Annotated in this window: 216 protein-coding genes, 2 tRNA genes, 2 pseudogenes and 1 riboswitch (1 of these 221 cut by a window edge); of the genes and pseudogenes, 102 read left to right on the forward strand and 118 right to left on the reverse strand. The window is 59.4% G+C overall.

Annotated elements, in window-relative coordinates; all coding sequences use genetic code 11:
* Positions 1-306: the 3' end of an MFS transporter gene (locus ACDZ94_RS17160; protein WP_432750498.1), read on the forward strand. It extends 921 nt beyond the left edge of the window; 306 of the gene's 1,227 nt are visible here — the last part of the coding sequence; its start codon lies off the left edge, out of view; the stop codon is at positions 304-306.
* A gap of 78 nt (positions 307-384) precedes the next feature.
* Here the strand turns inward: ACDZ94_RS17160 and ACDZ94_RS17165 are convergent, their stop codons facing one another.
* Positions 385-1,851, reverse strand: a complete 1,467-nt coding sequence (locus ACDZ94_RS17165) for a carbohydrate-binding protein (RefSeq protein ID WP_432750499.1) — start codon at positions 1,849-1,851, stop codon at positions 385-387.
* Positions 1,852-2,297: 446 nt separating this feature from the next.
* Between ACDZ94_RS17165 and ACDZ94_RS17170 the strand changes: the two genes are divergently transcribed.
* Positions 2,298-3,986 carry an FAD-binding protein gene (locus ACDZ94_RS17170; protein WP_432750500.1) on the forward strand — a complete coding sequence of 563 codons (1,689 nt, stop codon included), beginning with the start codon at positions 2,298-2,300 and terminating at the stop codon, positions 3,984-3,986.
* Between the two features lie 196 nt (positions 3,987-4,182).
* Here ACDZ94_RS17170 and ACDZ94_RS17175 read toward each other — a convergent pair.
* The 5 genes from ACDZ94_RS17175 to dapA all read right to left on the reverse strand — a co-directional run bounded on the left by ACDZ94_RS17175 (position 4,183) and on the right by dapA (position 7,871).
* Positions 4,183-4,272 (reverse strand) — tRNA-Ser (locus ACDZ94_RS17175).
* A gap of 83 nt (positions 4,273-4,355) precedes the next feature.
* Positions 4,356-5,069: a phosphoribosylaminoimidazolesuccinocarboxamide synthase gene (gene purC, locus ACDZ94_RS17180; RefSeq protein WP_027604309.1), complete on the reverse strand. Its 714-nt coding sequence runs from the start codon at positions 5,067-5,069 to the stop codon at positions 4,356-4,358.
* Between the two features lie 27 nt (positions 5,070-5,096).
* Positions 5,097-5,855, reverse strand: a complete 759-nt coding sequence (locus ACDZ94_RS17185; protein WP_064451320.1) for an MBL fold metallo-hydrolase — start codon at positions 5,853-5,855, stop codon at positions 5,097-5,099.
* Positions 5,856-5,859: 4 nt separating this feature from the next.
* Positions 5,860-6,975, reverse strand: coding sequence for an outer membrane protein assembly factor BamC (bamC, locus tag ACDZ94_RS17190; protein WP_432750501.1), 1,116 nt, complete (start codon positions 6,973-6,975; stop codon positions 5,860-5,862).
* A 17-nt stretch (positions 6,976-6,992) separates the two neighbouring features.
* On the reverse strand, positions 6,993-7,871 hold the full coding sequence (dapA, locus tag ACDZ94_RS17195; protein ID WP_064451318.1) for a 4-hydroxy-tetrahydrodipicolinate synthase: 879 nt from the start codon (positions 7,869-7,871) through the stop codon (positions 6,993-6,995).
* A 273-nt stretch (positions 7,872-8,144) separates the two neighbouring features.
* Between dapA and ACDZ94_RS17200 the strand changes: the two genes are divergently transcribed.
* Complete coding sequence (locus tag ACDZ94_RS17200) at positions 8,145-8,705, forward strand: glycine cleavage system protein R (RefSeq protein ID WP_003172487.1); 561 nt, start codon at positions 8,145-8,147, stop codon at positions 8,703-8,705.
* Positions 8,706-8,715: 10 nt separating this feature from the next.
* On the forward strand, positions 8,716-9,189 hold the full coding sequence (locus ACDZ94_RS17205; RefSeq protein WP_432750502.1) for a peroxiredoxin: 474 nt from the start codon (positions 8,716-8,718) through the stop codon (positions 9,187-9,189).
* Positions 9,190-9,226: 37 nt separating this feature from the next.
* Here ACDZ94_RS17205 and ACDZ94_RS17210 read toward each other — a convergent pair whose 3' ends face one another.
* Positions 9,227-10,297: an AI-2E family transporter gene (locus tag ACDZ94_RS17210; protein ID WP_432750503.1), complete on the reverse strand. Its 1,071-nt coding sequence runs from the start codon at positions 10,295-10,297 to the stop codon at positions 9,227-9,229.
* A gap of 30 nt (positions 10,298-10,327) precedes the next feature.
* Positions 10,328-10,567, reverse strand: coding sequence for a sulfurtransferase TusA family protein (locus tag ACDZ94_RS17215; protein WP_064451315.1), 240 nt, complete (start codon positions 10,565-10,567; stop codon positions 10,328-10,330).
* A 94-nt stretch (positions 10,568-10,661) separates the two neighbouring features.
* Here ACDZ94_RS17215 and ACDZ94_RS17220 point away from each other — a divergent pair, with 94 nt between their 5' ends.
* On the forward strand, positions 10,662-12,095 hold the full coding sequence (locus tag ACDZ94_RS17220) for a M48 family metalloprotease (protein ID WP_064451314.1): 1,434 nt from the start codon (positions 10,662-10,664) through the stop codon (positions 12,093-12,095).
* Between the two features lie 74 nt (positions 12,096-12,169).
* Here ACDZ94_RS17220 and ACDZ94_RS17225 read toward each other — a convergent pair whose 3' ends face one another.
* The 4 genes from ACDZ94_RS17225 to rpoE form a co-directional block, all read right to left on the reverse strand.
* Complete coding sequence (locus ACDZ94_RS17225; RefSeq protein WP_064451313.1) at positions 12,170-13,612, reverse strand: DegQ family serine endoprotease; 1,443 nt, start codon at positions 13,610-13,612, stop codon at positions 12,170-12,172.
* A 234-nt stretch (positions 13,613-13,846) separates the two neighbouring features.
* Positions 13,847-14,806, reverse strand: coding sequence for a MucB/RseB C-terminal domain-containing protein (locus ACDZ94_RS17230; RefSeq protein WP_221294190.1), 960 nt, complete (start codon positions 14,804-14,806; stop codon positions 13,847-13,849).
* Positions 14,807-14,822: 16 nt separating this feature from the next.
* Positions 14,823-15,410, reverse strand: coding sequence for a sigma-E factor negative regulatory protein (locus ACDZ94_RS17235; protein WP_003172479.1), 588 nt, complete (start codon positions 15,408-15,410; stop codon positions 14,823-14,825).
* A 32-nt stretch (positions 15,411-15,442) separates the two neighbouring features.
* Positions 15,443-16,024 carry an RNA polymerase sigma factor RpoE gene (gene rpoE, locus ACDZ94_RS17240; protein ID WP_003172477.1) on the reverse strand — a complete coding sequence of 194 codons (582 nt, stop codon included), beginning with the start codon at positions 16,022-16,024 and terminating at the stop codon, positions 15,443-15,445.
* 464 nt (positions 16,025-16,488) lie between these two features.
* Here rpoE and nadB point away from each other — a divergent pair, with 464 nt between their 5' ends.
* A complete protein-coding gene (gene nadB / locus ACDZ94_RS17245) occupies positions 16,489-18,105 on the forward strand; it encodes an L-aspartate oxidase (protein ID WP_064451311.1) in 1,617 nt (538 codons plus the stop codon).
* Here the strand turns inward: nadB and ACDZ94_RS17250 are convergent.
* Both ACDZ94_RS17250 and ACDZ94_RS17255 read right to left on the reverse strand, forming a co-directional pair.
* Positions 18,074-18,520 (reverse strand): protein YgfX, encoded by a 447-nt coding sequence (locus ACDZ94_RS17250; RefSeq protein ID WP_064451310.1) that lies wholly within the window; start codon positions 18,518-18,520, stop codon positions 18,074-18,076. The genes nadB and ACDZ94_RS17250 overlap by 32 nt on opposite strands.
* Positions 18,504-18,758, reverse strand: coding sequence for a succinate dehydrogenase assembly factor 2 (locus ACDZ94_RS17255; protein ID WP_053254893.1), 255 nt, complete (start codon positions 18,756-18,758; stop codon positions 18,504-18,506). Before ACDZ94_RS17255 ends, ACDZ94_RS17250 begins: the two co-directional genes overlap by 17 nt.
* Positions 18,759-18,898: 140 nt before the next feature.
* Between ACDZ94_RS17255 and ACDZ94_RS17260 the strand changes: the two genes are divergently transcribed.
* Both ACDZ94_RS17260 and ACDZ94_RS17265 read left to right on the forward strand, forming a co-directional pair.
* On the forward strand, positions 18,899-19,840 hold the full coding sequence (locus ACDZ94_RS17260) for a YgfZ/GcvT domain-containing protein (protein WP_128586727.1): 942 nt from the start codon (positions 18,899-18,901) through the stop codon (positions 19,838-19,840).
* A 37-nt stretch (positions 19,841-19,877) separates the two neighbouring features.
* Entirely contained in the window at positions 19,878-20,699 is an 822-nt protein-coding gene (locus tag ACDZ94_RS17265) for an HDOD domain-containing protein (protein WP_064451308.1), read from the forward strand.
* On the opposite strand, the gene ACDZ94_RS17270 is transcribed toward ACDZ94_RS17265, so the two are convergent.
* Both ACDZ94_RS17270 and ACDZ94_RS17275 read right to left on the reverse strand, forming a co-directional pair.
* A complete protein-coding gene (locus tag ACDZ94_RS17270) occupies positions 20,700-22,085 on the reverse strand; it encodes a sensor histidine kinase (RefSeq protein WP_064451307.1) in 1,386 nt (461 codons plus the stop codon).
* Positions 22,078-22,749 carry a response regulator gene (locus ACDZ94_RS17275; RefSeq protein ID WP_064451306.1) on the reverse strand — a complete coding sequence of 224 codons (672 nt, stop codon included), beginning with the start codon at positions 22,747-22,749 and terminating at the stop codon, positions 22,078-22,080. Before ACDZ94_RS17275 ends, ACDZ94_RS17270 begins: the two co-directional genes overlap by 8 nt.
* 235 nt (positions 22,750-22,984) lie before the next feature.
* Between ACDZ94_RS17275 and ACDZ94_RS17280 the strand changes: the two genes are divergently transcribed.
* The 5 genes from ACDZ94_RS17280 to ACDZ94_RS17300 all read left to right on the forward strand — a co-directional run bounded on the left by ACDZ94_RS17280 (position 22,985) and on the right by ACDZ94_RS17300 (position 28,421).
* On the forward strand, positions 22,985-24,274 hold the full coding sequence (locus ACDZ94_RS17280) for an OprD family porin (RefSeq protein ID WP_407016484.1): 1,290 nt from the start codon (positions 22,985-22,987) through the stop codon (positions 24,272-24,274).
* 34 nt (positions 24,275-24,308) lie between these two features.
* Entirely contained in the window at positions 24,309-25,292 is a 984-nt protein-coding gene (locus ACDZ94_RS17285; protein ID WP_064451304.1) for a Bug family tripartite tricarboxylate transporter substrate binding protein, read from the forward strand.
* 130 nt (positions 25,293-25,422) lie between these two features.
* Complete coding sequence (locus ACDZ94_RS17290) at positions 25,423-25,881, forward strand: tripartite tricarboxylate transporter TctB family protein (RefSeq protein WP_064451303.1); 459 nt, start codon at positions 25,423-25,425, stop codon at positions 25,879-25,881.
* A gap of 1 nt (position 25,882) precedes the next feature.
* Positions 25,883-27,397, forward strand: a complete 1,515-nt coding sequence (locus tag ACDZ94_RS17295) for a tripartite tricarboxylate transporter permease (protein ID WP_064451302.1) — start codon at positions 25,883-25,885, stop codon at positions 27,395-27,397.
* Complete coding sequence (locus ACDZ94_RS17300; RefSeq protein ID WP_064451301.1) at positions 27,390-28,421, forward strand: AbrB family transcriptional regulator; 1,032 nt, start codon at positions 27,390-27,392, stop codon at positions 28,419-28,421. The genes ACDZ94_RS17295 and ACDZ94_RS17300 overlap by 8 nt, the downstream gene beginning before the upstream one ends.
* A 129-nt stretch (positions 28,422-28,550) precedes the next feature.
* Here the strand turns inward: ACDZ94_RS17300 and ung are convergent, their stop codons facing one another.
* Positions 28,551-29,243, reverse strand: coding sequence for a uracil-DNA glycosylase (gene ung, locus ACDZ94_RS17305; protein ID WP_064451300.1), 693 nt, complete (start codon positions 29,241-29,243; stop codon positions 28,551-28,553).
* Positions 29,244-29,378: 135 nt separating this feature from the next.
* On the opposite strand from ung, the gene ACDZ94_RS17310 reads away from it, so the two are divergent.
* On the forward strand, positions 29,379-30,491 hold the full coding sequence (locus ACDZ94_RS17310; protein WP_064451299.1) for an enoyl-CoA hydratase/isomerase family protein: 1,113 nt from the start codon (positions 29,379-29,381) through the stop codon (positions 30,489-30,491).
* Between the two features lie 7 nt (positions 30,492-30,498).
* On the opposite strand, the gene ACDZ94_RS17315 is transcribed toward ACDZ94_RS17310, so the two are convergent.
* On the reverse strand, positions 30,499-30,930 hold the full coding sequence (locus tag ACDZ94_RS17315) for a DUF3757 domain-containing protein (RefSeq protein WP_262667280.1): 432 nt from the start codon (positions 30,928-30,930) through the stop codon (positions 30,499-30,501).
* A gap of 164 nt (positions 30,931-31,094) precedes the next feature.
* Positions 31,095-31,412, reverse strand: coding sequence for a hypothetical protein (locus tag ACDZ94_RS17320; RefSeq protein ID WP_432750504.1), 318 nt, complete (start codon positions 31,410-31,412; stop codon positions 31,095-31,097).
* Between the two features lie 421 nt (positions 31,413-31,833).
* A riboswitch (guanidine-I (ykkC/yxkD leader) is annotated at positions 31,834-31,935 on the forward strand.
* Between the two features lie 60 nt (positions 31,936-31,995).
* Between ACDZ94_RS17320 and ACDZ94_RS17325 the strand changes: the two genes are divergently transcribed.
* The 13 genes and pseudogenes from ACDZ94_RS17325 to ACDZ94_RS17385 all read left to right on the forward strand — a co-directional run bounded on the left by ACDZ94_RS17325 (position 31,996) and on the right by ACDZ94_RS17385 (position 46,206).
* Positions 31,996-33,063, forward strand: a complete 1,068-nt coding sequence (locus tag ACDZ94_RS17325) for a putative urea ABC transporter substrate-binding protein (protein WP_432750505.1) — start codon at positions 31,996-31,998, stop codon at positions 33,061-33,063.
* A gap of 12 nt (positions 33,064-33,075) precedes the next feature.
* Positions 33,076-33,891: an ABC transporter permease gene (locus tag ACDZ94_RS17330; RefSeq protein WP_064451296.1), complete on the forward strand. Its 816-nt coding sequence runs from the start codon at positions 33,076-33,078 to the stop codon at positions 33,889-33,891.
* Positions 33,888-34,652 carry an ABC transporter ATP-binding protein gene (locus tag ACDZ94_RS17335; RefSeq protein ID WP_064451295.1) on the forward strand — a complete coding sequence of 255 codons (765 nt, stop codon included), beginning with the start codon at positions 33,888-33,890 and terminating at the stop codon, positions 34,650-34,652. Before ACDZ94_RS17330 ends, ACDZ94_RS17335 begins: the two co-directional genes overlap by 4 nt.
* Positions 34,649-35,374, forward strand: coding sequence for an urea amidolyase associated protein UAAP1 (locus ACDZ94_RS17340; RefSeq protein WP_432750506.1), 726 nt, complete (start codon positions 34,649-34,651; stop codon positions 35,372-35,374). The genes ACDZ94_RS17335 and ACDZ94_RS17340 overlap by 4 nt, the downstream gene beginning before the upstream one ends.
* Positions 35,375-35,383: 9 nt before the next feature.
* Positions 35,384-36,013, forward strand: a complete 630-nt coding sequence (locus ACDZ94_RS17345; RefSeq protein WP_064451293.1) for an urea amidolyase associated protein UAAP2 — start codon at positions 35,384-35,386, stop codon at positions 36,011-36,013.
* A gap of 258 nt (positions 36,014-36,271) precedes the next feature.
* Entirely contained in the window at positions 36,272-39,910 is a 3,639-nt protein-coding gene (gene uca, locus ACDZ94_RS17350; RefSeq protein ID WP_432751515.1) for an urea carboxylase, read from the forward strand.
* 28 nt (positions 39,911-39,938) lie between these two features.
* Positions 39,939-41,711: an allophanate hydrolase gene (gene atzF, locus ACDZ94_RS17355; protein ID WP_432750507.1), complete on the forward strand. Its 1,773-nt coding sequence runs from the start codon at positions 39,939-39,941 to the stop codon at positions 41,709-41,711.
* A gap of 63 nt (positions 41,712-41,774) precedes the next feature.
* Positions 41,775-41,987, forward strand: a complete 213-nt coding sequence (locus ACDZ94_RS17360) for a cysteine-rich CWC family protein (protein ID WP_064451291.1) — start codon at positions 41,775-41,777, stop codon at positions 41,985-41,987.
* Positions 41,987-42,679, forward strand: coding sequence for a pseudouridine synthase (locus ACDZ94_RS17365; protein WP_432750508.1), 693 nt, complete (start codon positions 41,987-41,989; stop codon positions 42,677-42,679). Before ACDZ94_RS17360 ends, ACDZ94_RS17365 begins: the two co-directional genes overlap by 1 nt.
* Before the next feature lie 304 nt (positions 42,680-42,983).
* On the forward strand, positions 42,984-43,868 hold the full coding sequence (locus ACDZ94_RS17370; protein WP_432750509.1) for an alpha/beta fold hydrolase: 885 nt from the start codon (positions 42,984-42,986) through the stop codon (positions 43,866-43,868).
* Between the two features lie 214 nt (positions 43,869-44,082).
* Positions 44,083-44,156: transfer RNA gene (locus ACDZ94_RS17375), tRNA-Gly, on the forward strand.
* An 88-nt stretch (positions 44,157-44,244) separates the two neighbouring features.
* Positions 44,245-44,376, forward strand: a pseudogene (locus tag ACDZ94_RS17380) (DUF6538 domain-containing protein); the annotation flags it as partial.
* A 66-nt stretch (positions 44,377-44,442) separates the two neighbouring features.
* Positions 44,443-46,206: a site-specific integrase gene (locus ACDZ94_RS17385; RefSeq protein WP_432751532.1), complete on the forward strand. Its 1,764-nt coding sequence runs from the start codon at positions 44,443-44,445 to the stop codon at positions 46,204-46,206.
* Positions 46,207-46,494: 288 nt separating this feature from the next.
* Here ACDZ94_RS17385 and ACDZ94_RS17390 read toward each other — a convergent pair whose 3' ends face one another.
* Entirely contained in the window at positions 46,495-46,887 is a 393-nt protein-coding gene (locus ACDZ94_RS17390) for a hypothetical protein (protein WP_432750510.1), read from the reverse strand.
* A gap of 80 nt (positions 46,888-46,967) precedes the next feature.
* Here ACDZ94_RS17390 and ACDZ94_RS17395 point away from each other — a divergent pair, with 80 nt between their 5' ends.
* Entirely contained in the window at positions 46,968-47,453 is a 486-nt protein-coding gene (locus ACDZ94_RS17395; protein WP_432750511.1) for a helix-turn-helix domain-containing protein, read from the forward strand.
* A gap of 474 nt (positions 47,454-47,927) precedes the next feature.
* On the opposite strand, the gene ACDZ94_RS17400 is transcribed toward ACDZ94_RS17395, so the two are convergent.
* From ACDZ94_RS17400 to ACDZ94_RS17410, 3 genes are read right to left on the reverse strand one after another with little or no spacing between them, the layout of a single operon-like run.
* The gene (locus ACDZ94_RS17400) at positions 47,928-48,848 is read right to left on the reverse strand and encodes a hypothetical protein (RefSeq protein ID WP_432750512.1); all 921 of its coding nucleotides are present in this window, start codon (positions 48,846-48,848) and stop codon (positions 47,928-47,930) included.
* Positions 48,845-49,165 (reverse strand): hypothetical protein, encoded by a 321-nt coding sequence (locus tag ACDZ94_RS17405; protein WP_432750513.1) that lies wholly within the window; start codon positions 49,163-49,165, stop codon positions 48,845-48,847. The genes ACDZ94_RS17400 and ACDZ94_RS17405 overlap by 4 nt, the downstream gene beginning before the upstream one ends.
* A 15-nt stretch (positions 49,166-49,180) precedes the next feature.
* Positions 49,181-49,675: a hypothetical protein gene (locus ACDZ94_RS17410; protein WP_432750514.1), complete on the reverse strand. Its 495-nt coding sequence runs from the start codon at positions 49,673-49,675 to the stop codon at positions 49,181-49,183.
* A 147-nt stretch (positions 49,676-49,822) separates the two neighbouring features.
* Between ACDZ94_RS17410 and ACDZ94_RS17415 the strand changes: the two genes are divergently transcribed.
* Positions 49,823-50,509: a recombinase family protein gene (locus ACDZ94_RS17415; RefSeq protein ID WP_432750515.1), complete on the forward strand. Its 687-nt coding sequence runs from the start codon at positions 49,823-49,825 to the stop codon at positions 50,507-50,509.
* A 97-nt stretch (positions 50,510-50,606) separates the two neighbouring features.
* On the opposite strand, the gene ACDZ94_RS17420 is transcribed toward ACDZ94_RS17415, so the two are convergent.
* The 3 genes from ACDZ94_RS17420 to ACDZ94_RS17430 form a co-directional block, all read right to left on the reverse strand.
* Entirely contained in the window at positions 50,607-52,862 is a 2,256-nt protein-coding gene (locus tag ACDZ94_RS17420) for an AAA family ATPase (protein WP_432750516.1), read from the reverse strand.
* A 196-nt stretch (positions 52,863-53,058) separates the two neighbouring features.
* Positions 53,059-54,162, reverse strand: a complete 1,104-nt coding sequence (locus ACDZ94_RS17425; RefSeq protein WP_432750517.1) for a hypothetical protein — start codon at positions 54,160-54,162, stop codon at positions 53,059-53,061.
* Positions 54,163-55,443 (reverse strand): hypothetical protein, encoded by a 1,281-nt coding sequence (locus ACDZ94_RS17430; RefSeq protein WP_432750518.1) that lies wholly within the window; start codon positions 55,441-55,443, stop codon positions 54,163-54,165.
* A 615-nt stretch (positions 55,444-56,058) separates the two neighbouring features.
* Between ACDZ94_RS17430 and ACDZ94_RS17435 the strand changes: the two genes are divergently transcribed.
* Together ACDZ94_RS17435 and ACDZ94_RS17440 are read left to right on the forward strand one after the other, a co-directional pair.
* A complete protein-coding gene (locus ACDZ94_RS17435) occupies positions 56,059-56,583 on the forward strand; it encodes a DUF3833 domain-containing protein (protein ID WP_064451288.1) in 525 nt (174 codons plus the stop codon).
* 23 nt (positions 56,584-56,606) lie between these two features.
* Positions 56,607-56,912: a DUF6482 family protein gene (locus tag ACDZ94_RS17440; protein ID WP_221294183.1), complete on the forward strand. Its 306-nt coding sequence runs from the start codon at positions 56,607-56,609 to the stop codon at positions 56,910-56,912.
* 81 nt (positions 56,913-56,993) lie between these two features.
* Here the strand turns inward: ACDZ94_RS17440 and ACDZ94_RS17445 are convergent, their stop codons facing one another.
* Complete coding sequence (locus tag ACDZ94_RS17445) at positions 56,994-57,233, reverse strand: DUF6124 family protein (protein WP_064451286.1); 240 nt, start codon at positions 57,231-57,233, stop codon at positions 56,994-56,996.
* Between the two features lie 432 nt (positions 57,234-57,665).
* Here ACDZ94_RS17445 and ACDZ94_RS17450 point away from each other — a divergent pair, with 432 nt between their 5' ends.
* Positions 57,666-57,869, forward strand: a complete 204-nt coding sequence (locus tag ACDZ94_RS17450) for a hypothetical protein (RefSeq protein WP_432750519.1) — start codon at positions 57,666-57,668, stop codon at positions 57,867-57,869.
* A gap of 19 nt (positions 57,870-57,888) precedes the next feature.
* Here ACDZ94_RS17450 and ACDZ94_RS17455 read toward each other — a convergent pair whose 3' ends face one another.
* From ACDZ94_RS17455 to ACDZ94_RS17470, 4 genes are all read right to left on the reverse strand, one after another.
* Complete coding sequence (locus ACDZ94_RS17455; RefSeq protein ID WP_064451284.1) at positions 57,889-58,182, reverse strand: helix-turn-helix domain-containing protein; 294 nt, start codon at positions 58,180-58,182, stop codon at positions 57,889-57,891.
* Positions 58,183-58,220: 38 nt separating this feature from the next.
* Positions 58,221-58,496, reverse strand: a complete 276-nt coding sequence (locus tag ACDZ94_RS17460) for a hypothetical protein (protein ID WP_262667977.1) — start codon at positions 58,494-58,496, stop codon at positions 58,221-58,223.
* A 189-nt stretch (positions 58,497-58,685) separates the two neighbouring features.
* Complete coding sequence (locus tag ACDZ94_RS17465; RefSeq protein WP_432750520.1) at positions 58,686-59,879, reverse strand: MFS transporter; 1,194 nt, start codon at positions 59,877-59,879, stop codon at positions 58,686-58,688.
* Entirely contained in the window at positions 59,876-61,039 is a 1,164-nt protein-coding gene (locus ACDZ94_RS17470; RefSeq protein ID WP_432750521.1) for an MFS transporter, read from the reverse strand. Before ACDZ94_RS17470 ends, ACDZ94_RS17465 begins: the two co-directional genes overlap by 4 nt.
* Before the next feature lie 95 nt (positions 61,040-61,134).
* Here ACDZ94_RS17470 and ACDZ94_RS17475 point away from each other — a divergent pair, with 95 nt between their 5' ends.
* From ACDZ94_RS17475 to ACDZ94_RS17500, 6 genes are all read left to right on the forward strand, one after another.
* A complete protein-coding gene (locus tag ACDZ94_RS17475) occupies positions 61,135-62,028 on the forward strand; it encodes a LysR family transcriptional regulator (protein ID WP_432750522.1) in 894 nt (297 codons plus the stop codon).
* Between the two features lie 167 nt (positions 62,029-62,195).
* Positions 62,196-62,378: a type II toxin-antitoxin system HicA family toxin gene (locus ACDZ94_RS17480; RefSeq protein ID WP_432750523.1), complete on the forward strand. Its 183-nt coding sequence runs from the start codon at positions 62,196-62,198 to the stop codon at positions 62,376-62,378.
* 22 nt (positions 62,379-62,400) lie between these two features.
* Positions 62,401-62,811, forward strand: a complete 411-nt coding sequence (locus ACDZ94_RS17485; protein WP_064451279.1) for a type II toxin-antitoxin system HicB family antitoxin — start codon at positions 62,401-62,403, stop codon at positions 62,809-62,811.
* An 85-nt stretch (positions 62,812-62,896) separates the two neighbouring features.
* Positions 62,897-63,229, forward strand: coding sequence for a hypothetical protein (locus ACDZ94_RS17490; protein WP_064451278.1), 333 nt, complete (start codon positions 62,897-62,899; stop codon positions 63,227-63,229).
* Between the two features lie 101 nt (positions 63,230-63,330).
* Entirely contained in the window at positions 63,331-63,831 is a 501-nt protein-coding gene (locus ACDZ94_RS17495) for a methylated-DNA--[protein]-cysteine S-methyltransferase (protein ID WP_407016496.1), read from the forward strand.
* A gap of 110 nt (positions 63,832-63,941) precedes the next feature.
* The gene (locus tag ACDZ94_RS17500) at positions 63,942-64,367 is read left to right on the forward strand and encodes a low affinity iron permease family protein (protein ID WP_064451276.1); all 426 of its coding nucleotides are present in this window, start codon (positions 63,942-63,944) and stop codon (positions 64,365-64,367) included.
* Positions 64,368-64,421: 54 nt separating this feature from the next.
* Here ACDZ94_RS17500 and ACDZ94_RS17505 read toward each other — a convergent pair whose 3' ends face one another.
* The 4 genes from ACDZ94_RS17505 to ACDZ94_RS17520 all read right to left on the reverse strand — a co-directional run bounded on the left by ACDZ94_RS17505 (position 64,422) and on the right by ACDZ94_RS17520 (position 67,106).
* Positions 64,422-64,949: a DUF4142 domain-containing protein gene (locus tag ACDZ94_RS17505; RefSeq protein WP_064451275.1), complete on the reverse strand. Its 528-nt coding sequence runs from the start codon at positions 64,947-64,949 to the stop codon at positions 64,422-64,424.
* A 119-nt stretch (positions 64,950-65,068) separates the two neighbouring features.
* Positions 65,069-65,710, reverse strand: a complete 642-nt coding sequence (locus tag ACDZ94_RS17510; RefSeq protein WP_221294175.1) for a LysE family translocator — start codon at positions 65,708-65,710, stop codon at positions 65,069-65,071.
* A gap of 54 nt (positions 65,711-65,764) precedes the next feature.
* The gene (fos, locus tag ACDZ94_RS17515) at positions 65,765-66,175 is read right to left on the reverse strand and encodes a fosfomycin resistance glutathione transferase (protein WP_064451273.1); all 411 of its coding nucleotides are present in this window, start codon (positions 66,173-66,175) and stop codon (positions 65,765-65,767) included.
* A 13-nt stretch (positions 66,176-66,188) separates the two neighbouring features.
* Positions 66,189-67,106: a LysR family transcriptional regulator gene (locus tag ACDZ94_RS17520; RefSeq protein ID WP_432751516.1), complete on the reverse strand. Its 918-nt coding sequence runs from the start codon at positions 67,104-67,106 to the stop codon at positions 66,189-66,191.
* A gap of 77 nt (positions 67,107-67,183) precedes the next feature.
* On the opposite strand from ACDZ94_RS17520, the gene ACDZ94_RS17525 reads away from it, so the two are divergent.
* A complete protein-coding gene (locus ACDZ94_RS17525) occupies positions 67,184-67,672 on the forward strand; it encodes a DMT family transporter (protein ID WP_064451271.1) in 489 nt (162 codons plus the stop codon).
* Here the strand turns inward: ACDZ94_RS17525 and ACDZ94_RS17530 are convergent, their stop codons facing one another.
* The 6 genes from ACDZ94_RS17530 to yiaY form a co-directional block, all read right to left on the reverse strand.
* Positions 67,673-69,004: an MFS transporter gene (locus tag ACDZ94_RS17530; protein ID WP_432750524.1), complete on the reverse strand. Its 1,332-nt coding sequence runs from the start codon at positions 69,002-69,004 to the stop codon at positions 67,673-67,675.
* 59 nt (positions 69,005-69,063) lie between these two features.
* Positions 69,064-70,005, reverse strand: a complete 942-nt coding sequence (locus tag ACDZ94_RS17535; protein ID WP_432750525.1) for a hydroxymethylglutaryl-CoA lyase — start codon at positions 70,003-70,005, stop codon at positions 69,064-69,066.
* Positions 70,002-71,195, reverse strand: coding sequence for a CaiB/BaiF CoA transferase family protein (locus ACDZ94_RS17540; protein ID WP_064451268.1), 1,194 nt, complete (start codon positions 71,193-71,195; stop codon positions 70,002-70,004). The genes ACDZ94_RS17535 and ACDZ94_RS17540 overlap by 4 nt, the downstream gene beginning before the upstream one ends.
* A gap of 68 nt (positions 71,196-71,263) precedes the next feature.
* Positions 71,264-72,193: a LysR family transcriptional regulator gene (locus ACDZ94_RS17545; RefSeq protein ID WP_432750526.1), complete on the reverse strand. Its 930-nt coding sequence runs from the start codon at positions 72,191-72,193 to the stop codon at positions 71,264-71,266.
* A complete protein-coding gene (locus ACDZ94_RS17550; protein ID WP_432750527.1) occupies positions 72,193-72,867 on the reverse strand; it encodes an NAD(P)H-binding protein in 675 nt (224 codons plus the stop codon). The genes ACDZ94_RS17545 and ACDZ94_RS17550 overlap by 1 nt, the downstream gene beginning before the upstream one ends.
* 92 nt (positions 72,868-72,959) lie before the next feature.
* Positions 72,960-74,108, reverse strand: coding sequence for an L-threonine dehydrogenase (gene yiaY / locus ACDZ94_RS17555; RefSeq protein WP_064451265.1), 1,149 nt, complete (start codon positions 74,106-74,108; stop codon positions 72,960-72,962).
* 123 nt (positions 74,109-74,231) lie between these two features.
* On the opposite strand from yiaY, the gene ACDZ94_RS17560 reads away from it, so the two are divergent.
* Positions 74,232-75,248 (forward strand): DUF4917 family protein, encoded by a 1,017-nt coding sequence (locus ACDZ94_RS17560; RefSeq protein ID WP_432750528.1) that lies wholly within the window; start codon positions 74,232-74,234, stop codon positions 75,246-75,248.
* Between the two features lie 141 nt (positions 75,249-75,389).
* Here ACDZ94_RS17560 and ACDZ94_RS17565 read toward each other — a convergent pair whose 3' ends face one another.
* On the reverse strand, positions 75,390-75,917 hold the full coding sequence (locus ACDZ94_RS17565) for a helix-turn-helix domain-containing protein (protein ID WP_262667263.1): 528 nt from the start codon (positions 75,915-75,917) through the stop codon (positions 75,390-75,392).
* 159 nt (positions 75,918-76,076) lie between these two features.
* On the opposite strand from ACDZ94_RS17565, the gene ACDZ94_RS17570 reads away from it, so the two are divergent.
* The 6 genes from ACDZ94_RS17570 (at position 76,077) to ACDZ94_RS17595 (ending at position 83,316) form a co-directional block, all read left to right on the forward strand.
* The gene (locus ACDZ94_RS17570; protein WP_262667262.1) at positions 76,077-76,859 is read left to right on the forward strand and encodes an aldolase; all 783 of its coding nucleotides are present in this window, start codon (positions 76,077-76,079) and stop codon (positions 76,857-76,859) included.
* Positions 76,860-76,886: 27 nt separating this feature from the next.
* Complete coding sequence (locus ACDZ94_RS17575) at positions 76,887-77,759, forward strand: dihydrodipicolinate synthase family protein (protein WP_221294170.1); 873 nt, start codon at positions 76,887-76,889, stop codon at positions 77,757-77,759.
* A 197-nt stretch (positions 77,760-77,956) separates the two neighbouring features.
* Positions 77,957-78,496 carry an RNA polymerase sigma factor gene (locus ACDZ94_RS17580; RefSeq protein ID WP_221294169.1) on the forward strand — a complete coding sequence of 180 codons (540 nt, stop codon included), beginning with the start codon at positions 77,957-77,959 and terminating at the stop codon, positions 78,494-78,496.
* Complete coding sequence (locus ACDZ94_RS17585) at positions 78,493-79,461, forward strand: FecR family protein (RefSeq protein WP_064451259.1); 969 nt, start codon at positions 78,493-78,495, stop codon at positions 79,459-79,461. Before ACDZ94_RS17580 ends, ACDZ94_RS17585 begins: the two co-directional genes overlap by 4 nt.
* A 125-nt stretch (positions 79,462-79,586) precedes the next feature.
* A complete protein-coding gene (locus tag ACDZ94_RS17590; RefSeq protein WP_064451258.1) occupies positions 79,587-82,145 on the forward strand; it encodes a TonB-dependent receptor in 2,559 nt (852 codons plus the stop codon).
* A gap of 271 nt (positions 82,146-82,416) precedes the next feature.
* A complete protein-coding gene (locus ACDZ94_RS17595) occupies positions 82,417-83,316 on the forward strand; it encodes a DMT family transporter (protein ID WP_221294167.1) in 900 nt (299 codons plus the stop codon).
* A gap of 154 nt (positions 83,317-83,470) precedes the next feature.
* Here ACDZ94_RS17595 and ACDZ94_RS17600 read toward each other — a convergent pair whose 3' ends face one another.
* The 4 genes from ACDZ94_RS17600 to ACDZ94_RS17615 form a co-directional block, all read right to left on the reverse strand.
* On the reverse strand, positions 83,471-84,688 hold the full coding sequence (locus ACDZ94_RS17600; RefSeq protein ID WP_432750529.1) for a class I SAM-dependent methyltransferase: 1,218 nt from the start codon (positions 84,686-84,688) through the stop codon (positions 83,471-83,473).
* Between the two features lie 229 nt (positions 84,689-84,917).
* Positions 84,918-85,535, reverse strand: a complete 618-nt coding sequence (locus ACDZ94_RS17605; RefSeq protein ID WP_064451255.1) for a TPM domain-containing protein — start codon at positions 85,533-85,535, stop codon at positions 84,918-84,920.
* 49 nt (positions 85,536-85,584) lie between these two features.
* Complete coding sequence (locus ACDZ94_RS17610) at positions 85,585-86,313, reverse strand: TPM domain-containing protein (RefSeq protein WP_064451254.1); 729 nt, start codon at positions 86,311-86,313, stop codon at positions 85,585-85,587.
* An 18-nt stretch (positions 86,314-86,331) separates the two neighbouring features.
* A complete protein-coding gene (locus ACDZ94_RS17615; RefSeq protein ID WP_064451253.1) occupies positions 86,332-86,943 on the reverse strand; it encodes a LemA family protein in 612 nt (203 codons plus the stop codon).
* A 241-nt stretch (positions 86,944-87,184) separates the two neighbouring features.
* Here ACDZ94_RS17615 and bglX point away from each other — a divergent pair, with 241 nt between their 5' ends.
* Positions 87,185-89,476, forward strand: a complete 2,292-nt coding sequence (bglX, locus tag ACDZ94_RS17620; RefSeq protein WP_432750530.1) for a beta-glucosidase BglX — start codon at positions 87,185-87,187, stop codon at positions 89,474-89,476.
* A 114-nt stretch (positions 89,477-89,590) separates the two neighbouring features.
* Here the strand turns inward: bglX and ACDZ94_RS17625 are convergent, their stop codons facing one another.
* The 4 genes from ACDZ94_RS17625 to ACDZ94_RS17640 form a co-directional block, all read right to left on the reverse strand.
* Positions 89,591-90,748, reverse strand: coding sequence for a phospholipase D-like domain-containing protein (locus ACDZ94_RS17625; RefSeq protein WP_432750531.1), 1,158 nt, complete (start codon positions 90,746-90,748; stop codon positions 89,591-89,593).
* Between the two features lies 1 nt (position 90,749).
* Positions 90,750-91,331 carry a YceI family protein gene (locus tag ACDZ94_RS17630; protein ID WP_064451250.1) on the reverse strand — a complete coding sequence of 194 codons (582 nt, stop codon included), beginning with the start codon at positions 91,329-91,331 and terminating at the stop codon, positions 90,750-90,752.
* A 171-nt stretch (positions 91,332-91,502) separates the two neighbouring features.
* The gene (locus ACDZ94_RS17635) at positions 91,503-91,817 is read right to left on the reverse strand and encodes a hypothetical protein (RefSeq protein WP_064451249.1); all 315 of its coding nucleotides are present in this window, start codon (positions 91,815-91,817) and stop codon (positions 91,503-91,505) included.
* A complete protein-coding gene (locus tag ACDZ94_RS17640) occupies positions 91,814-92,896 on the reverse strand; it encodes a serine hydrolase domain-containing protein (RefSeq protein WP_262667976.1) in 1,083 nt (360 codons plus the stop codon). The genes ACDZ94_RS17635 and ACDZ94_RS17640 overlap by 4 nt, the downstream gene beginning before the upstream one ends.
* Positions 92,897-93,231: 335 nt before the next feature.
* Between ACDZ94_RS17640 and olsB the strand changes: the two genes are divergently transcribed.
* Together olsB and ACDZ94_RS17650 are read left to right on the forward strand one after the other, a co-directional pair.
* Positions 93,232-93,987, forward strand: a complete 756-nt coding sequence (olsB, locus tag ACDZ94_RS17645) for an L-ornithine N(alpha)-acyltransferase (RefSeq protein WP_064451247.1) — start codon at positions 93,232-93,234, stop codon at positions 93,985-93,987.
* Positions 93,987-94,778, forward strand: coding sequence for a lysophospholipid acyltransferase family protein (locus tag ACDZ94_RS17650; RefSeq protein WP_432750532.1), 792 nt, complete (start codon positions 93,987-93,989; stop codon positions 94,776-94,778). The genes olsB and ACDZ94_RS17650 overlap by 1 nt, the downstream gene beginning before the upstream one ends.
* 115 nt (positions 94,779-94,893) lie before the next feature.
* Here the strand turns inward: ACDZ94_RS17650 and ACDZ94_RS17655 are convergent, their stop codons facing one another.
* Positions 94,894-95,478 carry an ACP phosphodiesterase gene (locus tag ACDZ94_RS17655; protein ID WP_064451245.1) on the reverse strand — a complete coding sequence of 195 codons (585 nt, stop codon included), beginning with the start codon at positions 95,476-95,478 and terminating at the stop codon, positions 94,894-94,896.
* 154 nt (positions 95,479-95,632) lie between these two features.
* Between ACDZ94_RS17655 and ACDZ94_RS17660 the strand changes: the two genes are divergently transcribed.
* Genes ACDZ94_RS17660 through ACDZ94_RS17670 form a run of 3 tightly spaced genes read left to right on the forward strand, consistent with a single transcriptional unit; the run spans position 95,633 to position 98,227 of the window.
* Entirely contained in the window at positions 95,633-95,959 is a 327-nt protein-coding gene (locus ACDZ94_RS17660) for an ArsR/SmtB family transcription factor (protein ID WP_053254831.1), read from the forward strand.
* A gap of 14 nt (positions 95,960-95,973) precedes the next feature.
* A complete protein-coding gene (locus ACDZ94_RS17665) occupies positions 95,974-97,140 on the forward strand; it encodes an MFS transporter (RefSeq protein ID WP_407016511.1) in 1,167 nt (388 codons plus the stop codon).
* A gap of 31 nt (positions 97,141-97,171) precedes the next feature.
* The gene (locus ACDZ94_RS17670; RefSeq protein WP_432750533.1) at positions 97,172-98,227 is read left to right on the forward strand and encodes an alkene reductase; all 1,056 of its coding nucleotides are present in this window, start codon (positions 97,172-97,174) and stop codon (positions 98,225-98,227) included.
* Positions 98,228-98,603: 376 nt separating this feature from the next.
* Here the strand turns inward: ACDZ94_RS17670 and ACDZ94_RS17675 are convergent, their stop codons facing one another.
* Positions 98,604-99,236 (reverse strand): TetR family transcriptional regulator, encoded by a 633-nt coding sequence (locus ACDZ94_RS17675; protein WP_064451242.1) that lies wholly within the window; start codon positions 99,234-99,236, stop codon positions 98,604-98,606.
* Between the two features lie 286 nt (positions 99,237-99,522).
* On the opposite strand from ACDZ94_RS17675, the gene ACDZ94_RS17680 reads away from it, so the two are divergent.
* From ACDZ94_RS17680 to adeC, 3 genes are read left to right on the forward strand one after another with little or no spacing between them, the layout of a single operon-like run.
* Positions 99,523-100,677, forward strand: coding sequence for an efflux RND transporter periplasmic adaptor subunit (locus tag ACDZ94_RS17680; RefSeq protein ID WP_064451241.1), 1,155 nt, complete (start codon positions 99,523-99,525; stop codon positions 100,675-100,677).
* A 3-nt stretch (positions 100,678-100,680) separates the two neighbouring features.
* Complete coding sequence (locus ACDZ94_RS17685; RefSeq protein WP_064451240.1) at positions 100,681-103,842, forward strand: efflux RND transporter permease subunit; 3,162 nt, start codon at positions 100,681-100,683, stop codon at positions 103,840-103,842.
* Positions 103,839-105,296: an AdeC/AdeK/OprM family multidrug efflux complex outer membrane factor gene (adeC, locus tag ACDZ94_RS17690; protein WP_064451239.1), complete on the forward strand. Its 1,458-nt coding sequence runs from the start codon at positions 103,839-103,841 to the stop codon at positions 105,294-105,296. Before ACDZ94_RS17685 ends, adeC begins: the two co-directional genes overlap by 4 nt.
* A gap of 83 nt (positions 105,297-105,379) precedes the next feature.
* On the opposite strand, the gene ACDZ94_RS17695 is transcribed toward adeC, so the two are convergent.
* Entirely contained in the window at positions 105,380-105,832 is a 453-nt protein-coding gene (locus tag ACDZ94_RS17695; RefSeq protein ID WP_432750534.1) for a hypothetical protein, read from the reverse strand.
* Between the two features lie 250 nt (positions 105,833-106,082).
* Between ACDZ94_RS17695 and ACDZ94_RS17700 the strand changes: the two genes are divergently transcribed.
* Together ACDZ94_RS17700 and ACDZ94_RS17705 are read left to right on the forward strand one after the other, a co-directional pair.
* Complete coding sequence (locus tag ACDZ94_RS17700) at positions 106,083-107,333, forward strand: OprD family porin (protein WP_432750535.1); 1,251 nt, start codon at positions 106,083-106,085, stop codon at positions 107,331-107,333.
* A gap of 83 nt (positions 107,334-107,416) precedes the next feature.
* Positions 107,417-108,307 (forward strand): polysaccharide deacetylase family protein, encoded by an 891-nt coding sequence (locus ACDZ94_RS17705; protein WP_432750536.1) that lies wholly within the window; start codon positions 107,417-107,419, stop codon positions 108,305-108,307.
* 60 nt (positions 108,308-108,367) lie between these two features.
* Here ACDZ94_RS17705 and pcaC read toward each other — a convergent pair whose 3' ends face one another.
* From pcaC to pcaR, 11 genes are all read right to left on the reverse strand, one after another.
* Positions 108,368-108,766, reverse strand: coding sequence for a 4-carboxymuconolactone decarboxylase (gene pcaC, locus ACDZ94_RS17710; RefSeq protein ID WP_064451235.1), 399 nt, complete (start codon positions 108,764-108,766; stop codon positions 108,368-108,370).
* 10 nt (positions 108,767-108,776) lie between these two features.
* Positions 108,777-109,568, reverse strand: a complete 792-nt coding sequence (pcaD, locus tag ACDZ94_RS17715) for a 3-oxoadipate enol-lactonase (protein ID WP_064451234.1) — start codon at positions 109,566-109,568, stop codon at positions 108,777-108,779.
* Positions 109,569-109,578: 10 nt separating this feature from the next.
* Positions 109,579-110,943, reverse strand: coding sequence for a 3-carboxy-cis,cis-muconate cycloisomerase (locus ACDZ94_RS17720; RefSeq protein WP_432750537.1), 1,365 nt, complete (start codon positions 110,941-110,943; stop codon positions 109,579-109,581).
* A 10-nt stretch (positions 110,944-110,953) separates the two neighbouring features.
* A complete protein-coding gene (locus ACDZ94_RS17725; RefSeq protein ID WP_064451232.1) occupies positions 110,954-112,249 on the reverse strand; it encodes an MFS family transporter in 1,296 nt (431 codons plus the stop codon).
* A gap of 168 nt (positions 112,250-112,417) precedes the next feature.
* Complete coding sequence (gene pcaG, locus ACDZ94_RS17730) at positions 112,418-112,984, reverse strand: protocatechuate 3,4-dioxygenase subunit alpha (RefSeq protein WP_064451231.1); 567 nt, start codon at positions 112,982-112,984, stop codon at positions 112,418-112,420.
* A gap of 1 nt (position 112,985) precedes the next feature.
* Entirely contained in the window at positions 112,986-113,690 is a 705-nt protein-coding gene (pcaH, locus tag ACDZ94_RS17735; RefSeq protein WP_064451230.1) for a protocatechuate 3,4-dioxygenase subunit beta, read from the reverse strand.
* Between the two features lie 17 nt (positions 113,691-113,707).
* Positions 113,708-114,913, reverse strand: a complete 1,206-nt coding sequence (gene pcaF, locus ACDZ94_RS17740) for a 3-oxoadipyl-CoA thiolase (RefSeq protein WP_432751517.1) — start codon at positions 114,911-114,913, stop codon at positions 113,708-113,710.
* A complete protein-coding gene (locus ACDZ94_RS17745; protein WP_064451228.1) occupies positions 114,910-115,689 on the reverse strand; it encodes a CoA-transferase subunit beta in 780 nt (259 codons plus the stop codon). Before ACDZ94_RS17745 ends, pcaF begins: the two co-directional genes overlap by 4 nt.
* Positions 115,689-116,546, reverse strand: a complete 858-nt coding sequence (locus ACDZ94_RS17750; RefSeq protein WP_432750538.1) for a CoA transferase subunit A — start codon at positions 116,544-116,546, stop codon at positions 115,689-115,691. The genes ACDZ94_RS17745 and ACDZ94_RS17750 overlap by 1 nt, the downstream gene beginning before the upstream one ends.
* Positions 116,547-116,828: 282 nt before the next feature.
* On the reverse strand, positions 116,829-118,169 hold the full coding sequence (locus ACDZ94_RS17755) for an MFS transporter (RefSeq protein WP_064451226.1): 1,341 nt from the start codon (positions 118,167-118,169) through the stop codon (positions 116,829-116,831).
* Between the two features lie 146 nt (positions 118,170-118,315).
* Positions 118,316-119,158, reverse strand: a complete 843-nt coding sequence (pcaR, locus tag ACDZ94_RS17760) for a pca regulon transcriptional regulator PcaR (protein WP_128586809.1) — start codon at positions 119,156-119,158, stop codon at positions 118,316-118,318.
* A 570-nt stretch (positions 119,159-119,728) separates the two neighbouring features.
* Here pcaR and ACDZ94_RS17765 point away from each other — a divergent pair.
* The gene (locus tag ACDZ94_RS17765) at positions 119,729-119,929 is read left to right on the forward strand and encodes a hypothetical protein (RefSeq protein ID WP_003172389.1); all 201 of its coding nucleotides are present in this window, start codon (positions 119,729-119,731) and stop codon (positions 119,927-119,929) included.
* 334 nt (positions 119,930-120,263) lie between these two features.
* Positions 120,264-121,739 (forward strand): inorganic phosphate transporter, encoded by a 1,476-nt coding sequence (locus ACDZ94_RS17770; RefSeq protein ID WP_064451224.1) that lies wholly within the window; start codon positions 120,264-120,266, stop codon positions 121,737-121,739.
* 151 nt (positions 121,740-121,890) lie between these two features.
* Here the strand turns inward: ACDZ94_RS17770 and ccoM are convergent, their stop codons facing one another.
* The 3 genes from ccoM to ACDZ94_RS17785 form a co-directional block, all read right to left on the reverse strand.
* The gene (ccoM, locus tag ACDZ94_RS17775; RefSeq protein ID WP_301280094.1) at positions 121,891-122,007 is read right to left on the reverse strand and encodes a cytochrome c oxidase subunit CcoM; all 117 of its coding nucleotides are present in this window, start codon (positions 122,005-122,007) and stop codon (positions 121,891-121,893) included.
* 143 nt (positions 122,008-122,150) lie between these two features.
* Positions 122,151-122,345: a hypothetical protein gene (locus ACDZ94_RS17780; RefSeq protein WP_167353670.1), complete on the reverse strand. Its 195-nt coding sequence runs from the start codon at positions 122,343-122,345 to the stop codon at positions 122,151-122,153.
* 69 nt (positions 122,346-122,414) lie between these two features.
* Positions 122,415-122,900 carry a lipocalin-like domain-containing protein gene (locus tag ACDZ94_RS17785; protein WP_064451223.1) on the reverse strand — a complete coding sequence of 162 codons (486 nt, stop codon included), beginning with the start codon at positions 122,898-122,900 and terminating at the stop codon, positions 122,415-122,417.
* Between the two features lie 159 nt (positions 122,901-123,059).
* Here ACDZ94_RS17785 and ACDZ94_RS17790 point away from each other — a divergent pair, with 159 nt between their 5' ends.
* The 3 genes from ACDZ94_RS17790 (at position 123,060) to ACDZ94_RS17800 (ending at position 125,671) form a co-directional block, all read left to right on the forward strand.
* Complete coding sequence (locus ACDZ94_RS17790; RefSeq protein ID WP_432750539.1) at positions 123,060-123,932, forward strand: LysR substrate-binding domain-containing protein; 873 nt, start codon at positions 123,060-123,062, stop codon at positions 123,930-123,932.
* A gap of 90 nt (positions 123,933-124,022) precedes the next feature.
* The gene (locus ACDZ94_RS17795) at positions 124,023-124,493 is read left to right on the forward strand and encodes a RidA family protein (RefSeq protein ID WP_128586818.1); all 471 of its coding nucleotides are present in this window, start codon (positions 124,023-124,025) and stop codon (positions 124,491-124,493) included.
* Positions 124,490-125,671 carry an aminotransferase class V-fold PLP-dependent enzyme gene (locus ACDZ94_RS17800; RefSeq protein ID WP_432750540.1) on the forward strand — a complete coding sequence of 394 codons (1,182 nt, stop codon included), beginning with the start codon at positions 124,490-124,492 and terminating at the stop codon, positions 125,669-125,671. The genes ACDZ94_RS17795 and ACDZ94_RS17800 overlap by 4 nt, the downstream gene beginning before the upstream one ends.
* Here ACDZ94_RS17800 and ACDZ94_RS17805 read toward each other — a convergent pair.
* A complete protein-coding gene (locus ACDZ94_RS17805) occupies positions 125,668-126,009 on the reverse strand; it encodes a hypothetical protein (protein WP_064451219.1) in 342 nt (113 codons plus the stop codon). The two genes, ACDZ94_RS17800 and ACDZ94_RS17805, sit on opposite strands and share 4 nt — an antisense overlap.
* Positions 126,010-126,226: 217 nt before the next feature.
* On the opposite strand from ACDZ94_RS17805, the gene rapA reads away from it, so the two are divergent.
* A complete protein-coding gene (rapA, locus tag ACDZ94_RS17810; protein WP_432750541.1) occupies positions 126,227-129,073 on the forward strand; it encodes an RNA polymerase-associated protein RapA in 2,847 nt (948 codons plus the stop codon).
* 182 nt (positions 129,074-129,255) lie between these two features.
* On the opposite strand, the gene ACDZ94_RS17815 is transcribed toward rapA, so the two are convergent.
* Complete coding sequence (locus ACDZ94_RS17815) at positions 129,256-130,602, reverse strand: spinster family MFS transporter (protein ID WP_064451217.1); 1,347 nt, start codon at positions 130,600-130,602, stop codon at positions 129,256-129,258.
* 264 nt (positions 130,603-130,866) lie between these two features.
* Here ACDZ94_RS17815 and ACDZ94_RS17820 point away from each other — a divergent pair, with 264 nt between their 5' ends.
* From ACDZ94_RS17820 to ACDZ94_RS17830, 3 genes are all read left to right on the forward strand, one after another.
* A complete protein-coding gene (locus tag ACDZ94_RS17820; RefSeq protein ID WP_064451216.1) occupies positions 130,867-131,232 on the forward strand; it encodes a YkgJ family cysteine cluster protein in 366 nt (121 codons plus the stop codon).
* A gap of 139 nt (positions 131,233-131,371) precedes the next feature.
* A complete protein-coding gene (locus ACDZ94_RS17825; protein ID WP_432750542.1) occupies positions 131,372-133,639 on the forward strand; it encodes a putative bifunctional diguanylate cyclase/phosphodiesterase in 2,268 nt (755 codons plus the stop codon).
* Between the two features lie 203 nt (positions 133,640-133,842).
* Complete coding sequence (locus tag ACDZ94_RS17830; RefSeq protein ID WP_432750543.1) at positions 133,843-136,020, forward strand: hypothetical protein; 2,178 nt, start codon at positions 133,843-133,845, stop codon at positions 136,018-136,020.
* A 311-nt stretch (positions 136,021-136,331) separates the two neighbouring features.
* Here ACDZ94_RS17830 and ACDZ94_RS17835 read toward each other — a convergent pair whose 3' ends face one another.
* Positions 136,332-136,634, reverse strand: coding sequence for a DUF2288 domain-containing protein (locus ACDZ94_RS17835; RefSeq protein WP_432750544.1), 303 nt, complete (start codon positions 136,632-136,634; stop codon positions 136,332-136,334).
* 340 nt (positions 136,635-136,974) lie between these two features.
* On the opposite strand from ACDZ94_RS17835, the gene ACDZ94_RS17840 reads away from it, so the two are divergent.
* The 5 genes from ACDZ94_RS17840 to ACDZ94_RS17860 all read left to right on the forward strand — a co-directional run bounded on the left by ACDZ94_RS17840 (position 136,975) and on the right by ACDZ94_RS17860 (position 141,969).
* Positions 136,975-138,102 (forward strand): branched-chain amino acid ABC transporter substrate-binding protein, encoded by a 1,128-nt coding sequence (locus ACDZ94_RS17840; RefSeq protein WP_064451212.1) that lies wholly within the window; start codon positions 136,975-136,977, stop codon positions 138,100-138,102.
* A gap of 226 nt (positions 138,103-138,328) precedes the next feature.
* A complete protein-coding gene (livH, locus tag ACDZ94_RS17845) occupies positions 138,329-139,252 on the forward strand; it encodes a high-affinity branched-chain amino acid ABC transporter permease LivH (protein ID WP_064451211.1) in 924 nt (307 codons plus the stop codon).
* Positions 139,249-140,502 (forward strand): high-affinity branched-chain amino acid ABC transporter permease LivM, encoded by a 1,254-nt coding sequence (locus ACDZ94_RS17850; protein WP_064451210.1) that lies wholly within the window; start codon positions 139,249-139,251, stop codon positions 140,500-140,502. Before livH ends, ACDZ94_RS17850 begins: the two co-directional genes overlap by 4 nt.
* A complete protein-coding gene (livG, locus tag ACDZ94_RS17855; RefSeq protein WP_010212365.1) occupies positions 140,499-141,266 on the forward strand; it encodes a high-affinity branched-chain amino acid ABC transporter ATP-binding protein LivG in 768 nt (255 codons plus the stop codon). The genes ACDZ94_RS17850 and livG overlap by 4 nt, the downstream gene beginning before the upstream one ends.
* Before the next feature lies 1 nt (position 141,267).
* On the forward strand, positions 141,268-141,969 hold the full coding sequence (locus tag ACDZ94_RS17860; protein WP_017137209.1) for an ABC transporter ATP-binding protein: 702 nt from the start codon (positions 141,268-141,270) through the stop codon (positions 141,967-141,969).
* Between the two features lie 51 nt (positions 141,970-142,020).
* On the opposite strand, the gene ACDZ94_RS17865 is transcribed toward ACDZ94_RS17860, so the two are convergent.
* From ACDZ94_RS17865 to ACDZ94_RS17875, 3 genes are read right to left on the reverse strand one after another with little or no spacing between them, the layout of a single operon-like run.
* The gene (locus ACDZ94_RS17865; protein WP_432750545.1) at positions 142,021-143,319 is read right to left on the reverse strand and encodes an MFS transporter; all 1,299 of its coding nucleotides are present in this window, start codon (positions 143,317-143,319) and stop codon (positions 142,021-142,023) included.
* Positions 143,320-143,325: 6 nt separating this feature from the next.
* Entirely contained in the window at positions 143,326-144,303 is a 978-nt protein-coding gene (locus tag ACDZ94_RS17870) for a hypothetical protein (RefSeq protein WP_432750546.1), read from the reverse strand.
* A gap of 23 nt (positions 144,304-144,326) precedes the next feature.
* Entirely contained in the window at positions 144,327-144,701 is a 375-nt protein-coding gene (locus ACDZ94_RS17875; protein WP_064451206.1) for a hypothetical protein, read from the reverse strand.
* A gap of 43 nt (positions 144,702-144,744) precedes the next feature.
* On the opposite strand from ACDZ94_RS17875, the gene ACDZ94_RS17880 reads away from it, so the two are divergent.
* From ACDZ94_RS17880 to ACDZ94_RS17895, 4 genes are read left to right on the forward strand one after another with little or no spacing between them, the layout of a single operon-like run.
* The gene (locus tag ACDZ94_RS17880) at positions 144,745-145,050 is read left to right on the forward strand and encodes a BufA1 family periplasmic bufferin-type metallophore (protein WP_407016524.1); all 306 of its coding nucleotides are present in this window, start codon (positions 144,745-144,747) and stop codon (positions 145,048-145,050) included.
* Positions 145,051-145,073: 23 nt separating this feature from the next.
* Positions 145,074-145,955, forward strand: a complete 882-nt coding sequence (gene bufB / locus ACDZ94_RS17885) for an MNIO family bufferin maturase (protein WP_407016525.1) — start codon at positions 145,074-145,076, stop codon at positions 145,953-145,955.
* A complete protein-coding gene (locus ACDZ94_RS17890) occupies positions 145,952-146,728 on the forward strand; it encodes an HvfC/BufC N-terminal domain-containing protein (RefSeq protein WP_407016526.1) in 777 nt (258 codons plus the stop codon). Before bufB ends, ACDZ94_RS17890 begins: the two co-directional genes overlap by 4 nt.
* Positions 146,725-147,210, forward strand: a complete 486-nt coding sequence (locus tag ACDZ94_RS17895) for a DoxX family protein (protein WP_407016527.1) — start codon at positions 146,725-146,727, stop codon at positions 147,208-147,210. The genes ACDZ94_RS17890 and ACDZ94_RS17895 overlap by 4 nt, the downstream gene beginning before the upstream one ends.
* Here the strand turns inward: ACDZ94_RS17895 and ACDZ94_RS17900 are convergent.
* Positions 147,207-148,115 carry a LysR family transcriptional regulator gene (locus tag ACDZ94_RS17900; RefSeq protein ID WP_432750547.1) on the reverse strand — a complete coding sequence of 303 codons (909 nt, stop codon included), beginning with the start codon at positions 148,113-148,115 and terminating at the stop codon, positions 147,207-147,209. The genes ACDZ94_RS17895 and ACDZ94_RS17900 overlap by 4 nt on opposite strands.
* Before the next feature lie 103 nt (positions 148,116-148,218).
* On the opposite strand from ACDZ94_RS17900, the gene ACDZ94_RS17905 reads away from it, so the two are divergent.
* From ACDZ94_RS17905 to ACDZ94_RS17915, 3 genes are all read left to right on the forward strand, one after another.
* The gene (locus ACDZ94_RS17905) at positions 148,219-148,818 is read left to right on the forward strand and encodes a short chain dehydrogenase (protein WP_064451200.1); all 600 of its coding nucleotides are present in this window, start codon (positions 148,219-148,221) and stop codon (positions 148,816-148,818) included.
* Positions 148,819-148,915: 97 nt separating this feature from the next.
* Positions 148,916-149,587, forward strand: coding sequence for a COG3650 family protein (locus tag ACDZ94_RS17910; protein ID WP_064451199.1), 672 nt, complete (start codon positions 148,916-148,918; stop codon positions 149,585-149,587).
* Positions 149,588-149,693: 106 nt separating this feature from the next.
* Positions 149,694-151,307: an NAD(P)/FAD-dependent oxidoreductase gene (locus tag ACDZ94_RS17915; RefSeq protein WP_407016530.1), complete on the forward strand. Its 1,614-nt coding sequence runs from the start codon at positions 149,694-149,696 to the stop codon at positions 151,305-151,307.
* 136 nt (positions 151,308-151,443) lie between these two features.
* Here the strand turns inward: ACDZ94_RS17915 and ACDZ94_RS17920 are convergent, their stop codons facing one another.
* Positions 151,444-152,538 carry a PLP-dependent cysteine synthase family protein gene (locus ACDZ94_RS17920; RefSeq protein WP_064451197.1) on the reverse strand — a complete coding sequence of 365 codons (1,095 nt, stop codon included), beginning with the start codon at positions 152,536-152,538 and terminating at the stop codon, positions 151,444-151,446.
* Positions 152,539-152,754: 216 nt separating this feature from the next.
* On the opposite strand from ACDZ94_RS17920, the gene nhaA reads away from it, so the two are divergent.
* The 3 genes from nhaA (at position 152,755) to ACDZ94_RS17935 (ending at position 156,242) form a co-directional block, all read left to right on the forward strand.
* Entirely contained in the window at positions 152,755-153,930 is a 1,176-nt protein-coding gene (nhaA, locus tag ACDZ94_RS17925) for a Na+/H+ antiporter NhaA (RefSeq protein ID WP_064451196.1), read from the forward strand.
* Positions 153,931-154,138: 208 nt separating this feature from the next.
* Positions 154,139-155,761, forward strand: coding sequence for a methyl-accepting chemotaxis protein (locus ACDZ94_RS17930; protein WP_064451195.1), 1,623 nt, complete (start codon positions 154,139-154,141; stop codon positions 155,759-155,761).
* Positions 155,762-155,822: 61 nt separating this feature from the next.
* Positions 155,823-156,242, forward strand: a complete 420-nt coding sequence (locus ACDZ94_RS17935; RefSeq protein ID WP_432751518.1) for a DUF6124 family protein — start codon at positions 155,823-155,825, stop codon at positions 156,240-156,242.
* 104 nt (positions 156,243-156,346) lie between these two features.
* Here ACDZ94_RS17935 and ACDZ94_RS17940 read toward each other — a convergent pair whose 3' ends face one another.
* The 6 genes from ACDZ94_RS17940 to dinG form a co-directional block, all read right to left on the reverse strand.
* Complete coding sequence (locus tag ACDZ94_RS17940; protein ID WP_010176704.1) at positions 156,347-156,811, reverse strand: glycine zipper 2TM domain-containing protein; 465 nt, start codon at positions 156,809-156,811, stop codon at positions 156,347-156,349.
* 264 nt (positions 156,812-157,075) lie between these two features.
* Entirely contained in the window at positions 157,076-157,723 is a 648-nt protein-coding gene (gene pdxH / locus ACDZ94_RS17945) for a pyridoxamine 5'-phosphate oxidase (RefSeq protein ID WP_432750548.1), read from the reverse strand.
* A gap of 27 nt (positions 157,724-157,750) precedes the next feature.
* Positions 157,751-158,929, reverse strand: a complete 1,179-nt coding sequence (locus tag ACDZ94_RS17950; protein WP_064451193.1) for an OmpA family protein — start codon at positions 158,927-158,929, stop codon at positions 157,751-157,753.
* A gap of 143 nt (positions 158,930-159,072) precedes the next feature.
* A complete protein-coding gene (locus tag ACDZ94_RS17955; protein WP_432750549.1) occupies positions 159,073-160,218 on the reverse strand; it encodes a serine hydrolase domain-containing protein in 1,146 nt (381 codons plus the stop codon).
* Between the two features lie 82 nt (positions 160,219-160,300).
* Positions 160,301-162,598 carry a beta-galactosidase gene (locus ACDZ94_RS17960; RefSeq protein WP_064451191.1) on the reverse strand — a complete coding sequence of 766 codons (2,298 nt, stop codon included), beginning with the start codon at positions 162,596-162,598 and terminating at the stop codon, positions 160,301-160,303.
* Positions 162,599-162,696: 98 nt separating this feature from the next.
* Positions 162,697-164,841 (reverse strand): ATP-dependent DNA helicase DinG, encoded by a 2,145-nt coding sequence (dinG, locus tag ACDZ94_RS17965; RefSeq protein WP_064451190.1) that lies wholly within the window; start codon positions 164,839-164,841, stop codon positions 162,697-162,699.
* Positions 164,842-164,940: 99 nt separating this feature from the next.
* Here dinG and ACDZ94_RS17970 point away from each other — a divergent pair, with 99 nt between their 5' ends.
* Positions 164,941-165,405, forward strand: a complete 465-nt coding sequence (locus ACDZ94_RS17970) for a CopD family protein (protein WP_128586855.1) — start codon at positions 164,941-164,943, stop codon at positions 165,403-165,405.
* A gap of 102 nt (positions 165,406-165,507) precedes the next feature.
* Here the strand turns inward: ACDZ94_RS17970 and ACDZ94_RS17975 are convergent, their stop codons facing one another.
* The 3 genes from ACDZ94_RS17975 to ACDZ94_RS17985 form a co-directional block, all read right to left on the reverse strand.
* Positions 165,508-166,266 carry a collagen-like protein gene (locus ACDZ94_RS17975; protein WP_221294139.1) on the reverse strand — a complete coding sequence of 253 codons (759 nt, stop codon included), beginning with the start codon at positions 166,264-166,266 and terminating at the stop codon, positions 165,508-165,510.
* Positions 166,259-166,552 carry a DUF1145 domain-containing protein gene (locus tag ACDZ94_RS17980; RefSeq protein ID WP_064451187.1) on the reverse strand — a complete coding sequence of 98 codons (294 nt, stop codon included), beginning with the start codon at positions 166,550-166,552 and terminating at the stop codon, positions 166,259-166,261. The genes ACDZ94_RS17975 and ACDZ94_RS17980 overlap by 8 nt, the downstream gene beginning before the upstream one ends.
* A gap of 132 nt (positions 166,553-166,684) precedes the next feature.
* Positions 166,685-167,383, reverse strand: a complete 699-nt coding sequence (locus ACDZ94_RS17985; protein WP_432750550.1) for an OmpA family protein — start codon at positions 167,381-167,383, stop codon at positions 166,685-166,687.
* Positions 167,384-167,573: 190 nt separating this feature from the next.
* Here ACDZ94_RS17985 and ACDZ94_RS17990 point away from each other — a divergent pair, with 190 nt between their 5' ends.
* From ACDZ94_RS17990 to ACDZ94_RS18005, 4 genes are read left to right on the forward strand one after another with little or no spacing between them, the layout of a single operon-like run.
* Positions 167,574-168,071: a DUF6231 family protein gene (locus tag ACDZ94_RS17990; RefSeq protein WP_064451185.1), complete on the forward strand. Its 498-nt coding sequence runs from the start codon at positions 167,574-167,576 to the stop codon at positions 168,069-168,071.
* A 2-nt stretch (positions 168,072-168,073) separates the two neighbouring features.
* Positions 168,074-168,544: a YchJ family protein gene (locus tag ACDZ94_RS17995; RefSeq protein WP_064451184.1), complete on the forward strand. Its 471-nt coding sequence runs from the start codon at positions 168,074-168,076 to the stop codon at positions 168,542-168,544.
* A 19-nt stretch (positions 168,545-168,563) separates the two neighbouring features.
* Positions 168,564-169,046 carry an LEA type 2 family protein gene (locus tag ACDZ94_RS18000; protein WP_064451183.1) on the forward strand — a complete coding sequence of 161 codons (483 nt, stop codon included), beginning with the start codon at positions 168,564-168,566 and terminating at the stop codon, positions 169,044-169,046.
* Positions 169,043-169,249 (forward strand): SEC-C metal-binding domain-containing protein, encoded by a 207-nt coding sequence (locus tag ACDZ94_RS18005; RefSeq protein WP_034137262.1) that lies wholly within the window; start codon positions 169,043-169,045, stop codon positions 169,247-169,249. Before ACDZ94_RS18000 ends, ACDZ94_RS18005 begins: the two co-directional genes overlap by 4 nt.
* A gap of 126 nt (positions 169,250-169,375) precedes the next feature.
* Here the strand turns inward: ACDZ94_RS18005 and ACDZ94_RS18010 are convergent.
* Positions 169,376-169,531, reverse strand: a pseudogene (locus tag ACDZ94_RS18010) (ATP-binding protein); the annotation flags it as partial.
* 170 nt (positions 169,532-169,701) lie between these two features.
* Between ACDZ94_RS18010 and ACDZ94_RS18015 the strand changes: the two are divergent.
* The 11 genes from ACDZ94_RS18015 (at position 169,702) to pdeM (ending at position 183,543) form a co-directional block, all read left to right on the forward strand.
* Positions 169,702-170,346, forward strand: coding sequence for a glutathione binding-like protein (locus tag ACDZ94_RS18015; protein WP_064451182.1), 645 nt, complete (start codon positions 169,702-169,704; stop codon positions 170,344-170,346).
* A 209-nt stretch (positions 170,347-170,555) separates the two neighbouring features.
* On the forward strand, positions 170,556-172,997 hold the full coding sequence (locus ACDZ94_RS18020; protein ID WP_064451181.1) for a penicillin acylase family protein: 2,442 nt from the start codon (positions 170,556-170,558) through the stop codon (positions 172,995-172,997).
* 201 nt (positions 172,998-173,198) lie between these two features.
* Positions 173,199-174,203: a ligase-associated DNA damage response exonuclease gene (locus ACDZ94_RS18025; RefSeq protein ID WP_064451180.1), complete on the forward strand. Its 1,005-nt coding sequence runs from the start codon at positions 173,199-173,201 to the stop codon at positions 174,201-174,203.
* The gene (locus ACDZ94_RS18030) at positions 174,200-175,834 is read left to right on the forward strand and encodes an ATP-dependent DNA ligase (RefSeq protein ID WP_432750551.1); all 1,635 of its coding nucleotides are present in this window, start codon (positions 174,200-174,202) and stop codon (positions 175,832-175,834) included. The genes ACDZ94_RS18025 and ACDZ94_RS18030 overlap by 4 nt, the downstream gene beginning before the upstream one ends.
* A 340-nt stretch (positions 175,835-176,174) precedes the next feature.
* The gene (locus tag ACDZ94_RS18035; RefSeq protein WP_017254762.1) at positions 176,175-176,954 is read left to right on the forward strand and encodes a transporter substrate-binding domain-containing protein; all 780 of its coding nucleotides are present in this window, start codon (positions 176,175-176,177) and stop codon (positions 176,952-176,954) included.
* A gap of 59 nt (positions 176,955-177,013) precedes the next feature.
* Positions 177,014-177,742 (forward strand): ABC transporter permease, encoded by a 729-nt coding sequence (locus tag ACDZ94_RS18040; protein WP_221294137.1) that lies wholly within the window; start codon positions 177,014-177,016, stop codon positions 177,740-177,742.
* Positions 177,739-178,449: an ABC transporter permease gene (locus tag ACDZ94_RS18045; protein ID WP_221294136.1), complete on the forward strand. Its 711-nt coding sequence runs from the start codon at positions 177,739-177,741 to the stop codon at positions 178,447-178,449. Before ACDZ94_RS18040 ends, ACDZ94_RS18045 begins: the two co-directional genes overlap by 4 nt.
* A gap of 9 nt (positions 178,450-178,458) precedes the next feature.
* Positions 178,459-179,577, forward strand: coding sequence for a succinylglutamate desuccinylase/aspartoacylase family protein (locus ACDZ94_RS18050; RefSeq protein ID WP_432750552.1), 1,119 nt, complete (start codon positions 178,459-178,461; stop codon positions 179,575-179,577).
* Positions 179,578-179,590: 13 nt separating this feature from the next.
* A complete protein-coding gene (locus ACDZ94_RS18055) occupies positions 179,591-180,355 on the forward strand; it encodes an ABC transporter ATP-binding protein (protein ID WP_064451175.1) in 765 nt (254 codons plus the stop codon).
* A gap of 57 nt (positions 180,356-180,412) precedes the next feature.
* Entirely contained in the window at positions 180,413-182,893 is a 2,481-nt protein-coding gene (locus ACDZ94_RS18060) for a ligase-associated DNA damage response DEXH box helicase (RefSeq protein WP_432751519.1), read from the forward strand.
* A 14-nt stretch (positions 182,894-182,907) separates the two neighbouring features.
* Positions 182,908-183,543: a ligase-associated DNA damage response endonuclease PdeM gene (gene pdeM, locus ACDZ94_RS18065; RefSeq protein ID WP_432750553.1), complete on the forward strand. Its 636-nt coding sequence runs from the start codon at positions 182,908-182,910 to the stop codon at positions 183,541-183,543.
* A gap of 30 nt (positions 183,544-183,573) precedes the next feature.
* Here the strand turns inward: pdeM and ACDZ94_RS18070 are convergent, their stop codons facing one another.
* The gene (locus tag ACDZ94_RS18070) at positions 183,574-183,774 is read right to left on the reverse strand and encodes a hypothetical protein (RefSeq protein ID WP_027604457.1); all 201 of its coding nucleotides are present in this window, start codon (positions 183,772-183,774) and stop codon (positions 183,574-183,576) included.
* A 107-nt stretch (positions 183,775-183,881) separates the two neighbouring features.
* A complete protein-coding gene (gene dcd, locus ACDZ94_RS18075) occupies positions 183,882-184,448 on the reverse strand; it encodes a dCTP deaminase (protein WP_017137166.1) in 567 nt (188 codons plus the stop codon).
* Positions 184,449-184,837: 389 nt separating this feature from the next.
* Between dcd and ACDZ94_RS18080 the strand changes: the two genes are divergently transcribed.
* Positions 184,838-185,047 carry a cold-shock protein gene (locus tag ACDZ94_RS18080; RefSeq protein WP_002554837.1) on the forward strand — a complete coding sequence of 70 codons (210 nt, stop codon included), beginning with the start codon at positions 184,838-184,840 and terminating at the stop codon, positions 185,045-185,047.
* 234 nt (positions 185,048-185,281) lie between these two features.
* Here the strand turns inward: ACDZ94_RS18080 and rpoS are convergent, their stop codons facing one another.
* The 8 genes from rpoS to ACDZ94_RS18120 form a co-directional block, all read right to left on the reverse strand.
* Positions 185,282-186,292, reverse strand: coding sequence for an RNA polymerase sigma factor RpoS (rpoS, locus tag ACDZ94_RS18085; protein ID WP_064451173.1), 1,011 nt, complete (start codon positions 186,290-186,292; stop codon positions 185,282-185,284).
* A 106-nt stretch (positions 186,293-186,398) separates the two neighbouring features.
* The gene (locus tag ACDZ94_RS18090; RefSeq protein WP_082895841.1) at positions 186,399-187,235 is read right to left on the reverse strand and encodes a peptidoglycan DD-metalloendopeptidase family protein; all 837 of its coding nucleotides are present in this window, start codon (positions 187,233-187,235) and stop codon (positions 186,399-186,401) included.
* 209 nt (positions 187,236-187,444) lie between these two features.
* Entirely contained in the window at positions 187,445-188,080 is a 636-nt protein-coding gene (locus ACDZ94_RS18095; protein WP_010176736.1) for a protein-L-isoaspartate(D-aspartate) O-methyltransferase, read from the reverse strand.
* Positions 188,081-188,121: 41 nt separating this feature from the next.
* A complete protein-coding gene (surE, locus tag ACDZ94_RS18100) occupies positions 188,122-188,871 on the reverse strand; it encodes a 5'/3'-nucleotidase SurE (protein WP_069552039.1) in 750 nt (249 codons plus the stop codon).
* Positions 188,859-189,917, reverse strand: a complete 1,059-nt coding sequence (gene truD, locus ACDZ94_RS18105; protein WP_432750554.1) for a tRNA pseudouridine(13) synthase TruD — start codon at positions 189,915-189,917, stop codon at positions 188,859-188,861. Before truD ends, surE begins: the two co-directional genes overlap by 13 nt.
* A complete protein-coding gene (gene ispF, locus ACDZ94_RS18110) occupies positions 189,914-190,387 on the reverse strand; it encodes a 2-C-methyl-D-erythritol 2,4-cyclodiphosphate synthase (RefSeq protein WP_064451170.1) in 474 nt (157 codons plus the stop codon). The genes truD and ispF overlap by 4 nt, the downstream gene beginning before the upstream one ends.
* Before the next feature lie 54 nt (positions 190,388-190,441).
* Positions 190,442-191,287, reverse strand: a complete 846-nt coding sequence (gene fghA / locus ACDZ94_RS18115; RefSeq protein ID WP_064454870.1) for an S-formylglutathione hydrolase — start codon at positions 191,285-191,287, stop codon at positions 190,442-190,444.
* An 89-nt stretch (positions 191,288-191,376) separates the two neighbouring features.
* Positions 191,377-192,489, reverse strand: coding sequence for an S-(hydroxymethyl)glutathione dehydrogenase/class III alcohol dehydrogenase (locus tag ACDZ94_RS18120; protein ID WP_025855143.1), 1,113 nt, complete (start codon positions 192,487-192,489; stop codon positions 191,377-191,379).
* A gap of 109 nt (positions 192,490-192,598) precedes the next feature.
* Here ACDZ94_RS18120 and ACDZ94_RS18125 point away from each other — a divergent pair, with 109 nt between their 5' ends.
* Positions 192,599-193,495, forward strand: a complete 897-nt coding sequence (locus ACDZ94_RS18125) for a LysR substrate-binding domain-containing protein (protein WP_221294133.1) — start codon at positions 192,599-192,601, stop codon at positions 193,493-193,495.
* Positions 193,496-193,606: 111 nt separating this feature from the next.
* Here the strand turns inward: ACDZ94_RS18125 and ispD are convergent, their stop codons facing one another.
* The 23 genes from ispD to rpsB form a co-directional block, all read right to left on the reverse strand.
* Positions 193,607-194,314, reverse strand: coding sequence for a 2-C-methyl-D-erythritol 4-phosphate cytidylyltransferase (gene ispD / locus ACDZ94_RS18130; RefSeq protein WP_064451167.1), 708 nt, complete (start codon positions 194,312-194,314; stop codon positions 193,607-193,609).
* Positions 194,311-194,589, reverse strand: a complete 279-nt coding sequence (ftsB, locus tag ACDZ94_RS18135; RefSeq protein WP_058412406.1) for a cell division protein FtsB — start codon at positions 194,587-194,589, stop codon at positions 194,311-194,313. The genes ispD and ftsB overlap by 4 nt, the downstream gene beginning before the upstream one ends.
* Positions 194,590-194,760: 171 nt before the next feature.
* Positions 194,761-196,050 carry a phosphopyruvate hydratase gene (eno, locus tag ACDZ94_RS18140; protein ID WP_064451166.1) on the reverse strand — a complete coding sequence of 430 codons (1,290 nt, stop codon included), beginning with the start codon at positions 196,048-196,050 and terminating at the stop codon, positions 194,761-194,763.
* A gap of 157 nt (positions 196,051-196,207) precedes the next feature.
* Positions 196,208-197,053, reverse strand: a complete 846-nt coding sequence (gene kdsA, locus ACDZ94_RS18145) for a 3-deoxy-8-phosphooctulonate synthase (protein WP_064451165.1) — start codon at positions 197,051-197,053, stop codon at positions 196,208-196,210.
* A 5-nt stretch (positions 197,054-197,058) separates the two neighbouring features.
* Positions 197,059-198,690, reverse strand: a complete 1,632-nt coding sequence (locus ACDZ94_RS18150) for a CTP synthase (RefSeq protein WP_064451164.1) — start codon at positions 198,688-198,690, stop codon at positions 197,059-197,061.
* Positions 198,691-198,963: 273 nt separating this feature from the next.
* A complete protein-coding gene (tilS, locus tag ACDZ94_RS18155; RefSeq protein ID WP_432750555.1) occupies positions 198,964-200,283 on the reverse strand; it encodes a tRNA lysidine(34) synthetase TilS in 1,320 nt (439 codons plus the stop codon).
* A gap of 207 nt (positions 200,284-200,490) precedes the next feature.
* Positions 200,491-201,438, reverse strand: a complete 948-nt coding sequence (locus ACDZ94_RS18160; protein ID WP_064451162.1) for an acetyl-CoA carboxylase carboxyltransferase subunit alpha — start codon at positions 201,436-201,438, stop codon at positions 200,491-200,493.
* Positions 201,439-201,567: 129 nt separating this feature from the next.
* Positions 201,568-205,089: a DNA polymerase III subunit alpha gene (gene dnaE / locus ACDZ94_RS18165; RefSeq protein ID WP_064451161.1), complete on the reverse strand. Its 3,522-nt coding sequence runs from the start codon at positions 205,087-205,089 to the stop codon at positions 201,568-201,570.
* A gap of 113 nt (positions 205,090-205,202) precedes the next feature.
* A complete protein-coding gene (rnhB, locus tag ACDZ94_RS18170) occupies positions 205,203-205,835 on the reverse strand; it encodes a ribonuclease HII (RefSeq protein ID WP_064451160.1) in 633 nt (210 codons plus the stop codon).
* The gene (gene lpxB, locus ACDZ94_RS18175; protein ID WP_064451159.1) at positions 205,832-206,971 is read right to left on the reverse strand and encodes a lipid-A-disaccharide synthase; all 1,140 of its coding nucleotides are present in this window, start codon (positions 206,969-206,971) and stop codon (positions 205,832-205,834) included. The genes rnhB and lpxB overlap by 4 nt, the downstream gene beginning before the upstream one ends.
* 2 nt (positions 206,972-206,973) lie before the next feature.
* Positions 206,974-207,750, reverse strand: coding sequence for an acyl-ACP--UDP-N-acetylglucosamine O-acyltransferase (lpxA, locus tag ACDZ94_RS18180; protein WP_053254744.1), 777 nt, complete (start codon positions 207,748-207,750; stop codon positions 206,974-206,976).
* The gene (gene fabZ, locus ACDZ94_RS18185) at positions 207,747-208,187 is read right to left on the reverse strand and encodes a 3-hydroxyacyl-ACP dehydratase FabZ (protein WP_003172281.1); all 441 of its coding nucleotides are present in this window, start codon (positions 208,185-208,187) and stop codon (positions 207,747-207,749) included. The genes lpxA and fabZ overlap by 4 nt, the downstream gene beginning before the upstream one ends.
* 111 nt (positions 208,188-208,298) lie before the next feature.
* Entirely contained in the window at positions 208,299-209,354 is a 1,056-nt protein-coding gene (gene lpxD, locus ACDZ94_RS18190; RefSeq protein ID WP_064451158.1) for a UDP-3-O-(3-hydroxymyristoyl)glucosamine N-acyltransferase, read from the reverse strand.
* A 3-nt stretch (positions 209,355-209,357) separates the two neighbouring features.
* Complete coding sequence (locus tag ACDZ94_RS18195) at positions 209,358-209,861, reverse strand: OmpH family outer membrane protein (protein WP_003189173.1); 504 nt, start codon at positions 209,859-209,861, stop codon at positions 209,358-209,360.
* Between the two features lie 45 nt (positions 209,862-209,906).
* Positions 209,907-212,294 carry an outer membrane protein assembly factor BamA gene (gene bamA, locus ACDZ94_RS18200; RefSeq protein ID WP_432750556.1) on the reverse strand — a complete coding sequence of 796 codons (2,388 nt, stop codon included), beginning with the start codon at positions 212,292-212,294 and terminating at the stop codon, positions 209,907-209,909.
* A gap of 74 nt (positions 212,295-212,368) precedes the next feature.
* The gene (rseP, locus tag ACDZ94_RS18205; RefSeq protein ID WP_262667227.1) at positions 212,369-213,721 is read right to left on the reverse strand and encodes a sigma E protease regulator RseP; all 1,353 of its coding nucleotides are present in this window, start codon (positions 213,719-213,721) and stop codon (positions 212,369-212,371) included.
* A gap of 53 nt (positions 213,722-213,774) precedes the next feature.
* Entirely contained in the window at positions 213,775-214,965 is a 1,191-nt protein-coding gene (ispC, locus tag ACDZ94_RS18210) for a 1-deoxy-D-xylulose-5-phosphate reductoisomerase (RefSeq protein WP_064451155.1), read from the reverse strand.
* Positions 214,962-215,771: a phosphatidate cytidylyltransferase gene (locus tag ACDZ94_RS18215; protein WP_407016543.1), complete on the reverse strand. Its 810-nt coding sequence runs from the start codon at positions 215,769-215,771 to the stop codon at positions 214,962-214,964. The genes ispC and ACDZ94_RS18215 overlap by 4 nt, the downstream gene beginning before the upstream one ends.
* On the reverse strand, positions 215,772-216,527 hold the full coding sequence (gene uppS, locus ACDZ94_RS18220) for a polyprenyl diphosphate synthase (protein ID WP_064451153.1): 756 nt from the start codon (positions 216,525-216,527) through the stop codon (positions 215,772-215,774). It abuts the gene before it with no gap.
* Between the two features lie 17 nt (positions 216,528-216,544).
* Entirely contained in the window at positions 216,545-217,102 is a 558-nt protein-coding gene (gene frr / locus ACDZ94_RS18225; RefSeq protein WP_064451152.1) for a ribosome recycling factor, read from the reverse strand.
* Positions 217,099-217,842, reverse strand: coding sequence for a UMP kinase (gene pyrH, locus ACDZ94_RS18230; RefSeq protein WP_003172271.1), 744 nt, complete (start codon positions 217,840-217,842; stop codon positions 217,099-217,101). Before pyrH ends, frr begins: the two co-directional genes overlap by 4 nt.
* A 211-nt stretch (positions 217,843-218,053) precedes the next feature.
* Positions 218,054-218,917, reverse strand: a complete 864-nt coding sequence (gene tsf, locus ACDZ94_RS18235) for a translation elongation factor Ts (protein WP_058412423.1) — start codon at positions 218,915-218,917, stop codon at positions 218,054-218,056.
* 202 nt (positions 218,918-219,119) lie between these two features.
* The gene (gene rpsB, locus ACDZ94_RS18240) at positions 219,120-219,857 is read right to left on the reverse strand and encodes a 30S ribosomal protein S2 (protein WP_003219330.1); all 738 of its coding nucleotides are present in this window, start codon (positions 219,855-219,857) and stop codon (positions 219,120-219,122) included.
* 385 nt (positions 219,858-220,242) lie between these two features.
* Here rpsB and map point away from each other — a divergent pair, with 385 nt between their 5' ends.
* The 3 genes from map (at position 220,243) to dapC (ending at position 225,171) form a co-directional block, all read left to right on the forward strand.
* Positions 220,243-221,025, forward strand: a complete 783-nt coding sequence (gene map / locus ACDZ94_RS18245; protein WP_053254735.1) for a type I methionyl aminopeptidase — start codon at positions 220,243-220,245, stop codon at positions 221,023-221,025.
* A 65-nt stretch (positions 221,026-221,090) separates the two neighbouring features.
* On the forward strand, positions 221,091-223,793 hold the full coding sequence (locus tag ACDZ94_RS18250) for a [protein-PII] uridylyltransferase (protein WP_432750557.1): 2,703 nt from the start codon (positions 221,091-221,093) through the stop codon (positions 223,791-223,793).
* Between the two features lie 178 nt (positions 223,794-223,971).
* Entirely contained in the window at positions 223,972-225,171 is a 1,200-nt protein-coding gene (gene dapC, locus ACDZ94_RS18255) for a succinyldiaminopimelate transaminase (protein ID WP_064451150.1), read from the forward strand.
* Positions 225,172-225,287: the final 116 nt, after the last annotated feature.

The following is a 225,287-nucleotide window of genomic DNA, read 5'->3' on the forward strand; positions in this document are numbered from 1 at the left end:
ACCGGCATGACCGGCGCCGCAATGCTGATCGCACTCTGGGGCTTCGCCTTCGGCGCCTTCCCGGCTTGCGCCAGTATTTGGATGTTTGTCGTCGCCCCCAAGGACGTCGAACGCGGCATGCCACTGTTCGTTGCCTTGTTCCAGGTGATCATCGCTTTGGGGTCGTTCTTCGGCGGCCAAATTGTTGATCAAATGGGTAGCGCGGTGTTGTTGAGCCTGGCGACAGCGTTGGTGGGCTGTGGCTTTGTAACGGTGCTGGTGCTGGGGCGTAATGTGAGCAATAGCTTGGCGGCCCAGCCTGGCTAACCGGACGACAGAAACGAAATAGCCCTATTCAAAGGCAAAGAAAAGCCCGGCACTTCTGCCGGGCTTTTTCCTACCGCTCTAAGCTCGTCGTTTGATTGCGACCTTCGACCACAGGGTAAAGGCGACGGGTGGTGTCCAGCCTGAGTTTGATGCGTGCTCTTGCAGGCACAAGTACCTGTTGCCCTCGTAAGTCACGCCATCCCCCTTGCGATACCGATGGTCCAATTGCCATTCAGGATACTCGGGGTCGGTTACGTCTCCGGCGGTTCTAACGCTCAGGCTCATGCTGGGAAGCGACTCTTTTCCCAAAGAGTCGGTTGCCGTAACAAAGTAACTGTACTGCGTGTTCGGGGTTAGACCCGAGTCTTCCCGCGTCAAGTTCGCCGTCTGACCTATGGGGGTCCCGTTGCGGTACAGCGTGTATGTTTGAATTGGACGAGGGCCCGCTGCGGCCCCCCAACTCAAGGTCACGCGGGTTTCAGTCACGTCCTTATAGGACAAATTGGCGGGAGCCGTTGGCCGGTCGCCGATACCTGTATCACCGTGAATCAACGGGGCATAGCGATTGTAGAACTCCCAATCGTAGGGAACATTGTCCCTGCTGACGCCATTGTCCCAGTTGATCGACCAGGTCATCAGTCCTTTGATGGAATGGCCCGCAGCATCGAGACGTTTAAACGCATTAACCACCGCAGCAGGCTCAATGACATAGCCTGTCGCCGCAGCGTCAATGTTGGTCGGTAAGCCAATGACGAACTTGTCCGCGGGGATGGCGATGTAGTCCCGAGTGCCGGTTACCAGGCTCTCGGTCAGGTAGTAAAGAAAGTCCTCCTTCATCGCATCATTGTTCTGCGCAATCCAGACGCCCTGACTGTTATTGAATTCTTGAACCCAGATCCCATCGCCACCTTGGTTGTAGTATTGAGGCGCAATGAAATCGTAGTAGCCCTCGAGCGCCTGAATGTAATCAACGTACTTGCCGCCCGCCCGGAGATAGGGAAACTCAGGCGCCATACTGATAATAAAATGCTTGCCCTCACCCTTGTAGTGATCCTTGACCAGTTTCAAGGCTGTCGGCAGCACCGTCTTGTTGTCAGCGAAATCAATGGCACTTTGCTCAAGGTCGATATCCAACCCATCGAAGCCGTATGTTTCAACCAAGCGGATGATCTCATTGGCCAGAGGTTGTTCATCCCCTTTGTGCAACTCGATATGAGCGTCGGCACCGCCCAACGAGATCAAGACAGCCCTGCCCTGACTGTTCAGCACGCCCACCTGGCGGCGAAACTCGTCGTCGGAGAGGTTATAGGGTTTGAACGTAGGAATGCCCTGGCCTTTCATAAAAGCCACGGCAACAACGTTGTAGTCCCTGGGTATATCCACCAGTTCTAGATTAGCGAAATGCCCACCTTGATAACCGTCACTGTGGCCCGCTGGCCAATTATGCCAAAAGCCCATCAGGATTTTTTTATTGGCGATGTCAGGCATCAAAGAAGCTGAATCATTTATGGTTGACTTCAGCAATGAAAAATCAATCTTAGACATTGTTCTATTCCTTCAGAACGATACTAGGAGCCGTACATGGCCCGAGATTATTGACACCTCATCTCTTTGATGAATTGGCGCCTCACTCTAGAGTGAGCCCCTAAGGCTAGCGCAAGCTTTTAGATTGTCCATCATAAAAAATAAATTCGACGACAAAAGAAGAAAACACAAGGCGGCGAACGCCGACCGACACACACCTCACCCTTCTCTACCGCCAAGCACACGGGCGAAACAGTAGTGTATGACGATTAGCAACCGATAACCTTTCGGATACCCACCTAAAAATATCAGGCTAAGCGCTTTAGCAAGAAGCATGGACAGCGTGAAAATATAGACTAAGGTGAGATACGCCTAGTGAAACACGCACTTACATTCTGATTGAGCACTAACAGTCAGGACACTTGCGCAGCGCAGGGCACATATTTTTTGCAAGGAGGCGCACAAGTATGAGTACCCCAACAGGCAACTCGAGTTTTATTACAATAACGGAAGACAACAAGACATTTTCAACCTTACAGAAAGGCTTCAATCTCCGTTGGCCGCCAAGTCCCGGAACGGGAGCGAAACGAATCTACGTGTGCAAAACACCAGAAGAAGTACTGGACGCTGCGAATGAAGCCCTCTCACAAGGCTTTCGGATCACCGTAAGGAGCGGAGCACATTGCTATGAAGGCTTCGTGTCGAACCAATTAAACAACGAAAATCTAGCCATTATTGACGTGGGCGAACTTAAAGGTTTTTCTCATGATACGGATGGCAATATTCAACCGCTCTATAAACATGACAGTCATACCCCCACCCATTACCAATACGCTGCTTTCACAGGTAGCCAGAACTGGGATGGTTATGTGGCAATGTACAAACAGAGTGGCAAGACGATACCTGGCGGTTCGTGTTACTCCGTGGGGCTCGGAGGCCACATCAGCGGCGGTGGCTACGGTTTACTGTCGCGCCTTCAGGGGTTGACGGTCGACTGGGTAACCGGCGTGGACATCCTGATTCCGGACCCCGCCAATAGCGGCAGATCGTTAGTCCCCATCCATGTCACCCCCCATTCAAATCTCAAGCTGCATCGAGAACTTTTCAAGGCTTGCTGCGGAGCCGGTGGCGGAAATTTCGGCATCATTATTCGTTACTACTTCAACGACCTGCCCGAGGCGCCACAAAAAGCTTATTGGACAACGCTCTCCTGGGACTGGTCTGACTTTGACAACATTAGTTTTAGAACATTTTTGCGTGGCTATCACGACTGGTTCGCCAAAAACGATTCAGATGCAACCTCGCCTATTTTATCAAAAGCCAACGGTGGTCTATTCAGCCTGCTGAAACTGAATCACATCGACGCCAACCCCAAAATCATTCTTGCCATCCAATACACGGGATGCGATGGCCTGGTGGGCGATCACGAGCGAGATGCTCCCTTTAACGATTTCCTCTCGGCTATAAACAGTGCCGCACCGGGGCACGGCAAGTTCTACGACGGTTTCGTATTACCCAACATCGCGCCAAGACCGCATAGCATGGCTGGCAGAGCTATCAGCCAAGCGTCGCCTGGATTGCTCATGGATTGGTTCTATATCACCCAGATGATTAATGGGTCAGGAAACAATCAAAGAGGAAAATATAAGTCCGCCTACCAAGTGGATAACTTTACCGACGAAGAATGCGATGCTTTTTATAATAATCTGAGCACCCCTTCCCAACATGGGACATTCAGCCAATCCCTTGTCCAAATTGACTCTTATGGTGGGAGAATCAATAGCCTGGGCCAAGGAAACACGGCTGTTCCACAGCGTAAGTCAATATTAAAGTCTCAATATCAAACCTACTGGACTGACCCCGCTCAAGACAATATTCAACTCGCATGGATCAATAAAATCTACGAAGACGTCCACGCCAGTCAACCCAATCAGCGACCGGGCGTCGAGGGGCGATATGAAGGCTGCTATATCAACTATCCGGATGTCGACATGCTAGTGGTAAACGGCAGGCCTGATGACAGTTGGCTGGAACTTTACTATGGAGACTCGGGATTGGTAGATGAGTTGATTTCCCTGAAAAACCAGGTAGACCCTAACAACCTTTTCAGGCACCAGATGTCGATACCGCTAACAAGAGACAGTCAAAGGCGATGAAGGCTGCCGACAGGCATAAGCGCCAGATAAGCAGCCCCTTCTGCAGGCCCACTCCAACAGGGCTGCGCTCCCAGAGAACGACTGAAATGCGGCTTACGCAAGAAAACAGGGAGGCAGGAGTGGTAGAAACAAGTACGAACATCTGAAAACAAAAAAGCCCCGTCGCTTATTCAGCGACGGGGCTTTTTCTATGTAATGGCGGAGAGATAGGGATTCGAACCCTAGGTACCGGTGAAGGTACAACGGATTTCGAATCCGTCCCATTCGGCCACTCTGGCATCTCTCCAACGGCGCGCATCATAACAGTGTGTTTCGCGGAAGCAAACCCCAAAAGCGATTTTTTTCCGTTCTATCAGATGCTTGCGTCGATTAAAGCGGTACGCCGAGGCGCTTGGCGACTTCTTCGTAGGCTTCGATAACGTCACCGAGGCCCTGGCGGAAGCGGTCTTTGTCCATCTTCTTCTTGGTGTCTTTGTCCCACAGACGGCAGCCGTCCGGGCTGAATTCGTCGCCCAGGACGATGGAGCCGTCGTGGAACACGCCGAATTCCAGTTTGAAGTCGACCAGCAGCAGGCCTGCGTCGTCGAACAGCTTGCTCAGCACGTCGTTGACCTTGAGGGACAACTCCTTCATGCGTGCCAGCTGCTCGGCGGTGCCCCAGCCAAACGCCACGACGTGGGATTCGTTGATGAACGGGTCGCCCTTGGCGTCGTCCTTCAGGAACAGCTCGAAGGTGTAAGGGTTGAGCTTGAGGCCCTCTTCCACGCCCAGGCGCTTGACCAGGCTGCCGGCGGCGTAGTTACGCACGACGCATTCGACCGGGATCATGTCCAGCTTCTTCACCAGGCACTCGTTGTCGCCCAGCAGTTTGTCGAATTGGGTCGGAATGCCGGCCGCTTCGAGTTTCTGCATGATGAAGGCGTTGAACTTGTTGTTCACCATGCCTTTGCGATCAAGTTGTTCGATGCGCTTGCCGTCGAACGCCGAGGTGTCGTTACGAAACAGCAGGATCAGGCGGTTGGCGTCGTCGGTCTTGTACACCGACTTGGCTTTGCCGCGGTAGAGTTCTTCACGTTTTTCCATGATGGGCTCCGCTTGCTAAATGGTGGGCTAGGCGATGTGTCGCCAGTCGAGCCCTGAATCTTGATCGGCCAGTTGCAGCCAGTCCGGGTCGCACCCGAGGGTGTCGACAAAACATTGCCGGGCCAGCTGCGGCAGGTTGTTCTTGCTGCTCAGGTGGGCCAGGACCAGGTGTTGCAAGTCTTGCCAGCCCAACTCATACACCAGGTACGCCGCCTGGTGGTTGTTCAAATGTCCCAGCTCGCCGCCCACCCGTTGCTTGAGAAAGTACGGGTAATGACCACGTGCCAGCAGGTCTCGGCAGTGGTTGGACTCGATCATCAATGCATCCAAGTCACGGTAACCGTCCAGTACCTTTGAGCAGTAGGAACCCAGGTCGGTGAGCACGCCGAAACGCCGCTCACCGTCACTGAATACGTATTGCGTCGGCTCCTGGGCGTCGTGCGCTACGGCAACCACATTGATGCTCAACGCACCAATCTGCAGCGTCTCGCCACCGGCCAGGAAACCTGCGGGTTCTATGGGTTTGCGCATCCCGCGCAAGGTGCCGCGACTCAGGTACACCGGAAGATTGTAGCGCCGAGACAGCAAACCCACGCCATGCACGTGGTCGGCATGTTCGTGGGTCACCAGAATCGCGCTCAGCTGCGCAGGGTTTACCCCCAGGCGCAGCAGGCGCCGCTCGGTTTCCCGCAGGGAGAAACCACAATCCACCAGCACGTACGTGTCGTCATGAGCGACCAGCGTGCCGTTCCCTTGGCTACCGCTGCCGAGAACGGCAAAGCGCATCGGATCAGCCCAGGTTGTCCTGAATCACGCCCAACACTTTGCGTGCTGTTTCAGCAGGCGCAACGGTGTTGATGTTCTTCTCGACAGTGACTTGCACGCTCTCGCCAACCTTGCTCAGACGAACCTGGTAACGCTCGGCGCGGGTTTCGATCTCTTCCTTGGTCGGCTTGCTGCCGAACAACTTGCCGAAGAAGCCTGGCTCGTCGTCTTTCTTCTCGGCCTTTTCAGCCACGTTGATGTAGTACAGGCCCAGGCTGCGGTTGATGTCTTCAACGCGCCAAGGACCTTGCTCCAACGCACGGCCAACACTGGCCCAGGCGCGGTCGAGGTCTTCACCCAGGGTCAGCACCACGTTGCCGCTGCCGTCTTCGGTGAGGCTGACGCGGTTAGGCGTGTCGAAGTTACCGGCGGCGAGCAGGGAGACTGAACCACCCTTCTCGGAGATACGGCTCATGCTGGCCAGCATCTCGTCGACCAGCGCGGCGTCAACGCCCATGTTGACCGAACGCGGGGTGAAATCGACGTTGGCAGTGCTGCCGGCAGGACGCTCGGCGCTGACCACGTAGACTTCACTGGTATTGCGTTGCACGCCTGGCTCGATACGCACACGCACACGGGCTTCGCTGTCGGCGGCTACACCACCGGCCTGCAGGCGCTTGGCCATGTTGGCGGACAGTTCGCTGCCGTGCTGCCACGCCGTGGTGAACTCACCGGTCTGCGGACGCTGCTGATCAATGCGGAAACCGTTGTCCTGGAAAAACTGCACCGCCACCGGCCAGACTTCGGCAGGTGGGCGCTGAGCGATGATCCAGCGGTTGTCGCCGCTCTTCTGCAGGCTGTAGTCACTGGCGTCAGCCACGGCCGAGATCGGCTGTGGACGCGGCACCACGTACTCACCCTTGGCGGTGTCGTCGGCGACGTTGCGCGGGATCGGCAGCAACGGGTCAAGGCGCTTGGCGACATTGACGTCGGGCGGCAGTTGCATCGGTTTGGTTGCTTGTGCTTCCAGGTAATCGCTACCGCGGTCACGGAAGTAGCCATCCGGGCCCCAAATCCAACCGCAGCCGCTGGTGCTGGAGATAATCAAGGCAAGTGCGGAAAGTCCGGCCAATCGCTTCATGCGTAGTGCTTCCTCAATTAAACCAGGACGCCGGACTGGCGCAGGGCCTGTCGCAGCGGTTCGTGACAGGCTTCGCTGAGCCGGGTGAGCGGCAGACGGATACCGTCCGGCATCAAGCCCATCTCAAACAGCGCCCATTTCACGGGAATAGGGTTGGATTCGATAAAGAGTGTCTTGTTGAGCGGCATCAGTTGCTCGTGGATCGCACGCGCTTTCACGGCGTCACCGGCGATGGCAGCGGCGCACATGTCGCTCATGGCACGCGGGGCAACGTTGGCGGTCACCGAGATGTTGCCTTTGCCACCCAGCAGGATCAGTTCGACCGCCGTGGCGTCGTCACCGGAATACACCAGGAAGTCGCTGCTCACGCCGGCCAGGATGTCCTTGGCGCGTTGCAGGTCGCCGGTGGCTTCCTTGATACCGATGATGTTCGGTACGGTGGACAGGCGAATCACGGTCTCGGCCTTCATGTCGCAGGCAGTGCGGCCGGGCACGTTGTAAAGGATCTGCGGGATATCAACGGCTTCGGCAATGGTGCGGAAGTGCTGGTACAGGCCTTCCTGGGTCGGCTTGTTGTAGTACGGGGTCACCAGCAGGCAAGCATCGGCGCCGGCTTTCTTGGCGTTTTTGGTCAGCTCGATCGCTTCACGCGTCGAGTTGGCGCCCGTACCGGCGATCACGGCGATACGACCCGCGACGCGCTTGACCACGAATTCGATCACCTGAATGTGTTCTTCCACATCAAGGGTGGCCGATTCACCTGTGGTGCCGACCGCCACAATGGCGTTGGTGCCCTCTTGCAGGTGGAAGTCCACCAGTTTGCCCAGGCTATCCCAGTCGAGATGACCTTGTGCATCCATGGGTGTGACCAGTGCCACCATACTGCCCGCAATCATGCAACCGCTCCTGCCGGAAAAAGAGAGCCGTAATGGTACTGGCGCCAAGATGCTTGTACAAGCGAAGTACCGCCTGAGGATGCGTTCTGGATCAACTAAACGACGGGCAATGCCATCATTGAGCCGAAGCGTTGCTTGAAGCACGCTGAAATCAGACCGATCACGCAATGAAAACGCCACCTCCTATCCCTTGGCGACGCTTTTCGCTACCCTTCATGCTTTGATCGATACAGCCCTCACCGTATCGACCGCTCATCGTTTTAGGAAGGCTGCATGTCCACCCCCACAGTTCGCGAACAATTCCTTGTTATCAGTGCCCTCGGCGCCAACCCCATGGAGCTGACCAACGTCCTGTGCCGCGCCAGCCATGAAAACCGCTGCGCCGTTGTGACCTCCCGCCTGACCCGCCATGGCGAGTGCAGTGCGTTGGTGCTGCAGATTTCCGGCACCTGGGATGCCCTGGCGCGTCTGGAAACCGGCCTGCCGGGCTTGGCGAAGAAGCACGACTTCACGGTCAACGTGGTGCGCAGTGCGGCGTTGGAAAACCGCCCACAAGCCCTGCCTTATGTAGCGTACGTCAGCTCGGCCTACCGCTCGGACATCGTCAACGAGCTGTGCCAGTTCTTCATCGACCATAACGTCGAGCTGGAAAACCTGACCTGCGACACTTACCAGGCGCCACAAACCGGCGGCACCATGCTCAACGCAACGTTCACCGTGACCTTGCCGGCCGGCGTGCAGATCAGCTGGCTGCGCGACCAGTTCCTGGATTTCGCCGATGCCCTGAACCTCGATGCGCTGATCGAGCCGTGGCGCCCACAAAACCCAATGTAAGGAAGAACTCATGCCGGTAGCCATCGACAAACCCGTGGCCGATTTCGAAGCCCAGGCCACCAGCGGCCAGACCTTCAGCCTCGCTGCACTCAAGGGCAAGCAGGTGGTGATCTACTTCTATCCGAAGGACAGCACCCCGGGCTGCACCACTGAAGGCCAGGGTTTCCGTGACCAGTACGCGGCGTTCAAGGCCGCCAACACCGAAGTGTTTGGCGTGTCGCGTGACAGCGTGAAATCCCACGAGAACTTCAAGAGCAAGCAGGCGTTTCCCTTTGAGCTGATCAGTGACAAGGACGAAGCGGTTTGCCAGTTGTTTGATGTGGTCAAGCTGAAGAAGCTGTATGGCAAGGAATACCTGGGGGTTGATCGCAGCACTTTCCTGATCGACAAGGAGGGCGTGCTGCGTCAGGAATGGCGCGGCGTGAAAGTGCCGGGCCATGTGGACGCCGTTTTGGCGGCGGCACAGGCCCTGGACAAGGCCTGACGCGTGAGGGGCGAACACTGGGTGTTCGCCCCAACCGTTACAACAAAGGCGCAACCACCGGTTCTTTTCGTGGCCAGGCATCCAGCACGGCTTTGAACAACGTCGCCAGGGGAATCGCGAAGAATACGCCCCAGAATCCCCACAACCCACCAAACAACAACACTGCACAGATGATCGCCACCGGGTGCAGGTTGACGGCCTCGGAAAACAGCAGCGGTACCAGTACGTTGCAATCCAGGGTCTGGATAATGCCGTACACCGCCATCAGGTAGATGAACTGGTCACTCCAGCCCCACTGAAACAATGCGATCAACATCACCGGCACCGTCACCACCACCGCGCCGACATACGGCACCACCACCGACACGCCCACCAGCAACGCCAGCAGCGCCGCATAGTTCAGCCCGAGCGCGACAAATGCGATGTAGGTGACGCCTCCACAGATAACAATCTCAATCACTTTGCCGCGAATGTAGTTGGCGATCTGCCGGTTCATCTCTTCGGCCACGCGGGTAATGAGCGCGCGTTCACGCGGCAGGTAACCGCTGACCCAGCGGCCGATCATTGCGCGGTCCTTGAGGAAGAAAAACACCAGGATCGGTACCAGCACCAGGTAGATCATGATGTTGACCAGCAGCGGCAGGCTGGACAGGGAAAACGTCAGCGCCCACTGCCCGAATTTTCCGATCTCGCCACGCGCCACTTCGATGGCTTGCAGCACTTGCTCATCCGACACCAGGTGCGGGTAGCGTTCCGGCAACAACAGCAAGAGTGACTGCCACTTGGCGAGCATCCCCGGCAACTCGTTGAACAGGGTGATCAACTGATGCCACAGCAATGGCAAGACCACCACGATAAACACCACCAGCAACCCCATGAACAAGGCGAACACCAGGCCCACCGCAACGCCGCCCGGCAAGCGCAACCGCTCCAGGGTAGTGACCAGGCCCTGCATCAGGTAAGCCAGCACCATCCCTGCCAGCACTGGCGCGAGCATGCCGCCCAAGGTGAGCACGGCCGTGAAGGCCAGGAACAGCAGGACCGCCAGCACGACAGCTTCTTCGTCGGAGAAGTAGCGCTGAATCCAGTCTCGTAACACTTTGAACATCAATCAACCTCGGGTGAAGGGGCAAACGGCTCAGGCCTTGCGCAACCAGTAACGGTACACACCGGCGGCGTCTTCTTCGTGCAATAGAGTATGCCCGGCCAACCTCGCGAAGGTCCGGAAATCGCGCTGGGAGCCAGCGTCTGTGGCGATGACCTTAAGCACTGCACCGCTGGCCAACCGATTGAGTTCCAACTTGGCTTTGAGCAAAGGCAACGGGCAATTGAGGCCACTGGCATCGAGTTCGGCATCAAAGGCTACAGCGTCGGTCATGGTTTACTCCGGACAGGCGATTGGGGTGCTTAGAATATCTGGTCCGAAGCTCAGTGTCCGGCTACAGTAAGCTCTTTGTCGAAAGGCTCTGTGCATGACTTTTTTGCGCCCTACCCTGCTGACGCTGGCCTGCCTGCTGGCCTCTCCGGGCTTCGCTGACGACCTGCCGTCACTTGGCGACGCCAGTTCTGCCATTGTCTCTCCGCAACAGGAATTCCAACTGGGCCGTGCCTGGCTTGCCTACCTGCGGGGCCAGGTCTCGCAGCTCAATGATCCACAACTCAAGGATTACGTTGAAACCAGCGTGTACAAGCTGGTGGAAACCAGCCAGGTCAATGACCGACGCCTGGAATTCATCCTGATCAACAGCCCGCAACTCAACGCCTTTGCTGCGCCAGGCGGGATTGTCGGGGTCAACGGCGGCCTGTTCCTCAATGCCCAGACCGAAGGTGAATATGCCTCGGTGCTCGCCCACGAATTGGCTCACTTGTCCCAACGCCACTTTGCCCGTGGCGTGGAAGCTCAGTCGCGCATGCAGCTACCGATGATGGCGGCTTTGCTCGGCGGGATTATCGCTGCCGCAGCGGGTGCGGGCGATGCGGGGATTGCCGCGATTGCCGGCAGCCAGGCGGCGGCCATCCAGGAGCAGCGCCGGTTCTCCCGCCAGAACGAGCAGGAAGCTGACCGTATCGGCATTCTCAACCTGGAAAAAGCCGGTTACGACCCGCGCTCCATGCCCACCATGTTTGAACGCCTGATGCGCCAATACCGTTTCGACGCCAAGCCGCCGGAATTCCTGCTGACGCACCCGGTGACCGAATCGCGGATCGCCGACACCCGCAACCGCGCCGAGCAAGCCAAACCCGGCGGCACGGAAGACAGTTTGCGCTATCAGCTGATTCGCGCACGGGTGCAGTTGCAATACGAAGACACCCCGGGCCTCGCCGCCAAGCGCTTCCAGGCGCAGCTGGACGAGAACCCGAAAAACGACGTGGCGCGTTATGGCCTGGCAATAGCCCAGATCAAAGGCACTCAGTACAAAGAGGCACGGGAAAGCTTGCAGCCATTGCTGGCCAAGGCGCCCAACGACATCACCTACAACCTGGCGCAGATCGAGTTGGATATGGCCAATAACCGCTTGCCCGATGCCCAGCAACGCACTGATCGGATGCTCACCCAGTACCCCGGCAACTATCCGCTGAATCAGGTGCGGGTGGACTTGCTGATCAAGCAGAACCGTATCGCCGATGCGGAAAAGGCCTTGGACGGGCTACTCAAATCACGTCCGGATGATCCGGATGTGTGGTACCAGGTTGCCGAGACACGTGGCCTGTCCGGCAACATCATCGGCCTGCATCAGGCCCGCGCCGAGTACTTTGCATTGGTGGGTGACTTCAAGCAGGCCATTCAACAACTGGACTTCGCCAAGCGCCGCGCCGGCAGCAACTTCCCACTGTCCTCACGAATAGATGCCCGCCAGCGTGAGTTGATCGAGCAAGAACGCTTGGTAAAAGGGATGATGAGCTAAACTCATCGCCCACAAAAAAGCCCCGCCTTCGTTAACCGAAGACGGGGCTTTTTGTTGGGATGCAGGCTGGCGAGTTACTCGGTCAGCTTGAAGGTGATGAAGCTTGCACGCCCCTGACGCAGTACGCGCATCGACACCGAGCGATTCTTCGGCAACGCCTTGGCAATGTCGGCGAACTCCTTGGTGGAGTTGATCGCCTGGTTATTCAAGTGGGTAATCACGTCGCCCGGTTGCAGGCCGATCAAGGCGGCTGGGCCGTCCTGAACTTCCTTGATCACAACACCGCTCTTGAGGTCGAAGCTCTTCTTCTGCTCCTCGCTCAGCTCAACCACGGCAATGCCAAGGCGATTGCTGCTGCGCTCGGCGCCCGGTTTGGCGTTGCCCAGAGCATCCAGGGTTGCGCCCTCTTCCGGGATCGCGCCAACGGTCAGTTCAACGGTCTGGCGCTTGCCATCACGAATCACTTCCAGCTTGGCTTTGCTGCCCGCTTTCAGGGCACCGACCAGATGCGGCAAGTCGGCCGACATGATGATCGGCTGACCATTCATGCTCAGGATCACGTCGCCCACTTGCAGACCGCCTTTGGCAGCCGGGCCGTCGTCCTGGATTTGCGCGACCAGCGCACCGGCCGGTTTGTCGAGGCCGAACGATTCAGCCAAGTCTTTGTTCACTTCCTGGATCACTACGCCCAACCAGCCACGGCTGACCTTGCCACCGGCTTTGAGCTGGTTGGAAACGTCCATGGCCACATCGATCGGAATGGCAAAGGACACGCCCATGAAGCCACCGGAGCGGGTGTAAATCTGCGAGTTGATCCCGACCACTTCGCCCGCCAGGTTGAACAGCGGACCACCGGAGTTACCCGGGTTGATCGGCACGTCGGTCTGGATGAACGGCACGTAGTTTTCGTTAGGCAGGCTACGACCGATTGCACTGACAATGCCCTGGGTAACGGTATGGTCGAAACCAAACGGAGAGCCGATAGCGACCACCCACTGCCCGGCTTTCAGATCCTGGGATTTGCCCAGTTTCAGCACCGGCAGGTCTTTACCATCGATTTTCAGCAAGGCTACGTCAGAACGCGGGTCAGTACCGACCAGCTTGGCTTTCAGCTCACTGCGATCAGCCAGGCGAACGAGGATCTCGTCAGCGTCGGCAATGACATGGTTGTTGGTGAGGATATAGCCATCAGGCGAAATGATAAAACCCGAGCCCAGGGACTGAGCTTCACGCTGGCCACCGCCACCGCCACCACGCGGGGAACGCTGTTGCGGCATGCCACGCTCGAAGAACTCGCGCAGCATTGGCGGCAAGCCTTCAAGGTCCGGCATCTGCTGGTTCGAGACTTTGCGCTCCGGCAGTTTCTGCGTGGTGCTGATGTTCACCACGGCAGGCGAAGCCTGCTCCACCAGTTGGGTGAAATCAGGCAGCTCGGCCGCTTGCGCGGACACGGCCTGACCCAGCACCAGCACCGTGGCGACTATGGATAGGTAAGACTTCAAACGTGGTATCGACATACAGCTCCCGTTACGACGAGCAGGGTTGAGCGACAGGGTTCAAGAAACGCCGAAAACTGCGACCGGCTTCCTTGTTCCGCGAACAAAATAAGGTCAGGACCTACAGGCCCTGACCTATAAAAAACATGTGGATTTTTTGCAAGTGAAAATACTGATCCAGAGATTTCATGCTCACAGCTCCCAACCAAGCATCGGCTCACATTGAAAGATCAGGATGAACATAAGATTAACGATTCACGGCTTGGCGGCGGTCTTTTCGCCGCGCACCGACAGCGCGATACGCTCAGCGGTGCCGATAGGGATTTCTCCGACAACCGTCACCATGACTTCGCCATCTACGGTGTTCAGGCGGCGAGACACGGCAACAGTCGGACCGAGCTGGGTGCGTGTTTCGCTCACACTCGCACCATCGGTCGATTCAAGAAACACTGAAAAGCGCGCCAGCCCGTCGCCATACATCAGGCTGTCGACGGTGGTTTTGGTCTGGGTATCTTTTCGCGAGATGCTGTTGGTGAGCTGGAAGCCAGGGGGCAACCAGTCCAAGTGCCATGCCTGGGTGGCGGGTACTTCGGGCGCTTTACCGTTCGAAACCGCTACAGCCGTGCACTCGCCACTGGGCTGCAAGTCGCGATCCGTTAGTGCTGGCGACGTGTTCAGCCGCGTGAACTGAAAGCGCTCCAACAACTGGCCCTGATCATTGAGCAACAAAGATTTAAGCGGCAGCCCGGTGTCACGATCCAGGTGCAACTCGAAGCCATAACGGTATTGATCGCGTGGAGTGATCGACACAATCACCGCATTACGACCAGCCACACGAGATTTGCCAATGACGGCCAGTTCGTAGAATTGGGTGAGTTTTAGCGGGTCGAGTGCGCGCGAAGGCGCGTCAGGCGAATTGCCAAGGCCGGCAACCAATGTGCCACTGACACATTGAGTTCTTCCATTTACCCGCACCAGTTCCTGGGCAGAACCATCGAGCTGCAACAGCCGCTCACGGACTTGACCGTCCTGGACACGATGCCAGATGTCATGGGTAGAAAAACTGCCGTTACGCTCGTAGACGAACGTACCTGCAAAGCTTTGCTGCTGCTCTGCACGCCCAAGTCGAGTCAGCCAGTCTTGGGCTTCGTCGGCATGGGCGGATAGTGCAAAACAACCACTGAGCAAAAGCGTAAGGAGCGGTATGGCGCGCATAGGGCCCCTTAGCGGTTTAGCGGTTTTCCAGGCTTGCTGCACGAGCGTATGGCAGAGCGCTTTCAGTGCCTTTCAGTGCCGATTCCTGTGCGTGTTGGCGCAGGTAGCCTGGAAGACGCTGGTCCTGCCAGCCGGATTGCCCTTGAAGTACACCATTGGCCATGGGACCAGTGGTATCAGAGCTTTCCTTGTAGCCGGCCAGTACCGCTGGGCCTTTGACTTGCGGACCGGCCATGACCGGTTGCTGAGTCTGCTGGGCCAGTTCGGCACCGGCGATTTCGTCCTGGTTGTACAGGCGAACACCGGCCAACACGGCAACAGTCACCGAGGCAGCAACTGCCAGGCGACCCAGGCTACGCCAAGGGCCACGAGCAGCTTTTGCCGGAACGGCTTCATCAGCCAGCGCGGCAGAAACGGCCGCAGCAATATCCAGACGAGGGATTAGAAGATCCTTGTGCATCACCGCCCGAGCGACTTGGTAACGAGACCAGGTATCACGGGTTTCGGCATCATCAAATGCATTGAGCACTCGACGAAGTTCCAGTTCATCCGCTTCGTTATCCATCACTGCGGACAGCGATTCCTGCAGGGCATCACGACTCATGGCGGTTCCTCTCTTGGCTGTCGCCGCTGTCTTTAGTTTTCCTGCAACAACGGTTGCAAGGCTTTATCGATGGCTTCCCGGGCCCGGAAAATCCGTGACCTTACAGTCCCCACCGGACACTGCATGACGCTCGCAATGTCTTCGTAACTCAGACCATCGAATTCGCGTAAAGTTAACGCCGTACGCAAATCTTCTGGCAGTTGCTGAATTGTGCGATGAACGGTGCCTTCGATCTCGTCGCGCAGCAACGCACGCTCCGGCGACTCGAGATCTTTGAGGCCGTGATCACCATCGTAAAATTCTGCATCTTCTGAACTTACATCGCTATCAGGTGGGCGGCGCCCGCGAGACACCAGATAGTTCTTCGCCGTGTTAATGGCGATACGGTATAGCCACGTGTAAAACGCACTATCACCGCGGAAATTGCCAAGTGCACGGTACGCCTTGATAAAGGCTTCCTGTGCAACGTCCTGCGCTTCATGGGTGTCGTGCACAAACCGCACGATCAACCCGAGAATTTTGTGCTGGTATTTCAGCACTAGCAGATCAAATGCGCGCTTGTCGCCGCGTTGAACGCGCTCGACCAGCTGCTGATCCTCTTCCTGGGTTAGCATGAACACTCCTCGTTGTACTTGAAGGAGGCTTGCATAACTAAACGATCAGGCTTGCAAACATAGACTAGGACTTTTCGCAAAAGTTCTCCCCCTCCAAGCAAGTTTCCGGCATGCACTGATTTGGCACACACGAAAAACGCAGCGCGGGCTAGGCCGGCTGCGCGAATAATCTTGTCGCCGGTCTTCTGACGCGTCCAATGCTCCCGACGGGCCAATAAACTCAACGTTTTCCCAGCTTTCGGGCAACCTGCTATTGAGTCGGGGCTTATGCAAAAAGTTCCCACCTCAATAACCAGTCAGTCAGCCCCTCGCCGTGCACCGTAATTTCACATTGCCACGAATGCCCGGCTATTGTGCCGCTCCCCCCCTCTATATACTAGTGGCCCGTGTGACCCTTTGATTCGCCGATCCAGGCGTCCTATTTGCGCCAACCCCTGTGGATCGCTTTTTGCGGAATCCTTCAAATGAGCCAACAGTTTCAACACGATGTTCTGGTGATTGGCAGCGGCGCGGCCGGCTTGAGCCTGGCACTGACCCTGCCCGGCCACCTGCGCATTGCCGTCCTGAGCAAGGGTGATCTGGCCAACGGCTCGACATTTTGGGCCCAAGGCGGTGTAGCGGCGGTACTGGACGACACCGATACAGTGCAATCCCACGTCGAGGACACCCTCAACGCCGGCGGCGGCCTGTGCAACGAAGACGCCGTGCGCTTCACCGTCGAGCACAGCCGCGAAGCCATCCAATGGCTGATCGATCAGGGCGTGCCGTTCACCCGCGACGAACACGCTGGCAGTGACGACGGCGGCTTCGAGTTTCACCTGACCCGTGAAGGCGGCCACAGCCATCGCCGCATCATCCACGCCGCCGACGCCACCGGCGCGGCGATCTTCAAGACCCTGCTCGACCAAGCCCGCCAACGCCCCAACATCGAATTGCTGGAGCAGCGTGTCGCCGTCGACCTGATCACGGAAAAACGCCTGGGCCTGGACGGCGAACGCTGCCTCGGCGCCTACGTACTCAATCGTGCCAGCGGTGAAGTCGACACCTACGGCGCACGCTTCACCATTCTCGCCTCGGGCGGCGCGGCCAAGGTCTACCTCTATACCAGCAACCCCGATGGCGCCTGCGGTGATGGCATCGCCATGGCCTGGCGTTCGGGCTGCCGGGTGGCCAATCTGGAATTCAATCAGTTCCACCCCACCTGCCTGTATCACCCGCAAGCCAAGAGTTTCCTGATCACCGAAGCCCTGCGCGGTGAAGGCGCACATCTGAAACTGCCGAATGGTGAGCGCTTCATGCAGCGCTTCGACCCACGCGCAGAATTAGCACCACGGGATATCGTCGCCCGCGCCATCGACCACGAAATGAAGCGCCTGGGCATCGACTGCGTCTACCTCGATATCAGCCACAAGCCCGAAGCCTTCATCAAGACTCACTTCCCCACCGTCTACGAGCGCTGCCTGGCGTTCAACATCGATATCACCAAAGGCCCGATCCCCGTGGTGCCAGCCGCGCACTACACCTGCGGCGGCGTGATGGTCGACCAGCATGGCCGCACCGACGTACCCGGCCTGTATGCGATTGGCGAAACCAGCTTTACCGGCCTGCATGGCGCCAACCGCATGGCGAGCAACTCACTGCTCGAATGTTTTGTCTACGCCCGCTCTGCGGCAGCCGATATCCTCGAGCAACTGCCACGCATCCCCGTGCCCGCTGCCTTGCCGCGCTGGGACGCCAGCCAGGTGACCGACTCGGACGAAGACGTGATCATCGCCCACAACTGGGACGAACTGCGCCGTTTCATGTGGGACTACGTCGGCATTGTACGTACCAACAAGCGCCTGCAACGCGCTCAACACCGCGTGCGGTTGCTGCTGGATGAGATTGACGAGTTCTACAGCAACTATAAGGTCAGCCGCGACTTGATTGAGTTGCGCAACCTGGCCCAAGTCGCCGAACTGATGATCCGCTCAGCCATGGAGCGCAAGGAAAGTCGCGGCCTGCATTACACCCTCGACTACCCGCAGATGCTGCCTGAGGCCCGCGACACTATTCTGGTGCCAACCACCTACGGCGGCTGAACTTCAAGCGTACCCGCAGGCGCCGATGCACATCGGCGGCCTGCGAATCCATCGGCACACAGATCGAGCGCACCCGCCATTCGCCCTGCACCCGGTAGCGCAGCACCACGATCAGCGGCAATGCCAGGCTATCTGGGCGTAGCTGAACACTGTGCCAGCCTCGCTCATGGCTGAACAACTGCCAGCCATCTTCGTCGCGGCGCAGGCCACGAATCGACGAACGGTGGGTCAGCAGGATATGACGCGGTAGGACCCACGCAGCGTGAGCCAGGCACAACAAAATGCCAACGCTGGAGAAAGGTAAGTCAACAACAAGCAAGGCACCCAGCGCGAACACCTGGGCAAGCAGATACGCCGCCAGCAACAGCCGAGAGGCCTGCCAGCGGCATTCGAAGCGATTACTTGGGCTGGACACGGTCCAGAATCTTACGAACCATGCGCTGCAGCTCCGGATCTTCAGATTCGGCGCGTTCCATGAACCAGCCGAACATGTCCTGGTCTTCGCAAGTCAGCAGCCGCTCGTAGAGTTCGCGATCCACCTGATTGAGCGTCTTGTACACCTCTCTGGTGAAAGGCACCAACAACACATCCAACTCCAGCATGCCGCGACGGCTGTGCCAGTAGAGGCGATTGATTTCTACTTCTTCGACCATGGAGCGCTCCTCAAATAGGGCCCAAGTATACAGCCCCGACGGCAGCGGACCAGTCGGCTTTGGTCGCCTCATACGGAAACTATCCATTTACCGAACGCCCCTCTATGATGCACACATGACTTTTTGACCTGCGATGACCCATGGCCGACTCTGCTTTTTTCTGCGCCCTGCACCACGAAGGCGTTCTCGCCGTCCGCGGCTCCGACGCTGCCAAGTTCCTGCAAGGGCAACTGACCTGCAACCTCAACTACCTGAGCGACACCCAGGCCAGCCTGGGCGCGCGCTGCACGCAAAAAGGCCGCATGCAGTCGAGTTTTCGCATCCTCCTGCAAGGTGATGGCGTGCTCATGGCCATGGCCACCGAACTGCTCGAACCGCAACTGGCCGATCTGAAAAAATACGCAGTGTTCTCCAAATCCAAGCTCACCGACGAAAGCGCCGCCTGGGTACGTTTCGGCCTGTCGAATGCGGACCAGGCCCTGGCCAGTCTCGGCCTTGAGCTGCCAGCCGAAACCGACAGCGTCGCCCGCACAGACACACTGATCGCCATTCGCGTCTCACCCGCCCGCGCTGAACTCTGGGTGCCGGCCGAGCAAGCGGAAACCGTACGCAATCAATTGGCCAGCCAACTGCAACACGCTGACTTGAATGAATGGCTGCTGGGCCAGATCCGCGCAGGCATCGGCCAGGTCATGCCGCAAACCCGCGAACTGTTCATCCCGCAGATGCTCAACCTGCAGGCCGTCGGCGGCGTCAGCTTCAAGAAAGGCTGCTACACCGGTCAGGAAATCGTCGCGCGCATGCAGTATTTGGGCAAGCTCAAGCGTCGCCTCTACCGCTTGAGCCTCAATGCGGCCGAACTGCCCGAGCCAGGCACTGCGCTGTTCTCGCCCAACCACAACAGCGCGATCGGGGAAGTCGTGATCGCGGCAAAAGCTGATCAATCGATTGAACTTCTGGCCGTGCTGCAAGCCGAAGCAGCCGAGAGCGGCGATGTGCACTTAGGCACCCTGGAAGGACCCGGTTTGCACCTGCTCGACGTGCCTTACCAACTGGATCGCGATAAAGAGATCCAGCGTTAATCGCCGTACCTTTTTTGCAACACCCTAGAGAGCATGAATGAACAAGCTGGCGGAAAAAGTCCAACAGGCTTTGGTGATGGCCATCGACAACGATGACCTGGTTCTGCCGACATTACCGGAAGTGGCCCTGAAAATTCGTCAGGCCGCCGAAGACCCGGAGATCAGCATCAGCCACTTGAGCAAAGTGATCGGTCGCGATACCGCCCTGTCGGCGCGCCTGATCAAAGTGGTCAACAGCCCGCTGCTGCGCGCGACCCAGGAAGTCACCGACCTGCACACCGCCATCACCCGGCTGGGCACCAACTACAGCAGCAACCTGGCCATCGGCCTGGTGATGGAACAAATCTTCCACGCCCGCTCCGAAGTCGTTGAGCTGAAAATGCGCGAAGTGTGGCGCCGTAGCCTGGAAGTGGCCGGTGTGAGTTATGTCTTGTGCCGCAGCCACAGCCATCTCAAACCGGACCAGGCGGCCCTCGGCGGGCTGGTGCATCAGATTGGCGTGCTGCCCATTCTCACGTACGCCGAAGATCATTACGAACTGCTCGCCGACCCTGTCAGCCTCAACCACGTCATCGAGAGCATCCACCCGTTGCTTGGGGACAAACTGCTCGGTGGCTGGGACTTCCCGGAGATGCTGGCGAAGCTGCCCGGGCAATACCTGGACCTGGAGCGCGACTCCGCGAGCCTGGACTACATCGATCTGGTGCAGGTCGCCGTGCTGTATTGCCACCGAGGCACCGATCATCCGCTGGCGAATGTGCCCGTTTCCAGCCTGCCGGCGATCAAAAAGTTGCGGCTCGACCCCTACAGCGAGGCCCTGCGTGCCGAGTTGGATGAAGCGCGCTCGATGTTTTACTGATCAACCCGCGATAAAACTCACCCGCACCTTCAATCCCGCCAACTCACCATCATGCAGGCTGATCTGCGCCAGGTGCGCGCGGCAGATCTCCCCGACAATCGCCAACCCCAAACCAGAACCCATGCCCTGCTGGCTGCGGCGATAAAAACGCTCAAATACCCGGTCCCGCTCATCCAGCGGGATACCTGGGCCATCATCTTCGACTTCCAGAATGGCTGGCGCCGAAACCCGCAGGATCACATTGCCGCCCGAGGGTGTGTGGGCCAGCGCGTTGTCGACCAGGTTGCTCAGTAACTCATTCAACAAGGTCGGCTCACCGCGCAACCACACGGGCTCATCCGCCTCCAACGCCAGGGCGACGCCGCGCGCATGGGCCAACGGTGCCATGGCCATACCCAGCTCCCGCGCCAGCTGGCTGAGGTCGAGCAATTGCGCGCCACCTTCGGCAATCGCCCGCGCGCCATTTTCGATGCGCGCCAGCGATAACAATTGGTTGGCCAGGTGAGTCAAACGGTCGGTGCCTTGGGCGGCGGTTTCCAGCGTACTGCGCCATGTCGCCGGAGCGTCGCTGCGCAGGCCCAGCTCCAGCCGGGCCTTGAGCGCCGCCAGCGGGGTGCGCAGTTCGTGGGCGGCGTCGGCGATAAACTGCGCCTGCCGCTCAAACTGGCCGCGCAAACGCTCGGTGAAGTGGTTGAGGGAACGCACCAGAGGGCCGAACTCGTGTTGCACCTCCACCAGCGGCAACGGCCGCAAGTCGTCAGGCTGACGCTCTTCCACTGCCGTACGCAGACGCTCCAACGGCCGCAGCGCCGCACTCACGGCATACCACACCAGCAGCAACGCGCCGACGGCCAACATCCCCAAACGCAATAACGTGTCGGCCAACAGGCTGCGGGCCATGCTCTCGCGCGCCTCATCGGTTTCCGCGACACGAATTTCCGCCATGCCATTCATGTTCGGCTCGGAGACCGCTTTGAGCAGGCTGACCACGCGTACATGCTGGCCCTGGTACATGGCGTTATAGAAACGCGCCAACGCCGGGTAGTCGTCGGTGCGCGGCGTGCCGGGCGGCGGGCCCGGGAGGTTTTCGTAGCCCGAAATCAGCTTCTGATTGATGTCATTGACCTGATAATAAATGCGCCCGGCGCTGTCGTAGGCGAAGGTGTCCAGCGCCACATAAGGCACATTCGCGCTCAGGGTGCCGTCCACTTGGGTCAACCCGGCGGCGATGGTACGCGCCGAGGCCAGCAAGGTGCGGTCATAGGCGGTGTCGGCGGCTTCGCGCCCATTCCAGTAGGCACTCATGCCGCTGGCCAGCATCAACACCACCAGCAACAGCGCCAGGTTCCACAGCAGGCGCCAGCGCAGGCTGCTGGGCTTATGCATCGCGCGCTTCCAGCAAATAGCCGAGGCCGCGGAACGTCACAATGGCGATGGGCTGGCCATCGAGCTTCTTGCGCAGGCGGTGCACATAGATTTCGATGGCGTCGGGGCTGGCTTCTTCATCCAGGCCGAAGACCTGAGAGGCCAGTTGCTCTTTGCTCATCACGCGGCCGGGCCGGGCGATCAGCGCTTCAAGCACCGCCTGCTCGCGGGAAGTAAATGTCATCAGTTCGCCGCCAACCGTGAAGCGTCGGGTATCCAGGTCGTAGACCAGCACGCCGCACGCCTGTTGGCGCTCCCCGCCCAACACACTGCGGCGCAACAGTGCCTTGACCCGTGCTTCCAGCTCGGTCAGTTCAAAGGGCTTGGCGAGATAATCATCGGCACCCAGGTTCAGGCCATGCACGCGGTCTTTCACATCACTGCGCGCCGTGAGCATCAGCACGGGCAGATTTTTCCCACGCGCCCGCAAACGCGCCAACACCTCAAAACCATCCATGCGCGGCAGCCCTACATCGAGAATCACCACCGCGTATTCCTCGCTGCTCAAGGCCAGGTCCGCGGCCACCCCATCGTGCAACACGTCGACGGTCAAACCCGTGCTCTTGAGCGCCTGGGCAACACTTTCGGCGAGTTGCAAATGGTCTTCAACCAAGAGGACACGCATGGTTTTTCACCTCATTCGGGCATGGTCGACGCCACGCTTTGGCGGGCAGTTTACAGGCGCCGCCTGCCCTGTGAAGCCCGAAAACATTGAAAGACAGCTGAAAGGTTAGTGAAAGCTTCGCCCTTTAGCATCCAGCCACGGTGGGTAATGCCCGCCGAGCTACCTGATCCGTAGCGCCAGAAAAACGCCTCGAAGCGTTTTCGCCAAAATAAGAACAATAACGGAGTGCACAACGATGCTGTCGACACAGCCCCAGGCTTGCCCGCCTGTTCGTTTTTCTCGCCTTGCCCACACCGCCCTTGCCAGTGCCACTGCCCTTGCCGGCTTCTCGCCGCTGAGCCAGGCTGCCTTCTTCGAAGACAGCAGCGGCACCCTGGAAACCCGCAACATGTACTTCAACCGCGACTTTCGCGACGGTACGAGTGCGCAGCAATCCAAGCGCGATGAATGGGCCCAGGGCTTCATGCTTAACCTGCAATCGGGCTACACCGACGGCACCGTCGGCTTCGGCGTGGATGCATTGGGCATGCTCGGCGTCAAGCTCGACTCCAGCCCCGACCGCACCGGCTCTGGCTTGCTGCCCACCGACAATGGTCGGGCTGTCGACGAATACTCCAAACTCGGCCTGACCGGCAAAGTGAAAATCTCCGCCACCGAGCTCAAAATCGGCGCGCTGATCCCCGAACTGCCGATCCTCAAGCCCAATGACGGGCGCATTCTGCCGCAGACCTTCAACGGCGGATTGCTCACGTCCAAAGAATTCAAGAACCTGGTGTTTACCGGTGGCCGCCTGGACAAAGCCAAGGACCGCGACTCCACCGACTACGAAGACATCGCCCTCAACAACAAGAACAGCCGCTTCGTCAGCGGCGCCACCGGCAAGCACTTCAACTTCGGTGGCGTGGACTACAAATTCGCCGACAAGATCACCGGCAGCTACCACTTCGCCCAACTCGACGACGTCTACCGCCAGCACTTCCTCGGCCTGGTGGCCTCACGCCCGATGGGCCCTGGCACCTTCGGCGCCGACCTGCGCCTGGCCATCAGCGATGACACCGGCAGCGCCCGTGGCGGCAAGATCGACAACAAATCCGTCAACGGCCTGTTCAGCTATGCCCTCAACGGCCACAAGCTCAGCGCCGGCTACCAGCACATGTCTGGCGATAGCGCCTTTCCCTACGTGGATGGGAGCGATCCGTACCTTGTCAACTTCGTGCAGATCAACGACTTTGCCGGCGCCGAAGAACGCTCCTGGCAAGCGCGCTACGACTACGATTTCGCCAAGCTCGGGATTCCCGGCCTGAGTTTCATGAGCCGTTACCTGTCGGGTGACAACATCAAGCTCAGGAACGGTGAGACCGGCAAAGAGTGGGAACGCAACAGCGAGATCCGCTACATCGTGCAAAGCGGCACATTCAAGGATGTCGCCCTGCGCCTGCGTAACGCCACGTACCGTTCCAACTATTCGGCCCGTGATGCGGATGAAGTACGCGTGCTGGTGAGTTATAGCCTCGCACTTTGGTAAGTAGCCTCTAATAACAACAAAGACGGAGATAAAAATGACCTATTCACTGCGTAAATTGGCCCTCGCCGCCGGCTGCATGCTGTTCGCCGGCCAACTGCTGGCCACCGACGAACCCAAACGCCCGGAGTGCATCGCCCCGGCCTCGCCCGGCGGTGGTTTTGACCTGACCTGCAAACTGGCGCAAAGCGCGCTGGTCAACGAGAAGTTGCTGAGCAAGCCGATGCGCGTCACCTACATGCCCGGCGGCGTGGGCGCGGTGGCCTATAACGCGGTGGTAGCACAGCGCCCGGCGGATGCGGGCACGCTGGTGGCCTGGTCCAGCGGTTCACTGTTGAACCTGGCCCAAGGCAAATTCGGTCGTTTCGATGAAAGCGCCGTGCGTTGGTTGGCGGCGGTGGGCACCAGTTACGGTGCCATTGCCGTCAAAAGCGATTCGCCCTACAAGACCCTCGACGATCTCGTAAAAGCCTTGAAGAAAGATCCAGGCAGCGTAGTGATCGGTTCCGGTGGCACCGTCGGCAGCCAGGACTGGATGCAAACCGCACTGATTGCCAAGGCCGCCGGGATCAACCCGCGTGAACTGCGCTATGTGGCCCTCGAAGGCGGCGGCGAAATCGCCACCGCCCTGCTCGGTGGCCATATCCAGGTGGGCAGTACCGACATTTCCGACTCCATGCCGCACATCCTCAGCGGCGACATGCGCCTGCTCGCCGTGTTCGCCGAAGAGCGCCTGGACGAGCCGGAAATGAAGAATATTCCTACCGCCAAAGAGCAAGGCTACGACATCGTCTGGCCGGTAGTTCGCGGCTTCTACCTCGGGCCAAAAGTCAGCGACGCCGACTACGCCTGGTGGAAAGACGCGTTCGACAAACTGCTGGCCTCCGAAGACTTCGCCAAGCTGCGTGACCAGCGCGAGCTGTTCCCGTTCGCCCTGACCGGCCCGGAGCTGGACACCTACGTGAAGAAACAGGTGGCTGACTACAAAGTGCTGGCCAAAGAGTTCGGCCTGATCCAGTAAACGCCCCTCCGTGGGAGCGGGCTTGCCCGCGAAAGACTTCAACGATGACGCGTGCTGCCTGGATACACGCGGCGTCCTTGCGTTCTTCGTGAGCAAGCTTGCGCCTACAAGAGTCTCCAAGGAGTTTCCTATGCTCTTACAACGCATTTTCGCCTCGGTGATGCTGCTGGCCTGCGCCGGTCTCGCGCTGATGGCCTGGCCGTATCAGGCGGCATTTTCCTACGAGCCGGTCGGGCCTCGTGCCTACCCACTGCTGATGCTCGGGCTGATGAGCCTGGGCCTGATCTACATGCTGTTTCGCCCACAACCGACCAAGCACACCGAGGAAGAACCTGCCCTGGACCGCGACACGCTGGTCAAGATCGGTATCTGCGTCACGTTGTTGATCGTGTTTGCCGCGACCTTCGAGTCCCTGGGTTTCATCCTCAGCAGCATGCTCATCGGCATCCCGATGGCGCGCCTGTATGGCGGCCGCTGGTTGCCGAGCGTGGTGATCGTCACCTTGATGGCTATCGGCCTTTACCTGCTGTTCGATAAAGCCATGGATGTACCGCTGCCCCTCGGCCTGCTTGAAGTTCTGGAGAACTGATATGGATACGTTCAGCTATTTGGGCCAGGGCTTTGGCGTTGCACTGACCCCTTATAACCTGGTGACCGCCCTGTGCGGCACCTTGATCGGCACCGTGGTCGGCCTGCTGCCGGGCCTGGGCCCGATCAACGGCGTGGCCTTGTTGATCCCCATCGCGTTCGCCCTGGGCCTGCCGCCGGAATCGGCGTTGATCCTGCTGGCAGCGGTGTACCTGGGCTGCGAGTACGGCGGCCGTATCAGTTCGATCCTGTTGAACATCCCTGGCGAAGCCTCCACCGTGATGACCACCCTCGACGGCTACCCGATGGCCCGCAAAGGCCTGGCCGGTGTAGCGCTGTCGTTGTCGGCATGGAGTTCATTCATCGGCGCGTTCATCGCCACCTGCGGCATGGTGCTATTTGCGCCTTTGTTGGCCAAATGGGCGATTGCCTTCGGCCCGGCGGAATATTTCGTACTGATGGTCTTCGCGATTGTCTGCCTCGGCGGCATGGCCGGTGACAAACCGCTGAAGACATTTGTTGCAGCGCTGATCGGCCTGTTCCTCTCGGCCGTCGGTATCGACGCCAACAGCGGCGTGTACCGCTTTACCGGCGACAACATCCACCTCACCGACGGCATTCAATTTGTGGTGTTGGTGCTGGGCCTGTTCTCCATCAGCGAGATTCTTTTGCTGCTGGAAAAAACCCACCGTGGCCAGGAAGCGGTGAAGGCCACCGGGCGGATGATGTTCAACCTGAAGGAAGCTTCCTCGGTGTTCGTGGTTAACATCCGCTGCGGCCTGCTGGGCTTCATCATGGGCGTATTGCCAGGTGCCGGTGCAACACTGGCGTCAGCAGTTGCCTACATGACCGAGAAACGCCTGGCCGGTGCCAGCGGCAAATTCGGCCAGGGTGACATGCGCGGCCTCGCTGCGCCGGAAACCGCGATCGGCGCTTCCGCGTGCGGCGCGCTGGTGCCGATGCTGACCCTGGGCGTGCCAGGTTCGGGCACCACGGCGGTGATGATCGGCGCCCTGTCGCTGTACAACATCACCCCCGGCCCACTGCTGTTCCAACAACAGCCGGACATCGTCTGGGGCCTGATCGCGTCGTTGTTTGTCGCCAACATCATGCTGGTGATCCTCAACATCCCGATGATCCGCATCTTCACGCGCATCCTCGCCGTGCCGAACTGGGCGCTGGTGCCAGTGATCGCCATCATCACTGCAATCGGTGTGTACGCGGTTCACGCCACCACCTTCGACCTGTTCCTGATGGTCGGCATCGGCATCTTCGGCTACCTCCTGCGCAAGCTGGACTTCCCGCTGTCGCCGGTGCTGCTGGGCTTTATCCTCGGTGGCCTGATGGAGCAGAACCTGCGCCGCGCACTGTCGATCTCCAACGGTGCGCTGGACATCCTCTGGTCAAGCCCGATCACCTTCGGGGTGTGGGTGCTGACCGTGCTGATGCTGGCCTTCCCGCTGGTGCGTATCTACCGTAAACGTGCCCTGCAGCGTCGTGCCCTGGCCGATGTCTGAGGTCACCTTTAAACAATGGTGGGCAACACCGCTGGTCGGCCTGGCCGGCGGTTACCTGGCCAGCCTCGTCGGCTGGCCTTTGCCGTATATGGTCGGCTCGTTGCTGGCGATCATTCTGGTGCGCTGCCTGACGCCGTGGCAGTTGGCGGAGATTCCCGGCGGGCGCAAATGCGGCCAATGGGTGGTGGGCATCGGCATCGGCCTGCACTTCACCCCGGTGGTGATCGAGCAGGTGATGAGCCACTTCGGCCTGATTTTCTTCGGCGCGCTGATCACCAGCGTGTCGAGCATCGTCGGCGTGTGGTTGATGCGCCGCAGCGGTGAAGACCGCGCCACTGCGTTTTTCTCCAGCATGCCGGGCGGCTCCGGGGAGATGGTCAACCTCGGCGCACGCAACGGCGCGGTGCTCAGCCGTGTCGCGGCCGGGCAGAGTTTGCGCGTGCTGGTGGTGGTGCTGTGTGTGCCGGCGATTTTCAAGTATTTGCTGGAAGGCGGTGCGCCGCAGTTTCATCCGGCGCCCGTGAGCTGGACGTGGCTGGCGCTGCTGTTTCCGCTTGGCGCATTGGTGGCCTGGGGCTGGCAGCGTTTGCGCCAGCCCAACCCGTGGTTGTTCGGGCCGCTGCTGGTCAGCGCGACTGCCAGTGTTGTCTGGGACTTGCATATCGGCTTGCCCGACGGCGGCAGCCAGATCGGTCAATGGCTGATCGGCAGCGGTTTGGGCTGCCACTTCAACCGTCAATTCTTTCGTCGGGCACCGTCGTTCATGGCCCGTACGCTGGTAGGTACGGCGTTGACCATGGCGCTGGCGACATTGGCGGCAGTGGGCTTGAGCGCCCTGACGCAGTTGGACTTGCGCTCACTGACGCTGGGCATGATGCCGGGCGGCATTGCCGAAATGAGCCTCACCGCCGAGACCTTGCAACTGTCGGTGCCTTTGGTAACGGCAATGCAGGTCATGCGCTTGTTGTTTGTGCTGTTTCTGGCGGAGCCGCTGTTCCGGCACTGGAACCGCCAGCCGGAATAAGTTTAAAGCCTTCACTGAATTCCAAGGTGGGAGCTGGCTTGCCTGCGATGCAGGCACCTCGATGTTTCAGTCAGACCGAGGGGATGCCATCGCAGGCAAGCCAGCTCCCACATTGGACGGTGTTGAACCTTAGAGTGGCGGCAACCGCCACTCAATCGGCGCCTCACCATTCTGCTCAAGAAACTTGTTGGTCCGGCTGAAATGCCCGCACCCCAGAAACCCGCGATACGCCGAAAGCGGCGACGGATGCACCGACGTCAGCACCAGGTGTTTGGTCGCATCCACCAGCTTTTGTTTGCCCTGCGCGTGGGCGCCCCACAACAGGAACACCAGGTGCGGCTGATGCTCACTGACCACTTCGATAACTCGGTCGGTAAAGAACTGCCAGCCTTTACCCGCATGCGCGTTGGCAGTGGCGCGCTCCACGGTCATGGTGGTGTTGAGCATCAGCACGCCCTGATCGGCCCAGCTTTGCAGGCAACCGTGGTTGGGAATGTCGATGTTCAGGTCGCGCTTGAGCTCTTTGTAAATATTCACCAGGGACGGCGGCGTCGGCACACCCGGTTGCACCGAAAAACACAGACCATGGGCCTGGCCAGGACCGTGGTACGGGTCTTGGCCGAGGATCACCACCTTGACCTTGTCCAGCGGCGTGGAGTTAAGCGCATTGAAAATCAGCGGGCCCGGCGGGTAAATTTCTTTGCCGGCGGCATGCTCCTGGCGCAGGAATTCGCGCAGTTCGGCCATGTAGGGCTTGTCGAACTCATCCCGCAGGGCGTGTTTCCAGCTGGGTTCGAGTTTGATACGGTCGCCTTCGGTCATGGTGTGTTCATCGTGTAAAAAAGAATGGGCGAACCCTAGGAAAGCCGACCCCGCTTGTCAATTGATCTGATACACAACCGGCACTTTCCGTTGAAGCGATCATACTGAATCTTCACTTTCTCGATTGAGGTCACGATGAACCTGCACTTCGAAGAGCTGACCGGCAGCGACGGTGCCCGCCTCGGCATCGCCAGCCTGGACGCTGAAAAGTCCCTCAATGCGCTCTCCTTGCCCATGATCCTGGCCTTGAGCGATCGCCTGGATGCCTGGGCCAAAGACCCGAATATCGTCTGCGTGCTGCTACGCGGCAATGGGCCAAAAGCCTTTTGCGCCGGCGGTGAAGTCCGCAGCCTGGCCGAGGCCTGCCGTGAACTCCCCGGCGAAGTGCCTGCCCTGGCCGCGCAGTTCTTCGCTGCCGAATACCGCCTCGACTATCGCCTGCATACCTACCCAAAACCACTGATTTGCTGGGGCCACGGCTATGTGTTGGGCGGTGGCATGGGCCTGCTGCAAAGCGCGTCGGTGCGTATCGTCACACCGAGCAGCCGCCTGGCCATGCCCGAGATCAGCATCGGCCTGTACCCGGATGTCGGGGCCAGTTGGTTCCTGTCGCGGCTGCCGGGCAAACTCGGTTTATTCCTTGGCCTCACCGGTGCGCACATCAATGGTCGTGATGCGCTGGACCTGGGCCTGGCTGACCGTTTCCTGCGCGATGACCAGCAAGAAGAATTGATCGAAGGCCTGCTGCAACTGAACTGGCAGGAACAAACCGCCATGCAGCTCAACAGCCTGCTCAAGGCGCTGGCCCAGGAAGCCGTCAGCCAGCAACCCGAGGCGCAATGGTTACCACGCCGTGCGCAAATCGATGAATGGCTCGATGTGGGTGATGTGCAGAGTGCCTGGCGAGCCTTGAGCCCGTTGCGCGAACATGCCGACCCACTCTTCAGCCGCGCCGGCAAGACACTCAGTGAAGGTTGCCCGCTGACTGCGCACCTGGTGTGGGAACAGATCCAGCGGGCTCGGCACCTGTCTTTGGCCCAAGTGTTCCAGATGGAATACACCCTGAGTCTCAATTGCTGCCGTTACCCGGAGTTCAGCGAAGGCGTGCGGGCGCGTTTGATCGACAAGGACCAGCAGCCCCATTGGCATTGGCCCGATATCAACACAGTCCCGGACGCCGTAGTCCAGGCGCACTTTACCAAGGCGTGGGAGGGCAGAAACCCACTGGCCGACTTATCAGACTACTGACAGGTGATCAGTGCAGCCGCCTGACCGTGAATGAACAATTGTCCGGCTGGCTGTCCTGGCAGATGTAGACGTCCTGATTCAACGGATCAGTGGTGAGTTGCCAATGCAAAGTGGCCGTGAGTGACATGGTGTCGAGCTTCCCCGGCGTGTCATACCGCAAAGCCATCATCTGGCCGTTGCCCATGCGGTATAGGCACTTGTCCAGGTGGCCGTTTTCCCGCTCCTGCCCTTTGCCCGGCGTGAAGAGTGCGCCAATGAAACGATCGGCAAAATCATCCACGTCGACCTTGGGGCTTTGCCAGAGTGACTGTCCGCTGGAGGCTTGGAAATAACCGTCCGCATATTTGACCGATGAGGGATACGGACAGCCCTGCTCTGCCTTGAGCGGTGTAATCCCGGCTGCCGTAAAAAAGACTGCACACACTAATTGTTTGATCATGAGGCGCTGGTTCCATTAGCCCACTGGTTCCCTGGACACGCACAACGGCGCTCCCACAGTGAACTGCATCTGAAACACTGACGATAGCTGTTAAAACTGACAGTACCGATAAACCGCAGCGCAAAAAAAGCGGCGCTTGATGCGCCGCCTCACGTCCAGACCTGCTACCGGTGGCCGCCGCGCCCCCCTCCATGATCAGATCCACGACCTCGGCCACCATTGCCCCAGTGACCGCCTCCCCAGCCCTGGTTCGGGTACGGCCGGTAAGCAGGCCTTGGGTAATAACGCGGCGCTGGCTGGTAGTAACGTGGCGGCGCGTAGTAACTGCGTCCATACGAGTAGGTGGGGCCACCGTAGTAATAGGCCGGCGCCGGTGCGGTATAGACCTCCGAGCGATAGTAAGTGGCGCCGCCATCGTAATAAGGCACACACGCAGAAAGGGTCAGGCCGAATAAAGCGCTAAGCAGCAGTCGTCGATACATGGCGGCCTCCTGGACCGCGGGAGAGCACCTCCAGCGACGCTGGAGGGCGGCATTCATCTTTCACTGAATGACGAAACATCTGACATCAAAAACCGAATCTGGTGCGTTTCTGTAACAACTTGGTACATCTGCGCTGCAGCCAGGTGTCGTCCGGCTCGCCAACCCCCTGGGACTGACCTTTTCCAGAAACCGGGTTTCTGTCAGCACTGCCGCATCCACGCTGAATGGCCTGGCGAGCAAGTTCCAGCGGTAATCGCCTCATTACTGTGCGCCGGCGCACCGACCTGACGCACAACCCTTCGCGCGCAAGCCCCACGGTGCCCATGCCCGGCTGAAAAGCCGGGCGCTTGCCTCACTTGGCACGACTCTCGCTTTACCTCCCTCGTGCAGGATTTATTACAGGTTCGCGGCACCACAATTTGCAATGGCTGACTAGGGTTCCGGCTCGCTGATCGCGAGTGGCTGGTCCGAGAGTTGGCGACCTCCAGTTGAGGTTACACGGCGGGATAAAAGCCCGGGAGACAAGCCACCGTTCACGGTGCCGCGTTGCTCCTGCTCGCCCTTGATCAACTGGAGAAGCCCCATGCCCTCAATCCGTTTACCCGCCCTGCTCGCCGCCGCCTTTGCCGCCTTGATGAGCGTTCACACCCAAGCCGCCCCCAAAGACCACTTCAGTGTGTGCTGGACCATCTACGCCGGTTGGATGCCGTGGGAGTACGCCGGCAGCCAAGGCATCCTCGACAAGTGGGCCAAGAAGTACGGCATCAAGATCGACATGGTGCAGCTCAATGACTATGTCGAATCCATCAACCAGTACACCGCCGGCCAGTTCGACGGCTGCACCATGACCAACATGGACGCCCTGACCATTCCTGCCGCCGGAGGCGTGGACAGCACCGCGCTGGTGGTCAGCGACTTCTCCAACGGCAACGATGGCGTGGTGATCAAGGGCACCGGCAAGACCGTGGCGGACCTCAAGGGCATGAACGTCAACCTGGTGGAACTCTCGGTGTCCCACTACCTGCTGGCCCGCGCCCTGGAGTCGGCCGATCTCACCGAAAAAGACTTGAAAGTAGTCAACACCTCCGACGCCGATATCGCCGCGGCCTTCAACACCGACCAGGTGCAAGCCGTCACCACCTGGAACCCGATGCTCTCTGAGATCAAGGCCAAACCGGGCGTCACCGAAGTGTTCGACTCCAGCAAAGTGCCCGGCGAAATCATGGACATGATGGTGGTCAACACCCAGACCCTCAAAGACAACCCCAAGCTGGGCAAAGCGTTGACCGGCGCCTGGTTCGAAGTGGTTGCGCTGATGAACGCCAAAAACGCTGCCAGCACCGACGCGCTGGAGCACATGGCCAAAGCCTCGGGTACCGACCTCAAGGGTTTCCAGTCGCAACTGGACACCACCAAGCTGTTCGCCACGCCCAAGGAAGCCCTGGCCTTCGCCACCAGCGCGCAGTTGCCCGCCACCATGCGCAAGGTCGCCGAGTTCTCGTTTGAACACGGCCTGCTCGGCGAAGGTGCCAAGGACACCAGCGTCGTGGGCATGAGCTTCGCCAACGGCGTGACCAGCGGCGACAAAACCAACCTCAAGCTGCAGTTCGACCCCCGCTACGTGCAGATGGCCGCCGACGGCACGCTGTAAGAGGACCCGGCCATGCGCCTGATCAACCGTCACCCGGAACGCTCCAGCCGCCTGTTGTTGGTGATGCTGCCGTTCGCCCTGCTGCTGTTCGCCTACTTTTTGGGCTCGGCCGAGCGCCTGGCGGACAACCCCAACGACAAGCTGCTGCCCAGCGCCGTACAAATGGGCGACGCCATAAAGCGCCTGGCGTTCAGCGCCGACACCCGCACCGGTGAATACGTGCTGTGGCAAGACAGCGCGTCGAGCCTGCGCCGCCTGGCCATCGGCCTGGGTATCAGTGCCCTCGCCGGCCTGTGCCTGGGCATCGCCGCCGGAACGCTGCCGCTGTTTGGCGCGCCGTTGTCGCCGTTGCTCACGGTGCTGTCGATGGTGCCGCCGCTGGCGATCCTGCCGATTCTGTTCATCGTGTTCGGGTTGGGGGAATTGTCCAAGGTGATGCTGATCGTCATCGGCATCACACCGGCCCTGGCGCGCGATCTGGAACAGCGCGCCCGGGAAATTCCCGTCGAGTTGCTGGTCAAGGCGCAGACCCTCGGCGCCTCCACCTGGACTTTGATGCTGCGCGTAGTGCTCCCGCAATTGCTACCGCGCCTGCTGATCTCACTGCGGTTGATGCTCGGCTCGGCGTGGTTGTTCCTGATCGCCGCCGAAGCCATCGCTTCCACCGACGGTTTGGGCTACCGGATTTTCCTGGTGCGCCGCTACCTGGCGATGGACGTGATTTTGCCTTACGTAGTGTGGATCACCCTGCTCGCCTGGCTGATGGACTGGGGCCTCAAAACCCTGACCCGGCGTGCGTTCCCCTGGTACGAAGGAGCGCGGGCATGAGCTTTATCAGCGTCAACAATGTGTGGCAGCGCTATGGCGACCAGGTCGTACTTGAAGGGCTCAACCTGCAGGTCGATGAGGGTGAGTTCTGCACGCTGGTCGGCACCTCGGGCTGCGGTAAATCCACCTTCCTGCGCCTGCTGCTGGGCCAGGAAACTGCGAGCAAGGGCCAGATTCTGCTGGATGGCCAGGCGCTCGCCGCCGAGCCGGATGCGAGCCGTGGCGTGGTGTTCCAGCGCTACTCTGTGTTCCCGCATTTGACCGTACTGGATAACGTCGCCCTCGGCCTTGAGCTACCCCGCTCGCCGTTGCTGGGGCGGCTGTTCGGCAGCGCCAAACACCACGCACGGGAACAGGCTGCGGCACTGCTGCTCAAGGTCGGCCTGGGCCACGCGCTGGACAAATACCCGGCGCAGCTCTCCGGCGGCATGCAACAACGCCTGGCCATCGCCCAGGCGCTGATCATGAAACCTCGCGTATTGCTGCTGGACGAACCCTTCGGCGCCCTCGACCCGGGCATTCGTAAAGACATGCACCAGTTGCTGCTGGCGCTGTGGCGCGAAACCCGGCTGACGGTGTTCATGGTCACCCACGACCTGAGTGAAGGCTTCAGCCTCGGCACGCGCTTGCTGGTGTTCGACAAGGTTCGCCTCGACCCCCACGCCCCCGGCGCCTATGGCGCCCGCATCACCTACGACATCCCTTTGAACAGCGAGCGCCGCAAAGCGCTCGCCGCCGAACTTGGAGCCACTTCCAAATGACCGATTCCACTCAACTGTTCCCCCCGTTCGCGCAAGAGATGCTGCCCGGCGGCGGCCACCGCTCCTTCGTGCTCAAGCGCGGCCAACTGCTGCGCCTCACCGACATTCGTGGCGGTGCCAACGTCAGCCTGACCCTGCTCAACGCCAACGAAAAAACTGAGCGCCTGAACCTGCCCGACAGCCTCAAGTGCCAACACACCGCCAAGCTCACCAGCGGCCACTGCCTGTACTCGGACATGGGCCGCGTGCTGGCCGCCATTACCGCCGACACCTGCGGCTGGAGTGACAGCATCGGCGGTGTGTTGTGTGCGTCCGAAGTGGCCGAGAAATACGGCCAGGGCCGCTATCAGGAGCTGCGCAACGGCTTCTTTCGCAACGGCACCGATAACCTGCTGGTGGAATTGGGCAAGTGGGGGCTGGGGCTGTCCGACCTGCTGATGACCCTCAACCTGTTCAGCCGCGTCAGCGTAGAGAGCGACGGTGGCTTGCACTTCGTGCCGGGCAATTCCAAGGCTGGCGACTACATCGAGCTCTACGCGCCGATGGACACGCTGGTGGTGCTGACCGCCTTGCAACACCCGATGGACCCCAACCCGAACTACGCCCCACAGCCGCTGAAACTCAGCTGGATGAACGCCGACCCCAGTGTCGCCGAACACTGCCGCACCTCGCGCCCGGAAAACGAGCGCGGCTTTATCAACACCGACCGCCTGTTCGCCTGAGGAGCTGCCATGTCTATCGCACTGAAACACCCGGACGCGGCCGTGTACCGCGCCACTATTCCCGCCGGCGAGCCCTGGCTGATGGAGGTCAAGGCCGGCCAGACCTTGCGCATCCTCGACCTTGAAGGCAACCAGGCTGTCGACACGTTGTTCTACAGCCTTAAAAACCCGCGCGAGCGCTACGACGTGCAGCGCACGTTACGTCGGCAAAACAGCGTGTACCTGGGCACCGGCAGCGTGCTGTATTCCAACCTTGGCCAGCCGATGCTGACCCTCGTCGACGACACCTGCGGGCGCCACGACACCCTCGGTGGCGCCTGTGCCCAAGAGAGCAATACCGTGCGCTATGCCCTGGAAAAACGCTACATGCACAGCTGCCGCGATAACTACCTGCGCGCCTGCGCCCACGACGGTCGGCTGGGTAAAAGCGACATCGGGCCGAACATCAATTTCTTCATGAATGTGCCGGTCACGGCCGACGGCGGGTTGACCTTTGAAGACGGTATTTCCGCCCCCGGCAAGTACGTCGACCTGCGCGCGGAAATGGATGTGATCGTGCTTATTTCCAACTGCCCGCAACTGAACAATCCGTGCAACGCCTACAACCCGACCCCTGCGGAGTTACTGGTATGGAACTGAAACTCAAGCGCCTGCGTAAATGGTTGTTCACGCTGTGCCAATCCCGCGCCGGGCAGTGCCTGCAAAAACGCTGAAGGTTCCCTGTGGGAGCTGGCTTGCCTGCGATGGCGGTGAATCATCCAATAAATAAGGGGACAGACACACCGCCATCGCGGGCAAGCCCGCTCCCACAGTTGACCGCTTTCACCACCCGAGATTTGCGCCATGGACGACCCTGGCGCGTACCCCAATTGGCGGGACGGCCCGCAGGGTTTTGCCATGTTCGAAAAACTCTTGATCGCCAACCGTGGCGCCATCGCCTGCCGCATCCTGCGCACCTTGCGTGAGCTGCACGTCAAAGGCGTCGCCGTGTACGCCGAAGCCGATGCGGCCAGCCTGCATATCCAGCAGGCCGACGAAGCCTATAGCCTCGGTGAAGGCGCGGCGGCCAGTACCTACCTGGCGGTGGAAAAAATCCTCGCCACCGCCAAGGCCTGTGGGGCCAGGGCGATTCATCCCGGCTACGGCTTCCTCTCGGAAAACGCCGCCTTCGCCGAAGCCTGCGAAAACGCGGGTATCGCGTTTGTCGGGCCGACGTCTGAACAACTGCGCGTATTCGGTCTCAAGCACACCGCGCGGGCCTTGGCCAAGCAACACCAGATCCCGTTGCTGGAAGGCACCGAGCTGCTGGACAGCCTTGATGCAGCGCTGTCAGCGGCCGACACGGTGGGCTATCCAGTCATGCTCAAAAGCACCGCCGGCGGTGGTGGCATTGGCATGCGCGTGTGTCGCAGCGCAGCCGAGTTGAGCGACGCCTTCGAGGCAGTCAAACGCCTGGGGCAGAACAATTTCAGCGACGCCGGTGTGTTCATCGAGAAGTACATCGAGCACGCTCGCCATCTGGAAGTGCAGGTGTTCGGCGACGGCACTGGAGAGGTGATCGCCCTCGGCGTGCGCGACTGCTCCGTGCAACGGCGCAACCAGAAAGTCCTCGAAGAAACCCCCGCACCGAACCTGCCCGAAGGCATGGCTGAGGCCTTGTGCTCGGCCGCTATCACCCTGGCCAAAGCCGTGAACTACCGCAGCGCTGGCACCGTGGAATTTATCTTTGACAGCGCCGATGGCCACTTCTATTTCCTAGAAGTGAACACGCGCCTGCAGGTGGAACACGGCGTCACCGAGCAAGTGTGGGGCGTAGACCTGGTGCGCTGGATGGTGCAACTGGCGGCGGGTGAATTACCGCCATTGAGTGGGCTTGCGCTGCACCCCCGTGGCCATGCCATTCAAGCGCGACTGTATGCGGAAGACCCGGGCAAGGATTTCCAGCCGAGCCCTGGCCTGTTGACCCGCGTGGACTTCCCGGCTACCGAGGGGTTGCGGATCGATACCTGGGTAGAAGCCGGTTGCGAGATTCCAGCGTACTTCGATCCGATGATCGCCAAGCTCATTACATGGGCGCCGACCCGCGAACAGGCGCGCCTGGATTTGCATCAGGCCTTGAGCGACAGCCAGCTCTACGGCGTGGAAACCAACCGCGACTACCTGCGCCAGATTTTGCTGGCCACGCCCTTCGCCAGCGGTCGGCCATGGACGCGCTGCCTGGAAGGCCTGGTCTACAGCGCCGACACCTTTGAGGTGCTCAGCGCCGGCACGCAAACCAGTGTGCAGGACTACCCGGGGCGCCTCGGGTACTGGGCCGTCGGCGTGCCGCCGTCCGGGCCGATGGACAGCCGTGCGCTGCGCTTGGGTAATCGCCTGTTGGGCAATAGCGACGGCGCCGCCGCGTTGGAAATCACCATGAGCGGGCCGACGGTGCGCTTCAATTGTGCTGCCGTTGTGGCAGTGACGGGCGCCGATATTCCACTGTTGCTGAACGAGCAAGCGGTGCCGATGAATACCGCGCTGTTGATTGAGCCCGGTGCGGTCTTAAGCCTTGGCAGCCTCGCAGGACCAGGCGCGCGCAGTTACCTGTGCGTGCGTGGCGGGCTGCAAGTGCCGGACTACCTGGGCAGCAAAAGCACCTTCACCCTTGGCCAGTTCGGCGGGCATGGCGGGCGGGCTTTGCGCGCGGGTGATGTGCTGCACGTGTTGCCATTGCAGGACACAAGCGCGGGGCAACGCCTGGTCGCCGAACCCTTGGCGCAAACACGCACGCTGCGAGTGATTTATGGCCCGCACGGTGCGCCGGAATACTTCAAGCCCGAGTACATCGACACCTTCTTCGCCACCCAATGGGAAGTGCATTTCAACTCCAGCCGCACCGGCGTGCGGCTGATCGGGCCGAAGCCTGTTTGGGCGCGCACGGACGGCGGCGAAGCGGGGCTGCACCCGTCGAACATCCATGACAATCCCTACGCGATAGGGGCAGTGGATTTTACTGGCGACATGCCGGTGATCCTCGGACCGGATGGGCCAAGCCTGGGCGGGTTTGTGTGCCCGGTGACGGTGATCGAGGCGGACCTCTGGCAGCTGGGGCAGCTCAAGGCTGGTGACAAGCTGCGCTTCGAGCCGGTGAACATTCAGACCGCCCGTGATCTCGCCTTGAAATGGGATCAAAGTGGGAGCGGGCTTGCCTGCGATAGCAGCCACTCGGTACTTCAAGCAGACCCCAGTGATGCCATCGCGGGCAAGCCCGGCGCCCACACTGGCCACCCTCCACTTAACCTCGAGTCGCCTGTGGTGCTGGACATCGGCCAAGCCGACACCCGCCTCGTCGCGCGCCTCGCCGGCGACACCCACCTGCTGCTGGAAATTGGCGCCGCCGAACTCGACCTGGTACTGCGCTTTCGCGCCCACGCCCTGATGCAGGCGCTTGCAGCCCGCGCCCTGCACGGCGTGATCGACCTGACGCCGGGCATCCGCTCCCTGCAAATCCACTACCAGCCCGAACAACTGCCACTGGCCGACCTGCTGCCGCTGATCACCACGCACTGGGCCGCCGTGTGCGCCACGCCGAACCTGCAAGTGCCCTCGCGCATCGTGCATTTGCCACTGTCGTGGGACGACCCGGCGTGCCAGCTGGCGATCGAAAAATACATGACCACCGTGCGCAAGGACGCGCCGTGGTGCCCGAGCAACCTGGAGTTCATCCGGCGCATCAACGACCTGGCCAACCTAGATGAAGTACGCCACACCGTGTTCGACGCCAGCTACCTGGTGATGGGGCTGGGCGACGTCTACCTCGGCGCGCCGGTGGCGACCCCGCTGGACCCGCGCCACCGCCTGGTGACCACCAAATACAACCCGGCCCGCACCTGGACCGCCGAAAACTCGGTGGGCATCGGCGGCGCTTACCTGTGCGTGTATGGCATGGAGGGCCCGGGCGGCTATCAGTTTGTCGGGCGCACGTTGCAGATGTGGAACCGCTACCGGGAAGTTGCAGCGTTTGACGGCAAGCCGTGGTTGTTGCGGTTCTTTGACCAGATACGGTTCTACCCGGTGAGCAGCGATGAGTTAGTGCAAATTCGTCGCGATTTCCCTCTGGGGCGCTTTGAGCTGGGCATCGAGCACAGCCAGTTGAACCTGGCGGATTACCAGGATTTTCTCGCGCGGGAGGCCTCAAGTATCGACGCATTTCGCGCGCACCAGCAGCACGCTTTTAATGCCGAGCGCGAACGCTGGATCGCCAGCGGCCAGGCGCATTACGACAGTGAAGAACTGGCCGCGCCAATCGGCGCAGACGCGCCTCTACAGGCCAACGAAGTCAGCGTCGACAGCCCTCTCGCCGGCAACCTCTGGCAAGTCCAGGTGGCGACGGGTGATCAAGTGTCGGCCGGCGATGTGCTGGTGGTTCTTGAGTCCATGAAGATGGAAATCCCGGTAGTGGCACCCTTCGCCGGTACCGTGCGCGAGATTCCGGTGCAACCCGGCAGCGGCATCAGCGCCGGGCAACGGGTGGTGGTGCTGGAACGTGACTGACTTTTCTTTTTCGACAGGCGGACAAGCCATGAATCTGCAACTGGACAACCTGCGCAATGCCTACCTCAGCGGCGACACCACACCCCGCGATCTGGTGCTGCAATTGCGCGAAAAAGCTGCGCAGTTGAACCCCGACTATCACCTGTTTATCCACCTGCTCAGCGTGGCGGAACTGGAGCCGTACCTGGCGGCACTGGACGCTCGCGAACCGTCCGAACTGCCGCTGTTCGGCGTGCCGTTTGCGATCAAGGACAACATCGACCTGGCGGGCATTCCCACCACAGCGGCGTGCCCGGCCTTTGCCTATGTGCCGACGCGCAGCGCGACGATTGTCGAGCAACTGATCGCCCTGGGCGCGGTGCCGCTGGGCAAGACCAACCTGGATCAATTCGCCACCGGGCTCAATGGCACCCGCTCGCCCTATGGCGCCTGCCCCAACAGTGTGTTGCCGGAGTATCCATCGGGCGGCTCCAGCGCGGGGTCGTCGCTGGCCGTCGCCCTGGGCGTGGCGAGTTTTGCCCTGGGCACCGACACCGCCGGTTCCGGGCGGGTGCCTGCGGCGCTGAATAACCTGGTGGGGCTCAAGGCGAGTAAAGGGCTGATTTCCACGGCGGGCGTGGTACCGGCGTGCCGTACGCTGGATTGCGTCACCACCTTTACCCGCACCGCGCGTGAAGCCAGCCAGTTGCTGGCGTTGACCGCCAGGCTGGACCCGCTGGACGCTTACAGCCGCCAGAACCCGGCCTGGAATGATGCCTCGGCGTTCGGAACGCCGAAGCCGTTTCGCTTTGGCGTACCCCGCGAGCAGGACCTGGAATTCTTCGGCTGCGAGCAAGGCCCACAGCTGTTCCAGCAGGCCATTGCGCGCTTGATTGCCCTCGGCGGCGAGCCCGTCACGCTGGACCTGTCGCCCTTCCTCGAAGCCGCACGCCTGCTCTACGAAGGGCCGTGGGTGGCCGAGCGCTACAGCGTCGCGGGTGAATTAATGGCGCGTGTTCCAGAAGCGGTGCTGCCGGTGATTCGTGCCGTGTTGGCCAAGGCGCCAGCGGTGAGCGGCGTCGACACCTTCCGCGCTCAGTACCGTCTGCAAAGCTTGAAAGCGCAATGTGACCTCTTGCTGAAAGCACTCGATTGCGTGCTGACGCCGACCATCGGTCGCCCGGTCACGCTGGAAGAACTGCGTGCCGAACCCGTGCTGCGCAATGCCGAACTGGGCTACTACACCAACTTTATGAACTTGCTCGACTACGCGGCCGTCGCCGTGCCCAGCGGCTTGATGGAAAACGGTTTGCCCTGGGGCGTGACGCTGTTTGGTCGGGCGTTTACCGATCAATACCTGCTGGGTGTAGCCGATGCGTTGCAACGCCAGCAGGATGCGTCGCTGGACGCACCGGCAAGCAGCGCCAGCCACGACGTCACGCGGCTGGTGGTGTGCGGCGCGCACCTGCAAGGGCTGGCGCTTAACCCGCAATTATTACGCCGGGGCGCCCGCTTGCTGGAGCGCACCCACAGCTCAGCGGACTATCAATTGTTCGCCCTGGCCGGCGGGCCACCTTATCGCCCCGGCATGCTGCGGGTGAGCGAGGGCGGCGTGGCCATCGAGGTGGAAGTGTGGGAGCTGCCGAGCGGCGAACTCGGGTCTTTCCTGACCGGCATCCCCGCGCCCTTGGGCATCGGCAAGGTGCAACTGGCGGACGGGCGCTGGGAAAGTGGGTTCATCTGCGAGCCCTACGGTTTGACGGGTGCCCTGGATATCAGCCACTTCGGCGGCTGGCGTGGCTACCTGCACAGCTTGCAATAGCGCGGCGGCGCTGTATCGTGCGGGGAACTGCATAGCCCTGCCCGATACAGCCTGAACCGACCGATGACCACGCCAAACCTCTGCCCCGCCTGTGGTGCCCGCAACGACTGCGCCCTGGCCGACCCGCGCACCGCCGACCAGGCCTGCTGGTGCTACAGCGTCGCCATTGACCCGGCGGTACTCGAAGCCCTGCCCGATGAACTGCGCAACACCGCTTGCCTGTGCCCGCGTTGCGCGCAGGTGGAGGCGCAACTGCGTGAGGCGGGTTCAGCGTAATGCGCGTTGATCGTTTCCTCAGCAATTTGCCGCGTTTCAATCGCCAGCAAGTGCGCTTGCTGCTGGTTGAGCGACGGGTGACGGTCGATGGTGTGGCCGTCAGCGATCCGCACCATGACGTGCGCGAATTCAGCCGCGTGTGCGTTGACGATGAGGTTGTGCAGGCCGGCAAACCGGCACGTTATTTCATGCTGCACAAACCTCAAGGCTGCGTCAGCGCCACCTCGGACCCGCAACACGCCACGGTCCTCGACTTGCTGGATGAACCCGACAAGGGCGAACTGCATATTGCCGGCCGCCTGGATTTCAACACCACCGGGCTGATGCTGATCACCAACGACGGCCAGTGGTCACGGCGCCTGACCCAGCCGCAGACCAAATTGCCCAAGGTTTACCTCGTACAAACCGAGCAGGCCATCGGCCCGGAGTACGCGGTGACGTTTGCTGCGGGTCTGTATTTCGCGTTTGAAGACCTCACCACCCAACCCGCCGAGCTGGAACTGCTAGGGCCAAGGACAGCGCGGCTGAGCATCATCGAAGGCCGCTATCATCAGGTGAAGCGTATGTTCGGGCATTTTGATAACAAGGTGATCGGCTTGCACCGTGAGCGAATGGGGCCTTTGGAGCTGGATACATCCCTTGCAGCGGGTGAATATCGGGCGCTGAGTGACGACGAAATCGCCCAAGTCTGACGACCGTTCGGCCGGTGATGGCAAAAAACCAGCCTATTGCCTTGCGAGGCGGCGGCTGTGCTGCTTGAATCAAGACGTCAGCCAAATTATGACTGGCGAGTCGCCTATAACCTCCAAGAAACACCTTGCCCCGCCCGCGCTTGATCTACGGGCTTCCCAGGCAAACAGCCCGCCATAACAACACCTCTCGGCCAGCCGCCATCGGACCGACATGGGCCCTCCTCTTCCAGGCGTATGCCTACCTGTCACAAAGCTCGTGCAGAGTGATCTGCGCGCACTACCCGCTTGCCAGGAGTCTTACGACATGAGGCCAGAAATCGCTGTGCTGGATATACAGGGTCAGTATCGGGTTTACACGGAGTTCTATCGCGCGGACGCAGCTGCCAAGACCATTATCCTGGTCAACGGCTCCATGGCCACCACGGCGTCCTTCGCCCAAACCGTGAAAAGCCTGTACCCGCAATTCAACGTGGTTTTGTACGACCAGCCCTACGCCGGCCGCTCCAAAATCCATAATCGCCATGAGAAGATGCTGACGAAGGAAATCGAAGGCCAGCTGCTGCTGGAACTCATCGACCACTTCGCCGCTGAACACGTGCTGTCGTTTTCCTGGGGCGGCGCGGCCACCCTGGTTGCCCTCGCCCACCGGCCGCGGCGCGTGGAAAAGGCGGTGATCAGCTCGTTCTCCCCAGTGATCAACGCGCCCATGCGCGACTACCTTGAACGCGGCGTCGACTACCTCGGCAACCTCGACCGCGACCGCGTCGGCCACCTGGTCAACAGCACCATAGGCAAACACCTGCCGTCGCTGTTCAAACGCTTTAACTACAAACACGTCAGTAGCCTGGCCGAGCACGAATATGGGCAGATGCACTTCCACATCAGCCACGTACTCAACAGCGATCGGCTGTGCTACCTCAAGGCGGCCCGGCAGATCGACATTCCAGTGCTGTTTTTGAATGGCGAATGGGACGAATACACCAGCGCACAGGACGCCAAGTTGTTTGGCCTGCATGTGGCCAACAGCAGCTTCAGCACCATCCAGGCGACCGGGCATTTTCTGGACATGGAACACAAAGCGGCATGCCGGGATAGCCGAGAGGCCGTGGTGGGCTTTTTGAAACCGGAGCGGCAGGTTAGCCGATTGCGCTATCACCCAGGGCAGACGCAGCATGCCTTTGCGATCTGAACCGCTTATGTGGGAGCCGGGCTTGCCCGCGATGCAAGCGCCTCGGTGTATCGGTTGCACTCAGGTGACGCCATCGCAGGCAAGCCCGCTCCCACGCAAGCTTGCGCGAGCATGAGGTCCGTTCGTCGACTGGCTGGATGAACGCAACCCACACATTTTTCGAAGAAAAACTTCAAATCCCGGCGAACATCTGGTACAAAGTCAGCCGCTCTGAGCGGGTATAGTTTAGTGGCAAAACGAAAGCTTCCCAAGCTTTAGTTGAGGGTTCGATTCCCTCTACCCGCTCCACTTCTCTTCTAACTCATTGATTTCCTAGAAATCTAGTGTGTAGAAAACGAGATAGTCACGTAGTCCTCCTACAAAGGGCTCCTACAACGTGACGCAACGAAACAATCTTTACCGCCGTTCGAGCGGAATCTACGTCCTTCGGATTACCGTCCCGGATCGCTATCGCGTTCAATTGGGTCAGAGAGAAATTCACGCATCTACCCGAACCACTGATCTCAGCGCGGCGAAGGCTGTAGCATTGCACCTAATGGCGCGATGGCATTCATGCATAAGTGAGCTGAATCAAGTGAACGAGACGAAAGTATTAGAAGGTAGTCCGCTACTGGCGGGAGTCGGGTTCATCAGCATTCAAGATTTCTGTGAGACCTTCGAGGTTGCAGCCGAGCTGGTGCTTCAAGAGATTCTAAACAACAATATTTTTGTCGCATGCAGGCTGAACGCCCAACCAATCTACTGGGTTGACGATTACACCACTCTAGATCGTGAAATAGACACCGACGGATTCGTCTTGAATAGCGCCTTTCAGGAAGGAACCCTACGAACGTTCACGGGTTATCTCAAACCATTCCATCGCTCCCACACAGTTTCAAATATCATCGAATACGGTTATTCCGACGAAACCGCATTTCGCTTCAAAACAAATACTCTAGCAGCGGCATTCTGCGCCTTACCTGGCATCCGGCTTACTACGAGCTCTGTCTTCATTACGAAGGTTCAAGCCGAAAGAATCAGGGCTCCTTGGGTAAAAGCCTTGGAAGGCAAACCTGTATTGCTAGCTGCCACGTCAGCACCCACGGCATTTATTTCAGCCCCAACGGCCTCCCCAGCGCTGCCTTGCGAGTGCTGTAGACCGGATCGCGCAAAACAGCTCGTTTCTTCATTGGTGGAACAGTTCCTGACAAAAAAACAGACGACCTGGAAGTCCGATCAGCGAAAGAGAATGGCAACGCAATGCCGCGCATTTGTCGAGTTGATGAACGACCCTCCACTGGGCGCCTTAGATCGGCAACTAATCTGGGACTACGAAGCCAAGCTACGGAAAATGCCTGCGAACAAGTATGACGCCGCACGCCGACACGGAACTGATGACTTGAATCGACTGCTCGCCCTAGCCGATGAGAATGGAGAGATGCGTCTTTCATCTGCGAGTGTTGAACGCTACGGGGACACACTTTCAAGCATGTTCGCATGGGCGGTCGACAACATGATTCTCACCCACAATCCTGCAAAGGGAGCTATCGAGAAACAGAAAAAGATCACCCGAGCTCAGGACGACCGCTCCCAGTTTGACAAGACGGATCTTCATAAAATCTTTTCCGCTCATTGGTTCTCAACCGGCACAGGTGAACGCAACAAACAGGGACGCTTCCATAGTTTCCGGCCACACTTTTACTGGTTGCCGTTGCTGGGAATCTACACCGGCGCAAGGCTGAACGAGCTCTCACAGCTCTACATCGCCGACCTCAAGGTGACGGCGACCGGGGTGTATTACCTGGACTTCAACCTCGATGGTCCAGACAAGCTGGATGCGGATGAACCAGACAAATCATTAAAGACTGTCAACTCGCAGCGTATCGTCGCGATGCACCCTCATCTCATCGAGCTGGGTCTTCCGATCTATATTAAAGCTCTCTCAAAAGCAGGTTATTCTCGACTCTTCCCCGAGCTCAAGCGTGATGAAGTAAAGGGTTACGGTAAACCAGCTGGGAGCTGGTTCAATGAGCGTTTTCTAGGCAAGCAGCTCGCTATTCCGAGAGACGGCAAACGCACTTTTCACTCGTTCAGGCACACGTTCATCACTGCATTGAATGAACTAGAGGTTCCACCCGACATTCAAGCCCAGTTAGCGGGTCATAGCAGAGGCGATTCAGTTGCAGCCGTTCGGTATCGAAAAGATACTGATGCTGAAAGACTACTGGATTACGTGAAGCAACTGGACTTCAAGCTTCCTCCGATCACACCATTTGTCGTTACCGATGGACTCGCTGCGGTTAAGGACGGACTGAGGAGAAAAGCGAAGCCGACACCTTCGCTAACGAAGAAGCCATAGATATCGTTAAAACAGAAGCGTCTGCGGACTCAATGCAGCCGCTTAGTGAGCCCGGACAGGAGCGCTGTTAGCGCATGATGATGTAGGCGAAATGCCTCAACATCATGTGCCTACAGCAGCTCAACCTCTTCCAATGTGACTGGGGGGCCTGGTTCGGGCGAAAGCAGAGAGGACAGCTGGGCGTCGCCCAGGATCGAGCTTGAGCAATGTTCCCCAGCAACAGGGAGCCAGCGTTAGCTCTGGAGCAAACCTATGAGCTTTCAGAGCGGCGACAGGGGCCCTGCGCGACTAAGGGTGTAAGTCGCAAATGAAACCAAATGACGAATTCATCCAATCCTCGGTTGCCCATAAGACCGCAGGGCTATTGGGATCGGTCTGATAAAAACGGGTAAAGCCAATGTATCCCCCGTAGCTATTCTTCGCGTTAACTTCCCCGCACACAGGGTCCTTGGGGCTCGGCTTACCGGTCCAACTCTTCGTGTATAGATTGCGAAACTGAGCGCTTTCAGGATCTTTCAAAATGGCTTTGACGGCGCGCTTCGTCTGCTCAGCTCTCGATTCAGGGACCGGAATTCTCTCTGCTCCAGCCCCTGCATTTGCAACCGATGCAATTCCAAAAAACACTACCGCACAGACCTTTTGAACTCCTTTCAATCGATGAAGCTGATTTGATCTAGCCATGCGTGGACCTCCTTGACGGGTTTGAAATGTCACGAATAGAGCGTGGCCTCTGAGTGTCCAATACTAGCCAAATACTGGGTATGGAAAACTCATTACGTCAACGATTCGGCCAGAGATTCAGACAGCTTCGGCTCGCGAGCGGATTCAGCCAGGAAGCGTTCGCAGACCATGCAGCAGTCGCTCGCAGTTATGTCAGCCGGATAGAAAGAGGCATGGCAAATCCATCGCTGGACGCGATTGAGGGGCTTGCAGATGCTCTGGGTATAGATCCGGCTGCGTTTTTCGAGATCGTTGCGCTAGTGGCTCCATACGAAGCCGCAGAGGAGGTGCCCTTTGCTTTTGACGGTTCCTGCTTTCATCGAGGACTTGCGAGCCCAAGGGATGGGTCATACCGGGTGGGCGACAAATACTCCGAACTTCGCTTCAGCTCGTTCGAAGAAGCATTGAAGTATCTCCGGACCATGAAAACTGCACGATGGCGGAGGCCCAACGACGCTGGGAATTGGAGTCGAGTTTCAGCCGTGCGCTGGGGAAAGGCTGAAAACCCTAAGAGCACATCAAGGTAACCGTCGATCCAGGGCCTGACTCAACCGACCGGGCGCATTAGGGTTCAAATGCACCGTTTTTTTGGTGCGTTACGAATGCGTTACGTTGCACGAAAATCGCTACAACCCAGATTCTGCGCTGGATACAGCTAACCTCCGTTTTAAGTCGACCCATAGGTAAACTGCCGCATAGGCTTTCGGCATGTCACATTCACTATGATAACCCTCACCTTCAGACCTCAGGTGACTTCAGGCAGGCCCCTTCGGGGCCAAGTATAAGCTTTCGTCAATTTCTTCCGCCGACAACACAAGCAACCCCTTAGAGGGGGGCTGATATTTCTAAGGGTTCACTTTTTTGAGAGTCACTGTGGGTGCATCACGTAGATGCTTTGGTAATTACACAGTTATTAGGACGGCAGGATCAATGTCCTGTGCTGGTGCGGATTTCGGGCGGATTGCGGGCCGACTTTTGTCCCTTTTTTTTGCGCAAGCATTCTACAGGGTGAGTCGGCGGAGCGCGCCCTTCACCGCCCCCTGAAGCTCACTGTCAGCTTCAAGGTGCCGACTCTCCGCGCGCGTCTTGCGCCACTTATCACGCCGCCCGACTTTATCGAAGCTGTGTATGCCCCGTTCTGGGGTTGCATCATGCAGTTTGCGATTTATCTTGATTGCCGCCAGCTTGAAGAGGTCGCCGCCAGCTTGCTTCTCTGGCACTACTGGTCGTCGAAAACGAAACAGACCGGCAAGCTTATCGAAGCTAAAACTCTGAAGATCAGACAGCAGGTTCAGCTCATATTCATGCAGAGCCAAACCTTGAAGCGTTACCTCTACTCGTGCCCGCCATTGGGCTTCCGGAATTGATTGTTTGTTGTTGTCGGTGCTCTTCAAGTAAATCTGCCAGGAGACCGGGTCTTCTTTGTTGCCAATGCGAAAATTCAGGTTCGGATCGAGTCGATCCCCATAATGGTCGAGATAACGGTTCTGGGCAGTGATGGGGTCAAACTGGCGGTGCTTAGTCCCATCGGCGAAAAGGCTTGATTGCAACCTGTAGGTCATTGCCAGAGTTTCGGGTATCGAGCCGGTCTTGTGCCGGAAGTCGCAAGCCACTTCAACCGCTGTGATACTTGGAGCCGACACAAAGGGGTAGTCAGCTGAAAGCTCCTCAAGCGTTTGCTGTAGTTTTTGGTGATCATTCGCCAACACATCGTGAAAGCGCAGGCGAAACGCTGTCCCTACGTTACCTGCCTGCTTATTGATTGTTTCAACCCAAAGCTTGCCCCCTGTGATCTCTCTAAGCACTTCTTGGACGTGTTGATGTTGTGATGGCCTCGACGTTTCAATCACAACGTCGAGCCAATCAATGCACGCGGCAACCTTGAAGGATTGGCGGCTTGCCCCGGTCGCCGTCCTGTTCACACCAGCGCACGCCCTTTCCAAAGTCTCTTGTCAGTTGGACCGACTTCAAATTCGTGCACTTGGACAGGTATCAGCGCGGTCGATGATGGCGAGACCGATAGGGCCGCACGGGTAAAGTCAGCGATGTCCGTAAGGCTGTAATAGGGACGTGATGCTTTTCCATCGTGACTGGAAAGAAAAGGAGTCAGAACCAACCCAAAGTAAGTGCTTTTTCCTCGTCTCATATCGGCCAACAGGTCGTCCCAAGCTCGGACCGCGCCGAGATCACGGCGAAGTATGTATGCGACTTCGCTAGCCGTTACGGTTTTCACTTTCATGGTTTTTTCCGCCTTTTATGACTCAACAGTCGGGGCAATCATCAGGTGCAAGTGGCCCTTCAGCATATTTTCAACAATCACAAACGACGCCCCGCCGTATGAGGTCGAGCGGCGGCCAATGTGCAACACGAAAGAACCAAAGCTGTCGTCTTTGGTGTCGATGCTGGCATCCGCCAGTTCACTGGCTAATTGATCGTCGTCCAAGCGGTAGTAGCCTGTCCCGGCTATCTCATGCACTTCCTTGAGTTCGGCAGTCCCAGAGGCAGAATCTTCAGCCAGCGCAGAAAATTGCTCGGCTAACAGCTCGTCAGCGAGAGCAGCCCGGATCGCCGCAGACTTGTTTGGCGCTCCCGGCTTTTGTGCAATCACGTCACGAGCCCAGTCTTGCCAGCGGATACCTCGATTGACCGCAAGGGCATCAATTGCTGCCCAGGTGGTTTCCTCGAAGCGGAGAGAAGTTCGTCCGGTGCCAGTCAGCTCTGTCGTGCGGACCTTAAATACGTTTGCCATGTTTTACGCCCATCTCGCTATTTAGAAATTGAGCGTAGCAAGAAAACACAAAACAGCACAACTTATTTGTGCTTTTGCATGCCAAAGGCTAAGCTGACCACATATTAAACGAACGTCTTGTTGTGTGGTCACGAGTGAGGCTTACCAATGTCAGGGCTAAATTTTGTCAGCTATCTCCGTGTCTCGACTCAGAAGCAAGGTGCTTCCGGGTTGGGGCTAGATGCACAACGCAATGCCGTCGAGCGTTTCGTAGGAGGAGCAGGTGGAACACTGATCGCTGAATATCAGGAGGTAGAAACCGGGAAGGGGTCGGACGCTTTGGTCAAGCGCCCTACTTTGAAAGCTGCACTTGAGTTCTGCCGTAGACGATGTGCGATTCTGGTGATTGCAAAACTTGACCGCCTAGCAAGGAACGTCCATTTCGTATCAGGACTCATGGAGTCTCGGGCAAAGTTCTTAGCTTGTGACATGCCCGAGGCAAATGAGCTGACCATTCACATCATGGCCGCGTTTGCCGAACACGAAGCGAAGCGCATCAGTCAGAGGACAAAAGAAGCATTGGTGGCGGCCAAAGCTCGTGGAGTGGTGCTCGGGGCAGCGGGCGCCGCCAACTTGAAACCCAACATGGAATTGCGCCAGCAGACCGCCACCGCGTTCGTGGAGCGGTTACGCCCACTCTTCGATGGGATGGCTGTAAGAGGTTTATCTCAGCGGGCAATGGTGGCAGAGCTAAACATGATTGGCATCCCAACGCCTAAAGGCGGCCAATGGGGGCTGACCCAGATCCAACGGACCATTACGCGACTGCGCTCTGAAGTTGGACGTTTAGGATAGGACCAGCTTTAAAGCATTCTCAGCCGGCTAGATCAAAGTATCTACCGGCACTCTCTTGCGGTTGGCATCGGTCAACATGGCAGAAGCTCTCTTAGCATTACTGCACAGCGTCCATCAGAGCTTTCCAGTGTTGGGGGTCTTTTTGCTCAATTTCAGCCAACAGGTCATTGACTGCGTGCTCAACGTCAAAGATCAATTCGTTATTTCCTAGAAATTTCTCCATGTTATTGCCATGACTGAAATAGTGGAGCACCTTCAAAATCCGTTTTGAGGCTTCCGGACCGAAAAGTATTTCTGCACGCCTATCGACCGATAGACCGTCAATATCTACAGGGATTCTGGAATAGGTGTAAAGCTCCGCAAAACGTCGGACCGCATTGGGCAAAAGCATCAAAGCTTCATAAGCGCCTTTGTCTTGAGCGGATCGAAACTTGAATATCGTTTCAAAAAGAAAGTGATATTCCGAAGAGTATTTGCAAAGCGATTTAGGCATATCACCAAAAATCGACTGAGTGGAACTTACCTTTCTCAAAAAATAGAGCTGAGCTCTAGGTTGGCTTTTCGGTTCTAATTCTCGAACCAAATCAAAAAACTGGAAATTATGCGTAGAAAGAAAAAATTGTTTGCAGCGTGTGGTCCATTTGTTTTCCGCATTCTTCCAAAAAAAGTTCTCCTTAATTGCTGCATTGATTTGAAAGAGGTGATTAGCATCAAGACTGGAAATAGGATCATCAATATAAACAATAGTCTGCTCAAACTGCTCAGGCTTTAACTCTTGAAGCTTGGTCAAAAAATAAGAGAACGCTATCGCTGTTCGCTCACCATCACTCAAGTTCCTAGCAATTTTACCGCCCTTTCGAATAAGCTGGAAACGCTCCTGGCCCACCGCGTCTTTAACAACACTCATCTGCACAGCTTCGCTACCAAGCATTGAAGCAAGGCGCTCATTAACTTTTTCTCGACCAAGTTGGGCGTTACTGATTAAGGCTTGAAGCTTATCAATTTCTCTTTGCAGAGTTGTCACGAATTTCGTTATTCGCTCCTGCCACCTCTTCAAACGAGTAGTTTTCTTTCCACCCCCCGACCGCTCAAGGGTATCAACAAGCTCTTGAACATAGTGATATTTTACCCGCCTGATGGCGGAAGCTTTGGATTTGGAGAAGTCTGCTGCCAGCTCATTATTTTCATCAATAAGAGCATTAACCTTACTAATTGCTTCAGTGACGGCCGTTGAAACGCCATCGATTAGCAAAGTAGGTTCTACTGACTTCAATGGAGTATCTACCTTACGCTGAATATCCTCAGTAAGCGTTACAACAGACTGATTGAAATCATTCAACGTCTGGGCCAACGTAACTAGCAACTCTTTGTATTTCTCCCGAAACTGCGGGTTAAATTCTATTTCTTTTGGGAGAGTAAGCTTAATCTGAGCAGCCTGAACCCTTAAAAGAAGATTGGCAACCTTTTGCTTATGGTCCCCCAGGTCCTTAGAAAAATGTGCTCGTAGTGCGGCGATACGATCCTCAGCAATCTTGCTCCCGCAAAACTCGCAGTTTTCCTTTTCATCGTGGAGGGGAAGACCGGATTCAACCCAACGTTCAACACTTGGATTATCCTCTAGATGCTTGATCGTATTTGAAAACGTTGGAGTGGCAGTTAGCACCAAACTTGCTTCTTTGTGTAATCCTTCAATTAACAGTGAAGCGGAGAGTCGTTCAACGGTGCTAGGCTTTTTATTATCAGGCGTAAGCGCCAACTCCAGACTATCACTAAAATCTTTATCAGATAGAAGCTGTGAGTCCAGCACGCCTACGCCCAGCATGTCGCCACTCAACTGTGTTGCGGTGTAAGGGTCAATCTTGAGCGTTTGACGAATCTGTTTTGCTGATTCAGTCTTAGCCAGCGAAATAGTATTTTCAATACTACGAATACTGACTCCAACATTCCGCGTGAATTCTTGAGAATCTTTAATTCTCTGCTCCATACCATCAATTTTCTTCTGAGCAACATCTGAATCTTTACCCAGTAACAAAACCGGCTTGAAATCCTCACCACCGAAGTGGAGATTATCTCGAATAAAATCTGAATTAAAGACGCGAACCAGTAGTCCTGAAGCATGATAATTTGCTTCCGTGATTGGCTCCCCATCAGTCTCAAAGCTGAACGAACAGCCATTTAAATCAGGGTTGGCGGTCTTACTTTCGAGTAAAGAAAAAAGCCTTGAGAGAGTCGTCTTACCGGAGTAATTCCACCCATATATGAGATTCTTTACTCCAAAATCTTTGGTGTCATTAGGTTTGGTATAATCTTCATAGACACCAAGCCCTTTGATCTTTGCGATTCCTTTAATCAAGAGGCCTTCTCCCTAGTTTTATTTTGACGATTCTCAACCGGATCTAATTTAGCTCTCAGACTAGCTCGGTATCAACCCTGCCAAGCGCGCCAGCAGACCTCCTAACCGCCCACATAACTAAACGCACCATCAATCTCAACAGGGCCAGCAATGGGTCATTGCTGGCCATGACCTCATTACTGAAGCACTACTGAAGTTATTTTATTTTGCTCGAAAGCAGACTCATCGCCGCCTCTGAATATATAGCCCCAAACTCAGGAGGCAATTTTAACGATCTCTGAAGATACTCAGCTGCCAACAACAAAAACTTTGGCGCATAAGGAGACTCCTCCGAGATACAAAGCTGCAACTGTGTTACTGGTTGACTTTTAAGTGAACCAAATGACATTTCTCTTGCCAATAGAGCCGCTGGCAATGCTTGCTGAGGTGCCTGAATCACTTCTCTCACCAACTGTTCAAATCGCTCAGTGTCCGGAAAAATACTCACCATATCCTCTGCTCCAGCACCAGTTGCGAGTTTCCGAATTTTCAATGCGGCTTGTAAATTTTCATATCCACCATATAAGAATGCCAACAATAGAGAAGAAAATTCTTCCCTTGAAGCGGGTCTCATAAGTATCAAAAACAACCTATTAGCCAAACTGGAAATTGAAAGCATGAATAGAGAAACACAGTCACCAAAAATCGCAAGATGCTCCGGTTTAGACGGATCTAATTCAGACCTAATCGATCTAAGCTTGGCAACAGTTTTTCTACATTGCTCACCAGAGTCTTTTATAACCCAATAACTCGAACGTGAAAAAGAGAAATAGTCGGCAAACACTGGGTATTTTCCGGGAATACTAAGAAATTCTTCCCATACGGAAATATCTGAGCAGATAGCCTCATTCTCAGATACATGAGTAGTTCCACCCATGCCAACTGCCAGGTCGTCGAACTCACTCTCCTGCAGAAGTGAAACCCCTATATCTGAGGCACTAAGCCGATGATCACGACTTAACTTTATTTTTGAATTAATTACAACAAACCCATGATCAGCATTTACTTTCGCCATAACCCCGTGAAGCCAAAACGCCCGACCTATTGCAGACTCTCTCAACCCACTCTTACAATCAAATACAAGTTTTATATGCTGACCTGTGGGTGAACCTGTGACTGCAAGAACATCGAGATCAGTAAGTAGATATTTTGATTTTTCAACTCGATTAGTTGACTCAATTTCCACTTCTAACTGTGGCAACCAGCGCTTAGACACACACAGCTTTAGCGCAGTAGCCTTTTGAGCACGATCTTTAAGCATTCAAAAACCCTCAAGAAGAAGTTGTGTGATTTCATGACCACTTTCTTCAGATAAGGTAATTTGTCCCTTGTCACGCATAATTCTTGAGCTCACAAGTGACTCGACATACTCCTGAGTTCCGCCCATAGCCATGATGGCTTCTTGATCTACAAGAAGCTCAGGAATCTTCTCTCCTTGCACCAACTGATATGCAATATTGAGCGACTCACGATTCTCCGGCGTATCCACGATCTTGAGTTGCCTGTATCCGTTATCCAGCTTTTCAAGACGAGCTATCCTTAGATGCTCAAGATTCTGGTATTGCTCAGCATAGTCACTAGTCGGTTTAAGCTGCAACTCACTCTTTAGCGTATACAGCACAGCTCCTGGGCTTCTTATCCGATATTTATTTGGCAGCAACTCGCCTTGCCTGACAGCAGAAACAATAGCTAGAGCGCGTTCATACTGCTCTCTTTTCAGCGGACTAATATTCACATGACCTGGGGTGGGAGTAAACATGAACAACGACTGGCCTGCATGTGTAGTTTTAATCGAAGGTGGCTTAACGATTCCATCTTGAGCTAAACGGCTGAGCAAGGCGATTTCATCAGCTGAAACTGCATTCCCTGCAATCTCCCCACTTTTAATTATGAGGGACAACGGCCAGCCCTGTGCGGCCTTTAATAACTCCAAAGTTCTTTGAACCGTTTTGGCACCACATTTAGCTACATGATCAGCGAAAACATCTCCATTTTCAGAAAAATAAGTTGGATTCATAAGGACATCTTTTGAACGATGTCGCCTACTGATTAAAAAGCTACCTTTCGTGCCAAGTTCAATACTGCTATCGAAATCCTTCCGGTCCGCGCCTAGCTTGCCTGCTAAAGCGTCTGCGTTATATGGAGAAGCCGCAAGTTTATCGACAATTTCCAAAGTAAGACTTTCGAACTCGTCTATTTTGCTTTCAGTTTCAAGATATTCACCCAACCCTTCATACAGCTCCTCAAAATAAGGAACTGTGGGAAGGACCGCTTTTATCCTTTTCCCATCTTTAATAAGCCTTACAAACTCCACCTCATCCAGAAGGGTTACGATTCTGTCAACGGCCAACCTTGGGATACCAATTAACGTCGTAGCCACTAGCTTTAAAAGCTCATACTCAATCACAGGGAGACCGCGTATGTGCAGAGCCAACTGGACTGCCATGCCGATCTCAGGAATAGTTTCAAATCGAGCTACTTCCTTGTCCTTCATAGCAAGCTGAATCTCGTGACATCTAGCTACCGCTATTTTTCTATCCATCGAATGCCCTTCCCCTGATTTTTTAACCTGCAATGGACTCGCTTTCCGACAGACATCACAAATTCTTTCAGATGCTCCTACCAGCAGATGCTACGCCAACCCCACGGTGTCCGTTACCGTGCTTCTGAGTGCGTAATTCCGTTGAATTTGGCGCCAGAACAGCGGGTTAGCATACACTTTCGGACGAACGATTTGAGTCGGTCAAAATTCGCCCCCCCCATGTATAAGGCCAGGTGAAGAAAGGTGCTAGAGAATTCAACCACGCCCTGCCACCACGCCCCCGGCTTTAGGACTTTCAAACTTTATAATGAGACCTTCTCTATCCTACAAACGTGTCCTACAATGACCTCATCAAGGCGATATTTTTCAATGACTTACGTGACAGATAGGGATGGGTTCGATTCCCTCTACCCGCTCCACTCAAATAGTGCACTCACGTCAGGATAGTTCTGACGAGGGATGCGTAAAAAACCGGTCCCTGGTGACCGGTTTTTTTATGGGCGCGATTTGAGGCATCGGTCATTCGTCCGGTCAAACCTGTACAAATCAATATTTTTGTACAAGTATCAAGTCTGAGCGTTGGCACTTCGCCACGTACGATCCCGGAGCCGGGCAATGACACGTCTACTGGTTTCATTGTTACTGGTGTTGAGTCTAACCAGTTGCGGCAGCGTAGGGGTCGACCACTACGCCGACCAGCAGCCGCAGTTGGATCTGCAACGCTTCTTCAGCAAACCCGTCAAGGCGTGGGGGATTTTCCAGAAGCGCTCGGGGGAAGTGGCCAAGCGCTTTGAAGTGAATATCACCAGCCGGCGCGAGGGCAACGCTCTAATTCTTGACGAGCGGTTCCTGTACAGCGATGGCACGCGCCAGCAGCGAGTGTGGACGTTGACACCCGATGGCCCTGGCCGCTGGCGCGGGCGCGCCGGTGATGTAGTCGGCGAGGCGATCGGCGAAGTGGCGGGTAACGCACTGCGTTGGCGCTACCGGCTCAACCTGCCGGTGGACGGTTCGGTGTACGAAGTCAGCTTGGATGACTGGATGTACTTGATGGACGAGGACACTTTGATCAACCGTTCCAGCATGACCAAATTCGGCGTCGAATGGGGCCAGATCACGTTGTTCTTCCGTCGCCAATGAACGACCGAGAGTGAGGGTGAATCATGAATATGAAAATGCTGACCGAACTGGCGGTAAAAGGCGAAGTGCGTGAGCTGGAACTGCTGTCGCTTGAGGGTGGTTTCTACATCGCGCGCGTCAGGTTGGATCATGTCGAGATGACGTTGCTGGACGATGATGCCAAGCCGATGCGTATCGGTTCCACCACGCATTTGCGCGACCTGTTGCAACGGGTTCCGCCGTTTCCCTGCGTGCTGGTGCAGCAGTGCGTGCACGATGAAATGTGCGGGGCACGGGAAGGGCCGATCGGCGCGTTGCGCATTCCGTTTACGTTGACCTCGTCCCTTTAAGGTGACTTGCGTTTTTTGGCTCCCCTCCCCCTTGGTATGGGCGGCCTGGGAAGGCAAGCCTGTTGCGGTGCGCGTAAGAACCTACGCGGCGCGGTCCACGCGGTCCTGCGCCGCTTCCACCAGCATCAGCCCCAATTCAATCATTTGCTGAATGGCCAGGGCCAGGTAGCGATGGTGGGCGGGCAGGCTGTCGGCGAACTCGTTAGTCATGGCGCCAGCACCGGCAATGGTTTCGTAGGCGTTGGCGAGCAACGCTTCGGTGTTGGCTTCGGGGCGGACGCTGAACAGGGTTGCGGTGGGGTTACAGGAATCGGTACACATCGGTTGATCCTCGGTAAGGACCACCCCTCAAAGAGTAAGGGTGGCAGCTGTACGCAGGTTAGTAGACCGGGGAAATTCATCCGAAAACCGGCGCGCCCGAAGACGCCCTGCGTACAGTTACCAATAAGCACAGGCATGAAAGTGCCTGACGGTAAGGACAGCCGTACGCCGGATAAATTTTCATCGGGCTACTAAACCCGACCGCTGATGGGCAGCGGCAGACGAACCTTAAAGAGCTCGCCCAAGACGCACAACTGAGACGATTCTGAGCGTTGTGTAGGCAATGCCGCAAGATACGAAACGACTCCCGACTCACCCAACGAGTTGCAACCTCCGGCAACAGAACACCCTGCAGATACGTTTGAACTCAACGTCTCGCGCACATCATTATTCTTAGCCATACCGGCCGACTGGCTAAACAAGGTGGCTAACATGAAGCGAAAACTGACACCGTTTGACATGGCTGGCGTGCTAGACAGTAAAGAAGCCATTAACGAATATTTAGCTCAAGTCCAGACTGACGCTGATATTGCTGAGCATCTCAGAGCAATCGCATTTATCGCACAAGCTCGCGAAACGCTGACTCAGGCCAAACGAACACAAAACCCCGCAAATAGACGGTTTCCATCGAACTGAAATTATTCTTTTCAGAGACTTATCGATGCCCCAGAGCGGCCAATACGTGATCCGGATCATTGTATAAGGCACGCAATAATGCCTTTGCCGGCCCCTCTGGTTCACGTCGCCCCTGCTCCCAGTTTTGAAGCGTTCCCACCGGCACATCAATTGCCTTCGCAAAGCGTGCTTGTGAAAGTCCTGTGGCTTGTCGAATCTCTTTTACCTTCAACGCATCAACAAAAAACTCGCGGGATGGGGCGCGCTCACCCCGTGCGATTTCGTCCATCTGGGTCATGCTTTCGACCAGACGATTGAACAGTTTTTTCTCCATCACTCCCACCTTCGGTTAATTTCGCTCAGCACGCTCTTTTACACCGCAGAGAGATCATCTTTGATGCCCTTTCGATAGATCAGGATCAATCGAATTTGATAGGCCATGCAGAGGTGGTAATAGATCACTCTGACACCACCCCTCTTGCCCCTCCCCTGTACAGCCCAGCGGATCTTTCTCAGACCATTGGTCCCTTGGATGACATCACCAGCAGTCGGGTTTTCGGCAAGAAATTCCTGGAACTCACCGTAGCTTTCCTCACTCAGTAGCGCTGGCAGGTCCTCGGTAAATACGGGTGATTCGACAAATATCACACCTACGCCCATACGTCATTGGCGTATAGCAAGCTTATTCGGATCGTTTCCTATCACGCAACAGCCACTCGTCACTGATTGATAGGCATTCGAAAAGTGCGCCGGGATTTTTGAAGCGCGAACTTTACAACCATGCAGCCCATGCAATTACGTAGGACGGAACTGAGTTTTCCATCCGAAACGAGCCAGTCAACGGTCCACGGCTATCCCCCGCTGCACCACCCACGCCAACGGCAACGTCACCCACAACATCCCCGCCAGCACCATCACCGCCAGCGGCACACCCAACGCATCGCCTAACCCGCCAAACACCACCGGCGCCAGCGCCCCGCCGCCTATTGTGCCGGTGTAGAACACCGCAAAAGCCTGCTCGCGCTTGCCGGCGCCGGCCAGGTCCGGTACGGCGCCGTAGAGCACCGAAGACGTGCCGTTCAGCACCAGGCCCAACACTGGCAACATCACCATCAAGCCACTCAGCGGCAGGTACACGGCGGCAACGATCAGCAGTGCAGTGCTGGTTTCCGTCAGCCATACGGTTTTCATCATGCCGATGCGGGCACCGAGGTAGCCGCAGAACAATTTGCCGAACGCACCGCCGATGAACAGCAGGGTCAAGGCCAGGCCAATACCCGCCGTACCCGCACCTTTGGCTTGCAGCAGGAACGGCAGGAACGTGAGGAAGCCCATGCGCACGGCACTGTCGAGGGTGCCGGTGAGGATCAGCGCACGCAGGCCAATGACCGAGCCGGTTCCGTTGAGCGGCCTGGCGTTTTTTGTGGCGGCGGATTCGCCAACCTGAGTAGGCACCCACCACCACAGCAACCCCGCCGCCGCCAACCCGAGCAGCCCCAGCAGGGTGGCGCTGGCGCGCCAGCTGATGACAGTGAGCAGCAAGCCAACCAACCCCGGGATCAGGGTTTTGCCGATGTCGCCGGAAAAGTTGTACTGCGATAACGCTTGCTTGACCCCGCCACCGTCCTCATAAGCATCGGTAATCATCGAAGAGGCCAGCGGGTGTTGGGTACTCGCTCCCAGCCCACCCAATAGCAACGCCAGCAACAACATGCCAAGCCCGGTGGCTTGCCCCACCAATAAGTAAGCGATACCTGCCAACGCGGTGCCACCCACCAGCAGCGGGACACGGCCCCAACGTTTGGCGGCGCGGCTGGCCATGAATTGGAACACGGCCATCATCCCGGAGTAGGCGCCGCGCAACAGGCCGATTTGGGTGTAGGACAAGGCGAACTGCGCCTGCCAGATCGGCAGCAGCACATAGATGACGTCGGTGAGGCCATCGTGTACGGCGTGGGCGCTGCAACCGGTAATCAGCGCGCGGCGGCGCATGGATGTTTCGCGGGCAGGCACGGCGACGGCGTCGTTCATGGGGTTTGAATCAACTCAGGTTGATGAGGCTTCCAGCCGGTCAGGGCGATCAGCAGGGTCAGCAGTTGAAAACCGATAATCAGTGCCACGCAGCCGGCCCAGCCCCACTGTTCCCAGATCAATGCCGGTGCGATGGCACCGCAACTGCCGCCCAGGTAGTAACACGTGAGGTAAACCCCCACGGCGCCAGCCTTGTTGTCACCGGCGGTGGCGGTGATGAACGCATTGGCAGCGGCCTGGGCGAGGAACACGCCCGTGGAACTGAGCGCCAGGCCCACTACGATGCAGCCCAGCGAAGGCACCAGGGTCAGCGCCGAGCCACTGACGCCAAGCACGGCAGCGAGACCCAGCAGCTCGGCGTGGGGCCGGGCTTTGCTGAGGCGGCCCGCGATGGGAATCACGATCAAGGCCAGCAAAAACACCATGTATAGCGTGCCCAACGCTGCAGGCCCGAGGTTGAACGGCGGCAAGCCAAGGTACAAACCCGCGTAAGTAAAGGCCGCGACTTGGGAGAACAACACGCAAAAACCTACGGCGTAGGCGGCCAACAAAGGTTTGCGGAAAACGCCCGAGGATGAGGTTTTAAATCGCTCGGTTCGCGACCGGGCAGCGGGTAACAGGAACTGGATAAACCCGCCCACCATCAGGCTCAGTACCGCCAACAATTCGAAGGCTTCCCGCCAGCCTACGTACTCAGTCATCACACCGGTGACGAAGCGCCCGGCGAACCCGCCCAACACGGTACCCGCCACATAAAGGCTGGTGACTTCGGTGACCGTGCCGCCACGCCAACGGTCACCGATGTAGGCCACACTGGTCGCGAACACAACCGGAATCAACAGACCTTGCACGCACCGCCATACCAGTACTTCGGCAAAGCTGTCGGCATACGCGGTCATCAGTGCGGGCACCGCCAACAACAGCGCGGCCACGCTGATTACGGTACGTTGCTCGAAGCGCCCGGTCAGCCGGCTGACAAAGGGTGCAGTGACTGCAACGGCCAGGGTGGTGACCGTGATGCTCCAACCCGCGGCCTTGGCGCTGATATGAAACTGCGCGGCAAAGGTCTGCAGGATGCTCTGGGTGGCATAGAGGTTAAGAAACGCCGCGCAGCCACACAGGAACAGGGCAAGACGGGCACAATGCAGGCGCGGTTTCATGAAACCTCTCGTTTTATTTTGTGAGGTCTTTATAGAATGGCTGGCGGGTCTTAAACCAATACCGATTTCGAACCGATCAATACCCAGGGATCAGGATGCTCGACCTACGCAAGCTGCGTTACTTTCTGACGGTCGCCGAAGAATCGCACTTCGGCCGCGCAGCACTTCGCCTGCACCTGGCGCAGCCGCCGCTGACCCGGCAGATTTCAGCGCTGGAGGCGGAGTTGGGGTTCAAGCTGTTTGATCGCACCAGCCGCACGGTGACCCTCACCGCTCAGGGCCGTTCGTTCCTGCCCTATGCACGCGGGGTGTTGGAGCAGGTGGCGTTGGCGCAGGTCATCGCCGGCAAACTGGCGGCGGGCACTGCGGGGCAATTGTCGCTGGGTTACGTCAGCTCAATCGCCTTGTCGGATCTGTTCAGCCAGGCGATCCAGGCCTTTGCACAACGCTTTCCCGAGGTGCAGTTGACCTTGGTGGAATGCGCGTCCGGCAGCCTCGGCGCGCAAGTGGCTGACGGGCGGCTGGATATCGGCCTAAGTCGCCTATTGCCGCAGAATCAAGAGGTACAAGCACGATCGCTCGGTGAGGAACGCTTGGTGGCGGCCGTATCCAGCGACAGCCCTTTGGCCGGCCAGCCTGATGTCAGTTTGGCGCAGCTCAGTGCGTACCCGTTGATTCTGTTTCCGTCGGATTATGGGTCGGGATTGAACCAGTCCATCGAGCAACTTTATCGACACCACGGTGTGCCCCTGCGTGCCGGGCCGACCGGACGGCAGATCACCTCGATCATTGCGCTGGTGGCCGCCGGGCAAGGCGTGGCATTGGTGCCGGAATGCACGCAGGGCTTGATGAATAAGGGCGTTACGTATAAGCCGATGGCTGAGGTAGATGCCTGTGCTCAGTTGCTGGTGCTGACCCCTACGGCAAGAAAAAGCGTATTGGCTGATGCGTTTCTCGCGGTTCTTGCGCAGTCTTCACACACCCGGTAACCCTTCGAAAAACCTCGCAATACCTCTCTCCAACGCCATTCCTGCGCGCTCATACACTGCCTACAACGCTTACCGAAACAACAGTCATCGACCGTTGGTAGGTAGAGTGTTGATAATTTATATTCAGTGGTTATAGTCACCACCAACACACACCACAAGGAGGTGATGTGGATAGTCGATATTTGATAGGTCACATTGTTGCGGACAGCGGGTACCTGGTGCGCACCCGAGGCAGTCATCATCACTTCAAACACCCGACAAAACCGGGGCTGGTGACAATTCCTCATCCAAAGAAGGACCTGTTGGACAAAACCGCCAAGAGCATTTTGAAACAGGCTCTGTTGAGCTAACCGTCCCTGGAGGGCAATAGACATGCTTTACCCCATCGCAATTTCAACCGGCGACGAGGATCACGCCTGGGGTGTGGAAGTCCCGGATATTCCTGGCTGCTACTCAGCCGGGGAAGACCTCGACGACGCCATGGCCATGGCCCGGGAAGCGATCGAAGGGCACTTCGAAATCCTCGCGGAGGATGGCGCGCCGATCCCCACCGCGCAAAAAGTTACCCTGCACGCGGCAAACCCACAGTACGCCGGCTGCACGTGGGCCGTGGTGGACATTGATGTCACCAAGTACCTGGGCAAGGCTCAGAAACTCAACATTACCCTGCCGGGTTATCTGTTGAATCGTATTGATGAATACGTGCTGAATCACCCGGAAGAAAAAAGCCGTTCGGGGTTTCTGGCATCCGCGGCGCTCAAGGTATTGCAACAGGACGGGTAGTTGCCCTTCAGCATCATCTGACTGCGGCGGCGACCGAGAAGCGCAAAGATGCCTGCTCGTCAGCCCTCGGATCTGGATTACCGCAATGTTTGAACCTGTACAACACACACCGAAAACCGTACTGCGCCAAGTGGTGGGCTGGGTACTGGTTTTGCCGCTGTTGGTCACATTTGTAAGGCTGCCATTTCCCCTTGGATTGATCCTGGGGTTGGGCGCCATTGCAGCGTCGGCCTATGGCGTGCGGTATGCCAGGCGACACGCCAGCCGACGCGTTAGCGTGTTCGCTGGGATCGTCACACTGCTCAATGTGATGTCGTGGGTTGCAATGGGTGAGGTCTCTATACTCATGGGGCTTTATAGGATCTCCTGGCTCTACGGGTACCCGTATTACTCTCATTGGGTGTATTGGAACGTCTGAGTGCGGGAGAATTTGATCGCAAGAAACGTAGTTTCCACTCCAGCCGCTGAAACTACAGTAGTGCTGTAGCTCAAAACGCACCCCCTTCGAGGAGCCCGCTCATGCCCTACGAATACAAGCTCATGCCCTCCCCCGTCGGTCAGCTCACCCTGGTGGCGCGCGATGGCAAACTCAATGCCATCCTCTGGGAAAAAGAGCGCGCCAACCGCGTGCGCCTGGGTGAGTTGCGCGAGGCTAACGACAGCTCTGTGCTCTTGGCAGCCGAGCAACAATTGAAGGAGTATTTCGCCGGCACCCGCCACCAATTCGAACTGGAACTGGACTTCACCGGCACTGAGTTCCAGAAGCAAGTCTGGCAGGCGCTGCTGACCATCCCCTTTGGCGAAACCCGCAGCTACAGCCAGATCGCCCAGCAGATTGGTAACCCGAAAGCCGTGCGTGCAGTGGGCGCTGCCAACGGGCGCAATCCCATCTCGATCATTGCGCCCTGCCATCGGGTGATAGGCGCCTCAGGCGGGCTGACCGGGTTTGCCGGTGGGCTGGAGGCCAAACAGTATTTGCTCGCGCTGGAAGGTGCAGGCCAGGCAGAACTGGCGTTCTAGTGACGGGCGACAAAAACGTACAACGTTGCTCACCCTTTAATTGTAAAAAGAAATTTCAAAGCGCGGCTGCGGTCCATAATTTCATCACCCACCCTTTGAGGAAAACGGTCATGAAATTCTCCGCAGTCTCGCAGTCTCTGTCCCGCTGGGCAGGCAGTGCCCGGACGTTCTACGCCGCCGTCGCACTGATTTTCCTGTGGAGCCTGAGCGGGCCTTATTTCCATTACAACGACACCTGGCAGCTGATCATCAACACCTCGACCACCATCATTACCTTCCTGATGGTGTTTCTGATCCAGAACACGCAAAACCGCGACAATGACATCCTGCATATCAAGATTGATGAGCTGCTGCGCGTGTCCAAGGATGCACAAAACGCCGTGCTGAGCCTGGATGGCCTGGACCGCAAAGAACTGGAAAAACTGCGCAACGAATACCGCAGCATCGGGGCGACGGGCAGTGTCAGCCTGAACAGCAGTTGCGGTGAAGCAGTAGACGATGCAGTACCGAGTAAAACCGATCTGAACCAGGCATAAAAAAACGGCGGTTGGAGATGCTCCAACCGCCGTTTTTCATTTCAAGTGACGGCTTCAACCGTCGCCCTGATGACCTTTACCGTAGGTCGATGCCAAGGCACGGGCCTTCTGCAGACGCTCTTCCAATCTAGGCAGCGTCTCATCTACCAGGGCCTTTATCTCCGGTACATCCGATGCCGCGCCTTCCCGTTTGAACAAGGCGATGGCGTCTTCGTTTTCCTTGACCTGCTGCGCCGTGTAGGCAGCGTCAAAGGAGTCGCCGTCCTTGAGTTCAGGCATCAGGGTTTCAGCTTTGTCGACGATCTTCTCGCGCGGTGCCACCGGCAAGTCGAGCTTCTTGGCAATCGCAGCCAGATGCTGGTTGGCCAGGGTGCGCTCATTGATCACCTCGATGGTGTAGTCCTTGATTTCCTGGGACGAGGTTTTGGCGTGGGCCATGCGACTGGTTTCGATATCGGCCATACCTTTGGCCGAAGCCTGCTCGATGAATTCAGCAGGCGACTGGGCGAAAGCATTGCTGGCGCCGAGGCCCAGCAGCATCGCGAAACTGGCGGTGCGTAACCGGATAGCCATGCGGCTCATGATGGGTTCCTCCAGGGCAAAAATAGGTGCGAGAACACACACCTCGCCCTGAATTCGAATTTTCAGGGCGGCAAAGGTTTAGAAAAAACTTGCCAGTGCGACGAACGGTCGTCGTTGCCTCACGCCGGTTTGCTGCCAAACAGGCCCGGTAATGCGTGCGCTAGCGCGTTAATGGCGAAGCCGATAAACATCACGCCGCAGAGCTTGGTGATCAGGATTTCATGGCGCTGATACACCGTACGTACGCGCTGAGCCCCGACCACAGCGATCAGAATCGCGTAAGCCAGCAGACCACCGACAAAGCTCAGGAAGATCAAGGACGGCAGCATTGCCCAGGTCAGCAGCTCGGCGCGGCTGGACAGCAATGCAGTGAAAGTCGCCACCGCCACCGGGTAGGCCTTCGGGTTGGTCAAGCCAAACAAAATGCCGTGCCAAAACGGATGCCGCGCAGCGCCCTGAGGGGCATCACTGCTACGCCGTTGAGTGCGAATGGCGCGCCAGCCGAGCCAGAACAGATACAACCCACTGAGCACACCCAACACATCAAATGCACTGCTACCGACTTCCCGTGCGCCAACAATGGCGATCAGCGCCGTACTGCACCACACCACATCCCCGAGCAAATGCCCGCACAGGAAACCCGCCCCGGCGCGACGGCCGCGCGCAGCACCGATACCGAACACGGCCAGTACCCCCGGGCCAGGCGTAATGCCGTAGATAAAACCCGAAGCGAGGACGGCGAGCAGCAAGGATGGGGTCATGGGCGCGACTCTGACAGACGGTTTAGAGGTGCAGGGATTCTGCACGTTCTGGTGCTACGGGTAAAACTTCATACCTGCGTAAGGCTTGACACGACAGGCTTGCAGACGCGACGCCAAGTCACCGACATGGGCCTCAAGCTTGTGCCCATCGGGGTCGAGAAAATAGAACGAGGCACCTTCACTGCGGTTGTCGCGCCACTCCTGCACACCGCCGGCTCGCAGGCGCGCCACCAGTGCGCTGAAATCACCGGCATCCGCCGTGAACGCGTAGTGAGTGTATTCAGCCGCGGGTGCCGACAGGCGCGATGGATCAAGCGACAAACACAGCCACAGACCGGGCAACGAGAGGTAGGCGCCGTTGTCCCAGGTGGCGTCGAGCTGAAGCTGCAACAGCTCATGGTAGAAGCTGACGCTGCGGTTCAAATCGGTCACGGCAAGGGTCAGGTGGTTGAGGCCTGAGAGCATGGTGTTGTTCCTGTTATTGGAGGCCTTCGGACAATACACCCTGCACCTGCCCAATCAACCACTGCAAACCCGAATCCCCACCCCGGCGCGCATGCCACGCCAGTTCAAAGGCAAACGAGGGAATATGAAACGGCGGCGGCACGGCCAACAGCTGCTGCTGATCAATGTTGAGCAAGCCCCTGGATGAGACGGTCAGAATCAGGTCCGTGCCCTGGATCAACTGCGGCGCCACGCCCCAGTGCGGCAGGCTGATCGCCACATGCCGCCGCTCACGAATGGCCGTCAACGCGCGCTCGATTTCCGGGGTACCACTGCCACGCATTTCCAGCAGCACATGCGGGCGCGACAGGTAGGTGGGCAGGTCGAGCGTGCCACTTTGCGCCAGGCTGTGGCGGTCCACCAGGCAGGTGTAATGCTCCTCGAACAAAGGCGTGGTGCGCAGTTCGGCGGGCATATCGGGGAAGACGCCGGCAGCCAGGTCGATATCGCCATTGAGCACGCCGTCCACCATCCCTTCACGGCTGGCCTGGATAATTTGCAGGTCGATGCCGGGGGCTTCACGGCGCAACGTGCGCACCAGATCAGGCAGAAAAATGGCCGCGCTGTAGTCCGACATCGCCACGCGAAACCTGCGTTTGGCTGACGCCGGGTCAAAGCGATTCGGCGCCAACAGTACCTGCACCTGGGCCAAGGCTTCGGCCAACGGCGTCGCCAATTCCAGGGCACGCGCCGTCGGCACCAGCGTGCCGCCCTGGCGTACCAGCAATGGGTCACTCAACACGTCTCGCAGTCGGGCCAACGCGTGGCTGACCGCCGGCTGGCTCAGGTGCAAACGCTCGGCAGCGCGGGTGACGTGTTGCTCGCTGAGCAAGGCATCCAGAATCACCAACAGGTTAAGGTCGATGCGGCGAAGATCATTCATCAGATGCATGCTCGGCATAAGAACTTTGAATTTAAATTTGCGCGACGAATAGCCTAGAGTCCAGAAAAACCTCTGGGAGATTCGAAATGACGACGTTGCATTGGGTAGGTTTGTTGGCGCTGGCGGTGATTGCGGGAGCGGTGGTGCCGTTTCAAAGTGCGATCAATGCCAACCTCGGGCGCGGCCTCGGTCACCCGTTGTGGGCCACGTTGGCGTCCCTGCTGGTGAGCATAATCGTGTTGCTGCCGGTGATGCTGGCCCTGCGTTTACCGCTGCCGAGCCTGAGCTTTATCAGCAAGGCACCGCTGTGGATGTGGGCCGGTGGCGCATTTGGCGTGTGCTTTATTTCCCTGGCGTTGATGTTGCTGCCCAAGTTGGGCGCGTCGGGGTTTATTGCACTGGCCATGGCCGGTCAGATTCTCGCCTCGCTGCTGCTCGATCACTTTGGCCTGTTCGGCCTGGTCGAGCGCCAACTCACAACGCCCCGTGTGCTGGGGGCGTTGTTGTTGATGGGCGGGGTGGCGTTGATTCAATTCAGCAGCACGCCCGCCCGGGCATTGGCAACGGCGGGCTGATCAACCCCGATCCAACGTGCGCAGCTTTTGCGGCAAGCCCCACAGCAGCAGCGCCGCCGCCAACAGTGCGCACACGCCGATCATATACAGCGCCGGGGTGGTGCTGCCGGTGAGGTCCTTGATCCGCCCCACCATCACCGGGCTGACGATGCCGCCGAACTGGCCCAGGGTGTTGATCACCGCAATGCCTCCGGCCGCACCGGCACCGGCGCCGGCCAGTAGCTTGGGGGGCAGGGTCCAGAACGTCGGGATCGAGGCGATAATGCCGGCGCCCAACATGCCCAGGGCGATGATCAGGAAGGTGGTGTGGTCGGCAAAGATCCCGGCACTGAAAAAGCCAATCGCACCGAGCACCACCAAGCCGCAGACAAACTTGCGGCGCTCGCCCGTGGCGTCCGACAACCGCCCGACCACCACCATGCTGATTGCCCCGCACACATACGGAATCGCCGTGAGCAGGCCAATCATCACCGGGCTCTGGGTGCCCGCGCTGCGGATCAGTTGCGGTGCCCAGAAGTTGAGGCCATAGGACGCCACCTGGATCAGGAAGTAGATAAACCCGAGCATCAGGAACCCAGGAATGCGGATCGCCGACAGCAGTGAACCACCGTGCGGGTTCGGCTCATGCTGGGCGATACGGCTGGACAGCAACGTCTTCTCTGCCGAGCTCAGCCAGTGGGCGTCTTCAATCCGGTCCTTGAGCAACGTCAGCACCAGAAAACCCAGGCCGATGCAGGGCAAGCCGCCGAGCAGGAACAACCAGTGCCAGCCGCGCATCTGTAGCACGCCGTCGAGATGTTCCAAGACCAGCCCCGAGAAAGGCGCGCCGACCAATCCTGCGAACGCCGAAGCCAGGAACAGCAACGAGGTGATGCGCCCGCGAAAGTGCTGCGGGAACCACAACGTCAGGTAATACAGCACGCCCGGCGCAAACCCCGCTTCCATCGCACCGATGATGAAGCGCAGGCCGTAGAACTGCCATTCGGCAGTGACAAACACCATGGCCGCCGTGGCCAGGCCCCACGACATCATGATCCGCGCGATCCAGCGGCGGGCGCCGACCTTGTACAGCATCATGTTGCTCGGCACTTCGAAAATCACATAGCCCACCACAAACAACCCGGCGCCCAGGCCGTAAGCGGTGTCACTCAGGCTCAGGTCGGTTTGCAACTGGAACTTGGCGAAGCTGATGTTGATGCGGTCAAAAAACGCGAACAGGTAACACACCATGATCAGCGGCATCAGGCGCCAGGCGACCTTGCTGACCAGGGCTTTTTCGGCATCGATTTCCGCGGCCGGGCGCACGCCTGCCTCTAACGTATTAGTGCTCATGCTTTCTCTCCAGCGGGCTGCTCAAAGGCGCCCGATTGTTTTTGTTGTCTGGTGCGGCGTTACAGCGTGGCGATGTAAGCGAGTGGTGAATGCAGGTCGCAATTGCGCCCCGCCTTGGCCACCTGGCCGGGCAGCTCATGGCCGAGCAGGGCCGGCAAGCGGCGGGACATATGCAACAAGTGCGGCAGGTCGATGCCGGTGTGAATCCCCACCTCCTCGCACAGGTTGACCAGGTCTTCGGTGCAGATATTGCCTGACGCACCCGGCGCAAACGGGCAGCCGCCGAGGCCGCCCAGGGCCGCATCAAAACGGCGGGCGCCGGCTTCGTAAGCCGCCAGCACATTGCACAAACCCAAGCCGCGGGTGTTGTGAAAATGCAGGGTCAAGTCGCTGGCGGGGACGCGCTGCAACACGCGCTTGACCAGGCGTTCTACCTGTCGCGGATTGGCCATGCCCGTGGTGTCGGCCAGGGTGATGCCCTGGATGCCCAACGCAAGGTAGGCATCGACGATTTGCAGCACACGGTCTTCATCAATCCTGCCTTCGAACGGGCAACCGAAGGTGGTGGCGATGCTGCCATTGAGATGCACCGGGTAGTCGGCAGCAAAGCTGACAATGTCTTCAAATGCCGCCAACGAGGCCTCGCAGCGCATGCGCATATTCGCCAGGTTGTGGGTCTGGCTGGCGGACATCACCAGGTTCAGCTCATCGGCCCGCGACTCAATGGCGCGCTGCGCGCCTTTGAGGTTGGGGATCAGCGCGACATAGATAACGCTGGGGCGCCGGTGGATGCCCTGGAACACTTGCTCACCATCGCGCAAGGCGGGAATGGCCTTGGGCGAGACAAACGAACCGGCTTCGATCCGCGAAAAACCGGCCAGGGACAGCTGGTCGATCAACGCAATCTTGTCGGCCGTCTCGACCCAGGTGGGCTCGATTTGCAAGCCATCGCGCGGGGACACTTCCTGCACGATCAGCGGGTCGCAATAGTCCGTGATCATTGCACCACTCCCGAGGTTTTCAGGCGTTGGATATCAGCGTCTGTCAGGCCGAGGCCAGCGAGGATGTCGTCAGTGTGCTGGCCAAGCGTCGGGCCCTGCCAGTTCACGGCGCCAGGGGTTTCGGAAAGCTTGGGCACAATGCCGGGCATCTTCACTGAAACGCCACCGGGCAGTTCGGCATTGAGCAGCATGTCGCGCGCCTGGTAGTGCGGGTCGCTGACGATATCAGCCACTGAATAGATACGCCCGGCCGGCACTTCAGCGGCTTGCAAGGCACTGAGCACCTGGTCGATGGGCTGGCTGCTGGTCCAGTGGGTGATTGCCGCATCGAGCAAGCCACTTTTGGCTGCGCGACCATCGTTGTGGGCGAATTCGGGCGCTTCGGCCAGGTCGGCGCGGCCAATGGTATGCATCAGGCGCTTGTAGATCGGGTCGCTGTTACCGGCGATTACCACATATGCGCCGTCGGCGGTCAGGTAGGTATTGGACGGCGCAATGCCGGGCAAGGCGCCGCCGCTGCGCTCACGCACATGGCCGAGCATGTCGTATTCGGGCACCAGGCTTTCCATCAGGTTGAACACACTTTCGGCCAGCGACACATCGACAATCTGCCCGTCGCCCTGCCCGGTCTTGACCCGCAGCAGCGACATCAACGCGCCAATCACACCGTGCAGTGACGCGAGGGAATCGCCCAGGCTCACACCCACCCGCGCCGGAGGCGAATCCGGGTTGCCGGTGGTGTAGCGGATGCCGCCCATCGCCTCGCCGATGGCACCAAAGCCCGGGCGGTCGCGATAAGGGCCCGTCTGGCCGTAGCCGGAGATACGCACCAGGGTCAGCTTGGGGTTGAGGGCGTGCAACACGTCCCAGCCCAGGCCGAGCTTTTCCAGGCCGCCGGGGCGCAGGTTTTCGATCAGCACGTCGGCGTCACCGAGCAGTTGCTTGATCAAGCCCAGGCCTTCAGGGGACTTGAGGTCCAGCGCCAGGGACTTCTTGTTGCGCGATTGCAGGTACCACCACAGCGACGTGCCTTCGTGCAGCTTTCGCCATTTGCGAAGCGGGTCGCCCTGGCCCATGGCTTCGATCTTGATCACTTCGGCGCCAAACTCGGCCATCAGCCGGGCGGCGAACGGCGCGGCAATCAGGGTGCCGATCTCGATCACCTTGATACCGCTCAACGGAGCCGTCATGGGGTGTGCCTCTTATTCTTGGAATGTGCGACCAAGGCTAGAGGACAAGGGGACGATAAATCCAACCGTCAGTTGGCAAGGAGCGTTCGCGAAACACGAACACTCAGATAATCGAACAGTAACCGACTGACCGGCGACAACTGCGCCTCATCGCGCACCACCACGATCAAGCGGCGATCCGACCAGGTATCCGTCAGCGGCACGGCGTGCAACCCCAACGCACGACCAAACAGTTCATAGGCCTTTTGCGGGAGGATGCCGATGCCCATATTCGCCTGGACCATCCGGCACATCGCATCAAACCCCGGCACATGGATGCGCAGGCGCAGCATCTTGCCCGCCTCGCGTGCGGCGGCGTGGGTGCGCATATTGATGGAGCTGGCGGCATGCAGGCCGACGTAATCGCTGTCGAGGGTTTCAGCGAATGCCAAGGTCTGGCGTGTGGCCAACGGATGATCCGCCGGCATCAGCACCACCAGTTTGTCGTGGCGATAAATCACGCTGGGCAGGCCTTTGGTGTCGGTGTCACTGGAGCAAATCCCCAGGTCCGCGACCCCATCCAGCACGCCTTGCACCACGCCATTGCTGGGGCGCTCTTCCAGGTCGGTTTTCACTTCGGAGTGCCGTGCGGAAAAATCGCGCAGGTCCTCCGGAAGGAACTGAATGATCGCCGACAGATTCGCCAGCATCCGCACATAACCGCGCACACCGTGGCTATGTTCACCCAGTTCCAGGCCCATTTTTTCGACGTTGAACAGCATCTGCCGCGCATGGTGCAACAGGGTTTCGCCCGCAGCGGTCAGGTCCATCCCCTTGGCGCGACGCACAAACAAACTCACGCCCAGTACCTGTTCCAACTCCATCAGGCGCTTGCTCGCCGCCGAGACCGCAATGGCTTCACGGGCAGCCGCGCGGGTCAGCGTGCCTTCTTCGAACACCGCAACGAACAGTTGCAAGGTGATCAGGTCCAGGCGACGCACCAGGCTCTTGTGCAACATCAGCGACGCTCGGAGGCCAAGCGATTGATCTGCGCCTGTTCCACCACTGCATGCGGCGCACCGTGGCGCACCGCCGCCAACATGGCCTGGCCGACGGTCTCGGTGCTTACCACCCAGCCTGGCTTGGCGCGACGCACAAACGAGAGCAACGGCCCGAGCACGGTATAGAAGGCTTGGTACAACGGCGTCTTCGAGCGCACGCCATGCAAGGGCTGGATAACCCCCGGCCGAAACAGGTACACCGCCTTGAACGGCAGGCGCAGCAAGGCGTTTTCTGTCTTGCCTTTGATACGCGCCCACATCAACTTGCCTGCCTCGGAGCTGTCGGTGCCGGCACCGGACACGTAGATAAACGTCATTTGCGGGTTGAGCCGCGCCAGGGTACTGGCGGCGACCAGCGTCAGGTCATAAGTGAGGTGGGTGTACCGGGTTTCATTCATGCCTGCCGACGAAACGCCGAGGCAAAAAAAGCACGCGTCAAACCCTTGCAGCAAGTTTTCCAGGGGCTGGAAATCCAGCATATCGCTGTGCAACACCTGGTGCAGCTTGCCGTGCTCCTGGGTCAACGGGGTGCGGCCGACGGCGACGACTTCCTGGACGTCAGCCGCCAGCAGGCACTCGCGCAGCACGCCTTGGCCGACCATGCCGGTGGCGCCGAATAGGAGAACTCTCATTGGGGGACCTCAGCGGCAAGCCGCAAGCTTCATGCTCAAGTTGAATGCAGTTCAGCTCGTAGCTTAACGCTTGCAGCATGCGACTGCTCCTTTTAGAACGCGCTGCGAAAGATCTCCTCAATCTGACGCTGATCGGCCCGCCGTGGGTTGGTCAGGCCACAGGCATCCTTCAACGCATTGGTCGCCAGCAGCGGAATGTCCTGCAGCTTGGCGCCCAGCTCGCGCAGCCCGGCCGGAATCTCGACATCCTGGGCCAACGTGCGAATGGCGGCGATAGCCGCCTGGGCGCCCTCTTCCGGAGTAATGCCCTTGATATCGGCGCCCAATGCACGCGCCACGTCGCTCAAGCGTTCGGCGCTGACACTGGCGTTGAAGCTTTGTACATGCGGCAGCAGCACCGCGTTGCACACGCCGTGGGGCAAGTCGTACAGGCCGCCGAGTTGGTGGGCCATGGCGTGCACAAAACCCAGGGAGGCATTGTTGAACGCCATCCCGGCAAGAAATTGCGCATAGGCCATGTTTTCCCGTGCAGCCTTGTCGGTGCCATCGTGCACCGCCAGGCGCAGGTTGGCGCTGATCAGTTCGATGGCCTTGATCGCGCAGGCGTCGGTGATCGGCGTGGCAGCGGTGGACACGTAGGCTTCGATGGCATGGGTCAAGGCGTCCATGCCGGTGGCGGCGGTGAGGCCCTTGGGCATGCCGACCATCAGCGCCGGGTCGTTGACCGACAGCAGTGGCGTGACGTTGCGGTCGACGATGGCCATTTTCACGTGGCGGGTTTCGTCGGTGATGATGCAGAAGCGGGTCATCTCGCTGGCGGTGCCGGCGGTGGTGTTGATGGCCACCAGTGGCAGTTGCGGCTTACTGGACTGATCGACACCTTCGTAGTCGCCGATATGCCCGCCATTGGTGGCGCACAGCGCGATCCCCTTGGCGCAGTCATGGGGCGAACCGCCGCCCAGCGACACGACGAAATCACAGGCATTTGCTTCCAGCAACACCAGGCCTTTCTCGACGTTCTCCACATTGGGGTTAGCTTTGGCGCCGTCGTAAATCACCGAGTCGATATCCTGCATCGCCAGCTTCTCGGCGATCATGCTGGCCACGCCGGCCTTGGCGAGACCCGCGTCGGTGACGATCAGCGCCTTGCGAAAGCCGTAGTTGCGGATGGCGGTCATGGCTTCGTCGAGGCAGTCGGTGCCCATGATGTTGACGGCGGGTATGAAAAAGGTGCTGCTCATGGCGAATCCTCAGAGGCGTTATGCCAACAGGATCAACCTGACTCGCCTGCGGCATCTTGACCAAGATCAACTCCGGCTCGTGATAAAGTCACCACCCAGCCGATTTCGAGTAGACCCGCCGCAATGATGGATTTCCAGGATATTGACGCCCACCTTGAAGACTGGAGCGCGCTGCGCAGCAGCGTGGACTTCAATGGGATTCTGATCGGCAACGGCGCCAGCCGGGCGATTTGGGAAGACTTTGCCTACGACTCGCTGTTCGAAAACGCGCGCACCGTCGAAGAAAAACCCCTGAGCCAATCCGAGCTGAGTGTGTTTGACGCCCTGCAAACCCGCAGTTTCGAACAAGCACTGGGCGCACTGAAAACCACCAGCCGGGTCAACAAAGCACTGGCGGTCAGCTCAGCCGCGCCGCGCAATCGCTACTATGCGATCAAGGAAGCGTTGATCAACACCATCCACGCCGTGCACATTCCATGGCGCCTGGTGCAGCCCTCGACCCTGGCGACGATCAACGCGGAACTGGCCAACTACGCCACCGTGTTCACCAGTAACTACGACCTGCTCAACTACTGGGCGATCCTGCACACCCCGGGCATTGATGACCTGTTCCGCAGCGCCGACGCCAGCTTCGACCTGCGCAACACTCACACCGAGGCCACGCGCATCCTCTACCTGCACGGCGGCCTGCACCTGGTGCGCAACCTCGACGGTACGGCGCGCAAATTGCCCTCCACCGACAGCACCTTGCTCAGCAGTTTTGCGATCAACAATACGATCAAGACCCTGGACGATGTGCCGCTGTTTGTCAGCGAAGGCAAGGTGGAAGAGAAGCTCAAGACCATCCGCAGCTCGGACTATCTGTCGTTCTGTTATGAGCAGTTGCTCAACCATGAGGGCGCACTGTGCATCTTCGGCCATGATTTGGGGCCGCAGGATAAACACCTGGTGGATGCGCTTCGCCAGGCCAGGCTGACCACGCTGGCGATTTCGGTATCGGGGCGCAGCGACGGGTTTATTCGTCAGCAGAAGCGCCGGTATTCGGCGTTGTTCGAGGGCAGCGGTGTGGCGCTGAAGTTTTTTGCGGCACGGACACATCCGTTGGGTAATTCGGCGCTCTCGGTGCCGGTCGAGCGCTGATCACCTGCAACAAAGAAGGTCAACTGTGGGAGCTGGCTTGCCTGCGATAGCGGTGGGTCAGCAAACCGTGTGTCAACTGGCAGACCGCTATCGCAGGCAAGCCAGCTCCCACATTGACTGCATTTCAACTAGTGATCGCAGTCATTCTTCAGCACTGTGCACCACGACCAACAACTGCGCCTGCACCTCCCCTACCGAGCGAAGCCGGTGGGGCTTTTGCGCGTTGAAGTGCAGCGCGTCACCCCGCTCCAGAATCACCCGCTCGTTCATGAAATCCACTTCCACCTGGCCTTCATGCACAAATAAAAATTCCTCCCCCAGATGCTCCTTGAAGGTCTTGTCGGTGAACTCAGCCGGCGGGTAGATGATGAACGGCAGCAGGCTGCGCTCACTGACCTGATGCGCGAGCACCGCATAACCCGGCGCAGTGTCCGGCCGCTCATGGCTACGCACCAGGCTGTAGCTGTCGAGGCTGACGCTGTCTTCGCTGAACAGTTCTTCGACCTTCACGTTCAAGGCCTTGGCCAGTTTCAGCGCGGCGGCAATCGACGGCGTATTGAGCCCGCGCTCGACTTTCGACAGGTAGCTCTTGGTCATCCCGGACTTTTCAGCCAAGGACTCCAAAGTTACGCCAAGTTTTTTTCTCAATAATTTCAAACGGATAGACATTTGATGCGGTTAATCCATGCAGAAAAGCGAGAGCTGCGCTTGCCAATGACACAAAGTGTCATATAGCATCTTTAGTGTCATTTGCGTTCACCCAACAGCCTTGCTCGCGCTGGAGACCCGCAAATCCGACGTCCATTGAACCACCCAAAGGACAACGATATGGCCAAGACATTAGCACTCTCAAAAGACCAACTGGTCAAGCAAGCGCTGATCCAGATGCAAAATTCCCTGGCGGATAATACGTGGACCGACCGGCAAAAGCTGGCGCTCACGTGCCGCATTCTGTTCGAACACGGCCACGACTCCGGCCTGGCCGGGCAGATCACCGCACGTGGCCCCACGCCCGGCACTTATTACACCCAGCAACTGGGCCTGGGTTTTGACGAAATCACCGCCAGCAACCTATTGCTGGTCAATGAGGACCTGGAAGTTTTGGAAGGCCACGGCATTCCCAACCCGGCCAACCGCTTTCACACCTGGGTGTACCGTGGGCGGCCGGATGTGAACTGCATCATCCATACGCACCCCACTCATATTGCCGCGCTGTCGATGTTGGAAGTACCGCTGCAGGTGTCGCACATGGACCTCTGCCCGCTGTACGAAGACTGCGCTTTTTTGGAAGCCTGGCCGGGGGTGCCGGTGGGTAATGAAGAAGGGGAAATCATCACCACGGCGCTCGGCGACAAACGCGCGATTTTGCTCTCGCATCACGGCCAACTGTCCACCGGGGCGAGCATCGAAGAAGCCTGTGTGATCGCGCAGTTGATCGAGCGCGCGGCCAAGTTGCAGTTGCTGGCGATGGCGGCGGGCACGATCAAGCCGATCCTGCCGGCGCTGGGGCGCGAGGCCCATGACTGGATCTCCAAGCCCAAGCGCCACGGCGCCGCGTTCAATTACTACGCCCGGCAGAGCCTGCGCCAACACGCCGACTGCTTGAACTGATTGCCCTTTTTCGACTGGAGACTTCCCATGTCCACACCCACTATTCACGGCATCATCGGCTACACCATCACGCCGTTCAGCGCCGACGGTCAACGCATTGACCTCGACGCCCTGGGCCGCTCCATCGACCGTTTGATCGACAGTGGCGTGCACGCCATCGCGCCCTTGGGCAGTACCGGCGAGGGCGCCTACCTGAGCGACGCCGAGTGGGATGAAGTCAGTGCCTACAGCCTCGCGAAAATCGCCAGGCGCGTACCGACTATCGTCAGTGTGTCCGACCTGACCACCGCCAAGGCCGTGCGTCGGGCCCGTTATGCCGAGGCCAATGGCGCCGACGTGGTGATGGTACTGCCGGCCTCGTACTGGAAACTCAGCGAAGCAGAAATCCTCGCCCACTATGCCGCGATTGGCGACAGCGTCGGCGTGCCGATCATGCTCTACAACAACCCGGCTACCAGCGGCACAGACATGTCGGTGGAGTTGATTCTGCGCATCATCAAGCAGGTCGAAAACGTGACCATGGTCAAGGAGAGCACCGGGGATATTCAGCGCATGCACCAGTTGCATCGCCACAGCGACGTACCGTTTTACAACGGCTGCAACCCGCTGGCGCTGGAAGCTTTCGCGGCAGGTGCCAAGGGTTGGTGCACGGCGGCGCCGAACCTGATCGCGCAGCTCAACCTGGCGTTGTACGAGGCGGTGTTGGCCAATGATCTGACCAAGGCGCGGGCCCTGTTCTATCGCCAGTTACCGCTGCTGGAATTCATCCTCAAGGGAGGTTTGCCGGCGACGATCAAGGCTGGGTTGCGTTTGACCGGGTTGGAAGCGGGTGATCCAAGGTTGCCGGTGTTCCCATTGGGTGAAGCGGGGGTCGAGCAGCTAAGGACATTACTGCGATAGAGCCGTGGCCTCCTGTGGGAGCTGGCTTGCCTGCGATAGCATCTCCTCGGTTTAGCTGACAAATCGAGGTGCCTGCATCGCAGGCAAGCCAGCTCCCACATTTTGACCGAGTTCATTCATTACACAGCGACAAATGACAATAGTTCTCGATATCATTCATGGCTTTTCTACGTCGTGCTTCGTCAAGAAGGATAGCCATGTCTCGTCCCAAGCCCGACCCGTTGTCGGCCGATGCCTTTCGCGGGTTTTATGCAGATATTCTGTATTTCCTGCGCAAGCGCACGGACAACGCCAGCGACGCGGCGGACATGACCCAGGATGTCTTTACCCAGTGGCTGGACTACCGCGACCGCGCGAAGGTCGAGCAGCCACGGGCGTTTCTGTTCCAGATGGCGCGCAACCTGCTGCGCGATCACTGGCGTAAACAGAAGGTACGGCAGACCGCCCACGCTGAGCCGGCCGACAGGGACGCCGAGCCGGTCACCGACGAGCAAAATGACCCGATGGCCGCCGCGCAGCGCCTGCAACGCCTGGAACAGTTGAAAGAAGTCCTCGCCGAACTCTCGCCCCGCAGGCGAGAAGCCCTTATGCTGCACCGCTTCGAAGGCCTGAGCCAGGCGCAGATCGCCGAGCGCATGGGCATTTCGACCAGCATGGTGGAAAAGCACATCGCTTTTGCCCTGCTGCATTGCAAGCGACGTCTTCACATTGACCCCGGCACGGAGCAGCCAGAATGAACCGCTTGAGCGACATCGACGCCCTGGACATCGAAGCGAGCGACTCCATTGACGCCCAAGCCGCCAGCTGGTTCGCGCGCAACCGCAATGACGCGGGGCGTGCCGACCGCAAAGCCTTTGCCGCCTGGCAGGCTGAGCCCGCCCATGCACGCGCCTATGCCGAATTCGAGCAACTGTGGGCCGACCTCGCCCAGTTGCAGCAACTGAACCAACCCGTGCCACTGCCCACGCGTAAACCCTCGTTCTGGCGCCCCGCCCTGGCCGTGGCGGCCGCGCTGGTCTGCACAGTGCTGACCACGCACATCGGCGCGCCTCGCGAGCTCTACCACAGCCAAATCGCCGGGCATGCCAAAGGCATGCGCACGCTCAACCTGCCCGATGGCAGCACGCTGTATGTGAATGCCAACACCCATCTGCGGGTAGATTTCAGCGCCCATCAACGCATCCTTCATCTGGACAAGGGCCAGCTGTACATCGAGGTCGCTGCCGACAAGGAGCGGCCGCTGTACGTGCAGGCCGGCGAGGCGAACGTGCGGGTGGTCGGCACCGGGTTTGATGTGCGGCGCAGCCAGCAACAACTGGTGGTCAGCGTCGCCCATGGCCAGGTCGCCTTCGCGGCGGACGCCAAAAGCCCCGTCACCTTGCTCGGCGCGCAGCAACGCGCAACTTACAGCTACGCCAAAGGCACTGTTCAACAGCAAACCCTCACGGGCGAAGACGTCGCCGATTGGCGCAGCGGGCACCTGTCCTTTCGCAATCGCGACCTGGCCAGCCTCATTGATGAGCTGAGCCTCTACCGGCCCCAGGCACCGTTGCAGGTCAGCAAAGCCGTGGCGCAACTGAAGCTCTCGGGCAATCTGGATGTGAATGACCCGGACGCCCTGCTCAATGCCCTGCCTGCCCTGCTCCCGGTAAAAACCGTGGCGTCGGCCGATGGCATCGTGAGAATCGAACCGATCAAGTAAGGCTCGCCCTCCATTTGAGAATATTTTGCATTCGCAGGTGTGGAATTTTTTGCCTGCGCCGTCTTCCTCCCGACTGTGTTTGATACGCACACCTTTTTGGCTATTTAGCCACCCCGGGGGATTCCATGTTTCGCGCGCCTTGCCACGCTTCGCACCTGTTTCTTCGACCGTCCCTGATTGCTACCTGCATGGCGTTCAGCCTCAGTGCCCAGGCCGAGACGTTCAAGCTGCAACTGCCCGCCCAGTCTCTGGCCACCTCGTTGAGCCAAGTGGCGCAGCAGGCGAAAATCCAGCTGCTGTTCGATGAAACATTGCTCAAGAACGTGCAGGCGCCGGCGCTCAATGGTGAGTTCACCCCGGAAGTGGCGATTCGCACCTTGCTGAAAAACGGCGAATTCACCCTGATCAGGGTCGGAACCACTTACGTCGTGCGCCCCGACGTAGGCAAGACCACCCACAGCGGCGCGATCCAGCTCGACGCCCTCAGCGTGATAGGCACGGGTAACGAAGTCGACGCCAGCACCGTCAACCGCTCCACCCTGACCCAGGCCGACATCGACCGCTACCAGTCCAACAACATCCCCAGCCTGTTGCAGACCTTGCCCGGCGTGAGCCAGGGCGGCTCGCTGAAACCCGGCGGCCAGACCATCAACATCCGCGGTTTAGGCGATGCCGAAGACGTGCCGCTGACCGTCGACGGCGCCACCAAGAGCGGCTTCGAGCGCTACCAGCAAGGCACCGTGTTTATCGAGCCGGAGTTGATCAAAAGCATCGAGGTCGAGAAAGGCCCCAACTCGCCGTTCACCGGCAACGGCGGTTTTGGCGGCACGGTCAACATGACCACCAAGGACGCCCCGGACCTGCTCCAGGACGGTCGCAACAGCGGCGCAATGCTCAAATACGGTTACTCCAGCAACGACCACGAACAGGTCTACAGCAGTGCCGTGTATGGCCGCACCGACGACGGCCGTTTTGACGCGCTGGCCTACCTGACCCAGCGCGACGGGGGTGATATGAAGGTGGCCGCCAAGTTGCCCAACGACAACAACGAGTACCCGGTCAACCCGCAGCGCTTGCCCAACAGTGCCCAGGATGTGGACGGCAAGCTGTTCAAGGTCAACGCGCACTTCACCGATGAGCACAGCGTTGGCCTGTCCTACTCGCGTTCCCACAGCAATCGCTGGACGCCCTTCTCCGCCGCCAGCTACCCGACGCCGCCGACCCAGGCCAACATCGACCGCTACGGCTACGAAGGTGCGTTGAAGCGTTTTTTAGCCCACCGCGACACTGTCGACACCACCTGGTCGGGCAAGTATGAATACACGCCGCTGGATAATCCGCTGGTGGACCTGACCGTCAAATATTCGCAGTCCAACACCGACCAGACCGACGAGCGCGACGCCAGCGCGTTTTTCCAACTGGCCACCGGCGGGCGCAAGATGGACACCGCCTACACCGACAAGCACCTCGACATCCGCAACGTCAGCCTGTTCGACACCGGGCCGTTGCAGCATGCGGTGACCGTCGGCGGGCAGATTCGCAGGCACATCCGCGAAACCGAGATGTGGATGCCTGGTGCCACGTACAACACCGCGCGCTATAACTATGGGCATTTCCAGCCGGGTTTCATGCCCCACGGCAAGGTCGATACCCACAGCTTCTTTGTCCAGGATGCGGTGACCGTCGGCGATGTGACCATCACCCCGTCCCTGCGCTACGACCACGTGCGCAACCGCGGCGAAGGCAACGATGCGCCGTACTACAACAACCCCGATCCGTCCTTCGGCCACGATTACAGCGACCGCACCTACACCGGCTGGTCACCGCGCCTGGCGCTGTTCTGGAACGTCACCCCGCACTTTGGGCTGTTCGCCAACTGGAGCAAAACCTGGCGCGCACCGGTCATCGACGAACAGTACGAAGTGCAAGGCCTGGGCAGCCGCACGGCCACCAGCGTTGACCTCGACCCCGAGCGCATCACGTCGATCACCGTGGGCAGTGTCGTCAGCTACGATAACGTGCTTGCCCAGGACGACAACCTGCAAGTGCGCACCACCGTGTTCCACAACAAAGTCGAAGACGAAATCTTCAAGGCCACCGGCGTCGGCTGCCAGAACCAGGCCATCAATGGCGGCACCATTTCCAGCGCCTGCCCATCGGGGGCGATGCCCAACTACCGCAACATCGGCGGCCTGACCATCAAGGGCTTTGAGCTCGAATCGTTCTACAACTCCACCTACCTGTTCGGTTCGGTGTCGTTCGCCTACGCCAAAGGTGAACATGAAGGCGCCTACACCAACCCATGGGGCCCGGACGTGCCGGCACGTGATATTCCACCGACCAAATGGGTGCTGGTACTGGGCACTCACATTCCAGCCTGGGATGCCCAAGTGGGCTGGATGGGCCAGTTCATCGGCGCGACCGATCGCTTGCCGAGTAACAAATATTCCGGCGGCCCCGGCAGCAGTTTGGGCGACCTGTTCTACGACCAATACGGCAACAAGGCCTACAACACCCAAGGCCTGTTCGCCAAATGGAAACCGCAACAGGCTTACCTCAAAGGTACCGAGGTCAACTTCACCGTGGACAACCTGTTCAACAACAACTTCCGCCCGGCCCTGAGCGGCGACCGCGCCTACATCAAAGGCCGAGATGCGAAGATCAGCGTCACGCGGTTCTTCTGAGGTTAGGGGTGCATTTCTCGGTCGGTCAGCACAACCGAGGCGATCCCTTCGCAGACTCGCTGAAGCTCGACAGCTCCCACATTGGATCTCCATTCGCTGGCGATCTACTGTGGGAACTGTCGAGCCCCAGCGAGGCTGCTAAGGCGGCGGCACTGCCAACAGAGCGATTGAAACTGTACGGATAAATCCGCACCCAGCTGTAGGCCCGCTACCGGCAGGTGTTGTGGCTAGATGGGCTTCCCTTGAAGCCCTGCAGATTTCGGTCCCCATCATGAGCTCGCGCGAAAACACCGGCATGGCCCTCGGCCTGCTGGGCGTCATCATCTTCAGCCTGACCCTGCCCTTCACCCGCATCGTGGTGCAGGAAATCCACCCGTTGCTCAACGGCCTGGGTCGCGCGTTGTTCGCGGCGGTTCCGGCAGCGGCGCTGTTGCTGTGGCGCCGTGAGCGCTGGCCGACCTGGGCCCAGGTACGCGGGTTGTGCCTGGTCATCGCCGGCGTGATTCTCGGTTTCCCGGTGCTGTCGGCCTGGGCCATGCAAACCTTGCCGGCGTCCCATGGCGCGCTGGTCAACGGCCTGCAACCCCTGTGCGTGGCGCTGTACGCGGCGTGGCTGTCCCACGAGCGGCCGTCGAAAGCCTTCTGGGCCTGTGCGGCGTTGGGCAGTGCGTTGGTATTGAGTTACGCGTTGATCACCGGCGCCGGCAGTATCCAGGCGGGTGATTTGTTGATGCTCGGCGCCATTGCCGTGGGCGGCCTGGGTTATGCCGAAGGTGGCCGGCTGGCCAAAGAGATGGGCGGCTGGCAGGTGATCTGCTGGGCGCTGGTGCTATCGACGCCGGTGTTGATCGGCCCGGTGTGGTACCTGGCGGCGCAGCATCAAGGGCCGATTTCCATGCGCACCTGGTGGGCGTTTGGCTATGTGTCGCTGTTCTCGCAGTTCCTGGGATTTTTTGCCTGGTACGCCGGGCTGGCCATGGGCGGCATTGCACGGGTCAGTCAAATTCAGCTGTTGCAGATTTTCTTCACCATCGCGTTTTCGGCGTTGTTCTTTGGTGAACACATCGAGCCGATTACCTGGCTGTTTGCCTGTGGTGTGATCGTGACAGTGATGCTGGGACGCAAGACGGCGGTGCAGGCTGCGCCCCTTCCCAAGCCGAACGCTATTTAATGTGAAAGCAGGCCTGTGTGGGAGCTGGCTTGTGTGGGAGCTGGCTTGCCTGCGATGCAGGCAACTCGGTCCGTCAGAAAACCGAGGCGATGCTATCGCGGGCAAGCCCGGCTCCCACACAAGCCCACCCTCCCACATTTGATTTGCAGCGCTCTCAGCTCAAATAACCATCCGCGCGCAGCAAGGTTTCCAGGCAGTGTTCGCTGATCTGGTAGAACGCCTTCAGCTCCCGGATTTTTTCCAGCAACTGCGCGTTGTCCAACGGCTCGGCGCGTTTGACCGCCAGGATCATCTTGTTCTTGTTGGTGTGTTCCAACGAGATGAACTCGAACACCTTGGTCTCATAACCGCAGGCTTCAAGGTACAACGCCCGCAGGCTGTCGGTGACCATTTCCGCCTGTTGGCCCAGGTGCAGGCCGTATTGCAGCATCGGCTTGAGCAGCACCGGGCTCTGGATTTGCAGACGAATCTGTTTGTGGCAGCACGGCGAGCACATGATGATCGAGGCGCCGGAGCGAATGCCGGTGTGGATCGCGTAATCGGTGGCGATGTCGCAGGCATGCAGGGCGATCATCACGTCCAGTTCGCTCGGCGCGACGCTGCGCACATCACCGCATTTGAACACCAGCCCCGGGTGTTCCAGGCGCGCGGCGGCGGCGTTGCACAGGGTCACCATGTCTTCGCGCAGCTCAACACCTGTGACCTCGCCCTCGGCCTTGAGGGTGTTGCGCAGGTAATCGTGAATGGCGAAGGTCAGGTAGCCCTTGCCCGAACCAAAGTCGGCAACACGCACCGGCCGGTCCAGTTTCAACGGTGACGAAGTCAGCGCATGGCTGAACACTTCGATGAATTTATTGATCTGCTTCCACTTGCGCGACATCGATGGGATCAGCGCCTGCCTGGCGTCGGTTACGCCCAGGTCAGCGAGGAACGGCCGCGTCAGGTCGAGGAAGCGATTTTTCTCGCGGTTATGCTCCGCGGACGGCGCCTCACGCAGTTGCTGCGGCTTGCTTTTGAACAGCGAGCTTTTGTTCTTCTTGCTGTACTCCAACTGGGCTTCATCCGTCAGCGACAGCAAGTGCGCGTTCTTGAACGACGCCGGCAGCAGCTCGGCAATCGCTGCCACGCCGTCCGCCAGCGGGAAGTTCTTGGTGATGTCGCGCGTCTTGTATCGGTAGACGAAGGACAGGCACGGCTGCTCCTTGACCGTCACTGGCTTGATGATCAGCCGCTGCAACTCGACCTCTTCACCGACGTACTTGGCCAGTACCAGCTTGATAAATGCATGCTGCGCGAGGCTTGCGCTCAGCAGTTCGATGAACTGGGCGTGATGATCCGGCGCAGGGCTGGCAGGTTGAGCAGTGACGGACATGAACAAAAACGCCTCGGGCTGGGAATGCCGGGCATTTTAGGGGGGATAGGCGTTGAGGGCACGGGGTTATTTGATCAACGGTCACTCAGCCGCCGCAAATCAAATGTGAGAGCTGGCTTGCCTGCGATGCTGGCACCGCGGTCCATCAGGCAAACCGAGGTGAGGCCATCGCGGGCAAGCCCGGCTCCCACAGAAAAGCAGCGCCCAAATAGGCTCAGGGGAATTTGGGTTATTCGAGCACGATCAGCCGGTTCGGTAATTCGTTACGCGTCTGCGTCACCGGCACATGCACCTTGAGCAACTCACCACAGGCTTCAATACACGCAATAAACCCGGCCAGCGTTTGCCCCTGTTTTACCTGCTGGGTAAACGCCTTGACGATGCCATCCCAACTGCTGTTATCCAGGTGTTTGGAAATGCCCTCGTCCACCAGAATTTCCACATAACGCTCCGCCTCGCAGACAAAAATCAGCACGCCGGTGCCACCCAGCGTGTGGTGCAGGTTCTGCTCCAGAAACTGCCGGCGTGCCAGGTTTGACGCGCGCCAATGGCGCACCGAACGCGGGATCAAGCGGGTAGTGACCTTGGGCAGGCGAAACACCAGGCACAGCACAATAAACGTCGCCCATTGCGCCAACAGCAAGGTGTACATGGTCAGGTAGCCCGACAAGTAATGCACCACGCCAGGCACCACCAACGCAATCAGGCTGGCCCATAGCAGCGGGATGTAAGCGTAATCGTCGGCGCGGGCCGCCAGCACGGTGACCAGTTCGGCGTCGGTGGTTTTTTCAACCCGGGCGATCGCTTCGGCGACCTGGCGCTGCTCGTGTTCAGTCAGTAATGCCATGGTTGTAGATGCTCTTTTCTAGTTATTGTCATTACCCGCCGCACGTTCATTACCAGCCACCTGAGGCACCGCCGCCGCCGAAACCACCGCCGCCGCCTCGGAAGCCACCACCGCCGCCACCGCCACCGCCGCCGCGCCCACTGCTGCTGAGGATCGCCAGCAAGATAGCGCCAACCGGCAGGCCCAAGCGATTGCACAGCCATAACACGCCGATCAGCAGGATAAACAAGCCGATGGAAAACCCGGGATTATCCTTGGCGAAATTCGCATCCGCCACATGGGCCGGCACCGCCAGCGGCTCACCGCCCACCACTTGCACTATTGCCGCCACGCCGTCGCTGATGCCCTGGCTGTAATTACCGGCCTTGAACTTGGGCGCAATCACCTGGTTGATGATCACCCATGACTGCGCATCGGTCAGCACGCCTTCAAGGCCGTAACCGACTTCGATGCGCAATTTGTGCTCATCACGCGCGACGATCAACAGTGCGCCGTTGTCCTTGCCCTTCTGGCCGATGCCCCATTGGCGACCCAATTGGTAACCGTAGTCTTCAATCGGCACGCCTTGCAGGTCGGGGACGGTAACCACCACGATCTGGTCGCCGGACGTTTGTTCCAGCGCCTGCAACTGCTGGGTAATTTGCGCGCGCGTTGCCGGGTCGATCATCTGCGCGGCGTCCACCACCCGCCCGGTCAACGCCGGAAAGGTCAGCGCCGCCTGGGCCACACCGACGCACGCCAGCAACCACAGCGCCAAGCCTATCCGTAATAAACGCATCGACACCTCAGAGAAGCCTTATTTGAACTTCACTTGCGGCGCTTTATCGGCGTCGGCACTGGTGGCTTCAAACGTGGCGCGGATCGGCAAGTCGCTGTACATCACGCTATGCCACAGGCGACCCGGGAAGGTGCGGATCTCGGTGTTGTAAGCCTGCACTGCCTGGATGAAGTCGCGACGGGCCACGGCAATACGGTTTTCCGTGCCTTCAAGCTGGGATTGCAGCGCCAGGAAGTTCTGGTTGGCCTTCAGGTCCGGGTAACGCTCGGACACCACCATCAAACGGCTGAGGGCACCGCTCAGGCCATCCTGGGCTTGCTGGAATTGCTTGAGTTTTTCCGGGTTGTCGAGGGTGCTGGCGTCCACCTGGATCGAGGTGGCCTTGGCCCGCGCCTCAATCACGGCGGTGAGGGTGTCTTGTTCATGGGCGGCGTAGCCCTTGACCACTTCCACCAGGTTGGGGATCAGGTCAGCACGGCGTTGGTATTGGTTCTGCACCTGGCCCCAGGCGGCTTTGGCCTGTTCATCCAGGGTCGGAATCGTATTGATGCCACAACCGCTCAGCACGCTGCTGATCAGTAGCAGAGCCGCGGCCTTGAAGCCCCAGCGGTAATGTTGTGCTACTTGCATGGTGTCTCTCCTGCCCAAACTTGATGGAATTTGACGACTCACCCTATAAACCGCGCGCTTGGGGCATAATCCGCCACCACCACTGGAATGCATTGAGCCAATCAGCTAAAAGATGCCCAGCGCGATGTAGAGTTCAGAAGTGTGCGGTATTTATCTGAACAACACCCGAACAACAATAGACGCTCCCCACATTTTGGCCGATCAGCGTAATCGCTGTGCAGTGAGCCGAAAAAGGATATTCATGAAGAAGCTGTGTTTGCTCGGCCTTGTTGCCACTCTGGCCACTCACCCCGTATGGGCAGAAACAAAGCCTGCTGCGCTTAAAGACAAGGACGCCTTCGTCAGCGACCTGCTCAAGCAGATGACCCTGGATGAAAAGATCGGCCAATTGCGCCTGATCAGCATCGGCCCTGAAATGCCCCGCGAGCTGATCCGCAAGGAAATCGCCGCCGGCCGCATCGGTGGCACCTTCAACTCGATCACCCGCCCGGAAAACCGTCCGATGCAGGACGCGGCCATGCGCAGCCGGTTGAAGATCCCGATGTTCTTCGCCTATGACGTGATCCACGGCCACCGCACGATTTTCCCGATCAGCCTGGCCCTGGCCTCCAGCTGGGACATGGACGCCATCGGCCGCTCCGGGCGTATCGCCGCCCAGGAAGCCGCCGCCGACAGCCTCGACATCACCTTTGCGCCGATGGTCGATATCTCACGCGACCCACGCTGGGGCCGCACGTCCGAAGGCTTCGGCGAAGACACGTATCTGGTCTCGCGCATTGCCGAAGTGATGGTCAAGGCCTTCCAGGGCACCAGCCCCGCCAATGCCGACAGCATCATGGCCAGCGTCAAGCACTTCGCCCTGTACGGCGCGGTGGAAGGCGGTCGCGACTACAACGTGGTCGACATGAGCCCGGTCAAGATGTACCAGGACTACCTGCCGCCGTACCACGCGGCGATCAAGGCCGGTTCCGGCGGCGTGATGGTGGCGTTGAACTCGATCAACGGTGTACCCGCCACGGCCAACACCTGGCTGATGAACGACCTGCTGCGCAAGGACTGGGGCTTCAAAGGCCTGGCCGTGAGTGACCACGGCGCGATCTTCGAGCTGATCAAGCACGGCGTGGCCAAGGACGGGCGTGAAGCCGCCAAGCTGGCGATCAAGGCCGGCATCGACATGAGCATGAACGACTCGCTGTACGGCAAGGAATTACCCGGCCTGCTCAAGTCCGGCGAGATCGAGCAAAGCGACATCGACAATGCCGTGCGTGAAGTGCTCGGCGCCAAGTACGACATGGGCCTGTTCAAAGACCCGTACCTGCGTATCGGCAAGGCCGAGGATGACCCGGCCGACACCTATGCCGACAGCCGTCTGCACCGCAGCGATGCCCGCGATATCGCGCGGCGCAGCCTGGTCTTGCTGAAAAACCAGAACAACACTTTGCCGCTGAAAAAGTCCGCAACCATCGCCCTGGTTGGGCCATTGGCCAAGGCGCCGATCGACATGATGGGCAGTTGGGCGGCTGCCGGTAAGCCTGAACAATCGGTGACCCTGCTGGACGGCATGAACGCCGTGATCGGCGAGAAAGGCAAAGTGATCTATGCCCGTGGCGCCAACATCACCAACGACAGGGCGGTGGTCGACTACCTCAACTTCCTCAACTTCGATGCGCCGGAAGTGGTGGATGACACGCGCTCTTCGCAAGTGATGATCGACGAAGCGGTGAAAGCCGCAAAGGACGCTGACGTGGTCGTGGCTGCCGTGGGCGAGTCCCGTGGCATGTCCCACGAATCCTCGAGCCGTACCGACCTGAACATCCCACAAAGCCAACGTGACCTGATCAAGGCCCTTAAAGCCACCGGCAAGCCTTTGGTGTTGGTATTGATGAACGGCCGCCCACTGTCGATTCTCGATGAGAACAAGCAGGCTGACGCGATCCTGGAAACCTGGTTCGCCGGCACCGAAGGCGGCAACGCCATCGCCGACGTGCTGTTCGGCGACTACAACCCGTCAGGCAAGCTGCCGATCACCTTCCCACGCTCGGTGGGGCAGATTCCGACCTACTACAACCACCTGAGCATCGGCCGGCCGTTCACCCCAGGCAAGCCGGGCAACTACACCTCGCAGTATTTCGATGACGTCACCGGCCCCCTGTTCCCGTTTGGTTATGGCCTGAGCTACACCACGTTCAGCTTGTCGGACATGGCGCTGTCGTCCACCACGTTGAATAAAACCGGCAAGCTCGACGCCAGCGTCACGCTGAAAAACACCGGCAAGGTAGACGGCGAAACCGTGGTGCAGTTGTATATCCAGGACGTGGCCGGCTCGATGATCCGCCCGATCAAAGAGCTGAAGAACTTCCAGAAAGTCATGCTCAAAGCCGGTGAAGAACGCACATTGCACTTCACCATCACCGAGGAAGATTTGAAGTTCTACAACACCCAGCTCAAGTTCGCCGCAGAACCGGGCGAGTTCAATGTACAGATCGGGTTGGACTCCCAGGATGTGCAGCAGCAGACATTCGAGCTGCTCTGATCTAAAACTGTAAAGGCGGTCAGTGTGGGAGCTGGCTTGCCTGCGATAGCGGTGGAACATCCACCACCGCTATCGCAGGCAAGCCAGCTCCCACATTTGACTTCAGTGGCTGGGTTAACCCCGCCGATCCAACAGATTCACCACCAACCGATCAATCCACCCCCACACCCGCTGCTTCACGCGCCGCCACAACGGCCGCGCCTTCCACGCCTCCAGACTCACCGCCTGGCTCTGGGCAAAATCGCGCTCGAAACTGCCCGCCACGGCCAGCGTCAACTCAGGGTCCAATGCCTCCAGGTTGGCTTCCAGATTGAAGCGCAAATTCCAGTGGTCGAAATTGCACGAGCCGATGCTCACCCAATCATCTACCAGCACCATTTTGAGGTGCAGAAAGCACGGCTGGTATTCAAAGATCTGCACACCCGCACGCAGCAAACGCGGGTAATAACGATGCCCGGCGTAACGTACGGAGGGGTGATCGGTGCGTGGGCCGGTGAGCAGCAAACGCACATCCACGCCGCGTCCGGCCGCACGGCGCAAGGCACGGCGCACGCTCCAGGTCGGCAAAAAATACGGCGTCGCCAGCCAGATGCGTTGCTGGCTACTGTTCAATGCGCGAATCAGCGACTGCAAAATATCGCGGTGCTGGCGGGCGTCGGCATAGGCCACGCGGCCAAGACCCGGCCCGGCCGCAGGCACCTTGGGCAGGCGCGGCAAACCAAAATGGGTAGAGGGCTTCCACGCGCGGCGCGCCACATTGGCATGCCATTGGCGTTCGAACAGTGCTTGCCAGTCCAGCACCAGTGGGCCGCTGATTTGCACCATCACCTCATGCCACTCGGCGGTGTCCTGCCCCGGCGTCCAGAACTCATCCGTGACGCCCGTCCCCCCCACCAGCGCGATGCTCTGGTCGATCAGCAACAGTTTGCGATGGTCGCGGTACAGGTTGCGCACCCACCGCCGCCAGCTCAAGCGATTGTAAAACCGCAGCTCCACGCCCGCATCGGTCAGGCGTTTGCGCAGCCCCAGCGTAAACGCCAAACTGCCGTAATCATCAAACAGGCAACGCACGAGCACGCCGCGTTCGGCGGCCAGCACCAACGCCTGCACCATGGCTTCGGCGCATGCGCCGGCTTCCACCAGGTACAACTCCAACTCGACTTGCTGCTCGGCGCGGGCAATGCCCACCAGCATCTGCGGGAAGAAACTCGGCCCGTCGACCAGCAACTCGAACCGGTTGGCGCTGCGCCACGGAAACACTGCGCCGCTCATCTCAGCGCGCCGTAAAGATCAGTACCGCACCCACCGGCACCGACAAACTGATCGACTTAAGCCCCGCCGCCTTACGCAACGCCGCCACGCCCGGCGCCAGCTCGAAATCCTCGGCATGCAACACCACCGGCTCCAGGGTCACCACCTGGAAACGGCGGTCATCCAGGCGGGTGGCCAACAACTCGGCGCTGTAGGTTTGGGTCTTGCCACGCAGGGTGACGCTCAGCGGCAGGCGCAATTCCACCTGCGCGCCGGGGGCCAGGTCATTGATGGGTTGCAGGTTGATCTGCGCACGAATCAACGCTTCGGGGAAGGTCTTGATCTGGAACAGTTCATTGCGCATGCGCTCATCGCGCAGCGGGATGCCGCTGTTGATCGACTCCAGCTCCACTTCCAATTGCGCTGCGCCCTGGCTGTCGACTTTGCCGTGCAACACCAGGAAGCGATGCACTTCAGCGATTTCAGTATTTTTGGTGGTGACAAACGACAGCCGTGAGGATTCGTTATCCAGGTACCAATCGGCGTGGGCAGGCAGGGCTGCACAGGTCAGCAGCGTGAAAGCCAGAGGTTTGGCATTGAACATAAAGACTCATGGGGAAAAAAACCTGGACGAACCTTAAGCGCAATATCACAAACGGCGCAAATCCAATGTGGGCGCTGGCTTGCCTGCGATAGCGGCAAGTCAGTCAACATCACCGTTGCCTGTGCCGCCGTCATCGCAGGCAAGCCAGCTCCCACAGGAGATTTGGGTGTTTCAGGGGGTCAGGCGACAGCCCTGGCGCTCACCCAGCCACCTTGCCGTGTGCGTGCGGCCCAACCCACTCGCCGTCACTTCACTGCGTTCCGGCGTGTCGATGAAGCGGCTGACGGGCACGTACTGCTTCACATACCCCAGGCAATAAGCAGCCGGATTGTTCTCCACATACCGGCACGAGCAATATTCCTTGGCCGTGTACGCCGCGATGATGTCGGGGAAGGCTTGCAGGTTGACGCGCTCGTGCCAGATCCAACCCAGCAGGGCGAGTAACAGCAGCAGGAAGACGCTGATAAACGGGTGACGGCGGATCATGGTTGCACCGCCGCAAGCACGCGTTTGAGCAGTTCGTTATGGCGGTAGCTGCCGTCGCGGTCATCGCCGTAGCGCACGATCACCAGGTGTTCATCCGGCATCACAAACAACGCCTGGCCCCAGTGGCCCAGGGCGGCGAAAGTGTCGGCGGGGGCGTCGGGCCACGGTCGGGCGGCGCCCTGCACTTCGCGGTTGAGCCACCATTGGCCGCCGGGCACGGCTTCGTCCTGGCCGGCTTTGTATTTGTCGAAGGGTTGGCGATTGAAGGCGACCCACTCTTTAGGCAGCAATTGCTGCTCACCCCAACGGCCGTCGCGCACCATCAGCAGGCCGACGCGGGCCAGGTCGCGGGCGGTGAGGTAGGCGTAGGACGAAGCGACGAAGGTCTCGTCGGCATCGGTTTCCCAGGTAGCGTTGTGAATGCCCAGCGGCTTGAACAGCGCCTCCCACGGGTAATTCACATAGGCCTTGTGGCCGAGCATGCCTTTGAGGGCGGCGGACAAGATATTGCTGTCGCCGCTGGAATATCTGAAAGCCTGGCCCGGTGCGGCGGCGGCCTCGGTGTCGGCGGCGAACTCGGCCATGTCAGCGCGGCCACGGGTGTAGAGCATCGCCACCACCGAGGATTTCAGCGGGGCGTATTCATAGTCTTCCTGCCAGTCCAGGCCCGAGGCCCAGTGCAGCAGGTCGGCCAGGGTGACCTTGGGGTGTTGTTTCATCGGCGGGTAGAAGCGCGCCGCCGGGTCGGTGAGTTTGAAGCGGTTTTCGCCGTAGGCCACGCCGAGCACCGTGGCCATCAGGCTTTTGCTGATCGACCAGCTCAGGTGCGGGGTACTGGCGGTGGTGGGTGCGGCGTAGCGTTCGTAGATGATCACGCCATCGCGGATCACCAGCAGCGCGTCGGTGCGAATGCCTTGGCGGGTGGCGTCGTCACGGGTTGGAAAAGCGTAGGCATTGAGGGCTTCGACAGCGGGACCGTCGAGCGGTGTGCCCTTGGCCCAATCCTTGTCAGGCCAGGTTTCGGCGCGGGCGGTGACGGTGGCTAACAGCAGGGCAACGCACAACAGGCCTCGGACCATGGACACAAACTCAAGGGGGGCATTCAAGCCCGCGAGCCTAGCCTGGATGAGTGACAGTTTTGCTACGCGAGTCTTGAGTGGATGCATGTTAATTGTGGGAGGGGGCTTGCTCCCGATGGCAGTGGCTTAGTCAGCTTATCTGTAACTGATCCACCGTCATCGGGAGCAAGCCCCTTCCCACATTTGGATCGCGCTGCATCCGGTAGAAGACGCCCTGCCGCGGCTGTCATCTAAGCGTCACTGGAACTTCATGGAGATGACACCGAGCCTACATAGCCTGAGTTTGGACAAACAAGTCGACCGGCCGGAACGTGGCTGGCACTCGGAGATTCGCCATGACTCAGATCGCCCGCATCAGCGACACCGGCAATGAACGCCGTCTGCAAGCCGAACGCCTGATTGGCGCGCAGGCATTGCAGGAAGCCCAGGCCTTGCGGTTCAACGTGTTCAGCGGCGAGTTCAACGCCAAGCTGAAAGGCGCGGAACTGGGTCTGGACATGGATGACTATGATGTTCACTGCAGCCACATTGGCGTGCGGGACTTGAACAGCGGTCGATTGGTGGCCACTACCCGTTTACTCGATCACCAGGCCGCCAGCACCCTGGGCCGGTTCTACAGCGAAGAAGAATTCAGCCTGCATGGCTTGCTGCACTTGCAAGGCCCGATCCTGGAGATCGGCCGCACCTGCGTCGACCCGGCCTATCGCAATGGCGGCACCATTGCCGTGTTGTGGGGCGAGTTGGCCGAGGTGTTAAATCAGGGCGGCTACAGCTACCTGATGGGCTGCGCGAGCATCCCGATGCACGACGGCGGCATCCAGGCCCACGCGATCATGCAGCGCCTGCGCGAACGCTACCTGTGCAACGAACACCTGCGCGCCGAGCCGAAAAGACCACTGCCGGCGCTGGACCTGCCGTCCAACGTCATCGCGGAAATGCCGCCGCTGCTCAAGGCCTATATGCGCCTGGGTGCGAAGATCTGCGGCGAGCCGTGCTGGGATGAAGATTTCCAGGTGGCCGACGTGTTCATCCTGCTCAAGCGCGATGAGTTGTGCCCGCGTTACGCGCGCCACTTCAAGGCGGCCATGTAATGGGCCGCCTGCGCGTGTACGGGCGCATCGCCCGGGTGCTGCTGGTGGTGGCGCTGGGCTTGAGCATGGCCAGTGTGTTTGGTGTGTTCGAGCGTTTGGGTGTGGCCAATTCGATGGTGCGGCGCCAGCGCTGGTCGCGGTTTTTTATGGCGCGGCTGACCAACGCCCTGCCCTTTCGCGTGACAGTGCACGGTGAACTGCCGACGCAGCCAATGCTGTGGGTGAGCAATCACGTGTCCTGGACCGATATTCCGTTGCTGGGCGCTGTGGCGCCGATGTCGTTTCTGTCCAAGGCCGAAGTGCGCACCTGGCCGGTGGCCGGCTGGTTGGCGGCCAAGGCCGGTAGCCTGTTTATCCGTCGGGGTTCAGGCGACAGCCAGTTGATCCGCAAGCAGATGACCCGTCATCTGGAGCAACAGCACCCGCTGCTGATGTTCCCGGAAGGCACCACCACCGACGGGCGCAGCCTGCGTACCTTTCACGGGCGCTTGCTGGCCAGTGCGATTGACGCGGACGTGTCGCTGCAACCGGTGGCAATTCGTTACCTGCGCGACGGGCAAGTGGACCCGCTGGCACCGTTTATTGGCGATGACGATTTGCTCTCGCACCTGATGCGCCTGTTTGGCAATGACCAGGGCGATGTGGAAATCCATGTGCTCACACCGATTGCCTGCGCCGGGCAGGAACGCGCAGCGCTAGCGTTCCAGGCGCAGCAGGCGGTGCAAAAGGCGTTGTTCGGGCCGTTGCCGGAAACTGAGCAGGTGGCGGTGCGACCGGCGTTTGCTGCCTGAAACTGTGTGAGCACAATCAAAAATGTGGGAGCTGGCTTGCCTGCGATGACGATCTGCCAGTGAGTATATTGGTGGCTGACACACCGCTATCGCAGGCAAGCCAGCTCCCACATGTTTAGATCTCTGTAGCCAGATGGGCTTGTGCGAATTTCTGCAATTCGGGGTAGAACACCCGGAAGTCTTCGCTCAACGGCTCATACAAAACCCGCAACTCCTGCATCGCATGGCCCAATTCCTGGGGCTGTGTCAGGCGCCGCGAGATCCCACGCAACACCTGCTCCATCACCGCGAACTCACGGTACGATCCCAGCCAATCATCCGCTGCCATATACGGCGCAATCTGCGCCAGCCGCCCCGGCAACTGGGGTTCGGCGGCCAGTACGCGATACACCTGCGACGTGAAGTGCTCCAGCGGCTGGTCGGCATACAGCGCCCAATCCCGCGCCAGGCAATGGTCGAAAAACACATCGAGGACGATCCCGGCATAGCGCTTGCGGGTCAGGCTGAAGCGTGACAACGCCGCCCCTACCAACGGGTGGCTGTCGGTGAAACGGTCGATCGAGCGATGCAACTGAATCGCCGACTCGATTTGCGGGCTGAACTGCCCCTGCAGGCGGCCTTTGACGAAATCACCATAGAGGCTGCCCAGCAGTTGCGCAGGAAGTTGGCCGCCCAGGTGCAGATGTGCGAGATAATTCATGGCGCGCAGTTTAGCACTGCCGTCAACGTATCGTTATAACCCGATATATCGATTTGGCCTGGCCTAAGACCAAAATCATATTGGTATATCGGGATATACCGATTTAAAGTTCGCCTCATCGCGATATAACGCTTTACGAAACCGAGCACCCGCCATGTCCATCGACCTCGACGAAATAATAAAAGCACTGGCACACCCAGTACGACGAGACATTCTCACCTGGCTCAAAGACCCGAAAGTGCAGTTCCCAGAGCAATTGCACAACCACGAATACGGCATCTGCGCCGGGCAGATCGACCAGCGCTGCGGCTTGTCCCAGTCGACCGTGTCGGCCCACCTGGCCACCCTGCAACGGGCCGGGTTGATCAGCAGCCAGAAGGCCGGACAGTGGCACTTTTTCAAGCGTAATGAGGAAGTGATCCAAGCGTTCCTCGCGGCGCTCACGACTGAACTCAGCGCTGAAATCATCGAACCGCTGTAACCAAGGAAACGATAATGCCCCTCTCGCTACTCATACTGGCCCTGAGCGCCTTCGCCATCGGCACCACAGAGTTCGTCATCATGGGCTTGCTGCCCGATGTGGCGGCGGACCTGGGCGTGTCGATTCCCGGCGCCGGCTGGCTGGTCACTGGCTACGCATTGGGCGTGGCCATCGGCGCGCCCTTCATGGCACTGGCCACCGCCAGGCTGCCACGCAAGGCCGCCCTGGTAGCGTTGATGGGCATCTTTATTGTCGGCAACCTGCTCTGTGCCCTGGCCAGTGACTACAACGTGCTGATGGTTGCCCGTGTGGTCACCGCGTTGTGCCACGGCGCCTTCTTTGGTATCGGTTCGGTGGTCGCCGCCAACCTGGTGCCGGCCAACAAGCGTGCTTCCGCTGTAGCCTTGATGTTCACCGGCCTGACCCTGGCCAACGTACTCGGCGTGCCGCTGGGTACCGCGCTGGGCCAGGAAGCCGGCTGGCGCTCGACCTTCTGGGCAGTGACCGTCATTGGGGTGGTGGCGCTGATCGGCCTGATTCGCTTCCTGCCGGCCAAGCGCGACGAAGAAAAACTCGACATGCGCGCCGAACTGGCCGCCCTCAAGGGCGCCGGCATCTGGTTGTCGCTGACCATGACCGCGCTGTTCGCCGCCTCCATGTTCACCCTCTTCACCTATGTCGCGCCGCTGCTCGGCGACGTCACCGGCGTGTCGCCCAAAGGCGTGACCTGGACCCTGCTGCTGATCGGCTTGGGCCTGACCGTGGGCAACATCATCGGCGGCAAGCTGGCGGACAAGCGCCTGGCGGCAACCCTGATCGGCGTGTTCATCAGCATGGCGGTGGTCTCCACGGTGTTGACCTGGACCAGCGTCGCGGTGATCCCGACTGAAATCACCCTGTTCCTGTGGGCCGCCGCCTCGTTCGCCGCCGTACCGGCGCTGCAAATCAACGTGGTGACCTTCGGCAAGGCGGCACCGAACCTGGTGTCCACCCTGAACATCGGCGCCTTCAACATCGGCAACGCCCTGGGCGCCTGGGTTGGCGGCAGTGTGATTGCCCACGGTTTCGGCCTGACCAGCGTGCCTCTGGCCGCTGCGGCCCTGGCGATTCTTGCCCTGCTGGTGACCCTGATTACTTTCCGTCAGAGCGGCGATGCCGACCTGGCCCCTGCGACCAACTGATCAATCCACTTAAAGAGAAGGGTGTTATCCCATGACGACTATTTTCGATCCGATCAAACTGGGCGACCTGGAACTGTCGAACCGCATCATCATGGCGCCGCTGACCCGCTGCCGCGCTGATGCCGGTCGCGTGCCCAACGCGCTGATGGCCGAGTATTACGTGCAACGCGCTTCCGCCGGGCTGATCATCAGCGAAGCCACTTCCGTGACGCCGCTGGGCGTGGGCTACCCGGACACTCCGGGCATCTGGTCCAACGACCAGGTGCGCGGCTGGGCCAATGTGACCAAGGCCGTACACGGCGCAGGCGGCAAGATCGTCTTGCAACTGTGGCACGTTGGCCGGATCTCCCACGCGTCCTACCTGAACGGCGAAACCCCGGTGGCACCAAGCGCCATCCAGCCTAAAGGCCACGTGAGCCTGGTGCGTCCGCTGGCCGACTACCCAACGCCGCGTGCCCTGGAAACTGCTGAAATCGCCGACATCGTCGATGCTTACCGCGTCGGTGCCGAAAACGCCAAGGCCGCAGGCTTTGACGGCGTGGAAATCCACGGCGCCAACGGTTACCTGCTCGACCAGTTCCTGCAGAGCAGCACCAACAAACGTACCGACAACTACGGTGGTTCCCTGAAAAACCGTGCGCGCCTGCTGCTGGAAGTGACTGACGCCGCCATCGAAGTCTGGGGCGCCGGCCGTGTAGGTGTGCACCTGGCACCGCGCGCCGACTCCCATGACATGGGCGACGACAACCTGGCCGAAACCTTCACCTACGTCGCCAGCGAACTGGGCAAGCGTGGCATCGCGTTCATTTGCTCGCGTGAAAAAGAAGCCGGCGACAGCCTCGGCCCACAACTGAAAAAAGCCTTCGGCGGCCCGTACATCGCCAACGAACGCTTCACCAAAGACAGCGCCAATGCCTGGCTGGCTTCCGGTAAGGCTGATGCGGTGGCGTTTGGCGTACCGTTCATTGCCAACCCGGACCTGCCGGCGCGCCTGAAGGCCGATGCGCCATTGAATGAAGCGCACCCGGAAACCTTCTACGCCAAGGGCCCGGTCGGTTACATCGACTACCCGACACTGGCGCTCTGATCGTCTGAAACGCAAAAAGCCCCGGTTCGCAGGAACCGGGGCTTTTTACTGCGCCCTGGAATACACCAGAGATCTGAGGTGGAAGCGGGCTGGTGTGTAAGCGGGCTTGCTCGCGAATGCGGTGGATCAGTTAGCACACCTGTAGCTGACAGACCGTATTCGCGGGCAAACCCGCTTACACATTTGGAATGCGCACCAGCGCTGGGAAACATTCCTTCACAGCCTTGCAACAATATCGCTACAAAATACTTAGGCGGCTACCTATCAACCGCCCGCCAGCCCGTATATAAAGTCACCCCACCAATCGCTCGAAGGGACGATCGACTGTGTCTCGTCTTTACTGTTGACACAACTGGACGTAATTACGCATTTTGTCTTAATTGCGCAGGCTGGGACTCAGGCGCAGCATGTCCAGCCCTGCATCAACCCAGCGTTCAGCCTGCTGATGCAGTTGAAAGCTATCGGGCACCAGCAGCCACTGGCCAATGATCCCGTTGATATAGGCATGCATGCACACCGCCCCACGGGTGGTGTCGAGATTTTCCGGAAGTTGCCCGCGATGGATCGCGTTACGCAAGGTCAGGCCGATACGTAGGTTGCATTCCAGGCTATGGGTCTGGCGCTGGCGACGCATGTCACACATTTCATCGGTGAACTCGCACTTATGAAACAAAATCTCGTTGATGCGCCGTGTTTTCGGGTCCAGAGCCACCTGATGAAACAAATGAATCAACAACTTGCGCATACAGCCAAGCGGGTCGACTTCATCCTCGCTCTCACTGGCCCGGGCCAACTCGTCCAACGGTTCGTGCAGCGTGTCGAGCAGTGCCTGCAGCAAATCGGACTTGTTACTGAAATGCCAATAGATAGCCCCGCGCGTCACCCCGGCCAACGCGGCGATGTCCGCCAGCGTAGTCCGCGCAACGCCGCGCTCATAAAAGGCTTGTTCGGCGGCTTGGAGAATTTGGCTGCGCGTTTCCTGAGCTTCCTCTTTGGTGCGACGAACCATGGCAGTAAAACCTCAATCAAAACACGTGGGACTATCGGTAACGCTGCTTTAATAGGCGGTAACGATCATCTGAATAATTGTGGGACGACACCGTCATGGGCGCCGAACGTACTAAAATCGAGGCTTTGGCGGTTGCTTTGTCAACAATCCGCGAAGCCTGTCAAGAGTTTACAAACAACCATGAACGTAAGTATATTGCGTAGCAAGCTACTTATCTACTCACAGCTTGTTTTTTACCCTTCCACACTTCTTGTGCGCATTCTGCGCGCCTGACCCGAGGATCTTCATGCAACTTAAGCCAGCTGTTACCGCTCTGGTCACTGCCGTCGCCCTGGCATCGCTGCTCAGCGGATGTAAAAAGGAAGAAGCGGCTCCGCCCGCTCAAACCCCTCAGGTCGGCGTGGTCACCATTCAACCGCAAGCCTTTACCCTGACCACCGAGCTGCCGGGCCGCACCACGGCTTACCGCATCGCGGAGGTTCGTCCTCAGGTCAATGGCATCATTCTCAAGCGCCTGTTCAAGGAAGGCGGCGACGTGAAGGAAGGGCAACAGCTCTACCAGATCGACCCGTCGGTGTATGAAGCCACCCTGAAAAGCGCACAAGCGAGCCTGACCCAAACCAAGTCGATCACCGACCGCTACAAGCAGTTGGTCGATGAGCAAGCCGTCAGCCGTCAGGAATACGACACGGCCGTTGCCAACCGCATGACGTCGGAAGCCAACGTGCAAACCGCCCAGATCAACGTGCGCTACACCAAAGTGTTCGCGCCGATCTCCGGGCGTATTGGTCGTTCTTCGGTGACCGAAGGCGCACTGGTGAGCAATGGCCAGGCCGATGCCATGGCCGTGATCCAGCAACTGGACCCGATCTACGTCGACGTCACGCAGTCCTCGGCAGAAATGCTCAAACTGCGCCGCGACCTGGCAAGCGGTCAGCTGGAAAAAGCCGGCGAAAACGCTGCCAAGGTCAAGCTGACCCTGGAAGACGGCACCGCCTACGGCCAGGACGGCAAGCTGGAGTTCTCCGAAGTGTCGGTCGACCAGACCACCGGTTCCGTGACTCTGCGCGCCGTGTTCCCGAACCCTGAACACACCCTGCTGCCGGGCATGTTCGTCCACGCCCAGCTGCAAGCCGGCGTGAACAGCAAGGCTATCCTGGCACCGCAGCAAGGCGTGACCCGCGACCTGAAGGGCACTCCAACGGCGCTGATCGTCAACGCCGACAACAAGGTCGAGCAGCGTGAGCTGGTGGCCAACCGTACGTACGGTGCCTACTGGCTGGTGGAAAAAGGCTTGAACGCCGGTGACCGTGTGATCACAGAAGGCTTGCAGTACGTCAAGCCGGGCGTCGAGGTCAAGGTCAAGCCGGCCGACAACGCTAAGCCTGCTGACGCCGGCAGTGCTGCTGCTCCTGCTGCCGCTGCTGGCAAAGGGGAGTAATCCATGTCGAAATTTTTTATCGACCGCCCCATTTTCGCCTGGGTTATTGCCCTGGTGATCATGCTGGTCGGGGCACTTTCGATCATGAAGTTGCCCATTAACCAATACCCGGCCATCGCGCCGACCGCCATCGACATCCAGGTGACCTACCCAGGTGCGTCCGCACAAACCGTGCAGGACACCGTGGTGCAGGTCATCGAGCAACAGCTCAACGGTATCGACAACCTGCGTTATGTTTCCTCGGACAGTAACTCCGACGGCAGCATGACCATCACCGTGACGTTCAACCAGGGTACCAACCCGGATATCGCCCAGGTTCAGGTGCAGAACAAGCTGAACCTGGCGACCCCACTGCTGCCGCAAGAAGTGCAGCAGCAGGGTATCCGCGTGACCAAGTCGGTGAAGAACTTCCTGATGGTAATCGGTCTGGTGTCGGAAGACGGCAGCATGACCAAGGACGACCTGTCCAACTACATCGTGTCGAACATCCAGGACCCGATTTCGCGGACCGCGGGTGTAGGTGACTTCCAGGTGTTCGGTTCGCAGTACGCCATGCGTATCTGGCTGGACCCAGGCAAGCTGAACAACTACCAGCTCACGCCGGTGGATGTGAGCACCGCGATTTCCGCACAGAACGTGCAGGTGGCTACCGGCCAACTGGGCGGCCTGCCTGCCCTGCCCGGCACCCAGCTGAACGCCACTATCATTGGCAAGACCCGCCTGCAGACTGCCGAGCAGTTCGGCAATATCCTGATGAAGGTCAATACCGACGGCTCACAGGTACGCCTGAAGGATGTTGCCCGTATTGAGCTCGGCGGCCAGAACTACAGCATCGCTGCGCAGTTCAACGGCAAGCCGGCTTCCGGTATGGCGATCAAGCTGGCTTCGGGCGCCAACGCCCTCGACACCGGCAAGGCCATCCGCGCCACCGTCGCGTCGCTCGAACCGTTCTTCCCGCCTGGGATGAAGGCGGTGGTGCCGTATGACACCACCCCAGTCGTGACCGAATCGATCTCCGGCGTAGTCGATACCCTGGTCGAAGCGATCGTGCTGGTGTTCCTGGTGATGTTCCTGTTCCTGCAGAACTTCCGCGCGACCATCATCACTACCATGACCGTACCCGTGGTGTTGCTGGGTACCTTCGGCATCCTGGCGGCGTTCGGTTTCACCATCAACACCCTGACCATGTTCGGCATGATCCTGGCCATCGGCTTGCTGGTGGATGACGCCATCGTCGTGGTGGAAAACGTCGAGCGGGTGATGGCCGAGGAGCACCTGTCGCCCAAGGAGGCGACGGTCAAGTCCATGGGCCAGATCCAGGGCGCCCTGGTGGGTATTGCCCTGGTACTGTCGGCGGTTCTGTTGCCGATGGCGTTCTTCGGTGGTTCCACCGGTGTGATTTACAAACAGTTCTCCATCACCATCGTTTCGGCCATGGCGTTGTCGGTACTGGTCGCGCTGATCTTCACCCCGGCCTTGTGCGCCACCATGCTCAAGCCGATCGACCCGGAAAAACACGGCCAACCCAAGCGTGGTTTCTTCGGCTGGTTCAACCGCACCTTCGACCGTGGCGTACTGAGCTACGAGCGCGGCGTGGGTAACATGATCAAGCACAAGATCCCGGCGTTCCTGGTGTACGCACTGATCATCGCCGGCATGATCTGGCTGTTCATGCGCATCCCTGCGGCGTTCCTGCCCGATGAAGACCAGGGCGTGATCTTTGCCCAGGTGCAGACGCCGGTAGGTTCTACGGCTGAACGTACGCAAAAAGTCATCGACGATATGCGTACATTCCTGCTCAACGACAAGGAAGGCGAGCCGGGCGAAGGCAAAGGCGTGAAATCGGTGTTTACCGTAAACGGCTTCAACTTCGCCGGTCGTGGCCAAAGTTCGGGCCTGGCCTTTGTGATGCTCAAGCCATGGGGCGAGCGTGACGCTTCCAACTCTGTGTTCGAGATCGCCAAGCGCGCCCAGGGCTACTTCATGCAGACCTTCAAGGACGCCATGGTATTTGCCATCGTTCCGCCGTCTGTACTGGAACTGGGTAACGCCACCGGCTTCGACGTGTTCCTGCAAGACCAGGGCGGTGTCGGCCACGATAAATTGATGGCGGCGCGTAACCAGTTCCTGGGTATGGCAGCACAAAGCAAGATTCTGGCAGGTGTGCGCCCCAACGGCGTGAACGATGAGCCGCAGTACGAGCTCACCGTCGACGACGAGAAGGCCAGTGCCCAAGGCATCACCCTGTCGAACATCAACCAGACCCTGGCGATCGCCCTGGGTGGCAGCTACGTCAACGACTTCATCGACCGCGGTCGGGTGAAGAAGGTGTACGTGCAAGGTGAAGCCGCCAGCCGCATGTCGCCTGAAGACCTGAACAAATGGTACGTGCGTAGCGACTCCGGGAAGATGGTGCCGTTGTCCGCCATCGCTTCGGGCAAGTGGATCTTCGGTTCGCCTAAACTCTCGCGCTACAACGGTGTTGCGGCGATGGAAGTCCTCGGTACGCCGGCGCCGGGCTACAGTACCGGTGACGCCATGGCCGAAGTCGAACGTATTGCCAAGCAACTGCCGGCAGGTGTCGGCTATGCGTGGACCGGCCTGTCGTATGAAGAACGCCTGTCCGGCTCCCAGGCACCTGCGCTGTACGCCTTGTCGCTGCTGGTGGTGTTCCTCTGCCTCGCGGCACTGTACGAAAGCTGGTCGATCCCGATCGCAGTGATCCTGGTAGTGCCGCTGGGGGTTGTGGGTGCGTTGATGGCGACCAGCATGCGCGGGTTGTCCAACGACGTGTTCTTCCAGGTGGGCCTGTTGGTGACGGTGGGCTTGGCGGCGAAAAACGCCATCCTGATCGTGGAGTTTGCCAAAGAGCTCCACGAACAGGGCAAAGGCATCGTCGAGGCGGCCATCGAGGCGTCCCGCATGCGTCTGCGGCCGATCATCATGACCTCCATGGCGTTCGTCCTCGGCGTATTGCCACTGGCGATCTCCACCGGCGCCGGCTCAGGCAGCCAGCATGCCATCGGTACCGGCGTAATTGGCGGTATGATCACCGCCACCGTCCTGGCGATCTTCTGGGTCCCACTGTTCTTCGCGACCGTATCGGCCGCGGGCGAACGTAAAAAGACGGTTACTACTGAAACTCCTAAAGAGGCTGGCCAATGAGCAAGTCGCTACTTTCCCTAGCCGTCACGGCATTCGTGCTCAGTGGCTGCTCGCTGATACCTGACTATCAGCGCCCCGAAGCGCCGGTGGCTGCTCAGTTCCCGCAGGGGCCGGCGTATTCGTCGGCCCAGGCGCCGGGCCAGGCCGCTGCCGAGCAGGGCTGGAAGCAGTTTTTCCATGACCCTGCCCTGCAACAGCTGATCCAGACCGCGCTGGTGAACAACCGTGACCTGCGTGTCGCGGCCCTGAACATCGACGCCTATGCGGCGCAATACCAGATCCAGCGTGCCGACCTGTTCCCGGCCGTATCGGCAACCGGCAGCGGCAGCCGTTCGCGCACCCCGGCCAAACTGTCGCAGACCGGCGAATCCACCATTGCCAGCCAATACTCGGCCGGCCTGGGGATCAGCTCGTATGAGCTGGACCTGTTCGGCCGCGTGCGCAGCCTGAGTGAAGAAGCGCTGCAAAAGTACTTCGCCACAGAAGAAGCACGTCGCAGCACTCAGATCAGCCTGGTGGCCAGCGTGGCCAACGCCTACCTGACCTGGCAGGCCGACAAGGAACTGCTCAAGCTGACCCAGGACACCCTGGGCGCATTCGAGCAGAGCTACAAGCTCACCACGCGCAGCAACGAAGTCGGCGTGGCCTCGGCCCTCGACCTCAGCCAGGCGCGCACCTCGGTGGAAAATGCCCGCGTGCAATTGGCGCGTTACACCCGCCAGGTGGCTCAGGACGAAAACAGCCTGACCCTGCTGCTGGGCACCGGCCTGCCGGCGAATATCGCCAGCAAGCCGCTGTCGGATGACCTGCTCAGCGAAGTGCCGGCCGGGTTGCCCTCCGACCTGCTGCAACGTCGTCCCGACATTGTGCAGGCCGAGTACAACCTCAAGGCTGCCAACGCCAATATCGGCGCGGCCCGCGCTGCGTTCTTCCCAAGCATCAGCCTGACCGCCAGCGCCGGAACTGCAAGCCCGACCCTGGGCGGCCTGTTCAAAGGCGGCTCGGGTACCTGGTCGTTCGCGCCGCAGATCAACATCCCGATCTTCAACGCCGGTAGCCTGCGCGCAAGCCTGGACTACTCGAAGATCCAGAAAGAGATCAACGTGGCCAACTACGAGAAGGCGATTCAGACCGGCTTCCAGGAAGTCTCCGACGGCCTCGCCGCGCGTGAGACCTACAAGCAGCAGCTGGATGCCCAGCGTGGTTTTGTCGCCGCCAACCAGGATTACTACCGCCTGGCCGAGCGTCGCTACCGCATTGGTGTCGACAGCAACCTGACCTTCCTCGACGCCCAACGCCAGCTGTTCAGTGCCCAGCAATCGCTGATCACCGACCGCCTGGCGCAGCTGAACAGCGAGGTCAACCTGTATAAGGCCCTCGGCGGTGGCTGGAATGAGCAGACCGCGAAGAACGAGCCGTTGAAAGAAGAAGCACCGGCACTCAAGTTGTTCTGATAGTGCTGTTGTGAAAAAAACCGCTTCCCTCACAGGAAGCGGTTTTTTTATATCCCGACATTTTGGTCATCATCCGAATGAGCCTATGTACTGACCTGAAGCATCGAGCACTTGATCTCCATCTCTTTGCCATGTTTGTCATCCCAACCGATCGAGAAGCTGACATTGATCGATGTCTTGCCGGCTTTGTCGGTGTAAATGTTATTGACGTCTAAATTGCCCCAATAAATGCTGGGGAGATGCTCAACGTAGCCTTCCAAACCAAAGCTGGCCCGTACAGGCAAGGATTTCGGACCGATGGGATACGTCACTCCCGGTTTCAACAGGAGCTGATCGGCCTCAAGGGTCAATTCATTTCTCGAGCCAGGGCTGTTTTCAATCCCCAAGCGAATGCGCAGCTGATAGCCCTCGATATAGGACTCCAACTCAAGGTTATCGAAGTTAATCGGAATCGGCTTCTTGTGCCGAATGATCAAGCTCGCGTCGAACTCATCCGAAGACGTTAAACACTTACCCATATATGATCCAAAGTTCATGACCTCTTCTCCCTTAAACCCCTGGAAAGCAACTGCTACCGCCTCGAAAATAGGCGCTTGAACGCAAGGCTTCTACTGTCAAACCTGACAGTAGACAGCCGCCCCGGTACGCCAGAAGCTGACGAGTTGACGCAGCACAATTACGTTCGATCATCGCCCACAACCCGCCCTCCCCCACTTTCATCGCCCCCACACCGCCAAGCACCATGGCCGGCACCTGCATAACCCCAATAACAACAGGTCCAACGCCATGAGCACTTTCCACCCGCGCCAGCTATTGCTGGCGACCGCTGTCGCCAGTCTTGCCCTTCCCGTGGTCGCCGAGGAACACGGCTTTCTCGAAGACGCCAGCGCCAACCTCAACGTGCGCAACTTCTTCTTCAACCGCAATTACACCAACCCGACCAAAACCCAGGGCGGCGCGCAGGAATGGACGCAAAGTTTCATCCTCGACGCCAAGTCCGGCTTTACTCAGGGCACAGTGGGTTTCGGGCTGGACGTGCTGGGTTTGTACTCACAAAAGCTTGATGGCGGGCGCGGCACCGGCGGCACCCAGTTGTTGCCGCTGGACCACGACGGTCGCCCGGCGGATAACTTCGGGCGACTCGGCGTTGCCTTCAAAACGCGGATTTCCAAGACCGAACTGAAGGTCGGCGAGTGGATGCCGGTGCTGCCTATCCTGCGCGCCGACGACGGCCGTTCCCTGCCGCAAACCCTGCGCGGCGGCCAGATCACCTCCAGGGAAATTGCCGGCCTGACCCTCTATGGCGGCCAGTTCCGTGCCAACAGCCCGCGCGACGACAGCAGCATGTCGGACATGTCGATGTCCGGCAAAGCCGCTTTCACCTCCGACCGTTTCAACTTCCAGGGCGGCGAATACGCATTCAACGACAAGCGCACCCAAATCGGCGTGTGGAACGCCCAGCTCAAGGACATCTACCGCCAGCAATACATCAACCTGACCCACAGCCAGCCCGTCGGCGACTGGACCCTGGGCGCCAATCTCGGATTTTTCTATGGCACGGATGACGGCAGCGCCCGCGCAGGTGACCTGGACAACAAAACCTGGTCCGGCCTGTTTTCGGCCCGCTACGGGGGCAACACGTTCTACGTCGGCCTGCAAAAACTCACCGGCAACAGTGCGTGGATGCGCGTCAACGGCACCAGCGGTGGCACCCTGGCCAACGACAGTTACAACTCCAGCTACGACAACGCCCAGGAGAAATCCTGGCAAGTGCGCCACGACTACAACTTCGCCGCCCTCGGCGTACCGGGCCTGACGCTGATGAACCGCTATATCAGCGGCAGTAACGTGCACACCGGCACCATCACCGACGGCAAGGAATGGGGCCGCGAGAGCGAATTGGGCTACACCGTGCAAAGCGGCGCACTCAGGGACCTCAACGTACGCTGGCGCAATTCCACGATGCGCAGGGACTACAGCAACAACGAGTTCGACGAAAACCGGTTGATCGTCAGCTACCCGATAAGTCTGCTGTAAACCGGCGTCGGACTTACTGTATGGTTCGCGCCTGCCGCCGCTGATCCGCCCAGCAGCGGCCTCCATTCGAGCCCGTGCACACCATGAAATCTTTCGCCATCGCAATCGCCCTGGCGCTGAGCCTCAGCGGCTGTATTGGTGCGCCCATCGCCTTGACGCCGCAGACCGCCGAGCGTCTGCAGGCCCAGGCGCCGATCCGTTTTCTGCTGACCTTCGATGACGGCCCCAGCGCCTCCGGCTATAACAACCCAAGCCGCTCGGTGATGGCTGACCTTGCGAAAAACCCGGTGCTGCCAGGCATCAAGGCGGTGTTCTTCCTGCAGACCGAAGCGTCCCGTTCCGGCGGTAGCCCGCGCGGGCGCAAGACCATGGAACGTGAATACGCCGCCGGGCATGTCCTGGCCTTCCACACAGCCACAGCGTTTCATACCAACCACCGCTGGCTGAATGACGCCGAACTTGAACGCACGCTCACCCAGGGCGCGGCCGACATTGCGTCGATCACCGGTGCCTCACCGGCGCTGGTACGCCCGCCCTTCTGGAACTACGACAGGCGCACCTTCACCGCCTACCAGCGCCACGGCATGCACGTATTGTTGACGGACCTGAGTGCCAATGACGGCAAGATCTGGGGCTTCAACGGCAGCCCGCGTCGCCGCGCGAATTTGTATCGGCAACTGTCGGTGGTACGCGAACGCATCGCCTTGGGCGAACTGCCGACGGTGGACGGCGTGATACCGGTCGTGGTGACCTTCCACGATATCAACCGCTACACCGCGCGGCATATGCAGGAGTACTTACAGATCCTGATGGACAGTGCCCGGATCAACGGCATGAAAACCGCCGCCGAGCCGTTCTACACCGACCCTGCCGTGCTGGAACGTGCAGCGCTGGCGCGTACGGTGAAGGCTGTAAATGAAGAAGTGCATCTGCCAGGGGTGTGGAATTGGATATGGGACGCGGATTCACACTGACACACCGAAATGCGTGTGGGAGCGGGCAAGCCCGCTCCCACATTTGAGCGCATTTCACATTCAGTTCTGCTGGCGCGACTCGACGCCCAACTCATCCCACACCGACTCGGCCAGGTGAAACGTCGCATTCGCCGCCGGGATCCCGCAGTAGATCGCGCTCTGCATCAGCACCTCCTTGATCTCGGCGCGGGTCACGCCATTACTGGCGGCAGCACGTAGATGCAATTTCAACTCTTCACTGCGGTTCATCCCAATCAACATGGCGATGGTGATCAGGCTGCGGGTATGTCGAGGCAGGCCGGGGCGCGTCCAGATATCACCCCAGGCATGGCGGGTGATCATTTCCTGGAACTCGCTGTTGAACTCGGTCAGGGCATTGAGGCTGCGGTCGACATGGGCATCGCCCAGCACGTCGCGGCGCACTTGCAGGCCATCGGCATAACGTTGTTTCTCGTCCACAAAAAGCTCCTTAGCGGGCCAGCAGGAATTCCAGCACGCGGTTGCTGAAATCAGCGCCGGCCTGAACATTGGACAGGTGCGCCGCGTAGAACTCGGCGTACTCGGCGCCCTTCACCTGCTGCTGGATAAAGTGACCACCGGCTGGCGGGGTGACAGCATCTTCGGTGCCGGCAATGACCAGGGTCGGCACCTGAATTTTCGGCAGTTGCTCACGCAAATCCGCGTCGCGCACCGCCGCGCAATTGGCGGCGTAACCCTCAGGTGAGGTGGCAGCGAGCATGTCGGTAATCTGCCTGGCCTGGTGCGGGTTAGCGGCGGCGAAATCGGCGGTGAACCAGCGTGCAATTGAAGCATCGCGAAGTGCAACCATCGCTGCCGCGCCATCGCGCAACACCATGTCGATACGTGGGTTCCAGATGTCCGGGGTGCCGATCTTCGCGGCGGTGTTACACACCACCAGGCGCTGCAGGCGGTGACCGGCATTGATGCCCAACCACTGACCGATCAGGCCGCCCATGGACAGCCCGCAAAAATGCGCACGCTGGATATCCAGCGCATCCAGCAGCGCGATCACGTCGCGGCCAAGTTGCTCAATGCTGTAGGGGCCTTTGGTTACCAGGGATTTGCCGTGGCCGCGGGTGTCTAGCCGCAGCACACGAAAATGCTCGGTGAAGGCCGGGATCTGGATGTCCCACATATGCAAGTCGGTGCCCAACGAGTTGGACAGCACCAACACCGGCGCGTCGACCGGACCTTCCAATTGGTAATGCAGTTCGCCCTCGGCGAGTTGTACAAAGGCCACAGCGGTCTCCTTACGCGGTCAATGCAAAATGGTCGGTCACCGCACGGGTGACCCAAGTGTGGGCCTGGCCCAGGTAGTGGGCCGGGTCGAGTAGACGGTCCAGTTCGGCCGCCGACAGCTCCGCGGTGACCTGCGGCTCATCCGCCAGCACCGCGCGCAAATGCCGCCGTTCGGCGACGGCGCGTTTGCAGCATTGTTCCAGCAGGTGGTGCGCGGTCTCGCGCCCCAGGCGCTGGGCAAGCACAATGCTGACGGCTTCGGCCAGCACCAGGCCCTGGGTCAAATCAAGGTTGTGCGCCATACGCTCGGGGTCGACTTCCAACCCTTCGCTGACCAGCAACGCCTGTTTCAAGGCGCCGGACACCAACCGGCAAATCTGCGGCAGGGTTTCCCATTCGGCATGCCAGAGGCCCAAGCTGCGCTCGTGTTCCTGGGGCATGGCACTGAACATCGTCGCCACCAGACCCGGTACACGTGTGGCGGCGCTGATCAGCACAGCCGCGCCGACCGGGTTGCGTTTGTGCGGCATGGTCGACGAGCCACCTTTACCCGGCGCCGACGGCTCGAACACCTCCGCCGCCTCGGTCTGCATCAACAAGCTGATATCACGCCCCACTTTGCCCAGGCTGCCGGCGATCAAGCCGAGCACGCTGGCGAATTCCACCAGTCGGTCACGTTGGGTGTGCCAGGGTTGCTCGGGCACGCTCAGTTGCAACTCAGCCGCCAAGGCTTCGGCGACGGGCATGGCGTGTTCACCGAGCGCCGCCAGGGTTCCTGACGCACCGCCGAACTGCAGTACCAGCAAACGTGGTTTCAGTTCGGCAAGGCGCTGACGACTGCGCGTCACTGCGCCCAGCCAACCGGCAATTTTCATCCCCAGCGTCACCGGTGTGGCGTGCTGCAACCAGGTCCGGCCGGCCAACGGCACCTGCGCATAACGCTGGGCCTGAGCAGCAAGCACCTCGCCCAATTGCGCCAGGTCCGTTTCGATCAACCCCACCGCGCGCCGCAATTGCAGGACCAGGCCGGTGTCCATCACGTCCTGGCTGGTCGCGCCCAAATGCACATAACGCTCGGCCCCTGCGTCTTCACTGGCAATCAATTTGCCCAGCGCCTTCACCAGCGGAATCGCTGAATTGCCCGCCGTGGCAATCGCCACGCCGAGGGCATCCACGTCATACAAAGACGCCAGGCACGCCTGGGCAATCGGTGCAACGGCGGCCTGCGGAATCAACCCGACCTGGGCCTGCGCCCGGGCCAGCGCCGCTTCGAAATCCAGCATGCCCTGCAAACGTCCCTGATCGCAGAACACCTCGGCCATGCTGTCAGCGGTGAAGTAAGCGTCGAACAGTTGATTGCTCGTGCGCAGTGTCATAACTCATCCCTTACAGATCGTGATGCAGGTACGCCGCCTCTTTCGGCAGGCGCAAGCTGAACAGGAAGGCCACCGCCATCATCGCGGTGACGTACCAATAGAAAGTGTTTTCCATGCCGATGGACTTCAGGCTCAGCGCGACGACTTCCGCCGAACCGCCGAACACCGCATTCGCCACCGCATAGGCCAGGCCCACGCCCAACGCACGCACCTGGGGCGGGAACATCTCCGCTTTGACCAGGCCGCTGATGGAGGTGTAGAAGCTGACAATCGCCAGGGCCAGGGTAATCAGCACAAAGGCCAGGAACGGGCTGGTGACGGTTTTTAAGGTCAGCAGGATAGGTACGGTGAACAGGGTGCCAAGGCCAGCAAACCAGAGCATCGAATTACGTCGGCCGATCTTGTCCGCCAACATACCGAACAGCGGCTGCATGCACATATACAGGAACAGCGCGCCGGTCATGATGTAGCTCGACGTCTTGGCGTGCATGCCCACGGTGTTCACCAAATACTTCTGCATGTAAGTGGTGAATGTGTAGAAAATCAGCGAGCCGCCGGCGGTATAGCCCAGCACCGTCACGAACGCTTTACCGTGGTCGCGAAACAGCGCGACGATACTGCCGGCGTCCTTGTCCTGACGCATTTCCTTGCTGGTGGTTTCTTTGAGCGTGCGACGCAGCAACAGGGAGATCACCGCGGCAATGGCGCCGATCACAAACGGAATCCGCCAGCCCCAGGCGCGCAATTCATCTTCAGTGAGGATTTGTTGCAGGATCACCACCACCAGCACCGCCAGTAATTGGCCGCCGATCAGCGTCACGTATTGGAACGAAGCGAAGAAACCGCGCTGGCCCTTGAGTGCAACTTCACTCATGTAGGTTGCGGTGGTGCCGTATTCGCCACCCACTGACAACCCCTGGAACAGCCGTGCTACCAGCAGCAAGGCCGGGGCCCAGGCGCCAATGTCTTTGTAAGTGGGCAAAAAGGCGATGACCAGGGAGCCGGCGCACATCATCAGCACCGAAATCATCATCGAGTTTTTGCGCCCGTGCTTGTCGGCCACCCGGCCAAACAGCCAGCCGCCGATAGGCCGCATCAGGAACCCGGCGGCGAACACGCCGGCGGTGTTGAGCAGTTGGACCGTTGGGTCGTCCGACGGAAAAAACGCCGGGGCGAAGTAAATGGCGCAGAACGCGTAGACGTAGAAGTCGAACCATTCGACGAGGTTGCCGGAGGAAGCACCGACAATCGCAAAAATCCGTTTGCTGCGTTCTTCTCCGGTGTAGTGACTCGTTTTTGTTGTCATGTTTTTTCACTCAGTGGGAACGGTTATAGCCTAGACATACTTTGCAACAACCATGTTCCGCAAGCAGACTTTTGGATATCGGTTGCTGCAAAGGGCCTCATCGCGGGCAAGCCCGGCTCCCACATACCTGTGGGAGCTGGCCTACCTGCGATGGGCCCTTAAGCCGACTCAGTAGTCGAAGAACACCGTTTCCTTATCCGTGCCCTGCAAAATCACATTCCACTGATGCACACCGTTTGCATCCGCCTTGGCTATCAAGGTACTGCGCCGCTCTGCGGGCACACACGCCAGCAAAGGGTCATCGCCATTGAGCGCTTCACCCTCAAAATAAATCCGCGTCAGCAAGTGCTTCACCAACCCACGCGCAAACACCAGCACCACCAGGTGCGGCGCCTGGGTGGTGCCCGCGAGCCCCGGCACGCTGCCCGGCTTGATGGTGGTAAACCGAAAACGCCCTTCGGCATCCACCGGCACCCGGCCAAAGCCTTCGAAGTGCGGGTCGACAGCCTTTTCCTGCTCATCCTCCGGGTGGTCGTACTTGCCGGCGGCATTGGCCTGCCAGACTTCGAGCATGGCGTCGTTGACGACATCACCGTTGCCGTCCACCACTTGCCCGCTGATCGCCACGCGCTCGCCCAGTGTCGCGGGCACGGTCAAGTCTTCGCGGTTCAGCCAGGTCAGGCCAATGTGGTAATACGGCCCGACGGTGTGGGACGTGGTCGCATTGAGTGTCATCTCATTTCTCCATCGGCGTGGCGTCGCGGCCGCGCAGGACGATGTCCCAGCGGTAGCCGAGGGCATAGGAAGGAATGGTTTTTTCCAGGTCGAAGCGGGCGATCAAGCGCTGCTTGGCCGAGGTGTCCGGCACACAGTTATAGATCGGGTCATATTCAAGCAAAGGGTCGCCGGGGAAGTACATCTGCGTCACCAGACGCGTCAGCACACTCGGGCCGAACAGCGAAAAGTGGATATGCGCCGGGCGCCACGCGTTGTGGTGGTTGCCCCACGGGTAGGCGCCGGGCTTGATGGTCTGGAACTGATACCAACCTTCGGCATCGGTGACGGTGCGCCCGGTGCCGGTGAAGTTCGGGTCCAGCGGCGCGTCGTGCAGGTCACGCTGGTGGTTGTAGCGACCGGCGGCATTGGCCTGCCAGATCTCCACCAGAATGCCCGGTACCGGCAGGCCGTTTTCATCCAGCACGCGGCCATGGATGATGATGCGTTCGCCCTGGGGCTCGCCGTCGTGCTGGGCGGTGAGGTCGTTATCCTTCTCGTTAATCCGCTCGGCGCCGATGGTTGGGCCGGTGATTTCCGACAAGGAATGGGGCAGGAACACCAACGGTTTGGACGGCGAACGCAGGTTCGTCGACTGGTAGGCCGGGTGCAGGTAATCCGGTTGAGTGCCCGCTTGCGGGCGCCGATATCCAGGCTTGTCACTCATGGAGCAATCCTCTCTTGTTAGATGCGTTCAATCGCCAGGGCCAGGCCTTGGCCGACGCCCACACACATGGTCGCCAGGCCTTTGCGGCCGCCGGTTTTTTCCAGCTGGTGCAGCGCCGTCAAGACCAAACGCGCGCCGCTCATGCCCAAGGGATGGCCAAGGGCGATGGCGCCGCCGTTCGGGTTCACCTGCGGCGCGTCATCTGCAATACCCAACTCACGCAGTACCGCCAGGCCCTGGCTGGCAAAGGCTTCGTTGAGTTCGATCACGTCAAAGTCGGTGACCGCCAGCCCGAGGCGCTCCACCAGTTTGCGTACCGCCGGCACCGGGCCGATGCCCATCACGCGCGGCGCGACACCGGCACTGGCCATGCCCAATACCCGAGCGCGGGCGGTGAGGCCGTGTTTCTTCACCGCTTCGGCCGAGGCCAAAATCAGCGCCGCCGCGCCATCGTTCACGCCGGAAGCATTGCCGGCAGTGACGGTTTTGTCCGGACCATTCACCGGTTTGAGTTTGGCCAGGGCCTCAAGCGTGGTGTCCGCGCGCGGGTGTTCATCCTGCTCAACAACGGTTTCGCCTTTTTTATGGGCGACGCGCACCGGCACGATTTCTTCAGCGAAGAACCCGGCGGCTTGCGCGACGGCGGTACGTTGCTGGCTACGCAGGGCAAAGGCGTCCTGGTCGGCGCGTGACACCTTATAGTCGTCCGCCACGTTATCACCGGTCTGCGGCATGGCATCCACGCCGTATTGGGCCTTCATCAGCGGGTTGATAAAACGCCAGCCGATGGTGGTGTCTTCCAGTTTCATGGCGCGTGAAAAGGCCGCGTCGGCTTTACCCATCACGAACGGTGCGCGCGACATCGACTCGACGCCACCGGCAATCGCCAGCTCCATTTCACCGCTGGCAATGGCGCGAAACGCTGTGCCTATGGCGTCCATGCCCGAAGCGCACAGGCGGTTGAGGGTCACACCCGGAATGCTCTCCGGCAGGCCTGCCAGCAACAGCGCCATGCGCGCGATGTTGCGGTTGTCTTCCCCGGCCTGGTTGGCGCAGCCGAGAATCACCTCATCAACGGCAGTCCAATCCACCGAGGGGTTGCGCTCGACCAATGCCTTGATCGGCAACGCGGCCAAGTCATCGGCGCGTACCGTGGACAAACCACCGCCAAACCGGCCGATGGGCGTGCGGATGGCGTCACAGATAAATACGTCGCGCATCAGGCTTCTCCAGGCGCTTGGCCATGGGCGGCAGCGGTGCGTGCTTCGAGGTCACGCAAGGCGGTGAGTTCTACGTCGGTCGGTTCGGCGGTGGTGCTCACCTGGTCGGCAAACCGAATCGCCCAACCGGTGGCCGCGATCACTTGCTCACGGGTCACGCCCGGGTGCAACGCGGTCACCACAAACTCGTGGCTGCCCTCCTCCGGTTCCATGATGCACAGGTCGGTAATAATCCCGACAGGACCGGCACCCGGCAGGCCCAGGCGTTTGCGCGAATCGCCCCCTTCGCCGTGGCCGACCGACGTGATGAAGTCCAGCTTGTCGACAAACGAACGGGCCGACTGCTTGAGGATGATCAGCACGCTCTTGGCCGAGCCGGCAATCTCCGGCGCGCCACCGGCACCTGGCAGGCGCACTTTGGGATGGTGATAATCGCCGACCACGGTGGTGTTGATATTGCCGAAGCGGTCGACCTGGGCGGCGCCGAGGAAGCCGACGTCAATGCGCCCGCCTTGCAGCCAATAGCGAAAAATCTCACCGGTCGGTACCACGGTGTCAGCGGTTTCCGCCAGCTCGCCATCGCCAATAGACAGGGGCAATACAGACGGCTTGGCACCGATCGGGCCGGATTCGTAGATCAACACCACATCCGGCGACGAGGTCAGGCGCGCCAGGTTGGCGGCCTTGGAGGGCAAGCCAATGCCGACGAAGCACACCGAGCCGTTTTTGAGGCGGCGCGCGGCGGCGACGGTCATCATTTCATTGGTCGAGTAAGCCATTACTTGGCCTCCTGCGCGGCGGCCAGCTTGGCCTGGAATTCACTGAAGTCGGCGGTGCCGTGGATGTATTCGTCGATCCAGGCGGTAAAGGTCCCACGGTCACGGGCGATCGTGTCCCACGCCTGATAGAAACGGTTGTCACGCTCGTTGTAACCGTGGGCGTAGGACGGGTGCGCACCGCCGGGCACGTGGCACACCGCAGTCAGCGCCCAGGTCGGCAGCACACAGCTGTTCATCGGTGCGTTCAAGTCATCGACGATTTCTTCCACCGTGACGATGCAACGCTTGGCCGCCAACGCCGCTTCCTTTTGCACGCCGAGAATGCCCCAGAGCAACACGTTGCCCTTGCGGTCGGCCTTTTGGGCGTGGATCACGGTGATGTCCGGACGGACCGACGGCACCGCCGCCAGCACTTCGCCGGTGAACGGGCAGATCACGGTTTTGATCAACGGGTTGACCTTGGGCAGATCAGAACCGGCGTAGGCGCGCAGCACCGCGAACGGCAGGCCCGAGGCACCGGCGACGTAGGCATTGGCCAGGTCGGCATGGCTGTGTTCTTCGATCTCCAACGGTTGCGGCCATTGCTTCTCGACGGCGTCGCGCAGGCGATGCAGGGAACCCACACCCGGGTTACCGCCCCAGGAGAAAATCAACTTGCGAGCGCAGCCGGCGCCGATCAACTGGTCGTAGATCAGGTCAGGCGTCATACGCACCAGCGTCAGGTCTTTCTTGCCCTGACGAATGATTTCATGACCCGCTGCGGTAGGGATCAGGTGAGTAAAGCCTTCGAGTGCGACGGTATCGCCGTCGTTCACGAATTGCTTCACGGCGTCACGCAGCGCGAGAATTTCAGCCATGGGGTTGGGCTCCCGGTGTGGATCGAAAAAGGCGCTGAGGTGGCGCCGAAGTGCCTGAAGGTTAAGCCGGGGCAATGGGCCGAACAATCCGATAATCGACTCAGTGTTCGATTATCGAACGGATTGTTGTCTAGCTAATCTTTTCTGAAAAACAGCCCTTCGCCCGTCGGTGCGGTCTATGTGGGAGCTGGCTTGCCCGCGATTGCATCGATTCGGCTCACCTGTTGGACCGTGTCGTTTGCATCGCCGGCAAGCCAGCTCCCACAAGAATGGCGACCATCCTTATGTGGCATCCGCGTGGCTGACCATGCCTTTGATCACCACTGCCGCAGTCGCCAACGCGGCCGGGATCACCAGTGCCGTCAGCACTTGCTCGAAGTTCCAGCCCAGGCCCAGCAACGTGGCGCCCATCCACGCGCCGAGGATCGCGCCGAAGCGGCCAATGCCGAGCATCCACGACACGCCCGTGGCGCGGCCCTGGGTCGGGTAGAAGCGTGCGGCCAGGGATGGCATTGCCGATTGCGCACCGTTGACACACATCCCGGCGATCAGCACCAAGGTCGCCAGCAGTGTGATATTGCCCAGGCTCTGCCCTACCGCGTAGGCAAACACCCCGGCAAGCAGATAGAAAATACCGATGACTTTGTGCGGATTGAACCGGTCCATTGCCCAGCCCACACCCACCGCACTCAGTACCCCTCCGAACTGGAACAATGCACCGATAAACGCGGCCTGTTCCATGCTGGCGCCACTGTCGCGCATCAAGGTTGGCAGCCAACTGGTCAACAGGTAAACAATCACCAGGCCCATGAAGTAGGTAAGCCACAGCAACAAGGTGCCGGCGCTGTAGGTGCCGGAGAAGATCACCGCGAACACGTTGCGGGCCTTGACGGTTTTTTGCTCGGGCACGCTGAAACTACTGGCCTGGGCGACAAGGCTGGGCTCAATGGGTGACAAGGCCTTGCGCACTCGGTCGGTGCCGCGATTGCGCACCACCAGGTAGCGCGCCGATTCCGGCAGCCACACCAGCAGCACCACCGCCAGGATCAATGGCAGGATGCCGCCGATCAGCAGCAAACTATGCCAGCCGAACGCCGGGATCAGCTTGGCCGAGATAAACCCGCCACCGGCCATGCCCAGGTTGAATCCACAGAACATGCTGGTCACCAGCAGCGATTTATGGCGCTCGGGAGTGTATTCGGAGAGCAGCGTAGTGGCGTTCGGCATACCCGCGCCCAGGCCCAGACCGGTCAGGAAGCGCAACACCAGCAACTGATCCACATTAGCGCTGTAGGCCGAAGCCAAACTGAACGCGCCAAATACCAGGACCGCGCTTACCAATACGACTTTGCGGCCGAAACGGTCAGCCAGCGGGCCGGAACCGAGTGCGCCGAACACCATGCCGATCAACGCAGCACTCATCACCGGGCCGAGGCTGGCGCGGTCGATGCCCCAGTCCTGGGACAGCGCGGGCGCAATAAACCCCATGGCGGCAGTGTCGAGGCCATCAAGGAACACGATCAGGAAACACAGGATCACCACGCGCCATTGATAGCGCGACAGCGGCTGGGCATTGATAAAGGACTGCACGTCCAGGTTAATACCGACAGAAGGCTGATTCATTATTGTTATTTCCACACCGATGGCGGGCTGACGACCTGGGGCCGTCATTATTATTGGGGCGACGCTGATAGCGCTGCCGCACATTAATAAGCCTTGGGAAACACCGTCAATTGATCAAGCCTGGATCTGTGCGGTCACCGAACACCTTAGGCAAACAGTTGCGCACTTAACTCGCGGCTGGCACTGAGCATACTCGGCAGGAAACGCTGCTCCAGCTCACTGCGGCTGACCCGCCCGGCGTGAGTGCTGACATTGAGCGCGGCCAACACCTGGCCGGAGGCGTCATACACCGGCACGGCGATGGAGCGCAGGCCCTGCTCCAGTTCCTGGTCAACGATGCACCAGCCTTGCTGACGCACTTGTTGCAGGCACTCGAACAACGCTTCGGGGGTGGTCAGGGTACGGCTGGTCTTGGTGTGCAGCTCGGCGTGGTCGAGGTAGTCCTGCAGCGAGGCGTCATCCAGCGCCGCGAGCAGGATTCGGCCCATGGAGGTGCAATAGGCCGGCAAGCGCCCGCCCACCGACAGGTCCACGGAAATCAGGCGCTGAGTGGTGGCGGAACGCGCGATATAAAGGATGTCGTCGCCTTCCAGTGTCGCCATGTTGCAGGCTTCATGCAGTTGCTCGCTCATGCGGTCCAGATACGGCTGGGCCGACACGGCCAGTGGCGTGGACGACAAATAGGCATGGCCCAGGGTCAAGACTTTGGGCAACAGCGAATAGGTGCGCCCATCGGTGGTGGCATAACCGAGCTTGATCAAGGTGTGCAGGCAACGACGCACTGCGGCACGGGGGATTTCGGTACGGTGGCTGATCTGGGCAATGGTCAGGTGGCGCTTGCGCTCCTGAAACGCCTGGACCACGGCCAGGCCACGGGCCAGGGAGGTCATGAAGTCCGGATCACCGGTAAACGCCTGGATGCGCTTGGCCGGTGAAGCCACGATCGGCGGCGCCACTGACGCGAAGGAGTTGCGCAATTGATCGTTCATTTCAGGGTCCTTCTCTTATTTTCAACCGCTGGGAGGGTTGGCCGCTATTACAAGCCGCGCCAGCCGGGATGTACAAGGCGCCACCGGCAACATTGGGCGATTATCGGACGATCATGCGATTATCGCAATTTGATGGGCTCGCGCGGGTAAGCCCATACACCCCAAGTTTAGGGTTTGTCTGATAGCGCCATAAAGTTCGAGTATTCATGCTGACATTTAGACACGTGCACATTGATGACGGCGCTTTTTGCAAATACCGACGCTCGCATGTAACAAAACCCTCACACAACATTGACGCTTTTTAACTTCTTGATGATAGTGTTATTCAAATGCGCCGCTATAATGCAACCTGTGCAGAGGTCAGCCCGGTATCACAATCGGGATTGGAGCTCACCAGGCGATGCCCGTCGCATGCATCACAGGTCACACGTACTCGCTTAAAAGATCTGCCCTTTGGCCGCCTTTCAAACTTGAATGGTTCTACCGTTCAATTTGAAACACCCCGAGGACGCCTTTCAGGCATGACACTGCACAATCAATAAACTCAACTCATCTCAATTAGGTAACACTGTGACGAAAGACGAACTGCGCGCGGAACTTGAGCGCCAGGAACAACGTTACAAGGACGTTTACGGCGGGGAAGTCACCACCTACGCCGCGCAGCCTGAGCCGGAGCGCAAACCATGGCGCAAGCGCGCCAGTTTGCTGGATCAGGCATTTGCCCAGGAAATCCAAAAGATTGAACAGGAACTCAAAGCCGAAGAGCCCTAAGCGCTTCGATCAGAGTCTCCAGGGTCTTGCTGTCTCTGCCGGCCTACCACCGGCGGAGGGCACCTCGCATTGACACGAGACTGGTCAGCGTCCTGCTGCGATCAGCGAAATTTCATACAAATGTTTCAGACATGACGTTTGCATGACAAAACCCCGTCTTTTCGACCCGGCACTTTATAAATCAAAGACTTGCCAAACCCCCGAAAACCCTGGGATGCGCCGCTTTCGCCGATATTTTTTCAATGAAGATTGTTACCGATGAGCAGCTAATGCATCGATTACTGAGGTTTTCTGGCATAATCGCGCCCCCTTACGACCGGGTCAGAAAACCTTCATGATCGATTTATTCAGCGGACTGGATGCTTGGGTTCTAGTGAGCCTGTTGCTCGCCCTTGCCTTTGTCCTCGCCTTCGAGTTCATCAATGGCTTTCATGACACCGCTAACGCGGTGGCCACAGTCATCTATACCAAAGCCATGCCGCCGCACCTGGCCGTGTTCTTCTCCGGGGTGTTCAACTTCCTCGGCGTGTTGCTCGGTGGTGTCGGTGTCGCCTACGCCATCGTGCACTTGCTGCCGGTGGAGTTGCTGATCAATGTGAATACCGGCCATGGCCTGGCCATGGTCTTCTCGTTATTGGCAGCGGCGATCACCTGGAACCTGGGCACCTGGTACTTCGGTATCCCGGCCTCCAGCTCCCACACCCTGATCGGCTCGATCCTCGGTGTCGGCCTGGCCAATGCCCTGATCAACGATATCCCCCTGGCTGACGGTGTGAACTGGCAGAAAGCGGTCGATATCGGTGCCTCCCTGGTGTTCTCGCCGATGGCTGGCTTCCTGGTCGCCGCCCTGGTGCTGCTCGGCCTGAAGTGGTGGCGCCCGCTGTCGAAAATGCACAAGACCCCGGACCAGCGCCGCAAGCTTGACGACAAGAAGCACCCGCCGTTCTGGAACCGCCTGGTGCTGGTGATTTCCGCAATGGCCGTGAGCTTCGTGCACGGTTCCAACGATGGTCAGAAAGGGATCGGCCTGATCATGCTGGTGTTGATCGGTATCGTGCCGGCGCAGTTCGTACTCGACCTGGGCAGCACCACCTACCAGATCGAACGGACTCGCGACGCCACCGTGCATTTGAGCCAGTTCTACCAGCGTAACAACGCCACGCTCGGCGAGTTCCTGGCACTGGGTAAAAGTGTGAAGGACGACCTGCCGGGCAAGTTTCAGTGCAACCCGCAACAGACTGAGCCAACCATCAGCGCGCTGATGGAGACGCTAAAAGGTGTGTCCGACTACCATTCGTTGACCTCCGACCACCGGATTGAAGTGCGCCGCTACCTGCTGTGCCTCGACGACACCGCGAAGAAAGTCGGCAAGCTGCCGGGCCTGGATGCGCGTGAGAAGTCCGACCTCGACAAGCTGCGCAAAGACCTGACCGCCACCACCGAGTACGCGCCGTTCTGGGTGATCCTTGCGGTGGCACTGGCCTTGGGCCTGGGCACCATGGTGGGCTGGAAACGTGTGGTGCTGACCATCGGTGAGAAGATCGGCAAGCAGGGCATGACCTATGCCCAGGGCATGTCGGCGCAGATCACCACGGCGAGCATGATTGGCCTGGCCAACATCTTCAGCCTGCCGGTTTCCACGACTCACGTACTGTCTTCCGGCGTTGCCGGCACCATGGTTGCCAATAAAAGCGGCCTGCAAGGCGGCACGGTGAAGACCATTCTGATGGCTTGGGTGTTGACCTTGCCGGCAACCGTAGGCCTGTCAGCCGGGTTGTTCTGGCTAGCGTCAAAGGCGCTGGGTAGTTGATAGCGAACCGTTGAAAAAGAAGGTGCGACCTCAATGAGGACCGCACCTTTTTTTATGCCGTCTATTAATGAGTACGACTAAATTCGACGCAAAAAAAAGGGCGACCGAAGTCGCCCAAAATGCCTTGCGTGCTCATGTAATCCGGAAAGACTTAGGGTTCTTTACGCTTATTCGCGTCTTTCCAGATAAAAATTCCAAACCCTACAAAAAACAGCACCATGAGGCCGACAGTCAGCACCCCGGCAAACACCACATTATCGAAAAACATGACCGGCCTCCTGCTCATGCCCTGTTGCGATAGGGCTAAGTTAATAGAGAAGGCGGATTGGAAAATTGACCGGGATCAATGTCGCCCGCGACGGGGCTTAAAGAAGGGTAATAACTGACCTGCATCAACAGATGCAGGTTGTTTCAACGCTTTTTCGGCTTGTTCTTGGGCTTTTTCTTAACTTTGCCAAGCGGCATCGCCTGCTCAAATGCCTGGCGAACTTCATTCAGGCGCTTGTCATTCAAGTCATGCACACGTTTGGCGCGTTCGGCATTCAGGTCGATCAGTTTGTCGTCTTCACTCATGGCGGGGCTTACGTCGTGGCGGGAAGGGCTCAATAATGCGGCCTCTCCCGCTCGACGGCAAATGCCAGGGTAAAAATCCTCGTACTTCCCCTCTGCTGGCGCTTATTTATCACGCTCAAACGTAATGATGGAACGTGTAGTCCCCGGCCAATTCGGCATTTGGCGCCACGGCGTCAGCACTTCCAACGTGTCGCCCCGGACCTGAAAATCGCGGCATTGCACCGTCCCCACCCATTCCGGATTCCAGGCAGAATCAACCTCTGTGCACCATTGATTGCCCTCGACCCGCTCAATACCGGTATAAGCCACCAGCGTGTTCAACAGCACTGATTTTTCTGCGTCCGTAGAGCCGGCTTTTCTTCCCTCACCGGTCAACACGAAAGCCACTCGATGATCTGCGGTAAAAATAACGCGCCCGGAAGGACGGCTGCCCATCGCCGGGATTTTCTCACGGGTATCCTGGGACTCGACCTGATAGCCGACCAGCTTCCAGGCCCCAACCAGCGGTGACTCATTCGCTGCTGCGGCCGCGCAAAGGCCCATTGAAATAGCCAACCCGATCACATTTGCCTTTATAGGGTTTTTCATCGCTCTACCGTCTCAAAAAAAGACACAGAGCTTTGCGCACAGCTGCCCGGGGGGATGTAAGACATATCCCCAAACTACGACAGATGAATCTGCGGGCGACAAAAGGAAGCACATCGCCCAAAATCGACACTTTCCCCACTTACCTGTAGGCGCACTCAGTTGGCACTGCACAATGACCTTCCGCCGCTGCTGGGCCTGCGCGCTTTTGAGGCGGTGGCGCGGCACTTGAGTTTTATCAAGGCCGCGAATGAGTTGTCGGTAACCCAGAGCGCACTCAGCCACCAAGTGCAAAAGCTCGAACAGCACCTGGGCAAACCGCTGTTTATCCGACGCACCCGTGCGATCGATCTGACCGCCGATGGCCAACGTTACTACGACGTAATCCGCCCCGCCCTCGACGCCATTGCCGCCGCCACCCGCACCCAACGAGTGGCGCCCCGCGCCACGGTGTTGCGTGTCGGCCTGCTGGCATCATTCGCCACCCTGTGGCTGGCACCGCGCCTGGCCGGGTTTTTCAACCGCTACCCGCATATCCAGGTGGAGTTGCTGCCGGCGATTCAATTAGCCAACGTCGCCGCCGCCGAGGTCGACCTGGCCATCCGTTATGGCAAGGGCGATTGGCCTGATGTGCAAACCACCCGGCTGATGCCTGAAGTGATCTCACCCGTGTGCAGCCCGGCCTTCAAGGCCAACCAGCTGGCCAACGGCGCGCTGTTGATGGCCACCTCGCACCGCCCCTTCGAGTGGACGGATTGGTCCGCGCATTTCCAAGTCGACCTCAAGCACCATCCGCGCGTGATGTTGCACGACTACAACATCGTGGTCGAAGCCGCCGTGGCCGGCCAGGGCATCGCCATGGGCCGTCACCGCCTGATCGAGCGCAAGCTGGCGGACGGCAGCCTGGTGGAAGCCTTTGAATGGCCGCCCTATCACAGCGAAATCGGCTACTGGCTGATAACCCCCCAAGGCCCCACCAGCGAAGCGGCCGAGTGCTTCAGCCAATGGCTGAAGGAAACCTGCGCCGACGCGTGAGTTATTTCGATACGTCGAGTGAGATCTATCCGTTTGTCGCCCATCGCCACAGCAAACATGCTGAAACCTCCCACCCCAAGAGGATTCAACATGACCGACTCCATCCGCCAACGCGTGCAAGCCCTTGGCCTGACGCTGCCAACGCCCAGCCAGCCGGCGGCCAATTACATCAATCATGTGGTCAGCCAGAACCAGCTGTTCATTTCCGGGCAAATCCCCATGATCGATGGCAAACCCGCCTACGTCGGTCGACTGGGCGAATCCCTCAGCGATGAAGAAGGCGCCCAGGCGGCAGAACTGGCGGCGCTGGGCCTGTTGGGCCAACTGAGCGATGCGCTGGGTGATGACCTTGCGCGCGCGGTGCGTATCTTGCGCCTGGGGGTGTTCATTGCGAGCAGCGCCGACTTCCAGCACCAAAGCGTGGTGGCCAACGGCGCCTCGAACCTGCTGGTCAACGCCCTCGGCGACAAGGGCCGGCATGTGCGTACTGCCGTAGGTGTTTCCAGCCTGCCGGCGGGCGTGGCGGTGGAGGTTGATGCGATTTTCGAGCTGCAACCGTGAGCCCGCTCGAAGTCCAGCAACTGCGCGACGACACGCCCGGCTGCCAGTCGGGCATTGTGCATTTCAACCACGCCGGTGCCTCGCTGCCCAGCCAGGCCACCCTCGACGCGATCATCGACCAATTACAGCGCGAAGCCCGCGACGGCCCGATGGAGGCCGGCGAGCATGGCGCCGTCCTGATCGAAAAAGCCCGGCGTGCGGCCGGGCAACTGCTCAATGCGCCCACTGCCTCGATTGCCTTTGCCAGCAGTGGCTCGACCGCGTGGAGCATGGCGTTCCAGGCCTTGGGCCCCTGGAAACCAGGCGAACGCATTCTGGTCGGCCGCCATGAATGGGGCGGCAACCTGGCGAGTATGCAACGGGCAGTGCAGTCCGGCGCCCAGGTGGACGTCATTCCTTGCGATGCAACCGGCGCGGTCTGCCCGGTGGCGCTGGAGTCGATGATCGATGCCAGCGTCAAGCTGATCGATTTGACCTGGCTACCGGCCAACGGCGGCCTGATCAACCCCGCCCAGGCGATCGGGGAAGTGGCCAAGCGCCACGGCATCGCCTATTTCATCGACGCCGGCCAAGCCGTGGGGCAACTGCCGGTAGACGTGCAGGCGCTGCATTGCGATTTGCTCAAGTCAGCCGGGCGCAAACACCTGCGCGGGCCACGCGGTACGGCGCTGATGTATGTACGGCCGGACTTCCTACAGCGCCTGAATCCGGCCCAGCGCGATGTGTTTTCAGCCCCCTGGACCGTCGACGGTTTCCACCTGCGCAACGACGCCCGGCGCTTTGAAACCAGCGAAGTGTCCTACGCCTTACTGGCGGGTTTAGGCAATGCATTACAGGAGGTCAATCGACTGGGCGTAGAGAGGACGTGGGAAAGGGTCTTGCAGATCAGCGGGCAAATCCGGGAAGCCTTGCGTCAGATTCCGGGAATTTCCCTGCACGACTTGGGCGTCAACCACTCAGGACTGATCGCCTTTAACCTGGCTGGCTGGGATGCCTTCGAACTCAAACGACGCTTGGGGCTGAAGCGCATCAATATCGGTGCCAATGGCGTGGCCTACACCCCACTGGACATGCAGGCTCGTGGCCTGACCAGTATCGCGAGGGTGTCCGTCAGCCCGCTCAACACCGAGCACGACATCGAACGACTGCTCGCGGCGCTGTATGAGTTGCGCGATTAAACCTCGACGTCGACCCACAAACCCTGGCGCGGCGCATCTTCGATCAGCGGCACCACCGGCACGGTATTGTCGGCATTCAATACATCGCCGGGGATCGCCAGGTGCTCCTCAGGGTCTTCGTCGGCTTCACGCCGACGCTTCTGCTGTTCCTGCTGGCGGCGTTGTTCTTCACGCAACAACAGCGTCGACTGCTCGGCGTCGCCCTTCTTCAGGTCGATCGTGCTTTCATTGGAGCCCGGCTGTACTGGCACCACAGGCGGGATATCCGGCTTCTGGCGCACCGGGTCAAGTTGCGATGTGACCGGCACAACACTCAAAGGCAGCATTGGTGGCAGCATGGGTTTTAGTCTCCTGTTCAGCAGACTGTCGGCTGCGAGGGTGGCGACTTGAGCCCCAAGCCGCCAACTTGTGAACCAATCGTCATCTATAGGGCCAACCTAACACCCTTTTTCTTGCCGCTTGTAGCTTAAAGCTCGAAGCTGCACCTAATCCTTTTGGTCTGGAAGCCGTGTTCCGTTAGAATAGTCGGCTTTTTCACGGCGGGAGTCAGGCAGCATGGCGCAGCAGTATCAACCGGGGCAACGCTGGATTAGTGACAGCGAAGCAGAGCTGGGGTTAGGCACCGTTCTGGCACAGGACGGCCGCTTGTTGACCGTGCTCTATCCGGCCACTGGCGACACTCGTCAGTATGCGCTACGGAATGCGCCCCTCACTCGTGTGAGGTTTTCGCCGGGTGACTCCATCACCCATTTCGAAGGCTGGAAAATGACCGTACAGGAAGTCGACGACGTCGACGGCCTGCTGGTCTACCACGGCCTCAATGGGCAGAACGAGCAGGTTACCCTGCCGGAAACCCAACTCTCGAACTTCATCCAGTTCCGACTGGCCAGCGACCGTCTGTTCGCCGGCCAGATCGACCCGCTGGCCTGGTTCTCCCTGCGCTACCACACGCTTGAACACACTAGCCGCCAATTGCAGTCCTCGCTCTGGGGTCTGGGCGGCGTGCGTGCGCAACCGATCGCGCACCAGCTGCACATCGCCCGTGAAGTCGCCGACCGTATCGCGCCACGGGTATTGCTGGCGGACGAAGTGGGCCTGGGTAAAACCATCGAAGCCGGCCTGGTGATTCATCGCCAGTTGCTGTCGGGCCGCGCCAACCGCGTGCTGATCCTGGTCCCGGAAAACCTGCAGCATCAGTGGCTGGTGGAAATGCGCCGCCGCTTCAACCTGCAGGTTGCACTGTTCGACGAAGAACGCTTTATCGAAAGCGATGCTGCCAACCCGTTCGAAGACACCCAGCTTGCGCTGGTGGCGCTGGAGTGGCTGGTTGACGACGAGAAGGCCCAGGACGCGCTGTTCGCGGCCGGCTGGGACTTGCTGGTGGTCGACGAAGCGCACCACCTGGTGTGGCACGAAGAGAAAGCCAGCCCTGAGTACTCGCTGGTCGAGCAACTGGCCGAAGTCATTCCCGGCGTTCTGCTGCTGACCGCCACCCCGGAGCAACTGGGCCAGGACAGCCACTTCGCGCGCCTGCGCCTGCTGGACCCGAACCGCTTCCACGACCTGCACGCCTTCCGCGCCGAAAGCGAGAACTATCGCCCGGTGGCCGAGGCCGTGCAGGAGCTGCTGGACAAGGGCCGCCTGTCGCCGACCGCACACAAGACTATCCAGGGTTTCCTCGGTGACGAAGGTGAAGCGCTGCTCACCGCCGTCAACGATGGCGACACCGAAGCCAGCGCACGCCTGGTACGTGAGTTGCTCGACCGCCACGGCACCGGCCGCGTGCTGTTCCGTAATACCCGTGCCGCCGTGCAAGGGTTCCCGGAACGCAAGCTGCACGCCTACCCGCTGCCGAACCCGGACGAATACCTCGAGTTGCCGCTGGGCGAACACGCCGAGTTGTACCCGGAAGTCAGCTTCCAGTCGCAGCCGGACATTGAGGAAGAAAACCGCTGGTGGCGCTTCGACCCGCGCGTCGAGTGGCTGATCGACCAGCTGAAAATGCTCAAGCGCACCAAAGTGCTGGTGATCTGCGCCCACGCCGAAACCGCCATGGACCTGGAAGACGCCCTGCGCGTACGCTCCGGCATCCCGGCCACGGTGTTCCACGAGGGCATGAACATCCTCGAACGTGACCGCGCTGCCGCTTACTTTGCCGATGAAGAATTTGGCGCCCAGGTGCTGATCTGCTCCGAAATCGGCAGTGAAGGCCGCAACTTCCAGTTCTCCCACCACCTGGTGCTGTTCGACCTGCCGTCCCACCCCGACCTGCTGGAACAGCGGATCGGCCGTCTGGACCGAATCGGCCAGAAGCATGTGATCGAACTGCACGTGCCATACCTGGAAACCAGCCCGCAAGAGCGTCTGTTCCAGTGGTACCACGAGGCGCTGAACGCGTTCCTCAATACCTGCCCGACCGGTAACGCCTTGCAGCATCAGTTCGGCCCACGCCTGCTGCCGCTGCTGGAAAACGCCGACGACGGCGAGTGGCAAGCCCTGATCGACGAAGCCCGTGCCGAACGCGAGCGCCTGGAGCAAGAGCTGCACACCGGTCGCGACCGCTTGCTGGAGCTCAACTCCGGCGGTGCGGGTGAAGGCGATGCACTGGTGGAAGACATCCTTGAGCAAGACGATCAGTTCGCCCTGCCGATCTATATGGAAACCCTGTTCGACGCGTTCGGCATCGACAGCGAAGACCATTCGGAAAACGCACTGATCCTCAAGCCCAGCGAAAAAATGCTCGACGCCAGCTTCCCGCTGGGTGACGACGAAGGTGTGACCATCACCTACGACCGTAACCAGGCGCTGTCGCGCGAAGACATGCAGTTCATCACCTGGGAACACCCAATGGTGCAGGGCGGCATGGACCTGGTGCTGTCCGGTTCCATGGGCAACACCGCCGTGGCGCTGATCAAGAACAAGGCGCTCAAGCCGGGCACCGTGTTGCTGGAACTGCTCTACGTCAGTGAAGTGGTTGCGCCGCGCTCGCTGCAACTGGGCCGCTACCTGCCACCAGCCGCCTTGCGCTGCCTGCTGGATGCCAATGGCAATGACTTGTCCGGCCGCGTGTCGTTTGAAACCCTGAACGACCAACTGGAAAGCGTGCCACGCGCCAGCGCCAACAAGTTCGTGCAGGCCCAGCGCGATCAGCTGACGCCGCGCATCAACGCCGGCGAAGAAAAGATCACCCCGCGCCACGCCGAGCGTGTGGCCGAGGCGAAGCGCCGCCTGGCAGCGGATACCGACGAAGAGCTGGCGCGCCTGACCGCGCTGCAAGCGGTCAACCCGACCGTACGCGACAGCGAACTGGTTGCCCTGCGCCAGCAACGCGAGCAAGGCCTGGCCATGCTCGACAAAGCGGCGCTGCGACTGGAAGCGATTCGGGTGTTGGTGGCGGGTTGATGACCGCCCTGCCCTGCTAAAAAGAAGGCCCGCGCAATGCGGGCCTTTTGCATGCTTTTGAGAATATCGTTGCCTTTAAGGGCCTCTTCGCGAGCAAGCCCGCTCCCACATTATTCGGTGATCGACTTGGCAACTCGGTCAAAGATGGGAGCGGGCTTGCCTGCGAGGGCGTCACCTCGGCGTCAGGCCGTAGCCGCAGCAGCCGGCACCTCCACCGCCCCCAGCCCATCCTTCATCCGCTTGGCATCACGCACAAAACTGCGCGACGCCTGGAACAGAAACAGCATGGTCAAGAACAGCGCCACCGGAATCAGGTACATGGCGTCGTGCAAGCCCACAGCCTTATAAGCCTCAGTCATCTGCGCAGCCCCATCGGCATACATCGCCGAATGAGCAAAGTGATCAGAAAGCCCGCCCACCACCACCGGCCCCATGCCACCACCCAGCAAATACAACCCGGCAAAGAACAACGCCATCGCCGTGGCGCGCAGGCGCGGTTCGACCACGTCCTGAATCGCCGTGTACACGCAGGTGTAGAAGTTATAAGCGAACAACCAGCCCACACTGAACAGCGCCACAAACACACCAATCTCGATGCGCCCGGCATGCAAGGCCCAGGCGGTGGTGACGGTGGAGATGATCAGGCTGCACGCCGCGAACAGCAGTCGGCCATTGGCCACGCGCTGATGGATCTTGTCGGCAATCCAGCCGCCCAGCGTCAGGCCCACCAAGCCGGTCAAGCCGACGATCACCCCGGTGGCAACCGCGGCGTCCTGCAATGGCATCAGGAAGTAGCGCTGCAGCATTGGCACCAGGAACGAGTTGCACGCATAGGTGGCGAAGTTGAAACACAGCCCGGCCAACACCAGCCAGAGGAAGGTCGGCACTGCCAGCACGCGGCGGATCGGACGGTCGACGCGTTCCTGGGAGACCTGCACGGTTTCTGCGGCGCCGCGTTTGGGCTCTTTGATATAGAACATGAATACCGCCAGGATCATTCCCGGCACGGCGGCGATAAAGAACGGCGCGCGCCAGCTGTCGAACGCCTTGACCATCGCGCCAATGGTGAAGAATGCCAGCAGCAGCCCTAAAGGCAGGCCCAGCATGAAAATGCCCATGGCCCGGGCGCGCCGGTGGGCGGGAAACAGGTCGCCAATCAGCGAGTTGGCCGCCGGTGCATAGCTGGCTTCGCCAATGCCGATGCCCATGCGCACCAGCAGGAAGGTCCAGAAACTGCCGACCATGCCGTTGATCGCCGTCAACCCGCTCCAGGCGAACAGGCCCCAGCCCATCAGTTTGCTGCGTGAGCCCGTATCGGCCATGCGTCCCAGCGGCAGGCCGGCGATGGCGTAGACAATGGTGAAGGCAGTGCCGATGATTCCGAGCTGAAAGTCGCTCAGGTGCCACTCCATGCGGATCGGCTCGATGATGATGGCGGGAATAGTGCGATCGAAGAAATTGAACAGGTTGGCGAGGAACAGCAGGAACAGAATGCGCCAGGCATTCGCCGCTTGGGTCGAGTTCTGCATGGGTCCGTCTCTTTTATTGTTATGAGAGCTGCGATGCCCGATGCATCCTGCTCAGGTATCTGCAACATAGTCAGGCAGGCGGCCGTTGTCTGTAATGATTCGTAAAGCTGATAGGGCGTAATTTCGCTCGGACCTTCACCCGGAACTGCGGGGGTTTTCCTACGAAAATATAAGTGCTCACCCCCCTTCCCAACCGCCATGGCAAGATTAGAATGGCGAGCCTTCCTGTAACACCCCATCCTACTTTTCTTATCGATGACGCCCATGTCCGAAGCCAGTCCGTGTCTGAGTTGCGGTGCCTGCTGTTCATACTTTCGTGTGTCTTTCTTCTGGGGAGAGTGCGCCTCATCGGGGGGCACGGTGCCCGATGATTTGGTGGTTCAGATCAATCCCACACGCGTGGCGATGATCGGTACCGACCAGAAACCCGCGCGTTGCTGCAGCCTTGAAGGGGAAGTCGGCAAAGGCACCCGCTGCACAATCTATGAGCAACGGTCGAGCCCCTGCCGCGAGTTCGACGCGTCGTGGAGCCAGGGCGAGCAAAACGTCGACTGCGATTCAGCACGTGCCGCCTTTGGCTTGCCGCCATTGGAAGCGCCTTTCGAGCTGGAACTGCCCATCAGCGCTTAGCAGCAAACGCTATGACCGGCATGCCAAAATCATTGTAGTCAAAGTGCCATTATCCCTGGCAATTCCCGCGAGGCTTCTATACTGGAGTTCATAGGCCATTGCTCAAGGCAATGACGTACTGACTTTGACGGGACATGCTATGGAATGGCTAGGTATGTATTTTTTTACCGACCTTCCAGAGAACGGGCACTTATTACTCAATTGCAGTCATAACCCCTTTCTGGTGTTGCTGGCCTACCTGGTCGCTTGCGCGGCCGGGTTCGGTACGTTGGACATGGCTGAACGTGTCGGCCATGTAGAGGACCCTACTGCCCGCCGCCATTGGCGCTGGCTCGGTGCAGGTTGCCTCGCGGGCGGTATCTGGTCGACTCACTTCATCAGCATGCTGGCTTTCCAGGCACCTATTGCCATTCATTACGAATTGATCATGACGTTCGCCTCGCTGGTGATCGCCTTGATTGCCTCGTTGTTTGCCATGCAAACCCTCAGTCATGCCCACCTGCGGTTTCAGCAGTATTTACTGGCGTCGGTGTGGATGGGGCTCGGTATCGCCTTGATGCACTATGTGGGCATGTCGGCCATGCGCTCTCAGGCCCAAGTGTATTTCGAGCCGGGGCTGTTCTTGGCATCGGTCGCCATTGCCATTGGGGCCAGCCTGACCGCATTGCTGCTGTCGTGCTACCTGCGCAACGGCGCCGGCGTTTTCCACCAATTGCTCAAGTACGCTGCGAGCCTGGTGCTGGGCGCCGGGATCCTGAGCATGCACTTCACCGGCATGGCCGCTATGCAAATGCTGGTGCCCAGCGGGGCCGACCTCGCGTTACCGCTGGACAACAACCCCATTCAACTTGGCCTGTCAGTGGCGGTTATCACCCTTTTGGTGATCGGCAGCAGCGTCAGTGCCGCCCTGGCGGACAAAAAGCTGCAGCACAAGGAACGCGACCTGCGCCGGGTCAACGCCCTGCTCAGCGAACTCGACCAGGCCCGTGCCTCACTGCAACAGGTTGCCCATTACGACGCGTTGACCAGTCTGCTCAACCGCCGGGGGTTCAACCAGATTTTCGCTGAGAAAGTCGCTGAAAAAACGGCCAATAACGGCATGATGGCGGTGATATTCCTCGATATCGACCACTTTAAGCGTATCAATGACAGCCTGGGTCATGACGCCGGCGATCAGCTGTTAACGGTATTGGCCGGGCATATCAAAGGCTCGGTACGCAGCCACGAAGACGTGGTCGCACGGTTTGGTGGGGACGAATTCTGCATTTTGATCAATATTCACCACCGCGACGAAGCGCGGCACATGGCGCAGCGGATCATGCAGAAGATGAAGGAGCCGGTCGAACTCGCCGGTCGGCGCATGGTAATGACCACCAGCATCGGCATCAGCCTGTTTCCCGAAGACGGCCTGACCTGCGAAGAGCTGCTGAAAACCGCCGACTTGGCGCTGTACCAGTCCAAGGACGCCGGGCGCAACAACCTCAACTTCTTCAGCTCCAACCTTAAGACCCGTGCTTTCCTTGAGCTGCAACTGGAAGAGGAATTGCGCGCAGCCCTGCGTAGCCGCAACGAGTTGGTGCTGTTTTATCAACCGATCTTCGACATGAAACTCGGCAAGGTCACTCGCCTGGAAGCCCTGGTGCGCTGGCAACATCCGCAACACGGGCTGCTGGCCCCGGACCGGTTTATCGACATCGCCGAAAGCAATGGATTGATCGCCGAACTGGACCACTGGGTGTTGCGTCAGGCCTGCCATGATTTAAGCCTGCTGACCGACCGGGGCTACAGTGAACTGACCATGGCAGTGAACTGCTCGGCCCTCAACCTGACCCGTGACGAGTTGGCAGATGAAATCGAAGCAGCCCTGCGCTTCGCCGGAATTGCCGCCAACCGCCTGGAACTGGAAGTCACCGAAAACGCGCTGATGGGCAATATCAGCAGCACGCTCGCGCTGTTGCGGCAAATTCGTGCCTTGGGGGTTTCGCTCGCCATCGATGATTTTGGCACCGGCTACTCATCGCTGGCTTACCTCAAGCGCCTACCGATCAATACCTTGAAGATCGACCGTTCATTTATCCAGGACATTCCCAAGTCCACCGCCGATATCGAGATCGTCCAGGCGATTATCGGCATGGCCCACACCCTGCACCTGCAGGTGGTCACCGAAGGCGTGGAAACCCAGGCACAGTTCGAACTGCTGCTCAAACATGGCGGTGACTTCATTCAGGGCTACCTGCTGAGTCCGGCGGTCCCCTTCAGCGACATCGTCGGCGTAATCCAGGGCATCCAGATGCACAACCCGCTCTACCCTTTCAGCGTGGAAGGCAACAAAGAGGCCCCTGTGCCGAAAGCCCCCACTACTCCAGCCCGTATCACCCCTACGTCGACTGTAAGGCCAATTCGCTGACGCCGATTCTTTGGCATTTCGCCATCATTTGACTAAAGAACGCCGACGAACGGCCGATTCATCAGAGTCCGGCCACGATTCCCCCTTGAAAAACCAGGGTTAAACCCGACGGTCCCGGACTCAGACGCACTGTAAAGTCGCGAACTCTCATTCAATGATGGCTCCTTGATTTTTTAGCCATCTGTCCAGGTACATGGCGCCCAATGACTTCCAAAAATAACTCTGCCACCGAGATCCTTGACGTGTTGCCGACAGCTCCTGCGGAAAAATCCTCAGGTTCCAAGTCATTGAGCAGCGCCCGCCCGCTGGCCACCCAGCAGTACTTGTACTTCACCGAAACCAATACCGACCGCATCCTCGATAACCTCGACGGCCTGCGCGACATGGTGTTCCCGCGCCCGCCCCAGCAAGAAGGTGACGGCGACCCGCGCAACGAGCAGGAATTTCCCTCGGTGTGCCTGATCGGCCTGGGCCGCTGCGGTTCGAACATCGCGCTGGACGTGGCGGAGTTGGTGTACAACGCGCGCAAGTTCTACCTGAACGAATTCAGCACGGAAGACAAATCGGCGGACAAGGGCTATAGCCCGGCCCAATGGATCCGAAACAACCTGCGCCTGGGCGGCGGCAAGGCCACCAAGCCGGTGTTCCTGGTGGAACCGCTGGTGATGCTGGGTGACCTGGACAAGGACATCGCCGGGCGCATTCGTTTTTCGCGCAAGGGCGAAAAAAGCGGTTTCCTGCGCGACTACAGCAAGATGAAAATAATGGACCTCTCGGAAGTCCATGCCGGTGGCGCCGGTAACGCGCCGATCCTGGGCCAGTACCTGGCCAAGATCATCCTCAATAAAGACACCCAGCGTTTTTCCAGCCCTGACTGGAAGATGATTCACTCGTACCTGATCGACTCCTGCGGCATCAAGGCCAACCAGTCGCGCCTGTACTTCTCGATCTTCAGCGCCGGCGGCGGTACGGGTTCGGGCATGGCCTCGGAGTTTGGCCTGGCCCAGCAGCACTCGTACATGAACAAGACGTTCGACACCAAACCCGCCGACGAGCACGACAGCAAGAGCGGCCACGCGTTTGTCTTCGAGCCGATCTTCACCAGCGGCATCTGTGTGCTGCCGAATATCTCCGATCACCGCAGCGAAATGTCCGAGGCCTTGCACATCAACGCTGGGCGGTTGTTGTGCAAATACCTGTCGGAAGAATGGGACTTCTCTTACAACTTCGACAATGAAGACAGCAGCGAAGCCAGTGTGAAGGGACGTATCCGGCCATGGAACGCAATGATGCTGATCTCCAACGACATCATGCGTTACGCCGAGGAGAGCGATGACGGCAATATCCAGAACATTGACGTCAATGCCATGGAAAAACACGCCAACCAGTACATCTCCCAGCAGATCTTCAACATCCTCACTGCGCAGGCGGTGACGACCGATTACGACCAGAACTACTTCCGGCGTGCCGGTATCGACATTGGCGAAACCATCCGCCTGGATGCCAACGACCTGTTTATGAGCCTGGCAGGACCGGTAGCGATTGCCTATGCCGAGTCCGTGGTGCCGGAAACCCCGGTGCCGTCGAATGACAAGTTCAAGGTGTTCGATAAAGAACCACAGCGGCTGAATATCGATGACTTGTTTTTCCGCTCCATCGACCTGCCGCACTTCAACAAAGTGACCCAGGCCATCGAAGGCATCAGCCTGTTGCCGATCGAGTCAAAGCGCTACAAGGCATCACTGGAGCAATACAAGAATTCCGGCTACGACGCAGCCGCCCTGCATGACCTGCACTTCTTCAAGAACTGCTCGTCGGTGGTGTCGATTGTGTCCTTGCCCAAGGACTACAAGCTGTCCTACATGGACTTGAACCGGCTCAAGACGCACCTCAATAGCCTGTTTCCCAACACCACGCTCAAGCGTTATGCGCTGGTGATCGGGGCGTCGGCCAACTTGTCGCTGACAACGCTGATCGCCAAGAGCCCGTGCCTGTCGGATGACTTCCTGACGTTGATCGTGGCCTTTATCAAGCGTTGCTTTGCGCGTAACCCGTACCGGTTTGATGACACGCTGGATAATTCGATCCTGGACTTCATCATCCATGAGGACTTCGATGAAGACCGGATTGATGAGCTGCTCAACGAGTTCGAAAACCCGGCGAAGATTCTGGACACCAACTGGTACGCGATCAAACCGATGTATGAGAAGAAGTATCGGGAGTTGATCAACGACAAGGATAAGTTTGTGTCGATCAATGACATTCGCCTGTCACGGGATTGTGTGAAGAAGGCGATCAAGTATTTGCGTGAGATTTATCGTCACCGGATTGGCAAGACCAAGGTGATTTCGTTGAACAACCATACTGGCAAGACTGCCTAGACCGGGTCGCGCCCTTCGCGAGCAAGCTCGCTCCCACATTTTGACCGTATTCCTACAGGAAATACCCGGTACAAATGTGGGTGTGGGCTTGCTCGCGAAAGCGCTCTGCCAGCCACCGCAAACCTGCAACTTTGCCACACCCGGAAACAATTCCCCCGGCCTTGCGCCACTCACAAAACTGTTCCCGTGACGCGCACGTCACCCTTACCTGTGACCTTTCTCTACGGCAAGATGCCATCACGGCGCTTGCGGTTACTCCGCTACACACTTCTACAGGCTGAAACCGCGCACCTTTTTCGTGCAGAGCCTTCTTACGCTGCCCTTTCCTGGATCAAAATCCACGGCGAAACCACCACCGCCCATAAGCCCGGATCCCGCTCCACCAGGTCCAATGCCCGCGTCGCAGACACTTCGCCAAGGCTCCCCGCAGCCAGCCACGCAGCGACTTTCTCACGGTTATCCTCGGCCATTCCCTCGGCCGCTTCGATCAAATCCAGGTCGGCGTCGACCCACAATAGGGCACCCTTGGCAAAGAACGGTTCAAGCTCCTTCCAGGAAATTTCGGCGGTTTCGCCGAGCAGCTTGGCATAGAGGGTGCTAGGTTCTTGCGTCATGGGAATTCACCTGAAGTAAAAATCGGCGCAATCATAACGTCCGGGCTCAGGCAGAAAAACCCAGTTGCAAATGAGGCATCGATAGAAAGTGTCAGAAAAGCCAAGGATTGCCCGAGACTCTGGCATAACCCCGCCGCAATTCTGTCTTTTTCTTTCATTTAAGCGACATACCCGGGTTTTGCCCCCAGCAGCCAGCTTTTCAAGCGATCAACCGGCGCTCTACACTGTACCGGTACAGTTGCCAGGGAATGCCGGGGGGATATCCGAGATATCTGATCCGGTTCTGCAGCTCACAAGGCCGCTAGAACTATAAAAAATACAACAGTAAGAGTGGAGCACTATGAATAAGGCTACTAAGCAGATTTCCAAACTGTTTGCCGCTATGGTCCTGGCTGGGGTTGCCGGCCATTCGTTCGCAGCTGACACCATCAAGATCGGCATCGCCGGCCCTAAAACCGGTCCTGTAACGCAATATGGCGACATGCAGTTCATGGGTGCCAAGCAGGCGATTGCCGACATCAACGCCAAGGGCGGCGTCGATGGCAAAATGCTCGAAGCCAAAGAATACGACGACGCTTGCGATCCTAAACAAGCCGTGGCCGTAGCCAACAAAGTGGTCAACGACGGCGTCAAGTTCGTAGTCGGTCACCTCTGCTCCAGCTCCACTCAGCCAGCGTCCGACATTTATGAAGACGAAGGCGTGATCATGATTACCCCGGCTGCCACCAGCCCGGAAATCACTTCCCGTGGCTACAAGCTGATTTTCCGCACCATCGGCCTGGACAGCGCCCAGGGTCCTGCAGCAGGCAACTACATCGCCGACCACGTGAAGCCGAAAGTGGTTGCGGTCATTCACGACAAGCAGCAGTACGGTGAAGGCATCGCCACCGCCGTTAAACAGACCCTCGAAAAGAAAGGCGTGAAAGTTGCTCTCTTCGAAGGCATCAACGCTGGCGACAAAGACTTCGGCTCGCTCATCCAGAAGCTCAAGCAAGCCAACGTCGACTTCGTCTACTACGGCGGCTACCACCCTGAACTGGGCCTGATCCTGCGCCAAGCCAAGGAAAAAGGCGTGAACGCCAAGTTCATGGGCCCTGAAGGCGTCGGCAACGACTCCATCTCGCAAATCGCCCAGGGCGCTTCCGAAGGCCTGCTGGTGACCCTGCCGAAGTCTTTCGACACCGATCCTGCCAACAAGGCAATCGTTGAAGAGTTCACCAAGAACAAGCAGGACCCAACCGGTCCGTTCGTGTTCCCAGCGTACTCGGCTGTTGAAGTGATCGCCGGTGGTATCGCTGCCGCTAAGAGCGAAGACACCGCCAAAGTGGCTGCTGCCATCCACGCCGGTACTTTCAAGACCCCAACGGGCGACCTGAGCTTTGACGCCAAGGGCGACCTGAAGGACTTTAAGTTCGTGGTCTACGAATGGCACTTCGGCAAACCAAAAACCGAAGTTTCCCCTCAGTAAGCCAGGCGTTACTGGTCAACAAGCCCACTGTGCAAGCAGTGGGCTTTGTTTTACGAGGTTTATGGGCCTGACACCCGCGATCCGGGCGCTGGCTCACCTGAAAATCTTAAAACCGTCACCAGCGGTTCGCTGGCAAACGCTTCGTGCAACCTGCTCATAGAACAGGGCACCGAGCCGGAAATGACTCCACCAGTGAAATGCGTATCGGGTTTTTAGGAGCGCTGTAATGCCTGAGATCTATCATTTTTTCCAAACGCTGGTTAACGGCATGACCGTTGGTAGCACCTATGCCTTGATAGCCATTGGCTACACAATGGTTTACGGCATCATTGGAATGATTAACTTCGCCCATGGCGAGGTGTACATGATTGGTTCCTACGTGGCCTTCATCGCCCTTGCCGGGCTGGCCATGATGGGTATCCATTCCCTGCCGCTGTTGATGACCGCTGCGTTCCTTGCATCGATCATCGTGACCAGTGCCTATGGCTACAGTATCGAGCGTGTTGCCTACCGTCCCTTGCGTGGCAGCAACCGTTTGATCCCGCTGATTTCCGCCATCGGCATGTCGATTTTCCTGCAGAACACCGTATTGCTGTCCCAGGACTCCAAGGATAAGTCCATTCCCAACCTGATCCCGGGGAGCTTCTCCTTCGGCCCAGGTGGCGCACAAGAAGTGCTGATTTCGTACATGCAGATCCTGGTCTTCGTCGTCACCCTGGTGGCCATGCTGGGCCTGACCCTGTTCATCTCCCGCTCCCGTCTGGGGCGCGCCTGCCGGGCTTGCGCCGAAGACATCAAGATGGCCAACCTGCTGGGCATCAACACCAACAACATCATCGCCCTGACCTTCGTAATCGGTGCCGCGCTGGCGGCCGTCGCGGCTGTGCTGCTGAGCATGCAGTACGGCGTGATCAACCCCAACGCCGGTTTCCTGGTAGGCCTCAAGGCCTTTACCGCGGCGGTCCTGGGCGGCATCGGCAGTATCCCGGGCGCGATGCTCGGCGGGCTGGTGCTGGGTGTGGCTGAAGCCTTCGGCGCCGATATCTTCGGCGACCAATACAAGGACGTCGTGGCGTTCGGCCTCTTGGTTCTGGTGCTGTTGTTCCGTCCGACCGGCATTCTGGGCCGTCCGGAGGTTGAGAAAGTATGAGCAGATATCTTAAATCGGCGTTTTTCAGCGCCTTGCTGGTATGGGCCGTGGCCTTTCCGGTACTCGGGCTCAAGCTGAGCATCGTCGGCATCAACCTGGAAGTGCATGGCACCGGTCCCGTGACCCTGACCATCATTGCCCTGTGCTCGGTGCTGATGTTCCTGCGCGTGCTGTTCACCCAGCAGGTCGGTGCTTTGTTCAAGGGCAACCGTGGCCCGTTGGTGTCGCCCAAGGTCAGCCAATTCCTGACCCTGCCGCGCACCCAGCGCTACATCATCATCGGCCTGATCGTGGCTGCGTTGATCTGGCCGTTCTTCGGTTCCCGTGGTGCGGTGGATATCGCAACGTTGATCCTGATCTACGTGTTGCTGGGCCTGGGCCTGAACATCGTAGTCGGCCTGGCCGGCCTGCTCGACCTGGGCTACGTGGGCTTCTACGCCGTGGGTGCCTATACCTACGCGTTGCTGTCGCACTACCTGGGCTGGGGCTTCTGGATCTGCCTGCCACTGGCCGGTATGGCGGCGGCCACGTTTGGCTTCCTGCTGGGCTTTCCGGTGTTGCGCTTGCGCGGTGACTATTTGGCGATCGTGACCCTGGGCTTCGGTGAAATCATCCGACTGTTCCTGCGCAACCTCACCGACATCACTGGCGGCCCCAACGGTATCAGCAGCATCCCCAAGCCGACGTTCTTCGGATTGTCCTTCGACCGCACCGCAGCCGAAGGCATGCAGACCTTCCACGAGTACTTCGGGATCGACTACAACCCGGTGAGCAAAGTGGTGTTCCTGTACCTGGTGGCGTTGTTGCTGGCACTGGCGGCACTGTTCGTGATCAACCGTTTGTTGCGCATGCCGATTGGCCGTGCGTGGGAAGCGTTGCGCGAAGACGAAATCGCCTGCCGTGCGTTAGGCATGAACCCCACCGTCATCAAACTCTCGGCATTCACCCTCGGGGCAACATTCGCCGGTTTCGCTGGCAGCTTCTTCGCCGCTCGCCAAGGTTTGGTGACCCCGGAGTCGTTCACCTTTATCGAGTCGGCGATCATCCTCGCCATCGTGGTACTGGGTGGCATGGGCTCGCAACTGGGTGTGATCCTGGCGGCGATCGTGATGATCCTGCTGCCGGAAATGATGCGTGAGTTCAGCGAATACCGCATGTTGATGTTCGGCGCCATGATGGTGCTGATGATGATCTGGCGTCCTCAAGGCCTGCTGCCCATGCAACGTCCACACATGGAGCTGCGCAAATGAGCCGCGAGATCCTGAAAGTCGAAAACTTGAGCATGCGCTTCGGCGGCTTGCTGGCGGTCAACGGCGTGGCCCTGACCGTAAAAGAGAAACAAGTGGTGGCGCTGATCGGCCCGAACGGCGCCGGCAAGACCACGGTGTTCAACTGCCTCACCGGCTTCTACAAGCCGAGCGGTGGCAGCATCCTGCTGGACGGCCAGCCGATCCAGGGCCTGGCCGGTCACGAGATCGCCCGCAAGGGCGTGGTGCGCACCTTCCAGAACGTACGGTTATTCAAGGACATGACAGCGGTCGAGAACCTGCTGATTGCCCAACACCGTCACTTGAACACCAACTTCTTTGCAGGCCTGTTCAAGACCCCGGCGTTCCGCAAAAGCGAGCGCGAAGCCATGGAGTACGCCGAGTACTGGCTGGACAAGGTCAACCTCACCGAGTTTGCCAACCGTCCTGCTGGCACCCTGGCCTATGGTCAGCAACGTCGTCTGGAAATCGCCCGCTGCATGATGACCCGCCCGCGGATCCTCATGCTCGACGAACCGGCCGCTGGCCTGAACCCCAAGGAAACCGAAGACCTCAAGGCGCTGATCAGTGTGTTGCGTGAGGAAAACAACGCCACGGTGCTGTTGATTGAACACGACATGAAACTGGTCATGAGCATTTCCGACCACATCGTAGTGATCAATCAGGGCACGCCGCTGGCCAACGGGACGCCGGAACAGATCCGCGACAATCCCGAAGTGATCAAAGCCTATTTGGGGGAAGCGTAAAATGCTGCAATTCGAAAACGTTTCCACTTTCTACGGCAAGATCCAGGCGCTGCACAGCGTCAACGTGGAAGTGCGCCAAGGTGAAATCGTCACGCTGATCGGCGCCAACGGTGCCGGCAAGTCGACCTTGCTGATGACCCTGTGCGGTTCGCCGCAGGCCCACAGCGGCAGCATCCGCTACATGGGTGAAGAACTGGTGGGCCAGGCCTCCTCCGAGATCATGCGCAAGAGCATTGCCGTGGTGCCCGAAGGCCGCCGTGTGTTCTCGCGCCTGACCGTGGAAGAGAACCTGGCCATGGGCGGGTTCTTTACCGACAAGGGCGACTACCAAGAGCAGATGGACAAGGTGCTGCACCTGTTCCCCAGGCTCAAGGAGCGCTTCAGCCAGCGCGGCGGTACCATGTCCGGCGGCGAGCAGCAAATGCTCGCCATCGGCCGGGCGCTGATGAGCAAGCCCAAGCTATTGCTGCTGGACGAGCCTTCACTGGGACTGGCACCGATCATCATCCAGCAGATCTTCGATATCATCGAACAACTGCGCAAGGACGGTGTGACGGTATTCCTGGTGGAGCAGAACGCCAACCAGGCGCTGAAAATCGCCGACCGCGCCTACGTGCTGGAAAACGGCCGGGTGGTGATGCAGGGCACCGGGGAGCAATTGCTGACGGATCCGAAGGTGCGTGAAGCCTATCTCGGTGGCTGAGCCATTGAGGTAACAAAAAAACGGCCTTCGGGCCGTTTTTTTTATCGCGGTTCAAAGCGTCGCGACCAACTCCCCCTTACTCGCGCGCTGGCCTGCCAGCATCAATGCCCCGCCCAATAGCAACAAGCCCGCCGCCAGGAAGATATACGCGCCGTACACATCCAGCGGCGCGTCGAAATAGGCTATGACACGCTGTGCCACATTTAACGTCTGAGAGCACACCAGCGTACCGGTTAATGAGGCGATGGCCAGCACCGGCGTGACCGTTGCGGACACACGCCCCATGTAACCTTCCGGCACGTCTTCCTGGAGCATCGGCCCTTGCACAATCGCAAACACCGAGAAGAACAACCCACAGCTGAACATCAGCGCCCAGGCCAAGTAAAACGGCGGATGCAGCGAATATGCCAGGTAGCTGAACCCCATGCACAGCAACGCAAGGGTAAAGGCCTGGCGCGTGCTCAATGACTTCAACACCGGCCGGACCAGCGCGGCAGCAATCAACCCGCCGACAGGGAACGCCGCGAGAATCAGGCCGTATTCATAAGGGCTCAAGCCCAAGGTTTTGAATGCATACAAGGACAATGCGACGTTATTGACCCCCAAGGAAAACCCGTATAACGCCACACCGATCAACAACGTCCTAATCGAGGCGTGCCCCCAGGAAAACCGTAGCCCTGCGAGCACTCCATGCCAGAAGGGCAGCCGCTGTTGCTCGGCCAGCAAGGTCCGGCGCAGGCCCTGGGTAGACGCTATGCACAGGGCCGAACAGGCAAAAGCCAGCACATTGATCAGCAGTGCCAGGGCGGGGCCCACCCACACAAATAATGCCGGCCCAAGGGACGCCGACAACACTGAAATGCCCGTCAGGGAAAACATCGCCTTGGCCGATGCCTCAACACGTCGTGCCGAAGGGATGACCACTTGCATGATCGCCTGGCGTGACGGGTTGAAAAACTGTGCAGCCGTGCTGTTCACCAACAACAAGAGCAGAACGCCGACGAGCACTTGCATCGGGTCCAGCCCGGCCAGTGAATAGATCACGAAAAAGATCAGGAAGTTGAGCACCCGAATCCCATCCGCCGCGATCATCACGTACAGCGGGGCCATCCGATCGACCCAAGCCCCGGCCAGTGGGGCCACCAATACACGCGGAATAGCAGAGGCCGCCACCGCCAGGCCTACAGCCGTCGGCAAGAACGCACTGTCGTGAAACAAGTCAGTCACCAGCCACACAATGACGGTGCTCTCGAAAACGAACTCGCCAAACGATGAGAGGGCTTGCCCCAGCCACAAGAATGAGAAATTTCTGCTGATGAAAAAATCTGCAAAGCGGTTCTTCACAGCCACATTACCTTATTGGTCGTAAATACGTTCAAAGGACTCGAGCAACCACTGGGCACAGGACTTGACGGGTTCGGACATACCGAATCTGGCAGCGATTTCGAGGGCCGCCATCGCATTCTTGTTACCTTTAACCGCTTCCCCAATAGCGGTCAGATCCCGCCAATGCTCCCAGGATGGATCAAAGGGAATAAGCGGCGGATGCCTGTCCCGCCAGTAAAACCCCCAGGTCCGCCACCCTTCGTAGAACGTCTGCCAATCCTGGGTCAACAGCGGCTTGGCAAAATTACTGAGTGCCAAAGGCTCAGCGAGCGGCTGAAACCGTGCCTCGATACTGCAACGCCAACCTTTGCCGGTATTGGTCGCCCCCCCGTGCGGGGTAAACGTATTGAACAGCAGTACATCACCCGGACGTAATGCGAAGACGTTTTTTGCGCCCAGCACGTCGGGGCAGACTTGCCATCCTGATGGGTTGAGTGCCAGCTCGAGCGGTAACAGGGTTTCACCTGGTTTTTTGTTGTAAACCGGCAGCGATCCCGACCGCTCATCGACATTAAAAAAGGGTGCCCACAGGGTGACCTGCTGGCCACTGCCCTGCAATTCCGGAAAGTCCTGGTGAACGCCCGGTGAGGAGTGCATGGAAGAATCCAAGGGTGCCAAACCGCGCACCCATTTGATCGGATGAACGAACACCTCATCGGTGTCGAAGAGCAGCTTCATCACCTCAATCACCTTGGGCGCTTGAAAGAGTTCTTCGGTCAATTCGCTGCGCATGACGTCGACAAACTTCAGAAAGTCCGGATCAGCTTGCTCTGGTTCCTTGAAGCGCGGCTGGCCAATCTCGGTGAAACCATCGGTTATTCGATGCTTGCGCAATTGTTGGATTACTTTTTCAGCGAGCAGTGCCAATTTCTGGCGATCGAGTAACTCGCGAACAACGACATAACCCTCTCGCTCGTAGGCGTCCTTCAGCGGCGAAAGTCCGTTCATTTTTGCAACTCCTTGCAACGCACTCAGCCTGGAAAAACCAGCCGGATGGCATAAAGAACATCCCTTTCTTCCGTCAGGCGCAGCATATTTGACGCTGTTTCTTCGTGTACAGCCGGCGTCATTCTCGCCGCCAGCCCTTGATGCTGCCCCTCCAACAACAGGGCATGCCCTACACGCCCTACATCCAGCAACGCTTTGGCGTAGGCAATATCAGGATCGCCGAATGCTGCAACAGCAAATTGCCAATTGATCCCAAGTAACACCGTAATGCCTTTGCCCCCGGCCCATCCTTGGCCCTGAATGATCTTGGCGACCACCTCGCTGTCACTGGCGAACTGAAATTTTTTTGTCAGCCGCTGTAACGCATGGCGGTGCCCCAACTCTAGAGGGGTAAGCAAGCAAAAACGCTTCCTTACCCAACCTCACTGCTGGAGTTACACCATGACTACTAAATCCCGTTCGCTGTCCGCCGCCGCCCTCGTTCTGGCCCTGGGTTCGGCCCTGAGCCTGTCCGCCCTTACAAGCACCGCGCACGCCGCCGATGACATGCAGAAATGCTTTGGTGTCGCCGAAGCCGGCAAGAACGATTGTGCTGCAGGCGCCGGCACCTCCTGCGCGGGTACTTCCAAAGTCAAAGACCAGGCCAACGCCTGGAAACTGGTCCCAGCCGGCACCTGTACCAAAACCCCAAGCGCCACCTCGCCGACCGGTTTCGGCCAGGAAGCTGCCTTCACCGCCAAGTCCTGAAACAGCCCTCAGCCTGAGTAATGATGATGACGCTTTCCCCCCAACACACGGTCTCACCTGCTCAGGCGCCCGGCCTCCCTTACAGGGCCGGGCTGGGGTTGAAGAACGAGCACTTCATCGAAGTGCTCGAGACCTCACCCGACATCGGCTTTTTTGAAGTGCACGCCGAAAACTACATGGTGGCCGGCGGCCCGTTCCATCACTACCTGGGTTTGATCCGCGAGCAGTACCCACTGTCGTTGCACGGCGTGGGCCTGTCCATCGGCGGCGAAGGCCCGTTGAACCGTGAGCACCTGGCACGGTTGGCCACGCTGATCGAACGCTATCAACCCCACTCTTTTTCCGAACACCTGGCCTGGTCCAGCCATGGCCCGGTGTTTCTCAACGACTTGCTGCCCCTGGCTTACGATGCCGCCACCCTGAAACGGGTGTGCGAACACATCGATCAGGTGCAAAGCACCCTCAAGCAGCCGATGCTGCTGGAGAATCCGTCGACCTATCTGCAATTCCAACGCTCGACCCTGGACGAGACAGACTTCATCAGCGAGATCATCCGCCGCACCGGTTGCGGCCTGCTGCTGGACGTCAACAACGTCTATGTGTCGTGCATCAATCACCAGCGAGATCCACTTTCCTACATTGACGCACTGCCTTTGCGCGCCGTGGGAGAGATTCATCTGGCCGGGTTTGCCGAAGACACAGACAGCCTGGGCGATCGCCTGCTGATCGATGACCATGGCGCACCCATCGATAACGCCGTGTGGCAGTTATACGAACAGGTACTCGCGCGTACCGGCCCGGTGGCCACGCTGATTGAGCGCGATAACCAAGTGCCGGCCTTCAGCGTACTGCACGCTGAAGCCCAACACGCCGACTGGCATCTGTCGCAGGTGAACAACCCATGAGCCATCAAGCAGCATTTGCCAGTGCCCTGCTCGCACCCGACCCGATCTGCCCCGATGGCCTGTTCAGCAGCAATGGCGCCGATCCGGCCAGCCGCTTTGCGGTGTATCGCAACAATGTCCACAGCGCGTTAATCAATGCGCTGGTGACGGCCTATCCGGTCACGTTGCAATTGGTCGGCGAGGCATTCTTTCGCGCCATGGCCACCCTTTATGTGCAGGCCTGCCCGCCCAACAGCCCACTGATCAGTGAATACGGCAGCAGCTTTGCCGACTTTATCCAGGGCTTCGAGCCGGCTGCCAGCGTGCCCTACCTGGCCGATGTCGCGCGCCTGGAACGCTTGCGGGTGTGCGCTTACCACGCGGCGGACATTGAGCCACTGCAACAACAGACCTTGTTGCAGGCACTGCAAGCCCAAACCCATGTGGGCGAACTACGCCTGCAACTGCACCCCTCCCTCGCCACCTTGAACTCCGCCTACGCGATTGTCGCCATCTGGGCCGCGCACCAGACCGAGGGTGCCATTGCCAGCTTGAATGCCTGGCACGCCCAAAGTGCCTTGGTGTTACGCCAGGGGCTGGCCGTCAAGGTATTCGCCATAGACGCGGGTTCGGTCGCGTTCATCAACAGCCTCAACCACGGCGCTGGCCTGGAAATGGCTGTGACCCAGGCCCTGGAAGCCTCCAGCGAATTCGACCTGAACCAGTGCCTGACCCTGCTGATCAGCTACGACGCCATCACTCATTTGCACACAGAACAAAAGGTATCGCCATGAACACATCCCCTTCGTGCCTGGTAAAACGGGTCATCGCGCTTTTCGAGAAAATCCCCTACAGCCTGATCGCCTTTCTCGCGCGGTTTTCGATTGCAGCAGTTTTCTGGAAGTCCGGGCAGACCAAAGTCGAAGGCTTTGCCATCGACCTGATCAGCGGCACCTTCCAACTGGGCGAACCACGACTCGCCGCCTCCACCCTGCCGCTGTTTCGCAGTGAATATCACGTGCCTCTGCTGTCGCCGGAAGTGGCCGCGCACATGGCCGCCTTTGCCGAGCACTTTTTTCCGGTGTTGATTCTGGTGGGGTTTGCCACACGCTTCTCGGCCCTGGCCCTGATCGGCATGACCCTGACCATTCAACTCTTTGTCTACCCGGACGCCTACCCGACCCACGGCACCTGGATCGCCTTGCTGCTACTGCTGGTCGCCAAAGGCCCGGGGCGCCTGTCGATCGATCACCTGATAGCACGTCGCTACCATTAAAGCCGGTCCAACGCTTCACCGCTGCGTTTGAACCAATCCACCAGGTAATCGGCGAGCACCTGAGTGCGGCGCGGCAAGCCACCCTGATACGGGTGAACCAGATACATCGGCATGCTGCGCGTCTGATAATCGCGCAGGAGCCAGCGCAATCGGCCGTCAGCCAGTTCCGCAGGTAAAACGTAGGACGGCAGGCGGGCGATGCCGGCGCCCACCAGTGCGGCTTTTTTCAACAGGTTGTAGTGGTTGGAAGCAAATGTGCCGCTGACCCGCACACGCAGCAGGTCGTGTTGCTGGTGGTACAGCCATTCTTCACGCCCGCTGTAGTGACTGTTCAGCAGGCAGGTATGGGCTGCCAGGTCCGCCGGGGTCAGCGGCTCGCCGTGCTGTTCCAGATAAGCCGGGCTGGCGCACGTCATCTCATGCCAGGCCAGCAATGGCTTGGCCACCAGGCGGTCGTTTTCGATGGCCCCCATGCGCACGCCCAAATCAAAGCCATCCCGCGCCAGATCCCGGTAGCTGTTGCTCAATTCCAGTTCGATCTGCACCTGCGGGTACTGCTTGGAAAACTCCAGCAGCAAACCATCGAAGAAGGTTTCCCCCAACGACACCGGAACCGTCATACGCACCGGCCCGGCCAGATCGTCCTTGAGCCGTGCCAATGCCTGTCGGGCGCGCTCCACTTGTACCACCAGCGCCTGGGCCTGGGGCAACAACGCCGCACCGGCTGCCGTCAGGCTGAGCTTGCGAGTGGTGCGGTGCAGCAACACCACGCAAAACCGCGCTTCCAGTTGGCTGATGCGCTTGGACAACTGGCCCTTGCTGCACCCCAACTGCTCGGCCGCCACGGTGAAACTGCCGGCTTCGATCAGCACGGCAAACGCCGCCAGGTCATCCATATCGCTCATGGATTGTTTCCATTTGAAAACCAAAGGTTGCCTATTAGCACGTTTATCCACCCGAAAAGCCACACTAGACTGAAACCTCACTTACCCCTGGAGGAACAGCACGATGAAAATCCTATTGATTGGTGCCAGCGGCACGGTCGGCTCGGCCGTCAAGGCAGAACTCGCCCAGCGTCACGACGTGATCAGCATCGGTCGCACCCATGGCGACTTCCAGGTGGACATCAGCGACAGCGCTTCAATCCGCAAGCTATTCGAACAGACCGGCAAGTTCGATGCCCTGGTCTGCGCGGCCGGCAGTGTGAATTTCGTGCCGTTGGGTGACATGAGCGAAACCGATTTTGAACTGGGCCTGCGCGACAAGCTGATGGGCCAGGTCAACCTGCTGTTGATCGGCCGCGAATACGCCAACGACGGCGCCTCGTTCACCTTCACCAGCGGCATTCTCAACCGTGACCCGATCCGCACCGGTGCATCTGCCGCACTGGTCAACGGCGCACTGGATGCATTCGTCAAAGCCGCCGCGATCGAGCTGCCACGGGGCTTGCGCGTCAACTCCGTGAGCCCGACCGTCCTGCTGGAAGCCATGGGCAGCTACGCGCCCTACTTCCGTGGCTACAAACCTGCACCCGGTGCTGATGTGGCGTTGGCCTACGCGAAAAGTGTCGAGGGCTTGCAAACCGGCCAGACCTTTATCGTCGGCTGAACTTTGTGTCTGTCAGAAATTCCTGAAGCCGGCCGACGGGCTTGTGGTGCGGCGTCAGCCTGCGTAACGTGGCGGCAATTGTTTGGAGACCCGATAAATGCGCGCCGCCCGTACCCTTGCTCTGTTTGCCCTGCTGCCCCTGTTCACCGCTTGCCAGATGTTCGAGAGCGAGCCGGCCAAACCGTCGACTGCGGGGCTGACCCGCATGCAGGGTGAATTGACGGCGGTGGCCGGCAAACTGTTGTTCCAGCCTTGCGGCGACAAACGCAACTACGTGGTCAACGACACCGGCGGCACCAGCATCCTGCAGGAGGCCGCCTCCCTGGCCGGCCAACAGGGTGTGCTGTTTGCCGACTTGCGCGGCAAGTTCTCCGGTGTCGCCAGCGGCACACAGGGTTCGGTAGACCTTCAGCAGCTGTATCGAGTAGAGCGCTCGACCTCGGCCTGCAATGACCCGGACTTCAAGCGCATGACCCTGCGTGCCAACGGTCACAAACCCGCCTGGGCGATGAACGTCACCGCCAAGGGCATGGTGCTCGAGCGTGAAGGCCAGCCACCACTGGCGGTGCCCTATGTAGAAGAGCAAATGGGCGACGGCCGCTTTAACCTGATGACGGAAGCCAACAACCAACACATCGAACTGTGGGTGGCGCCGCAACGCTGCATCGACAGCGTCAGCGGCAGCTTGCAACACATGACCGCCGAGTTGCGAGTCAACGGCCAGGTACAACGGGGTTGCGCATCGTTCGGCGGCTCTCGGGACGACTGAATCAGCCCAGCGCTGTTTTAACATGACGAAATACCGCCATTGGGGCTTATAATCGCCGGTTTGCAAAACAGCCGGCCTCTTTTCCCGCCGCCTACCGGATCCCGTCATGTTACGAATCACCGAACTCAAGCTGCCCATCGACCATCCCGAAGAAGACCTGCGGCCTGCCATCGTGCAGCGCCTGGGCATCGCCAGTGATGACCTGCTCGATTTCACCCTGTTCAAACGCAGCTACGACGCCCGTAAAAAATCGTCGGAGCTGTGCTTCATCTACACCATCGACCTGAACGTGAAGGGCGAAGCCGCACTGCTGCTCAAGTTCGCCGATGATCGCAACGTCAACCCGGCACCGGATGTCAGCTACAAGGTGGTGGGCCAGGCGCCGCAAGGCCTGGTTGAACGGCCGATCGTCGTGGGTTTTGGTCCGTGCGGGATCTTCGCCGGGCTGCTGCTAGCGCAGATGGGCTTCAAGCCGATCATCCTCGAACGCGGCAAGGAAGTGCGCCAGCGCACCAAGGACACCTGGGGCCTGTGGCGCAAAAACGTGCTCAACCCGGAGTCCAACGTGCAGTTCGGCGAAGGCGGCGCCGGGACCTTTTCCGACGGCAAGCTCTACAGCCAGATCAAGGACCCGAAATTCCACGGTCGCAAAGTGCTGCACGAGTTCGTCAAAGCCGGTGCGCCGGAAGAAATCCTCTACGTCAGCAAGCCGCACATCGGTACATTCCGCCTGACCGGCGTGGTGGAAAACATGCGCGAGCAGATCATCGCCCTGGGCGGTGAAGTGCGTTTCGAACAGCGGGTCACCGACGTGCTGATCGAAGATGGCCAGTTGAACGGCGTTGTGGTGAATGGCGGTGAGCAGATCCTCTCCAAGCACGTGATCCTCGCCCTCGGCCACAGCGCCCGCGACACGTTCCGCATGCTCCACGGCCGTGGCGTGTACATGGAGGCCAAGCCGTTTTCCGTGGGTTTCCGTATTGAACACCCGCAGTCGCTGATCGACGCGGCGCGCCTGGGCAAATACGCCGGGCACCCAAAGCTCGGCGCTGCCGACTACAAGCTGGTGCACCACGCCAAGAACGGCCGCTCGGTCTACAGCTTCTGCATGTGCCCGGGCGGTACGGTGGTGGCGGCCACTTCCGAGCCCAATCGTGTCGTCACCAACGGCATGAGCCAGTATTCGCGTAACGAACGCAATGCCAACTCCGGCATCGTGGTCGGCATCACACCGGAAGTGGACTACCCAGGTGGCCCGCTGGCCGGCATCGAGTTGCAGGAGCGCCTGGAGTCCCACGCCTACATCCTCGGTGGCAGCAACTACGAGGCACCGGCGCAACTGGTGGGTGATTTCATCGCCGGCAAGCCGTCCACCGCCATCGGCAGCGTGGAGCCGTCCTACAAACCGGGTGTGGCACTCGGTGACCTGGCCCTGGCATTGCCGGACTTCGCCATTGAAGCGATTCGTGAAGCATTGCCGGCGTTCGAGAAACAGATCAAAGGCTACTCGCTGCACGACGCCGTGTTGACCGGTATCGAGACGCGCACCTCGTCACCGCTGCGGATTACTCGCGACGAGTCCATGCAAAGCTTGAACGTGAAAGGCCTGTTCCCGGCGGGTGAAGGCGCTGGTTACGCCGGTGGGATTCTGTCGGCGGGTGTTGACGGAATTCGGATTGCCGAGGCATTGGCGCGGGATATGCTCGGTATAGAGGCCTGACGCAGAATCTGAACAGACTGCAGTTCCAATGTGGGAGCTGGCTTGCCTGCGATGACGGTGGTTCAGTCGATAAATTCGGCGACTGAGACTCTGCGATCGCAGGCAAGCCCGCTCCCACATTGGGTTTTGCGTCGTATCAGATGTTTGCGCGCAGGACGCTCTCCGGCAGCGGTTCGCCCCGTTCGACACTCGCCGCAACGGCCGCGATCAAACCGTCAAGTGCATAGCCCTGCCCCGCCAGCCACGCCTGATCATAGTAAGTGGTGGCATAGCGCTCACCCCCATCACACAAAATCGCCACGATCGACCCCGACTCCCCCGCCGCTTTCATCTGCTGCGCGGCCATCAAGGCGCCGATCAGGTTAGTCCCGCTGGACCCGCCAACCCGCCGCCCCAGCCGTTCGGCCAGGTAATGCATGGCGGCCAGTGACAGCGCGTCCGGCACCTTGACCATCGCATCAATCACCCTGGGCAGAAACGACGCCTCAACCCGTGGCCGGCCGATCCCTTCGATGCGCGAACCGCAATCCAGGCGCAGGCTGGCGTCGCCTGTCTGGTAGTAATCAAAGAACACCGAGCGCTCGGCATCGGCACACAAGACGCGGGTGCAATGCTGGCGATAACGCACATAGCGTCCCAGGGTGGCGGTCGTGCCGCCGGTGCCGGGGCTGGAAATCAACCAACTCGGTTCGGGGTAATGCTCAAAGCGCATCTGCTGGAAGATCGACTCGGCGATGTTGTTGTTCGCCCGCCAGTCCGTGGCCCGCTCGGCGTAGGTGAATTGGTCCATGAAGTGACCGCCACTTTCCTTCGCCAACCGTTCGGACTCGGCGTATATCTGCGTCGGATCATTCACCAGATGGCTCTTGCCACCGTAGAAGGCGATCTGCGCAATCTTCTCCTTCGACGTAGTGGCCGGCATCACCGCAATAAACGGCAGGCCGAGCAAGCGTGCAAAGTACGCTTCGGAGATCGCCGTCGAACCGCTGGACGCCTCGATCACCGGCGCCCCCGGTTTGAGCCAGCCGTTACACAAGGCATACAGGAACAGCGAACGCGCCAGCCGATGCTTGAGGCTGCCGGTGGGGTGGCTGGACTCATCCTTGAAGTACAACTCGATACCCGGCAACCCCGGCAATGGCAAAGGGATCAGGTGTGTGTCGGCGCTGCGCTGAAAGTCCGCCTCAATGATGCGAATGGCTTCACGGGCCCAGTTACGGTGGTCGCTCATAGGGTGCGTCTCTAAAGATTTCAGCCCCAATTTTAGGGGGTTTCCTACACTGCACACAGATACAGTGACGTCTCAATTAGACACACAATTGCTAGGCTTCGGCGCATCACCGATCCTGACCGTTGCTTATAACAAATAAGAATATAACTTTTGTTTTAACAACTAACGGTACGGGTTAGGGTACCCACCTATTGAACCTGGATTGGAGAGCATCCCTTGCCTCTGCGTAGCACTTTCACCCGTTTCTTCCAGCTGGAAGCCGCCAGCGGTCTGTTGTTGATCGCCGCTGCCGCCTTGGCGCTGATCATTAATAACTCACCGTTGTCGCACCTCTACGGCGCCTTCCTCGACACCCCGGTAGTGGCGCAGATTGGCGCACTCAAAATCGCCAAGCCCGCCTTGCTATGGATCAACGATGGCCTGATGGCCCTGTTCTTCCTGTTGATCGGCCTGGAGGTGAAGCGCGAGCTGCTCGACGGCCACCTGTCCAAGCCGTCGCAAGTGGTCTTGCCCGGTGCGGCGGCCATTGGCGGGATGGTGGTGCCCGCGCTGATCTACTGGGCGATCAACAAGGATTACCCTGCCGCGCTCGCAGGCTGGGCGATCCCCATGGCCACCGACATCGCTTTTGCACTCGGCGTCCTGGCGCTGCTGGGCAAGCGCGTGCCGGTGTCGCTGAAACTGTTCCTGATGACGCTGGCCATCATCGACGATCTCGGTGCAATCATCGTCATCGCCGTGTTCTATTCAGCCGACCTGTCGGGCGCCGCCCTGGCAGGTGCGGGCGCCTGCTTGGTTGCCTTGATCGCGATGAACCGCCTGGGCGTGATCAAACTCGGGCCCTATATGATCATAGGGCTGATCCTGTGGGTCTGTGTGCTCAAGAGCGGCGTCCACGCCACCCTGGCCGGTGTGACCTTGGCGTTCTGCATTCCGCTGCGCACCAAAAACGCCGAACCTTCGCCATTGCTGACCCTGGAGCACGCGTTGCACCCGTGGGTGGCCTACGCCATCCTGCCATTGTTCGCGTTCGCCAATGCGGGCGTATCCCTCACCGGCGTGAGCATGGAAAGCTTCACCCATCACGTGCCCCTGGGCATCGCCGCCGGCCTGTTGATCGGCAAGACCGTTGGTGTGTTCGGCCTCACCTGGCTGGCCATCAAGACCGGCCTTGCCGCCCTGCCCAGTGGCGCGAACTGGGGCCAGGTGTTCGGCGTGGCGATCCTGTGCGGTATCGGCTTCACCATGAGCCTGTTTGTCGGCTCCCTGGCCTTTGTGCCGGGCGCCAGCGAATTCGCCGGCGAGGATCGAATGGGGATTCTGACCGGGTCGATCCTGGCGGCGTGTATTGGCTATGCAGTGACGGCGATGGCGAGTCGCAAGAAAGCCTGACCCCAACCTGAAACACCCAAAAACCCCAGCCGGTCACCCGGTTGGGGTTTTTCTTTTTGCGCCGCCAACGTTTAGCCAGTAATCCGGCTGCCACGCCTAAAGACTTTCGGTTAGCCGCCGACTAGTGGGTATGGCGATCTCACCGTCCGCGCCTGGGACACCCGCCCGACACTGCCTCCAACGCGTTTCCAGCCCGAGCGACATTCCCATGTTCCTGAGAAATATAAGAATCGCTGCCAGAGCCTTCATCGGCTTCGCCGCTATTGCATCACTGAGTGTGTTTCTCGGCCTGTTTGCGCTCAAACAGATTGGCGAAGTCCAGTCACAGGCTGCCGACATTCAGAACAACTGGATGCAGCGCGTCAGGATCCTGGCCTTGGCCAATGCTTCGCTCGACCGTTATCGCCTGGGAGAGATGGCGCACATCCTGTCGTCCAGCGATGCCGACATGCAGACCTACGAAGACAAATCCGCCGGCCGCCTGAAAAGCGTCAAGGAGCAGCTTGCCCAATATGCAGCGCTGCTGCGCACCTCTGAGGAAAAATCACGCCTCGATGTGTTCAACCAAAGCCTCGATGCGTACGCGAAGAATCACGCCGAGATGCTCAAACGCTCGCGCTCGGGCGACAAGGCCGGCGCCCGCGACTTTCTCAACAGTATTCGAGAAAGTTATGAGCAGATGACCAAGAACTTCGACCAACTGATAGACCTGGCCAACAAAGGCGCAGAACAAGCTGGCCAGACCTCCGTAGCGGCCTACCAGCATGCCGTGAATGGCATCTCAATCGTGATTCTGCTGGTGAGTGGCGGCACCGTATTGGTGGCCTGGTTGCTGACCCGAAGCATTACCGGCCCCATCATTGAAGCGGTACACGTAGCCGAAACCATCGCCAGGGGCGATCTCACCCAGCCCATCAACCCTACGGGCAACGACGAAGCCACCCGCCTGCTCCGGGCACAAGAGACCATGCGCAACAACCTGGTGCAGACCCTGCGACAAATAACCGGCTCATCCAGCCAATTGGCCGCAGCGGCCGAAGAACTGAATGCCGTCACCGCCGAAGGCAGCCGGGACTTGCAACAGCAACATGGCGAGATCGAACAGGCGGCCACTGCCGTCACCCAGATGACCACCGCCATTGAAGAGGTCGCCAGGAACGCGGCCTCGACATCCGACCTGTCCCAGGAGTCGCGAAGCATTGCCTTGAAAGGCCAGCAGCGCATGGTCGAGGCGCTGAACGCCATCCAGGCCTTGACCCGTGGCGTGGAGGTCAGCTCCGGGCAAGTGGGCGGTCTGGCTGAGCAGGCCAAGGGTATCGGCAAAGTGCTTGATGTTATCCGCACCATTGCCGAGCAAACCAACCTGCTGGCACTGAACGCGGCCATCGAAGCTGCGCGTGCCGGTGAGGCCGGCCGTGGTTTTGCCGTGGTCGCCGACGAAGTGCGCGCCCTGGCTCACCGCACTGCCCAATCGACCCAGGAAATCGAACAAATGATTGGCAGTATCCAGACCAACACGGCCAGTACCGTCAACACCATGCTCGACAGTAGCACCATGACCCAGCAAACCCTTGGCTTGGCCGAACTGGCACAGCAAGCGCTGGCGGATATTCTTGCCGCCAACAATGAGATCAATGACCGAAACCTGGTGATTACCACGGCGGCTGCTGAGCAAGCCGACGTTGCCCGGGCGGTTGATCGCAATTTGCTGAATATTCAACAACTGTCGATTCAGTCCGCTGAAGGCTCGACCCAAACAACCGCCGCCTCGCAATCCCTCGCCAGCCTGGCGCATGAATTGAACACGATGGTGAAGCACTTCCAGATTTGAAGTGACAGGGTAAAAAACCAAAAGGCCGCTTCGGTTTTAGCCGAAGCGGCCTGTTAACTTGATGCATCATTGCCATCGTTTTTCGTCAGCGACTCCTGTGGCTGGCGCCTCGTGTTATGGCAGCTGTGCGCGGGATACCTTCGGGTATGCCGAGTTTCAAGTTCTTGGTCCGCGAACCTGCTTACAGCTGCCACCTTCCATCGCGTCGCGGCGATCAGGGGCGGCTCCAGCCAATCATTTCGAGCCCGACACCGCCTGGTCAAATCGTTACGGGCCACAGTTTTCGATCAACTCAGCCGCCAACACAGAGGCCTTGTTGGTAAATGCATACGAAACCCTGATAGGCGCCAGCGGGCTGACCTCTGATTTGGCAGACACCGTGGACGGAAAAACACGCAGCCAATTGTTAGCCATTGGGCAGTTACTGGAACTGGCGGGGCTTTTAGTCGACCGAGCAATGGAGCAGCAGTGCCCTGTCTAATGAAGCTAAAAGCGCTAGCTTCAATTTGTAGACATCCTGCCCCCTAAAACAAAAACCCCAACCGGTCACCCGGTTGGGGTTTTTTGTGTTTCTACCGCCGGCGCTTAGCGAGTAACGCGGCTGGTGCCGTTAACGGTCATGATGCGCACACGGTCGCCGATGCGGAAGACTTCGTTGGGATCAACGGCCTGAACGTAGGCGCGCATGCTGCCATCGTCTTCACGAACGGTGACTTCAACGCCCTGGGTACGGGTCAGGCCTTCTTCAGCGGCGGAACCCAGCAGACCACCGGCAACAGCACCGATAACGCCAGTGACGATACTGCCACGGCCACCGCCAATAGCACTGCCGCCAACGCCGCCAACCACTGCACCGGCAACACCGCCGATTGGGGTTTTGGTGCCTTCGATTTTCACCGGACGCAGGGATTCAATGGTGCCCATGCGAACGGTCTGTACACGACGCGCTTCGTCACGGGAGTACGAGTCGCCGGTCAGACTCGAGGCGCAGCCACCCAACAGCAACGACAGGGTGGTAAAGCAGGCAACTAGTAAAACGGACTTACGCATAGCATCAACTCCAAAGGACAGGTATTCATTAGACGCCGCAGCTTGGCGCCTGTCACGGCAAGCACGCCAGAAAATTGCTTTCATTCAGCCCTAGTACAGACTGCCAGTACCAGAAAAATCGACGAACGGTAGCGCTCGCCTTATTCCGAAGATCGTCATGAAAGCGTTCTTCATTGTAGTCGCGCAAGCGAACACGCCGAAGCCTCCTGTGTGGAGACTTCGGTGTGAGGGTCAGCATTCAGAGGGAATGAAGAAAGATGAAACTCAGGGCGCCAGGCGCTCGCGCGTCCATTCGCCAGCTTGCAGGCGATAGTTCAGACGGTCATGCAGGCGGCTGGCGCGGCCTTGCCAGAACTCGATGCGCTCGGGCAACAAACGGTAGCCACCCCAATGCTCGGGGCAGTCGGGCTGGGTATCGCTGAAACGCTGTTCGGTCGCCTTGAGCAGGTCCTGCAGCTCTTCACGGTCACGTATGACTTTGCTTTGCGGCGACGCCCAGGCGCCAAGACGGCTGCCCAAAGGCCGAACCTGATAATAAGCATCCGACTCTTCAGGCGTAACCTTGACCACCCGCCCTTCGATGCGCACCTGGCGCTCCAGAGTGGGCCAGAAGAAAGTCATGGCCGCAAACGGTCGCGCCGCGAGTTGTTCACCCTTGGCGCTCTGATAGTTGGTGAAGAAGGTAAAGCCCTGCGCGTCCAGGCCCTTGAGCAACAGGATGCGGCAGTGCGGGCGACCGTCCTGATCAACCGTTGCCAACGTCATGGCATTGGCCTCCACCGGTGGCTGCTCGGTTTTTACCGCCTCGCCAAACCATTGGTGGAACAACGCAAACGGCTCGCCCGGTGCCTGGGCCTCGCTCAAACCGTCACGTGTGTAGTCACGGCGCATATCGGCCAGTGCCTGGGTCATGCGGCTTTATCCTTCTGTTTCAACGGATCAGTTTTTCGCCTGGTCATTTGCAGCCGGGGCGTCAGCCTTCGGTGCTGCTTTCTTCGCGGCAGGCTTGGCAGCGGCTTTTTTCGCAGCTGGCTTGGCGGCGGCTTTCTTGGCCGGGGCCTTTTTCGCCGGAGCCGCTTTTTTCGCAGCCGGAGCCGGTGCAGGGGCTGGCGCAGTTTGCACAGCGACCATGTCAGCGACCGGTGGTTTGCCCGAGTTGTACTTGCTCAGCAACGCCAACATAGTTGTACGCTGAGTGAACAGGATTTCCATGCGACGATTCAGCGCACGGCCCTGGTTGCTGTCGTTGGCGGCACGCGGCATAAGGTCACCCATGCCACGCATCATCAGGCGATCCTGTTTCAAACCGCTGAGGCTGAAAATCGAAGCGATGGACTGCGCGCGCTCGCGGGTCAACGCCTGGCTCACCGGTTCGGCACCATTGGTGTCGACGTGGCCGAGCACCAGCACAGCGGTCTTCGGATCGCCTTCAACCGCCTTGGCAACGCGAGTGAACGGGCCGAGGGTAACCGGCAGCAACATGGCTGGACGTTTCGGGTTGTAGGAGCCATCAACCGGCGCGATCACCACGAGTACGTTCTCGCGACGCTCCAGTTGCAGGTTGCTGTCCTTGATGGCGGCGCGCAGGCGCGGCTCATAGTCGTCCAGCCAGGCTTGGGTGATTTTCGGGTCCGGCATCGGCACGTTGGTCACATCGACCTTGGCCAGTGGCTTCGGCTTGCTTTCGAAAGGCCACCACCATTTGGTCTCGGTGTCGGTCTTGGCGACAGCCGGCGCAGCGTCCGGGGTAGAAGCCGGGGTTGCAGCCTTGAGGTCGGCTTTCAAGTCGGCCTTGGCATCCGCGGCCTTTTCATCAGCGCTCTTTGAGAAGAATGGCCACCAGCTGGAACCGGTGTCAGCCTTGGCGACCGGAGCAGGTGCGGCGGCAGCGGCAGGCGCTGGAGCGGCAGCTGCGGCAGCAACCGGCGCGACAGGCTTGGCGCCCGCAGCAGGTTTGGCATCCGGTTTGGCGTCGTTTTGGGTCACTGCGTCCTTGGTAGCAGCCTTATCAGATCCAAATGACCACCAATGCCCACCTTCGGCATCATTTTGTGGAGTTTGTGCGCAGCCAGTAATAGTGAGGCACAGCGCCAGTGCCAAGGACTTGTTCGATAACATGAGATATCCACAAAATGAGAAAAAACCAGGGGGTCTGGGTGACCCGTTAAACAGACGCTTACAGAACATTAAAGTTACAAAATTTCGTTCAGCGCCTTCTTATACTTGCCTTTGTAACAAAAAAACGTGAAACAGCAAGCTCTTTACAGACAACCGGCCAATATTCCGACCAACTTCTGTGCACGCGGGTCCATAAGTACATAAGGCCCCAGTGTATTAGTCACGAAACCAAACGCTACATCATGTTCAGGGTCGGCAAACCCCACCGAACCACCGGCGCCCGGGTGCCCAAACGCAAGTGGGCCAAGGCCGAACGTGGCGTTGGGCAATTGCGGCTGATCCAACATGCAGCCCAACCCGAAACGGGTTTGGGTCAATAAGGTTTTATCCGGCCCGATACTGTGTTCGCGGGTCAATTGTTCGAGCATGTCCGCTTCGAGCAAACTACCGTCCAACAAACCGCTATAAAAACCCGCCAGGCTGCGCGCATTACCGTGACCATTTGCCGCTGGCTGCTGCATGCGCCGCCATTCGGGCTTATTAGTGCTGGTCAGAATAGACGGTGGATTGGCAAATGCACGCGTAGTCATGGCGTTCGGTTCGCGCATCATTACTTGAAGTAACCGTTGCGCGGCTTCATCGCCCATATTGCCTTTGCTGCGCGCTATATGTGCAACACGATAAAACTCTTCGTCCGCCAACCCGACATGGAAGTCCAGGCCCAGGGGCCGCGCAACCCGCGCCACAATCGACTCACCCGGCCCGCGCCCATCGGCACGGCGCAGCAATTCGCCGACCAGCCAGCCGTAAGTGATGGCTTCGTAGCCATGCCCTTGGCCCGGCGTCCACCACGGGGCCTCGGCCGCGAGGGTGTCGACCATCAATTGCCAGTCATACAGGGCTTCGGTGGGCAGCATCTCGCGAATCGCCGGCAGCCCGGCCTGGTGGCAGAGCAACTGGCGCAAGGTGATGGTTTCTTTACCGGCCGCCGCAAACTCGGGCCAGTAGTTGGCGACAGGGGCGTCGAGTTGCAACTTGCCCTCGGCCACCAATTGCAGGGCCGTAACGGCGGTGAAGGTCTTGGTGCAGGAAAACAGGTTGACGATGGTGTCGCTGTGCCAGGCCTCAGCGCCATCCTTGTCGGCGGTACCCGCCCACAGGTCGACGACGGTTTCGCCGCCGATCTGGATACACAGCCCGGCACCACGCTCCTGCGGGTCATCGAACAACGCGGCGAACGCTTCACGTACCGCTTCGAACTGGAGCTCGTAATGACCCTGAATCTGCACCTAAGCCGCCTTGGAAAACACCGTAAGAATTGGCTGACATTGTTCCAGTCCTTGGGGGTTTTGTGAACCCGTCAACGATGAATCAATGGCCATTTCCAGCGTGCCCGCCAGCATGCCCGGCGCCCTGCCCCGGGCCTTTGCCTTCATGCCCCGACTTCCCGCCTTCATGCTCACGCACCGCGCTGGCCGCCTTGGCCTTTTCAGCCTCTTTGCCCAGTTGATCCACCGCTGCCAGGTTGCTTTTACGCACGCTGTCGACAAAGCCCTGGAACGGCACATCGGTGATGCCCACCAGCCCGAAGTGGCCGTTCTCGCCGTCGAGCAGACGCCCGGTCACCGGCTGGTCCAGATACTGGAACCAGTGCACACCGACAATCGACGGCTCGGCCATGGCCTGTTTGAGGAAGTTACTGTACGCCGCGCCGCGGTCTTCTTCCCGGGCCAGTTGAGTGACGCCGCCCCAGAACGGGCCACGGTCTGCCGAGCCAAAGTTGAACTCGGTGATCAGCACCGGTTTGTCCAGCGCGTGCAAGGCGGCGAAGTCATAACCGTCCTGGGGCTTGAGGGTGTACATGTTGAAGCTCAATACATCGCAATACTGGGCGCAGGACGCCACGGATTCAGGCGTGCTGACGGCATACCGGCCACCCAGCAACAAATGGTTGGGCGCGTGCCATTTCAGCGAGTCGGAGATGGTCTTGAAGTAGGCATCGGCGAAGGTCTTCTGGAAGTATTTAAAGTCAGCTTCGATTTCCGGATGCTCGGGACTCGGCATCGGCGGCTCGAACCCAGGGTCTTCCATCAGCTCCCAGCCGGACAAATGGATACCCCAGGCTTTCGACAGGCCATCTTCGTTGCGGTACTTGTCGCGCAGTTGCTTGAGGAACGCGCGCTTGGCCGGTACGTCGGTGGTCATGCGCAGGGTGCCGTAGGCCAAGGCGTAACGGGATTTCGGATCATCACCCGGACCGGCCCAGGCCAGCTCGTTGTCGGCAAAAAAGCCGATCAGCCAGGGATCATCGCGGTGATCGCGGGCCGCAATGGCCACGGCGCGCTCGGTGGCCATGGCAAACCGCGGGTCGAACGGGTCGGGCATGCCGCCCCACCAGTCGGTGCCGGTGCTGATGCTGGCGTAGTCACCGACAATCGACAGCGGCAAGGTGTACGGCACGCGGTCGGCGGTGGCCAACGCTTCGTCGCTCCAGTTGCCTACGGTGTTGAAACCCCAGGCTTGCAGACGGTCGAGGGTGTGGGTGACCCAGCGCTTCTGGTCGAACCCATCAGTCCCGTAGGCACGTTGCAAATTGGCGCCGTAAAAATCGTACCAACGCCCTACATTGAAGCCACGGCCCTGGTCGGCGCCGTTGCCGCCACGGTTATCGCCGCTTCCGTAATACTTGTCGAACGGCTCGCCGACCTTGGGCAACGCGGCAAACATCCACTCGCGCCCGGCCACGTAGGTCTGGTTGTTGTCCGGGGCCACGGTGTTGACGCCCAGGGAGTAGAACGGATGGCCTTGCGGCGTCACCAGGTACCAACGACCGTCACGCTTCTCGGTGCGGAAAAACCCGCTCGCTTCAAACGCCGGGCCTTTGTTCCAGCCACCATATTGATCAAGCGCTGATTTATCGCGCTCGGCCAACCAACCCTTGAGCTGTTGTTGCTCTTTGGCGGCGGCGGCCTTGAGTTGCTCGTCACTGCTGACTTTTTCCGGCCAGCGCGTGCGAGTGGACTGGCCATAGGCATCGACCAATTCGCTGTAGGCCGCCTTCAGCACCGGCTCGCTGTCCTGCACGCCGAAGCGTTCCAGCAGGATGCTTTGGGCAGCATTGGGCTTGATCATCGACAACGTCACCGACGCCACCTGGCTGCGGTCAATCTCACCGGCGCTGCCGGCCAGCAGTACGCGCTGGCCATCTACGGTGATTGGCATCGGCGGGCCGGCCTTCATGCCCTGGCTCAGCGGCGAGTTGGCTTGCAGCGGGATCAACAAGGTCTGCACCGGGCCGGCCGGCAGGTCGATGCGGCTGACCAGGGTCTTGCCGTCCGTGCTCTGCACTTTCACGTACAGGGTCAGCGCCCAGTCCATGGCGCTCTGGATACGCAGGCTCATGGCGCCGGACTGCGACCAGTCCCACACGCCGGTCTGCGGGCTAAGCACCAGGCTCGGTTCGGCCGCCGGGTTGAAGGTGATGCGGCGCAGCACTTCGCCTTCGGCGGTTTGTTCGGCATTGTATTGGGGCAAGCTGGCGTCCTGGGTCGCCACCTTGACCACATCGGCAGGCCGGACGAAGTTGAACAGCGTTTGTTGCCCGGCAGGCGCAGCCATCAAGGGCGCGGTGAACAACAAGGCAAACAGAGCGGGCAGCGTGCGAATCATACGAACAAGGTTCTCCCAAACGGCCGGTGACTGGCCTGATGACATAAAGCGTTGGCAGTGAGATAGACCACGAAGTGGGCGAGTTCGCCCACGGTGGCTTAAGAAATTTCGCGCCTGAACGGCGGCAAGGCATTGAGGATAGCTTTGCCGTAGCGCTGAGTGACCAAACGGCGGTCAAGCAAGGTGATGGTGCCCCGGTCCTCTTCGGTGCGCAGCAAGCGACCGCAGGCCTGGACCAGCTTCAAGGACGCATCAGGCACCGAGATTTCCATGAACGGGTTACCGCCCCGCGCTTCGATCCATTCGGCCAGGGCCGCCTCGACCGGATCATCCGGCACCGAAAACGGGATTTTGGCGATCACTACGTGCTCACAGTAGGCGCCGGGCAAGTCCACGCCTTCGGCGAAGCTGGCCAGGCCGAACAACACGCTGGAATCCCCACCGTCGACCCGCGCCTTGTGCTTGTTCAGGGTCTCCTGTTTGGACAGGTTGCCCTGGATAAACACTTGCTTGCGCCAGTCGCGGTCGAGGCCATCGAACACGTCCTGCATCTGTTTACGCGAGGAAAACAGCACCAGCGTGCCGCGCGAACCTTCGACCAGCTCCGGCAGGTCGCGGATGATCGCCGCCGTGTGGGCCGGCGCGTCGCGCGGGTCGGCTTTGAGGTCCGGCACCCGTAGCACGCCCGCGTCGGCGTGATGAAACGGGCTCGGCACCACGGCGGTGACGGCTTTTTTCGGCAGGCCGGCACGCATGCGGAATCGATCGAAGGTGCCCAGGGCCGTCAGCGTGGCCGACGTTACCAGGCAGCCGTAGGCCACGTTCCACAGGTTGCGGCGCAGCATTTCAGCGGCAAGGATCGGGCTGGCGTTGACCTCGATATCAAACAGCGCGCCGCTTTCCGACAAGGTCAGCCAGCGCGCCATCGGCGGGTTGTCTTCCGGGTCTTCAACGGTGAAGGCGGTCCACAGCTCCCAGTTACCTTGGGAACGCGACAGCAGGCTGCCGAACAACGGGTACCATTCTTCGGCCTGGTTGCTGGCGATGCCGATGTTGACCTCGCCGTCCATGCCTTCCTTGAGCAGGTCAGTCAAACGCGTGAACAGGTCGGTCAGGCGCGAAAAGCCCTTTTTCAGCTCGATGCCCATTTCGCGCATGTGCTCGGGGATCAGCCCGCCGACAAAGCGGTGACGTGGCCGCTCACGGCCTTCCACATCCTCACCGGGCTTGAAGTCGGCAACCTGCTCGCAGGCGCTGAACATGAATTGCTGCTGGGTCTTGATCTCCCGCGCCAGCTCCGGCACTTGCTCGATCAGCTTGCCCAGGTCGCCGGGCAGCGGATGCTGGGCCAGCAGTTTGGTGAGGTTCTTGGCGGTGGTTTCCAGCCAATCGGCGGTGGAGCGCAGGCGTGTGTAGTGGGCGAAGTGGCCGATGGCTTTATCCGGCAGGTGGTGACCTTCGTCGAATACGTAAAGGGTGTCGCGCGGGTCCGGCAATACGGCGCCGCCGCCCAGGGCCAGGTCAGCCAGGACCATGTCGTGGTTGGTAACGATCACATCGACCTTGCCCATGCCTTCGCGGGCCTTGTAGAAGGCGCACTGCCCGAAGTTGGGGCAATGGCGGTTGGTGCATTGGCTGTGATCGGTCGTCAGGCGCGCCCAGTCGGCATCTTCCAAAGCAGTGGGCCAGCTGTCGCGGTCGCCGTCCCATTTATTGCCGGCGAGCTTCTCGATCATGCTGGTAAACAGCTTCTGGCTGACTTCATCAACCTCGATCTTGAAACCTTCTTCTTCGAACAGCGAAGCCGTGGCGGTTTGTGCGTGACCTTCCTGCAACAATACGTCGAGCTTGGACAGGCACATGTAGCGGCCACGGCCCTTGGCCAGGGCGAAGGTGAAGTTCAGGCCGCTGTTGCGCATCAGGTCGGGCAGGTCTTTGTAGACGATCTGCTCTTGCAGGGCGACAGTGGCGGTGGCAATCACCAGGCGCTTGCCGGCAGCCTTGGCGGTAGGGATCGCGGCCAGGCTGTAGGCCACGGTCTTGCCGGTACCGGTGCCGGCCTCGACGGCCACGACCGCGGGGTCGCCACTGCGCCGACCTTCGTCGTCGGTGTCGATATCCCCGAGGACTTTGGCCACTTCGGCGATCATCAGGCGTTGGCCGTAGCGCGGTTTCAAGCTCTTGGCTTCGAGAAAACGCGAATAGGCGCCCTGGATCGTGGTTTTGAGTTCAGTGCTGATCATGGATTGTCGGGCGCAAAAAACGCTGGATAAATTTTCAGTGGTTCGGATCGGCCGCTATCATACCCCGCTAATTAATCCCGCGCAGAACGGAGTACCACAATGACCGCGTTTAGCCTCGCTTACACCCTGCATGTACTGGCCGCCCTGATCTGGGTCGGCGGTATGTTTTTCGCCTGGATGATCCTGCGCCCCGCCGCCATGGCGGCACTTGAGGGCCCTGCCCGGCTCAAGCTGTGGGCGAATGTGTTTCAACGTTTTTTCGTATGGGTCTGGGTCGCGGTGCTGGTTTTGCCGATCAGCGGCATCGGCCTGCTGCAATTGCGCTTCAGCGGTTTTGAAACCGCGCCGCGTTATGTGCAGGTGATGATGGGCTTATATCTGGTGATGACGGCGCTGTTTATCCGCATCCAGGCGTTGAAGTTCCCGGAACTGCGGAAAGCGGTGGCGGCTGAGGATTGGCCGGCGGGTGCGGCTGCGCTGGGGCAGATTCGCAAGCTGGTGGGGATCAATTTGATTGTGGGGCTGGTGGTAGTAGCAATTGCTTCGGCTCGCCCGATGTTCTGAGGCGACCTTGAGTCCGCCATCGCGGGCAAGCCCGGCTCCCACATTGAAATGCAATCACCTGTGGGAGCCGGGCTTGCCCGCGATGGCGTCAGACCCGTCGACTCAGAGCCGCTGAATAGTCACAGCACCTGCAGGCCCAGCCGGCCCCGGTTGCCCTTCCAGCCCTGGCCGCCCCTTATCGCCGCCATCGGCGCGATACACCACACAACCTTTGGACTGCCCACCTTTGCCGGGCTTACCCGCTGTCCCCGCCAAACCGCCCGCTCCGCCATCGACCCAGACCTTGATCTGCTCAGCCGGGAAGCTCTGCGGCAACTCGACCCGCACTTGCGCCCCTGCCGCGCCTGGCAGGCCATCGCCGCCGTTATCACCATTGGCGCCACGCCCGGCCGAACCCCAGGTGCAACCCGGGTCCACACCGTTGGCGCCATCCAGGCCGGCATACCCTTGGGCACCGGCGCCGCCTCGGGCATCCACCGATAATTCGTCGGCGGCCAGGGCATTGATGCGCAGGACCAGGTCCCGCCCGGCCTTGGCCGGCCGTTCATGGGTGCCCGGGGCGCCGCGCGAGGTGATCTGGCTGCCATGCTCCAGTTGCGCATTGCGCACCTGCAATTGCAGCGCGGTATTGCCGGGGGCGATGGTGATACGCGCTTCGCGGCCCAGGTGCAGCTCATCCACGCTGACCTGGCTGATCGTAGCCGGGACCAACAATGTGCCGTAGTCCGCCACATCCAGGCGTTCAAGCTGCAAAACGCTGGTGCTGCTGGGCAAACGCATCAGCGAGTTGGTTTCAACACTGACACTCTGGGCCAGGGCGATAGGGCTGACCAACAGGGCCAACAGAAAAACCTTACGCATGATTGGCCTCCTTGTTCGTTTCATTAAACGCTGCAGGCGCCGACAGGCCCCGCACATGGAACATCCCCACCAGCAGAATCTGCAAGCGGTCACGCCAGGGGTGGGCACGGTGCTTCACGCTGCTGTTGAACAACAGCAGCTCCAACAGGTGGGTAAGAAACAACAGACTGCCGGCCAGGCTGACCAACAGGTGGAACGGATTAGTCAGCGGCCGGAACAGATTGACCAGCACCACGCCCCAGAACAGCAACGTCAGACATTTTCCCAGCCCCCAAAACACTTTCATCCCGCATGCCCCTGCCTATTATTCTTTGGGCGCACAGTACCGACTTCTGCAGGCGATTTGCCAGTGAAGGATGAAAAAACTTGATGGGGATCGCCGGCAATGCCCCTGTGGCTCGCACAGGGGCAAGGATGGTCAGCGGTTGATCTGGATTTCCACGCGGCGGTTCAATGCACGCCCCTCAGCGGTTTTGTTGTCTGCTACCGGGTGGCTTTCGCCCGCACCGGTCACCGACACAAAGTTACTGCGCGGTACACCGGAACTGATCAAGTAGTCCGTGACCGAGTGGGCGCGTTTTTCCGAGAGTTTCTGGTTGTAGGCGTCTTTACCGACGCTGTCGGTATGCCCACTGACCCGCAGTTGCGCGCTCGGGGCTTCTTTTTTCAGGCGAGTGGCAATAACGTCGAGTTTGGTTTTATCCGCCGCCGTCAGCCTGGCCGAGTCGAACTGGAAGTGCACATCGCGAATCACGATGGTCTCTTCCTTAACCACGACGACTTCCTCAACCACTGCTGCCTGCACGGGCGCGGGCGGGCAACCGTTGGCATCGACCTGCACGCCTTTCGGCGTGCCTGGGCACTTGTCGCGGCTATCAGGTACACCGTCGCCGTCTTCGTCGCCGTCACCATGTACCCAGCAATAGGCGCCGGCCATGCCGCCGACCAGCAATGCGCCATAGCCCGCGTACGCAGAACTTTTTGTGGCGCCAATCGCAGCGCCGGTCACACCACCGACGGCTGCACAGGTAGGCCAATCGGTTTTTTGCAACCCTGCGCAACCTGTCAATACTCCGGTTAGCAGAACCAAGGGTAGAGCTGTCCGCATGATGCTCATGTGCTTTCTCCTGAGGGTATCGGCGGGGGCCGATGGGTGGAGTAAAGACCGCTCTTTTCATCTGCGCCAGTACGCCACACCCCCGGTTTCATTGAGGATCGCTGCACTTGCCGGACTTTTCGCCGCCGCCCGCTCTAGGCCCGCACGCTCAGCCGCGCTAGTCTCTAGGGTCCTGATGTGAGGATCTCTGATGACCGCTGGCATTTCTTCCCGTACACCCCAGCAAGCCCTGGCCGCCTTGCTCGATTTACACCAACCCAAACGCCTGTTGCTGTTGGGTGCCAGCCAGTTTCCCGCGCTGGAGGCCTTTCAAGCCGAGCATCCGCAGACCCAAGTGGCGATCGCGCCGCCCGGGCCGTTACCGGCAGAACTGGCGGCGCAGCGTTTTGACCTGGCGTTGGTGGTCGATTGCCTGGAGCACCTGTCAAAACCGCAAGGCTTGACCTTGCTGGGCGGCATTCGCAACCTCAACAGCAGCCGCATTGCCGTGCTGGTGGACCTGAGCGCCTGCGGCTGGAAGGACACCGACTTCTTCTCCCTGGCTCTGCAAGCCGGCGAGCGGTTCCAGCGCGATGAGCAGGTTCTGACGCTGTTCACCTATGATCTGCTTGACTATAAACAGGTGCCGGACTGGCTCAACGCCCGCTTCTGGGCCAACCCGGAAAACTTCGGAAAGTATTGGTGGTAACCATGAGTACATCCATATGCCCCTGCGGCAGTGGCAACCTGCTGGATGCCTGCTGCGGCCATTATCACGCCGGCCACCCCGCGCCCTGCGCCTCCGCGCTGATGCGTTCGCGCTACAGCGCCTATGTGCTGGGCCTGGTGGACTACCTGGTGGCCACCACCGTGCCTGCGCAGCAAGCCGGCCTGGACCGCGCCGCCATCGGCGCCTGGAGTGCCCAGAGCACTTGGCTGGGCCTTGAGGTGGAAAGCTCGGAGGTGTTCGGCGGCCAGCCGGAACATGCCTTCGTGACCTTTACCGCACGCTGGCACGACGGCAGCGGAGAACACAGCCACCGTGAGCAATCTTCTTTCGTACAGAATGATGGGCGCTGGTACTTCATTGACCCGACGGTTGAGGTGAAGGCCGGGCGCAATGATGTATGTTTGTGTGGCAGTGGGCAGAAATTCAAGAAGTGCTGTTCCAGCTACCTCTAATCAACTCAAGGATAACGCCATGCTCCGGATGTACAGTTTGATGCTGGCGTTGACCCTGAGTCTGACCGGCTGTGCGTCGTGGTTCGAAGACGACGCGCCCGCGCCTCACGTCTCGCTGGTGAAAGTCGAATTGGTACGGGCCAAGTTGCTGGAGCAGAAGTTCAAGCTGTACTTTCGCGTGGACAATCGCGACGACGCGGACCTCACCGTGCGCGGGTTGATCTACAAAGTCAGCCTGGGCGATTTTGTACTGACCGAAGGCGAGTCCAACGAATGGCTGACCATACCGCCGCGAAGCCATGGGTTTTTCCGGGTGTCGGTGCGTACCAACCTCTGGCCACAGATACGCGATGTGGTGCAGATGTTGAAAAACCCCACCAAGCCCGTCCCTTATCGCCTGGAGGGCGAGCTGAAAACCGGATTATTCATCGGTAATGACGTGCAGGTCGCCCATAATGGCGAGATAATCCCCGGCGATTTTATTCCGGAGCGACATCGATGACTCAGCAACCCCATGTCCATGGTCCTGACTGCAACCACGATCACGATCACGATCACCATGATCACGACCACGGCCATGTCCACGGCCCGAACTGCGGCCACGCTCACCAGGAGCCGGTGCGCAACGCCTTGAAAGACGTTGGTCGCAACGATCCTTGCCCATGCGGCAGCGAGAAGAAATTCAAGAAGTGCCACGGGGCCTGATGCCCTGATTGCAGTCAGTGGGGGAGCTAGCTTGCCTGCGATGGCGATCTGACAGATAACGATGTGTCAACTGAACCACCGCTATCGCAGGCAAGCCAGCTCCCACATTTGTCCTGTGTTGCCAACTCAGGATTTGCGCCACAACTGCAACACCACCTCCAATCCCCCGCCTTCGCGATTACTCAAACTCAACCGCCCTTCATGCGCCCGAGCAATGGCGTGCGCAATGCTCAACCCCAGCCCATACCCGCCCGTCTCGGCATTGCGTGAGCTTTCCACTTGCCGAAGTGTATGGCGTGCAGGTGCGGATTGAGCGGTGACAACAGTCGTTGCAGATGCTGGTGGACGGCGCGGTGTGAAATGCTTCTAACGGTAGACCTAAATGTTTCATTGAATTTTTGCGCCTCGAACATCACCTATACCTACAGGCATTCGCTCATTTGGAGAGCTTCATGATCGACCTGTATTACTGGACTACCCCCAACGGTCACAAAGTATCGCTGTTCCTGGAAGAAGCCGGCCTGCCCTACAAGGTGCACCCGATCAACATTGGCCAGGGCGACCAGTTCAAGCCGGACTTCCTGAAGATCGCTCCCAACAACCGCATTCCGGCCATCGTCGATCAGAACCCAACCGACGGCGGCGCGCCGATTTCGCTGTTTGAATCCGGCGCTATCCTGCTGTACCTCGCGGAAAAAACCGGCCAGTTCATTCCAAAAGACCTGCGCGGTCGCCAGGAAGCGCTGCAATGGCTGTTCTGGCAAATGGGTGGGCTGGGGCCGATGGCCGGGCAGAACCATCACTTCAGCCAGTTCGCGCCAGAGAAAATCCCCTACGCGATTAAACGCTATGTAGATGAAACCGCGCGTCTGTACGGCGTGCTGGACCGGCGCCTGGCGGACCGCCCATTCGTGGCGGGCGAGGCGTACAGCATTGCTGACATGGCGATTTACCCGTGGATTGTTTCCCACAAATGGCAGAGCCAGCGTTTGGAGGATTTCCCCCATGTTCATCGCTGGTTCAACCGCATCAAAGAGCGGCCGGCGACGGTTCGGGCGTATGAACTGGTACAGAAAGTGAATCCGCCGAAATCCTGATTCAAAGTCTTCCTCGGTCAAAATGTAGGAGCAGGCTTGCTCGCGAATGCGGTGGTTCAGTCAGACCTTCATAGACTGACACACCGCATTCGCGAGCAAGCCCGCTCCCACATTTGATTTGTGCAAGACCCAAACTCCTGCTTGCGTCGTTTCGCCGCGCTCACTAACGTAGCGCCTTTAATGACGCTACCCCCCGCAGGAGCTTTGCCATGGCCTCGCCAGCCCTCTCACATTTTCTTCCCCGGTTCGGCGTTGCCGCGGCAGTAGCCAGTGCATTAAGCCTGGCCGGTTGCCAGATCCAGAGCACCCAGGACACCCTGCCTCCCGTTGCCGGCGTGCAGCCGATCAAAGGCCTGGCACAGAATGTTTCGGTGCGCCGCAATGCCCAGGGCATGCCGCTGATCGAAAGCAACACCTTCCATGACGCGCTGTTCAGCCTTGGTTATGTGCACGCCAGCGATCGGATCACGCAGATGGTCACCTTGCGCCTGCTGGCTCAGGGCCGTCTGGCGGAAATGTCCGGGCCAGAGGTGCTGGATGTCGACCGATTCATGCGCGCCGTTAACCTGAAAAAAAGCGCCGGCGAGCTGTATAACGCCTCGTCACCGCGCCTCAAGCGCTTCTTTGAAGTGTATGCCCGTGGCGTCAACGCCTACCTGTTCCGCTACCGCGACAAGCTGCCGCCGGACCTGGCCCAGACGGGCTACAAGCCTGAGTACTGGAAGCCGGAAGATTCGGCGCTGCTGTTCTGCCTGCTGAATTTCAGCGAGTCGAGCAACCTGCAGGAGGAGTTGTCATCGCTGGTGCTCGCGCAAAAAGTCGGTGTCGACAAACTCGCCTGGCTCACCCCAAGCGCGCCGGATGAACCGATCCCACTGGCCGAAACCGACAAGCTCAAAGGCGTGAACCTCAGCCAGATCACCGGCCTGGCCGGTTTGGAAAGCGTCGGTCAGCAACTGAGCAGCTTGAATGCTCTGGCCGTCACCACGTCAAGCAACTGGGCCATCGGCCCGCAACGCAGCCGCAGCGGAAAAAGCTTGCTGGCCAGCGACCTCGCGGCCCAGCCGCAAGCACCGTCGCCGTGGAACTACGTGCAGATTCGCGCGCCGAAATACCAGGCGGTCGGCGCCTCGATTGCCGGGCTGCCGACCCTGCTGTCGGGCTTCAACGGCAAAGTGGCGTGGAGCATGAGTGCGGTCAAAGGCGATACCCAGGACCTGTTCCTGGAGAAGGTCAAGCGCCAGGGCAGCGCGTTGTACTACGAGAACAACGGCAAATGGCTGCCGGCCGCCGTGCGTAATGAAACCTACCTCGCCAAGGGCCAGCGGCCGATTCGCGAAGTGGTGTACGAAACCCGCCACGGCGCCCTGCTCAACAGCAGCCAGGCCCTGACCAGCGGTTTCGGCCTGGCCCTGCAAACCGCCGATTTCAAGGATGACAAGAGCCTGGATGCGTTCTTCGACCTGTCCCGCGCACAAAGTGCCGGCAAGGCCTCGGATGCGACCCGGGAAATCCGCGCCATCGCACTGAACATGATTTTCGCCGACGCCAGCAGCATTGGCTGGCAAGTCACCGGCCGCTTCCCCAACCGCCGCGAAGGCGAAGGCCTGCTGCCCTCGCCGGGCTGGGACGCGCGTTTTGACTGGGACGGTTACGCCGACGCGATGCTGCACCCGTACGATCAAGACCCGGCCCAAGGCTGGATCGGCACCGCCAACCAACGCACCGCGCCACGCGGCTATGGCATGCAGCTATCCAACTCTTGGGATGCACCGGAGCGCAGCGAGCGTCTGGCGCAACTGGCCAACGCCGGCAAGCATGACACCCGCAGCATGATCGCCATGCAGTACGACCAGACCACCTTATTCGCCGCCAAGCTCAAGACCATGTTCCAGGCGCCGGGTATGGCCCAGCCGCTGAAACAGGCAATCGATGCATTGCCGGCGGCCGAAGCGGCCAAGGCACGCGAGGCGCTGAATCGCCTGATGGCCTTTGATGGCCGTCTGGCGCCGACTTCCGCCGACGCGGCGATCTACGAGCTGTTCCTGCAGGAAAGCACCAAACAGATCTTCCTCGACGAACTCGGCCCGGAAAACAGCGCCAGCTGGAAAGCCTTTATCAGCAATGCCAACGTGTCCTACTCCGCCAACGCCGACCACCTGCTGGGCCGCGAAGACAGCCCGTTCTGGGATGACGTGCGCACCGCGCAAAAAGAAGACAAGCCGGCGATCCTTGCCCGCAGCCTCGCCGCCGCAATCAGCGCCGGCGACAGCCAACTCGGTGGCGATCACAAGGCCTGGCAGTGGGGCAAGTTGCACAGCACCACCTGGAAAAACACCAGCGGCCAAGTGATTCGTGGCCCATTCGCCAGTGGCGGCGACCACAACACCCTGAACCCGGCGCCTTACAGCTGGGGCCAAGACTTCGCGACGACCCAAGTGCCGGCGCTGCGCATGATCATCGACTTCGGCCAGGCCGAACCGATGATGGGCCAGGGCGGCATCGGCCAGTCCGGCAACCCGGCCAGCCCGAACTATGCGAATGGCATCGACCCGTCGCTCAAGGCGCAATACCTGAGCTTCCCGATGCAGCCGCAGAACTTTGACAAGGTGTATGGGAAGACCCGGTTGACCCTGACGCCTGGCAAGTAACCCGGTTTCTTACTGAAGAAACCGGATCAAAAATGTGGGAGCGGGCTTGCTCGCGAATGCGGTCGATCAGTCACTGAATAGTTGGCTGAACCACCGCATTCGCGAGCAAGCCCGTTCCCACATTGACCTTATGCATTCCGATAGAACTTCTCGCCCCACCGTCCCCTCATACCTGATAAGCCCATCGCCCCCGGCACGCCCATGGACCTTGTCATCGCCCGGCCCGAAGGCCTCTACTGCCCCGCCGGAGATTTTTACATCGACCCCTGGCGGCCGGTGGAGCGCTCGGTCATCACTCACGCCCACGGCGATCACGCCCGCACGGGCAACCAGCACTATCTGGCGGCCGCGCCCGGCGAAGGCATTCTGCGCTCGCGGTTGGGCCAGGACATCAACCTGCAAACCCTGGCCTATGGTGAAAAACTCGTACACCACGGCGTCACGTTGAGCTTTCACCCCGCCGGGCATGTGCTCGGTTCAGCCCAGGTGCGCCTGGAATACCAGGGCGAAGTCTGGGTGGCATCCGGTGACTACAAGGTCGAACCCGACGGCACGTGTGCCCCCTTCGAGCCGGTGCGTTGCCACACCTTTATCACCGAATCCACGTTTGGCCTGCCGATCTACCGTTGGCAGCCCCAGGCGCAGATTTTCGCCGGGATCAATGCCTGGTGGCAGGCCAATATCGCCGCCGGCAAGGCCAGCGTGCTGTTCTGTTATTCCTTCGGCAAAGCCCAACGCATCCTGCATGGCATCGATGCCAGCATCGGCCCGATCCTCAGCCACGGTGCGGTCGAACCGTTGAACCGCGTGTACCGCGAGGCCGGCGTCTACATCCCCGAAACCCTTTACGCCGGCGACTTTAAAAAAACCGACCCGCTGCTGCGCCAAGCCTTGATCATTGCGCCACCTTCCGCCGGAGGCAGCAGCTGGATACGCCGCTTCGGCGACTACAGTGATGCGTTCGCCAGTGGCTGGATGCGCCTGCGCGGCACCCGGCGACGGCGCGGTGTGGACCGGGGCTTTGTGCTGTCGGACCACGCCGATTGGCCCGGCCTGTTGTGGGCCATCGAACAAACCGGCGCCGAACGGGTGATGGTCACCCACGGCTCCGTAGGCGTATTGGTGCGCCACCTGCGCGAAAAAGGCCTGGACGCCCAGGGCTTCACCACCGAATACGGTGATGATGAAGAAGAGGCCACGGCATGAAAGCGTTCGCCGAGTTGTACGCCAACCTCGACGCCACCACTTCCAGCAACGCCAAGCTCGCCGCGCTGCAAACCTACTTCCGCCAAGCACCGCCACAGGATGCTGCGTGGGCGGTGTACTTCCTGTCCGGCGGGCGGCCTCGTCAACTGGTCCCCACGCGCCTGCTGCGGGACATGGCCACCGAAGCGTCGGGCATCGAACCCTGGTTATTCGAGGAGAGTTACCAGTCAGTCGGTGACCTGGCGGAGACCATTTCCCTGCTGTTACCGGAATCGACCTACACCTCAGAAGACGGTCTGGCGGTATGGCTGGAAGAAAAGCTCCTGCCCCTGCGCGGTCTGCCACCACTGGAACTGGCCGAACGCCTGCCCGCGTTGTGGGCGCAGCTGGATCAACCCAGCCTGATGGTGTGCATCAAATTGATCACCGGCAGTTTTCGCGTGGGCGTGTCTAAATTGCTGGTCACCCGCGCCCTTGCCGCCATGGCCGACCTCGACAGCAAACGGGTGGCCCAGCGCTTGGTGGGCTACACCGACCTGTCTAACCGTCCGACAGCCGAAGGTTACCTTAAGCTGATCGCCGCCGAATCGTGCGACGAACATGCGCAACGCGGCGGACAGCCTTATCCCTTTTTCCTCGCCCATGGGTTGGCACAACCGGTGGAGCAATTCGACGCCCTGCTCGGCCCGCCCGCCGACTGGCAGGTGGAATGGAAATGGGATGGCATCCGCGCGCAGCTGGTCAAGCGTGAGGGTCGCCTATGGGTCTGGTCTCGGGGTGAAGAGCTGGTCACCGAGCGATTCCCTGAACTGCACAGCCTGGTGAGTGGCCTGCCGGATGGCACCGTGATCGACGGCGAAATCGTGGTGTGGAAGGACGCAGTGCAACCTTTCGCACTGCTGCAACAGCGCATTGGCCGTAAAACCTTGAGCAAGAAAATCCTCGAGGAGGCACCGGTCGCTGTATTGGCCTACGACCTGCTGGAGTATCAGGGCGAAGATTGGCGCAGCCACACCCAGGCCGAGCGCCGCGCCCAGCTTGAGCACGTGATTGCCCAGTGCAACCAACCGGTACTGCTGCCATCGCCGCTGCTGACCGGTAACAGTTGGGCGGACCTCGCCCAACAACGTGAGAGCTCTCGCCGCCTCGGCGTGGAAGGCATGATGCTCAAGGCGCGTGATGGCCTCTACGGCGTAGGCCGCACCAAGGACATGGGCGTGTGGTGGAAATGGAAAGTCGACCCGTTCAGCGTCGACGCCGTGTTGATTTACGCCCAGCGCGGCCATGGCCGACGTGCCAGCCTGTATAGCGACTACACCTTTGCGGTGTGGGACGGCCCGCCCGGAACTGAACGCACGCTGGTGCCCTTCGCCAAGGCGTATTCAGGCCTGACCGACGAAGAAATGCGCAAGGTCGACGCCATCGTGCGCAAAACCACGGTGGAAAAATTCGGCCCGGTCAGCAGTGTGACGCCGAGCATGGTGTTTGAGCTGGGGTTCGAAGGGATCGCCCTGTCCAAGCGGCACAAAAGCGGGATTGCAGTGCGGTTTCCCAGGATGCTGCGCTGGCGCCAGGATAAGGCGGTGGATGAGGCCGACAATCTGGGAACGCTGCAGGACTTACTGGCCTGACTCTTCTTCACCAACACCATCAATCATCGTGGCATCCGGGCTTGCCCGCGATGGCGGTAAGTCAACTGAAGAGGAGTTAGCTGACCCACCGCCATCGCAGGCAAGCCTGGCTCCGACATTTTTATCCTCGGACGCCTCGAAATGGTGCACTGAAAAATCAATGCCCGTTTTCGGGCATCTCCTACACTAAGAACTCCCTCGTCCTTCCTTTTAAAACGATCATTCGGAACGACATTCGGAACTATGGTGCAGAAATTGCTACTTGTGATCCGTCTGACACCGTTCAGTAACAGTCATAAACGCGCCACAAGCGCTTATCTTGGTTTCCAGGGATTACATAATGAAAAAAGCATTGCTGACCCTTTCTGCACTGGCTCTGTGCATGGCTGCTGGTGTTGCTACAGCCAAGGAATACAAGGAATTGCGTTTTGGTGTCGATCCTTCCTACGCGCCGTTCGAATCCAAGGCCGCTGACGGCAGCCTGGTAGGCTTCGATATCGACCTGGGCAATGCGATCTGCGCCGAGCTGAAGGTCAAGTGCAAGTGGGTCGAAAGTGACTTTGACGGCATGATTCCAGGCCTCAACGCCAACAAGTTCGACGGCGTGATTTCCTCGATGACCGTGACCGAAGCCCGTGAAAAGGCGATCGACTTCTCCAGCGAGCTGTTCTCCGGCCCGACTTCGTTGGTGTTCAAGAAAGGCGCGAACTACTCCACCCCTGAGTCGCTCAAGGGCAAATCCGTGGGTTACGAGCAAGGCACCATCCAGGAAGCCTACGCCAAGGCCGTACTGGATAAAGCCGGTGTAACCACCAAGGCTTACGCCAACCAGGACCAGGTGTACGCCGACCTGACTTCCGGCCGTCTCGACGCTTCGGTGCAGGACATGCTGCAAGCCGAACTGGGCTTTTTGAAGTCGCCAGCGGGCGCTGACTACGAAGTCAGCAAGGCCATCGACGACCCACTGCTGCCAGCCAAAACTGCGGTCGGTATCAAAAAAGGTAACAAAGACCTCAAGGCCCTGCTCGATAAAGGTATCAAAGCGTTACACGATGATGGCACCTACGCCACCATCCAGAAGAAACACTTCGGCGATCTGAACCTGTACAGCGGTAAATAACACCCCGGCGCCCACCTGTTTCAGGTGGGCGCTTTTTTATCGCCATAGGTCCTGAATTCATGTTTGAAGATCTTTTGCAAACCCTGGGGCTGAGTGCCTTCAGTTTGAAGGGGTTCGGCCCGCTGTTGCTGCAAGGTACGTGGATGACCGTGAAACTGTCGGTCGCCTCCCTGGCCGTCAGCGTCCTGCTGGGCCTGATCGGCGCCAGCGCGAAACTGTCCAGCGTCAGCCTGATCCGCATCCCCGCCCAGCTCTACACCACCTTGATTCGCGGCGTGCCCGACCTGGTGCTGATGTTGCTGATTTTCTACAGCCTGCAAATCTGGCTGACCGGTTTTACTGACTTCATGGAATGGGACTACATCGAAATTGACCCATTCAGCGCCGGGGTTATCACCCTGGGCTTCATCTACGGTGCCTATTTCACCGAGACCTTTCGCGGCGCAATCCTCGCGGTGCCACGTGGCCAACTGGAAGCGGCGACCGCCTATGGGCTTACTCGCGGGCAGCGGTTCCGCTTCGTGACCTTCCCGCAGATGATGCGCTTTGCCCTGCCGGGCATCGGTAATAACTGGATGGTGATGCTCAAGGCCACCGCGCTGGTGTCGATCATCGGCCTGGCGGACCTGGTCAAGGCCGCACAGGATGCGGGCAAGAGCACCTATCAACTGTTCTACTTCCTGGTACTCGCCGCGTTGATCTACTTGTTGATCACCAGCGCCTCAAACTTCGTCCTGCGTCGGCTTGAACGTCGCTACTCCGCTGGGTCCAGGGAGGCCGTGCGATGATCGAACTTCTGCAGCAATACTGGCGCCCCTTCCTTTATAGCGACGGCCAGCACATCACCGGGCTGGCGATGACCATGTGGCTGCTCAGCGCCTCGCTGGTCTTTGGTTTTCTGGTGTCGATCCCGCTGTCCATCGCCCGCGTGTCGCGCAAACGCTCTATTCGCTGGCCGGTGCAGTTCTACACCTACCTGTTTCGTGGCACGCCGCTCTATATCCAACTGCTGATCTGCTACACCGGGATCTACAGCATTGCCGCAGTGCGGGCACAGCCGGTGCTGGATGCGTTCTTTCGCGATGCGATGAACTGCACCATCCTGGCGTTCGCACTCAACACCTGCGCCTACACCACCGAGATTTTCGCCGGGTCGATCCGCAGCATGGCCCACGGTGAAGTCGAAGCGGCCAAGGCCTATGGCCTGAGCGGCTGGAAGCTGTATGCCTATGTGATCATGCCGTCGGCCCTGCGCCGCTCATTGCCGTACTACAGCAATGAAGTGATCCTGATGCTGCACTCGACCACGGTGGCCTTTACCGCGACGGTGCCGGACATTCTCAAGGTTGCCCGGGACGCAAACTCGGCCACCTACATGACCTTTCAATCATTCGGTATCGCGGCGCTGATCTACCTGACCGTAACCTTTGCCCTGGTCGGTCTGTTTCGTTTGGCAGAGCGCCGCTGGCTGGCCTTCCTCGGGCCGAGCCACTAAGGAGCATTCATGCGTCATCAGGTACACGAACTGATCGCGCCGGTGCCAGGTACGGCGCGGCAGATTCACAGTTTCCACTTCGGCCCGGAACAGGCTGAAGGCAAGGTCTACATCCAGTCATCGCTGCATGCCGATGAACTGCCGGGCATGCTGGTGGCCTGGCACCTCAAGGCGTGCCTGGCGAAACTGGCGACGGCCGGGCGTTTGCGCAGCGAAATCGTGCTGGTGCCCATCGCCAACCCGGTGGGCCTGGAGCAGGTGTTGATGGACATTCCACTGGGTCGCTACGAGCTGGAAAGCGGGCAGAACTTCAATCGCCTGTTTGTCGACCTCAGCGACGAGGTTGGTAATCAGGTCGAAGACCTGCTGGGAGAGGACCCCAAGCACAACGTCGAACTCATTCGCGACGCACTGAGCCTGGCCCTTGCGGCGCACACCGCCGAAACCCAGTTGCAATCCCAACGCCTGGTGCTGCAACGCCTGGCCTGCGACGCTGACATGGTGCTGGACCTGCATTGCGACTTCGAAGCCGTGGCGCACCTGTACACCACGCCCGACGCATGGCCGCAGGTGGAGCCATTGGCACGCTATATCGGCTCGGAAGCCAACTTGCTCGCCACCGATTCCGGCGGGCAGTCCTTTGATGAGTGTTTCACCCTGGTGTGGTGGCAGTTGCAGCAGCGCTTCGGCGAGCGCTTCCCGATCCCCATGGGCAGCTTTTCGGTGACCGTCGAACTGCGCGGCCAAGGCGACGTCAACCACGGCCTGGCCAGCCTCGATTGCCAGGCGATCATCGACTACTTGATTCACTTCGGCGCCATTGCCGGCGACGCAGCGCCATTGCCCGACCTGTCTTACCCGGCCACCCCGCTGGCGGGTGTCGAGCCGGTCACTACGCCTGTCGGCGGCTTGCTGGTGTTTTGCGCCCTGCCCGGTGAATACCTGGAGGCTGGGCAACTGATCGCTGAAATCATCGACCCTATTACTGACCGCGTAACGCCCGTGCACTGCAAAAACGCCGGCCTGCTTTACGCCCGTTCGCTGCGGCGCATGGCCACTGCCGGGATGGTGATCAGCCATGTCGCAGGCCATGAGGCCTACCGCAGCGGCTACCTACTTTCGCCTTGAGGATGCACGCCCCATGTACAAATTGACCGTTGAAGGCCTGCATAAAAGCTATGGCGACAATGAAGTGCTCAAAGGTGTTTCGCTCAAGGCCAAGACCGGTGACGTGATCAGCCTGATCGGCGCCAGTGGCTCGGGCAAAAGCACCTTTTTGCGCTGCATCAACTTTCTGGAAACCCCCAACGACGGCGCGATGACCCTCGACGGCCAGCAGATCCGCATGGTCAGCGACCGCCACGGCATGCGCGTGGCCGACGACGCCGAACTGCAACGCCTGCGCACGCGGCTGGCGATGGTGTTCCAGCATTTCAACTTGTGGAGCCACATGAGCGTGCTGGAAAACATCACCATGGCCCCGCGCCGGGTGCTGGGTTGCAGCAAGAAGGACGCCGAAGACCGTGCCCGTCGCTACCTGGACAAGGTGGGGTTGCCGGCGCGCGTGGCCGATCAATACCCGGCGTTCCTGTCCGGTGGCCAACAGCAGCGGGTGGCCATCGCCCGCGCCCTGGCCATGGAACCTGAGGTGATGCTGTTCGACGAACCCACCTCGGCCCTCGACCCGGAACTCGTGGGTGAAGTGCTTAAAGTGATTCAGGGGCTGGCCGAGGAAGGCCGCACCATGATCATGGTCACCCACGAAATGAGCTTTGCCCGCAAGGTGTCGAGCCAGGTGCTGTTCCTGCACAAGGGCCTGGTGGAAGAGCAAGGCACGCCCGAGGATGTGCTGGGCAACCCGAAGAGTGAGCGCCTGCAGCAGTTTTTGAGCGGTAATTTGAAGTAAACCTTTGCGGCGCCTGGAGGGTCTTTGAAAGAGAACCTCCAGAGCGTCAGCCGCCCTATGGCAAAACCCGTCGACTTCGCAAAACAATGGTTTGCCGCCAAGGGCTGGAAGCCGTTCGCCTTTCAAAAGGCCGTATGGGCAGCGGTCAAAGAGGGCCGATCGGGGTTGCTGCATGCCAGCACCGGCGCGGGTAAAACCTACGCGCTGTGGTTTGCCGCCCTCAATCGTTTCGCCATCACTCGCCCGCCCACCATCGGCAAACGCAAAGCGCCTGCTGAGCCGCTCACCGTGTTGTGGATCACGCCCATGCGCGCATTGGCCGCCGACACTGCACGCGCCCTGGAAGCGCCGCTTGCGGCCTTGCAGATTCCCTGGAGCGTCGGCCTGCGCACCGGCGACACCAGCAGCAGCGAACGCGCACGCCAGACTCGTCGCCAGCCCACCGCACTGGTCACCACACCGGAAAGCCTTACGTTGATGCTGGCCCGTGCCGACAGTGAGACGAGCCTGGCGCACCTGCGCATGGTGATCGTGGATGAGTGGCATGAACTGATCGGCAATAAACGCGGCGTACAACTGCAACTGGCGTTGGCGCGTTTGCGGCGCTGGCATCCGGAACTCGTGGTGTGGGGGATTTCGGCAACGCTGGGTAATCAGGCCCACGCATTGGAGGTCCTGGTCCCACAAGGCGGCGGCATCAATGTGCAGGGGCAAACGGCGAAAGAGCTGAAGGTCGACACCCTCTTGCCGCCCATCGCTGAGCGTTTCCCCTGGGCCGGGCATATCGGTTTGAAAATGTTGCCGCAGGTCGTGGCCGAAGTGGATACCAGCAGCAGTTGCCTGGTGTTTACCAATACGCGGGCGCAGTCGGAGATTTGGTACCAGGCGTTGCTGGAAGCGCGTCCGGATTGGGCCGGCGTGATTGCCCTGCACCACGGCTCGCTGTCCCGGGAGACGCGTGACTGGGTGGAACGGGCCTTGAAGGACGGCCAGCTCAAAGCGGTGGTGTGTACTTCCAGCCTGGACCTGGGCGTGGATTTCCTGCCGGTGGAGCGGGTGCTGCAGATCGGCTCGGCCAAAGGCGTTGCGCGCTTGATGCAGCGCGCCGGGCGCTCGGGGCATGCGCCGGGACGGCCGTCACGGGTGACGCTGGTGCCAACCCACAGCCTCGAACTGGTGGAAGCCGCCGCCGCCCAGGATGCGATTGCCCAGCGGCGCATCGAAGCCCGAGAATCGCCTTACAAACCTTTGGATGTGCTCGTACAACACTTGGTGAGCATGGCCCTGGGCGGTGGTTTTACCCCCCAGGCGCTGCTGGCGGAGGTGCGCGGTGCCTGGGCGTATCGCGACCTCACAGACGCTGATTGGGCCTGGGCGCTGGGGTTTGTGCGCCATGGTGGCCTGTCACTGACTGCCTACCCGGATTATCGCCGTGTAGAGCCCGACGAACAGGGTATCTGGCGTGTCCCGGATGCCCGCCTGGCGCGCCGTCACCGCATGAGCGTGGGCACTATCGTCAGCGACGCGAGTATTCAGCTGAAATTCTGGAGCAAGGGCGGTGGCGGCAAGAACCTGGGCAGTGTCGAGGAAGGCTTTATCGCCCGGCTCAAACCCGGTGATGGTTTTCTGTTTGCCGGGCGTTTGCTGGAGCTGGTGCGGGTGGAAAACATGACCGCCTATGTGCGACGCAGCACCGCGAAAAAAGCTGCCGTGCCGCGCTGGAATGGCGGGCGCATGCCGCTCTCCAATGAGTTGGCCCAAGCGGTGGTTGAGCGTTTTGATGCCGCCGCGCACGGGCGTTATGACGGCCCGGAGATGCGGGCGGTGCAACCGTTACTGCAAACCCAGTTGCGCTGGTCGGGCCTGCCAACGCGCGAGCATTTACTGGCCGAAGCCCTGAAATCGCGGGAGGGCTGGCACCTGTTTCTCTACCCGTTTGCGGGGCGCCAGGTGCATCTGGGGGTGGCGAGTTTGTTGGCGTGGCGGGTCAGCCAACTGCAGCCGGTGACCTTTTCGATTGCCGTGAATGATTACGGGCTGGAACTGTTGAGTGCCACGCCGGTGGATTGGCCTCGTTTACTGAACGAGGCGCTGCTGAGTCCGGCGAACTTGTTGTTGGATGTAGCGGCCAGCCTAAACGCGGGTGAACTGGCCCTGCGCCGCTTTCGCGAAATCGCACGCATCGCCGGGCTGGTGTTTGCTGGCTACCCCGGCGCGCCGAAAAGCACCCGTCAGGTGCAGGCGTCCAGCGGCTTGTTCTATGAAGTGTTCAAGCAATATGACCCGCAGAATCTGCTGCTGGCCCAGGCCGGGGAAGAAGTCCTGCGGGACGAGTTGGATATTCGTCGCCTGGAAGACACTCTGCGCCATCTGGTGGCGCTGAAGCTGGACCTGCATGTGATCGAACGGCCGACACCGTTGGCCTTCCCACTGCTGGTTGAGCGGATGCGCGAAAGCATGAGTTCGGAAAAGCTGTCGGAGCGCATTGCGCGGATGGTCAGGGACCTGGAAAAAGTCGCGGATAACGGGGAGCGCTAAGGGTGTACTCAGTGATGCTTGAGGGTGAGGACGTGTGGTTGTTGGCTGAGAAGGCGCTGTACTGGCCTGCTCGCCAGTGCCTGCTGATTGCCGATGCGCATTTTGGCAAAGCGTCGGCCTATCGCAGCCTGGGGCAGCCGGTGCCACAGGGCACGACCTCGGAAAACCTTCAACGCCTGGACCGGCTGTTGTCGGCCTTGCCGTGCGCGCAGGTGATCTTTCTCGGGGACTTCCTGCACGGCCCCGGCTCTCACGCCAGCGGCACCCTGAGCGCCTTGAGAGCCTGGCGAGCGTGCAATCGCGACCTGAGCCTGACCTTGATTCGTGGCAATCACGATAAACGCGCAGGCGACCCGCCTGCCGACTTGAGGATTGAGGTGGTTCCCGAGCCGCTGCTGATGGGGCCGTTTGCGTTGCAGCATGAGCCGGACGCCCACGCCAGCCACCATGTACTGGCGGGGCATGTGCATCCGATGTATCGGTTGCGTGGCAAAGGCCGCCAGAGTCTACGGCTGCCGTGCTTTCAGATCGGCTCGCGTATCAGCTTGCTGCCGGCGTTTGGCGCCTTTACAGGTGGCTTTGCAGTGGAACAGAGCATGGATCAACAGATCTTTGTGATCGGCGATGAGGACGTCTGGCCGGTGCGCTGACGTGCCGGCCATGTCCCTTGCCCTGACGAATCAGGCGACAGGCGCGGGTGGCGGCTCATCCGGAAGCGTCGGCTCACCGGGCTCGGTGGGCTGCTGGGGCCAATCTTCGTCTGGTTGACCAGGGATGCCGCCCGCATACGCAGGGTCGGCCATCAGGGACCAGGCCAAAACACCAATCTGGTTGGGTTCAAGCCGGGCGAGTTCAGCGCTGATACGCGGGTCAATCTTCATAAAGGACTCCTCAAGCGTGGCTCGGTGCGTTTTGCACGCACCGAGGCAGTACACCCAATAGAGTCAATTCCCGCGGACTAATTCCCTTTACGTGTAAGACCTTTCGATCAAGCTCGTGGGAGAGTAACGCCACGCTGGCCCTGATACTTGCCGGCGCGGTCTTTATAGGACACTTCACAGGCTTCGTCGGACTGCAGGAACAGCATCTGCGCCACGCCTTCGTTGGCGTAGATCTTGGCTGGCAACGTGGTGGTATTGGAAAACTCCAGGGTCACATGGCCTTCCCACTCTGGCTCAAGCGGCGTCACGTTAACGATGATGCCGCAGCGCGCGTAGGTGCTTTTACCCAGGCAGATGGTCAGCACGTCACGGGGAATACGGAAGAACTCCACGGTGCGCGCCAGGGCAAAGGAGTTTGGCGGAATGATGCACACGTCGCTCTTGACGTCGACGAAGCTCTTTTCGTCGAAGTTTTTTGGATCGACGATGGCCGAGTTGATGTTGGTGAACACCTTGAATTCATCGGCGCAGCGTACGTCGTAGCCGTAGCTGGATACACCGTAGGAAATCACGGGAGCCGCGCCTTCGCCACGGATCTGGCGTTCAACGAAGGGTTCGATCATGCCGTGCTCTTGCGCCATGCGGCGAATCCACTTGTCCGATTTGATGCTCATGGCGGGTGTCCTGAATAGCGAGGTGGAAAAATTCTGTTGGGCATCTTACCGGGGCCAGCCGTGGGGTTCAAAGGGCGTGGGTTTTTTCTTGATGAATGCACGGCCTGCTATAGGGCACAGCCCGTCGGGCCGGGGCCCGCGCTGCAGCGATTGATGACTGTAAATACCACCGCCAGTCACGAAAATAGAGAAACCTTCGGAAATACCATTGGCACGTTCCTGAAAAAGGGTTAAGGTGGCGCCACTGTGCTGCTTGTGTCACTGAGAATCTCTACACGATATGTTGAATTTCGATCCAACCATCTCCAAGAATTTTTCCTGCTCTTTGCACTCAGTCTCGGCCAGGGCTTTTCCTGAGTCGCAGTTAACTTTGTCCAAGGAGATACACCATGTCTAATCGCCAAACTGGTACCGTTAAGTGGTTCAACGATGAAAAAGGCTTCGGCTTCATCACTCCACAATCCGGTGACGACCTGTTCGTTCACTTCAAAGCTATCCAATCCGACGGCTTCAAAAGCCTGAAAGAAGGCCAACAGGTTTCTTTCATCGCTACCCGCGGTCAGAAAGGCATGCAAGCTGAAGAAGTTCAAGTTATCTAACTTGTACTGACTTAGTCGAAAAAACCCCGCCCTTAAAAGCGGGGTTTTTTTATGCCTGGAATTTGGCTCTACGCCAATAGAATTCCGGGCACAAAAAAATGTGGGAGTGAGCTTTATGTGGGAGCTGGCTTGCCTGCGATAGCATCTACTCGGTGTAACTGATGAACCGAGGTGATGCTATCGCAGGCAAGCCAGCTCCCACACAAGCCTACTCCCACATTTCGTATAGCGTCTTTACTGGAACAGCGACTCACTCGACAAGCCATTCTTCTCGAGGATCTCACGCAAGCGCTTGAGGCCCTCTACCTGGATCTGCCGCACCCGCTCACGGGTCAGGCCAATTTCCAGGCCTACATCCTCCAGGGTGCTGCTCTCATGGCCACGCAGGCCGAAGCGGCGAATCACCACTTCACGCTGCTTATCCGTGAGTTCAGACAGCCACTGGTCAATGCTTTGGGAAAGATCATCGTCCTGCAACAGCTCGCAAGGATCCGTCGGGCGATCATCCGTCAGGGTGTCCAGCAGGGTTTTATCCGAATCCGGACCCAGCGAGACGTCGACCGAAGACACACGCTCATTCAAGCCAAGCATGCGCTTGACCTCCCCCACCGGTTTTTCCAGCAGGTTGGCGATTTCTTCAGGCGAAGGTTCATGATCGAGTTTTTGTGTGAGCTCACGCGCCGCCCGCAGGTAGACGTTGAGCTCTTTGACCACATGGATCGGCAACCGAATCGTACGGGTCTGATTCATGATCGCCCGTTCGATGGTCTGGCGGATCCACCAGGTGGCATAAGTTGAAAAGCGGAAGCCCCGCTCAGGGTCGAACTTCTCCACCGCCCGGATCAAGCCCAGGTTGCCCTCTTCGATCAGGTCCAACAGGGACAGACCACGATTGACGTAACGCCGGGCGATTTTCACCACCAGCCGCAGGTTACTTTCAATCATGCGCTTGCGCCCAGCCGGATCACCCTTTTGCGACAAGCGCGCAAAATGGACTTCTTCTTCGGGAGTCAGCAGAGGGGAAAAGCCGATCTCATTGAGGTACAACTGCGTTGCGTCGAGCGCCCGCGTGTAGTCAATGTACTTGTGTTGCTTTAACGCGGTGGCGTTCTTGGATTTGGTGCGAACTGAAGGTGTAGCAGACCCTTCATCATTCGACATCGATTCCTTATCGGTGAGTATCTCCATTTCAAGGAGAACCTCATCGTCGATGTCAAACTCCGGCGCTTCTTTACTGAGAGCCATTGTTATAGTCCTTTGGTGAGTTCGACCTCAAGCTCGAGCGACGCCTATATCCTTGGCAACGCTGGAGCCTGTTCCTTCTACGCGAGGGAACAGGCTGTGCAACACATCAACGACGGGGTAGGAATTGCAGCGGATCTACAGGTTTCCCTTGGCGGCGAATCTCAAAGTGCAGTTTCACCCGGTCTGTACCAGTTGACCCCATTTCGGCAATTGTCTGTCCGACTTTGACCTGCTGCCCCTCCCGAACCAACAGCCTACGGTTGTGACCGTAAGCACTGACGTAGGTATCGCTGTGTTTGATGATGACCAGTTCGCCGTAGCCCCGTAAACCACTCCCGGCGTAAACCACTGTCCCATCAGACGCAGCTAAAACAGGCTGTCCCAAATCCCCGGCGATATCAATGCCTTTATTCAAACTACCGTTTGAAGAGAATTTTCCAATCAATACACCGTTTGAAGGCCATCCCCAACCGGTCGGAGCAGGCCCCGCAGGCGGCAACGGCGCGGGTGCCGGCTTGCTCGCAACCGTAGACGTGGCGGCGCCTGCAGGCCGTGTGATGATGGTCGTCCTGCTCGAAGACGACGGCGAAGATCCGGAATTTGTCACAACTGCCGTAGGCGTTGAACCCGTGCGCCCATCGAAGCGGATGGTTTGCCCCGGATGTATCGTATAGGGCACAGGAATATTGTTACGCGCTGCGAGCGCCTTGTAATCCCACCCATAACGGAAGGCGATCGAGAACATCGTGTCCCCCTTTCGCACCACATATTGCCCGGTGGTGACCGTCGGCTTTTGCGGCACGGCACTGTTTCGGTCGACAACCCGAGCGCTGCTGGATGGGGAGCTTGAGCAACCCGCCAACAAGGAACTCAAGACAAGGCCAAGCACCAGTCGCTGAAAGCTTGTTTTACTCATACGCTGCGCAAGACCTGTGAGACTCACCCGCCGCTCCCTTTGTGGTGGCTGAACATGAACGCCTGTATCAGGCTTGAAATATGACGCAAGTATAACTGGGCATTGGCTTTTTACCGGCACACGACTGAAACGAAAAATTCATCATGTTTAATCACGGCTTCCAATCATGTTGACTCTATAAGCCCCGCTGTAAGACACATCCCCACCCACAGAATTCACTGTTTGCGAATAAATGATCAGGCCAGCGGGCCATTGAGTAACGGTACGAAGCGCACAGCGCCCAGCACATGCCGGGAAAAACCTTCTTCCTCTCGGATAATGAGCATCAATTGTTGCACTTCGCCGGAGCCCACCGGGATGACCAACCGCCCGCCAGGCGCCAGTTGATCGAGCAACGCTTGCGGTACGTCAGTCGCGACGGCCGTGACGATAATGCCGTTATAAGGCGCCAGCGCAGGCCAACCTTCCCAACCATCGCCCCAACGGAACACCACGTTGCGCAGGTTGAGCTCCACCAGGCGCTCCTTGGCGCGATCCTGCAGGACCTTGATGCGCTCCACCGAGAACACCCGTTCCACCAGTTGCGACAGCACCGCAGTCTGGTAACCCGAACCGGTGCCGATCTCCAGCACCTTGTCCAACGGCCCAGCCGCCAGCAGCAGTTCACTCATGCGCGCGACCATATAAGGCTGCGAGATGGTCTGGTTGTGGCCAATCGGCAACGCGGTGTCTTCATAGGCGCGATGGGCCAGGGCCTCATCGACAAACAGGTGCCGCGGCGTGCGCCGGATGACTTCCAGCACCTGGGCGTTGGACAGGCCTTCTTCGTACAGGCGCTGGATCAAACGCTCGCGGGTACGCTGGGAGGTCATCCCGATGCCACGACGCAACAGGTCGTCTTGTTCACGCGCCATCAACGCAGCCCCTCGAGCCAGCCATCCAGACTACTGAAGGCATCACTGAAGGTGCGATCAAGCTGCAACGGGGTAATCGAAACATAACCTTGCATCACCGCATGAAAGTCCGTGCCCGGCCCACCGTCCTCGGCGTCACCCGCTGCGGCGATCCAATAGCCTTCCTTGCCACGCGGATCGACCACTTTCAACGGCGCCGCCGCCCGGGCGCGATGGCCCAGGCGCGTCAGCTGGATGCCGCGAATATGATCGAGGGGCAAATTGGGAATATTGACGTTGAGCACCGTACGCGGCGGCAAGTCCAGCGAACCGTGGGCTTCCACCAGCTTGCGCGCGAAGTACGCCGCCGTCGCCAGGTTATCCAATTGCCGCGAGGCAAACGAAAAGGCGAACGAGGTGCGGCCCAGGAATCGCCCCTCAAGGGCTGCCGCCACGGTACCGGAATACAACACGTCATCGCCCAGGTTGGCGCCGAGGTTGATGCCCGATACCACCAGGTCCGGCTCCTGCTCCAACAAACTGTTGATTGCCAGGTGCACGCAATCGGTGGGAGTGCCGTTCACACTGATAAAGCCATTAGCCAGAACGTGCGGGTGCAACGGACGGTCGAGCGTCAGCGAACTGCTGGCGCCGCTCTTGTCCTGGTCCGGGGCAACCACCACGCACTCGGCGTAATCTTCCAGCGCTGCATAAAGCGCGGCAAGACCGGGTGCGGTGGCACCGTCATCGTTTGATATCAGAATACGCATGGGTTGTCCGTCGGCCCCACCGACACCAGATCAACAAGCTCGCGCACCAACACAGTGGCGAAGCATCCGGCCGGCAGGACGAATTCCAATTGCAGAATGTCAGGACCGGGATAATGCCACGTCAACCCGCCAATGGGCAGTCGAAGAATGCGACGTTCCTGGCTCATACCGGCATTCACCAGCCAATCGCGCAGGTCGGCTTCGCTGGCGGCGACCGCCTGTTCCAGCGCATGGGTTGCACCGGTCGCCGGCGAATCACCCTCGCCCCACTGCGGCCCGGTCGGGTGCAGGTCCAGAATCGCCAGGCGTGGGTCGCTGCATTCAACCTCTCCCGCCGGGAAAAAACTGCGGCTGTCGGTAAACGCCAACAGGTCGCCCACCTGGGCACGCTGCCAGGAGCCGTCGGCGACACGCGCGGCCAACACTTTGTTGAACAGAAAGCTACGCGCGGTGGACAGCAGCCGTGAACGCACATTGCGCTGTTCAGGCAAGGCCTTGCGCGCCGCCCATGCACGGGCGTCCACCACGTTGCCACCGTTGTGGCCAAAGCGCTGGGTGCCGAAATAATTAGGAATGCCGTGCTGGGCAATCAGCTGCAAACGCGCGTCGATAGCGGCGGTGTCCCCGACCAACTGGGTGAGGCGCAGGGTAAAGCCGTTGGCCGCATGCGCACCGCGTTGCAGCTTGCGCTTGTGGCGGGCGCTTTTAAGGATCTTGAGGGTGTCGTTTTCCGCACCGCTCATGTCCGGGTCGGCCTTGCCTGGCAGTTGCACGCTGAACCACTGGCGGGTCAACGCCTGGCGGTCCTTGAGCCCGGCATAGCTGACGGTGCGCAACGGCACGCCAGCGGCCTTGGCGATTCGCCGTGCAGCTTCTTCGGTATTCAGGCCACGCTTTTCAACCCACAGCCACAGGTGCTCACCGTCGCCGATCAGCGGGATATCGAGCACTTCGTCGACCTGGAAATCTTCCGCCGTAGCCTTCAGGACCGCGCTGCCCAGCGCCTCGCCATAGGCCCGCGGGCCCAACAGTTCCAGGTCGTTCATGCGCGCAGCAACAAGGCGACGGAGTGCACCGCGATGCCCTCTTCACGACCGGTAAACCCGAGCTTTTCGGTGGTGGTGGCTTTCACGTTCACTTGATCCAATTCAATTTGCAGGTCCGCGGCAATCAGTGCGCGCATCGACTCAATGTGGGGCGCCATTTTCGGCGCCTGGGCCACGATGGTGTTATCGACGTTGCCGACTTTCCAACCCTTGGCGTGGATCAGGCCGACCACATGGCGCAGCAACACACGGCTGTCCGCGCCCTTGAAGGAAGGGTCGGTGTCCGGAAAGTGCTTGCCGATATCACCCAACGCGGCCGCGCCGAGCAAAGCATCGCTCAAGGCATGCAGCACAACGTCGCCGTCGGAATGAGCCAGCAACCCATGGTGGTGTGCAATGCGCACGCCGCCCAGGGTGATGAAATCGCCTTCAGCGAAACGGTGCACATCGTAGCCGTGGCCAATACGCATAAAAAAACGCCCCGATTTAATTCAGGGCGTGATTCTACCTACTTTTGCCTCACATTAACCGAGCAAAGCACGACCATGGTGTCGCAAATGGTCTTCGATGAAGCTGGCGATAAAGAAGTAGCTGTGGTCATAACCCGGCTGCAGGCGCAGTTCGAGTGGATGGTTGGCCGCCTTGGCCGCCTGTTGCAAAGCTTCAGGCTTGAGTTGCACCGCCAGGAAATCATCGCGATCACCCTGGTCGACCAACAGTGGCAGCTTTTCCGAGGCTTCGCTGATCAGTACGCAGGCATCCCACTCGCGCCATTTCGAGCGTTCTTCGCCCAAATAACGGGAAAAGGCTTTCTGGCCCCATGGGCAGTCCATCGGGTTGTTGATCGGCGAAAATGCCGACACCGATTGGTAACGTCCAGGGTTGCGCAGGGCACACACCAACGCACCATGGCCGCCCATTGAATGGCCGCTGATGCCGCGCTTATCCGACGCAGGGAAATGCGCTTCAACCAACGCCGGCAATTCCTGCACCACGTAGTCATGCATCCGATAGTGCTTGGCCCAAGGTTCCTGGGTGGCATTCAGGTAGAAACCCGCACCCAGGCCGAAATCCCACGCGTTATCCGGGTCGCCCGGTACACCTGGCCCGCGGGGGCTGGTGTCCGGCGCGACGATGATCAACCCCAGTTCGGCGGCCATCCGATGGGCGCCGGCCTTCTGCATGAAGTTCTCGTCGGTGCAGGTCAACCCGGACAGCCAATACAGCACCGGTAACGTGCCACCCTGCTCCGCTTGCGGCGGCAGGTAGACGGCAAACGTCATATCGCAACCGAGCACGTGGGAGCTGTGTTTGTAGCGTTTATGCCAGCCGCCAAAACTCTTCTGGCAGGAGATATTTTCCAGGGTCATGGGAATGCTCCCAGCGGCAAGCGGCAAGCTATAAGCTGCAAGTGGGCGTACGCCTTCTTGCAGCGTGAAGCTTGCAACTTGCAGCTGCATCAAAAGTGGATGACGGTACGAATGCTCTTGCCTTCATGCATCAGATCAAACGCTTTGTTGATGTCTTCCAGGCCCATGGTGTGGGTGATGAACGTGTCCAGCGGGATCTCGCCGGTCTGGGCCATTTCCACGTAGCTTGGCAACTCAGTACGACCGCGCACGCCGCCGAACGCCGAACCGCGCCAGACGCGACCGGTCACCAGTTGGAATGGGCGAGTGGCGATTTCCTGGCCGGCACCCGCAACGCCGATGATCACCGACTCGCCCCAACCCTTGTGGCAGCACTCCAGAGCGGCACGCATCAGTTGCACATTGCCGATGCACTCGAAGGAAAAGTCCACGCCGCCGTCGGTCAAGTCGACAATCACGTCCTGAATTGGGCGGTCGTAGTCTTTCGGGTTGATGCAATCGGTGGCGCCGAGTTGCTTGGCGATTTCGAACTTGGCCGGGTTGATGTCGATGGCGATGATGCGACCCGCCTTGGCTTTGACCGCACCGATGACCGCCGACAGGCCGATGCCGCCCAGACCGAAGATCGCCACGGTGTCACCTGGCTTGACCTTGGCCGTGTTGATCACCGCACCGATGCCGGTGGTGACGCCGCAGCCCAGCAGGCAGACTTTTTCCAGCGGCGCTTCTTTAGGGATTTTGGCGACGGAAATTTCCGGCAGCACGGTGTACTCGGAGAACGTCGAGGTACCCATGTAGTGGAAAATCGGCTGACCCTTGTAGGAGAAGCGCGTGGTGCCATCGGGCATCAGGCCTTTGCCTTGGGTGGAGCGGATGGCCTGGCACAAGTTGGTCTTGCCCGACAGGCAGAATTTGCACTTCCCGCACTCCGGGGTGTAAAGCGGGATCACGTGGTCGCCGACAGCGACCGAGGTCACGCCCTCGCCGATCGCTTCAACCACCGCACCGCCTTCATGGCCAAGGATCGACGGGAAGATGCCTTCCGGGTCGGCGCCCGACAAGGTGTAGGCATCGGTATGGCACACGCCGGACGCGACCACCCGCAGCAGCACCTCGCCAGCCTTGGGCATGGCGACATCCACTTCAACGATCTCAAGGGGCTTTTTCGCTTCGAAGGCTACGGCAGCGCGGGACTTGATCATCCGGGTTTCTCCAGGGAGTTAAAAACTGAGGCAGTGAGTGTAAAACATGGCTGAGTGATTAATAATCCAGGCAAAAGCAAAACTTTATTGCTGTACAGGGATAATCAACATGTTGGAAAACCGCTGGGAAGGCATCGATGAGTTCGTCGCCGTGGCCGAATGCAGCCAATTCACAGCGGCGGCCGAGCGGCTGGGGGTTTCGTCGTCGCACATCAGCCGGCAAGTGGCGCGCCTGGAAGAACGGCTGCAAACGCGGTTGCTGTATCGAAGCACGCGCAAGGTGACCTTGACTGAAGCCGGCCAGACCTTCCTGCAGCACTGCCAGCGCTTGCAGGACGGTCGCGAAGAAGCCTTGCGCGCCGTGGGCGACCTCACCAGCGAACCCAAGGGCATGTTGCGCATGACCTGTGCGGTGGCGTACGGCGAGCGCTTTATCGTGCCGTTGGTCACTCGATTCATGGGGCTCTATCCGCAATTGCGCGTGGACATCGAGCTGAGCAATCGCCAGTTGGATTTGGTGCATGAAGGCCTGGACCTGGCGATCCGGCTGGGTCGCCTGCAAGACTCGCGCATGGTAGCCAGTCGCCTGGCCCCTCGACGTATGTACCTGTGCGCGTCGCCGTCCTACCTGGCTCGGTATGGTCGGCCACATAGTTTGTCGGAATTAAGTCGGCATAACTGCCTGATTGGTAGCTCGGACATTTGGCAACTGGCGCAGGACGGGCGCGAATTTTCCCAGCGGGTGCAAGGCAACTGGCGCTGCAACAGTGGGCAAGCGGTACTGGATGCCGCATTGCAAGGCGTAGGGTTATGCCAGTTGCCGGACTATTACGTGCTGGAGCATCTGCACAGTGGTGCGCTGGTGTCGATACTGGAAGCGAATCAGCCGCCGAACACGGCGGTGTGGGCGTTGTATCCGCAGCAACGGCATTTGTCGCCGAAGGTCAGGAAGCTGGTGGATTTTTTGAAGGAGGGGTTGGCTGAACGGCCGGAGTACAGCGCGTAATTTAGGGCGACTGTTCGGGCCTCATCGCGGGCAAGCCCGACTCCCACAGGGAATTGCATTTCAACTGTGGGAGCTGGCTTGCCTGCGATGAAGTCGACGCGGTGTCACTGACTATCTGCGGTTTGCCCACCGCAACCTGAGCCACTCCAGGTCTTCGGGACGAGTGACCTTGATGTTGTCCGCGCGCCCTTCGATCAGGCGTGGTGCCTGGCCCGACCATTCCATGGCCGAGGCTTCGTCGGTGATCACTGCATCTGCGACCAGGCTGTCGGCCAAGGCACGGTGCAAGGCGCCCAGGCGGAACATCTGCGGCGTGTACGCCTGCCAGATCAGGCTGCGATCCACGGTTTCCACCACGCGGCCGTGCTTGTCGACACGCTTGAGGGTGTCGCGCGCCGGTACGGCGAGCAAGCCGCCGACCGGATCATCCGCGAGTTCCGCCAACAGCTTGTCGAGGTCATCACGGCTCAGGTTAGGGCGCGCGGCATCGTGCACCAGCACCCAGTCGTCATCGCTGGCGCCGAGTGCATTGAGTTGCAACAACGCATTGAGTACTGAACCCGAGCGCTCGTCGCCGCCGTCCGCGCGCACAATGCGAGAGTCGTTGGCACTCGACAGGCTTGGCCAATAGGGGTCATCTACCGCAAGACTGATCACCAGCCCCTTGAGACCAGGATGATCGAGAAAACAGCCGAGGCTGTGTTCGAGAATAGTGCGCCCGCCCAGTTGCAAGTACTGCTTGGGACGGTCCGCGGCCATACGGGCACCGACGCCCGCGGCAGGAATCACGGCCCAGAAGGCCGGTAAAGACTGATTCATTGGGCCAACTGGTAGAGGGTTTCGCCCTCCTTGACCATGCCCAATTCATGACGAGCCCGCTCTTCAACGGTCTCCGTACCTTTTTTCAGCTCAAGCACTTCGGCATCGAGGACGCGATTGCGCTCCAGCAGGATTTCGTTTTCGGCGTGCTGATCGGCAATTTGCTGGGTCAGCTCTTTCACCTGCGCAAAGCTGCCATTACCGACCCATAGGCGGTACTGCAGGCCAGCCAGCAATAAGAGCAAGACGAGGAACAACCAATTGGGACTGCGCATCGAAATCCGGGTATCCAGTAAAAAAAGACAGCCATGCAAAACTTTTGAAGCAACTGATAGCACGAAGCCTGGATGAACCAGGCTTGTGCTTGATAGCCATCAGATTAGCGTCGAAATTCACTCTATCGAGATTTTTCCGACGCAACCCGTCGACTTTTTACCATTTAACACTCAGCCGCGAAACTCGCTGCGACCGTTGTACTTGGCTTTACCTGCCAGTTGCTCTTCGATACGCAGCAATTGGTTGTACTTGGAAACGCGGTCGGAACGGCACAGGGAACCGGTCTTGATCTGGCCGGCCGAGGTGCCCACTGCCAGGTCGGCAATGGTCGAATCTTCGGTTTCGCCGGAGCGGTGCGAGATCACGGCGGTGTAGCCCGCGGCCTTGGCCATCTGGATGGCTTCCAGGGTTTCGGTCAGGGTGCCGATCTGGTTGAACTTGATCAGGATCGAGTTGGCGATCTTCTTGTCGATGCCTTCTTTCAGGATCTTGGTGTTGGTCACGAACAGGTCGTCGCCGACCAGTTGGATTTTCTCGCCGATCTTGTCAGTGAGGACTTTCCAGCCCGCCCAGTCAGACTCGTCCAGGCCATCTTCGATCGAGATGATCGGGTAGCGCTCGGTCAGGCCTTTGAGGTAGTCAGCAAACCCTTCGGAGGTGAACACATGGCCTTCGCCGGCCAGGTTGTATTTACCGTCCTCGTAGAACTCGCTCGCAGCGCAGTCCAGGGCCAGGGTCACGTCGGTGCCCAGCTTGTAGCCAGCGTTGGCCACGGCTTCGGAGATCACTTTCAGTGCATCTTCGTTGGACGCCAGGTTCGGTGCGAAACCCCCTTCGTCACCCACGGCGGTGCTCAGGCCACGGGCCTTCAACACAGCTTTGAGGTGATGGAAAATCTCGGTGCCCATGCGCAAGCCTTCGGAGAAGGTCTTGGCGCCAACCGGCTGCACCATGAATTCCTGGATGTCGACGTTGTTATCAGCGTGCTCGCCACCGTTGATGATGTTCATCATCGGCACCGGCATCGAGTACACACCCGGAGTGCCGTTCAAGTTGGCGATGTGGGCGTACAGCGGCAGGTCCTGATCCTGTGCGGCGGCCTTGGCAGCGGCCAGGGACACGGCGAGGATGGCGTTGGCGCCCAGGCTGCCTTTGTTTTCGGTGCCGTCGAGCTTGATCATCGCGTGGTCCAGGGCTTTCTGGTCCAGCGGGTCCTTGCCCAGCAACAGGTCACGGATCGGGCCGTTGATGTTGGCTACAGCCTTGAGTACACCTTTGCCCAGGTAACGGCTCTTGTCGCCATCACGCAGTTCCAGCGCTTCGCGCGAACCGGTAGAAGCACCGGACGGCGCGCAGGCGCTGCCGATGATGCCGTTATCGAGAAGCACGTCGGCTTCGACGGTGGGGTTGCCACGGGAGTCGAGAACTTCACGACCTTTGATGTCGACGATTTTTGCCATTGTTGTAAACACTCCAAAGTTGACGAAAACGACGCAGCTGAAGGAAATCTTTTGACCGACCGCAAGGGTGGAACAACGGGGCAGGCTTGCAGGCGACAAGGCTCAGGCCCGCAGGCCTGAGCGTAAAGCGAGGGAAAGTCTACCGGAGAAATGGCGCTTACGCGGTCTCTACCGTCGGAAAACTCTTGACCAGTTCGTCCAACTGCTTGAGCTGGGCCAGGAATGGCTCCAACTTGTCCAGGCGCAGGGCGCAGGGACCGTCGCATTTGGCGTTGTCCGGGTCCGGGTGGGCTTCCAGGAACAGGCCCGCCAAAGACTGGCTGATGCCGGCCTTGGCCAGGTCCAGTACCTGGGCACGCCGCCCGCCAGCGGAATCGGCACGACCACCGGGCATTTGCAGCGCGTGGGTCACGTCGAAGAACACCGGGTATTCGAACTGTTTCATGATGCCGAAACCGAGCATATCCACCACGAGGTTGTTGTAGCCGAAGCTCGAACCACGCTCGCAGAGGATCAACTGGTCGTTACCCGCTTCCACGCACTTGCTCAGGATATGTTTCATTTCCTGAGGCGCGAGGAACTGGGCTTTCTTGATATTGATCACAGCGCCGGTCTTGGCCATGGCGACCACAAGGTCGGTCTGGCGCGACAGGAAGGCCGGCAGCTGGATGATGTCGCACACCTCGGCGACCACGGCAGCCTGTTCAGGCTCGTGGACGTCGGTGATGATCGGCACGCCGAAGGCTTGCTTGATGTCCTGGAAGATCCGCATGCCTTCTTCAAGGCCTGGGCCGCGATAGGAGGTCACGGACGAACGGTTGGCCTTGTCGAAGCTGGCCTTGAACACGTAAGGGATACCGAGTTTCTCGGTCACCTTGACGTACTCTTCACAGACCTGCATCGCCATGTCGCGGCTTTCCAGCACGTTCATGCCGCCGAACAGCACCATGGGCTTGTCGTTGGCAATCTCGATGTCGCCTACGCGAATGATCTTCTGGGCCATCAGGTTTACGCCTTCTTCTGATGTTGCGTCAGTGCTGCTTTAACGAAACCGGTGAACAACGGGTGACCGTCGCGCGGGGTCGAGGTGAACTCAGGGTGGAACTGGCACGCCACGAACCACGGATGATCCGGCGCCTCGACCACTTCCACCAGCTTGCCATCACCGGAGCGACCAGAGACTTTCAGGCCGGCTTCTTTGATCTGCGGCAGCAGGTTGTTGTTCACTTCGTAGCGGTGACGGTGACGCTCGACGATCACATCCTTGCCGTAGCAATCGTGAACCAGCGAGCCCGGCTCCAGCAGGCAGTCTTGCGCGCCAAGGCGCATGGTGCCGCCCAGGTCGGAGCTTTCAGTACGGGTCTCAACAGCGCCGGTGGCATCTTCCCACTCGGTGATCAGGCCTACGACCGGGTGGCCGCTGGCGTGATCGAACTCGGTGGAGTTGGCGTCTTTCCAGCCCAGCACGTTGCGGGCGAACTCGATAACGGCCACTTGCATGCCCAGGCAGATACCCAGGTACGGCACCTTGTTTTCACGCGCGTACTGCACAGCGGTGATCTTGCCTTCCACGCCACGCAGGCCGAAACCGCCGGGAACGAGGATAGCGTCAACGCCTTCGAGCAGGGCGGTGCCCTGGTTCTCGATGTCTTCGGAATCGATGTAGCGCAGGTTGACCTTGGTACGGTTGCTGATACCGGCGTGGCTCATCGCTTCGATCAGCGACTTGTACGCATCCAGCAGCTCCATGTACTTGCCGACCATGGCGATGGTGACTTCGTGCTCAGGGTTGAGCTTGGCATCAACCACAGCTTCCCACTCGGACAGGTCCGCGCCGTTGCACTGCAGGCCGAAACGCTCGACCACAAAATCATCCAGGCCTTGCGAATGCAGGATGCCCGGGATCTTGTAGATAGTGTCGGCGTCTTCCAGGGCAATCACCGCACGCTCTTCAACGTTGGTGAACTGCGCGATCTTGCGACGCGAGGAAATATCGATCGGGTGATCGGAGCGGCACACCAGCACGTCCGGCTGCAGGCCGATGGAACGCAGTTCCTTGACCGAGTGCTGGGTTGGCTTGGTTTTGGTTTCACCGGCGGTAGCGATGTACGGCACCAGCGTCAGGTGCATCAGCATCGCGCGCTTGGCGCCGACTTCGAAACGCAACTGGCGGATGGCTTCGAGGAACGGCTGGGATTCGATGTCACCTACGGTGCCACCGATCTCGACCATCGCCACGTCGGCATCGCCTGCACCCTTGATGATGCGGCGCTTGATTTCGTCGGTGATGTGCGGGATCACCTGGATGGTTGCACCCAGGTAGTCACCACGGCGCTCCTTGCGCAGCACGTGCTCGTAGACACGGCCGGTGGTGAAGTTGTTGTTCTGGGTCATGGTCGTGCGGATGAACCGCTCGTAGTGGCCCAGGTCCAGGTCGGTCTCGGCGCCGTCGTGTGTGACGAACACTTCACCGTGCTGGAACGGGCTCATGGTGCCCGGGTCAACGTTAATGTACGGGTCCAGCTTGAGCATGGTGACCTTAAGTCCCCGCGCCTCCAGGATGGCCGCCAATGAAGCGGAGGCAATGCCTTTCCCCAATGAAGAAACAACACCGCCCGTGACGAATATGTAGCGCGTCATGAAAAACCCTAGAAGTCTGCGTTAAAGCGGTCCGAGCCGCCGGGGAAAGCGAAGGAAGGCCGAAGCCCCCGATCACCTGCATTAATCACAGTGCACCTTTCAAAAAAACCGCCGCGTTGTGACAGACCAGCAATGAAACACCGGTACGTTGATCGCTACACATTTTTTGGAATCGCCCAGCAAAGACTGCTTGGTAATCGGCAACTGCTGCGATTCAGTCGAATCCACAGAAGTTGTATCAAGAAGGGAGCGTAGTCTACCGGAAAGGCTCTATCAGCTCAAACCTTGATCGCATCTCTGTGGCATCCAATGTAATTGCCAGTCGCCAGACGATGTCACCCATAACCCCGCAAGGCTGGGGACGGCCAGCAATTGCTCACCCTGATAGAGCAGCGGCAATCTGCCACGCATGAAGCCCGGCAGCCCGCATTCGTTAAGCAAACGCTTAAGGTCACGCCGGCCTCGGCCTGGCACGTCAATGATTTCGCCGCCCTGACGATAACGGATCACCAATGGGCCTGTTGGGGCCTTGCCGGCAAATCTCAGCTGGCCATTGCCAGGTAACTCTAGAGGGTTTTGCGGCTGCGACCAGCTCACTGACGTGTCGGAAAATTCCGACCACGCGGAAGGCAGCCACCAAATGCGCTCGCCACAACGATGCAGCTGGCCGTCGGCCAGGCACCACTGCGGTTGCGCGTCGCCCTTGGCGTCGCGCAGGGAATACCAGCTGGCCCAGTGGTCGCTGTCGGGTAAACGAGTAAGAGTGTTCAGCCATTTGCGCAGGGCATTGCGCTGACGGGCATCGGAAAGCTCGCGTAACGGCGCAAGGGCCAACGACGGCAAGGACAACCAGGGAAATGACGAGGGTTGGTCGGCGGCTTGCAGGTCCATCAATGCCAATTCGTCCAGCAGGCCTTGGGCTTCGCTGAGGTGTTCGGCGGTGCGGGCCAGGCTTGCGACCGCTTGAGGCCAACGCTCCGCCAGCACCGGGACAACACGATGGCGCAGGTAATTGCGGGAAAACCGGGAATCGGCGTTGGAAGGGTCTTCGATCCACGTCAACTGGTGTTGCTGGGCGTAGGCCTCCAACTCAGCACGCGAGGCATCCAGCAAGGGTCGCACCAAATGTCCATCCGCCAACGGGCGATGCACGGGCATTGCGGCCAACCCTCGCACGCCGGCCCCGCGCAGCAGGCGAAACAATAGGGTTTCAGCCTGATCGTCGCGGTGCTGGCCGGTGAGCAACACTTCCCCCGCCCCGGCTACCTCGGTAAACGCCTGATAACGCGCATCACGCGCCGCTCGCTCAAGGCTGGCGCCCGATTGCACTTGCACGCGCATCACCCGCAAGGGCACGCCCAAGCCGTCACATACCGTTTGGCAATGGCCGGGCCAGGCGTCGGCGGCAGCTTGCAGGCCATGGTGGACATGGATGGCGTTGAGCGGTGGAAGGGTTTCGGTGTTTGCCAGGGTGGCGAGAAGGTGCAGCAGGACGGTGGAGTCGAGCCCACCGGAGAACGCGATATGCCAGGCCGTGGCGTTGCGCCACGGGGCCAGGGTTTGCAGGAGTTTGGCGGGTAGAGTTGGGGTCATCAAAAATACCGGCGCAGAACTGGAATACGGTAGCCAAGCATACACAAAGCAAATGTGGGAGCGGGCTTGTGTGGGAGCCGGGCTTGCCCGCGATGCAGGCAACTCGGGTTATTTGTTACACCGAGTTGATGCTATCGCAGGCAAGCCAGCCCCCGCACAAGCCCGCTCCCACATTAGTACTGCATTGTCTGCCAGATCAGTGTTTGATCAGAGACCGTAGCTCATCAGGCGCTCATAACGACGGGCCAGCAGCGCCTCGTTATCGAACTTCTTGAGCATCGCCAGTTGCGAGCCCAGTTCAGCGCGGATGGTCGCCGCAGCCGCAGCCGGGTCACGGTGAGCGCCGCCCAATGGCTCGGCGATGACTTTATCAACGATGCCCAAGCCTTTCAGGCGATCGGCAGTGATACCCATGGCTTCGGCAGCGTCCGGCGCTTTTTCGGCGGTTTTCCACAGGATCGAAGCGCAACCTTCCGGCGAGATCACCGCGTAGGTCGAATATTGCAGCATGTTCAACTGGTCGCAAACACCAATGGCCAGCGCACCGCCGGAACCACCTTCACCAATCACGGTGGCGATGATCGGGGTTTTCAGGCGGGCCATCACACGCAGGTTCCAGGCGATCGCTTCGCTCTGGTTGCGCTCCTCGGCGTCGATACCTGGGTAGGCACCCGGGGTGTCGATGAAGGTCAGGATCGGCATTTTGAAACGCTCGGCCATTTCCATCAGGCGGCAGGCCTTGCGGTAGCCCTCAGGGCGCGGCATGCCGAAGTTGCGGCGTACCTTCTCGCGCACTTCGCGGCCTTTCTGGTGACCAATGACCATTACCGGCTGGTCGTCCAGGCGAGCAATACCGCCCACGATGGCCGCGTCGTCGGAGAAGTGGCGGTCGCCGTGCAGCTCGTCGAACTCGGTGAAGATGTGCTGAATGTAGTCCAGGGTGTAGGGACGGCGCGGGTGGCGAGCCAGACGCGCGATCTGCCAGCTGGTCAGCTTGCCGAAGATGTCTTCGGTGAGCGTGCTGCTCTTGTCTTGCAGGCGAGCGATCTCATCGCCGATGTTCAGCGAATTGTCATTGCCGACCAGGCGCAGTTCTTCGATCTTGGCTTGCAGGTCAGCGATCGGCTGTTCGAAATCAAGAAAATTCGGGTTCATAAGCGTCCGTCTTGGGTCGACGGCCAAGGGGTGCCTGGCCAGCCGGTTGTCTATTCGCGCCCTACCTTAAGGGAGAGGCGCGTTTAGGTCGAGATTAAATGTTCAGTCGAGATCAGACGCATCTGACCGTCAACGGTATTGGAGGAAGACGTTGTCTCGCCCGAACTGGTCACGCAAAGCTTGAATCAAGCCATCAGCGGGATCAATTCGCCACGTCTCCCCAAACTGCAGCATGGCCTTGGCATCATTGCCGGTGTACTCCATGGTCACCGGGCACGCGCCGCGGTGGCGTTTAAGCAGGTCACCCAACCAGCGTAGCTGATCGCCTTTGAGGGCTTCGGTCTTGACCTTCAAACGCAGGCTTTCCGCCAAATTGGTACGCGCATCTTCCATGCTCATCACCCTTTTGATCCGCAGGCGCAGGCCACCGGAGAAGTCGTCGTTGCTGACCTCCCCTTCCACCACCACCATGGCATCGGTCTGCAGCAACGACTGGGCGGAGTGGAAGGCATCGGCAAACAGCGACGCCTCGATCCGGCCCGAGCGGTCATCAAGGGTGATAAAGCCCATCTTGTCGCCCTTCTTATTTTTCATCACCCGCAGGGCGATGATCATGCCGGCGACGGTCTGGGTGTCCCGTGCCGGTTTCAGGTCGATGATGCGCTGACGGGCGAAACGGCGGATTTCGCCTTCGTACTCGTCAATCGGGTGACCGGTGAGGTACAGGCCCAGGGTGTCTTTCTCGCCCTTGAGCCGTTCCTTGAGGGTCAGCTCCTTGGCCTTGCGGTGGTTGGCGTACACGTCCGCGTCTGCTTCGACGAACAACCCGCCAAACAGGTCGGCGTGGCCGCTGTCGTGAGTGCGGGCAGTCTGTTCGGCGGCCTTGATCGCTTCTTCCATGGCGGTCAGCAGCACCGCACGGTTGCGGTCGATGTTGGCCTGATAAGCCTTCGGCTCATCATGGAAGTACGGGCCGAGACGATCGAGTGCGCCGCTGCGGATCAAGCCATCGAGGGTGCGCTTGTTGATGCGTTTGAGGTCGACCCGCGCACAGAAATCGAACAGGTCCTTGAACGGCCCATCCTGGCGCGCCTCGGTGATTGCCTCCACCGGGCCTTCGCCCACACCTTTGATCGCGCCCAGGCCGTAGATGATGCGGCCTTCGTCGTTCACCGTGAACTTGAACTCCGAGGCGTTCACGTCCGGTGCGTCGAGGCGCAGCTTCATCGTGCGCACTTCCTCGATCAAGGTCACGACCTTGTCGGTGTTGTGCATATCCGCCGAGAGTACCGCGGCCATGAACGGCGCCGGGTAGTGGGCTTTCAGCCACGCGGTCTGGTACGAGACCAGGCCGTAGGCGGCGGAGTGGGATTTGTTGAAGCCATAACCGGCGAATTTTTCCACCAGGTCGAAAATGTTACCGGCGAGGTCGGCGTCGATATTGTTGGTGGCGCAACCTTCAATGAAACCGCCACGCTGCTTGGCCATTTCCTCGGGTTTTTTCTTACCCATGGCGCGACGCAGCATGTCCGCACCACCGAGGGTGTAACCGGCCATGACCTGGGCAATCTGCATCACCTGTTCCTGATACAGGATGATGCCGTAGGTCGGCGCCAGTACCGGCTTGAGCCCTTCGTACTGGTAGTCGGAGTGCGGATACGCCAGCTCGGCGCGGCCGTGCTTACGGTTGATGAAGTCGTCCACCATGCCCGATTGCAGTGGGCCTGGACGGAACAGCGCCACCAGTGCGATCAAGTCTTCCAGGCAGTCGGGCTTGAGCTTTTTGATCAGCTCTTTCATGCCGCGCGACTCAAGCTGGAACACCGCCGTGGTTTCGGCTTTTTGCAGCAACTGGTAGGTAGGCTTGTCGTCCAGCGGGATAAACGCGATATCCAGCGGTTCTTCGTTAACCTTCGCGCGCTCGCGGTTAATCGTCTTGAGCGCCCAGTCGATGATGGTCAGGGTCCGCAGGCCAAGGAAGTCGAACTTCACCAGGCCGGCCGCCTCCACGTCATCCTTGTCGAACTGGGTTACCAGGCCGCCGCCTTCTTCATCGCAATAGATCGGCGAAAAGTCGGTCAGCTTGGTCGGCGCGATGACCACACCACCGGCGTGTTTCCCGACGTTACGCACCACGCCTTCGAGTTTGCGTGCCATGTCCCAGATTTCAGCGGCTTCTTCATCGACCTTGATGAAGTCACGCAGGATTTCTTCCTGCTCGTAGGCTTTTTCCAGGGTCATGCCGACTTCGAACGGGATCATCTTCGACAGGCGATCCGCCAGGCCGTAGGACTTGCCCTGCACTCGAGCCACGTCTCGGATTACCGCTTTCGCCGCCATCGAACCGAAGGTGATGATCTGGCTTACAGCGTTGCGGCCGTATTTCTCAGCCACGTACTCAATGACACGGTCGCGACCGTCCATGCAGAAGTCGACGTCGAAGTCGGGCATGGAAACCCGCTCCGGGTTCAGGAACCGTTCGAACAGCAGGTCATATTCCAGCGGGTCGAGGTCGGTAATCTTTTGCACATAGGCCACCAGCGAACCAGCACCCGACCCTCGGCCAGGACCTACCGGTACGCCGTTGCTTTTGGCCCACTGGATAAAGTCCATAACGATCAGGAAGTAACCGGGGAAGCCCATCTGGATGATGATATCCAGCTCGAAATTCAGCCGATCAACGTAGACCTGGCGCTTGGCGTCGTAGTCTTCGGTGGTGTCCTTGGGCAACAGAACGGATAGACGTTCCTCCAGGCCATCGAACGACACCTTGCGGAAGTACTCATCGATGGTCATGCCATCGGGAATCGGAAAGTTGGGCAGGAAGTGCTTGCCCAGCTTCACTTCGATGTTGCAGCGCTTGGCGATCTCGACAGAGTTTTCCAGGGCTTCGGGCAGGTCGCTGAACAACTCGGCCATCTCGTCAGCGCTTTTGAGGTATTGCTCCTCGCTGTAGTTTTTCGAACGACGCGGGTCATCCAGAGCCCGGCCTTCGCCGATGCACACGCGGGTTTCGTGGGCCTCGAAATCTTCTTTCTTGATAAAACGCACATCGTTGGTTGCGACCAGCGGCGCGCCCAGCTTGTCAGCCAGGGCCACGGCAGCGTGCAGGTGCTCTTCATCATTGGGGCGATTGGTGCGCTGGACTTCCAGATAGAAGCGGTCCGGGAACACCTGCATCCACTCGCGGGCCAGCACCTCGGCTTCCTGCGGGTTGCCGCCCAGCAACGCGATACCGATCTCACCCTCTTTGGCTGCCGAGAGCATGATCACGCCCTCGCTCGCTTCGGCCACCCACTCGCGCTCGATAATGATCGAGCCGTTACGTTGGCCGTCGATAAAGCCGCGGGAAATCAGTTCAGTGAGGTTGCGATAACCCACGCCGTTCATCGCCAGCAGGCTGATGCGGCTCAGGGGGTTATCCGGGTCTTTGTTGGACAGCCACAGGTCGGCGCCGCAAATGGGCTTGATGCCGGCGCCCATGGCGTTCTTGTAGAACTTGACCAGGGAACACATGTTGTTCTGATCGGTAACCGCGACCGCAGGCATATTCATGCCCACCAGGGTTTTGACCAGGGGTTTGATCCGTACCAGGCCGTCGACCAGGGAGTATTCAGTGTGCAGGCGTAGGTGAACGAATGAAGCCGGCATAGTGATCCTGTCTTAAACGTAGAAACAACAAAGCCCGGAAATCCGGCATTTAAAGCTACTGCGCTTTAAAGGCCGGATTGTACCGGGCCTTGGCAAAAACATCAGCCTCGCGACTAAACCTCGCTGAGGCTTTCCCGCGCCTCGTAAGCCAGGCGAACCGGGGCGAACGAGCGCCGATGGATCGGCGTGGGGCCCAGACGAGCCAGGGCTTCCAGATGAACGGGGGTCGGGTAGCCTTTATGGCCTCCGATACCGTAGCCGGGGTAGATCAATTCGAAAGCAGCCATTTCACGGTCACGGCTGACCTTGGCCAGGATCGACGCGGCGGCGATGGCCGGCACCTTGCTGTCCCCCTTGACCACGGCTTCTGACGGCATCGTCAATTTAGGGCAGCGGTTGCCATCGATCATCGCCAGTTTAGGGGTGATGTGCAGGCCTTCCACCGCGCGCTGCATGGCCAGCATGGTCGCATGGAGAATATTCAACTCGTCGATTTCTTCGACTTCGGCACGGGCGATATGCCAGCTCAGGGCTTTTTCGCAAATCTCGTCGTAGAGCTTTTCACGGCGCGCTTCGGTGAGTTTTTTCGAGTCGTTGAGGCCGAGAATCGGGCGGTTCGGGTCGAGAATCACCGCCGCCGTCACGACGGCGCCACACAGCGGGCCGCGCCCTACTTCGTCAACACCGGCGACCAGCGCGTGAGCTTCGGCGACCAGGCTGAAGTCCAGGCCCATTTGCGTTGTCATAAAGCGTCCTGTTTTTGGCCGATCAAGGTCAATACGGCGTCAGCCGCCTGGTTCGACGCGTCACGGCGCAAAGTGCGGTGGATATCGTCAAACCCACGGGTCTGCTCTTCACCACCGTCGATCAACGGCAGTAGCGTTTGCGCCAGCGCTTCAGGCGTTGCATCGTCCTGCAACAACTCAGGCACCAGCAAGCGCTGGGCCAGCAAGTTGGGCAAGGAAATGTAAGGGCTTTTGACCATGCGCTTCAGAATCCAGAACGTCAGCGGCGCCAGACGATAGGCCACGACCATTGGGCGCTTGTACAGCAGCGCCTCCAGGGTCGCTGTGCCCGAGGCGATCAGTACCGCATCACAGGCTGCGAGGGCCAGGTGCGACTTGCCGTCGAGCAAGGTCAACGGCAGATTGCGCCCCTCAAGCAGCGTCTCGATTTGTGCACGCCGTTGCGGGCTCGCGCACGGCAAGACGAAGCGAATACCAGGCTTCATGGATTGAAGGCGTTCGGCCGCATCGAAAAACACGCTGGCCAGGCGACCGACTTCGCCACCTCGACTGCCCGGCATCAGCGCTACGAGCGGGCCGTCGGGCAAGCCCAGTTCGGCACGCGCGGCAGCGCGGTCCGCTTGCAACGGAATGGTGTCGGCCAGCGTGTGCCCGACAAACCGCACCGGCACGCCCTTCTCTTCGTAGAACCTGGCCTCGAATGGCAACAAGGTCAGCATCAAGTCGCAGCCTTCACGGATCTTCAGCACGCGCTTCTGGCGCCACGCCCACACGGACGGGCTGACGTAATGCACGGTCTTGATACCGGCCTGACGCAACTTGAGTTCGATATTGAGGGTGAAGTCCGGCGCGTCGATTCCGATAAAAACGTCAGGCCTTTCTTCGATCAGTGTCTGAATCAGTAGCTTACGCCGCGCCAACAGCTCACGCAGACGGCCTAATACTTCCACCAGCCCCATGACCGAGAGGCGCTCCATGGGAAAGTAGGAAGTCAGACCTTCGGCCTGCATGAGTGGGCCACCCACGCCAATAAACTCCACCGCAGGATGCTGGGCCTTGAGGGCCCGCATCAGGCCTGCGCCCAGAATATCGCCGGAAGCTTCACCGGCCACCAGCGCGATACGCAGATTAGCCATGATCAGCGGGTGATGCCACGGGTCGATGCCTGGATAGAGTCGCGGAACACCGCGACTTCCGGGAACAACGCTGCCGGCTCGGTCAGTTCGGTCAGGGCCTGCTCGACCGTCAACCCTTGGCGGTAAACCACCTTGTAGGCACGGCGCAGGGCGTGAATAGCGTCCTCGCTGAAACCGCGACGGCGCATGCCTTCGAAGTTCATGCTGCGGGCTTCGGCAGGGTTGCCGAAGACCGTGACGAATGCAGGAACGTCCTTGCCGATCGCCGTCCCCATGCCGGAAAAGCTGTGGGCGCCGATATGGCAATACTGATGCACCAGGGTGAAACCGGACAGGATCGCCCAATCGTCAACGTGCACATGGCCAGCCAGTGCAGTGTTGTTGACCAGGATGCAATGGTTGCCGATCACACTGTCATGGCCGATGTGCGCATAGGCCATGATCAGGTTGTGGTCACCCAAGGTGGTTTCGGCACGATCCTGCACGGTGCCACGGTGAATGGTCACGCCTTCACGGATGATGTTGTGATCACCGATTACCAGGCGTGTTTCTTCACCCTTGTACTTCATGTCCGGGGTGTCTTCGCCTACCGAGGAAAACTGGTAGATGCGATTGTGTTTGCCAATGCGGGTCGGACCTTTGAGGATCACGTGTGGCCCGATGACAGTCCCCTCGCCGATTTCAACACCTGCGCCGACGATCGACCAGGGGCCGACCTCAACGTCGGCGGCCAGAACGGCCGACGGATCGATGATTGCGCGAGGGTCAATCAAACTCATAGTTTGCGTTCCGCACAGATGATCTCAGCGGAGCACACCGGCTTGCCGTCCACCGAGGCCTGGCACTCGAACTTCCAGATCTGGCGCTTGCAACTGATGAACTTGGCTTCCAGGATCAACTGGTCACCCGGCGTGACCGGGTTACGGAAGCGCAGCTTGTCGGAGCCCACGAAATAGTAAAGCGTGCCGTCGGCAGGCTTGAGGTCGAGCATTTTGAAACCAAGGATACCGGCAGCCTGGGCCATCGCTTCGATGATCAGCACGCCCGGCATAATTGGATGCGCAGGAAAGTGACCATTGAAGAACGGTTCGTTGATGCTGACATTCTTGTAGGCACGAATGCGCTTTTCCTCGACATTGAGGTCCACTACACGATCCACCAGCAGGAACGGGTAACGGTGAGGCAGGTATTCGCGAATCTCGTTGATGTCCATCATTTCGGGGGGAAGCCTGTAATAAAGATTGGGGGCGGGCGGACTAAACGCACGCCCCGCTAGCAAATCAAGGAGGCAGTCTAGCGGCTGTGCACACTTGATATGGAAATGGTATCAGCCTTCTGATGAAGCATTACCGCCAGGGGTCACGTCCCCAACACGCTTTTCCAGCTGTTTGAGGCGGCGAGCCATGTCGTCAAGTTGCCTCAAGCGCGCTGCACTCTTGCGCCATTCAGCCGCAGGCTGCATGGCCGTACCGGAAGAGTAGGCGCCAGGCTCGGTAATCGAGTGGGTCACCATGGTCATGCCGGTAATGAAGACGTTGTCGCAAATATCGATATGCCCCACCAGCCCAACGCCACCGGCGAGCATGCAATGCTTGCCGATCTTGGTGCTGCCGGAAATCCCTACGCATGCCGCCATGGCGGTGTGATCGCCAATCTGCACGTTGTGGGCGATCTGGATCTGGTTATCGAGCTTCACGCCGTTACCTATCACGGTATCGGCCAAGGCCCCACGGTCCACCGCGGTGTTGACGCCAATTTCCACGTCATCGCCGATCAGTACGCCGCCGACCTGGGCAATCTTGTGCCAGACACCTTTGGAATTGGCAAAACCAAACCCTTCACCACCGATCACGGCACCCGACTGAATCACCACCCGCTCACCAATACGCACGTCGTGGTAAAGCGTAACGCGAGGGGCCAGCCAACCATCGGCACCAATTTCACAGCGCGCGCCGATAAAGCAATGAGCGCCCACCGTGACACCCGCAGCAATACGCGCACCGCTCTCAATCACTGCAAAGGCGCCAATGCTGGCCGCAGGATCGACCTGGGCATCGTCAGCAATCACCGCTGAAGGATGAACACCGACGGCAGCTTTAGGCTTTGGATCGAACAGGTGCGATGCCCGGGCATACGCCAGGTAAGGGTCGGGAACCACCAGCGCATCCCCGGCAAACCCCTCGGCATCGGCAGCCTTCAACAGCACGGCTGCTGCTTGGCTGTCGACCAGGTATTTACGGTATTGGGGATTTGCGAGGAAGCTCAACTGAGCTGGGCCAGCCTCCTGCAAGGTGGCTAGCCCAGTGATTTCTTTCTCCTTGGAGCCACGCAAGGTGGCCCCAAGGAACTCGGCCAACTCGCCGAGTTTAATAGTCGCGGTCATGGCTTACTTCAGCTGGTTCATGCGCTCGATCACCTGACGGGTGATGTCGTATTGAGGCTTGACGTCAATCACGGCGCCGCGCTCGAACACCAGGTCAAAGGCACCTTTCTTGATGACTTCTTCCACTGCGCTGTCGAGCTTCGGCTTGAGCTGCTTGAGCATTTCACGGTCAGCAACGGCTTTGGCTTCGTTCAGCTCCTTGGACTGGAACTGGTAGTCACGGGCCTTTTGCTTGAACTCAAGCTCCAGACGCTCACGCTCGCCTTGCTGCATCTTGTCGCCACCCGCTACCAAACGGTCCTGGATGCCCTTGGCGCTGCTTTCCAGAGTCTTGAGCTTGGTCAGTTGCGGACCGAACTTTTTCTCGGCATCCACGGCGTATCGCTTGGCGGCGTCGGATTCCAGCAGAGCCATCTGATAGTTCAGAACGGCGATTTTCATTTCGGCGAAGGCCGGTGTGGTTACCAGCACAGTGGCCAGCAGAACCAATTGAGTCAACTTACGCACGATGTACTCCTACAGAATCCGTTGTCGTTATCTTGGGTCAGACGCTTAGAACGTCTGGCCGAGGGAGAATTGGAAAATCTGGGTTTCAGCGTTATCCGGTTTCTTGATCGGCATGGCCAGAGCAAAGCTCAATGGGCCAAGCGCGGTCACCCAAGTGACACCCACACCTACGGAGCTGGCGAGGTTGCTCAGGCTGATGTCGTTGCACTCAGTCTGCGACTTCACGCCACTCGGGTTGGTGATCTGCTGGCACTTGGAGTCGAACACGTTACCCACGTCCCAGAAGAGCGAGGTCCGCAACGAACGCTGATCCTTGACGAACGGCAGCGGGAACAGAAGCTCCGCACCACCCTGGATCAGCACGTTACCACCGAATGCCAGAGGGTCGTTGTTGGAGTCAACGGTAGTGCCTTGGTTACCGGTTACCAATTGACCACGGCTCGGCGTACCACGTGGGCCCAGGGTACTGTCCTTGAAACCACGAACCGAGTTGAAACCGCCTGCATAGTAGTTCTCGTAGAACGGCAACCCACTGGTCGAACCATAACCATCGCCATAACCCAGCTCAGTGTGCAGGCGCATGGTGTAGTTATCGCTCAGCGGCTGGAACAACTGGCCACGGTAATCGAGCTTGAAGAACGACAGGTCGCTGCCAGGCGTGGTGGCTTCTGCAGTCAGGCTTTGAGAATGACCACGGGTCGCCAGCACACCTTTGTTCAGGGTGGATTCCGACCAACCAACCGAAGCCTTGAAGTTCAGGAACTGATCACCTTCTCGGCGCACGAAGTCGAAGATCTCATCCGTGGTGTACACACCCGTCTTGATCTTGTCCTGCTGCGCGGTAAAGCCGAAGGTCAAGCGCGAAGTCTCGCTGATCGGGTAACCGATATTGACACCGGCACCGAGGCTGTCGATCGCATAGCTTGCAACGTCAACGTTGAGGTCTTTGTAGTCGGTGGTGCGGTAGAAGGCGTTGTAGCCCAGGCTCACACCATCAGCTGTCCAGTAGGGGTCGACATAACCGAAGTTATAGCGGCTCTGGTATTCGCTTCGGGTCAGGCCAATGGAGACCTTGTTACCGGTACCGAGGAAGTTGTTCTGGGTAATCGAACCACCGAGGATAAGGCCGGCACTCTGTGCGAAACCAACGCTGGCGGTGATCGAGCCCGACGCTTGCTCTTCAACGGCGTAGTTCACGTCAACCTGGTCATCCACACCCGGTACGGCCGGGGTTTCGACGTTGACTTCCTTGAAGAAGCCCAGGCGTTCAAGACGGGTCTTGGACTGGTCGATCAGGTAAGTCGACGCCCAGCCACCTTCCATCTGGCGCATTTCACGACGCAGCACTTCGTCCGCAGACTTGGTGTTGCCACGGAAGTTGATACGGTTCACGTAGGCACGCTTGCCCGGGTCGACAACGAAGGTGATGTCCACTGTGTGGTCTTCATCGTGCGGGGTAGGCACGCCGTTGACGTTGGCGAAGGTATAGCCTTCGTTACCCAGGCGACGGGTGATCAGCTCGGAGGTCGTGGTCATCAGCTTGCGCGAGAAAACCTGGTCTTTCTGCACCAGCAACAGGGACTTGACCTGGTCTTCCGGTACTTTCAGGTCGCCGCTGAGCTTCACGTCACGAACGGTGTACTTCTCACCTTCGTTGACGTTGACGGTGATGTAGACGTGCTTTTTATCCGGGGTGATGGACACCTGGGTCGAAGCGATATCCATGTTGATATAGCCACGGTCCAGGTAGTAGGAACGCAGACGCTCCAGGTCACCGGACAGCTTTTCACGGGCATACTTGTCATCGTTCTTGAAGAACGACAACCAGTTGGTGGTCTTGAGCTCGAACAGGTCAATCAGGTCGTCGTCAGCGAACTTGGTGTTGCCCACCACGTTGATGTGCTGAATCGCCGCCACGGTGCCTTCGTTGATGTTGACCTTGAGGCCGACACGGTTACGAGGCTGCGGGATCACTTCAGTTTCCACGGTCGCTGAATAGCGGCCCTGGGCAACGTACTGGCGTTGAAGTTCGTTACGCACACCCTCAAGGGTGGCGCGCTGGAAGATCTCGCCCTCGGCCAGGCCGGATTGCTTGAGGCCCTTCATCAAGTCTTCAGTAGAGATCGCCTTGTTACCCTCGATCTGGATACTGGCGACGGAAGGTCGCTCAACGACAGTGATGACCAGGACGTTGCCTTCGCGACCCAGTTGGATATCTTGAAAGAACCCGGTTTTGAACAGCGCACGAGTGGATTCCACCAGGCGACGATCATCCGCCTGTTCCCCGACGTTCAACGGCAAGGCACCAAAGACGCTACCTGCGGAAACCCGCTGGAGGCCGTTGACGCGAATATCGGAGATAGTGAAGGACTCGGCGTGAACTTCGGCGATCATCAATACGGTGAGAACCGCAGTTAGCAGCAGACGTTTCATGAAGTCCTTTCTTATTCCAACTGGCAATAAACAAACTGCCGCAAAATGCGGCAGATTCGCAATTCAGCGAAGCGTTACAGTCGTCCCAGATCGTTGACCAGAGCTAACAACATCACCCCGACCACCAAACTGATACCGATCTGTATCCCCCAACCCTGCACCCGATCCGACAAGGGGCGACCACGCACCCACTCGACCAGATAAAACAACAGATGCCCCCCATCCAGTACTGGAATGGGCAGCAAATTCAGAACTCCAAGGCTAATACTCAGATAAGCCAGGAAATTCAGGAAATCCGCGACACCCGACTGGGCAGAAGCGCCCGCCACTTTAGCAATGGTTATCGGCCCACTCAAGTTTTTTACCGAGAGCTCGCCGAACAACATCTTCTTGAGCGATTCGAGGGTCAGCACACTCATGGTCCAAGTGCGTTTCGCACCCTCGCCAATCGCGGCCAACGGCCCGAAGCTGACCTCCCGTACCATCGAGGGCGGCCATTCGACACCTTTCACCCCAGCACCCAGATAACCCCCGGCTGCCTTGGCCTCCCCGCGAACCGACAAGGTCACAGGGACGTCGATTTGAGCACCATCGCGCTCAACTTTCAGCACAATTTTGGTATCAGGGCGTACACGCACCAGATCGACCACTTGCTGCCAGTCGCCCAGCGCCTGACCATCAAGCGCCAACAGACGGTCGCCGGTTTTCAGACCTGCGGCTTGAGCCGGGCCTTTCGAATCGAGCTCGGCAAGCACCGGCGGCAACGCCGGACGCCATGGGCGAATCCCCAGGGACTTGATCGGGTCAGGCTCATCCGCACCCTTGAGCCAGTGGTCCAGCGCCAATTCACGGGGCGTTTCGGTGGTGGAATCCTGCTCGCGCACCACCACATTGATGGTGCCGCTTTCACCCATGCGGCGCACCAATTGCAAATTAACGGCGCCCCAGCCCGTGGTCGGCTCGCCATCAATGGAAACAATTTCCTGCCCAGCGACCAGGCCGGCCTTGGCCGCCATGCTGTCCGCCTCGACCGCACCAATCACCGGGCGTACCTGTTGGCTGCCCAACATGGCCAAGATCCAGAAGAACACCATCGCCAACAGAAAGTTGGCGATCGGGCCGGCTGCAACAATAGCGATACGCTGACGAACGGTCTTGCGATTGAAGGACTGGTCCAGTTGATCTGCAGGCACTTCACCTTCGCGCTCGTCGAGCATCTTGACGTAGCCGCCAAGCGGAATGGCTGCAATCACAAACTCGGTGCCACGACGGTCGTGCCAACGCAGCAACGGCATGCCGAAACCGACGGAAAAGCGCAGTACCTTGACGCCGCAACGACGCGCCACCCAAAAGTGGCCGAATTCGTGGAAGGTAACCAGCACACCCAGAGCAACCAGGGTGCCGACAATCATGTAGAGCGCACTCATCTAATTTCTCCGCATTCCAATCCAGTACCTGAAGGCTAAAACCTGCCCACAGACTAACGCGCGTTGCGGTTCAACCATTGTCCGGCCAGGGTACGGGCCTTTGTATCCGCCTCGAACACTGCCCCTAAATCATTCACAGCCACTACCGGTTCAAGACTCAAAACGTCCTCGATGATACTCGCGATCTGCGGAAAACGGATGCGCCGGTCGAGAAACGCCGCCACAGCCACTTCGTTGGCCGCATTCAGCATGGCCGGCGCGCTGTTACCCGCCTCCGCCGCTTGCCGGGCCAAACGCAGGCACGGGAAGCGCTGCTCGTCCGGCGCTTCGAAGTCCAGGCGAGCAATGGCGAACAGATCCAACGGTGCAACACCGGAGTCAATCCGTTCCGGCCAGGCCAAAGCGTTGGCAATCGGCGTACGCATGTCGGGATTACCCAACTGCGCCAACACGGAACCGTCGACGTAGTCGACCAGTGAATGAATCACACTTTGCGGGTGGATTACCACCTCGACCTGATCAGGCTGCGCATCGAACAACCAGCAAGCCTCAATCAACTCCAGGCCTTTGTTCATCATGCTCGCCGAATCCACGGAGATCTTGCGCCCCATGGACCAGTTCGGGTGGGCGCAGGCCTGGTCAGGCGACACATGTTCAAGATCAGCCAGCGGAGTTTGACGGAACGGACCACCGGAAGCCGTAAGAAGAATCCGCCGCACACCTACCTGGCTCAAGCCACGGGCAAAATCACCGGGCATGCACTGGAAAATCGCGTTGTGCTCACTGTCGAGAGGCAGCAACACCGCGCCGCTCTTGCGTACCGCCTGCATAAAGAGTGTGCCGGACATGACCAGCGCTTCTTTATTGGCCAGCAAAATCTTCTTGCCAGCATCCACTGCCGCCAGTGTCGGACGCAAACCCGCCGCCCCGACAATGGCTGCCACTACCGTATCCACCTCGGCGTCGGACGACACCTGGCACAAGCCCTCCTCGCCCACCAACACTTGTGTGGCAAGGCCGGCGGCCCGCAGATCGTCCTGCAAGCCTCGCGCGGCAGTTGCTTCAGGCACTACCGCGAAACGCGGCGCATGGCGCACACACAGGGCCAGCAACTCGCTCAACCGCGTAAAGCCGGTCAGGGCAAAGACTTGATAGCGGTCAGGGTGTCGCGCGATCACATCCAGCGTACTCAGCCCGACCGAACCGGTCGCGCCCAGTACGGTCACCTGCTGCAGGCGGCTCACGAAGCAGTCATCCACAACAGCACGGCAAAAATCGGAATCGCCGCGGTGAGACTGTCAATACGGTCCAGCACGCCGCCATGGCCCGGCAGCAGATTGCTGCTGTCCTTGATCCCGGCCTGACGCTTGAACATGCTTTCCGTAAGGTCGCCGACCACCGAAATAAACACCACGATTGCTGTGCCCAACAACGCCAGGAATATCTCGCTCAGCGACCAGTCACGTACAACACCGACTACCAGCGTGATCAGCAACGTCAACGCCAAGCCGCCGTAAACGCCTTCCCAGCTCTTGCCTGGGCTGACGGCGGGCGCCAGCTTGCGTTTGCCGAAGGCACGGCCGGAGAAATAGGCACCAATATCGGCACCCCACACCAACACCATCACCGCCATGATCAACCAGTTGCCCATCGGCGCATTCTTGATTTCCACCAACCCTTGCCAGGCCGGCAGGAGAATCAACAAGCCAATCACCAGCTTGCTGGCAACACTGGACCACTGGCCACTGGTGCGCGGATAGGTCAGCACCAGGAAGGTCGCAAGCGCCCACCACAATACCGCCGCCCCCAATACCCAAGGCACGACGATGCTCGACAGGGTATGCATCAGGAACAGCAACAGCGCCACAACCGCGGCGTATGCCACACGCGGCAACTGTGCGTTGAAGCCCGCCAGGCGCGCCCATTCCCAGGCACCCAGGGTCACCACCAGGCCGATAAACAGCGCAAAGCTGGAACCGTCGAGCAGGAAAAAACCGCACAGGGCAATCGGCAGCAGGATCAATGCTGTGATGATTCGTTGTTTAAGCATTTAAACCCGGGCTCCAGCTTCGATCTGCTCGCTCGTTTTACCGAAGCGACGCTGACGGGAAGCGAAATCGGCCAGCGCATTACGCATGGCATCGTGTTTGAAGTCCGGCCAGAACAGGTCGGAGAAGTACAGCTCGGTATAGGCCAGCTGCCACAGCAGGAAATTGCTGATGCGGTGCTCGCCGCCGGTACGGATGCACAAGTCTGGCAGCGGCAAGTCGCCGGTTACCAGGCAGGTTTGCAACAGTTCGGGCGTAATGTCGTCAGGCCGCAGATGCCCGGCCTGCACTTCGCGGGCAAGGCGCTGTGCAGCCTGAGCGATATCCCACTGGCCACCGTAGTTGGCTGCAATCTGCAATACAAAACGGTTGCTGCCCGCGGTGATGGCCTCGGCTTCGCGCATGGCCGCTTGCAGTTCCGGATGGAACCGCGAGCGATCACCAATGATGCGCAGGCTGATGTTGTTGTCGTTGAGGCGCTTGGCCTCACGACGCAAGGCCTTGAAGAACAGGTCCATCAAGGCGCTGACTTCTTCGGCCGGCCGCTGCCAGTTCTCACTGGAGAAAGCAAACAGAGTCAACACTTCGACCTTGGCCTCGGCACACACCTCAATCACGGCGCGCACCGCATCGACACCCGCTTTATGCCCGGCAACACCCGGCATAAAGCGTTTTTTCGCCCAGCGATTATTCCCATCCATGATGATCGCGACATGGCGCGGCACCGCGGAGGGCACAGTCTGCTTGGTCTTTTCCATGAAGGCGTCCTGACCCCTTATACGGCCATCAGGTCCTTTTCTTTTTCTTCCGTGGCCTTGGTGATCTGGGCCTCGGCATCTTTGGTCAGCTTATCGATATCGGCGACGGCACGACGCTCTTCGTCTTCGCTGATTTCCTTGTCCTTGACCAGCTTCTTCAGGTCGCCCAAAGCATCACGACGGATGTTACGCACTGCAACCCGCGCATCTTCAGCCGCACTGCGTGCCTGCTTGGTGAAGCCCTTGCGGGTTTCTTCGGTCAGGGCAGGCATGGAGATCAGCAACAACTCGCCCAGGTTGGTCGGGTTGAGGTTCAGGCCAGCGCTCTGAATCGCTTTGTCGACAGCGCCGAGCATGTTGCGCTCGAAGGCCACGACTTGCAGGGTGCGCGAGTCTTTAACGGTGATGTTGGCCACCTGGGTGATAGAGGTGTCAGTACCGTAGTACGGCACCATCACACTACCCAAGATGCTTGGGTGGGCCTTGCCGGTACGAATCTGACCAAATGCATGGGCCAGAGACTCCAGGGATTTGTGCATACGCTCTTGAGCGTCTTTCTTGATTTCGTTGATCATTGTTGGCCTTCCTCGATCAGAGTCCCTTCCGCGCCGCCGTGTACGATGTTCAGCAGGGCGCCGGGCTTGTTCATGTTAAATACGCGCAGCGGCATCTTGTGGTCGCGGCACAGGCAAATAGCCGTCAGGTCCATCACGCCCAGCTTGCGATCCAGCACTTCATCGTAGGTCAGATGATCGAACTTCTCGGCATGCGGGTCTTTGAATGGGTCTGCGGTGTATACGCCATCCACCTTGGTGGCCTTGAGCACTACGTCAGCATCGATTTCGATGGCGCGCAGGCAAGCAGCCGAATCCGTGGTGAAGAACGGGTTGCCGGTACCGGCAGCAAAGATCACTACTTCTTTAGCGTTCAGGTGGCGCATGGCTTTGCGGCGATCATAGTGATCGGTCACGCCGACCATGGAAATAGCCGACATCACGATTGCCGAGATATTGGCACGCTCCAGGGCGTCACGCATGGCCAGGGCGTTCATCACAGTGGCCAGCATGCCCATGTGGTCGCCGGTAACCCGATCCATACCCGCGGCACTCAGTGCCGCGCCGCGGAACAAGTTACCGCCGCCGATCACCAGGCCGACCTGGACACCGATGCCCACCAGCTGGCCGACTTCCAGTGCCATGCGGTCGAGTACCTTGGGATCGATCCCGAACTCTTCCGAGCCCATCAGGGCCTCGCCGCTAAGCTTGAGTAGAATGCGTTTATAGCGAGCCTGATAACCACTGCCCTGCTGAGCCATTGCGAATCTCTCCTGCGGCGTATTTTTTAAAAATTCTTGGCGAGCCGTTTACGGCTTGCGTTCACTCTAGCTGGACGCTATCACAGCGCCATCGGAACACGGCCTTGTAAGCCAGTTCCGATGGGAAACCAAATAAAATTGGCCTTCCCATTTGAAAAGAGGCTGCGCGCGTGAGCGGGCAGCCTCTTTCGGGCGACAGTTAAAAACTGTCTTATTGCTTGGCGGCAGCCAGCTGGGCAGCAACTTCTTCAGCGAAGTTGTCGACCGGCTTCTCGATGCCGTCGCCTACTTTGTAGTAGGTGAAGGAAACGATTTCAGCACCGGCTTTCTTGGCCAGTTCGCCAACCTTGATCTCAGGGTTCTTGACGAACGCCTGCTCAACCAGGCTCGCTTCAGCCAGGAACTTGCTGATACGGCCTTTGATCATGTTTTCAACGATGTTTTCCGGCTTGCCGGCGATCTTGTCAGCGTTGAGGCTCAGGAACACGGCTTTTTCGCGTTCGATTGCGTCAGCGGAGACTTCCGATGGCAGCAGGAATTCAGGATTGCTGGCCGCTACGTGCATAGCGATGTCTTTAGCCAGCTCAACGTCGCCGCCTTTCAGGGCAACCACAACGCCGATTTTGTTGCCGTGCAGGTAGCCACCAACCACATCACCTTCGATGCGAGCCAGGCGACGGATGTTGACGTTTTCGCCAACCTTACCAACCAGTACCAGGCGATCAGCTTCTTGAGCTTCGATCAACGGCTCGACGGTGGTCAGCTTGTCGTCGAATGCTTTCTTGACGCTGGCAGCAACGAATGCCTTGAAGTCGTCCTGCAGAGCCAGGAAGTCGGTCTGCGAGTTCACTTCCAGCAGAACTGCGGCTTTACCGTCTTCAACCAGAGCGATAGCGCCTTCAGCAGCGACGTTGCCTGCTTTCTTGGCAGCCTTGATGGCGCCGGAAGCACGCATGTCATCAATGGCTTTTTCGATGTCGCCGCCGGCCTTGGTCAAGGCCTTTTTGCAATCCATCATGCCTTCGCCGGTACGCTCACGCAGTTCTTTAACCAACGCTGCAGTAATCTCTGCCATTTCAAAATCCTCTTGGATAGGTTTTCAACCATTCCACCCGATCAAACGGGCGATCAATTCTTCCCGAATCTCCGTTGTAGGCCGCTGCACGTTACAGAGCAATGATGCGCTGCCACAAGTGGGCGCCAACAAATGGTTTTCGAGGTGGCAAAAAGGGGGCCAAGCCCCCTTTTTGCTTACTGAGTCAACGCCAGGGCGTCAATTACTCAGCTGCGGCTACCGGAGCTTCTTCAACGAACTGCTCGGTACCACCAGCAACGTGGTTGCGACCACGGATTACAGCGTCAGCCATCGAACCCATGTACAGCTGGATAGCGCGGATTGCGTCATCGTTGCCTGGGATGATGTAGTCAACGCCTTCCGGGCTGCTGTTGGTATCGACTACGCCGATAACAGGGATGCCCAGCTTGTTGGCTTCGGTGATCGCGATGCGCTCGTGATCAACGTCGATAACGAACAGTGCGTCAGGCAGACCGCCCATGTCCTTGATACCACCCAGGGAACGATCGAGCTTTTCCAGGTCGCGAGTGCGCATCAGCGCCTCTTTCTTGGTCAGCTTGGCGAAAGTACCGTCTTCGGCTTGCACTTCAAGGTCACGCAGACGCTTGATGGAAGCACGGATGGTTTTGAAGTTGGTCAGCATGCCGCCCAACCAGCGGTGATCGACGTACGGCGAACCGCAACGTGCTGCTTCTTCAGCAACGATCTTGCCAGCGGAACGCTTGGTGCCGACGAACAGAATCTTGTTTTTGCCCTGGGCCAGGCGCTCTACGAAAGTCAGAGCTTCGTTGAACATTGGCAGGGTTTTTTCAAGGTTGATGATGTGGATCTTGTTACGCGCGCCGAAAATGTACTTACCCATTTTCGGGTTCCAGTAACGGGTCTGGTGACCGAAGTGCACACCGGCCTTCAGCATATCGCGCATATTGACTTGGGACATGATAGTTCCTTAATAAGTCGGGTTTGGCCTCCACGTATCCCAATGACCAACCAGCGGCATTCGCCTCCGGCACCCAGGTCATCGTGTCGACACGTGTGTGGATTTAAGCTTTGCGGGGTATCCCCGGAAAGCGGCGCATTTTATACCACACGAAGGACGAAAACGAAACCCGCAATCACATTTGGCGTCTTCCGCTTTTGCGTAAGCCTTTGAATAGAGCCAATATGCCCCCACCTTATAGAGAGAAGCGATCGTCAGACGCTCATGATTTGCCGCGCGCGTCTGTTAGAATCACGTTTTTTGGGGCTTGTGCGAATTCTGTAACCTTTTGTCGCACGCCCGTAAACCGAATTGATTTCAGCGCGTCGCGCTAGAGAGAGCCTGTATGACCGTTACCTTGAAAACCGCCGAAGACATCGCCGGCATGCGCGTTGCCGGCAAACTGGCTGCCGACGTGCTGGAAATGATTGCCGAACACGTCAAGCCTGGCGTCACCACCGAAGCCCTGGACCGCATCTGCCACGACTATATAGTCGATGTGCAAAAAGCCATTCCTGCCCCGCTCAACTACAAGGGCTTTCCCAAGTCGATCTGCACCTCGATCAACCACGTGGTCTGCCATGGCATTCCGGGTGACAAGCCGTTGAAGGACGGCGACACCCTGAACATTGACGTCACCGTGATCAAGGATGGCTATCACGGCGACACCAGCCGCATGTTCCACGTAGGTACCGTGCCGGTCTGGGCCGAACGCCTGTCCCAGGTCACCCAGGAATGCATGTACAAGGCTATCGAGATCGTGAAACCCGGCTGCCGCCTGGGCGATATCGGTGAAGTGATCCAGAAGCACGCTGAAAAGAACGGTTTCTCGGTCGTCCGCGAATTCTGTGGCCACGGCATCGGCAAGGTGTTCCATGAAGAACCGCAGATCCTGCACTACGGCCGCGCCGGTACCGGCATGGAACTGAAAGCGGGCATGACCTTCACCATCGAGCCGATGATCAACCAGGGCAAGGCCGACACCAAGGTGCTGGGCGACGGCTGGACCGCTATCACCAAGGACCGCAAGCTCTCGGCCCAGTGGGAACACACCCTGCTGGTCACCGACACCGGCTACGAGATCTTCACCTTGCGCGCAGACGACACGATCCCACGCGTTTCGGCTTGAATTGTTGCCTCGGTTTTCCCCAGCAACCCTGTGACTGACTGATAGATAGAAAGGAAAGCCGATCGATGCCCCAGGTGGATCCCGAACTCTTCGACCGTGGCCAGTTCCAGGCCGAACTGGCACTGAAGGCAAGCCCCATTGCCGCCTTCAAGAAGGCTATCCGCCAGGCCCGCGAGGTGCTCGATGAGCGCTTTCGCAGCGGCCGGGACATTCGTCGGCTGATCGAGGACCGCGCCTGGTTCGTCGACAACATCCTGCAAAAAGCCTGGGAGCAGTTCAGCTGGAGTGAAGACGCCGATATCGCCCTAGTGGCGGTTGGCGGCTATGGTCGCGGCGAACTGCACCCCTACTCCGACATCGACCTGCTGATCCTGCTGGACAGCGCCGATCATGAGATCTTTCGCGATTCCATCGAGCGTTTTCTGACGCTGCTGTGGGATATCGGCCTGGAAGTCGGCCAAAGCGTACGCTCGGTGGACGAATGCGCCGAAGAGGCTCGCGCCGACCTGACGGTTATCACCAACCTGATAGAAAGCCGCACCGTCGCGGGCCCCGAGCGCCTGCGCCAGCGCATGCTGGAAGTTACCAGCACCGCCCACATGTGGCCGAGCAAGGACTTCTTCCTGGCCAAGCGTGCCGAGCAGAAAGCCCGGCACCACAAATACAACGACACCGAATACAACCTGGAGCCCAACGTCAAAGGCTCACCGGGCGGGCTGCGGGATATCCAGACGATCCTGTGGGTTGCGCGTCGCCAATACGGCACCCTGAACCTGCGCGCGCTCGCCGGTGAAGGCTTCCTGGTAGAAAGCGAAAACGCACTGCTGGCGTCGTCCCAGGAGTTCCTGTGGAAGGTGCGCTACGCCCTGCACATGCTCGCCGGGCGCTCCGAAGACCGCTTGCTGTTCGACCATCAGCGCTCCATCGCCACCCTGCTCGGGTTTGAAGGCGAAGATGCAAAAACCAGCATCGAAAGCTTCATGCAGCAGTATTACCGGGTGGTCATGAGCATTGCCCAGCTCAGCGACCTGATCATCCAGCACTTCGAAGAGGTGATCCTGGCCCCCGAAGACGAAGCACCGCCGCAGCCGATCAACTCTCGCTTCCAGTTGCACGACGGCTACATCGAGGCGCGCAACGACAACGTGTTCCGTCGCACGCCTTTCGCCATGCTGGAAATCTTCGTGCTGATGGCCCAGCAGCCGGAAATCAAAGGCGTACGTGCCGATACCATCCGCCTGCTGCGGGAAAACCGTCACCTGATCGACGACGACTTTCGCAACGACATTCGCAACACCAGCCTGTTTATTGAGCTGTTCAAATGCAAGATCGGCATCCACCGCAACCTGCGGCGGATGAACCGTTACGGCATCCTCGGGCGTTACCTGCCGGAGTTCGGCTTTATCGTCGGGCAGATGCAGCACGACCTGTTCCACATCTACACGGTGGATGCTCACACCCTGAACCTGATCAAACACCTGCGTAAGTTGCAGTACACCCAGGTGTCAGAGAAATTCCCGCTGGCCAGTAAGCTGATGGCCAAGCTACCCAAGCCCGAGCTGATTTACCTGGCCGGCCTGTACCACGACATCGGCAAAGGCCGTCATGGTGACCACTCGGAGATCGGCGCGGTCGATGCCGAGGCGTTCTGCCAGCGCCATCAACTGCCACTGTGGGACAGCCGCCTGATCGTCTGGCTGGTGCAGAACCACTTGGTGATGTCAACGACCGCGCAACGCAAGGACTTGTCCGACCCGCAGGTGATCCACGATTTCGCCGGAATCGTCGGCGATGAAACCCGTCTCGACTATCTCTATGTGCTGACCGTCTCCGACATCAACGCCACCAACCCGACCCTGTGGAACTCCTGGCGCGCCAGCCTGCTGCGCCAGCTCTACACCGAGACCAAGCGCGCACTGCGCCGTGGCCTGGAAAACCCGGTGGACCGCGAAGAGCAGATCCGCCGCACCCAAAGCGCGGCCCTGGATATCCTCGTGCGCGGCGGCAATGACCCGGATGATGTCGAGCAGCTGTGGTCGCAACTGGGTGACGATTACTTCCTGCGTCATACCGCAGGTGACGTGGCCTGGCACAGTGATGCGATCCTGCAGCAGCCGGCCGATGGCGGCCCGCTGGTGCTGATCAAGGAAACCACTCAGCGCGAATTCGAGGGCGGCACGCAGATCTTCATCTACGCGCCCGACCAGCACGACTTCTTCGCCGTGACGGTGGCCGCCATGGACCAGCTCAACTTGAACATCCATGACGCTCGGGTCATCACCTCGAGCAGCCAGTTCACCCTCGACACCTACATCGTGCTTGATACCGAAGGCGACTCGATTGGCGACAACCCGGTGCGCGTGAAAAAGATCCGCGAAGGCCTCACCGAAGCCCTGCGCAACCCGGACGACTACCCGACCATCATCCAGCGCCGGGTGCCGCGCCAGCTCAAGCACTTCGCCTTTGCGCCCCAGGTGACCATTTCAAACGACGCCCAGCGCCCAGTGACGGTGCTGGAACTCAGCGCACCGGATCGCCCAGGCTTGCTGGCGCGAATCGGGGGGATCTTCCTGGAGTTCGACCTTTCGTTGCAAAACGCCAAGATCGCGACCCTCGGCGAGCGCGTGGAAGACGTGTTCTTCATTACCGATGCCGACAACCAGCCATTGTCCGACCCGGAGCTGTGCCGGCGTTTACAGGAAGCTATCGTGCAGCAATTGAGCGTGACCCAGGAACCCGGTGTCGAGCTGTCCAGACTGACAATATGAACACTCAATTTCACTGTATGGGCGGGCTTGTGTGGGAGCGGGCTTGCTCGCGAATGCGGTGGTTCAGTCGACATCTACAGTGACTGACATCCCGCTTTCGCGAGCAAGCCCGCTCCCACATTTGAATTGCTTTGCCTGACAGACCGCATGCTTTCAACCGAATTTGACGAGATTTGCGATGAACAACGCCCTGAACCAACTGCAGCCCTACCCGTTCGAGAAACTGCGCGCCCTGCTCGGTAGCGTCACGCCGAACCCGAGCAAACGTCCGATCGCACTGTCCATCGGCGAGCCTAAGCACAAATCCCCGGCATTCGTGGCCGAAGCGCTGAGCAACAACCTCGACCAGATGGCCGTATACCCGACCACCCTGGGCATCCCGGCGCTGCGCGAGGCCATCGGCGCCTGGTGCGAACGCCGCTTCAACGTGCCCAACGGCTGGCTGGACCCGGCGCGCAATATCCTGCCGGTCAACGGCACCCGCGAGGCGCTGTTTGCCTTCACCCAAACCGTGGTCAATCGCGGTGAAGATGCGCTGGTGGTGAGCCCGAACCCTTTCTATCAGATCTACGAAGGCGCGGCGTTCCTGGCCGGGGCCAAGCCGCACTACCTGCCGTGCCTTGACGCCAACGGCTTCAACCCGGATTTCGACGCCGTGTCGCCGGACGTCTGGAAACGCTGCCAGATCCTGTTCCTGTGCTCCCCGGGCAACCCGACCGGCGCGCTGATCCCGGTAGAAACACTGAAAAAACTCATCGCCCTGGCCGACGAGTACGACTTCGTGATCGCCGCCGACGAGTGCTACAGCGAGCTGTACTTCGACGAACAAACCCCGCCGCCGGGCCTGCTGAGCGCCTGCGTCGAACTGGGCCGCCAGGACTTCAAGCGCTGCGTGGTGTTCCACAGCCTGTCCAAGCGCTCCAACCTGCCGGGCCTGCGCTCCGGTTTTGTCGCCGGCGACGCCGACATCCTCAAGGCTTTCCTGCTGTACCGCACCTACCACGGCTGCGCGATGCCAGTGCAAACGCAGCTGGCAAGCATTGCCGCCTGGCAGGACGAAGCGCACGTGCAGGCCAACCGTGACCTGTACCGGGAAAAGTTCGACGCTGTACTGGCGATTCTCAAGCCGGTAATGGATGTACAAAACCCGGACGGCGGTTTCTACCTGTGGCCGAATATCGAAGGTGATGACGCGGCGTTTTGCCGGGACTTGTTCGTGGAAGAACACGTGACCGTCGTGCCGGGCTCGTACCTGTCGCGTGAAGTCGATGGTTTCAACCCAGGCGCAGGGCGCGTGCGCATGGCACTGGTTGCGCCACTGGCCGAGTGTGTAGAAGCCGCCGAACGGATTCGCGACTTTATCCAGCGCCGCGGTTGATACACGTGCCGCCTCCGCACCGTGGAGGCGGCCACTACAGACTCATCCGGTAAACCAAAATCTGGAACAGAAACCCGTAAAAGCCCCACCCAAGCTGATCTGACTTAAACGCTTCG

Origin of the sequence: Pseudomonas sp. UBT (assembly GCF_050915955.1) — a bacterium.
GTDB lineage: Bacteria > Pseudomonadota > Gammaproteobacteria > Pseudomonadales > Pseudomonadaceae > Aquipseudomonas > Aquipseudomonas antarctica_A.

Coding starts and splice junctions, on each gene's coding strand:
- ACDZ94_RS17165 (WP_432750499.1), bottom strand. CDS start 1,851: ATGTCTAAGATTGATTTTTCATTGCTGAAGTCAACCATAAATGATTCA.
- ACDZ94_RS17170 (WP_432750500.1), top strand. CDS start 2,298: ATGAGTACCCCAACAGGCAACTCGAGTTTTATTACAATAACGGAAGAC.
- purC (WP_027604309.1), bottom strand. CDS start 5,069: ATGGAAAAACGTGAAGAACTCTACCGCGGCAAAGCCAAGTCGGTGTAC.
- ACDZ94_RS17185 (WP_064451320.1), bottom strand. CDS start 5,855: ATGCGCTTTGCCGTTCTCGGCAGCGGTAGCCAAGGGAACGGCACGCTG.
- bamC (WP_432750501.1), bottom strand. CDS start 6,975: ATGAAGCGATTGGCCGGACTTTCCGCACTTGCCTTGATTATCTCCAGC.
- dapA (WP_064451318.1), bottom strand. CDS start 7,871: ATGATTGCGGGCAGTATGGTGGCACTGGTCACACCCATGGATGCACAA.
- ACDZ94_RS17200 (WP_003172487.1), top strand. CDS start 8,145: ATGTCCACCCCCACAGTTCGCGAACAATTCCTTGTTATCAGTGCCCTC.
- ACDZ94_RS17205 (WP_432750502.1), top strand. CDS start 8,716: ATGCCGGTAGCCATCGACAAACCCGTGGCCGATTTCGAAGCCCAGGCC.
- ACDZ94_RS17210 (WP_432750503.1), bottom strand. CDS start 10,297: ATGTTCAAAGTGTTACGAGACTGGATTCAGCGCTACTTCTCCGACGAA.
- ACDZ94_RS17215 (WP_064451315.1), bottom strand. CDS start 10,567: ATGACCGACGCTGTAGCCTTTGATGCCGAACTCGATGCCAGTGGCCTC.
- ACDZ94_RS17220 (WP_064451314.1), top strand. CDS start 10,662: ATGACTTTTTTGCGCCCTACCCTGCTGACGCTGGCCTGCCTGCTGGCC.
- ACDZ94_RS17225 (WP_064451313.1), bottom strand. CDS start 13,612: ATGTCGATACCACGTTTGAAGTCTTACCTATCCATAGTCGCCACGGTG.
- ACDZ94_RS17230 (WP_221294190.1), bottom strand. CDS start 14,806: ATGCGCGCCATACCGCTCCTTACGCTTTTGCTCAGTGGTTGTTTTGCA.
- ACDZ94_RS17235 (WP_003172479.1), bottom strand. CDS start 15,410: ATGAGTCGTGATGCCCTGCAGGAATCGCTGTCCGCAGTGATGGATAAC.
- rpoE (WP_003172477.1), bottom strand. CDS start 16,024: ATGCTAACCCAGGAAGAGGATCAGCAGCTGGTCGAGCGCGTTCAACGC.
- nadB (WP_064451311.1), top strand. CDS start 16,489: ATGAGCCAACAGTTTCAACACGATGTTCTGGTGATTGGCAGCGGCGCG.
- ACDZ94_RS17255 (WP_053254893.1), bottom strand. CDS start 18,758: ATGGTCGAAGAAGTAGAAATCAATCGCCTCTACTGGCACAGCCGTCGC.
- ACDZ94_RS17260 (WP_128586727.1), top strand. CDS start 18,899: ATGGCCGACTCTGCTTTTTTCTGCGCCCTGCACCACGAAGGCGTTCTC.
- ACDZ94_RS17265 (WP_064451308.1), top strand. CDS start 19,878: ATGAACAAGCTGGCGGAAAAAGTCCAACAGGCTTTGGTGATGGCCATC.
- ACDZ94_RS17270 (WP_064451307.1), bottom strand. CDS start 22,085: ATGCATAAGCCCAGCAGCCTGCGCTGGCGCCTGCTGTGGAACCTGGCG.
- ACDZ94_RS17275 (WP_064451306.1), bottom strand. CDS start 22,749: ATGCGTGTCCTCTTGGTTGAAGACCATTTGCAACTCGCCGAAAGTGTT.
- ACDZ94_RS17280 (WP_407016484.1), top strand. CDS start 22,985: ATGCTGTCGACACAGCCCCAGGCTTGCCCGCCTGTTCGTTTTTCTCGC.
- ACDZ94_RS17285 (WP_064451304.1), top strand. CDS start 24,309: ATGACCTATTCACTGCGTAAATTGGCCCTCGCCGCCGGCTGCATGCTG.
- ACDZ94_RS17290 (WP_064451303.1), top strand. CDS start 25,423: ATGCTCTTACAACGCATTTTCGCCTCGGTGATGCTGCTGGCCTGCGCC.
- ACDZ94_RS17295 (WP_064451302.1), top strand. CDS start 25,883: ATGGATACGTTCAGCTATTTGGGCCAGGGCTTTGGCGTTGCACTGACC.
- ACDZ94_RS17300 (WP_064451301.1), top strand. CDS start 27,390: ATGTCTGAGGTCACCTTTAAACAATGGTGGGCAACACCGCTGGTCGGC.
- ung (WP_064451300.1), bottom strand. CDS start 29,243: ATGACCGAAGGCGACCGTATCAAACTCGAACCCAGCTGGAAACACGCC.
- ACDZ94_RS17310 (WP_064451299.1), top strand. CDS start 29,379: ATGAACCTGCACTTCGAAGAGCTGACCGGCAGCGACGGTGCCCGCCTC.
- ACDZ94_RS17315 (WP_262667280.1), bottom strand. CDS start 30,930: ATGATCAAACAATTAGTGTGTGCAGTCTTTTTTACGGCAGCCGGGATT.
- ACDZ94_RS17320 (WP_432750504.1), bottom strand. CDS start 31,412: ATGTATCGACGACTGCTGCTTAGCGCTTTATTCGGCCTGACCCTTTCT.
- ACDZ94_RS17325 (WP_432750505.1), top strand. CDS start 31,996: ATGCCCTCAATCCGTTTACCCGCCCTGCTCGCCGCCGCCTTTGCCGCC.
- ACDZ94_RS17330 (WP_064451296.1), top strand. CDS start 33,076: ATGCGCCTGATCAACCGTCACCCGGAACGCTCCAGCCGCCTGTTGTTG.
- ACDZ94_RS17335 (WP_064451295.1), top strand. CDS start 33,888: ATGAGCTTTATCAGCGTCAACAATGTGTGGCAGCGCTATGGCGACCAG.
- ACDZ94_RS17340 (WP_432750506.1), top strand. CDS start 34,649: ATGACCGATTCCACTCAACTGTTCCCCCCGTTCGCGCAAGAGATGCTG.
- ACDZ94_RS17345 (WP_064451293.1), top strand. CDS start 35,384: ATGTCTATCGCACTGAAACACCCGGACGCGGCCGTGTACCGCGCCACT.
- uca (WP_432751515.1), top strand. CDS start 36,272: ATGTTCGAAAAACTCTTGATCGCCAACCGTGGCGCCATCGCCTGCCGC.
- atzF (WP_432750507.1), top strand. CDS start 39,939: ATGAATCTGCAACTGGACAACCTGCGCAATGCCTACCTCAGCGGCGAC.
- ACDZ94_RS17360 (WP_064451291.1), top strand. CDS start 41,775: ATGACCACGCCAAACCTCTGCCCCGCCTGTGGTGCCCGCAACGACTGC.
- ACDZ94_RS17365 (WP_432750508.1), top strand. CDS start 41,987: ATGCGCGTTGATCGTTTCCTCAGCAATTTGCCGCGTTTCAATCGCCAG.
- ACDZ94_RS17370 (WP_432750509.1), top strand. CDS start 42,984: ATGAGGCCAGAAATCGCTGTGCTGGATATACAGGGTCAGTATCGGGTT.
- ACDZ94_RS17390 (WP_432750510.1), bottom strand. CDS start 46,887: ATGGCTAGATCAAATCAGCTTCATCGATTGAAAGGAGTTCAAAAGGTC.
- ACDZ94_RS17395 (WP_432750511.1), top strand. CDS start 46,968: ATGGAAAACTCATTACGTCAACGATTCGGCCAGAGATTCAGACAGCTT.
- ACDZ94_RS17405 (WP_432750513.1), bottom strand. CDS start 49,165: ATGAAAGTGAAAACCGTAACGGCTAGCGAAGTCGCATACATACTTCGC.
- ACDZ94_RS17410 (WP_432750514.1), bottom strand. CDS start 49,675: ATGGCAAACGTATTTAAGGTCCGCACGACAGAGCTGACTGGCACCGGA.
- ACDZ94_RS17415 (WP_432750515.1), top strand. CDS start 49,823: ATGTCAGGGCTAAATTTTGTCAGCTATCTCCGTGTCTCGACTCAGAAG.
- ACDZ94_RS17425 (WP_432750517.1), bottom strand. CDS start 54,162: ATGCTTAAAGATCGTGCTCAAAAGGCTACTGCGCTAAAGCTGTGTGTG.
- ACDZ94_RS17430 (WP_432750518.1), bottom strand. CDS start 55,443: ATGGATAGAAAAATAGCGGTAGCTAGATGTCACGAGATTCAGCTTGCT.
- ACDZ94_RS17435 (WP_064451288.1), top strand. CDS start 56,059: ATGACACGTCTACTGGTTTCATTGTTACTGGTGTTGAGTCTAACCAGT.
- ACDZ94_RS17440 (WP_221294183.1), top strand. CDS start 56,607: ATGAATATGAAAATGCTGACCGAACTGGCGGTAAAAGGCGAAGTGCGT.
- ACDZ94_RS17445 (WP_064451286.1), bottom strand. CDS start 57,233: ATGTGTACCGATTCCTGTAACCCCACCGCAACCCTGTTCAGCGTCCGC.
- ACDZ94_RS17450 (WP_432750519.1), top strand. CDS start 57,666: ATGAAGCGAAAACTGACACCGTTTGACATGGCTGGCGTGCTAGACAGT.
- ACDZ94_RS17455 (WP_064451284.1), bottom strand. CDS start 58,182: ATGGAGAAAAAACTGTTCAATCGTCTGGTCGAAAGCATGACCCAGATG.
- ACDZ94_RS17465 (WP_432750520.1), bottom strand. CDS start 59,879: ATGAACGACGCCGTCGCCGTGCCTGCCCGCGAAACATCCATGCGCCGC.
- ACDZ94_RS17470 (WP_432750521.1), bottom strand. CDS start 61,039: ATGAAACCGCGCCTGCATTGTGCCCGTCTTGCCCTGTTCCTGTGTGGC.
- ACDZ94_RS17475 (WP_432750522.1), top strand. CDS start 61,135: ATGCTCGACCTACGCAAGCTGCGTTACTTTCTGACGGTCGCCGAAGAA.
- ACDZ94_RS17485 (WP_064451279.1), top strand. CDS start 62,401: ATGCTTTACCCCATCGCAATTTCAACCGGCGACGAGGATCACGCCTGG.
- ACDZ94_RS17490 (WP_064451278.1), top strand. CDS start 62,897: ATGTTTGAACCTGTACAACACACACCGAAAACCGTACTGCGCCAAGTG.
- ACDZ94_RS17495 (WP_407016496.1), top strand. CDS start 63,331: ATGCCCTACGAATACAAGCTCATGCCCTCCCCCGTCGGTCAGCTCACC.
- ACDZ94_RS17500 (WP_064451276.1), top strand. CDS start 63,942: ATGAAATTCTCCGCAGTCTCGCAGTCTCTGTCCCGCTGGGCAGGCAGT.
- ACDZ94_RS17505 (WP_064451275.1), bottom strand. CDS start 64,949: ATGAGCCGCATGGCTATCCGGTTACGCACCGCCAGTTTCGCGATGCTG.
- ACDZ94_RS17510 (WP_221294175.1), bottom strand. CDS start 65,710: ATGACCCCATCCTTGCTGCTCGCCGTCCTCGCTTCGGGTTTTATCTAC.
- fos (WP_064451273.1), bottom strand. CDS start 66,175: ATGCTCTCAGGCCTCAACCACCTGACCCTTGCCGTGACCGATTTGAAC.
- ACDZ94_RS17520 (WP_432751516.1), bottom strand. CDS start 67,106: ATGCATCTGATGAATGATCTTCGCCGCATCGACCTTAACCTGTTGGTG.
- ACDZ94_RS17525 (WP_064451271.1), top strand. CDS start 67,184: ATGACGACGTTGCATTGGGTAGGTTTGTTGGCGCTGGCGGTGATTGCG.
- ACDZ94_RS17530 (WP_432750524.1), bottom strand. CDS start 69,004: ATGAGCACTAATACGTTAGAGGCAGGCGTGCGCCCGGCCGCGGAAATC.
- ACDZ94_RS17535 (WP_432750525.1), bottom strand. CDS start 70,005: ATGATCACGGACTATTGCGACCCGCTGATCGTGCAGGAAGTGTCCCCG.
- ACDZ94_RS17540 (WP_064451268.1), bottom strand. CDS start 71,195: ATGACGGCTCCGTTGAGCGGTATCAAGGTGATCGAGATCGGCACCCTG.
- ACDZ94_RS17545 (WP_432750526.1), bottom strand. CDS start 72,193: ATGTTGCACAAGAGCCTGGTGCGTCGCCTGGACCTGATCACCTTGCAA.
- ACDZ94_RS17550 (WP_432750527.1), bottom strand. CDS start 72,867: ATGAGAGTTCTCCTATTCGGCGCCACCGGCATGGTCGGCCAAGGCGTG.
- yiaY (WP_064451265.1), bottom strand. CDS start 74,108: ATGAGCAGCACCTTTTTCATACCCGCCGTCAACATCATGGGCACCGAC.
- ACDZ94_RS17560 (WP_432750528.1), top strand. CDS start 74,232: ATGATGGATTTCCAGGATATTGACGCCCACCTTGAAGACTGGAGCGCG.
- ACDZ94_RS17565 (WP_262667263.1), bottom strand. CDS start 75,917: ATGTCTATCCGTTTGAAATTATTGAGAAAAAAACTTGGCGTAACTTTG.
- ACDZ94_RS17570 (WP_262667262.1), top strand. CDS start 76,077: ATGGCCAAGACATTAGCACTCTCAAAAGACCAACTGGTCAAGCAAGCG.
- ACDZ94_RS17575 (WP_221294170.1), top strand. CDS start 76,887: ATGTCCACACCCACTATTCACGGCATCATCGGCTACACCATCACGCCG.
- ACDZ94_RS17580 (WP_221294169.1), top strand. CDS start 77,957: ATGTCTCGTCCCAAGCCCGACCCGTTGTCGGCCGATGCCTTTCGCGGG.
- ACDZ94_RS17585 (WP_064451259.1), top strand. CDS start 78,493: ATGAACCGCTTGAGCGACATCGACGCCCTGGACATCGAAGCGAGCGAC.
- ACDZ94_RS17590 (WP_064451258.1), top strand. CDS start 79,587: ATGTTTCGCGCGCCTTGCCACGCTTCGCACCTGTTTCTTCGACCGTCC.
- ACDZ94_RS17595 (WP_221294167.1), top strand. CDS start 82,417: ATGAGCTCGCGCGAAAACACCGGCATGGCCCTCGGCCTGCTGGGCGTC.
- ACDZ94_RS17600 (WP_432750529.1), bottom strand. CDS start 84,688: ATGTCCGTCACTGCTCAACCTGCCAGCCCTGCGCCGGATCATCACGCC.
- ACDZ94_RS17605 (WP_064451255.1), bottom strand. CDS start 85,535: ATGGCATTACTGACTGAACACGAGCAGCGCCAGGTCGCCGAAGCGATC.
- ACDZ94_RS17610 (WP_064451254.1), bottom strand. CDS start 86,313: ATGCGTTTATTACGGATAGGCTTGGCGCTGTGGTTGCTGGCGTGCGTC.
- ACDZ94_RS17615 (WP_064451253.1), bottom strand. CDS start 86,943: ATGCAAGTAGCACAACATTACCGCTGGGGCTTCAAGGCCGCGGCTCTG.
- bglX (WP_432750530.1), top strand. CDS start 87,185: ATGAAGAAGCTGTGTTTGCTCGGCCTTGTTGCCACTCTGGCCACTCAC.
- ACDZ94_RS17625 (WP_432750531.1), bottom strand. CDS start 90,748: ATGAGCGGCGCAGTGTTTCCGTGGCGCAGCGCCAACCGGTTCGAGTTG.
- ACDZ94_RS17630 (WP_064451250.1), bottom strand. CDS start 91,331: ATGTTCAATGCCAAACCTCTGGCTTTCACGCTGCTGACCTGTGCAGCC.
- ACDZ94_RS17635 (WP_064451249.1), bottom strand. CDS start 91,817: ATGATCCGCCGTCACCCGTTTATCAGCGTCTTCCTGCTGCTGTTACTC.
- ACDZ94_RS17640 (WP_262667976.1), bottom strand. CDS start 92,896: ATGGTCCGAGGCCTGTTGTGCGTTGCCCTGCTGTTAGCCACCGTCACC.
- olsB (WP_064451247.1), top strand. CDS start 93,232: ATGACTCAGATCGCCCGCATCAGCGACACCGGCAATGAACGCCGTCTG.
- ACDZ94_RS17650 (WP_432750532.1), top strand. CDS start 93,987: ATGGGCCGCCTGCGCGTGTACGGGCGCATCGCCCGGGTGCTGCTGGTG.
- ACDZ94_RS17655 (WP_064451245.1), bottom strand. CDS start 95,478: ATGAATTATCTCGCACATCTGCACCTGGGCGGCCAACTTCCTGCGCAA.
- ACDZ94_RS17660 (WP_053254831.1), top strand. CDS start 95,633: ATGTCCATCGACCTCGACGAAATAATAAAAGCACTGGCACACCCAGTA.
- ACDZ94_RS17665 (WP_407016511.1), top strand. CDS start 95,974: ATGCCCCTCTCGCTACTCATACTGGCCCTGAGCGCCTTCGCCATCGGC.
- ACDZ94_RS17670 (WP_432750533.1), top strand. CDS start 97,172: ATGACGACTATTTTCGATCCGATCAAACTGGGCGACCTGGAACTGTCG.
- ACDZ94_RS17675 (WP_064451242.1), bottom strand. CDS start 99,236: ATGGTTCGTCGCACCAAAGAGGAAGCTCAGGAAACGCGCAGCCAAATT.
- ACDZ94_RS17680 (WP_064451241.1), top strand. CDS start 99,523: ATGCAACTTAAGCCAGCTGTTACCGCTCTGGTCACTGCCGTCGCCCTG.
- ACDZ94_RS17685 (WP_064451240.1), top strand. CDS start 100,681: ATGTCGAAATTTTTTATCGACCGCCCCATTTTCGCCTGGGTTATTGCC.
- adeC (WP_064451239.1), top strand. CDS start 103,839: ATGAGCAAGTCGCTACTTTCCCTAGCCGTCACGGCATTCGTGCTCAGT.
- ACDZ94_RS17695 (WP_432750534.1), bottom strand. CDS start 105,832: ATGAACTTTGGATCATATATGGGTAAGTGTTTAACGTCTTCGGATGAG.
- ACDZ94_RS17700 (WP_432750535.1), top strand. CDS start 106,083: ATGAGCACTTTCCACCCGCGCCAGCTATTGCTGGCGACCGCTGTCGCC.
- ACDZ94_RS17705 (WP_432750536.1), top strand. CDS start 107,417: ATGAAATCTTTCGCCATCGCAATCGCCCTGGCGCTGAGCCTCAGCGGC.
- ACDZ94_RS17720 (WP_432750537.1), bottom strand. CDS start 110,943: ATGACACTGCGCACGAGCAATCAACTGTTCGACGCTTACTTCACCGCT.
- ACDZ94_RS17725 (WP_064451232.1), bottom strand. CDS start 112,249: ATGACAACAAAAACGAGTCACTACACCGGAGAAGAACGCAGCAAACGG.
- pcaG (WP_064451231.1), bottom strand. CDS start 112,984: ATGACACTCAATGCGACCACGTCCCACACCGTCGGGCCGTATTACCAC.
- pcaH (WP_064451230.1), bottom strand. CDS start 113,690: ATGAGTGACAAGCCTGGATATCGGCGCCCGCAAGCGGGCACTCAACCG.
- ACDZ94_RS17745 (WP_064451228.1), bottom strand. CDS start 115,689: ATGGCTTACTCGACCAATGAAATGATGACCGTCGCCGCCGCGCGCCGC.
- ACDZ94_RS17750 (WP_432750538.1), bottom strand. CDS start 116,546: ATGGCTGAAATTCTCGCGCTGCGTGACGCCGTGAAGCAATTCGTGAAC.
- ACDZ94_RS17755 (WP_064451226.1), bottom strand. CDS start 118,169: ATGAATCAGCCTTCTGTCGGTATTAACCTGGACGTGCAGTCCTTTATC.
- pcaR (WP_128586809.1), bottom strand. CDS start 119,158: ATGAACGATCAATTGCGCAACTCCTTCGCGTCAGTGGCGCCGCCGATC.
- ACDZ94_RS17770 (WP_064451224.1), top strand. CDS start 120,264: ATGATCGATTTATTCAGCGGACTGGATGCTTGGGTTCTAGTGAGCCTG.
- ccoM (WP_301280094.1), bottom strand. CDS start 122,007: ATGTTTTTCGATAATGTGGTGTTTGCCGGGGTGCTGACTGTCGGCCTC.
- ACDZ94_RS17785 (WP_064451223.1), bottom strand. CDS start 122,900: ATGAAAAACCCTATAAAGGCAAATGTGATCGGGTTGGCTATTTCAATG.
- ACDZ94_RS17795 (WP_128586818.1), top strand. CDS start 124,023: ATGACCGACTCCATCCGCCAACGCGTGCAAGCCCTTGGCCTGACGCTG.
- ACDZ94_RS17805 (WP_064451219.1), bottom strand. CDS start 126,009: ATGCTGCCACCAATGCTGCCTTTGAGTGTTGTGCCGGTCACATCGCAA.
- rapA (WP_432750541.1), top strand. CDS start 126,227: ATGGCGCAGCAGTATCAACCGGGGCAACGCTGGATTAGTGACAGCGAA.
- ACDZ94_RS17815 (WP_064451217.1), bottom strand. CDS start 130,602: ATGCAGAACTCGACCCAAGCGGCGAATGCCTGGCGCATTCTGTTCCTG.
- ACDZ94_RS17820 (WP_064451216.1), top strand. CDS start 130,867: ATGTCCGAAGCCAGTCCGTGTCTGAGTTGCGGTGCCTGCTGTTCATAC.
- ACDZ94_RS17825 (WP_432750542.1), top strand. CDS start 131,372: ATGGAATGGCTAGGTATGTATTTTTTTACCGACCTTCCAGAGAACGGG.
- ACDZ94_RS17830 (WP_432750543.1), top strand. CDS start 133,843: ATGACTTCCAAAAATAACTCTGCCACCGAGATCCTTGACGTGTTGCCG.
- ACDZ94_RS17835 (WP_432750544.1), bottom strand. CDS start 136,634: ATGACGCAAGAACCTAGCACCCTCTATGCCAAGCTGCTCGGCGAAACC.
- ACDZ94_RS17840 (WP_064451212.1), top strand. CDS start 136,975: ATGAATAAGGCTACTAAGCAGATTTCCAAACTGTTTGCCGCTATGGTC.
- livH (WP_064451211.1), top strand. CDS start 138,329: ATGCCTGAGATCTATCATTTTTTCCAAACGCTGGTTAACGGCATGACC.
- ACDZ94_RS17850 (WP_064451210.1), top strand. CDS start 139,249: ATGAGCAGATATCTTAAATCGGCGTTTTTCAGCGCCTTGCTGGTATGG.
- livG (WP_010212365.1), top strand. CDS start 140,499: ATGAGCCGCGAGATCCTGAAAGTCGAAAACTTGAGCATGCGCTTCGGC.
- ACDZ94_RS17860 (WP_017137209.1), top strand. CDS start 141,268: ATGCTGCAATTCGAAAACGTTTCCACTTTCTACGGCAAGATCCAGGCG.
- ACDZ94_RS17870 (WP_432750546.1), bottom strand. CDS start 144,303: ATGAACGGACTTTCGCCGCTGAAGGACGCCTACGAGCGAGAGGGTTAT.
- ACDZ94_RS17880 (WP_407016524.1), top strand. CDS start 144,745: ATGACTACTAAATCCCGTTCGCTGTCCGCCGCCGCCCTCGTTCTGGCC.
- bufB (WP_407016525.1), top strand. CDS start 145,074: ATGATGACGCTTTCCCCCCAACACACGGTCTCACCTGCTCAGGCGCCC.
- ACDZ94_RS17890 (WP_407016526.1), top strand. CDS start 145,952: ATGAGCCATCAAGCAGCATTTGCCAGTGCCCTGCTCGCACCCGACCCG.
- ACDZ94_RS17895 (WP_407016527.1), top strand. CDS start 146,725: ATGAACACATCCCCTTCGTGCCTGGTAAAACGGGTCATCGCGCTTTTC.
- ACDZ94_RS17900 (WP_432750547.1), bottom strand. CDS start 148,115: ATGAGCGATATGGATGACCTGGCGGCGTTTGCCGTGCTGATCGAAGCC.
- ACDZ94_RS17905 (WP_064451200.1), top strand. CDS start 148,219: ATGAAAATCCTATTGATTGGTGCCAGCGGCACGGTCGGCTCGGCCGTC.
- ACDZ94_RS17910 (WP_064451199.1), top strand. CDS start 148,916: ATGCGCGCCGCCCGTACCCTTGCTCTGTTTGCCCTGCTGCCCCTGTTC.
- ACDZ94_RS17915 (WP_407016530.1), top strand. CDS start 149,694: ATGTTACGAATCACCGAACTCAAGCTGCCCATCGACCATCCCGAAGAA.
- ACDZ94_RS17920 (WP_064451197.1), bottom strand. CDS start 152,538: ATGAGCGACCACCGTAACTGGGCCCGTGAAGCCATTCGCATCATTGAG.
- ACDZ94_RS17930 (WP_064451195.1), top strand. CDS start 154,139: ATGTTCCTGAGAAATATAAGAATCGCTGCCAGAGCCTTCATCGGCTTC.
- ACDZ94_RS17935 (WP_432751518.1), top strand. CDS start 155,823: ATGCATCATTGCCATCGTTTTTCGTCAGCGACTCCTGTGGCTGGCGCC.
- ACDZ94_RS17940 (WP_010176704.1), bottom strand. CDS start 156,811: ATGCGTAAGTCCGTTTTACTAGTTGCCTGCTTTACCACCCTGTCGTTG.
- pdxH (WP_432750548.1), bottom strand. CDS start 157,723: ATGACCCAGGCACTGGCCGATATGCGCCGTGACTACACACGTGACGGT.
- ACDZ94_RS17950 (WP_064451193.1), bottom strand. CDS start 158,929: ATGTTATCGAACAAGTCCTTGGCACTGGCGCTGTGCCTCACTATTACT.
- ACDZ94_RS17960 (WP_064451191.1), bottom strand. CDS start 162,598: ATGATTCGCACGCTGCCCGCTCTGTTTGCCTTGTTGTTCACCGCGCCC.
- dinG (WP_064451190.1), bottom strand. CDS start 164,841: ATGATCAGCACTGAACTCAAAACCACGATCCAGGGCGCCTATTCGCGT.
- ACDZ94_RS17970 (WP_128586855.1), top strand. CDS start 164,941: ATGACCGCGTTTAGCCTCGCTTACACCCTGCATGTACTGGCCGCCCTG.
- ACDZ94_RS17975 (WP_221294139.1), bottom strand. CDS start 166,266: ATGCGTAAGGTTTTTCTGTTGGCCCTGTTGGTCAGCCCTATCGCCCTG.
- ACDZ94_RS17980 (WP_064451187.1), bottom strand. CDS start 166,552: ATGAAAGTGTTTTGGGGGCTGGGAAAATGTCTGACGTTGCTGTTCTGG.
- ACDZ94_RS17985 (WP_432750550.1), bottom strand. CDS start 167,383: ATGAGCATCATGCGGACAGCTCTACCCTTGGTTCTGCTAACCGGAGTA.
- ACDZ94_RS17990 (WP_064451185.1), top strand. CDS start 167,574: ATGACCGCTGGCATTTCTTCCCGTACACCCCAGCAAGCCCTGGCCGCC.
- ACDZ94_RS17995 (WP_064451184.1), top strand. CDS start 168,074: ATGAGTACATCCATATGCCCCTGCGGCAGTGGCAACCTGCTGGATGCC.
- ACDZ94_RS18000 (WP_064451183.1), top strand. CDS start 168,564: ATGCTCCGGATGTACAGTTTGATGCTGGCGTTGACCCTGAGTCTGACC.
- ACDZ94_RS18005 (WP_034137262.1), top strand. CDS start 169,043: ATGACTCAGCAACCCCATGTCCATGGTCCTGACTGCAACCACGATCAC.
- ACDZ94_RS18015 (WP_064451182.1), top strand. CDS start 169,702: ATGATCGACCTGTATTACTGGACTACCCCCAACGGTCACAAAGTATCG.
- ACDZ94_RS18020 (WP_064451181.1), top strand. CDS start 170,556: ATGGCCTCGCCAGCCCTCTCACATTTTCTTCCCCGGTTCGGCGTTGCC.
- ACDZ94_RS18025 (WP_064451180.1), top strand. CDS start 173,199: ATGGACCTTGTCATCGCCCGGCCCGAAGGCCTCTACTGCCCCGCCGGA.
- ACDZ94_RS18030 (WP_432750551.1), top strand. CDS start 174,200: ATGAAAGCGTTCGCCGAGTTGTACGCCAACCTCGACGCCACCACTTCC.
- ACDZ94_RS18035 (WP_017254762.1), top strand. CDS start 176,175: ATGAAAAAAGCATTGCTGACCCTTTCTGCACTGGCTCTGTGCATGGCT.
- ACDZ94_RS18040 (WP_221294137.1), top strand. CDS start 177,014: ATGTTTGAAGATCTTTTGCAAACCCTGGGGCTGAGTGCCTTCAGTTTG.
- ACDZ94_RS18045 (WP_221294136.1), top strand. CDS start 177,739: ATGATCGAACTTCTGCAGCAATACTGGCGCCCCTTCCTTTATAGCGAC.
- ACDZ94_RS18050 (WP_432750552.1), top strand. CDS start 178,459: ATGCGTCATCAGGTACACGAACTGATCGCGCCGGTGCCAGGTACGGCG.
- ACDZ94_RS18055 (WP_064451175.1), top strand. CDS start 179,591: ATGTACAAATTGACCGTTGAAGGCCTGCATAAAAGCTATGGCGACAAT.
- ACDZ94_RS18060 (WP_432751519.1), top strand. CDS start 180,413: ATGGCAAAACCCGTCGACTTCGCAAAACAATGGTTTGCCGCCAAGGGC.
- pdeM (WP_432750553.1), top strand. CDS start 182,908: ATGCTTGAGGGTGAGGACGTGTGGTTGTTGGCTGAGAAGGCGCTGTAC.
- ACDZ94_RS18070 (WP_027604457.1), bottom strand. CDS start 183,774: ATGAAGATTGACCCGCGTATCAGCGCTGAACTCGCCCGGCTTGAACCC.
- dcd (WP_017137166.1), bottom strand. CDS start 184,448: ATGAGCATCAAATCGGACAAGTGGATTCGCCGCATGGCGCAAGAGCAC.
- ACDZ94_RS18080 (WP_002554837.1), top strand. CDS start 184,838: ATGTCTAATCGCCAAACTGGTACCGTTAAGTGGTTCAACGATGAAAAA.
- rpoS (WP_064451173.1), bottom strand. CDS start 186,292: ATGGCTCTCAGTAAAGAAGCGCCGGAGTTTGACATCGACGATGAGGTT.
- ACDZ94_RS18095 (WP_010176736.1), bottom strand. CDS start 188,080: ATGACCTCCCAGCGTACCCGCGAGCGTTTGATCCAGCGCCTGTACGAA.
- surE (WP_069552039.1), bottom strand. CDS start 188,871: ATGCGTATTCTGATATCAAACGATGACGGTGCCACCGCACCCGGTCTT.
- truD (WP_432750554.1), bottom strand. CDS start 189,917: ATGAACGACCTGGAACTGTTGGGCCCGCGGGCCTATGGCGAGGCGCTG.
- ispF (WP_064451170.1), bottom strand. CDS start 190,387: ATGCGTATTGGCCACGGCTACGATGTGCACCGTTTCGCTGAAGGCGAT.
- fghA (WP_064454870.1), bottom strand. CDS start 191,287: ATGACCCTGGAAAATATCTCCTGCCAGAAGAGTTTTGGCGGCTGGCAT.
- ACDZ94_RS18120 (WP_025855143.1), bottom strand. CDS start 192,489: ATGATCAAGTCCCGCGCTGCCGTAGCCTTCGAAGCGAAAAAGCCCCTT.
- ACDZ94_RS18125 (WP_221294133.1), top strand. CDS start 192,599: ATGTTGGAAAACCGCTGGGAAGGCATCGATGAGTTCGTCGCCGTGGCC.
- ispD (WP_064451167.1), bottom strand. CDS start 194,314: ATGAATCAGTCTTTACCGGCCTTCTGGGCCGTGATTCCTGCCGCGGGC.
- ftsB (WP_058412406.1), bottom strand. CDS start 194,589: ATGCGCAGTCCCAATTGGTTGTTCCTCGTCTTGCTCTTATTGCTGGCT.
- eno (WP_064451166.1), bottom strand. CDS start 196,050: ATGGCAAAAATCGTCGACATCAAAGGTCGTGAAGTTCTCGACTCCCGT.
- kdsA (WP_064451165.1), bottom strand. CDS start 197,053: ATGGCCCAGAAGATCATTCGCGTAGGCGACATCGAGATTGCCAACGAC.
- ACDZ94_RS18150 (WP_064451164.1), bottom strand. CDS start 198,690: ATGACGCGCTACATATTCGTCACGGGCGGTGTTGTTTCTTCATTGGGG.
- tilS (WP_432750555.1), bottom strand. CDS start 200,283: ATGACCCCAACTCTACCCGCCAAACTCCTGCAAACCCTGGCCCCGTGG.
- ACDZ94_RS18160 (WP_064451162.1), bottom strand. CDS start 201,438: ATGAACCCGAATTTTCTTGATTTCGAACAGCCGATCGCTGACCTGCAA.
- dnaE (WP_064451161.1), bottom strand. CDS start 205,089: ATGCCGGCTTCATTCGTTCACCTACGCCTGCACACTGAATACTCCCTG.
- rnhB (WP_064451160.1), bottom strand. CDS start 205,835: ATGACAACGCAAATGGGCCTGGACTTCAGCCTGGTCGCCGAAGCTCAC.
- lpxB (WP_064451159.1), bottom strand. CDS start 206,971: ATGGCTAATCTGCGTATCGCGCTGGTGGCCGGTGAAGCTTCCGGCGAT.
- lpxA (WP_053254744.1), bottom strand. CDS start 207,750: ATGAGTTTGATTGACCCTCGCGCAATCATCGATCCGTCGGCCGTTCTG.
- fabZ (WP_003172281.1), bottom strand. CDS start 208,187: ATGATGGACATCAACGAGATTCGCGAATACCTGCCTCACCGTTACCCG.
- lpxD (WP_064451158.1), bottom strand. CDS start 209,354: ATGACCGCGACTATTAAACTCGGCGAGTTGGCCGAGTTCCTTGGGGCC.
- bamA (WP_432750556.1), bottom strand. CDS start 212,294: ATGAAACGTCTGCTGCTAACTGCGGTTCTCACCGTATTGATGATCGCC.
- rseP (WP_262667227.1), bottom strand. CDS start 213,721: ATGAGTGCGCTCTACATGATTGTCGGCACCCTGGTTGCTCTGGGTGTG.
- ACDZ94_RS18215 (WP_407016543.1), bottom strand. CDS start 215,771: ATGCTTAAACAACGAATCATCACAGCATTGATCCTGCTGCCGATTGCC.
- uppS (WP_064451153.1), bottom strand. CDS start 216,527: ATGGAAAAGACCAAGCAGACTGTGCCCTCCGCGGTGCCGCGCCATGTC.
- frr (WP_064451152.1), bottom strand. CDS start 217,102: ATGATCAACGAAATCAAGAAAGACGCTCAAGAGCGTATGCACAAATCC.
- pyrH (WP_003172271.1), bottom strand. CDS start 217,842: ATGGCTCAGCAGGGCAGTGGTTATCAGGCTCGCTATAAACGCATTCTA.
- tsf (WP_058412423.1), bottom strand. CDS start 218,917: ATGGCAGAGATTACTGCAGCGTTGGTTAAAGAACTGCGTGAGCGTACC.
- rpsB (WP_003219330.1), bottom strand. CDS start 219,857: ATGTCCCAAGTCAATATGCGCGATATGCTGAAGGCCGGTGTGCACTTC.
- map (WP_053254735.1), top strand. CDS start 220,243: ATGACCGTTACCTTGAAAACCGCCGAAGACATCGCCGGCATGCGCGTT.
- ACDZ94_RS18250 (WP_432750557.1), top strand. CDS start 221,091: ATGCCCCAGGTGGATCCCGAACTCTTCGACCGTGGCCAGTTCCAGGCC.
- dapC (WP_064451150.1), top strand. CDS start 223,972: ATGAACAACGCCCTGAACCAACTGCAGCCCTACCCGTTCGAGAAACTG.